Genomic DNA, 227967 nt, shown 5'->3' with positions numbered 1-227967 from the left:
GTCATGATGTTCGAGCGCGACGATACCGGCCATTTCCGCAACGTCGACCACTACCGGCCCAACGCACTGGTCACGCTGAACACCCATGACCTGTCGACCTATGCCGGTTGGCGCTCGTTCGGCGATCTCAGGATGAAGCGCTCGCTCGGTATCGATCCCGGCGAGAACGATCAGGCGCGCTGGGATGCGCTCGGCAGGCTCGACGAGATTTTGCGCCAGAACGGCATCAATGCGAACGACCTCTATTCGGTGCTCGCCTTCCTGTCGCGCACGCCGTCGCGGCTGCTCGCGGTGTCGCTGGAGGATCTGCTCGGCGTGATCGACCAGCCCAACATTCCCGGCACGATCGACGAGCATCCGAACTGGCGCCAGCGGCTCCCTGTTACGCTCGACAAGATCGCGTCCAAGATCGATCTCGCGGCTTTGAAGGCCGCGACGCGGGAACGTTCATTGAATGGCGGAAGCTGAAATCTAGGCTCGACGACTTTGTCTCAGAAGATCGAGGACTATGCGCTGATTGGCGATTGCGAGACGGCCGCGCTTGTCGGGCGCAACGGCTCGATCGACTGGCTGTGCTGGCCGGCCTTCGATTCCGACGCCTGCTTTGTCGCGATCCTCGGCACCCACAGGAACGGCCGCTGGCTGATTGCACCCAGCGAGGATGTCACGGCTACGTCGCGCCGTTATCTTGGCGATTCACTCATCCTCGAAACCCGCTTCGAAACGGACAGTGGCACGGTCGCGCTGATCGACTTCATGCCGCCGCGCGGCAAGGCGTCTGATATCGTGCGGCTGGTCCGCGGCATCAAGGGTGCGGTGAAGATGCGGATGGAGCTCGTGATCCGCTTCGGCTTCGGGGCCGACATTCCGTGGGTGCGACGGATCGACCATTCCCTGATGGCAATTGCCGGCCAGGACATGACTGTGCTGCGCACGCCTGTTGAGACCCGCGGGGAGAATCTGACCACGGTTTCCGACTTCAAGGTGACGGCCGGCGAGACCGTACCGTTCGTGCTGACCTACGGCCCCTCGCATCTGCCGCCGGCCGAGTCGATCGATCCAGAGATCGCGCTCGAGGAGACCGAAAGGTTCTGGCAGGACTGGTGCAGCCACTGCACCCGCGATGGCAACTATCACGATCTCATCATGCGCTCGCTGATCACGCTGAAGGCGCTGACCTTCGCCCCGACCGGCGGCATCGTCGCGGCACCGACCACGTCATTGCCGGAGAAGCTCGGGGGCAGCAGGAACTGGGACTACCGCTTCTGCTGGCTGCGCGATGCCACCTTCACGCTGCTGGCGCTGATGAACTCGGGCTACACCGAGGAGGCCTTGGCGTGGCACAATTGGCTCCTGCGCGCCGCCGCCGGCTCGCCGTCGAACATGCAGATCATGTACGGCATCTGGGGCCAGCGCCGGCTGTTGGAATGGGAGGCGGGCTGGCTCGACGGCTATGAGGGCGCCAAGCCGGTGCGCATCGGCAATGCCGCGCATGCGCAGCTTCAGCTCGACGTCTATGGCGAGTTGATTGACGCTTTCCACCAGTCGCGCATGGCCAAGCTCAAGCTCGACGAGGAGACCTGGGCGCTGGAATGCGCGGTGCTCAATCATCTCGCCGAGGTCTGGGACCGGCCCGATCACGGCATCTGGGAGCGCCGCGGGCAGCCCAAGCACTACGTCTTCTCCAAGGTCATGACCTGGGTCGCCTTCGATCGCGGCATCAAGAGTGCCGAGACCTTCGGCTTCAAGGCGCCGCTGTTGCACTGGCAGGCCTTGCGCGAGGCCATTCATCGTGACGTCTGCAACCACGGCTTCGATGCGGGCGAAAACACGTTCGTCGAGTCCTACGGCTCGAAGCTGCTCGATGCCAGCGTGCTGCTGTTGCCTGCCGTCGGGTTCCTGTCGCCATTGGATCCACGGATCCGCGGCACCATCGCCGCTGTCGAGAAATGGCTGATGCGCGACGGCTTCGTGCTGCGGCATGACCCGCGCGAGCTGCCGGCGGGGCAGCCGCCGCTCGAAGGCGCGTTCCTGGCTTGCACGCTGTGGCTGGCCGATGCTCATGTGCTGTCGGGCGATCTCGACAAAGCACAAGTGTTGTTCGATCGCGTGGTGGGCATTGCGAACGATGTCGGGCTGCTGGCGGAGGAATATGATTCCGTGGCACGGCGCCAGACCGGCAACTTCCCGCAGGCGCTGACCCACATCGCGCTGATCAACACTGCGCATAATCTGTCGGCGGCCAGGCAGGAGAGCGAGAAGCCGGCCGTGCAGCGCTCGCAGTAGTAGTGACGCAGCGGGCGCCTGCCGAGAGTAGGTTAATTGCTTCCGCTACGGAGGTGCGCTCCCTCTCCCGCTTGCGGGGGGTGTCTCCGCTGGGCGAAAACAGTTAAGAGGAGAGAACCCTCACCCGCCGCTACGCGGCGACCTCTCCCGCAAGCGGAGAGGTTGAAACCAGCTGGCGGCAAACTCAGCCCACCCCATTCCGCTTCAAGATCATCTCTATCGCCTCCGCAAAACCGTCCTGCTCGTTGGTCGCGGTGACGTGAGTGGCGTGGTCCTTGACGTTGTCAGCGGCATTACCCATGGCAATCGAGACGCCGCTGACGCGGAACATCGCGAGGTCGTTTTGCATATCGCCGATGGTGGCGACCGCGTCGGTGGAAATGCCGAGGCGATTGGCCATCGCCTGCACGAAGGTGCCCTTGTTGAAGCCGGGCGGGGTGATGTCGAGATAGTAGGTTTGCGAACGTACTGCTGTGGCCTCGTTGCCGAGCGCCTCCTGCATCGCCTTCTCGCACCGCTCGAGGCCGGCGGCATCGGCACTGGCGCCGACGATCTTGCAGGCGCTCGCAAGGTACGGCGAAAAATCCGTCACGATGGTCGGATCGGCGCGGATCGTGCGCTGCTCATGCGCGACGTAGCTGCCCTCGGGATTGTCGATCAGCCATTTGTCGGTGGTGAAGAGCCAGACGTCGGCGCCGTATTCGCGGAGGATCCGCAGCGATCTCTCGGCCGCGCCCGCCGGGATAAGGTGCTGCTCGACCGGTCTCATCTCGGGATCGACGATCGAGGAGCCGTTGAACGGCCCGACCGGAAGCCAGAGCGCCAGCGGCTCGATCAGGAAGCGCATGCCGATCGCGGGGCGGCTGGAGGTGATGGTGAAGCCGATGCCTGCCTGGTGCAGCCGCTGCACGACAGACCTCGCGCGCTCCGTCAGCGTCTTGTCCTTGGTCAGCAGCGTGCCGTCGACGTCGGAGACGACCAGTGAGATCTTCGTCATGGCAGGACCTTAATTCAGGTTTTCTTATTCAGATATCTTGGCCTTAGCGCTTCGCCCCGCCCAACCTCAATTGCCGCACCACGCCGTCCACGATCGCCTCGACGGATTCGTCGATCGAGACGGTGATGACGTGCTCGCCCGCCTCCGGCGGCTCCAGCGTGTTGAACTGGCTGGTCAACAGCTCGGGCGGCATAAAATGACCCTTGCGGTGGGCGAGCCGCTCGGCAATCAGCTCCTTCGTGCCTTTCAGGAAGACGAAGCGGACGTCGTCGCGTCCGCGCAGCAGCACGTCACGATAGGCGTGTTTGAGCGCCGAGCAGGCGATGATGACGTGCTCGCCGCGTCCGCAGACCCGCGCGATCTCGTCGGCGATGGCATTGAGCCAAGGCCAGCGGTCTTCGTCGGTGAGCGGATGGCCCGCCTTCATTTTCTCGACATTGCTGGCGGGATGAAAGCTGTCGCCGTCCTTGAAGCGCCAGCCGAGGCGCTCGCCGAGCGCCGCCGCAATCGTGCTCTTGCCCGAGCCAGACACGCCCATCACGATCAATGCACAAGGTGCTTCAACGCCCGCCACGAATTCCCTCCGGAAGCGCGGCCTGGTCCACCAGCCAAACGGTCTCACCATTCGAACGCGCGCGCAACGCCGGCAGAGTCTCGCCATTGAGGAGGCGCGTCAAGATCGGCCGCTTGTCGTGCCCGGCGATCCCGAACAGCATTTCGCGGCAGGATGCCAGAACGGGCAGGGTGAGCGAGACCCGCGGGACGAACGGCGCGACACTGGCCTTGGGCACCCCGACGACCCAGCGTTCGGTCTCCTCAACTTCGGAATAGCCGGGAAACAGCGAAGCGGTGTGGCCGTCCGGGCCTACGCCCATCAGGACCATGTCGAACAGCGGCCGTGCCGCATCGAGCCGGTCAGCGCCATAGAAGGCTTGCAGCTCGCGAGCATAGGCCTCGGCGGCGCGATCAGGATTTTCGGCCGTGGTTGGGATCGGATGGATATGGCCTGAGGGCGCACTGCGATCGAGGAAGGTCGCGCGGGCGGCCGCCATGTTGTTGAGGGGATCGCTTTCCGACACGAAACGCTCGTCGCCGATGAACCAGTGCACGCGCTCCCACGGAATTCTTTCGCGCCAGGCATCGCTGCCGAGCAATTGATAGAGCTTCCTCGGGCTGGAGCCGCCGGTGAGGCAGATTGCGATGCGCGAGGGATTGGCGGCGATCCGCGCCATAACCCGTTCGGCCGCGGTAAGCGCCAACGCCTCGGCGTCGGCCGCGACGATCAGCTTCGGCTGCTCGGCTGCTTCCATCACGAGTACTTCCGCCAGCTTCGTCCGTCGCGCCGGAGCAGCTCGTCCGCGCAGGCCGGGCCGTCGCTGCCGGCTTTGTAGGTCTCGATGCCGTTGGTGCCCGCGCTTTGCCAGGCGTCCAGGAACGGCTGCACCGCATCCCACCCGGCCTCGATGCCGTCGGCGCGCTGGAACAGGATGTTATCGCCGATCATGCAATCGTAGATCAGTGTCTCGTAGCCGGTCGAGGGATCGGCGTGGAAATAATCGCCATAGCGGAACTTCATCTCGACGCCGTCGACGGTGACGCTCGGTCCCGGGATCTTGGCGTTGAACTGGAGCTCGATGGTCTCGGTCGGTGCAATGCCAATGGTGAGAAAGTTTTGCGACAGGCGGTCGACCGTCGTGCCTGAGAACATCGACAGCGGCGCCTGCTTGAACTTGATCGCGACCTCCGTGCGCTTGTGGCTCAGCGCCTTGCCGGTGCGCAAATAGAAGGGGACGCCGGCCCAGCGCCAATTGTCGATCATCAGTTTGAGCGCGACATAGGTCTCGGTGGTGCTGCCGGGCTTGACGTCCGCCGTCTTGCGATAGTCCGGAATCTCCTCGTCGCCGATGCGGCCGGCGAGATATTGCGCGCGCACCGAGCTCCTCAACGCTTCCTGCTGGCTCGGCCGCTGGATCGCGGTGAGAACCTCGGCCTTCTCCGAGCGGACGGAATGGGCGTCGAAACGACTCGGCGGCTCCATCGCCACCAGCGACATCAACTGGAACAGATGGTTCGGTACCATGTCGCGGAGCGCACCGGTGGCATCGTAGAAGCCGCCGCGATGGCCGACGCCGAGCTTCTCCTCTACCGTGATCTGAACGTGGTCGATATGGTTGCGATTCCAGATCGGCTCGAACATGCCGTTGGCAAAGCGCAGCACCAGAATGTTCTGCACCGTCTCCTTGCCGAGGTAATGATCGATCCGGTAGATCTGGTGCTCATCCATGATCTTCAAAAGTTCGGCGTTCAGCGCGCGCGCCGAGGCGAGGTCGGTGCCGAACGGCTTCTCGATCACGAGGCGCCTCCAGGTGCCGTTCTGCTTCATCAGGCCGGTGCGGCCGAGCTCGCGCGCGGTCGGCGCGAAAGCCGCTGGCGGGGTGGCGAGATAGAACAGCCGGTTGCCGCCGGTGCCTTCTGAGCATTCCAGCGTGTCGAGATGCTCGCCCAAGCGGTCGAACGACGGCGGATCCTTCGCATCCGCCTCGACGAAGGTCACGCATTGCAGCAGCTGTTTTGCGACGACGTCGTCAACCGGGCGCGTTGCAAACTCGCGCAGGCCCTTCATCAGGCTGTCGCGCAGCTCGTCATCCGATTGTGCCTTGCGGCCCACGCCGACGACGCAGAATTTCTCCGGCAAAAGGTCTTCGGCGGCGAGATTGTAGAGCGATGGCATCACCAGCCGATGGGTCAAATCTCCGGTCACGCCAAAGATGACGAAGGCGCAATTTTCCGGCTTGCGCTTTGGCTGCGGGTCTTTTGTCACGAATTGTTGGCCTTCGCTTGAGTACGTTTCACTGCAGCTTCGAACTATTTGGACTTCGGCACGCCGGGCTGCTTCGGCTCCTTGTGGCCGCCGAACCCGGCGCGCATTGCGGAGAGAATTTTCTCGGCGAAGGTGTGTTCCTTGCGGGAGCGGAAACGTGTGTAGAGGGCCGCGGTCAACACTTCGGCAGGCACCGCCTCGTCGATCGCCGCATTCACGGTCCAGCGTCCTTCGCCGGAATCCTCGACGAAGCCGGAATATTCCGCCAATGCCGGGCTGTCGGCGAGCGCCGTCGAGGTGAGGTCGAGCAGCCAGGATGGGATCACGCTGCCGCGCCGCCACACCTCGGCAATGTCGGCGAGATCGAAATCGTAACGGTGGTCCGCCGGCAGCGCCTCGATATTGGCATTCTTGAGGATATCAAAACCTTCGGCATAGGCCTGCATCAGACCGTATTCGATGCCGTTATGGATCATCTTGACGAAATGGCCGGCACCGACAGGGCCGGCATGGATGTAGCCCTGCTCGATGCGGGGATCGCGGCCCTCGCGCCCCGGCGTGCGCGCAATGTCGCCGGCGCCGGGCGCGAGCGCGGCGAAGATCGGATCGAGCCGGTCCACCACCTGCTTCTCGCCGCCGATCATCATGCAATAGCCGCGGTCGAGCCCCCACACTCCCCCGGACGTGCCGACGTCGACATAGTGGATGCCGCGCTCCTTCAGCACCTTGCCGCGGCGGACGTCGTCCTGCCAGAAGGTGTTGCCGCCGTCGATGATGACGTCGCCCGCCTGCATCACGCCCGCGATCGTCTCGATCGTGGTCTCGGTGATACGCCCCGCAGGCAGCATCACCCAGGCGGTGCGCGGCCGCTCGAGTTTCGAGATGAATTCCTCGAGCGTCGCGGAGCCGATCGCGCCATCTGCGGCAAGGCCGGCGACGGCCTTGGCGTCCTTGTCGTAGACCACGGTCGAATGACCGTGACGCATCAGGCGGCGAACGATGTTGCCGCCCATCCGGCCGAGGCCGATCATGCCGAGTTGCATGTGAGAGCTTCCTTTAGTCCAATGCGTCGTTAAGCGCCGTGTTGAGCGCCGCGAGACCTTTCTTGAGCCCGCCCTTCAGGTGGACGCGCAGCGCGCGCCGGCCCCGCTCGGTGAGCACGTCGAAATCGCCGCGCGCCTGCGCCGCTTTGATCACCCCAAAGCTCGCCTTCTGGCCCGGCACCGGCAGATCCTTGGCGTCGTCGGCGGTGATCTGGAGGAACACGCCGCTATCTGGCCCGCCCTTGTAGGCCTGCCCGGTGGAGTGCAGAAAGCGCGGTCCGAATTCGGCGCAGGTCGCGACATGCCGCTTCTCGCGCACTTCGAGCCGCATGGCCTGAAGTGCGTCGATGGTGGTCTTGTCGCGCGCGATGTAGCCGAGCAGGGCGACATAGTCGCCGTGGCCCGAGCGCGACAGATGCGCCTTCAGCCATGAGGTAAGGTCGCCATTGGCGCCGGCGGCGCGCAGCGCCGTGGCGTTGGCTTCATCGGTGTAGAGGTCAGCTTCATCGGTGCTGACCACCGGCTGCTCGGCCGGCAGCGCGCCGGTCTTCTCGAACTCTGAAGTGAGCTCGCGGGTCTTGATCTTGGCCGCTTCCACGTCCGGCTGGTCGAACGGGTTGATACCGAGAATGCTGCCGGCCACGGCCGTCGCCATCTCGAAGCGGAAGAACTCCTGGCCGAGATGGTCGATCGACTTCATGACGATCCGCACCACGGGATGCCCGGCGGCTTCGATCGCGGCAAGCTTGGAATCATGGGCCGCGTCCGCCTCGCCTTCGATGCGGATGTCGATGAAGAAGCGGTCGTCGCCGTAAATCGCGGGTTCGCCCAGCGGCTCGCCCTCGATCGGGATCAGGCCCTTGCCCTCCTTGCCGGTCGATTCCGCGATCAGCTGCTCGGCCCAGGCGCCGAAATCGGCGATCTTCTTCGATGCCAGGATCGTCACCTTGTCGCGGCCTTCAAGGCCGGCGAGGCCCATGGCGAGGCCGAGCTGCACGCCCGGGTTCTCGGATGGCGGCACGTCCGGTCCGCAGGAGCGGGCCATCGCCAGCGCATGCTTGATGAAGGTCTTGACGTCTATGCCTGCGGTTGCCGCCGGCACCAGGCCGAACGGCGAGAGCACCGAATAGCGGCCGCCGATCGTGGGTTCGCCGTGGAAGATGCGGGCGTATTTCAGCTTCTTCGCGGCTTTCTCCAGCGACGAGCCCGGATCGGTCACCGCGATGAAGCGGTGGCCGGTCTTCACCTTCGGCCCAACCGCCTTGGCAACCCGCTCATGGAAATAGTCCTTCATCGCGTTCGGCTCGGTGGTGCCGCCGGACTTGCTGGAGACGATGAAGACGGTGTTGGCGATGTCAATCCTGGCCTCCACTGCCCGCACTTCGGCCGGGTCGGTGGAATCCAGCACATGCAGTTTTGGGAAGCCGGGCTTTTTCCCGAAGGTTTCGGCCAGCACCTCCGGCCCGAGGCTCGAACCGCCCATGCCGAGCACGACGGCGTCGGAGAATTTCTGCCCCTTCACGCGGCCCGCATAGTCCTCGTAGTCGGCGATGTCGGCCCTTGCCGCGCTGTCGAGCCAGCCCAGCCATTTGTCCTCGTCGGTGCCGGTCCAGACCGACTTGTCGCGCGCCCACAGCCTGCGGATCTTGGCAGATGCGCGCCATTCCTCGGTGCTCTTGGCCAGGCTCTTGCCGAGCCCGTCGCCGAGCGAGAGCAGCTGGCCGTCGAGCGCCGGGCCGAGCACCACGGCCCGCTTGTGCGCGACGGTGCCATAGAGCTTGTCGGCGGCATCGGCAAACTGCTTGACCCCGTCCTTGACCAGCTCCTCGGTGATCGCATCGAGCGAAATGCCGGAGCGCTCCAGCTCCTCGAGCACGCGGCGGGCGTCGTCGACATTCTCTTCCAGGCTGTCGCGCGGCTTGCCGTGATCGCGGAACGCGTCCAGCGTCGCCGGCGGCACCGTGTTGATGGTGTCGGGGCCGATCAGTTCCTCGACATAGAGGACATCGCTGTAATCCTTGTTCTTGGTGCCGGTGGACGCCCACAGCATGCGCTGCGGCTTGGCGCCCTTGGTGGCGAGCTTGTCCCAGCGTGGCCCCGAGAACAGGCGCTTGAAATCCTGATAGGCGATCTTGGCATTGGCGATCGCGACCTTGCCCTTGAGCGCGGCGAGCCGTTCCTTTTCGGAGGGATCGTTGGCGCGGGCGATCTTCTCGTCGAGCTGCTTGTCGACCACCGAGTCGATCCGGCTGACGAAGAAGCTCGCGACGCTCGCAACATGCGACGGGTCGCCGCCGCCGGCGACGTATGTCTCCAGACCGGCGAGATAGGCCTCGGCGACCTTCAGGTAGACGTCCCTGGAGAACAGCAGCGTGATGTTGATGCTGATGCCGTCGCCGATGAGCTGTTCGATCGCCGGCAGGCCCTCCGGCGTCGCCGGTACCTTCACCATCAAATTCTTGCGGTTGACGTCCTTCCAGAGCCGCCGCGCCTCGGTGACCGTGCCGGCGGTGTCCATCGCCAGATAGGGCGAGACCTCCAGGCTGACATAGCCGTCGCCTCCCTTGAGGCGGTCGTAGACCGGGCGCAGCACGTCGGCGGCGTTCTGGATGTCCTCGACCGCAACGGCTTCGAACAGGTCGGCCACGGCGCGGTCGCCACGCTTCAGCGCCTTGCCGATCGGCGCATCGTATTCGTCCGAGCTGCCGATTGCCTTCTCGAAGATCGAGGGATTGGAGGTGACCCCTTTGACGCCGTCGGTATCGATCAGTCGCTTCAGGTCGCCCTTGGCGATGAAGCCGCGGGCCAGGAAGTCGAGCCAGACGGCTTGTCCGTGCTTTTCCAGTTCTTTGACGGGATTCATGATGTTTATCTATCTCCAAGCCTGCGGGCGAGGGGTTTCCGCGCCGGTCCTGACGCGCTATGCTCTAGCTTACATGCCCCCGCGAGGGAACCAATCAAGGGGACGGGAGTCATACCCTCAGGTGTAACTGGGCCGCGATCATGGCGATCCAGGCGGCAGCAGCCGGCAGCGACATGGAGTGCCACCGGCGGCCTCCGATCCGTCTGTCGCGCGGCGGCGAAATGGCTGTGCTGAGAAGCATGCAGCACATCCTGACGTTCTCATGCTCGTCGTTGCCAAGCTCCGCAATCCGTTGCGCCGGCCACGAGCATCGAGGCTGCTGCGATCCTGAAGTGACGTAACCCGTGACGCACTGCGGCTGTTGATCGCGGCGCGCAGAAATCTGCGCGTGGCAATCGCATCGTCTTCGATCGGAGAGCCGTTCGACCGATTTGGATACGTCGCTGCACGCTTGTCCCGATTGCTGCCGCCGGTCCACGCACCGCATTGCAGCAGGAAGATGAACGCGGCGCTCAAGGCTTCGCCGTACAAGCGTCATAAGATCGCCGCTGGCAGACCGCTATGCTGCAGCGCCGGATGAGCTTTCTCCCCGGTAATGCCCGGATGTTGCGAGCAAGTGACATTTTCTGGAAATGAGCCAATATGGATGTAGATTCGCTCAAATTACAGGCATGTGCCTGTTCGTAACTCAACGAGTGCCTACGTTGTGCGTTGCGTCGAGCCGGCACCCGGGTGTCCAATGATCGTGATGTGCTCACGCTGATTCGAAACGGCCTGAGGAACGGTCCGGTAACTGCATTCGTTTCAGCTTGTAGCGGAACTCACGCGGAGAGGGATCATGTACAACGATTCTCTATTCAACGCTTTCGCTCGGTCGTTCGAGGCGAGAAGCCAGCACGACTTATCGATGGCGGAATATCTGGAATCGTGTCGAAGCGATCCCATGAAATACGCGAACGCGGCCGAACGCCTGCTAGCTGCCATCGGCGAACCCCAGACGATTGACACGGCCAAGGACCCACGCCTTGGCCGTATTTTTTTGAACCGCACGATCCGCACCTATCCGGCCTTCGCCGGCTTCTACGGAATGGAAGAAACCATCGAGCGCATCGTCGGTTTCTTCCGCCACGCCGCGCAAGGTTTGGAGGAGCGCAAGCAGATCCTTTATTTGCTCGGCCCGGTCGGCGGCGGCAAATCCTCGCTCGCCGAGCGGTTGAAGTCGCTGATGGAAGTGCACCCCATCTACGTGCTGAAGGCCGGCGATGAACTTTCGCCCGTGTTCGAGAGCCCACTCAGCCTGTTCGATCCCGATCAGCTCGGGCCGATGCTGGAAGAGAAGTACGGAATTCCGCGCCGGCGCCTCACCGGACTGATGAGCCCGTGGTGCTACAAGCGGCTGGAAGCCTTCGGCGGCGATATCTCGCAATTCCGCGTCGCCAAGATCCAGCCGTCGCGGCTTCGGCAGATCGCGATCGCCAAGACCGAGCCCGGTGACGAGAACAACCAGGATATCTCCTCGCTGGTCGGCAAGGTCGACATCCGCAAGCTCGAGACCTATGCGCAGAACGATCCGGACGCCTACAGCTATTCCGGCGGCCTCAATCGCGCCAACCAGGGCGTGCTCGAGTTCGTCGAGATGTTCAAGGCGCCGATCAAGATGCTGCATCCGCTGCTGACCGCGACGCAGGAAGGCAACTATATCGGCACCGAGAACATCGGCGCGATCCCCTTCACCGGCATCATCCTCGCACATTCCAACGAAGCCGAGTGGGCGAGCTTCAAGGCCAACAAGAACAACGAGGCCTTCATCGACCGGATCTGCGTCATCAAGGTGCCGTACTGCCTCAGGGTCACCGAAGAGCAGAAGATCTACGAGAAGCTGATCCAGGGTTCCGAGCTCGCATCGGCTCCTTGCGCGCCGTCGACACTGGAGACGCTGGCGCGGTTCTCGGTGATGTCGCGCTTGCGCAAGCACGAGAACTCCACGCTGTTCGGCAAGATGCGGGTGTATGACGGTGAGAGCCTGAAAGAGTCCGATCCGAAGGCGCGCAGCGTCCAGGAATATCGCGACGCCGCCGGTGTCGACGAGGGCATGGACGGTGTCTCCACCCGCTTCGCCTTCAAGGTCCTGGCTGCGACCTTCAATCACGACCCGCAGGAGGTCGCCGCCGACGCCGTGCACCTGATGTACGCGCTGGAGCAGGCGATCCGCCGCGAGCAGCTTCCGGAGGAAACCGAGAAACGTTATCTCGAGTTCATCAAGGCGGAGCTCGCGCCGCGCTATGCCGAGTTCATCGGCAACGAGATCCAGAAGGCCTATCTCGAATCCTACTCCGATTACGGCCAGAACCTGTTCGACCGCTACGTCGATTACGCCGACGCCTGGATCGAGGATCAGGACTTCAAGGATCCCGACACCGGCCAGCTGCTCGATCGCGAGCTTTTGAACCAGGAACTGACCAAAATCGAGAAGCCGGCGGGCATTGCCAACCCGAAGGACTTCCGCAACGAGGTCGTCAAATTCTCGTTACGCTCGCGGGCCCAGAACGGCGGCAAGAACCCGACCTGGACCTCCTACGAGAAGATTCGCGATGTGATCGAAAAGCGGATATTCTCCCAGGTCGAGGATCTGCTTCCGGTCATCTCCTTCGGGTCCAAGAAGGACGGCGAGACGGAGAAGAAGCACGGCGAGTTCGTCGCACGCATGGTGGAGCGCGGCTACACCGAGCGTCAGGTTCGCCGGCTCGTCGAATGGTACATGCGCGTGAAGCAGGCCGGTTGAGGCGGATGGGAAAGTGGCCATTCACATTATTGACAGGCGCCTGAATCCAGGCGGCAAGAGTCTTGAGAACCGGCAGCGGTTCTTGCGTCGGGCCAAATCCCTGGTGCAGGGCGCCGTCAAGAAGACCTCGCAGGAACGCGACATCAAGGACGTCCTGGAGGGTGGTGAGGTCACGATCCCGCTCGACGGAATGCACGAGCCGCGCTTCCGCCGGGAGGGCGGCACGCGCGACATGGTGCTGCCCGGAAACAAGAAGTTCGTCGAGGGCGACTATCTCCAGCGCTCGGGCCAGGGCAGCGCCAAGGATTCCGGTCCGGGCGAGGGCGACAGCGAGGATGCCTTCCGGTTCGTGCTGAGCCGCGACGAGTTCGTCGACCTTTTCCTCGACGACCTCGAACTGCCCGATCTTGCCAAGCGCAAGATCGCGCAGACCGAGAGCGAGGGCATCCAGCGCGCCGGCTACACCACCTCGGGCTCGCCGGCCAACATCTCAGTGAGCCGGACGGTTCAGCTCGCACTCGCCCGCCGCATCGCGCTCCGGCGTCCCCGCAAGAGCGAGATCGAGGAGCTGGAGGCCGAGATCGCCGCCTGCACCGACGAGGAGGTTCGCGTCGAGTTGCTCGACAAGCTCGCAAAACTCAAGGCGAAATCCAAGCGCATCCCTTTCATCGACCCGCTCGACATCCGTTACCGCCGCTTCGAGACGGTGCCGCGGCCGGTGGCGCAGGCGGTGATGTTCTGCCTGATGGACGTCTCGGGCTCGATGTCCGAGCACATGAAGGATCTCGCCAAGCGCTTCTACATGCTGCTCTACGTATTTCTGAAGCGCCGCTACAAGCATGTCGAGATCGTCTTCATCCGGCACACTGACCGCGCCGAGGAGGTCGACGAGCAGACCTTTTTCTACGGCCCGGCCTCGGGCGGCACGCTGGTCTCCAGCGCGCTCCAGGCGATGCACGAGATCGTGCGCGAGCGCTTCAATCCGGCGGACTGGAACATCTATGCCGCGCAAGCCTCCGACGGCGACAATTCCTATTCCGACGGCGAGCTCACGGGCCTGCTGCTGACCGATAAGATCCTGCCGGTCTGTCAGTTTTTTGCCTATCTCGAGGTCGGCGAGTCCGGCGGTAGTGCCTTCGATCTCTCCGACTCCTCGCTCTGGACCCTTTACGAGCGCCTGCGCAGCAGCGGCGCACCGCTCTCGATGCGCAAGGTCTCGGAGCGCAGCGAGATCTTTCCGGTGTTCCACGACCTGTTCCAACGCCGCGAAACCAGCCAGGAGAAGGCCGCTCCATGACGGAACGCTTGTTCGAAGGCGCGGATTGGGATTTCCACACCTTGCAGCGTATCACCGATGCCTGCGAGGAGGTGGCGTTGCAGGATCTCGGGCTCGACGTCTATCCGAACCAGATCGAGGTCATCACCGCCGAGCAGATGCTGGACGCGTACTCGTCGGTCGGCATGCCCCTGTTCTACAAGCACTGGTCGTTCGGCAAGCATTTTGCGTTCCATGAGGCCTCCTATCGCAAGGGCCTGATGGGACTCGCCTACGAGATCGTGATCAACTCCTCGCCCTGCATCTCCTACCTGATGGAGGAGAACACGGCGACGATGCAGACGCTGGTGATCGCGCACGCGGCCTTCGGCCACAACCACTTCTTCAAGAACAATTATCTGTTCAAGCAGTGGACCGACGCCGACGGCATCCTGGATTATCTCGACTTCGCCAAGAATTATGTCGCGAGCTGCGAGGAGCGCTACGGCCGCATCGAGGTCGAGCGCACGCTCGACGCTGCGCACGCGCTGATGTCGCACGGTATCGACCGCTATCCCGGCAAGAAGAAGCTCGATTTGCGCGCTGAAGAGAAGCGGGCAGGGCGCCGCCGTCAGCATGAGGAGGAGGTCTTCAACGATCTCTGGCGCACGGTCCCGAAGGGGGTTGCCAAGAGCCGGTCCGCACTCAGCGTCGAACGCCGCCGCAAGCTGCTCGGCTTGCCGCAGGAGAATTTGCTGTACTTCCTGGAGAAGAGCGCACCGCGGCTGGCCCCGTGGCAGCGCGAATTGCTGCGCATCGTCCGCCACATCGCGCAGTATTTCTATCCACAGAGCCAGACCAAGGTCATGAACGAGGGGACGGCGACCTACGTCCACTACCGCATCATGACCAAGCTGCACGAGCAGGGCCGCATCACCGACGGCAACTTCCTCGAGTTCCTGGGGTCGCACACCAACGTGGTGTTCCAGCCAGAATTCGACGATCCGCGCTTCTCCGGCTTCAATCCCTATGCGCTCGGCTTCGCCATGATGCAGGACATCGAGCGCATCGTCACCAGGCCGGAAGATGAGGACCGCGAATGGTTCCCCGATATCGCCGGCAAGAACGACGTGATGGGCGTGCTGCGCGACGTCTGGGCCAATTACCGCGACGAGAGCTTCGTCGGCCAGTTCCTGAGCCCGAAGCTGATGCGGCACTTCCGCATGTTCCACCTGCATGACGATCCCGAGGAGCGCGCGGGGATCCGGGTCGACGCCATCCACGATGAGCGCGGCTTCCGCCGCGTCCGCCGCGAGCTGGCACGGCAGCACGATGTCGGCTACATCGACGCCAATATCGAGGTCGTCGACGTCGATCTCTCCGGCGACCGCCGGCTGATCCTGCATCACCACGTCATCAAAGGCTCGCAGCTCAACGAGACCGACGCCAAGCGCGTGCTCCAGCACCTGGCCGATCTCTGGACGTATGACGTCGCACTGATCGAGGTCGACGCGAACGACAAGGTCCTGCGCGAATATGTCGTGAGCCCGCGCCCGATCACCGCGGCGGCCTGAGGCGGTTTGGTACGCGCGACGCCTGATTGGCTGAGACTCAGCTAGACGCCGGCGAAGGTGCGCTTGCTCCCCGCTTGCGGGGGAGGATTGGGGAGAGGGTGTCTCCGCAGTGGGACTCCCCCAGACGAGAGAGCCCTCACCCGGCGCTACGCGCCAACCTCTCCCGCAAGCGGAAGAGGTTGAAGCGAGCCCGCGGCTGCTCAAGTGACCAACATGGCCGTTGTATTCTAAGCCGGCCGCTTCACCGGTCTCTTCTTCACCTTGCTCGCATTCAGCTCTACCGCCGCGCGGATCAGTGCCTTCAACGCTTTCTCGTTGAGCTTCTCGCCCTCGCGAATATCGATCGCGCGCCGCACGTTTCCGTCGAGGCTGGAATTGAACAGGCCCGCCGGATCCTCCAGCGCCGCGCCCCTGGCGAACGTCATCTTGACCACAGCCTTGTAGGTCTCGCCGGTGCAGATGATGCCGTCGTGCTCCCACACGGGAACGCCGCGCCACTTCCACTCCTCGACGACATCAGGATCGGCCTCCTTGATCAGCTCGCGAATTCGCCCCAGCATCTCGCCGCGCCAGTCGCCAAGCTCCTTGATCCTGCCATCGATCAGCTTGGAGGGTGAAGCTTCAGTCGAGTCTGTCGTGCTGTGCTTCTTCGCGCTGCCAACGTTTTTCATCATCTCGCCTCGTTCACGCGTTGCTGCGGCTGACATAGGGCAGCGCGAACAAATATAGCCCGGTCGCAAGCAACGGAATGAGCGGGACGAGCGCCAGGAAGCCGATCCAGAGCGCCTGGACCTGCATGGCCATGGCGACGATGTTCGCGATGACGGCGAGCGTGAAAGCCATCGACAGCCAGCGATGAATCTGTCGAATCCAGATATGCGTGCTCATTGGGACCTCCTTTTGAAATGGATCGGATGGACGCCGACGGAGCTAGCCTGCCCGCGCCAGCAGCTCGTCCAGCTTGGCAAAGAACTGCTTCCAGCCGGCATGCGCGCCGCCATAAGCCTGCTTCTGCGTCGGGCTGAAGCCCGCCTGCTCGACACGCAAATGAGTGCCTGCGCCCGTCGGTGTCAGCGTGAAGGTCACGACGCTTTTCAGGTCGAACGCCGCATCCTGATGCGAGAAATTCCAGGTATAGGCGAGCGTCTTTTCCGGCTCGATAGTGAGCACCTCGCAATCCAGCACGCCGCCCCATTCGCCGCGAAGATTGAAGCGGTGGCCGACGACGGGCTTGAAGTCGTTCTTCATCAGCCATTCCTCGATCAGATGCGGCTGCGTCAGCGCGCGCCAGATTCGCTCCGCCGGGGCGGCAAATTCGCGCTCGATCACCACGGAGCGCGTTTCGCTTGAGGCTTCGTTCATTGGTCCATCCTCTTCAGGAGATCGTCGAGGGCGTCGAGCCGCCTCTGCCAGAAGCCGGCCATCTGGCTGGTCCAGTCGATCAGCGGATTGAGCGCGCCGGGCTGCGCGCTGTAATGGGTCTGGCGTCCCTCGTGGCGGTCGCGCACCAGCCCGGCCTGTTTCAAGACGCCGAGATGTTTCGAGACCGCCGGCTGTGACACGCCGGATCGCGCGGTCAGTGCTCCGACCGTCTGCTCGCCCTCGCGGCACAGCCGCTCGAAGATCGCCCGCCGCGTCGGATCGGCGAGCGTCCTGAATAGGAGGTCGTGAGCGGCGGACATGGAGGATCCATAACTCATAAGTTATGATGAACTCATAACCATAGAGTTATGGATGCGTCAAGTGCGATGCGAATGAGTGAGAAGTCGGCACCGGGGGCTCCCTCTAACCTCTCCCGCTTGCTTGCAGGAGAGGTCGACGCGAAGCGTCGGGTGAGGTCCTCAACCTGCTGCCCGCGCTGGCTTCGGTGGCGGCTTGTGCAGGCGAGGGCTCAAGCGCCGCGCCCAGCGCCGAGACGGCGCTCCACAAGAGGTTGCGGCGGTTCACGGCGATCTCGCTCGACTGACCGAATTCGCCGGAGACATATCAGTCGTGACGCAATGCGGCGAGTTCCTTGCGGTCGGTCACGAGAGAGGCGCACTCGCTCGTGTCGGTACGGTCGAGGCGGAAAATCCTGTCGTCCGCGCCGGCCACCAGCGATTGTTCGGCCTCGTGGTCCGGCTTGTTGTTCTGCTAGACCCGCACCCGTTCGAGCCGCACGATTGCCGACTTGTCGTCCTTCGATAGCGCAACACCGATGCCGCCGCCCTCGCAGTCGACGCACCTCGTTGCCGCTCTTGGTGAACACGGCGTGGCTACACGAACCGCTGGAATCGAAATCGCCGGGGCGGTGACGGTACCTGAAGCCGAGGCGGAAGGAGTTGTGGAGCTCCTGGTCCTCCTCGATCTCTGCGGAGATCAGCAGCTTCATCGCGGCGACCTTCTGCTTCGGGTGCCGCGCCAGGTGCTCGGTATCGTAGCGCCGCACGAAGCAGGCATAGGCCTTGTTGCCGGGCGCGCCGGCATACATGCGCGCATTGAAGGTTTCGGCTTCGGCCTTGCTGGCCTCACGGATATTCGTCGGCCTTGTCGGCACGGGCGACGCTGCTCAGCGCAGCCAAAGTCAGGGCAGCAACGATCGAGAGCTTCATGATGCCCTCGAGCGCGTGACAACTCGACCGCACCCGGACAGAACTGCTGTCTGTTAGACGCAGGCGAGGCGCACCGCGTTCAAGCTGAGCAAGTCGCTCGTGCGACCATCGGCGGCGCGGCCTCGGCCCTGTGCTTTCGCGCCGGGCCTTAGTCATCGGCGGGATCAAGAAGGTTCAAGCGGTGTTGCGCTTCGATCCTTCGGAACTCGATGCTGGCGATTGCTGCGACATTGTCTCGGTTCGTCAATGTGGTAGCCTTCACAGAACGACGGCCTTGGCTGTCGTAAGCTGGGGCTGCCTTGTAAGTTTGTGGAGTCCCCCCGCAATGGGCGAAATTCGCAACTTCAGATCCGGAAATCAGGATGGGCCGCCCCCGCACGGCCCCATGCCTCGTCGTCTCGCGGCGATCATCGTCGGCGACATCGCCTCCTACAGCCGCATGATGCAGGCTGACGAGGAGGGAACGCATGCCCGGGTCAAGCGGATCGAGCGGGATATCATCCAGCCCAGCATCGTCGAGCACCACGGAAGTCTGGTGAAGACGACGGGCGATGGTTTCATCGCCATTTTCGACAGTCCTGTTGAGGCCGTTCGATGCAGCATTGTCATTCAACAAAATCTCCTCGGCCGCAACGCCTCGCTTCCGAAGCATTCGCGGCTCGAATACCGAATTGGCGTCAATCTCGGCGACGTGATCGTAGAGCCGGACGATGTCTACGGCGATGGCGTCAACATTGCCACACGCATTGAGGGCATTGCCGAGCCCGGTCAGGTCTATATTTCGGGCGCGATCTACGAGCAGATCAAGCACAAGGTGGTGTGCGGCTATGAGTCGCTTGGGGACCGCAAGGTCAAGAACATCACCGATCCGGTGCGCGTCTATCGCGTGCTGCCGGACGCAGATGCTGTCGGCAGGACGCGAGGCCGGCGCGAGAATGTCCTGATCTTCCTCCTGAGCATTACCGTCATGGTGATCGCCACAGGCGTGCTCTGGTATTTCTTGGCGCAGCCCGGCAGGATCGACGAGCACGCCGCCACGCCAACCGCTTCTCCGGCCGCATCACCGATCCCCCAGCCGCTGCCGCGCGAGGCGGCGACCCAGACGCCGCAACCATCTCCGTCATTGGCTGCGTCGCCGTCACCGGCACCCAGCCCATCGGCGGCGCCGCCCCGCGAACCCGGGATGATCGCCATTCGCGGCGGCAGCTTCGCGATGGGAAGCAATGACGATCCGACCGAACGGCCTGTCCACCAGGTCACGGTCAAGCCGTTCTCGATCGGCAAATATCCGGTGACGGTGCAGGAGTGGAACGAATGCGCCGCCGCCAAGGCGTGCGGATTCACGGCCACCGGCAAGGACGATGCCCCGGTCAGCAATGTGAGCTGGACCGATGCGCAGCAATATGTCACGTGGCTTGCGCAGGCGACGAAGAAGCCCTACCGGCTTCCGAGCGAAGCCGAATGGGAATATGCGGCGCGCGGCGGAACGCAGACGAAATATTGGTGGGGCGACAAGCTTCAGCCGGGCATGGCCGGGTGCAAGGATTGCGGTGATCTTGCGACCGAGCAGCCGGCCAAGGTCGGCAGCTTCAAGCCGAATCCATTCGGGCTCTATGACATGGGCGGCGGCATCGATCAGTGGGTCGAGGACTGCTGGCACAGGACCTATCAGGGCGCGCCGAGCGACGGCTCGGCGTGGAGCAGCGGAGATTGCAGCTCTCATGTCCTGAGGTCGGGCTCTTGGAAGAACGACTCAAGATATGTGCGGCCGTCAAACCGCGATGGTTACGACACCAATGTCCGTTACCCCACGCATGGATTCCGTGTCGCACTCAGTCCGTAAGTGCAGGAGTCAATTTGATGAAGATCATTTCTTGTGTCGCACTGGCGGCGGCCATCGCATTGCTCCCGGGCGCAGCCTGTGCGCAGGGCAAGACCGCGCCGAAGGATGCAAAGCTGTACTTCATCACGCCGCGCGACGGACAAAAGATTCGCGGTGCATTCTGGGTCCGGTTCGGCTTGCGCAACATGGGCGTGACGCATGCCGGCGACGACTACCAGAACGCCGGTCATCACCATCTGCTGGTCGACGTCAACGATCCCATCGATCCCAAGGAGCCGATCCCGCAGGATAAGTCGCACTTGCATTTCGGTGCAGGGCAGACCGAAACCATGCTCGACCTTCCACCGGGGACTCACACGCTCCAATTGGTGCTCGGCGACGCCAAGCACTATCCGTTCGAGCCCCCCGTCGCGTCGGAGAAGATCACGATACGCATCCGGCCGACGGTCTCGGCGCGGAGCAAATGATCACCGCAGGCTGGCATTGATCTTGTCCAGCACTGCCGAGCCTGGGCAGAGCGTATCCGCCTCCAGCGAGTTGAGCGGCGTCTCGACGGTGTTGAGGTGCTCGTGCAGATCGTCCGCGTCGGGGTCGACATAGAGCAGGCCGGTGACGATCTGGCCCTTGGCGGCGTGCTTCTGCAGGAATGTCATCGCGCCGAGACGGTCGTGCGGGTCGTAATCGGCATCGATCTTGCGCAGGGCGATCTTGTTGCCGTCATGCTGCTCGACCAGCTGCACCGTGCCCGGCGCATAGTCCACCGCGATCGGATCGCGGCCGACCAGCACGTCGAGCCGGTTCACCGCGTCGTTGTGCTCCCGGACATAGTCGAAGCTCTTGGTCGAGCCGGCGTGATTGTTGAAGGCGATGCAGGGGCTGATGACGTCGATGAAGGACGCGCCCTTGTGCCGGATTGCGGCCGCGATCAGCGGCACGAGCTGGCTCTTGTCGCCGGAGAACGAGCGCGCGACGAAGGTGGCTCCGAGTTGCAGCGCGATCGCGACGAGGTCGATGGCGTTGTCGGTGTTGGTGACGCCCTTCTTGGATTTCGAGCCACGGTCTGCCGTCGCCGAGAACTGGCCCTTGGTCAGGCCATAGACGCCGTTGTTCTCGACGATATAGGTCATGTTGACGCCGCGCCGGATCGAATGCGCGAACTGGCCGAAGCCGATCGAGGCGGAATCGCCGTCGCCGGAGACGCCGAGATAGATCAAATCGCGGTTGGCGAGGTTGGCGCCGGTCAGCACGCTGGGCATGCGGCCGTGCACGGAGTTGAAGCCGTGTGAGTTGCCGAGGAAATAGTCCGGCGTCTTCGATGAGCAGCCGATGCCGGAGATTTTTGCGACCCGGTGCGGCTCGATCGAGAGCTCATAGCAGGCCTCGATGATCGAGGCGGTGATCGAATCGTGGCCGCAGCCGGCGCACAGTGTCGAAATCTTGCCTTCGTAATCGCGGCGGGTGTAGCCGAGCTCGTTCTGCTTCAGTCCGGGATGATGGAATTTCGGCTTAGCAATGTAGGTCATGACACGGCCTTGCGGAGCGGGGTCACCTTGAGGTGATCCTGATGGTCGCCAATGGCTTTTGCGATGAAGCGGGCGGTGATCGGGGTGCCGTCGTAATGCACGATCGGCACGAGCCGGACCGGGTCGATGCCGTTCTCGTTGACGATGAGCTGGCGCAGCTGGCTGTCGCGGTTCTGCTCGACCACGTAGACGAAGTCGTGCTCGGCGAGGAAGCTGGCGACGCTGGAGTGGAACGGGAAGGCGCGGATGCGCAGGCGGTCGAGCTGATGCCCGCGCGCTTCCAACAGCCCGATGGCTTCGTCCATCGCCGGCGAGGTCGAGCCGAAATAGATCACGCCGTATTTGGTCGGCCGTTCCGCATTGGCCTGCAGCGGCCGCGGGACCAGGTCTTGGGCGGTCTCGAACTTGCGGACCAGGCGCTGCATGTTGTCGGCATAAACCGTGCCTTCCTCGGAATAGCGCGCGTAACGGTCACGCGAGGTGCCGCGGGTGAAGTAGGAGCCCTTGGTAGGATGTGTGCCGGGATAGGTGCGGTAGGGGATGCCGTCGCCGTCGACGTCGAGATAGCGGCCGAAATCGCGGCCTTCCTCCAGCATTTCCGCGGTCATCACCTTGCCGCGGTCGTATTGCCTTGAATCGTCCCACTTCAGCGGACGGCAGAGGCGGTGGTTCATGCCGATGTCGAGATCGAGCATCAGGAAGATCGTGGTCTGGAGCCGCTCGGCGAGGTCGAACGCGGCAGCCGCGAACTCGAACGCTTCCGCCGGATCTTCCGGGAATAGCAGCACATGCTTGGTGTCGCCATGCGAAGCATAGGCACAGGCGATGATGTCGCATTGCTGGGTCCGGGTCGGCATGCCCGTGGAAGGGCCGGCGCGCTGGATGTTCATGATCACGGCCGGAATCTCGGCGAAATATGAGAGGCCGATGAACTCGGTCATCAAGGAGATGCCGGGGCCGGAGGTCGCGGTGAAGGCGCGCGCGCCGTTCCAGGAGGCGCCAATGACGATACCGATCGAAGCCAGTTCGTCTTCGCCCTGCACGATCGCGTATTTCGCCTTGCCGGTCTCAGGATCATGCCGGTACTTCTTGCAATGGGCGGTGAAGGCCTCCGCCACCGACGACGACGGCGTGATCGGATACCAGGCGCACACCGTGGCGCCACCATAGACGGCGCCGAGCGCGGCGGCGCTGTTGCCTTCTATGAAGATGCGGTCGCCGACCTTGTCCGATTTCTTCACGCGCAGCCCGATCGGGCATTTCAGGTTCTGGAGTGCCCAGTCGCGGCCGAGATGCAGCGCGTGGACGTTGGAGGACAAGAGCTTCTCCTTGCCCTTGTACTGCTCGCCGATCAGCTGCTCGATCAGCTTCGGATCCATGTCGAGCAGCGCGCTGAGTGCGCCGAGATAGATGATGTTCTTGAACAGCTGGCGCTGGCGCGGATCGGTGTAGGTCGAGTTGGTGATCGCGGTGAGCGGCACGCCGATCACGGTGATGTCGTCGCGGAATTTGCTCGACGGCATCGGCTTGGTGGAATCGTAGAACAGATAGCCGCCGGGCTCGATGCCCGCGACGTCCTTGTCCCAGGTCTGCGGGTTCATCGCCACCATCATGTCGACGCCGCCGCGGGCGCCGAGATGGCCGTCTTCCGTCACCCGCACCTCGTACCAGGTCGGCAAGCCCTGGATGTTGGAGGGGAAGATGTTGCGTGGGGAGACCGGAACGCCGTGGCGCAGGATCGCGCGCGCGAACATCTCGTTGGCGCTGGCCGAGCCCGAGCCGTTGACGTTGGCAAAGCGGACGACGAAGTCGTTTACGCTGCTGATCGGCTTTTTGTCGGGCATGCTGAACCTGCGTGGGTCATCTCGATGAAATATTTCTGCATGTCCCAGGCGCCGGTGGGACAACGCTCCGCGCACAGCCCGCAATGCAGGCAGACATCCTCGTCCTTCACCATCACGCGCCCGGTCTTGAGATCCGAGGAGACGTAGAGGTCCTGGTCGGGATGCGGCGCGGGGGCCTTCAGGCGCTGGCGCAGGTCGCTTTCCTCGCCGTTGTCAGTGAAGGTGATGCAATCCATCGGGCAGATGTCGGCGCAGGCATCGCACTCGATGCAGAGCGATGTCGAGAACACGGTCTGCACGTCACAGTTCAGGCAGCGATGCGCCTCGCCGAGCGCGAGTTTGACGTCGTAGCCGAGCTCGACCTCGGCGCGGATGTCCTTCAACGCGACGACCTTGTCGCGATGCGGCACCTTGAAGCGCTTGTCGATGGAGATGTCGTTGTCATAGCTCCATTCGTGGATGCCCATCTTCTGCGAGGAGACGTGCACCTCCGGCAGCGGGCGATCTTCGATAGCCTCGCCCGAGAGCATCTTGTGGATCGACAGCGCGGCATCATGGCCGTGCGCGACCGCCCAGATGATGTTCTTCGGGCCGAACGCCGCATCGCCGCCGAAGAAGACTTTTGGATTGGTCGAGACGAAGGTCTTCGGATCGACCTTGGGCATGTGCCATTTGTCGAACTCGATGCCGCAATCCTGCTCGATCCACGGAAAGGCGTTCTCCTGGCCGACCGCGACCAGGACGTCGTCGCATTCGAAGGTCTGGTCGGGCTCACCTGATGGAACGAGGTTGCGGCGGCCTTTGGCGTCGTATTCGGCCTTCACTTTCTGAAAGGTGATGCCAGTGAGCTTGCCATTGTCGTGGATGAAGGCGACGGGAACGAGGAAGTTGAGGATTGGGATGTCCTCGTGGAGCGCGTCCTCCTTTTCCCAGGGCGAGGCCTTCATTTCCTCGAAGCCGGAGCGCACGACGACCTTGACGTCTTCGCCGCCGAGGCGGCGCGCTGTGCGACAGCAATCCATCGCGGTGTTGCCGCCGCCGAGCACGATCACGCGCTTGCCGACCTTGTCGGTATGACCGAACGACACCGAGGCCAGCCACTCGATGCCGATATGGATGTTGGCGGCTGCCTCTTTCCGGCCGGGAATGTCGAGCTCGCGGCCGCGCGGCGCGCCGGAGCCGACGAAGATCGCGTCATAATTCTCCCCAAGCAGCGCCTGCATGCTATCGATGCGATGGCCGCCTCTAAACTCGATGCCGAGAGCCAGGATGTAGCCGGTCTCCTCGTCGATCACGGAATTGGGCAGGCGGAATTTCGGGATCTGCGTGCGCATCATGCCGCCCGCTTCCGGATCGGCATCGAACACGGTGCAGTGATAGCCGAGCGGGGCAAGATCGCGCGCCACGGTCAGCGAGGCGGGACCGCCGCCGACCAGCGCAACGCGCTTGCCGTTCTTCGGCGCGGGTCGCGGCAGGCGCTGCTTGATATCGTCCTTGAAGTCGGCGGCGACGCGCTTGAGGCGGCAGATCGCGACCGGAGTTTCCTCGACGCGTCCGCGGCGGCACGCCGGCTCGCATGGACGGTCGCAGGTGCGTCCCAGAATTCCGGGAAACACGTTCGATTTCCAATTGATCATGTAGGCGTCGCTGTAGCGGCCTTGTGCGATCAGTCGGATGTATTCGGGAACCGGGGTGTGCGCAGGACAGGCCCATTGGCAATCGACCACTTTGTGAAAGTAGTCGGGGGCCGCGATATCGGTCGGTTTCATTCCTACCCTGTCCGCGCAGGCTCAAAGACCCCGCGGCCTTTTCTTGAGCTTGGCGGACGCTTATTGCGTCTCGATCTGGTTTCTGAATGGCATCATTGGGTTAGCTTATTAGAACGGCTCCGAAGTACAACGGCAAATTTACGCGATCACCGCCTTTCATAGGAGCCACGCGCGCACAGCATCAACGCGGCGCGCGAGGTGCGTGCGGTGCAACATGTTGCGATGCGTGTGCGCGCTAGCTGCGCGTAAGGTCACTCTTCGCGAGGTCCCACATCAGGCAATAGGTGCCGACGGAGATCGGAAGCGGAAAGGGCGCCGCGGCGGGACCGGTGAAGCGCTCGGCGATCACGGCCGAGACCGCGCCGACATGGGTGCCGTCGATCAGCACGAACCAGTCGCGCGCGCCTTCATGGCGTACCGCTGGAATTTCCGCCGTTGCACCCGACAATTCGGGCTCGCTCTCCAGGAGGTGCATGGAGACGATGCCGTCGCACGTGTCCGGCGCCAGCTTGTCTTGCAGTGCATCACGCCATGGCGCTGCGTTGTCGGGCCTTGGCCGCAGCCGCACCACGCCGAGCGCGGCGCCGCGTCCGGTGCCGTTGCTGATGGTGATGCGCGCGACGACGCGGAGCATGTCCTTGAAACGCGCCATGCTCTGCCGCGACCAGTCGGTCGGGCTCGCAAGCCGCGCGCGGTAAGCCGGGCTGTCGAGCACGTCGAGCGTGGCGGTCGAATACAGGCAGAGATATTTGGGATTGGCGGCATGCGCGACATAGCGCCGCGCCTCCAGGAAGCCGTCGATCGCGACGCGCTCTTCCAGATGCTCGCGATCGTACCAGCGGTTGAAATCGGCCTCGTCGGCCGCCTCGATGTTCATCGAGGTCAGCAGCATGCCTTTCCCGGCGAGCGGCATTTTTCTTATCCTGTTATCGCGCGGTCTTCGAGGCGAGGTCTGCGATCGACTTCATGACCGCGTCTCTCACGCCGGCATCATAGAGCGAATGGCCGGCTTCTTCCACGATGCGAAGCTCGGAACCCGGCCAAACTTTCGCGAGCGCCTGCGACGTCTCGGGCGGGCACAACAGATCGTAGCGGCCCTGGACGATGATGCCAAGGATGCCTTTGAGCCGCCCCGCATTGCGCAACAGCTGGCTCTCGGTCATGAAGCTGTCGCTGACGAAATAATGCGCCTCCATGAATGGGGTCGCGGGCAGCGTGCGCCACACGTTCAGCGATGCGAGATCGAGCCGCGTCTTTGCGGGCTTGTGCTCGGACAAGGTGCGCTCGGTGTCGTGCCAAGCCCGCGCGGCCGGACCGTGCACGGCGGGATCAGCATCAAGGATGCGGCGCCAATAGGCCTCCACCGGCCGCGCGCGCTCTTCGAGCGGCAGCACGCCAAGAAAATCCTCGTAGAGCGCAGGATGGAACTGCGACAGGCGCGACGTGAACGCCGCTTCGACCTCTGCCCGCGTGCCGAGGAACGTCGCGCGCAGCGCGATGCCAGAGACGCGCTCGGGATGCGCCTCTGCATACGCCAGCGCCAGCGTCGCGCCCCAGGAGCCGCCGACCACGATCCAGCGGTCGAAGCCGAACTTCTCTCGGATTTTCTCGATGTCGGCGATGAGGTGCGCCGTCGTGTTGTGCTCGCGCGATCCCTTCGGCCGGCTGCGGCCGCAGCCGCGCTGGTCGTGCAATACCGCGCAGAAGCGGTCGGGATCGAACAGGCGGCGATGATCGGGCTGGCAGCCGCTGCCGGGTCCGCCATGCAGATAGACCGCGGGAATGCCGTCCGCGCGACCGACGCTCTCGACATAGAGCTCGTGACCCTCGCCGACATCGAGCATGTCGGACGTCAGCGGCGCAAAGGGATCGGCGCGTCTGGCGGATGCGGCCGCGTCGGCGTCAGGTCCCATTCTCGGATTCCAGAGTGCCGCCGGCGAAGTTGCGATAGAGGAAGCGGTTGGTCTCGCCCTCGGCCTCGCGCTCGGCCTGCTTGAAGATGGTTTCGTGCAGCGGCGACAGCGCGCAGGCCGGGTCGGTGTTGGCGGCGTCGCCAGTCAGCGCGAAGGCCTGGCAGCGGCAGCCGCCGAAATCGATCTCGCGGAATTCGCAACTCTTGCACGGCTCCTTCATCCAGCCGGTGCCGCGATAGCGGTTGAAGGCGTCGGAGTTCTGCCAGATCCAGGCGATCGAGTGATTGGAACGCACGGATTCGAACTCGAGCCCGGTGATGCTCTCGGCGGCGTGGCACGGCAGCACCTTGCCGGCGGGCGAGATGTTGAAGAACTGCCGGCCCCAGCCGCCCATGCACTTCTTCGGCCGCAGCGCGTAATAGTCGGGAACGACGTAGTCGATCGTAAGCCGGCCCTTGAGCCGCTCGCGCGCCTCCTCGACGATTTCAGTGCACTCGTCGAGCTGCGCCACCGTCGGCATCAAGGCGGCGCGATTCTTCAGCGCCCAGCCGTAATATTGCACGTTGGCGACCTCGAGCCGGTCGGCATCGAGATCGACCGCCATCTGAATGATGTCGGGGAGCTGATGCAGGTTCTGCCGGTGCATGACCGCGTTCACGGTGAGCGGCAAATCGAGCTCACGCGTCCACTTCGCCACTTCCAGCTTCTTGCGGTGGCCATTCCTGTAGCCGGCGACTCGATCCGCGAGGCCTTCCTCCACGCCCTGAAAACTGATCTGTACATGGCAGAGCCCGGCATCCGCGAGATCGCTCAGCCGCTCGCGCGTCAACAGCACGGCCGAGGTGATCAGGTTGGTGTAGAGCCCGACATCGCTCGCGTGCTTGACCAGTTCGACCAGGTCCTTCCGCGCCGTCGGCTCGCCGCCAGAGAAGTGGACCTGGAGCACGCCGATCTCGGCGAGCTCGCTCAACACCTTCTTCCACTCATCCGTGGTCAGCTCCTTGCCCGCGCGGTCGAGCTCGACCGGATTGGAACAATAGGGGCATTGCAGCGGACAGCGATGGGTGATCTCGAGCAGCACCGCGAGCGGAATGCCAAACGTCTCCGCCGTCGAGCGCTGCTTCTCCAGCACCGCGAGGCTGTCGCTGGCGTCTGGCGGGATGGTAGGAATGCCGAGCACATCGCTCATGGCGTCTTCTCCCGGGCCTCAGTGAGAAAGCCCTTCTCGGCGAGATCCTGGAGCATGACGATGACGTCGGCGAGGATCGCCTCGCGCGGCGCGGCGTATTTCGCCGCCAGCCGATCGGCGATCTCGCCGACATTGCGCTGGCCGTCGCAAAGCTGCAAGACCTCGACTGCGATCTCGTCCGGCGCCAGCACCCGTTCCGGTGCTAGGATCACCCAGACCTTTCGGGTCTCGTCATATTTGAGCTTGGCGTGCCGCGGCAGCACGGGGCGGCTTGCCTCGCTGACGCTGATGTTCCGCGGCCCGGCCATTACAGTTCCTCTTCAGCTCGCTTTGGGCACGAAGGCGCCCGGTGGAATGTGGCCCTCGACATAGGCATGATAGAGTGCATCGAGCTGCACCCACAGCACATTGGTTTTGAAGATCAGCGCATTGCAGACCTGCGCGCGCTGCTCCGGCGTCTTGGCGTGCGCCTTGACGTAGTCGAGCGCAAAGCCGGCGTCGCGCGGCGCCTGCGCCAGGCGCCGCTCGAAGTAGCTCATGATATCGGGATTGACGAAGTCGTAGTGCTCCAGCATTCCGGAGATGCGCTCTTCGTGCAGGTTGGGCGCGAACAGCTCGGTGAGCGAGGAGGCGATCGCCTCCAGCGGGCTCTTCTCGCGGCAATAATGGACATAGGCCTCGACCGCAAAGCGCGTCGCCGGCAAGATGCCTTCCGTCGATTCCACGTAAGTCGTGTCGAGCCCGAGGCCTTCGGTCAGCTTCAGCCAGCGCTCGATGCCGCCCTCGCTACCGAGATCGCCGTCATGGTCCTCGATGCGGTGGCGCCATTCCAGCCGTGTGGCGCGGTCGCGGAAGCGCGAGATCACCACCGCGTCCTTGATCGGGATCGTGCTCTGGTAATAGTAGCGGTTGAGCGCCCAGGCCTGCACCTGGCCCTTGTTCAGCTTGCCGCCGTGCAAGAGCTTATGGAACGGATGCAGGCTGTGATAGCGCGTCGCCCCGATATGGCGCAACGTCGCCTCGAGCTCCTCGGCCGAGTTGAGCTTGATGTCCTTGCCGATCGAGAGCGCGGTCATTCCTGTCAGTGACGCGGCATTCACAGCACGATCTCCGTTCCGTCAGCGGGTATTTGCCAGCCCGCTTGTTCAGTGGCTTTCCGCTCGGGTGAAGCGGGCAGCAGTGCCGGGTTCGAGTTATTGATATGCAGAAATATCTTCCTGTCGATAGCGAGATCGGCAAGCCGCGCGATCGCGCCGTCGTCGCCGGACATCGCGACATGGCCCATGCTCTTGCCGGTCTTGTGGCCGAGCCCGGCCCTGATCATCTCGTCGTCGCGCCATACCGTGCCGTCGAAGAACACCAGCGCTGCGCCGTCGATCTCGCCCTTGAGCGCGTCGGTCACCTCGGCGCAGGCGGCGATGAAATAGAAGCACTTGCCGGTTGTCTTGTCCGTGACCTTGAGGCCCAGCGTGTCGCCGTCGCCGGTCGCCCCGCCGGGATGCGCCTTGCCTTCCAGATACCAGGCCGATTTGCCTGATACCGCAAACGGCAGCACCTCGATCCCCGAGCGCGCGCCGTCAGGCAGCCGCGGCTCGAACGGCTCGCCGATTCCGATCGATTGGCGCCGCACGTTCTTCTCGTTCAGCACGTTGAAGATGCTGTTGGCTTTCAGGATCGCCAACACCTTCTCATGCGCATAGACCGTGAAAGGCGAGCCCTCGCGCATCGACAGCAGGCCTGCGACCGCGTCCACTTCGCCGTTGGTGAGGATCACGCCCGCAATCGGCGTATGGCGCAGCGCGCCCGCCCTCGGGTGCAGCTGCGGCGTGGCGTTCAATTGCTGGCGGAGGTCGGGGGAGGCGTTGATCAGGAACCAGTGCTCGCCGTCGCCGCTGAAGGCGACCGACGCCTGGGTTCGCTGAAGCTCATGGCCGCTGGCACGGGCTGCTCGGCAGCCCTCGCAGCCGCAATTCCATTGCGGCACTCCGCCGCCGGCTGCGGCGCCCAGGACGACGACGCGAAGCATGATCCGTCTCCTGGAGGGAACGCTGCGAGGTGGATCTCGGGTCGACACCGAACGCCGACACACATCGTGTCTTCCGGCAACCTATTGTGACCGAAAGATCCACCTGCGCTGAACGCAATCGCCTACCGCTTACTTGCGGGTGGCGCTCACATACATGTTGATTTCCATGCCACAGGGCACTTCGACGATTTTCGGGGCTTTCCAGGCCATTTTGGCTCTCCATTTTCGCGAAATCGGACGTATCCGCCCGCTGGTAAAGTAATGCGGGCGCAAAAGTTCGCCAGTGAAATTTTCCCGAGAAGCCCATGTTGCATCGCGAAAAATGTCGGGGAACGTCACTTCTGATGACCCTGCCTTGCGCATGGCGCATTCGGTCGCGAACCCTGTCCTGATAAAGCGGTTGTGAGTGCAGTGCAGCTTTCAATCCGGTACCGGCGACCCAAACTGGAACTCGGTAATGCCCAGATATTTCTTCAACACCCGTATCGGCGACGAGTTGATCGTGGATCCCGACGGCGAGGATCTGCGCAATCCCGATCGCGCCTGGGAGGTCGCGCGCCAGATGATCCTGGAGGTGGTGAAGTCGGAGGGCGCCCAGCCGGCCCTGCTCGAGGCCGTCATCGAGGTGACCGACGACGACGGGGAAATCGTGCTGGAGTTTCCCTTCACCGAGGCGCTGCTGGACATACCCGACCAGTCCGCGACGCGGCATTAGACGCTCGCGAGCAGCCCGGTCGGCCAATCCAATCCGCACTAGCACCCGGCCTTCATCCCTGCGAAATCCGCATGGCTTTGCCGCCTTCCCGGCGCTAAAAGACCCCGGTCATACGGAGCATGTCATGCAAGATCTCTGGCGCCTGTCGGCCGCCGACCTCGCCACTCTCGTCAAGTCCAAAAAGGTGTCCGCCAGGGAGGCAGCTCAAGCTGGTCTCGCCCGCCTGGACGCCGTCAATCCCGCGCTCAATGCGGTGATCGACCACCGCCCGGACGACGTGATCAAGCAGGCTGACGCCGTCGATGCCGCCATTGCGCGGGGCGAGGACCCCGGTGTTCTCGCCGGTGTGCCCGTCACCATCAAGGCCAATGTCGACCAGGAGGGCTTTGCCACCACCAACGGCTTAAAGCTCCAGCGCGACGTGATCGCGCGCGAGGACAATCCGGTGGTCGCCAATTTCCGGAAATCGGGCGCCATCCTGCTCGGCCGCACCAATTGCCCCGCCTTCTCCTATCGCTGGTTCACCACCAATCTGATCCATGGCGACACCAAGAACCCCCGCGATGCCTCGCTGACTCCAGGCGGATCCTCCGGCGGCGCCGGCTCGGCGGTTGCAGCCGGCATCGGCCACATCGCCCACGGCACCGACATTGCCGGCTCGATCCGCTATCCCGCCTATGCCTGCGGCGTGCACGGCCTGCGGCCGACGCTCGGCCGCATTCCCGCTTTCAATCCGGCGCTGCCGGAGCGCCCGATCGGGCCGCAGATCATGGCCGTGTCCGGCCCCCTGGCGCGCACCGTCAACGACTTGCGAATTTCACTCGCCGCGATGTCGGCCCGCGACGTCCGTGATCCCTGGTTCGTGCCGGTGCCGCTGGAAGGCCCGGCCAGGCCGAAGCGCGCCGCGCTCTGCCTCAATCCGGGCGGCCTTGCTACCGCGCCGGAGGTGAAGGCCGCGGTGAGCGATGCCGGCAAGCGACTGGAGCGCGCGGGCTGGACCGTCGACATCATCGAGGACACGCCGCCGATGCGCGAAGCGGTCGAGTGGCAGATCAAGCTCTGGCTCGGCGATGGCTATGAGGCGCAGCTTGAGATGGCCGAGCGCGAGGGCGATCCCGGCGCGCTGGCGTGCCTGCGCGGCAACCGCAGCAGGGTAACACCAATGGACCAGGCGAATTACGCGAAGGCGCTGACCCGAAGAGCCACGTTGACCCGCGAATGGATGCTGTTCTTCGAACAATATGCGGTGCTGCTGACGCCGGTCTCTGGCGAGCTGCCGTTCCCCGATCATCTCGACCGCAAGGGCGATGAATCCTTCAAGCGCGTCTGGGAAGCGCAGCTGCCACAGATCGCGATTCCCTTCATGGGCCTGCCAGGCCTCGTGGTCTCCACCGGTCTCGTCGGCAAGGCGCCGGTCGGCGTACACATCGTCTCCGGCCGCTATCGCGAGGATCTGTGCCTGCTCGCGGGCGAGGCGATCGAGGCCGGCGGCGTGCCGCCGTCGCCGATCGATCCCGTGGGCTAGCGATGACTGCCATCTATGACTTCAAGGCCAACTCGCTTGCCGGCGAGGAGGTGCCGATGCGCCGCTTCGAGGGGCAGGTGCTCTTGATCGTCAACACCGCGAGCAAATGCGGCTTCACGCCGCAATATCGCGGTCTGGAGGATCTCTATCGCGATCTGTCGCCGCGCGGCTTTTCGGTGCTCGGCTTTCCCTGTAACCAGTTCGGCGCGCAGGAGCCGGGACAGGCGAGCGAGATCCAGGAATTCTGTTCGACCCACTACGATGTCACCTTCCCGCTATTCGAGAAGATCGACGTCAACGGCGCCAATGCGCACCCTCTGTATGAGTACCTGAAACGGCAGCAATCCGGACTTCTCGGCGCCTCCATCAAATGGAATTTCACCAAATTCCTGGTGGATCGTGCCGGCAAGGTGGTCGCGCGCTACGCGCCGACCGCGCGGCCCGAAGGATTGCGGAATCAAATCGAAACACTGTTGTGAGCGAGACAATCATGAGCGACGAATTTCCAGACCGCCTGTCGGTCGATCCGAACAGCCCCTATTACAACGCGGACATCCTGGCGCGCGATGTCGGCATCCGCTTCAAGGGCATCGAGAAAACCAATGTCGAGGAATACTGCATCAGTGAAGGCTGGGTCCGCGTCGCCGCCGGCAACGCCAAGGATCGCTATGGCAACCCGCTGACCATCAAGGTGCACGGGCCGGTCGAGCCGTACTTCCGGGATAAGAAGTAAGCACGCCGTTCGCCCCACACTCTGTCGTCATGCCCGGGCTTGACCCGGGCATCCACATTTTCGAACTTGCTCCGTGGCAAAGACGTGGATGGCCGGGTCAAGCCCGACCATGACGAGCGGAGAGATCCAGCCAGGAAGACCCCCATGTCCGTCCGCATCGTCGACGTCCGCGAGATCACAAAACCGATCTCCTCGCCGATCCGCAACGCCTATATCGACTTTACCAAGATGACGACGAGCTTGGTTGCCGTCGTCACCGACGTCGTGCGCGAGGGAAAACGCGTCGTCGGCTACGGCTTCAACTCCAACGGCCGCTACGGGCAGGGCGGCCTGATCCGCGAGCGCTTTGCCTCGCGCATTCTCGAAGCCGATCCGAAGTCGCTGCTCGATGCCGCGGGCGACAATCTCGACCCCGATAAGGTCTGGGCCGCGATGATGACCAACGAGAAGCCGGGCGGCCATGGCGAGCGCTCGGTCGCGGTCGGCACCATCGACATGGCGGTGTGGGACGCGGTGGCGAAGATCGCCGACAAGCCGCTGTTTCGCCTGCTTGCCGAGCGTCACGGCGTGACCGCCAATCCGCGCGTCTTCGTCTATGCCGCCGGCGGCTATTATTATCCCGGCAAGGATCTGTCGATGCTCCGTGGCGAGATGCGCGGCTATCTCGATCGCGGCTACAACGTCGTGAAGATGAAGATCGGCGGCGCGGCGATCGAGGAGGACCGCAGCCGCATCGAGGCGGTGCTGAAGGAGATCGGCAGGGACGCGCAGCTCGCCGTCGACGCCAACGGCCGCTTCAACCTCGAGACCGGCATCGCCTACGCAAAAATGCTGCGCGATTATCCCTTGTTCTGGTACGAGGAGGTCGGCGATCCCCTCGACTACGCGCTGCAAGCCGCGCTCGCCGAGTTCTACCCGGGCCCGATGGCGACCGGCGAAAACCTGTTCAGCCATCAGGACGCCCGCAACCTGATCCGTTACGGCGGCATGCGCCCCGACCGCGATTGGCTGCAATTCGACTGCGCGCTGTCCTATGGCCTGTGCGAATACCAGCGCACGTTGGAGGTGCTGAAGACCTACGGCTGGTCCCCCAGCCGCTGCATCCCGCATGGCGGCCACCAGATGTCGCTCAACATCGCGGCCGGCTTGGGCCTCGGCGGCAACGAAAGCTACCCCGACCTGTTCCAGCCTTACGGCGGTTTCCCGGCCGGCGTCCGCGTCGAGAACGGCCACATCACCATGCCCGACCTCCCCGGCATCGGCTTCGAAGGCAAGTCGGACCTCTACAAGGAGATGAAGGCGCTGGCGGAGTAGTGTTGGGTTGAGGCGCGACGGCCGCGCTACAATCTCCGTCGTTGCGAGCGCAGCGAAGCAATCCAGAATCCTTCGGCGGAAGCAGTCTGAATTGCTTCGTCGGTTCGCTCCTTGCAATGACGAGGTGGTGACAGCGTGCGCTTTGTCGCGCCACTCGCAGCCTGTGCTCGCAATCGCCTCTTGGTTGTGATAGCCTTCTCTCGCAAAAGAGGGTGGTCATGAAGCAGCCCTGCGTCTACATGTTCGCCAGTCGGCGCAACGGGACGATCTACACGGGCGTCACCTCGAATCCGCCGCGTCGTGCGTTCGAGCATCGCGAGGGTCTGGTGAAGGGGTTCTCGTCTAAGTACGGTTGCAAGCTCCTCGTCTGGTACGAGCTGCACGCGACCATGACCGACGCGATAGCACGCGAGAAGCAGATCAAGGGCGGTAGCCGGGCCAAGAAGCTCGCGCTGATCGAGAGCGCTAATCCAGACTGGATGGATTTGTACGAGACGCTGATCTGACTGCAGGGGGGCGGCTGGGCGAGACAGTCGCCACGCACCCTGTCATTGCGAGCGCCAGCGAAGCAATCCAGAATCGTTCCGCGGCAGCGGTCTGGATTGCTTCGTCGCAAGGGCTCCTCGCAATGACAGTGGAGAGAGCGAAAGCCACGCGGACGCCTTGGTCCTCCGCGAACGGCAGGTCGGGATAGGCGAGTTGCTGCAACGCACTCCGTCATTGCGAGCGAAGCGAAGCAATCCAGAGTCTCTCTGCGGAGGAAGTCTGGATTGCTTCGTCGCAAGGGCTCCTCGCAATGACGGTGGAGAGAGCGAGAGCCACGCGGACGCCTTGGTCCTCCGCGAATGGCAGGTCGGGATAGGCGAGTTGCTGCAACGCACTCCGTCATTGCGAGCGAAACGAAGCAATCCAGAGTCTCTCTGCGGAGGCAGTCTGGATTGCCTCGTCGCAAGAGCTCCTCGCAATGACGGTGTGGCGCGAGCAAGCGCCCCCCTACGACAACCGCATATCCAGCAGCCTTCGTCCTTCGCCCTTCAGCAGCTTCTTCACCGCGCTCGACGCCACGACCTCGCCGTCGTTGGCGTAGGCTTCGTGGTTCTTCTCGATGTCGTCGAGGCGGTAGAGATAGTTGACCATGACGCCGGCGGACTCGCGCACGCCCTTGGGCGAGAGGTCCCCTAACCAGTTGATGCGCTCGAGCCTGGCGCCATTGCCGAGATGGAAGCGGGCGACGGAATCGATCAGCTTGCCCTTCGGCGTGCGCGCCTTCAGGAAATAGTGCGCCGCGAGCGGTTCCAGAACGCTGCGGAGCAGCGTGGTCGTCTCAGGGTTCTCGAACCATTTGGGATCGTCGAGACGCTTCAACATCTCACGGTCCTCGTCCGATAGCGGCAGCTCCTTGTCCTGCTTCACCCATGGCATGAAGCCCGGCACCGGCGACAGCGTCACGAAAGTGTCGAGCTTCGGCAGCTCGCGGCGCAGCTCCTCCACCACCTGCTTGATCAGGAAGCTGCCGAAGGAAATGCCGCCCAGGCCGCGCTGGGTGTTGGAGATCGAATAGAACACCGCGGTGCGCGCGCGCTCGATCGGCAGGTGCTGGCGATCGACCGCAAGCAATGGCGCGATTGCCCCCGGAATGGTCTCGGTCAGCGCCACCTCGACGAAGATCAGGGGTTCGTCGACCATCGCGGGGTGAAAGAAGGCGTAGCAGCGGCGGTCGACCGGATCGATGCGGCGGCGCAGATCGTCCCAATCGGAGATCTCATGCACGGCTTCGTAACGGATGATCTTTTCGAGGATGTTGGCCGGGGTCGACCAGTCGATCCTGCGCAGCACGAGAAACCCCCTGTTGAACCACGAAGAGAGAAGATGCGAGACGTCGCGGTCGAGCGCGGCGAGATCGGTGTGCCCGTTCATCATGCCGAGCAGGTCGGCCCGCATGCTGACGAGATCGCCGGTGCCGCCCGGCGCGCGGTTGAGGCGGCGGATCAGCTCCTGCCGCCGCGGCTCGGAAGCGAAATGCAGCGAGCTCGCGTCCTCATCGGTGGGCTGGGCACGCCATTTCTCGATCGCCCTGGACAGCCGTTCCCGATCCGGGCCGAAATCGCGCACCAGCGCCTCGAAGAAGGCACGGCGTCCGGCCGCATCCAATTCCCGGTAGAGGTCGAGCACCTCGCGCGCCATCGCGGTGCCCGAGGCTTCGCCGCGGCCCGAGAGCAGCGCGTCGCAAAGCGCGATCAGCCCGGCGGCATCGCGTCTGGTGTTCAAGCCGTCGCTGCGGCGAAGCAGCGTGCGGCCGCGCTCGGAGATGGTGGCGAGCAGGTCGGAGAAGAAGGCGTTGGCCATCTGGGCTTTCGTGTCAGGTTTGTGCGATGCGGGAGCTTACATCGGATTTAGGCCGAAGCCGATCACAATCAAGCAGGGGAATGCGGCATCTTTCGTCGGGCACTGCGTTGGGAGAATGGCGGCATGCCCGGTGGGAGCGGGCATCCGGTGACATTTGGAGAAGAACGAAGCTCCCTCAAACACCGTCATTGCGAGCGCAGCGAAGCAATCCAGAGTCCCTCCGCCGAGAAAGTCTGGATTGCTTCGTCGCAAGGGCTCCTCGCAATGACGGGTTCGGAGGGTACGGCCGCCTTACCCCTTCCCCGCAAATTCCGTCGGTGTGCGCCCCGTCACCTGCCGGAACGCGGCCGAGAACGCCGGCACGCTGGCATAACCGAGCGATGTGGCGAGCTGCTTCACCGATACGGTGGCATCGGTCGACAGAAGCTGGATCGCCGCGGCGATGCGGGCACGCTGGCACCAGCTCTTGAAGCTGAGCTGCGTTTCCGTCGAGAACAGCCGCGACAGCGTGCGCGCGGAGGTTCCGACCTCGCGCGCCAGCGTGTCGATGTCGTGCAGGCCGGTGGGATCGTCGAGCACGATCATCGCGGCGCGGCGGCATCGCACTTCGCGCGGCAACGGCACGAAGGTCGCGGAATCCTCGGCCTGGTGCAATTCCAGCATCACGAGGCGAACCAGCAGTTCGGTTCGCGCCTCGGTGTTGCGGGCGTCGAACAGCGCCAGGATCGCCTGGTGCAGCAGCGGCGACACCCGCACCACGAACTCCTTGGTCAGTCCCTCGTAACGCTGCTCGCGCTTGAGCCAGGGCAGGTCGAAATACAGCGTGCGCATCTCGATGTCGGCGAGCAGGTCGATGGCATGCTCGAGCCCGGCCGGGACCCAGACCGCGCGGTCCGGCGGCACCAGCCAGCGCCCGCCGGGCGTCGTCACCTGCATGGTGCCCTTGGCGGCATAGACCAGCTGCGCCTCGCGGTGCAGATGCGGATCGAGCCGCAAGCCTTTGGGATAGTCGCGCGCGACCAGGTGCACGCCCGCGGTCGAGCGGCGGTTGCCCCGGACCTCCCGGAGGATTGGCGTTTCGACGACACTCATTGGCGGCATCCCATCATTCGCCCGACATATAACTGATTTCGGTGCAGGAGAGGATTCGTATGAACAACCCCAGCCGGGTCATCAGTTTCGTCAATGCCGGCCATTTCATCGACCATTATGCGATGCTGATCTTTGCCGCCGCCGTGATCATCATGGGGCCGGCGCTCGGCATGGCCTATTCGGAACTTCTGCCCTATGCGACGCCGGGCTTCGTCGCCTTCGGTGCAGGCTCGCTGCTCACCGGCTGGCTTGGCGACCGCTGGAGCCGCCGCCACATGATGCTGATCTTCTTCGTCGGCATCGGCGCGTCCATGATCGCGGTCGGCTTCGCGACGAGCCCGGCGCAGCTCGGCGCGGCACTGCTCGCGATCGGCATTTTTGCCTCGATCTATCATCCTGTCGGCACCGCGATGATCGTGTCCTATGCCGATAAGCTCGGCCGCGAGATGGGGCTCAACGGCGTCTGGGGCAATCTCGGCGTTGCCTCCTCAGCGCTGGTCACCGGCGTGATCGGCCAATATCTCGGCTGGCGCTTCGCCTTCATCGTTCCCGGCGTCGTCACCATCCTGATCGGCATCGCCTTTGCGCTGACGGTCGTGCATGAGGACCGCAAGGGTGCCAAGCAGGCGGCGGCGCAGGCGCGCGTCGCCAAGCAGGACATGTGGCGCGTGATCCTGGCGCTGCTGATCGTGGTGATCGCGATCTCGACGACCTTCAACGCCGTTACGGTGGCGCTGCCAAAGCTGTTTGCCGAGCGGCTCTCGGACCTGACCAAGAGCCCGGCGCTGCTCGGTGTCATCGCGGCCGGCGTCTACGTGTTCGGCGCGATGACGCAGTATACGATCGGGCGGCTGCTCGACCGCTATTCGCTGAAGACGGTGGCGCTGCCGCTGTCCTTCATGCTGGCGCCATTCCTGTATCTGGCCGCCAGCATGTCCAATCTGCCGCTGATCGTGGTCTCGATCGGCATCGTCATGGGCGCGTTCGGGCAGGTCACGGTGAACGATGCCATGGTCGGCAAATACACGACGGAGGAGTGGCGCTCGCGCGCCTATGCGGTGCGCTATTTCGTCGGCTTCACCGCGGCCGGCGCCTCGGTCGGCTTGGTCGCCTGGCTCTACGAGCAGGGCGGCTTCGTCACCATGCTGCACGCCTTCGCCGCCCTCTGCCTGCTGGCGATCGCCGCCGCGCTAATCCTGCCGCGCGAGATCCGGACATCGCAGGCGGCGTGAGGTAGCCGACTCGCGCCGCGTGGCTCCGTCCCGTAGCCCGGATCGAGCGAAGCGCAATCCGAGGCGTTTCACCGCGCGGCTAGAACCCGGATTTCGCTGCGCTTCATCCCGGCTACGCGCTGCGTCCGCGGCACGAACGGGCCTAAGGCGGGGACTCTCTCCACATCGTCATTTTGCGAGCGAAGCGAAGCAATCCAGAATCTTGCCGCAGAGGGACTCTGGATTGCTTCGTCGCAAGAGCTCCTCGCAATGACGGAAGATGAGGAGGCACCCGGCCCATGCCAGCTACGATGCCATTCTGCCAGTGTTTTGCCCGACGTAGCAAGCCGTTTCGGTAAAATCGAGATTTCGTGAGGTTTCTCAACTCCATCTCTACTGTGCATGGGGTTGTTTTCGCACTTTTCGTTTTTTGACTCCGCCGCGCGCGCGGAACCCGCTCCGCCTCCTGCGGGTTCTACCCCTCTCGCCCCGGCGCTGCGCCGGACAGATGAAGGGGGAATGACACCTGCATGCAGTGGAGCCTGCTCCGACCGGTCGGCCTTGTCCCCGCGGCGCTTGTCCTCACCACCATTGCGGCGAGTGCCGAGGGCGGCAAATCGGCCGGCCCGTCCGAATTCCTCCTGGTGGCGCAGATCGTGTTGCTGATCGCGGTCGGCCGCGGTCTCGGCGAGCTCATGCAGCGCATCGGCCAGCCCTCGGTGATCGGCGAACTGCTCGCCGGCATCATCCTGGGGCCGTCGCTGTTCGGCTGGATCTGGCCCGAGGCCCAGCACGCGATCTTTCCCAAGACGCCCGAACAGAAGGCGATGATCGACGGCATCGCCCAGTTCGGCATTCTGCTGCTGCTGCTGCTGACCGGCATGGAGACCGACCTCAAGCTGGTCCGGAAGGTCGGCAGGGCGGCGATCGCGATCTCGATTGCCGGCATCCTCGTGCCCTTCGCCTGCGGCTTTGCGCTCGGCGAATTCCTCCCCGATGCGCTGCTGCCCGATCCGCAAGCGCGCCTCGTGGCCTCGCTGTTCATGGGCACGGCGCTGTCGATCTCGTCTGTGAAGATCGTCGCCGTGGTCGTGCGCGAGATGAATTTCATGCGCCGCAATGTCGGGCAGATCATCGTCGCGACCGCCGTCATCGACGACACCATCGGCTGGATCATTATCGCCGTCATCTTCAGCCTGGCCTCGCACGGCACGCTTGACTTCGGCTCCGTGGCGAAAGCCGTGCTGGGGACGCTCGCCTTCCTGGCCGTCAGCTTCACCATCGGCCGCCGCCTGGTGTTCCAACTGATCCGTTGGGCCAACGACAATCTCGTCAGCGCAGCCGCGGTCATCACGGTGATCCTGCTGTTGATGAGCGTCATGGCAATGATCACGCATCTGATCGGGGTGCACACCGTGTTGGGTGCCTTCGTCGCCGGCATCCTGGTCGGGGAGTCCCCGATCCTGACCCGGCAGATCGACGAGCGCCTGCGCGGCCTGATCTCGAGCTTCTTCATGCCGGTGTTCTTCGGCCTCGCCGGGCTCAGCGCCGATCTCTCGGTGCTTCGCGACCCCAATCTGCTGATGCTCACCGGCCTGCTGGTCGTGATCGCCAGCGTCGGCAAGTTCGGCGGCGCGTTCGTCGGCGGCACCGTGGGCGGGTTGAATGCGAGGGAATCGCTGGCGCTCGCCAGCGGCATGAACGCGCGCGGCTCGACCGAGGTCATCATCGCGACCATCGGCCTCTCCATCGGCGTGCTCAGCCAGAACCTGTTCACGATGATCGTGACCATGGCGATCTTGACCACGATGGCGATGCCGCCGATGCTGCGCGCGGCGCTGGCAAAGCTGCCGATGAACCAAGAGGAGAGGGAGCGGCTGGAGCGGGAAGAATTCGAGAGACGCGGCTTCATCGCCAATCTCGAACGTCCTTTGCTCGCTGTCGACGACAGCGTCAACGCCACCTTCGCCGCCCACGTCGCGGGCCTGATCGCCGGCATGCGCGGCCTGCCGATCACCGTTCTGCACATCGGCGAGCGCGCCAAGGAAAAGGACAAGGGCGAGGACGAGAGCCACGAAGCCGTGGTGAAGAAGGCCGCCGAAACCGTCTCCGCCAGTGGTGACGGGAATGCCGGCAGCGTCGATGTCGTTACCCGGGCCAGGCGCGCAGAGCTGGCCGAAACCATTGCCGACGAAGCACGCAAGGGCTTTGATCTCCTCGTCGTCGGCATCGACAAGGTCGCTGCCGCCAAGGATCGCTTCAATCGGAAGATCGAGGACATCGCCGCCGAGTTCGAGGGGCCGCTCGCGATCGTGGCGGCCAAGGGCAAGCACCTGAAGCAGCCGATACCCGACGCCCTCAACATCCTCGTTCCGGTTTCCGGCAGCGGCATCTCCAAGCGCGGCGCCGAGGTCGCGGTGGCGCTGGCGCAGGCCGGCTCAGGCTCGCTCCGCGTGATCTATGTGGCGACGACGCGCGACAAGGGCGCGCAGCGGGGCACCTCCCGCGGATTGAGCCAGGAGACCGGCATCCTCAAGGACACCAGCGATCTCGCCGCCCGCTACGAGGTCGACATCACCACGACGCTGCGCGTGAACCGGGCGCCGGAGGCGGCGATCCTGCGCGAGATCGACACCACCGACGTCGACCTCGTGGTCATGGGCGTCGACCGGATCGAGGCCAATCATCTCTCCTTCGGCGGCGTCGCCGCCGCCGTGCTGAGGCAGTCGAAGGCCTCGGTGCTGCTGGTGTCGAGCGGCGAGGCGCAGCGGCCGCCGGCGGAGAAGGCTTAGTGGGGTGGACTGGAGCCGCGCCGACGGTGCGCTCCCTCTCCCGCTTGCGGGAGAGGGTCGGGGAGAGGGTGTCTCCTCATCGGGACACTCCCCAAGAGGAGAGAGCGCTCACCCGCCGCGCTCCGCGCGTCGACCTCTCCCGCAAGCGGGAGAGGTCGCAGCGAGCCCGGAGCCTCGCCGGTGCACCCAACGGCGCTTAAGGCTTCACCTCCGCCGCCGCTTTCACCTTCACCACCTTCTTCGACGCCCGCCAGTTCTCGAAGCGCTGCACCACCACGAAGAAGGCCGGCACGAACAACACCGCGAGGCAGGTCGAGGCCAGCATGCCCGAGAACACGGTGATGCCGATGGACTTGCGCGCGCTGGCGCCGGCACCGGTGGCCAGCACTAGCGGCACCACCCCAAGGATGAAGGCGAACGACGTCATCAGGATCGGACGGAAGCGGGCGCGCGCGGCCTCGATCGCGGAGTCCAGGATCGGCTTGCCGTCGCGGCCGTGCAGCTCGAGCCCGACCTCGACGATCAGGATCGCGTTCTTGGCCGAGAGCGCGATCAGCAGGATCAGCCCGATTTGGCAATAGAGGTTGTTGTCGATCTTGAGCCCGCTGAGGATCAGCATCGGCCCGAGCAGCGACAGCGGCACGGCGAGGATCACGGAGATCGGCGCGTACCAGCTCTCATACTGCCCGGCGAGCACGAGATAGACCAGCAGCATGGCGAGGCCGAACACCCAGTAGATCTGGTTAGAGACCGCCTTCTCCTGGTAGGACATCGCGGTCCATTCATAGCCGGTGCCCGGCGGCAGCGTCTTATCCGCGATCTCCTCCATCAGCTTCAGCGACTGCCCGGAGGAATAGCCCTGCGCCGGCAGGCCGATCACGGTCGAGGACGGATAGAGATTGTAGAGGCTGATCAGCGACGGACCGGTGGCCGCCGTGATCTTGGCGACGGTGCCGATCGGGATCATGTCGCCGTTCGAGTTGCGGACCTGCATGTTGGCGATGTCGCGCTCGGTGACACGGAAGGCCGGATCGGCCTGGGTGTAGACCTGGAACACGCGGCCGAACTTGTTGAACTGGTTGACGTAGGACGACCCCAGATAGGTCGATAGCGCCGAGAACACCTGATCGGTGGTCACATGCAGCGTCTGGGTCTTGACGCGGTCGATCTCGACGTTGAATTGCGGCACCGAGGAGCGGAAAGAGGACTGCACGCGCTGCAGCGCGCTCTGACTCTGGCCGTTACTGACCATCGCTCCGGTGATCGCTTGCAGCTTGGCGAAATCGCTATTGCCGTCGCGCAGCTCGACCTGCATCGAGAAGCCGGCGGCATTGCCGATGCCCTGGATCGGCGGCGGCGGCAAGACGATGGTGCGCGCCTCCATGATAGTCGCGAGCTTGTCGTTGAGCCCGTACACCAGCGAGCGCAAATCCTCTCCGGGTCCTTTGCGCGCCTCCCAATCCTTCAGGATGATGTAGGCGACGCCGGTATTGGCGAGGCTGGCGCTGTTGTCGAGCGCGGAGATGCCGGCGATGGTGATGACCTGCTGGACGCCGGGCGTGTCCTTGATCAGCTCGCTGGCTCTGTCGAGCACGGCTTGGGTCCGCTCCAGGGCGGCGCCGTCGGGCAGCTGCACGGCCGCGATCAGATAGCCCTGGTCCTCGATCGGCAGGAAGCCGGTCGGCACCCGCGACAGGCCATAGCCGCCGATCCCGATCAGGACCAGCGCTACCGCGACCGAGACAGTGGCGTGTCTGACCAGGAAGCCGATCAAGCGGGTGTAGCCGCGTTCGAGCCTGTTATAGACGGCATTGAAGCCGCGGTAGAAGAAATTGCGCTGTTCCGGCGGCACCGCCGGCCGCAGCCAGAGCGCACACTGCGTCGGCTTCAGCGTCGCCGCGTTGATGGCGGATAGAAGAGCGGTCGCGGCGATCACCAGCGCGAATTGCGAATAGATGCGCCCGGTCAGCCCCGCGAGGAACGAGGCCGGCAGAAACACCGAGATCAGCACCAGGGTGATGCCGACGATCGGCGCGAACAGTTGATCCATCGCCTTGATCGCGGCGTCGTGGCCGTTCATGCCCTGCTCGATGTTGTGGGCGGCGCCTTCGACCACGACGATGGCGTCGTCGACGACGATGCCGATCGCGAGCACGATCGCAAACAGCGTCGACATGTTGATGGTGAAGCCGAGCGCCGCCATCGCAGCGAATGCGCCGATGATGGTCACCGGCACGGTGGTCGCCGGAACCAGCATCGCGCGCCAATCCTGCAAGAAAACCAGGATCACGACCAGCACGAGCAAGCCGGCCTCGATCAGCGTCATATAGACCTCGTGCACCGAGGCCTCCACGAACTTGGTGGTGTCGAACGGCGTGTCGTACTTGATGCCTTCCGGGAAGCGCTTGGCGAGTTCCGCCATCTTCTTCTCGACCGCCTGCTCGACCTGGAGCGCGTTGGCGCCGGGCGACTGGAATACGCCGATGCCGACTGCCGGCTGCTTGTTGAGCGAGAAGATCTGGCTATAGGTCTGCGCGCCCAATTCGACCCAGCCGACGTCGCGCACGCGCGTGACGTCGCCGCTGCTGCCCGTCTTGACGATGATATTCTCGAACTGGCTGGTGTCGTCGAGCCGGCCATTGACGTTGAGTGTGTATTGGAACGCTTGGCCCGGCGGCGTCGGCGGCGCGCCGACCTGGCCGGCGGAGACCTGCTGGCTCTGCTGCTGGATCGCCTGGATGACGTCCTGCGGCACGAGGCCACGGACCTGCAGCTTGTTCGGATCGAGCCAGACTCGCATCGAATATTGGCCTGCGCCAAACACCGTGACGTTGCCGACGCCGGGCAGGCGCGAGAGCTCGTCGCGAATGTTGATGGTGGCGTAGTTGCTCAAATACAGGCTGTCGTACTTCGCGTCGGGCGAGGTCAGGGTCACGAACAGCAGGATCGAGGTCGACCGCTTCTGCACGGTGACGCCCTGGTTCTGCACCGCCTGCGGCAGTTGCGACAGCGCGCTGGAGACGCGGTTCTGCACCAGCACCTGCGCGAAATTGAGGTCAGTGCCGATCTTGAATGTGACAGTCAGCGTATAAGTGCCGTCGGAGCCGCTGTAGGACTGCATGTAGAGCATGTCCTCGACGCCGTTGACCTGCTGCTCGATCGGCAGCGCCACGGTGTCGATCACGGTCTTGGCGCTGGCGCCGGGATAGCGGGTGGTGACCTGCACCGTCGGCGGCACCACGTCGGGATATTGCGCAATCGCGAGGTTGAACAGCGCGACGCCGCCGATCAGGATCATCAGAAGCGCGATTACGTTCGAGAGGACCGGCCGCTCGATGAAGAACTTTGAGATCATGGCTGGCGACCCCTCACTTGCAGAACTTACTTGGCAGATATTACTTGGCAGACGCCTGCGGCTGCTCGATCTTCGTTGTTTGCGGGTCGATCTTCTGACCCGGAATCACCCGCAGCAACCCTGCGATGACCACGCGGTCCTCCGGCTTCAGGCCGCTCTCGATCACGCGTAGGCCATTGTCGACGGGACCGATCTGCACCTTGCGATGCTCGACGACGTTGTCGCTGTTGACCACCAGCAGATAGCGGCCACCCTGGTCGCTCCCGAGCGCGGTGTCGGGAACGAGCAGCGCGGTCTTCTCCTGATCGAAGGGCACGCGAACGCGGACGAAATAGCCGGGCAATAGCACCCGCTTGTCATTGGGGACGAGGCCGCGCACCGCCAGCGTGCCCGTCGATTGGTTGAGGGTCGGCGAGACGTAGTCGAGATGGCCTTCATGCGGATAGCCGGTCTCGGTCTGGAGGCCGAGCTGGATCGGAAATTGCTTGAGGTCGGCCGGCGTCAGTCCCCGGCGAGCCGCCTCGGCGCGGATGCGCAGTACGTCCTGCTCGTTGACGGTGAAGTTCACGTAGATCGGGTCCATCGCGACGATGGTGGCGAGCTGGGTCGGGGAGGACACGCCGACGAGCTCGCCGATCGAGACCATGTGGGCGCTGACGACGCCGTCGAACGGCGCGGTCACCTTGGTGTAGCCGTAATTGACCTCGGCAATTCGGGTGTTGGCCTGCGCCTGCTGGAGACTGGCCTGCGCGTTGTCGCGGTTGGACGTTGAGGTGTCGAGTGTCGCCTGTGACACCGCCTGGCGCTGCACCAGCTCGGCTTGCCGCTTGTAGTCGGCTTCCGCCTGCCGGAGCGAGGCCTGCGCGCCGGCTTCGGCCGCCTGCGCCTGCTCGAGCTTGAGCTTGTAGGTCTCCGGCTCGATGGTGAAGAGCTGGGTGCCCTGCTTGACGAAGGTGCCGTCTTGATAGTCGATCGATTGCAGAAAACCTTGCACGCGCGCGACGAGATCGACGCTCTTGATCGGGGCGGTGTTGCCGGTCGCCTCGATATAGCGCGTTACGGCGCGCTGCACGGGCGTTGCCACGTCCACCTTGGGCGGCGGTGGGGCCACGAACGTGTTCTTGTCCTCGCAGCCGGCGAGCAGCACAACGGCGCTTGCCGTTGCCAAGGCCCGCGCGACATGTCTCCACCCTTCGTTACGTCGTGCGGGAGATGCGGGATTCGCGCGCGTCATTCGGTGGCCCCCCGATTGCTGTCTGTCGGTGCGGCAGGCTACCAACAAATGCCCCGCCGTGGAACACCATAGCCATGGCAGTCAAAGGCCTTGCGCTGCAAACGGTGGCATGCCCTTTGACAGGTTTGTCATGAGGCCGCGACGAACGGCACGCTGCGCAAGCCCTATGACAACAACGGCCTGAAGGATGCGCCGATCCGGACGGAATATGATGGTTCTCCACGTTGTAGTGCGCCGAACCCTCAGCGCACCCTGATCTCGGCATATTTCCCCATGGCCCGCTCGAACTTGCGGTTGAACAGCCACATCGCAGCGAGAATCTCCCGGAAGCTGGCCGAGCTTCGCGATCGATCGGCCTGTCCGAACGCGAAGATGCTGTTGTTGCGCAGGTGCTTCATGACCGTTGGACTGGACACCCGGTAATTCAGGAGATCCCCCGACTTGAGCGCGGATCTGGTCGGGGTGGGCACGATCTGGATCAGCTCGAACAGCTTCATCTGGTCGATCGGGTCGGGCAGCGTCTTCACGATCCCGGGGATATCCCGGAACAGATCGGCATGCGCGTTCATCACGCCGTTGCGCACATTGGTCCAGTGATTGAAGCGCTGATCGGTGCCGCGGGTGCGCGCCTCCTCCTTGTCGTGGCGCGCGCTCAGTTCGGGATCGATCGCCCCCTTGAGGGCTTCCCATTTCCTGCGGCCGTTGCGGTCCTCGGAGGGGCCGGTCTGGAAGCTGCCCATATAGGTGTTCGAGCGCGCATTGCGGACATTCTGCTTGCCGTTGGTCTCGGCGAAGAACAGGCCGAGGCTGATGCGCCCCGCGACTTCCGCGTGTTCAGGTGCAAGCCCCTTGGCGCGCGCGATCGCGAAGGCGAGATCGGCGACGTCCTTGAACGGCGTCGGCGAGTTTTGCGCTCCGGCGGGCGGTGCCTCCATGATGTCGAATAGCCTCGAATATTCGTCGATCAGCGGCTCGATATCTGCATCGAAATAGGCCGGGGGAATTTCGAACTTGTTGGGCTTTCCGATTCTGGACGGAATGGCGTCGGTGAGATCCTTGTAGGTGCTGATGACGGCGATGCGCGCCAGGTACAGCGGCTGGCCCGGCAGGCTCGGCAGCGGCTGCTTCGCCTCGATCTGGCGCCGCCGCTCGGCCAGGATCGATTTGAAGTCGGCCAGCGCCCGCTGGTAGGCGGCGAGCGCCTCGGATTGCCGGGACGTGAGCGTGCCCTGCTGTCCGCTGGCGGGTGCCGTGACAAGGAAGGCGAGCGCCGCAAGCGCTCCGGCGGCAAGACGTCTGAACTCCATGGCCGGTTCCTGTCGATTCGTTGGCCAGGAAGATCGTAAGCATCGGACGCGCGGGCTGGCGAGCAAATCTCGCTCAGCCCCGATCCGTCCTCTTACGCCACGCGATAATCCGGCGCCGTGGCCAGGAACTTGGCATAGGCATCGGCGTCCGGCGGCAGGAAACGCCCTTTGAGCCCGCCGCACTTCTGGTTCTTCGCGCCGATGTCGGCCATCAGCTCGTCGAAATGACGGTAGTGATAGGGTGCGACGCAGAGGCCGCCATAGACGCCCGCGGCCGGCCGTTCGACACGCTTGAAGTGCAGCATCATCTCGATGTTGGCATGCATGGCTTGCGCCGTCGGCTGGTTGGCGAGCTGGCCGTCGGCATAGCGCACCAGCCAGTTGGCGGCGAGATCGGCGCAGAGTACCGTGCAGAACGACGAGTTGAAGCCAACGAAGCCGAGCTCGGGCAGGTCGGGGTTGGCGATCAGGCGATAGAGCCGGTACTGCCCGTCGGCATCGACCAGTTTCTGCTGATAGGCCGCGGGCAGGAACGGCACGCCGAGCTTGTAGCCGATCGCGAGCACGGTGATATCGGCTGGAACGCGCTCGCCACCGCTCATTACGATGCTGTCGCCGTCAAAATGATCGAACGTGCCGAACACCTCCTTGATGCGGCCGTCGGCGACCATCGGATAGAAGCCTGGCGTTGCGATCGGCACCGAGCAGTTGACGCCGTCCTCGATCCGCTCCTTCGGCACCATGTTGCACCGACTGAGCTTGAGCTGCGCCTTCAACAGGCTCTCCAGCCCGCGCCAGTTCGCCCACACCAGCGGCGCGGCGAGTCGGTGGGCGAGCCGGGCCATCGTGCTGATGCCCCAGCCGGGAAACATCTCCTCCTGCACGCGGATGTAGAGGATGCGCTTGAAGTTGACGAGACCGCCGATGAAATAGGGAATGCGCCAGACCGGCTCGCGCATCACGATCGTCACCTCGCGCGCGCCTGCGTTTACCGCGTTCACGGCGATGTCGGTCGCCGACTTCGAGCCGCCGAGCACGACGACGCGGCGCCCCTTTGCCAGGGCGGCATCGTTGTATTTCGACGAATGCAGGATCTGGCCGCCCTGGGCCAGAAAGCCGTCCTCGCCGGGGCAATGCAGCTCGCGCGGCTCGTTGAACTGGCCGGTGCAGACAGCGACGAAATCGAAGTCCTCGTTCGTTGTCATGCCATTCTTGCCGCTGAGCGCGAGTGTCCAGCCGGGCTTGCCGTCGGCACGGCGCGCCATGCCGGCGACCGCCGTGTTGAGGCGCAGCATGCGGTCGAGGCCAAAGCTCCTCGCGTAATCGACGAGATAGGCGTGGACCTGTGGCCCGGTCGGCCATTCCGGATAGGCGTCCGGCATGGCGCGGTCGGTGTAGCGGTAGAGCTCCTTCGGGCTCTGCGTCTGCACTTCGGGATAGGAGCGCGCCGGCTCCCAGACGCCGCCGAGATCGCCGCTGCGTTCGATGATGGTGACGCGGTGACCGCGGATGGAGAACGCCTTTGCGGCGGCCAGGCCGGAGACACCGGCGCCGATCACGCAGACATGCTTGGGGCTGACCATGGGATTGCTCGCAACCAATGTGTTTCGCGCGCAAGCGGCAACGATCGGCCGCAAGGCGCGGCCGTCGGAGCTGCAAGCTGATGAACGTGGATGGGACGCGGACGCCTAGTCGTTGGCCTCGGGCGGCAGGAAGTCCACCTCGTGCAGCGCCGAGATACGCACCACTTCGGCAGGGTCGGTCAGATTGTGCAACCGGTTGAAGAGCGCCTCCAGCTTCTGCATCGGCGAGACCCAGAACAACGCGCGGCAGGGCTTGTCGGACTTGTTGAAATAGCCGTGCGGGATGCCGCGCGGCATGCGCACGAGATCGCCGGCGTGGGCCTTGACCCATTGGCCGTCGAGCTTGAGGTCGAGCGTGCCTTCCTGCACCAGGATGAACTCGTCCTGAGTCGGATGGATGTGCACCGGCACGAACTGGCCGGGATCGCTGTTGGTCTCGAATGCGAAGGTGGAGTCGGTGACGGCTTTGGGGAAATAGACTTGACCAAGGATGTTCCAGCTCTTGCCGCCATAGCCCGTGCCGTTTGCGGTAATGCCCTTTTCGAGTGCAGTCATGCGCGCCTCCTCATGGATTCCGGCGGGGATGGAGCTTCGGCCGCTCGTGGCCGCCTGTCTATCCGCCAAACGAATCTGCACGCGGCTATTGCCGTGCAGCACGACGATTTTGCGGATGCGGCCCTTTTCGCCTCTGGGGAACTATTATAGGCTTAAAGCAATTCCGTGACGCGAAGCGTGGTCGACGATGTCCGCAGCCGTGCTGGAAATGAGCGCGAGACCATCCGCAGCCGAACGGCTTTCGGATTTCGCCCGCGTTACCACAGATGACGTCGATGAAGCGGCCGAGCAGATTGGGCGCATCTTCTGTCCGCACGATCTCAAGCCGATGTGTGCACGCGCCGCCGGCTTCTCCGCCCGGCACAATTGCGCGGCGTTCGACGGCTTTTCCATCAACTATGTCGCCTATGGCGGATCGGTCAGCATCGATCCGGGCTGTCTCGAGCGCTTCTTCCTGGTGCAGGTCCCGCTCACGGGCAGCGCCAGCATTCGGGCCGGCATCTGTGAGCTCGACGCGGCGCCTGACCGGACCGCGTCACTGCTGTCGCCGACGATCCCGACGCGGATGATTTGGGCCGACTGCGCCCAAGCGATCCTGTTGCTCGACCGCCGTTTGGTCGAGCAGCGCGCCGCGGCACTGTCGGGCAGGGCAGCCAGCACGATGGAGTTCGATCCTGTGATCGACCTCGACGCGCCGTCCGGGCGGGCGTTGCGAGCCAGCCTTGCCGAGCTGATCACGCTCGCCGAACGTTTCGGTCCCGCCGGCAGGCTGTCAGCGGTCGCGATGGCCGATTGGCGCGAGGTTCTGCTCGATCACCTCCTCAATGGCCAGCGGCATGGCCTGTCGGATGCGATCAGGACGTTTTCGGGCCAGGCCGAGCGTCTGCCGCGTGCGCTGCGCGTTGCGCGGGACCATCTCGCGGATAATGCCGGCGAACCGCTCGACCTCGCGCAGCTCGCCTGCGCGTCCGGCATCGGCATCCGCGCGCTCCAGCTCGGCTTCCGCCGTCACTTCGGCCTGTCGATCTCGCAGATGCTGCTCGACATGCGCCTCGCCAGCCTTCACGTCCGGCTCGCGCATGCCGCGCCCGATGCCTCCATCACCGAGATCGCCTTCGACCTCGGCTTCACCCATCTCGGCCGCATGGCCGGCGCCTACCGCGAAAAATTCGGCGAGTCGCCGTCGGCCACGCTGCGGCGCCGGATCAGCTAGAGCGCGACGAAGCCAGGCGCGGCGGTCCGTGTCACCAGCAATGGAAGCCGCGTGTCATCCCGCCGGCGGATCGGTCTGGCGCAGCGTCGTGACCCAGATCGCGCGCGCCACCTGCTGGGTCGGGTTGTCGAACATGTGCGGCACGATGCTCGGAAAGCGAAAGCTGTCGCCGGCCTCCAGCAGATGGGCCTGGTTGTCCAGCCACAGCCGCAGGCTCCCCGAGAGGATATAGCCGGCCTTCTCGCCGTTGTGTTGCAGGAAGTCGGTGCCGGAGGAGGCGCCGGGATTGAGCGTGAGCTCGTAGAGTTCGAGCTGGCCCTTGCCGTCAGGCGTGAGCGCTTCCTTGACGACGCCGCTGGCGGTGAGCCGCAGCAGCCGCCGGTTATTCTTGCGCACGATGTAGCGCTGTACGTCGGCCGGATCGCTGCTCTCGAAGAAATACGAAATGGGAACGTCGAGTGCGATGCTGAGCAGACGCAGCGTGCGGATCGACGGCATGGCCCGCGCACGTTCGAGCTGGCTGATCATGCCGGTGGAGAGGCCGGTCTTGTTGGCGACGTCCTGGATCGAAAGCCCGGCGCGCTGACGTAGCAGCCGCACGGACTCGCCGAGGCGCTGGTCGACCGCATCGTCGACCTGGATCGTCGGGACGTCCTTCGGACCGTTCGTATCGCCGCGACCATCCATGTCGCTCTCCCATGCATCATCTCAGCCCCGGACCGCATCGGATCGAGCTTTAGTCGGAGTGAAAAGGTCGCGCATACTAGCAATGCGATTGACAGCTGTATTTAGTCATGATGAAATTTTGGCTGAAAAATTTAGAAGCACTAAAGCCCACTCCTGTCCCTCCGCCGGGGTCTAGGGGCGCGGGAGACGGTGCCGCGTGCGCGGCAATGGAGAGTGGCCATGGCAGACGGCACCGCCAAGTTCGGCGTTGGAGCAGTGCATCTCGGCATTCCGAATCGCCGCCAGCTCTTCCAGCTTGGGGCCGGCGCCGCGGCAGGATGGACTCTTGCGGGCAACGCTTTTGCGCAAGTTGAGCGCCCGACCAATCCGCCGGACAAACCGCGCGGGCAGGTGATCGCAGCGCTGTCGCAGGAGCCGACCGTCTTTCATCCGCTGATGCCTGGCATCGAGGTCGATCAGGGCATCTGGTGGCAGGTGTTCTCGCTGCTCTGGTTCATCGATCCCGCCGGCAATTTCGTTCCTGACCTCGCACGCGAAGTTCCGACCATCGAGAATGGCGGCCTGTCGCCCGACGGCCTGACTTGGAAAATCAAGCTGCGCAGCGACGTGAAGTGGCATGACGGCACGCCGTTCACGGCCGACGACGTCAAGTTCTCGCTCGAACTGATCAACAGTCCCGATTTTCGCGCCCGCAGCCGCGTCGGCCATAGCCTGGTCAAGGACATCAAGGTCGTCGCGCCCGACGAGATCCACTGGCGAATGGAAGCGCCTTACTCGCCCTACATGTCAATCCTGGGATCGCTGACCTTCATCGTGCCCAAGCACATCCTGGAGAAGGTGTCCGATCCGAACGCCTCGGCGTTCCACAATGCGCCTGTCGGCACCGGGCCGTTCCGCTGGGGCGAGCGCGTGCCCGGCGACCACATCCTGCTCAATGCCCACACCGGCTATCACGGCAAGGGGCCGTACGTCGAACGCGTGGTCTTCAAATACATCCCCGATCTCACCGTTCTCTATACCCAGTTCCGCACCGGCCAAGTCGACTACACCGGCCTGCAAGGCATCTTGCCGAACTTCGTGCAGGAGGCGAAGACGCTGAAGGGCCGCAGGATCGTGGTCTCCTCGACGTCCTCCGTGGAGCATATCGCACCGAATCTGGAGTTCGGTCCCTTTGCCGATCGCGCCGTGCGCGAGGCGCTCTATCTCGCCATCAACAAGCAGGCGATCATCGATGCGCTCTATTATGGCCTGCCGACGCAGACCGAGAGCTTCGTGCCGCAGCAAGCCTGGTCATTCCAACAGGGGCTGCCGCAACACAAATACGATCCCGCCAAGTCCAACGCGCTGCTCGATGCGGCGGGATGGGTTCGCGGCACCAGTGGCGTGCGCGAGAAGGGCGGCGTCAAGCTCGAGTTCACCAATTCGACGACATCCGGCAACGCGGTGCGCGAGCAGACCCAGCAGCTCCTGATCCAGGACTGGCGTGCGATCGGCGCCGCGATGCGCGTCAACAACATGCCGGCCGCGGTGATCTGGGGCGATTTCTGGCAGCAGTCGAAATTCAATTCGGTGCTGGTGTCCGTAAACTTCATGCTCGGCAGCGACCCCGACGTGACGCCGCGCTTCGGCTCCGGCGCCATTCCCGCCAAGGGCGGGCGAGGCTACAACACCTATCAATACAAGAGCCCGGAGGCCGATCGACTCCTCGCCGACGGCGCCAAGCAGTTTGAGATCGCACAGCGCAAGACGACCTATGGCGACCTGCAAAAGCTGATCCGCGACGATCTCGCCATCCTGCCGCTGTTCCAAGGCTTTATCGCAGAAGGCGTGAAGGAGGGGCTGCAAGGCTTCCGTCCCAACGTCAACACCTCGATCAATTGCTGGAACATCCGCGAATGGTACTGGGCCTGATGGATCAGGTGCGCAGGGCAGCCTGACGTGGCCCGTTACGTCGTCAACCGCCTGGCACAGTCGATCATGCTGCTGGTGATCGTCTCGGCGATCGGCTTTGCCATTCTGCACCTGGCGCCCGGCGGCCCGCTCTCGCAATTCGCGGCCTCTGCGCAGATGACGCAGGAGGATCTCGACCGCGTCAGCAAGCAGCTCGGTCTCGATCGCCCGCTGCCGATCCAATATCTCGACTGGTTCAGCCGCATGCTGTGGGGCGATTGGGGCCGCTCCTACCGCGACGGCGAGGCGGTGCTGTCCGTGATCTCCTCGCATCTCGGCGCCACCCTCGAGCTGATGGCGACGGCGACGATCATCGCGGTGCTGCTCGGCTGCTGGATCGGCGTGCTGGGTGCGCTGCGCCGCTACTCGCTGTTCGATACCCTCGCCACCGTCGGCGCCATGATCGCGCTGTCGATCCCGACCTTCTGGTTCGGCCTCGTTACCATCTACGTGTTCTCGGTGAGGCTCGGCTGGCTGCCGGCCGGCAATCAGCACACCGTCGGCGACGGCTCCTTTCTCGACCTGCTGCATCATCTCATCGCGCCGGCACTGGTGCTGGCGCTGGTCGAGACCGCGATGTGGGGCCGCTTCATGCGTTCCTCCATGCTCGAGGTCATCAACCAGGATTACATCCGCACTGCCCGCGCCAAGGGCATGCCGGAATGGCGCATCCTCACCGTGCACGCGCTCCGGAACGCGCTGTTGCCGATGATCACGGTCGCCGGCCTCCAGTTTCCGACGCTGCTCGGTGGCGCGCTGGTGGCCGAGACCGTGTTCACCTGGCCCGGCATGGGGCGCCTCTTCCTCGATTCCATCGGCTATCGCGACTATCCCGTGGTGATGGGCGTCTTGATGTTCTCGGCGACGATGGTGCTGATCGGCTCGTTGCTTGCCGACATCCTCTATGCCGTTGTCGATCCGCGCATTCGGGTGGGCTAGGCGATGACGACGGCCACCCTCTCCACCGTTCAGCTCGCCCCCGGTCAAGCCGCGTGGCGGCGGTTCCGCCGCCATCGGCTGGCGCTCGCCGGCGCCGTCATCATTCTGGTGCTCGTCCTCGGCTCCGCGTTCGGTCCTTATCTGCTGCCTTTCGACGACACCTATATTGACATCATGAAGCGGTTCGCGCCGCCGCTGTCGGGCGCGCACATCCTCGGCACCGACGAGCTCGGCCGCGACGTGCTTGCGCGCTTGATGATGGGCGGCCGCGTCTCGCTCTCGATCGGGATCGTGGCGATGGTGATCGCGATGGCGGTCGGCATCGTCGTCGGCGCCTTCGCCGGGTTCTATGGCGGCGTGGTCGGCGCGGTCTTGATGCGGCTGGTCGACGCCGTGCTGTGCTTCCCGACCATCTTCCTGCTGCTGGCGCTGGCGGCGCTCACCGAACCCGGCCTCGTCACCACCACCGTGCTGATCGCGGCGACGGCGTGGATGAGCGTCGCCCGCGTCGTCGAGGCCCAGGTGCGCTCGCTGCGGGAACGGGAGTTCGCCGTTGCAGCGCTCGCCTTCGGCTCGTCAAACCTGCGCATCATGTTCCGCGAGCTCGTGCCCAACGCAATTGCCCCGATCGTGGTCGCGGCCACGCTGAACGTCGCCAAGGCGATCCTGCTCGAATCCTATGTCAGCTATCTCGGCTACGGCATCCAGCCGCCGGCTGCGAGCTGGGGCAACATGCTCAACAACGCGCAGATCTATCTCACCAGCGCACCGTGGCTCGCGATCGTACCGGGCGTCGCCATCACGCTGGCGGTGACGAGCTTCAATTTCCTTGGCGACGGCCTGCGCGATGCGCTCGATCCGCGAATGAACATCCCATAACGAGCCTAGGTCCGTTTGAACTGAATACCAGGAGTGCCCCATGTCCCCGCCGCTCAATCGTATCAACAGCGATGAACGCCTGCCGGCGCAGGCAGACGTTGTCGTCATCGGCGGCGGCGTGATCGGCGTATCTGCGGCGTATCACCTGGCGAAGAAGGGCCTTTCCGTCGCACTGGTCGAGAAGGGCCATGTCGGCGGCGAGCAGTCGAGCCGCAATTGGGGCTGGTGCCGCCAGCAGGGCCGCGCGCGCGAGGAGATTCCGCTCGCACGTGAGGCGCTGCGGCTTTGGGAGGACATGCAGAACGATGCCGGCGTCGATGCCGGTTTCCGCCGCACCGGCGTGCTGTTCCTGACCAAGAGCAAGGATGAGCTCGCCGGCTGGGAGCGCTGGGCGGCGATCGCGCGCGAGCAGCAGGTCCACTCCACCATCCTGACGCCGGCGGAGGTCGCTGAACGCATGCCCGGCAATGCCGACAAATGGGTAGGCGGCCTGCACACGCCGAGCGACGGCCGCGCCGAGCCGTCGATGGCCGTGCCCGCGCTGGCCACTGCCGCGCGAAAGCACGGCGTCACCATCCATCAAGGCTGCGCCGCGCGCGGACTGGAGACTCAGGGAGGACGGGTCAGCGCCGTCGTCACCGAGAAGGGCACCATTCGCACGCAATCGGTGCTGCTGTCGGGCGGGGCATGGTCGTCGCTGTTCTGCCGCCGTCACGGCATCGAGCTGCCGATCGGTCTCGTCAACGCCACGGCTTGCCGGACCACCCCAGGACCTGAGATCACCTCCGGCGCGCTCGGCACCGACCTCTACTGCATCCGTCGCCGTCTCGACGGCGGCTTTACGCTGGCGCTGCGCAACCGCGGCACGGTCGAGCTGTCGCCCGACTTATTCCGGTACGCCCGCGCCTTTTGGCCGACGTATCAGCATCGTAAGAACGGACTGAAATTGTCGTTCGGCAAGTCGTTCTTCGATCAGCTCGTGCGCGGCAGCAGCTGGAGCTTTGACAAGCCGTCGCCGTTCGAGACTGAGCGCGTGCGCGATCCGGCCCCCGACATGTCGCTGGTCAGTGCGGCGCTGGCGTCGCTGATCCGATCGAACCCGGAATTGAAGGACATCGAGATCGCGGAGGCCTGGGGCGGCACCATCGACTGCACGCCCGACACAATCCCGGTGATCTCGCCGGTCGATGCCTTGCCCGGCTTCTTCCTCGCCACCGGCTTCTCCGGTCACGGCTTCGGCATTGGTCCCGCGGCCGGCAAGCTCGCCGCCGACATCGTGACCGGCTCGACGCCGCTGGTCGACCCGGTGGCTTACAGCCACAAGCGCATGATCGACGGCCGGCGGCTCGCGCCGGTCAGCCCGTTCTGAGGCGGCATGACGGTTCTCTACAAGGCCAACATGGTTCGCGGCGCCGAGTGGGCGCGCTTCTTTGCCGAGCGCGCGCCCGATCTGCCGTTCCGGCTCTGGCCCGACATCGGCAATCCCGCCGATATTCGTTATCTGGTGGCGTGGGTGCCGCCGGAGGATATCGCCACGACGTTCCCCCATCTCGAGCTGGTCTTCTCGGTTGGCGCGGGTGTCGATCAGTTCGACGCCACGAAGCTTCCGCCGCACCTTCCGCTCATCCGGATGCTGGAGCCCGGCATTGCCGAGACCATGGTGGAATATGTCACAATGGCGGTGCTCGGCCTGCATCGCGATCTCCTGCACTTCATCGCCCAGCAGAGGGAGCAGGTCTGGCGCGAGATCCGGATCACGCCGGCGAAGCGGCGGGGTGTCGGCGTGATGGGGCTCGGCCAGCTCGGCCACGCCGTGCTCGAACGGCTCAGGGCATTCGGCTTTCCGCTGTTCGGCTGGAACCGCTCGCCGCGCGAGATCCCGGGCGTGACCTGCTACGTCGGTGTTGACACCTTGCCAAGATTCCTGTCGCAGACCGACATCCTCATTTGCCTGCTGCCATTGACCGAAGAGACCCGGGGCATCCTCAATGCCGATCTGTTCGCGCGCCTGCCGCGCGGCGCAGGGCTCGTCAGTGTCGGGCGTGGTCCGCAGCTCGTCGAAGCCGATTTCCTCGCGGCGCTCGATACCGGCTTGCTATCGGGCGCCGTTCTCGATGTCACAGAGCCCGAGCCGCTGCCCGCTGGCCATCCGTTCTGGAGCCACCCGCGCATCCTGCTGACGCCGCACAATGCCAGCATGACCATGCCGGATACGGCGGTCGATTTCGTGCTCGACGTCATCGCATGTCACCGCCGCGGCGAGGAATTGCCGGGCCTCGTCGATCGCACGCGTGGCTATTAGGGCAACTGCATGAGCAAGGGCGCAAGCGGAATCGATCGTAGCGTTGCCGAGGCGCAGGCGCCGGTGCTGTCGGTCGCCGGCCTCACCACCTCCTTCATGCGCGAACGACGATGGATCCCGGTCGTCCGCAATGTCTCATTCGACGTCGCGCCGCGCGAAACCGTCGCGATCGTCGGGGAGTCCGGTTCGGGCAAGAGCGTCACCGCGCTCTCCATCATGCGGCTCATTCCGAAGGAGAGTGGCCGCATCGAGGGATGCGTGACGCTCGCTGGCCGCGATCTCCTCGCGCTGCCCGAAACGGGCATGAAGGGCATCCGCGGCAATGACATTGCCATGATCTTCCAGGAGCCGATGACGAGCCTCAATCCGGTGCTCACCATCGGCTTCCAGATCGCCGAGGCGCTGATTCAGCATCGCGGCCTGTCGCGCGCGGCGGCGGAGGCCGAGACCATCCGCCTGCTCGATCGCGTCCGCATTCCCGCGGCGACATCGCGCTTCCACGAGCATCCGCATCGCTTCTCCGGCGGCATGCGCCAGCGCGTGATGATCGCGATGGCGCTGGCCTGCAAGCCGAAGCTCCTGATCGCGGACGAGCCGACCACTGCGCTCGACGTTACCATCCAGGCCCAGATCCTGGAGCTCTTGAAGGAGCTCCAGCAGGAGGAGGGAATGTCGATCCTCTTCATCACCCACGACATGGGCGTGGTCGCCGAGATCGCTGATCGGACCGTAGTGATGTATGGCGGGCAGGCGGTCGAAACCGACGCGACGTCGCGCATCTTCGCCGCACCGTCGCATCCCTATACAAGCGCACTGCTCGCCGCCGTGCCGCGCCTCGGCTCGATGGATGGGCGCGCGCGGCCGATGCGTTTTCCCATCGTCGACAAGCTCACGGGCACCTCGGACGAGCCGGTGGAAACGCCCGACACGGTCTCGACCGCCGAGCGTCCGCTGCTCGAAGTTGCAAACCTCACCACGCGCTTTCCGATCCGCTCGGGCCTGTTCGGCAAGATCTCCGGGCGCGTCCACGCGGTCGAGAACGTCTCCTTCACCTTGCGCGCCGGCGAGACGCTTGCGCTGGTCGGCGAATCCGGTTGCGGCAAGTCGACCACGGGCCGCTCGATTCTCAGGTTGCTCGAACCGGACAGCGGCACCGTCCTGATCGACGGCCAGGACGTGCTCGCCATGAACGGCCGAGCTTTGCGCGATTTCCGCAAGCAGATGCAGATCGTCTTTCAGGATCCATTCGCGAGCCTCAATCCGCGCATGTCGGTGGGGACGGCGATCGCGGCTCCGTTGCTCGCCAACGGGCTCGCGTCGACGTCGCAGGCGCGCGACAAGGTCGCAGACCTTCTCGTCCGCGTCGGCCTGACTGCCGATATGGCCGCGCGCTTTCCGCACGAATTCTCCGGTGGCCAGCGCCAGCGCATCTGCATTGCGCGTGCGCTTGCGCTCGGGCCGAAGCTGATCGTCGCGGACGAGGCGGTCTCCGCGCTTGACGTCTCGGTCAAGGCCCAAGTCGTGAACCTGATGCTCGATCTCCAGGCCAACATGGGCCTTGCCTATCTTTTCATCTCCCACGACATCGCCGTGGTCGAGCGCATGAGCCACCGCCTCGCGGTGATGTATCTCGGCGAGATCGTCGAGATCGGCCCGCGCGCGGCATTGTTCGGCAATCCGCAACATCCCTACACCAAGAAGCTGATGGCTGCCGTGCCGGTGCCCGATCCATCGCGCCGCGGTACGCGCCGCGACGTCTCCAACGACGAGATCAGAAGCCCGATGCGCGCGCCGGATTACCAGCCGCCTCGCCGGCGATATCGCGAAGTGTCGCCCGGCCATTTCGTTCAGGTCTGGGGCGAGGAATGGTCCGTCTGAGCCTTCACGAATTCACGTGCACGAAATCCCGCAGCAGCGGATAGATCTCGTTGTTCCAGCGCTTGCCCGAGAACACGCCGTAATGGCCGACGCCGGCCTGCATGTGATGGACGCGGCGATAGGCGCGTACGCCGGTGCAGAGGTCCTGCGCGGCGAGCGTCTGGCCGATCGAGCAGATGTCGTCCTTCTCGCCCTCGACCGTCATCAGCCCCATGCGGCTGATGGCCTTGGTGTTCACCGGGCGTCCCCGATGCATCAGTCGGCCCTGCGGCAAGAGGTGCTCTTGGAACACGTCGCGCACGGTCTCGATGTAGAATTCCGCAGGAAGGTCCATCACGGCGAAGTATTCATCATAGAAGGTCTTGATGCTGGCGGCCTTCTGCTTCTCGCCCTTGGCGATGTGGTTGGCGAGGTCCAGATGTTGCTTGATATGGCGCTCCAGATTCATCGCGACGAAGGCGGTGAGCTGTACGAATCCCGGATAGACTTTGCGCAAGGCGCCGCGGCACTGCACCGGCACGTAATTGATCAGGTTGCGCTCGAACCACTCGATCGGCTTGCTCTTGGCGAATTCGTTGACCCTAGTCGGCTGGATGCGGGTGTCGATCGGTCCGGCCATCAGCGTCAGCGTCGCCGGCCGCGAGGGGTGGTTGTCCTCGCACATGATCGCGGCGGCTGCGAGCGCCGAGACCGATGGCTGGCAGATCGCCACCATGTGGGGGCGCGGGCCGAGCTGGCCGAGGAATTCGATGAGATGCTCGGTATAGTCGTCGAGCCCGAAGCGGCCCTTGCTGCGCGGAATGTTGCGCGGATTGTGCCAGTCTGTGATGTAGACGTCGTGGTCCTGGAGCAGCGTCTGCACGGTGCCGCGCAGCAATGTCGCGAAGTGGCCCGACATCGGCGCCACCAGCAGCATGCGCGGCTGCTCGCTCACGCCGTCCTTGCGAAAGTGCAGCAGCGAGCCGAACGGCGTCGCGCAGGCGATCTCCTCGGTGACGGGAATTTCCCGATTGCCAACCATCACGCTGTCGATGCCGTAGGCCGGCCGATCATAGGTGAGGGTGGAGCGCGAGATCAGCTCGAGCGCCGCCGAGAGCCGGCCGACCAGCTGATCCGACACGCCCTGCGGCACCAGGTTGAGGAATTTGAGCGCGGACGAGGCCCCCGCCCGCCATGGCGCGGTCAGGTCCATATGGTTCTGGAAGGCCTGATAATACATCGACATCATACTGAAACGCCCACCTGACCCCTGCCATTATGCAATATCGAAGCCAAGCGGGAGCTGAACCGCCCGCAAAACTGGCACATCGCTTGCTCTCATTTTGAAGGAAGCACAGCTCATGGGCACGCCCGCCGGCCGGGCGGGTGTCGAGATCAGGCGTAGGGAAGGCCAATGGCGAAGGCGACACTGACCATCAGCAGCAAGAACTACTCGTCCTGGTCGCTGCGTGGCTGGCTGCTGGCGAAATTTTCCGGGCTCGATTTCGAGGAAATCGTCACCGCGCCGGACGATCCGTCCGCGCGCGCTGAAATCCTGCTGCTGTCGTCGTCGATCCTGGTGCCGTGCCTGCGGCACGAGGGCGCCGTGGTCTGGGATACGCTGGCGATCGCCGAATACCTCAACGAGGTGATGCCGGACGCCGGGCTGTTGCCGGCCGACCGCATCCAGCGCGCGCATTGCCGCTCGATCTCAGGCGAAATCCATTCCGGGTTCGCCACGCTGCGTGCCTCGCTGCCGGTCAATTTGAAAGGACACTTTCCCGGCTTCAAGATCTGGTCGCGCGCACAGGCCGACGTCGACCGCGTCTGCTTCATCTGGCGCGACTGCCTGGAGACATCGGGCGGCCCCTTCCTGTTCGGCGAGCGGCGCACCATGGCCGATGCGATGTACGCCCCTGTGGTGACGCGCTTCATGACGTATGACGTCAAGCTCGCGGCGCCGCTGAAGGCCTATGCCGACACCATCATGGCCATGCCGGAGATGCAGGAATGGATCGCGGCGGCGCGGGAAGAGCCGGCCGAGATCGAGGAGCTCGAGGTCGAATATTAGGCAGGTCTCGCGCTGTCTTGCCTGTTTCGGCGGCTGGGGACCGTCGCCCGGCAGGCACGCGGCTTGCCCCCACCATGTCCCTGACGCGGTTAACTTCTGCCGCCAATACCCGGCCCAAACCCAATCCTGCCCTGCGCAGATCTTGTGCGCGCGAACCAGGCGGCTCGCGACATCTAGCCGTGAACAGGTGCGTACGGGCCCCTACGGCCGATTCGGACGTGATTCGTTCGGGCCGCGTTCCGAAGGTTAAGGCGAAGCGCGGCCCCGTCGCATTTTGAAACACGAATCGCCGTCAGGCCGCCCCGCGCTGCTTCATGCGGGGCAGGCGCCAGCCGATGACGGTTGCTTCAACCGCGATGCCGGCCTCGTGATTCTGCCAGCGTCCCTCCACATAGCGGCAGGCGAACGGCAGCTGATACGTTCCGCTGTGGTCCTCGCACAGCACCTCGAGTGGCAGGCCAGCTGGTGGTTCTCCGGCGCCGTCGAATTCCGCCAGACGTCTATCGCGCGTTGCCATTCCAAAAATCTCCCCTAAACAAAGCCGCGGAAAGAACGCCCACTTCTTTCCGCGTGCCGATCATCGTTCCCCGTCCGAGGGAACGGGCGCAAGCTCAACGCGAGAATGCGGTACGAGTGTGGTAGCCTCCCGCGACTGCGCGCAAACGGCGCACATTGCCGTGATCGAATTGACGAGGAACCTTCATGCTGCTCCGAAGCGCCGGCGTTTGTTTCGCAATGTTGCTGCTCGCCACGCTGGCGCCGCTGCCGCTGCACGCGCAGGACGTGCCCGGCATCGAGATCTGCACGGTCGAGAAGACCATGGAACGGCGCACGAGCTGCCTCCAGAGCAATGTCGATTTCCTCCAGAAGACCATCACCAAGCTCAGCCTCGATCATCAGCAGAGGCTGGATGCGGCCAATCGCCAGATCGACGCGTTGAAGACGAGCCTCGCCGGCTTGCAGAAGACGCTCGCCGATCTCCAGGCTGCGCAAGCCAAGACCGCCGACGATCTGAAGAAGAAGCAGGATGCGCCGGCGGCGAAGGACGCGGCGAAATAGGGGCGGCGATCAGGCGACGCGATAACGCTCCATCACGCCGCGATCTGGCTCGTAGCCAAGTCCAGGGCCGCTCGGCACTGCGACATGGCCCGTCGCATCGACATCGGCGCGGCCGCCCCAGAGGCAGGCCTCGCGTTTCAGATAGAACATCTCGACGAGCCCATCCTCGCGCGTCGCCAGCAGATGCAGCGTCGCGAGCAGCCCCGGACCGAAATAGGGCGAGTGCGGGACGATCTTGACGCCGAGCTGATCGGCCAGCGCCGCCACCTTCACAAATTCCGTGATGCCGCCGACCTTGATCACCGAGGGCTGGGCGTGGCTCACCGCGCCCGCATTCATCATCTGGCGGAATTGATATTCCGTGCAGGCATTCTCGCCGGCGGCGATATTCAGCCCGCCCTTGCTGCGAACGTCGGCGAGCGCAGCAAAATCCTCCGGCGGCCATACCGGCTCCTCCAGGAACATGGGTCTTGCGTCTGCACATGTCTTCGCGAACGCAATCGCCTGCTCGCTCGTCAGCGGGCAGTTCATGTCGACCATCAGCGGAATGGTGGGCCCGATCGCCTCGCGTGCGGCGAACACGGCAGGTAGCGTGGTCTCGTGCAGCTTGATGGCGCCATAGCCGAGCGCCAGCGCCTTCCTGCATTCGTTAGCGATGGCCTCGGGCGAGCCGATCCGCAAGAGGCTGGCATAGGCCGGGATGGCCGTGCGCCTGGTCTCGCCGAACAGGCGGTGGACCGGCACGCCCTCCATCTTGGCGGCAAGGTCCCACAGCGCGATATCGAGCCCGGAGATCGCGAACATGGTGATGCCGTAGCGGCCGAACAGATGCAGATTGCGCTGGATCTGCTCCATGACCCCAGGGATGCCGGCCGCATCAGGCACCTTCAGCCCGCGCGCTTGGGGTGCAATCATCTCCTCGACGGCGCTGCGCGTGGTACGAGGGCAGACATAGGCGAAGGCATCGCCCCAGCCGGTCAGCCCGGCATCGGTCGTGACCTCGACCAGCACCATGTCGAGGGCTGTGATTGCGGAAGCGCCCTGGCGGAAGCTCGCGACACCGGCGTCATAGGGGATGCGGATATGGTGCGCCCGCACATCGGTAACTTCCATGACGCGGTTCCTCCGTGCTTTCTGGTGAGCGGTTTCAGGCAGTGTAGCCACGAACGCGAGGGCGTTGCCAGTGGCCATTCCCGAACTATCCTCATGCGAGGACAGCAACGCCGATCAAGCGAAGCGGGCGTGACCGGCGCACCATCGCCGCGTTTCGAACGAGGGCCTGAATCGCCATGAACCCAGCCCAGCGCGCGCTCTGGTATGTCGAGAGCCATCTGGCCGAGCCGATGACGCTCGACGAGATCGCGCAGATATCCGGCGTGTCGCGGTTCCACGTCGTGCGTGCGTTTGCGGCAGCCACCGGGCTTCCGGTGATGCGTTACGTGCGCGCGCGACGGCTGACGGAAGCTGCGCGCAGTCTTGCCAACGGTGCGCCGGACATCCTGTCACTGGCGCTGGAGGCGGATTACGGCTCGCACGAAGCATTCACCCGCGCGTTCCGCGACCAGTTCGGCACCACGCCCGAAGCGGTGAGGGCCGCGACATGCGTCAGCCACCTCACGCTTCAGGAGCCGATCCTCATGGACTCCACCATGCTCGACCATCTTGCCCCGCCGCGTTTCGAGACTGCAAAGGCCTTCCTCGTCGCCGGTCCCGCCGAGCGCATCTCCTGCGACAATGGCGCCATCATTCCCGGTCTATGGCACCGCTTTCACCAGGAAGTCGCCGACATTCCCGCGCGCGTCGGTAACGTCGCCTACGGCGTTTGCTGCAATGGCGATGATGCCGGCAATTTCGACTACATCGCCGGCGTCGAGGTCGCCGATTTCTCGGACCTGCCGCGTCGCTTCAGCCGCATCCGCATCCCCGAGCAGCGCTACGCGGTCTTCACCCACACCGATCACGTCGCCTCGATCCGGCGTACGGTCAACACGATCTGGAATCAATGGCTGCCGGCCTCCGGTCTTAAAGCCGCGGACGCACCGAGCTTCGAGCGCTATGACGAAAAGTTCGATCCAGCAACCGGCAATGGCGGCTTCGAGATCTGGGTCCCGGTCAGGGAATAGGGGGCTTCCGCAACGCTGGCATACCATCCGGCTTGCTTGGCAAGCGCCGGTGACTTTGTCATAACCGCCGGCAAATCTTGCGTGTGGGGCCCGTGCCGGACATCCCGTGCAAGTCATAACAAGCAGCCGGGAGGGTCCCAACATGTCCAACGTCCGCGTTCTCGCCACCGACCTCGAATTTCCAGAAGGGCCGGTCGTGATGCCGGATGGTTCGGTCGTCCTGGTGGAGATCCGCGGCCAGCGCCTGACCCGCGTTCATGCCGATGGCCGCAAGGAGATCGTCGCGAAGGTGCCGGGCGGCCCGAATGGTGCTGCGCTGGGTCCCGACGGCAAGATCTACATCTGCAACAATGGCGGCTTCTCCTGGATCCCAACCCGCAACATGATCATGCCGGGCCCGCAGCCCGACGACTATCTCGGCGGCTCGATCCAGCGCGTCGATCTGCAATCCGGCAAGGTCGAGACCGTCGTGACCAAATGCGGCGAGCACGATCTGCGCGGGCCCAATGATCTGGTGTTCGACAAGCAGGGCGGCCTGTGGTTCTCCGACCTCGGCAAGCGCCGCGCGCGCGAAATGGATGTCGGCGGCATGTATTACCTCAAGCCCGGCATGAAGGAGATCGTGGAAGTCGTGCACGGCGTGTTGCCGGCGAACGGCATCGGGCTGTCGCCGGACGAGAACACCGTCTACATCGCGGAGACCCCGACGGGCCGGCTCTGGGCCTATGAGCTCTCGGCGCCGGGCACGCTCAAGCCGCGCGAGGTGATCTATCGCGGCGAACGGGGCAAGCCGATCTGCGGCCTCGGCGGCTACCAGATGTTCGACTCGCTCGCGGTGGAAGCCAATGGCAATATCTGCGTCGCCACCCTCGTCTCCGGCTGCATCTCGGTGATCGCGCCCGACGGCACCCTGGTCGAGCAGGTGCCGACCGGCGACCGCGTCACCACCAACATCGCCTTCGGCGGCCCCGAGCTGAAGACCGCCTACATCACCCTATCGGGCAAGGGCGAACTGATCGGCATGGACTGGCCGCGCGGCGGTTTGCCGCTCAATTTCCTAAACAAATGAACGGTGCTAGTTACCGTCATCGAGAGCGAGGCAAAGCACCTGCCTGACCCTCACCCTGAGGAGCGCGCCCTTAGCGCGCGTCTCGAAGGGCGAGGCCACCAGCCGCGCCTTCATCCTTCGAGACGCGCGTTCCGCGCTCCTCAGGATGAGGGGTTGGCAGTCCGGATTGCTTCGCTTCGCTGGCAATGACGTAAGGAGAGACTTCCATGCCCTGGCCCGACCCCATCACCCTGCGTGGACAGCACGCCCGTCTCGAGCCGCTGTCGCACCAGCATCTCGAGGGGCTGGCCGAGGCCGTCAAGGACGGCGAGCTGTCGAAGCTCTGGTACACCGCGATCCCGCTGCCGGAGAACATGGGCAAGGAGATCGACCGCCGCTTGGGGCTACAGGCCGCGGGCTCGATGCTGCCGTTCACGGTGTTCGACGCCGCCGGCAGGATCGTCGGGATGACGACCTACATGAACATCGACGCCGCCAACCGGCGCGTCGAGATCGGCTCGACCTGGTATGGCAAGAGCGCGCAGCGCGGCCCGCTCAACACGCAATGCAAGCTCCTGCTGCTGCGGCACGCCTTCGAAACCCTGAACTGCATCGCCGTCGAGTTCCGCACGCATTTCTTCAACCACCAGAGCCGCCGCGCCATCGAGCGCCTGGGGGCCAAGCAGGACGGCATCCTGCGCAGCCATCAGGTCGCGCCGAACGGCAGCTTGCGCGACACCGTGGTCTACAGCATCACCGCGGCCGAATGGCCGACCGTACAGGCGCATCTCGAATTTCAACTCAACGACAAGCCGCGCCAGTTATGATGTACACTGGATTTGCGGTGCGCTCGATCAACTCTCCCCTCCGGGGAGAGGTGATCGCGAGCGCCGCTGCACGTCACTCAACTTCACGACACCCTAGGCGGCTGAGGCACCATGGACAGATTTGATTATGTAATCGTCGGCGCGGGTTCCGCCGGTTGCGTGCTCACCAGCCGGTTGAGCGAGGATCCCAACACAAGCGTCTGCGTGCTGGAGGCAGGTCCGTCCGACTGGCATCCCTACATCCATTTGCCGGCGGGCTTCATCAAGACCTTCCACATGAAGAGCATCAACTGGGCCTACCAGCAGGAGCCGGGGCCTTGGACCGGCGGGCGCAGCATCTACGCGCCGCGCGGCAAGACGCTCGGCGGCTCGTCCTCGATCAACGGCCACATCTACAATCGCGGCCAGCGCATGGATTTCGACACCTGGGCGCAGATGGGCAATCGCGGCTGGGGCTATGCCGACGTGCTGCCTTATTTCCGGCGGCTGGAGAAGCGGATCGGCGAGGGCGAGGACACCTATCGCGGCCGCGACGGCAACCTCATCGTCACGACCATGAACTGGCGCGATCCGCTCTGCGAGGCCTTCATGGAAGGCGCGGTCTCGCTCGGTATCCCCCGCAACCCCGATTACAACGGCAAGACTCAGGAAGGCGTCTCCTACTGCCAGCGCACCATCAACAACGGCCTGCGCGTCTCCGGCGCCACCGCATTCCTCAAGCCCGCGATGAAGCGCCCCAACGTGCATGTGCACACCCATGCGCACGCGACCGAGATCATCTTCGAGGGCAAGCGCGCCGTCGGCGTGCGCTACATGAAGGGCGGCCGTGGCGGCACGCCTGTCGAGGTGCGCGCCAACAAGGAAGTGATCCTCTCGGGCGGCGCCTATAATTCGCCGCAGCTGCTGCAGCTCTCCGGCATCGGCTCGCCCGATCTGTTGCAGGCCCACGGCATCAAAGTGCGCCACGCGCTCCCCGTCGGCGAGGGCCTCCAGGACCATTACGCCCCGCGCACGGTCGCGCGCGTCAAGGACATCAAGACCATCAACGAGCTTCGCCGCGGTTGGCGGCTCTGGGTCGAAGCAGCGAAATGGGCGACGGCACGCCGCGGCCTGCTCTCGCTGTCGCCGACCATGGTCTATTGCTTCTGGCATTCCGGAGAGACCGCAGAGAGCTCCGATCTCCAGCTTACCTTCACGCCGGCCTCCTACAAAGAAGGCGTGCAGGGCCAGCTCGAGGACGAGCCCGGCATGACGGTCGCCTCCTGGCAGCAGCGCCCGGAAAGCCGCGGCTATGTGCGCATCCGCTCCAGCGATCCGTTCGCGCCGCCGATCATCCAGACCAATTATCTTGACGCCGAGCTCGACCGCCGCGTCATCGTCGCCGGCATGAAGCTCGCACGCAGACTTCTCAAGTCCGCACCGCTGTCGCCTTATTACGCCTACGAAGATTTCCCCGGCCCCAACGTCAACACCGATGAGGAATTTTTGCACGCCGCCACCCAGCGCGGCACCACCACCTTCCACCCCGGCTGCACTTGCCGCATGGGTCCGGCGGATTCCACCTGGGCGGTCGTCGATGACCAGCTCCGCGTCCACGGCCTCGAAGGCCTGCGCGTCATCGATGCCTCGGTCATGCCGCGCATGATCTCGGCGAACCTCAACGCCTCCACCATGATGATCGCCGACCGCGCCTCGGACCTGATCCGCGGCAAGCAGCCGATGGAAGCCGCGCGGATACCGGAGGCGGCGGTGGCGTAGGAAGGTCCCGAGCCCCGACGCAGCGCTCTCTAGGCGATGCGAAGCATCGTGCGGGAGCGGTGCGCTGCAGAGCCCGGGGGCCCATCTCACCACCGATCTCAACGCGGCTCCTGGGTCCTGTCTCTGCGCAGCAGCGTTGCACGCTGCAGCGCGTCCGGGACACGTGTGCGTTGCAACTCGATACGTCGGGCAAAACACCCGGGCGCTGTCAATCCCTTCCCGCGAAAATATTCCACTTTACCGAAATTCGGAATTGCGGCATAGATCGAGACAGCCCGGCCCGATGATGAGGGGCGTCTCGCCTGTCGTTCGAAACGCGGGCCGGGTTGCGGTGGACGCGGCAGCGTCGGCACGCGAGATCAAGGGCAGGGCGGATTGCTCTCCGTGAGCCCGAGGCCGCGTGCGGACGAGCGGCGCTGTCAGGTTCGTCTCGCCAGCATTCTTCCGGCAACGTCGACAACGCCGGAGGATAATGCGGCGAAAAACGGGTCGTGCGTACGGCAAAACCGTGTGGTCCTGGCCGTCGTTGCTACGGTCAAGCCCTGGCGAATGCGGCATGCGCGTCAACCGGCCGGTGTCGGCGACTTTCGCTGGGGTGAGGGAGGCCAGAAGGAATTCGGCTCCCGGGAGAGCACGGCATAAGCCGTCCAACCACTGCGCAGGGAAGGCCGTGTGTTGGGCTTCACCTGTATGCCGCTGTGCAGTTTTTCTGCGCGTGCCTTCGCACGGCGGACCGTGGGTGCCAGGTCAGCACCCGGCCTTCCCTGCGCCCTCGGCCGTTTTGAGGGTGGAGCGACGAAGCAAAGCTCGGGCGAAATGCGCCGCGAGGATGCGGACGTGTGTCTGCAACGCAAATGCGAATTGGAGAACGACGCCGATGCCCCTTGCTCCGTCATTGCGAGCGCAGCGAAGCAATCCAGACTGCCTCAACGGAAAGATTCTGGATTGCTTCGCTGCGCTCGCAATGACGATGGGGAGGCAGTGGTGCGTCATGCCGTACTCTCGTGCCCCGGACGAAGCTAGCGCTTCTTCAGCGATGCGCTGCAGAGCCGGTGCCCATGTCTCCGAGCAATCCGGATCGCCTTCTGGGTCCCGGCTCTGCGCAGCAACGATTGCGCGTTGCGGCGCGTCCGGGACACGAGACCTCTACACTTCCCGCCGGCTCAGGAACGCCAGCCGCTCGAACAGGTGCACGTCCTGCTCGTTCTTGAGCAGCGCGCCGTGCAGCGGCGGGATCAGTTTGCGCGGGTCGCGCTCGCGCAGCTGCTCGGCGCTCATGTCCTCGTTGAGCAAGAGCTTGAGCCAGTCGAGCAGTTCGGACGTCGATGGCTTCTTCTTCAAGCCGGGCACCTCGCGCACCTCGAAGAAGATGCGCAGCGCCTCTTCGACCAGGCGTTTCTTGATGCCGGGGAAGTGGACGTCGACGATGCGGCCCATCGTGTCGGCGTCGGGGATTTGATGTAGTGGAAGAAGCAGCGGCGCAGGAAGGCGTCGGGCAGCTCCTTCTCGTTGTTGGAGGTGATCATCATGATCGGGCGCTGCTTGGCCTTGATGGTCTCGCCGGTCTCGTAGACATGGAATTCCATGCGGTCGAGCTCGAGCAGCAGGTCGTTGGGGAATTCGATATCGGCCTTGTCGATCTCGTCGATCAGCAGCACCGGGCGCTGCTCGCTCGTGAAGGCCTCCCACAGCTTGCCGCGCTTGATGTAGTTCCTGATGTCGGACACCCTGGTATCGCCGAGCTGGCTGTCGCGCAGGCGCGACACCGCGTCGTATTCGTAGAGGCCCTGCTGCGCCTTGGTGGTGGACTTGATGTGCCAGGTCAGCAGCGGCGCGTTCAGCGCCTTCGCCACTTCCTCCGCCAGCACCGTCTTGCCCGTGCCGGGCTCGCCCTTGATGAGCAGCGGGCGCTCCAGCACGATCGAGGCATTGACGGCGACCTTGAGGTCGTCGGTCGCAACATAGTCCTTGGTGCCGGTAAATTTCATTGCGTGTCCTTAGGTAGCTGTCAGCGAGGGGCGTCGGCCCCGGCCGCGACAAACGAACGGCCGCACATAGCGGCCGTTCCTGGTTCGGTCAGGCTTTCAGACCCGTTTTATCAGCGAAAGGATGACGAGCACAATCACCGCCCCGATCGTCGCGTCCACGATAGCGCCGACCGTGCCGGTGGCGAGCGCAATATGCAGCTGCGGCAGCACCCAGCTCGCGACCAGCGCGCCGATGATGCCCACGACCATGTTGCCGATCAACCCAAATCCCGCCCCGTGGACAATCTTGCCCGCCAGCCAGCCTGCGATCGCGCCGATGATGAGCGCGGCGACAATTCCCATTGCAAACGTCCCCCTATGGCCGCCAATTCTAGAGCAAAAAGCCACCCGGTCCAGCGCCCCGCGGCGTTCTTCGCCCTCTTGACGTTCGGCACCCGACGGGCAATCTGTCACCCATGTTCCTGCAATTCTTCACCTCTCTGCGCGACGCGCAGGTCCCTGTGACGCTGCGCGAATACCTCACGTTGATCGAGGCGCTCGACGCTGACCTCGCGGACTACACGGTCGAGAACTTCTACTATCTGTCGCGCGCCTCGCTGGTGAAGGACGAGCGCAATCTCGACAAGTTCGACCGCGTCTTCGGCACCGTGTTCAAGGGGCTGGAAAACCTGCTCGACGCCATGGAGAAGGCGGAGATCCCCGAGGAGTGGCTGAAGAAGCTCGCCGAGAAGTATCTCACCGAGGAAGAGAAGAAGCAGATCGAGGCCATGGGCTGGGACAAGCTCATGGAGACGCTGAAGAAGCGCCTCGAGGAGCAGAAGGGACGGCACCAGGGCGGCAGCAAGTGGATCGGCACCGCAGGCACTTCGCCGTTCGGCGCCCACGGCTACAATCCCGAAGGCGTGCGCATCGGCCAGGAGAAGAACCGCAACAACCGTGCCGTGAAGGTGTGGGACAGGCGCGAGTTCAAGGATCTCGACGGCAATGTCGAGCTCGGCATTCGCAATATCAAGGTGGCGCTGCGCCGCCTGCGCAAATTCGCGCGTACCGGCGCGCCGGACGAGCTCGATCTCGACACCACGATCCGCGAGACCGCCAATCACGGCTATCTCGACGTCCACATGCGGCCCGAGCGGCGCAATGCGGTGAAGCTTTTAGTGTTCTTCGACATCGGCGGCTCGATGGATGCGCATATCGAGCAGGTCGAGGAGCTGTTCTCGGCGGCGAAGAGCGAGTTCAAGCACATGGAATATTTCTATTTCCACAACTGCCTCTACGAAGGCGTGTGGAAGCAGAACAAGCGCCGCTTCACCGACCGCACCCCGACCTGGGACGTGCTGCACAAATATCCTCACGACTACAAGGTCGTGTTCGTCGGCGACGCCTCGATGTCGCCTTACGAGATCATGGTGCCGGGCGGCTCGGTCGAGCACGTCAACGAGGAGCCCGGCTCGGTCTGGCTCGACCGCATCATCCGCACCTATCCGCATGCGGTGTGGCTCAACCCGGTGCAGCAGAAGCATTGGGACTATTCAGAATCGACCACCATCATCAAACGCATCTTTGCCAATCGCATGTATCCGATCACGATCGAGGGGCTGGAAGGTGCGATGAAGGAATTGACGCACTGATGCGATCCACCGTCATTCCGGACGGCCGCAGCGCGGCCGATCCGGAATCTCGAGATGGCGTGTGACGATCGAGATTCCGGGTTCGATGCTGCGCATCGCCCCGGAATGACGGAAGAGAAGAAGGGAACAAACATGCCCCAGACCATCACCCGCGGCATCAAGGCGCTGATCGACGAGGCCAATGCCGAGATCGAAACGCTCTCCGCCAAGGACGCCATCGAGATCTCCAAGAACGGCGATGTCGTCATCGTCGACATCCGCGATCCCCGCGAGATCGAGCGCGACGGCCGCATTCCCGGCGCGTTCGCCTGCACCCGCGGCATGCTCGAGTTCTGGATCGATCCGCAGAGCCCGTACGCAAAACCGATCTTCCAGGAGGACAAGAAGTTCGTCTTCCATTGCGCCGGCGGCTTGCGCTCCGCGCTCGCCGCCAAGACGGCGCAGGACATGGGCCTCAAGCCCGTCGCCCACATCGCCGGCGGCTACGCCGCCTGGCGCGATGCCGGTGGGCCGACCGAGCAATGGGTGCCGAAGAAGAAGGGATGAGGGCCTCGTCATTCCCCGCGCAGGCGGGGATTCCAGTACGCTGCGGCCTATCGGTTGAATCACACCCGTCTCGGAGTACTGGATCGCCCGGCCCCGGCTCCGCCAAGGCTACGCCGAGGCCCATAGGAGTGCTCGACCCGCCGAAGCCTTGGCGAAGGCGGCAAGCCGGGCGATGACAGCGGAGACGCTGCATCGTCCTCGCTCGCGCGACGCGCGCCCGAATGACCACAAGGAAGGACCTCGCATGACCGCCACCGACCCCCTCGTCTCCACCGAATGGCTCGCCGCCCACATCGACGATACCAACGTCAAGGTCCTCGACGCCAGCTTCAAGCTGCCCGGCGTGCTGCCGCTGCCGAAGGACGACTATCTCGCCGCGCATCTGCCGGGCGCTGTGTTCTTCGACGTCGATGCGGTGTCGGATCATTCGAACCCGTTGCCGCACATGTTTCCGAGCGCCGAGCAGTTCGGCCGCGACGTCGGCAATCTCGGCATCTCCAATGCCGATACGGTGGTGATCTACGATGCCGGCGGCTGGGTCGCGGCGCCGCGCGCGTGGTGGATGTTCCTGTCTTACGGCCACAGCAATGTGCGCATCCTCAATGGCGGCCTGAAGAAGTGGCGCGCTGAGGGCCGTCCGGTCGAGAGCAGCGAGGTGAAGCCGAAGCCGGCGACATTCAAGGCGAGCTATGATGCAAAGCGCGTGCGCAGCATGCAGCAGCTGATCGCCAATGTCGAAAGCCGGGCCGAGCAGGTGATCGACGCGCGCGCCGCCGACCGCTTCGAGGGCCGCGCGCCGGAGCCGCGGCCGGGCATCCGCTCCGGCCACATTCCCGGCGCCCGCAACGTGCCCTATAATCTGTTGTTCGATGCGGAAACAGGCACCATGAAGCCGCTTGACGAGCTCCGCGCCGCCTTCACCGCCGCCGGCGTCAAGTTGGATGCGCCGATCGTGACGAGCTGCGGCTCCGGCGTCTCGGCAGGCGTGCTGACGCTCGCGCTCTATCGCTTGGGAATCACCGACACCGCGCTCTATGACGGCTCGTGGTCGGAATGGGGCCAGGCCGGCGGCCCGCCGATCGCGACCGGGCCGGCGTGACCTTACTGGCGGGTGCGTGTGACCGTTGTTGCGAGCGTCTGCCGCTGTCCGAACGGATCGAGCTGTTGCTGCAACTGCTGAGGCGGCGGGCGCCGCACCACGCGGTGCCGCTTCGTGACCTTCGCCTTGCGCTTGGTCGCCTTGCTGTCGGAGGCGCTGCTCCCCGTCTTGTTGCCCTCGGCCTTGGGCTTCGCCGGGGCATCCTTCATCGCCGTCGTCGCCGGGGCGTCTACCGCGGCCCTCTTGGTCGCGGCGACAGCGAGCGCCGAGGAGGTCAGGGCAACACTGGAATCAAAGGCAACACTGGAATCAGCCGGCGGCTCGCTGACTGTTACGGCAGCGGCCGGCTGCGTCTCGGGGACCGATGCCGTGGTGTCGGCAGGGGTGAGCGTGTCGGTGGGAGCCGGCGCTGCGGCGTCCGGCGTGGTCTCGGCCGTGAGGGGTTCGGCGGTCGGAGCCTGGGCCTGGGGCGCGGCTTCAGTGACCTCCGGCTGAACGTCGGTCTCGCTCGTTGCTGCGACCAGCGGCTCGGGCTCACTCACCGGCAGCCCGATCGTCGGCACCTGGTCGCGCACCGAGGGTGCGGGATCGGCGGTGATCTCCGGCTCCGCCTGTAAGACCGCGAGCACGGGCTGAGCCGGCTCTGGCGCCTGCGCAAACACCTTCTCCTGCGGGCCGTTTCGCCAGGAGGGGCTGCTGACATACTGCTCATGGCTCGCCCGCAGCAGCGCGGCGGCCCCTAGGCCGAACACCAGGATGGAGGTTGACAGCAGGATCGCGGCAAACAGGAAGCGAAAGCCGGGAAGCATCGAGGGGTTGCGAATTTCCGCCCCGGCGACCAAATGGCCAGGGCCCAAGAGCCATCTGAACGCGGTGACGGTACTGAGTGCCGCGTTCGCCACGCCGGGATCGGAGCTCAAAAGGTGACGAATCAGGCTGATTCGACCATATCGCAACGCTCGGCATCGCTTCGTTAAATTCGAGGCCGAACACCGCGGCAATTGACGGCGCGATGCGATTTCCGCCCCCGTGATGCAACGGGGCAACGGTAGTCTTGCGGATCACAAATCGGCAAATCCGGCGCAAATGAGCCTGATACGTCTTGAATGTGCCGCTATCTTCCGTCATCTGGCCGTTAACGGTCCGATCGGGCTTGGGGACTATACAAGAGCGATGATGATCAAACACTTTCTGACGATATGCGCTGCCGCGACAGTCGCTGCGGCGGGAACCTCGCTCGCTCAAGCTCAGAGCTATCCGGTCCAGCAGGCGCCGGGCTATGGCCCTCCGGCTGAATATCGTCCGGGCGATCGCACGCCGAACTTCGACGCCCTGGACGAAGACGACGACGCGATGCCGCAGGCCTCGCTGCCGCCGCCCGGACCGGCGGACGATCCGCGCTACGGCCGTCCGGCCGGCGCGCCGCCGGTTTATTCGGCCGCCCCGCAGGGCCCGGTGATGTCGCCGGATGATCCGCGTTACGGCCGCCCGGCCGGCGCTCCGCCGGTCTACTCGGCAGCGCCGCCCCAAGGCCCCGTGATGTCGCCCGACGATCCCCGTTACGGCCGGCCCGCCGGTCCGCCGCCGGTGATCTATGCCAATCGTCCGGGCCAGGCACCGGCCAATGACGGCCTGCGTCCGCCGGAGGCCGTTGGTGGTCCCGCCGCGACCGGTACGGTCCAGGCCGGCCAGCCGCCCGTCGGCGCCGATGGCCGGCCGATGACGATCGCGTCGCTACCGCCCGAGGAGCAGCCGGATGCTGCTCCCGCGCAGCTGCCTCAGAACCTGCGCCGCCAGGAAGTCGCGTTCCAGACCAAGGAGCCGGCCGGCACGCTCGTGGTCGATACGCCACACACCTACCTCTATTACGTGCTCGGCAACGGCCGCGCGATCCGCTACGGCGTCCGCGTCGGCCGCGACGGCTTCACCTGGACCGGCGTGCAGAAGATCACCCGCAAGGCCGAGTGGCCGGATTGGCATCCGCCGACCGAAATGATCGAGCGCCAGCCCTATCTGCCGCGCTTCATGGCCGGTGGCCCCGGCAATCCGCTCGGCGCCCGCGCGATGTATCTCGGCTCGACCGTCTACCGCATCCACGGCACCAACCAGCCCTCGACGATCGGCAAGTTCGTCTCCTCCGGCTGCATTGGCATGCTGAACGAGGACGTCTCCGACCTGTTCGACCGCGTCAAGGTCGGCACCCGCGTGGTGGTGCTGCCGGGCGGCCCGCCGCCGGGAACGGCGACCGCATCCGCTGCGCCGACGCCGGGTGCTGCCGGTCCGGCTCCGATGGCCGCCCAGGCCGGTCCCGTCCCGGGCACGCAGCCGACGGTGGTGCCGCCGTTGCCTGCGCCGGTCACCGTGCGCTAGGCCGATCGCTCAAACATCGATCGAGAAACGGCGCGTGCGCTTCGGCCACGCGCCGTAATCATTTGACGCATCCTTTCCGCCGCGTCCGCACGTTCGCTCGCTTGAATCCGGGCCGGGGTCAACTACGTCCCGGCTGGTTGCCACGAATGCGAGAAACACAAGATGCGAATCTTTGTTGCGGGCGCCACCGGTGCCGTCGGTCGCAAGCTCGTCCCCCTCCTTGTCGCCACCGGTCATTCGGTCATCGCCTCAACCCGGAGCGCCGCGAAGTCCGGCCTTCTCGAGGAGCTTGGTGCCGAATCCGTCGTTGCTGATGGTCTCGATGCGGGGAGCATGCGCGCGGCCGTAAAGGCGGCACGGCCGGACGTGGTCATCCATGAGATGACCGATCTCGCCGCAGCTACCGACCTGCGGCATTTCGATCGCGCGTTCGCGAGAACCAACGAGTTGCGCACTCGCGGAACGGACATTCTGCTCGCGGCCGCGCGCGAGGCCGGCGCCAAGCGCTTCATTGCCCAGAGCTTCTGCGGTTGGACCTTCAGCCCCGACGGGGGAGCGATCAAGACAGAAGCGGATCAGCTTGACCCCAATCCGCCGCAGGAACTTCGCCGCACCCTGGAAGCTATCCAGTACCTGGAGCGCGCGGTGCTGGCATCGACTGCGCCCGAAGGGATCGTGCTGCGCTATGGATTCTTCTATGGCCCGGACACCGGCACGCTGTCGCCGCAGATGAGAGAGCAGCTTCGTCGCCGGCGCGTGCCGGTGATCGGCGATGGCGGTGGCTACTGGTCATTCATTCACACCGAAGATGCCGCCTCTGCGACGGTCGCCGCCATCGAGCGCGGACGCGCGGGCGAGATCTACAACATCGTCGACGACCGTCCGGCCCTGGTCAGGGACTGGCTGCCGGCGCTCGCCGAATTGCTCGGTGCCAAGCCGCCGCTTCACGTGCCCGCATGGCTCGGGCGGCTGCTTGCGGGCGAGCATATGACGGCGATGATGACCGAGGTGCGCGGCGCCTCCAACGCCAAGGCCAAGCGCGAACTGGCTTGGCTGCCGGCACACCCGTCCTGGCGTGATGGCTTTGCCGACGCCGCAAGCTCTTCCGCCGGCCAGCGCTCGGCGGCCTGAGATCATGCTCAACAACGCTTGCAGCGAGCGATGATCATCCCGATTTCATGGCGTTTCAGGCCAGCTTGCGCGGCAGCTTGCCGCCCCTGGTGAAGGCGTCGATCGCCTCGACCATCTGGCCGTAATGGATGCGCAGGCCGTCCGCAGTGGCGTAGCCGAGATGCGGCGTCAACACGAGGTTGTCGAGCTTGCGGAAGGGATGATCGACCGGCAGCGGCTCGACCGAGAACACATCCAAGCCGGCGCCTGCGATCTTCCTCTGCTGCAAGGCCTCGAGCAGCGCCTGCTCGTCCACGATCGGCCCGCGCGCGGTGTTGACGAGGAAGGCGGTCGGCTTCATCCGCGCGAGATCGGCGCGGCCGACCAGCCCGCGCGAGCGCTCGCTCAGCACCACATGGATGGTGACGATGTCGGCTTTCGCGAACAGCTCATCCTTGCTGGCGTAGCCGACGCCGGCCTCCTTGCACTTCTCCGGCGTCAGGTTCGGGCTCCAGGCGATCACGTTCATGCCGAACGCCTTGGCGATCCCTGCCATCTTGCTGCCGAGCTTGCCGAGCCCGACGATGCCGAGCGTCAGTCCCTCGATCTCGATGCCGGCAAAGGTCTGCCAGGGCTCGCCGGCATGCATGCGCGCATTCTCGCGGCCGATGCCGCGGGTCAGTTCCAGGATCAGGCCCATGGCGAGCGGGGCGGTCGGATCGCGCGAATATTGCGTGCCGCCGATGGCGACGCCACGCACCTTCGCGGCCTCCATGTCGATGGCGGCGTTGCGCATGCCGGAGGTCAAGAGCAGCTTCAGCTTCGGCAGCTTGTCGAGCAGGCTCTTCGGAAATGCCGTGCGCTCGCGCATGGCGCAGATGATCTCGAAGTCGGCCAGCGCGCTCGCCGCGGCCTGCTCGGACGCAAATGGGTGGCTGAACACGGTGACATCGACGCGGTCGGAGAGCTTTGGCCAGTCGGCGACGTCGAGGGCGAGGTTGAAATAATCGTCGAGAATTGCACAGCGCAGCCGCGTCATCAGCATTTCATCCATGGCGAGAGGTGACGGCGCGAGCGAGGGGGCGCCCTCGTCGGAGCCGGGCCATGGTTGCGCGCAATCATGCCTGCGCGCAAGCAGCTGACGTCTTCAAAAAATCGTTGGGGGCAGGCTCAGAGGTCGCGGGGCTTCAGGCGGAACGGCGCATCCATGCCGTGCTTGGCGCGCCAGGCCGGGCCAGGGCCGCGCATATAGTGCAATTCGGGCCGGTACGGGTTGAAGGCGGTGGCGAAAAAGCGCTTCCAGAAGCTCTGGATCTCCGAAACGAATCCGGAGACCTGCCCGGCGTCTGCCGGACCAGGGAGAGAGTTGGTCTCGATCATGGCCATGACGCTGTCTCGCTGTGCTCGCCGTTCATTCTGAGCGGGTGGCGCTGTTTCCGCGCGACACCGAGCTTTGGCCTGATTTATTAAAAGATGGTTTCAATTGTCCGGATCGGTGGCCGGATGGTGTCCGTTCCGTATTCAACCGTGGTGAACGGACGGAAAACATTGCCCTTTGGGGGCGGGATCGCTACATCGGCGGCAGCAAATTTCCTCAAATCGAAGGTTTCACGGGACCGATGGCGCGCCAGTTCATCTATTTCATGCAGGGCCTGACCAAGAGCTACCCGACCCGGAAGGTGCTCGATAACGTTCATCTGAGCTTCTACCCGGACGCCAAGATCGGCGTGCTCGGCGTCAACGGCTCGGGCAAGTCGACCCTGCTCAAGATCATGGCCGGCCTCGACAAGGAATACACCGGTGAGGCCTGGGTCGCCGAAGGCGCCCGCGTCGGCTATCTCGAGCAGGAGCCGCAGCTCGATCCCAAGCTTTCTGTGCGCGAGAACGTCATGCAGGGCGTCGCCAAGCAGAAGGCGATTCTCGACCGCTACAACGAACTCGCGGTCAATTATTCGGACGAGACCGCGGACGAGATGACCAAGCTCCAGGACGAGATCGAGGTCCAGGGCCTCTGGGACCTCGACAGCAAGGTCGACCAGGCCATGGACGCGCTGCGCTGCCCGCCCGACGATGCCGATGTGACGAAACTCTCCGGCGGTGAGCGCCGCCGCGTCGCGCTATGCAAGCTGCTGCTCGACCAGCCCGAGCTGTTGCTGCTGGACGAACCGACCAACCATCTCGATGCCGAGTCCGTGTCGTGGCTCGAAGGGCATTTGCGCAATTATCCCGGCGCGATCCTGATCGTCACCCACGACCGCTATTTCCTCGACAACGTGACGGGTTGGATCCTCGAGCTCGACCGCGGCCGCGGCATTCCCTATGAGGGCAATTACTCGTCGTGGCTGGTGCAGAAGCAGAAGCGCCTCGAGCAGGAAGGCCGCGAGGACGCCGCGCATCAGAAGACGCTCGCCCGCGAGCAGGAATGGGTCGCCTCCTCGCCGAAGGCGCGCCAGGCCAAGTCCAAGGCGCGCTACCAGCGCTATGAGGAGTTGCTCAAGAAGGCGAGCGAGAAGCAGACCCAGACCGCACAGATCATCATCCCGGTCGCCGAGCGGCTCGGCGCCAACGTGGTCGATTTCGAGGGGCTCAGCAAAGGCTTCGGCGATCGTCTCCTGATCGACGACCTCACGTTCAAGCTGCCGCCAGGTGGTATCGTCGGCGTCATCGGTCCCAACGGCGCCGGCAAAACCACTTTGTTCAGGATGATCACGGGCCAGGAGAAGCCGGACTCCGGCACGATCACGGTCGGCGAGACCGTGCATCTTGGCTATGTCGATCAGTCGCGCGATGCGCTCGACGGCAAGAAGACCGTGTGGGAGGAGATCTCCGGCGGCAACGAATTGATCCTGCTCGGCAAGAAGGAAGTGAACTCGCGCGGCTATTGCTCGGCGTTCAACTTCAAGGGTGCCGACCAGCAGAAGAAGGTCGGCGCACTCTCCGGCGGAGAGCGCAACCGCGTGCACCTCGCCAAGATGCTCAAGTCCGGCGCCAACGTGCTGCTGCTCGACGAACCGACCAACGACCTCGACGTCGATACGCTACGCGCGCTCGAAGAGGCGCTGGAGGATTTCGCCGGCTGCGCTGTCATCATCAGCCACGATCGCTGGTTCCTCGACCGCATCGCGACGCACATCCTCGCGTTCGAGGGCGACAGCCATGTCGAATGGTTCGAGGGCAACTTCCAGGATTACGAGAAGGACAAGATGCGCCGACTCGGCCAGGACAGCATCATTCCGCACCGCGTGAAGTACAAGAAGCTGACGCGGTGATTCCGGCATGATGTGGCGGGCGCTCATCGCTGCGGTGATCACTGTCACTTGTGGCCTGTCGCCCGCCCGCGCCGCCGACGCAGCTTTCACACAGTTCATCACCTCGCTGTGGCCCGAGGCGCAGGCCGCCGGCGTCTCGCGCGCGACCTTCGAGGAACAGACGCGCGGGCTCGAGCCCGACTACAAGCTGCCCGATCTGATCCTGCCGGGTCGGCCCGCCACCGGTGCGCCGTCGCAGGCCGAGTTCGTGCAGGTGCCCGCCGACTACGTCAAGGAAGCCTCAATCGCACGGCTTGCAGGCGAGGGGCAGCGGCTGCTGCAAAAATATCGCACCGCGCTGACCGAGATCGAAAAGAAATCCGGTGTACCTGCGACCGTCATGCTCGCGATCTGGGGCCGTGAGACCGATTACGGCCGCTACACGCTGCCTTACGATCTCGTCCGCGTGCTGGCGACACAGGCCTATGTCGGACGCCGCAAGGATCAGTACCGCAACGAGTTCATCCTCTCGCTGAAGATCCTCGGCGAGGGCGTGGTGACGCGCAAGGACATGCGCTCGTCCTGGGCCGGTGCGACCGGCCTCACTCAGTTCCTGCCGTCCGAATATTACAAGCACGGCGTCGATTTCGACGGCGACGGCCGCATCGATATCTGGCATTCGGTGCCGGATGCGCTGGCGTCCGCCGCGCAGCAACTCGTCAACAAGGGCTGGCAAAGTGGCGTGCGCTGGGCCTACGAGGTGCAGGCGCCGGCCAAGCTCGATTGCACCACCGGCGTGCCCGAGGTGACGAAGCGGATCGGCCAGTGGCTGCGCGAAGGCTTCGTGCCGGTGCGCGGGCAGAAACTCAGCGCGGCCGAGCAGGCGCAGCCGGCCTCGTTGCTCCAGCCCGAAGGGATCTACGGCCCGTCGTTCCTGACCACGAAAAACTACTTCGTCATCAAGGAGTACAATTTCTCCGATCTCTACGTGCTGTTCGTCGGCCATCTCAGTGACCGCATGACCAGCCCGCTGCCTTTCGCAACGCCCTGGTCAGCTTCGAAGCAGTTGCGCACCAAGGACGTCGAGACCATGCAGCGCGGTCTCACGCGCATCGGGCTCTACAAGGACAAGATCGACGGCAAGGCGGGCATGCAGACCCGCGCCGCGCTCGGTGCCTACCAGAAGTCGGCGGGCCTCAAGGTCGATTGCTGGCCGAACGAAGAGGTGCTGCGCTCGATCCAGGCTGCGCGATAGCGCAGCAAAAGAAAAAGCCCGGCCGAGATGCTCGGCCGGGCTTCGTTCGCGGCGCGTCTGAGCGCCACGCGATCGGATCAGTAGCAGACGCGGACCGGGCGGACGACCCAGCCGTAGCCGTCCCAATACCGCTCACGCCGCCAGTAGCAGGGCGCGGGCGGCGGGGGCTCAGCCACGTAAACGGGGCCGCCATAGGCGGGACGGCTCGACGCGATGGCGCCGCCGACGATCGCGCCGCCGATCAGGCCGGCCGCGATGCCGGCGCCGACGCCATCATGCGCCTTCGCGGACGGTGTCGCGGTCACCAGCGAACCGGCGACTGTCGCAACCGTGAGGGCAGCAACTAAAGTCTTCTTCATGCTCAGGGCTCTCCTGGGAGATGGGCTCACCTTGTTAGAGGCGCCCGGGTTTCAAAGGTTCACGCACACTCTGATGGAATTGACCGTTGGGCTAGGAAGCGCGCAAATGGTCAATCCACGGTAAACGCACACGGAGCTGTGACGAGAAAAAGCGGTCTTTTTCAGGCTCCAAGATGAACGGCGCCTCCGTAATGAACCGGTTCACGGCGACTCAGCCGCAGACCCTGACGCGGCGGGCGCGCCAAGCGTAGCCGTCCCAGAAGCGCTGCTTCTGCCAGACACACCCGCCGCCGTAATAGTCGTCGGCGACATAGCCCGGGCCCGGAGCGTAGTAGCGGGGCGGATAGTAGCCGGGCTCGTAATAGCCGGGGCCAGGTCCGTAATAATACGGAGATGCCAGCGCGCCACCGACAATGGCGCCGCCGATGATCCCGGCCGCCACGCCCGCAGCGACGCCGCGTTGCGCATGGGCGGGTGCTCCGGCCGTCAGGACCAGAGTGACGATGGCAGCGGCTGCCACGAGCGACTTCTTCATTGGCTTGACCTTTCGCACAATCATGCGGAACTCTTTGGGGGCAGAGTTCCATACTTCGCTTGAATGATCAATGAACGGCGCCCTTGCCGGGTACGACCAATTGGTATGGACCGCAGCTCCGAGGCGATGATGAGCAACGCGTTGGCAAATGCATTGATTGCGGCCGGGATCGTCTTCGCGATCGGCTACGGCTGGATCACATATCTCCAGAACCGCGGACGCCGGTCCCGCGCAGCAGCCGCTAGCGATGGAGGCAGTAGCAGCGGCGATAGCTACTCGGGGACGAGCGACGGCTTCTCGCTGGGAAGCTGGTTTTCCAGTGACAGTTCGGGGAGCTCGACTGACGGCGGCAGCTGTTCCAGCAGCGATGGCGGCGGCAGCGGCGGGGATTGCGGGGGCGGCAGCGATGGCGGGGGAGGCGGTGGCGGCGACTAGGTCCGCTGCAATCTTGATCCAGCGCAACGCCCTATTTTAGAGCCGTTCTAGGCCGTTGCGAGCCAGTTTGGAATAGCTTCAAATTCCGATTTTTCCTTTTGCATCCGGCCGCCCCCTTAAATATCGATGTTGACGCATCACCGAAGGGCCTGCCGCTTCCATGATCGTTTGTTCTTGTAACGTGCTGAGCGATGACGACATCCGCGCCGCCGTCGCCGAGTCCGACGACGCCGTGCGCCATGCCAAGCAGGTTTATGGGTGCCTCGGCTGTAACGCCGAATGCGGCCGCTGTGCCCGGACCATCAAAACCATCATCGACGAAGCGCTTGGTCCTTGTGCCCAATCCTGCTGTGCCGGCTGTCCGCACAGCCACACTGTGGCCGCCAACGACGAGACGGTCGAACCCGCTCAGTTCGCGCTCGCAGCCTGCTGAAACCTTCCATATGGTCTGCTGAGCTTTTCCCCCCGGCTGCGTGCCCACTAGCCGGTTGCCCTCGCCCGCAAACTCATTTAGAAACATTCTAAATTCGGTTTAGGGCCGATTTGGACTGCAAGAGCTGGAGTGAACCATGCAGGGCGACGCAAAGGTCATCGAATATCTCAATAAGGCACTGCGTCACGAACTGACTGCGATCAACCAGTATTGGCTGCATTACCGTTTCCTCGACAATTGGGGCCTGCTGGACATGGCCAAGGTCTGGCGCAAGGAGTCGATCGAGGAGATGGAGCATGCCGACAAGCTCACCGCGCGCATTCTGTTCTTCGACGGCTTTCCGAACATGCAGGTGCTCGATCCCTTGCGCATCGGCCAGAACGTCAAGGAGATCATCGAATGCGACCTCGCCGCCGAGATGAGCGCCCGGGCGCTCTACCAGGAAGCGGCGACCTACTGCCATGGCGTCAAGGACTACGTCACGCGTGACCTGTTCGAGAAGCTGATGAGCGACGAGGAGCACCACATCGATTTCCTCGAAACCCAGCTCGACCTGATCGGCCGTATTGGCATCGAACTCTACACGCAGAAGCACGTCGGCGGGCTCGAAGGCGAGGGGCATTAATCTGGCGCGTTAGCGCTGCATTCCCCACTGTCGTCCCGGCCTTCGCCGGGACGACACCGGTCGCGCCAGCTACAGCTGCGTCTTGTAGAGCTCCTCCACGATCTCCTGACTCTGCGGCTCACCGAGGCTGGTCTGCTCGTGGATGATTTCGACGATGCTCGGCATCACCGAGCGCTGCACCTTCTCCGGTGACCATAGCTTCGAGCGCATCAGCGCCTTGCCGCAGTGGAAATAGACCTCGCTGACGGCGACGTTCAGCACCGCGCGCGGCGGCTTGCCGAATTCCATCATCGAGGCAACCAGATTCGGATCAGCCGATAACGTGCCGCGTCCGCCGACGCGCAGCGTCTCGTCGATCCCTGGTACGAAGAACAACAGGTGCACGAAGCCCGAGCCTTCGACGACGTTGCGAAAACTGTCGATCCGGTTGTTGCCGGAGCGATCGGGCATCAACAGCTGGTTGGGACCGGCAACGTGGACGAAGCCGATGCTGCCGCCGCGGGGCGAAGCGTCGACGCTGCCGTCCGCTCCCGATGTCGCGAGCACGCAGAACGGCGACATCTCGATGAATTTCTTCGCATGCGCATCGATCGCGGGCCGCGCTTTCGCAATGACGCGCGGCGATGGCTTGGCATAGATGGTTGCGAGGTCTTCGGCGCAAAGATCGGTCAACGGCATGCCTCCGCTTCTGGTTTGCCTCAAGCTGCCCGATCAGGCGCCTCCAGCCAACGAAATCCATCGCGCTAAACCGCACCCGCCGACGAAAGGCGCGATTGTCCCGCGCGTCGATTCGTATCGTCGGCGCGATTAACCGAGCTGTCAGCGCAATGCATTGCTCAAATCATATGCGGCGTCGAGGCCCTGCCTATGATGCCTGGCGAGATGACGGCGCGTGTGCCGCTCCTACATCGTCCGCTGCGGCGCCGTCTGCAGAAATTGCCGGATCTGCTCGCTGTAGAATTTCGCATTGCCAGTGGTGCCGTGGCCGCGCGTCTCAGTGCTCGCTGGGATCAGGAAGAGCCGACCGTTCTTGACCCGCTTCATCGCAGCGTCCGTAATGCCAGTCTCGGGCGGGTTGCGCTCGTCGTCGGCGGAATTGATCAGAAGCAGCGGGGCTTCGATTTGCTCCAGCTTCTCCCCGGGATTGTAGTCATGCGAGGATTCCCACTGATAAACGAAGTCGTTGGCATCCGCAGTGATCGGCGTCGCGAGCCGATCGTCGACGATCTTGTCGGCCTTCGCTGCTGTCGGCGCCTGCTGCTGATAGGCCAGCGTGCCGCCGATGCTGGCGATGCCATAGGCCGTGATGGCGTATTTCATCATGCGCGGCTGGCTGGTGTAATTGCCGCCATTGTAATCGGGATCGTTGCGGATGGTGTCGAGCATGATCCGCCGCAGCATCCAGTTGCGGGAGGCCATCTCGGTCGGCTGCGAGGCCATCGGGATCAGCGCGTCCATCGCGCTCGGGTATTTTTCTCCCCATAGCCAGGTGTGCATGCCGCCCATCGAATTGCCGATGACGAGCCGCAGATGCTTGACGCCGAGGCCCTCCGTCACCAGGCGATGTTGCGCCTCGACCATGTCGTCGTAATTGTACTTCGGAAAGCTCGTCTTCATGCCGTCGGACGGCTTTGATGATTTGCCATGGCCGATACTGTCGGGAATGATGATGTAGTATTTGGAGGCATCGAGCGGTTGCCCTGGGCCGAACAGCTCGCCGGCAAAGGCGGGCGCCAGCATGCTCGCGCCCGAGCCGCCTGTTCCGTGCAGCACCAGCACGGGCTGGCCGCTCGGCTCGCCGACGGTGGTGTAGTGCAGCTTCAGCTCCGGCATGGTCTCGCCGGTGTGGAACTTGAAATCCCTGGCGATCCAGTCGCCTTGGTTGGGCGCCGGATAGTCGGCTGCCCATGCTGACGTTGAGATGGAAAGCAGAACGGCCGACAAGGCCGCGCAAGAAGCTTTCATGTTTCTCTCCCCATGCGGCACGTATTGGGCGGCCGCGTTGCCGCGGAACTTAACAGAAGTGCGGGGAAGGATGTAGGATTTCGCCGTTGCCAACCGTCCTTGGGGATATATCCGGAGAGACTGCATGTGCCGCAACATCAAGACGCTGTTCAACTTCGAACCACCGGCGACGGAGGACGAGATCCACGCCAGCGCGCTCCAGTTCGTGCGAAAGCTGTCCGGCTTCAACAAGCCATCGCAGGCCAATGAGGAGGTGTTCGAACGCGCGGTGGCGGAAGTCTCGGAGGCGGCGCGGCGGCTGTTGGCCTCGCTGCACACCCATGCGCCGGCGCGCGACCGCGAGGTCGAGGCGGAAAAGGCAAAGGAGCGCTCGCGGCTGCGGTTCGGATAGGTTTTCCCGATAGCCCATTCCGTGATCTGGCTCACGGAAGCAAGAATCCTACTGCGCGATGATGACCGCCGGGATTTCGACAGCCCGGAGCAGGATCATGAGCCGCCCCCTTCTTCCTCTGAAAGCAGGTGCCATCGTCCTCACAGTGCTGTGGACTGCCTGGATGATGTGGTGGGGCGGCTCCTTCTCGAGCATGAACATGATCATCCTCGCCCTGTGCGGCGCCGCAGTGGGCTATCTCTGGTATCGCGCCATGCGCTGGCAGTTCGAGCGCATGGGCATGCTGCCGCGACGCGAAAACAAAGAATAGGCTGTCTGCTAACCCTTGTTGCCGTGCTTCTTCTTTTTCTTCTTTTTCCTATCGACCTCGTCTTCGCCGTCGTCGCTTCCGTCATCGGCGATCGGCTCGTCAGGCTCCTGCACGGCGGCCTCCAGCGCCTCGCGCTCGGCGGCTTCATGCTCGCGCTGGCGGCGGCGTTCGTCCCAGGCGTCGAAGAGTTGCTCGAGCCACGGCAGCACCTGTTCGACCGACGGCAATTGGCCGGGCGGTCCGGCCTCGCCACGCGGGCCTTGCGGCCCCGCCGGCCCCTGCGGTCCGACAGGCCCCTGCGCGCCGGCCGGTCCGCGCGGACCGGCTTCGCCTTGCTTGCCTTGCGGACCAGGCTTGCCTGGCGGTCCGGCCTTTCCGATCGGCCCCGGCTTGCCTTGCGGACCCGGCTTGCCGCGCGCGCCGTCGGGGCCGCGCCGGCCCGGATGACCCTGTGGTCCCGGCCGTCCCGGCTCACCCTGCCGCCCGCGCGGTCCCTGAGGTCCCTGCCGTCGTCCCTGATCGTCTGCCACGCCGCTGCTCCCTGTCACGGAAGCAAGCTACTTAGCGGCGTTTGACGACAGCAGCAATTCCGCCCGCGTCTCGCACGGGATCGGCCAACATCAATCGGCACCGCGCACTAATCCTGATAGGCGGGCACGTCGATTCCGGAGGCGGCATAGAGCCGGATCTTGTTGCGCAGCGTGCGCACCGACAGGCCGAGCACGCGCGAGGCACGCGTGCGGTTGCCGTCGCAGCGCGCCAGGGTCTGGAGCACGAGCTCGCGCTCGACTTCGTCGACGGTCGCGCCGATCAGCAACGGAACGATCTGGTTGGGTGCAAGGAATTGCGCGTCCGGCTGGGACGCGGCGACATGAACAGTGGTCATCAACATACTCCCCGATCAACGCCCGCTTCCATCATTGGAAGCGGATCGAGAACAAACGACCCCCAAGCTGTAGATGTACGGTGGTCGGGTTTGGTTAACGAAAGGTTAACCGTGGACGATCGCACCAATTGACCTCAGCAATGCCGCGAAGCCGCCGCGATTGGCGCGGGATGGGAGCTGATGCGGGTCGATCTCGCGTCACACACCGTGTCATCGTCCGCGAAAGCGGACGATCCCGTACCCCGCGGCACCTCGTGAGACATCAGACTCTCTGGAATACTGGATCGCCCACCTGCGCGGGCGGTGACAGCGCGTATATGGATGCAGCTTGGTCCCTCGTTCACACCGTCCGATATCCGCCGTCCACCATCACGATCGTTCCCGTGACAAAGGCCGACAGATCCGAGGCCAAGAAGATTGCCGGTCCCACGATGTCCTCGGGCTTGCCGGTGCGCGCCAGCGGGGTGTGATCGACGAAGGCCTGCACCAGCGCCGGATTGGTCGCGCGCACATTGGCGTTGATGTTGGTCTCGATGAAGCCGGGCCCGATCGCGTTGACGCGCACGCCTTCCTTGCCGAGCTCGACCGCGAGCGCCTTGGTGAAGCCGAGCACGCCGTGTTTCGAGGTGGTATAGGCCGCCGAGCTCGGCGTGCGCAGATGCACGAAGGACTGGATCGAACCGATATTGACGATGCGGCCCTTGCTCGCGCGCAAGGGCGCGAGGAACGCCTGCGTCATGTTGAAGACGCCGTTGAGATTGAGTGAGATAATGTCGTTCCAATCCTTCGCCACCGTCTCCGTCTCGGCGGTGAAGGCGTTGCGGCGGGTGATGCCGGCATTGTTGACGAGGATCGAGACCTGCCCGACCTTGTCGGCGATTTGCTGTGCCAGCGCGAAGCAATCCTCGCGCCTGGTCACGTCCAGCGCAAAGCTCTCGGCCTTGCCCCCAGCTTTGCGGATCTCCTGGGCGGCCTCCGCCACCGTGTCGGCATTGACGTCGAGCAGCACCACTTGCGCGCCTTCCCGCGCGTAGCCGGCCGCAATCGCCCGGCCGATGCCGGAACCGGCGCCGGTGACCACGGCGATGTGGTTTGCGAGCAATGCCATGACAGTTTCCTCCCGATTTCTTTGCGAAGTTTCACGAAAAGCTAACTCGAAATTAAGGGGTCGGAAACGGCGGCCTTGGCATACTGATCTTGATTGCTAAACGTTGCGCGCATGATGGAACGGCTTGAATCCTGGAAACTGGCGCTCGAGCGCCTGCGGTCGGCGCAGTCTGCCGATTGGGCCGAGGCGGGCCGCTTGGTGACCGAGATCGCGCGGATGAGCAGCGACGTCACGCTGCGCCGGGCGGCGGAGCAGGCGCTGCCGGTGCTGCGCCAGGCCGCGGACAACGACGATCACAGCGTCACGCTGGCGGCCCAGCGCCGCGTCGGTGTGGTCCTCGATGTCATTCATGATCTGACCGCGCCGCGCTTCGGTCGCCGCAATGCCATGCCGAAGAAGCTGTCGAGCGAGGATCGCGCCCGCAAGGTTCTCGGCCTGCCGCTCGCCGTGCAGCTCACTTGCGACGATATCAACCGGGCCTATCGCCGCGCTGCCAAGGGCATGCATCCCGACCATGGCGGCAGCGCGCAAGCCTTCATCGACCTCGCCGCCGCGCGCGACATCCTGATTCATCCGGGTGCACACAAGGACGCGTGAGAGCGGGTCAGCTCACGTTCACGCAAAAAAAACGGCCGGGCAAGAACGCTGGCGTCCTTGCACGGCTCTTCGTCCGCCGATCGAATCGTTACCAGGTGCAATGGCCGTTCCTGAGCGCCTGATCTTTCACCATCAACGCATCGCCGAACGTCGGGACGGTCGCGCTGACGCGGGCATAGTCGGAAGGCCAGGGCATGGTCGGGATGCTCTCGTCCCAGATCTGGCAGAAGCCGGTGTCCTGCCAGCGGATCAGGTGATAGCCGGCCTCGGCAGGGCTCGCAGCGACGAACGCAGTGACGGCAAGACCGACGGCAGCGCAGAGCACGGAAATACGATGCATGATCAGCTCCTCAAATGAAAGATGGGATGCGCCTCCCGACAATGACGGGGAGGGGCGGTGCGGGACGTTTTTGGCATACGCCCCGGACAAGATGTGAGTAGGTCCGCCGGCCGATCGGGTTCAAAGCGGACACGCGGGAAAATGCGTGAATTTGGCCCGGAAAACGTGAGCCTCTTCCGAAAAGAAAAGAGCGAATCGCTCCTGCGATCCGCCCTTCAAGCCCGGTCCGTTGCGTCAGCTTCAGAGCGTGCAGCGGCGCTCCGAGCGCAGCTTGATCTGGAGGTCGGAGGCGGCCTGGAAGGTCGGGAGCGGCTTGCTGACGACCTTGTAGGTCGACACGCCGAACTGGAACGGCTTGTATTGCAGGTCCTCGTTCCAGACCTGGCAGATGCCGGTGTTGTCCCACCGGATCACGTAATAGCCGGCCTTCGCCGAAGCGGGCACGGCGAACACGGAAGAAGCGATGCCGGCAACGGCACAGAGCGCGAGTGCGCGACGCATGAAGTATCTCCTTGTGGGGGAAGTGTGTGACGCGAAAATTCGTGCGGTAAAAGCAGGTTCTTGGCAAGCCGGGGAGCGGCCGTTCACGGACATGTCAGACAGCGCCGGGCATTTGGTTTGGCCGCGTGCCCGGCAAGTCACACGCACTTCGTGCGGCTCACTTCGACAGCGATGCCACCGCTTCGATCTCGATCAGCATCTTCGGATCGGGCAGCGCCTGCACCACGCAAGTTGTGCGCGCGGGGTAGGGCGGCGGGCCGAAGGCGCCGGCATAGAGCGCGTTCATGGCGGCAACGTCCGCGGCGCGGGTCAAGAGCACGTTGACCTTGGCGAGGTCGCGGATGGTCGCGCCGGCCTCGTCGAGCACGCGTCTGATGTTGACGACGACGTTGGCGAACTGCGCCTCGAACCCATCGGGCAGCGTGCCATTGGCATCGAAGCCGGGAATGCCGGAGACGAACAGGAGGTCGCCGACGCGCGTGGCAAAGGACAGCGGCGGCGCCTTGACGTGCGGCGGGGGCGCGAAATGCTGAATCGGCATGGATCACCTCGGTCGGTTTTCTCGTGTTTCACGAGCGTAGCGGCAGGCCGGGGCCGCTCAAAACAAAATATGCGAAAACAACCCCATGCACAGTAGAAAAGCCGAGACGTGTCAATGTATTCGGGAAGTCCGAAATAATCGTTGACCCGTCGGGCAAAACACTGGCAGAATGGCATCATGGCGACAATGCCCTGTAGCTTCAAACTCCACCGTCATGCCCCGGCTTGCCGCCTTCGCTAAAGCTTCGGCGGCCGCCGCGGCCTCTCGGCTCAACCATGACCGCTTCTGGAATACTGGATCGCCCGCCTGCGCGGGCGATGACAGTTGGATGCTGCATCTTGCACGTCACGTCTGCTCCCATCATGTTGCCGCCGCGATCGATCGGATAGATTCGCTGCGTCTGATTCGATCCCCCTGAAAAATAGCCCCCCGGAGACACCCATGAAGTTCGCATCCACCTTCCGCGCCGCGCTGGTCGCCATCATCGCCCTGGCCGGCCTCGCGACTGCGGCACGGGCCGACAGCGGCTTCGTGACGCTGACGATCTACAAGGCGGGCTGGATCATCGGCGGCTCGGGCGGCAGCGGCGCGCTCAGCTTCCGCGGCCGCACCTATGGGCTCTCCACCGGCGGCCTCGATTACGGCCTCGTGTTCGGCGGCTCGAAAACCGTACTGCGCGGCCGGGTCTCCAACATCAACCGTCCCTCGGATGTGGCTGGCGTCTACGGCGCCGCCGGTGCCGGCCTTGCCGTCGGCCGCGGCGCCCGTGCCATCGTGCTGACAAACCAGAAGGGCGCGGTGCTGGAATTGACCGGCCAGCAGGTCGGGTTGATGGCGAATGCAGATCTCAGCGGGCTTGCGATCACGATGCGGTAGGCGAGGTGCCGTAGGGTGGAAGGCGCGCAAGCGCCGAGCCCACCATTGGTGTCAGCACAATACAAAACAGTTGGTGGCACGCTTTCGCTTTGCCCACCCTACGGTCGCGACGCAGCGTTGAACACCGCAAGCTGCGCATCGAACGCCCGCCTGAAAGCCGGCCGCGCTTCGCCGCGGCCGACATAGGCGGCAACGGCAGGATATTCGTCGAGTAAGCCCGATGTGTTCAGCCTGCGCAGCACCGTCACCATCATGAGATCGCCGGCGCTGAACGTGCCGTCGAGCCAGTCGGCACTGCCGAGGTGGCGGGACAATTCGCCGAGCCTGACACGGACCCGGTCCTGGAGCATGGGCAGGCGCTCCGCGTACCAGCTCTTGTCGCGCTCGAACAGCATCGCCATGGCGAGCTCGACGATCGGCGGCTCCACCGTGCTGAGTGCGGCAAACATCCACGCGATCGCACGGCTCCGCGCATTCGCATCCTTCGGCAGCAAGCCATCGTGGCGCTCGGCGATATGGAGTACGATCGCGCCGGACTCGAACAGCGCGAGATCGCCGTCCTCATAGGTCGGGATCTGCCCGAACGGATGCAGCGCAAGGTGCGCCGGTGCCTTCATCGCCTCGAATGAAACAAGACGCACATCGTAGGGCTGGCCGACCTCCTCCAGCGCCCAGCGCACCCGCATGTCGCGCGCCTGCCCCCGGCCGCGGTCGGGGGAGTTTTCGAAGGCGGTGATGGTGGGCGGCATGCGTAGGCTCCGGGGTGGTCTGTTTCCAGAGGACGAACGACCGACGCAGTTTCCGACAGGCTAGCGCAAGGCGAGTGGCGGCGTGCCCCGGACGCGGTGCAGCGCGCCGCTTTTTGCGGCGTGATGCGCTGCAGAGCCGGGGCCCATGGCGGATCCGTACCGGAGCCTCTGGGTCCCGGGTCTGCGCTCCGCTTGCCCGGGACACGAGAGCGGAGGCGTTCCGCGAGGAAACTATTCAGTGCGCGCGATCGATCCACGCCGCCAGCTCGCGCCACGGCTCGATCGTCCAATGCCCGGACGCCGCACCGGACGGCGAGGGAAGCACGAAGACCTCCGGCAGGCTGGCATCGCGCGGTTGTCGCCCCAGCGCAATCGCAGCCGACGGCCGGCCATAAAACAAGCTCGCCGCCTTCTTGCTCGTGAACGCAATCGTCCGCGGCCGATACTTTTCGATCTTGGCCCTGAAGCCCGGCACGTCGATCGTCTCCGCCGCGATCTGGTGATCCATCCCGGCGCCCGACTTGGAGAGATCGGTGAAGCCGATCCCGAGCGCGAGCAGCGATGCGAACTCGCTCGGCTGATAGCGCCGCGGCGTGATCGCGGCCTCATGGATGGCGCGCCAGAAGCGGTTGCCGGGATGGGCGTAGTAGTGCCCGAGTTCAGCCGAGCGCGTCGAGGCGGCGGTGCCGACGAAGACGAGGCGGAGATTGGGACGGAGCTGGTCGGGGAGGCGGTGGAGGGTAGGGGTGGGCAAATCGACCAACCTTAGCGTTGCACAGAGCGTCAGCGACATCCGGGCCGCTGTCAATCCCGGACGTCACCCTGGCTACGCTGCGCTCTAAAAAGAAGCCGAGCTTTCGCCCGGCTTCTCGCTCCTGATGGATGCTCGAGCAAGCCCGCGCATAACGAGCGGAGAATTACAACACCCGATTACTCTCCTTCACCTTCTCCGCATCCAGATACACGCTCGATCCCATCTCCTTGAACTTCTCGCTCATCTTCGCCATGCCGTCTTCGACCGTGCCGGCCATCGACATCCCCACGCTGTTCGGATCGTTCAGCGTCGCTGCATAATCCCGCACGTCCTGCGTGATCTTCATCGAGCAGAATTTTGGGCCGCACATCGAGCAGAAATGGGCGACCTTGTGGGCTTCCTTGGGCAGGGTCTCGTCGTGGAAGCTCTTTGCGGTGTCCGGATCGAGGCCGAGGTTGAACTGGTCGGTCCAGCGGAATTCGAACCTCGCACGGGAGAGGGCGTCGTCGCGCAGTTGCGCGGCGGGGTGGCCCTTGGCGAGGTCGGCCGCGTGGGCGGCGATCTTGTAGGTGATGACGCCGGTCTTGACGTCGTTGCGATCGGGCAGGCCGAGATGCTCCTTCGGCGTGACGTAGCACAGCATGGCGCAGCCGAACCAGCCGATCATGGCAGCGCCGATGCCTGAAGTGATGTGGTCGTAGCCCGGCGCGATGTCGGTGGTCAGCGGTCCAAGCGTGTAGAATGGCGCCTCGCCGCACTCCTTGAGCTGCTTGTCCATGTTGATCTTGATCTTGTGCATCGGCACGTGGCCGGGGCCTTCGATCATGACCTGGCAGCCCTTGTCCCACGCGATTTTCGTCAGTTCGCCGAGCGTCTCCAACTCGGCAAACTGCGCCCGGTCATTGGCATCCGCGATCGAGCCGGGCCGCAGGCCGTCGCCGAGCGAGAACGAGACGTCATATTTGCGCATGAGGTCGCAGATTTCGTCGAAATGCGTGTAGAGGAAGCTCTCCTTGTGGTGCGCCAGGCACCACTTCGCCATGATCGAGCCGCCGCGGCTGACGATGCCGGTGACGCGGCTGGCGGTGAGATGGATGTATTGCAGGCGCACGCCGGCGTGGATGGTGAAATAGTCGACGCCCTGCTCGCACTGCTCGATCAAGGTGTCCTTGTAGAGCTCCCAGGTCAGCTTGACCGGATCGCCATTGCACTTCTCCAGCGCCTGGTAGATCGGCACGGTGCCGATCGGCACCGGCGAGTTGCGCAAGATCCATTCGCGCGTGGTGTGGATGTTGCGTCCGGTCGAGAGGTCCATCACGGTGTCGGCGCCCCAGCGGATCGCCCACACCATCTTCTCGACCTCTTCCTCGACCGAAGAGGTCACCGCCGAGTTGCCGATATTGGCGTTGATCTTGGTCAGGAAGTTGCGGCCGATTATCATCGGCTCGAGCTCGGAATGGTTGATGTTGCAGGGGATGATGGCGCGGCCGCGCGCGATCTCGTCGCGCACGAACTCCGGCGTGATGAAGGCGGGCACCGATGCGCCAAAGCTCTCGCCGTCGGCGAGCGCGGCGTCCGCGCGCTCGAGCTGTTGTTTGCGCCCGAGATTTTCGCGGGCGGCGACGTAGATCATCTCCTTGGTGATGATGCCGGCGCGGGCGAATTCGAGCTGCGTGATCTTGTGGCCGGGAAGGCCGCGCAGCGGCTTGTGATAGGCCGAGAAGGCGCGCGCGGCCTTGTCGGTGGAGACGCTGCCATTGTCCTCCGGCTTGATCTGGCGCCCGTCATATTCTTCGACGCCGCCGCGCTCCAGCACCCATTGCTTGCGGTTGCGCGCAAGGCCGGCGTTGACGTCGATGGTCACGCTCGGGTCGGTGTAGGGACCCGAGGTGTCGTAGACCGGCAGGTTCGGCTCGCCGGCGCCTTCGGAGAGGATGATCTCGCGCAGGGGCACGCGCAGGTCGGGCGCGGCGTCGGGCGTCGCGAAGATTTTTCGCGAGGAGGGAAGGGGACCGGTGGTGACGGCGGGGACGGTCTTGTCGGGGTTGGAACGGATGTTCATGGGGATTCTCCGGTTAATTCTGTTCTGCGTGCGTTGGCGCGACTGCGGTGAATTCTTGCTCCGTCATTGCGAGGAGCCCTTGCGACGAAGCAATCCAGACCGCCTTCGCGGAAAGTTCCTGGATTGCTTCGCTTCGCTCGCAATGACGGGTGGTGAGAGCGGAGCGATCATCACGCAGCCTCCTTCGACAGGTCGAGCCATTGCCGCACGCGCGCATCCGGGTCGGGATTTTGCGTGACGTCGGAAACCACGGCGATGGAATCCGCGCCTGCGGCAAAAATCTCCGCGGCGTGCTCGAACTTGATGCCGCCGATCGCGACCAGCGGAATATCGCCGATGCGCTTTTTCCATTCGGTGATTTTTGGAATGCCCTGCGGCTCGAAGCGCATCGATTTCAGCGTGGTGAAGAAGATCGGGCCGAGCGCGACGTAGTCGGGTTTGGCTTTGAGCGCGGTCGCAAGCTCGTCGTCGTCATGGGTGGAGATGCCGAGCGACAGCCCGGCCTCGCGGATGGCCTTGAGATCGGCATCCGCCAGATCCTCCTGGCCGAGATGCAGATATTTTGCGCCGGCGACGACCGCGGCGCGCCAATAGTCGTTCACGACCAGCTTGGCCTGCGTGTCCTTGGTGATCGCCAGCGCATCGGTGACGATCTGCAGCGCGTCGGCATCGTTCAGCTCTTTCGCGCGCAGCTGGATGGTGCCGACGCCGAGTTTCGTCAGGCGCTCGACCCATGTGAGGCTGTCGACGACGGGATAGAAAGGATCAGGATACGGCATGCCAGAACGGGGTCCCAACGACAGGGGTGGAGGGGGAGGCGAAGTCGCGGGCGTCCATCAGCCCGGCTTCGTAAGCGGTGCGGCCGGCCTCGACGCCGAGACGGAAGGCGTTGGCCATCGCAACCGGGTCGGCGGCCTTTGCGATCGCGGTGTTGAGCAGCACGGCATCGTAGCCGAGCTCCAGTGCGTGGGCCGCGTGGGAGGGCGCCCCTAAGCCGGCGTCAACCACCAGCGTGGTGTCGGGCAGCCGCTCGCGCAGCAGTTTCAGCGCGTCGCGGTTGGTGATGCCGCGGGCCGAGCCGATGGGGGCTGCCCATGGCATTACCACCTTGCAGCCGGCATCGACCAGGCGGTTGGCGACCGAGAGATCCTCGGTGCAATAGGGGAACACCTCAAAGCCGTCCTTGATCAGGATGCTGGCGGCCTCGACCAGGCCGACGACGTCGGGCTGCAGCGTGTCGTTATCGGCGATCACTTCGAGCTTGATCCAGGACGTGCCGAACAATTCGCGGGCGAGTTTTGCCGTCGTCACCGCCTCGCGCACGCTGCGGCAACCGGCGGTGTTCGGCAGCACGGTGACGTCAAGCTCGCGGATCAGCTTCCAGAACGCGTCTCCGGTCTTGCCGCCGGCGGATTCGCGGCGCAGCGACACGGTGACAATGCTCGCGCCGGAGGCGCGGATCGCGGCCTGCATGATCGCGGGCGAGGGATAGAGCGCGCTGCCGATCAGCAGGCGCGAGGCGAAGGTCTTGCCGTAGAAGGTCACCATGATGAATTCCCCGTCATTCCGGACGGGCCGCGGGACGCGGTCCGATCCGGAATCTCGAAGTTGCGGCGCGAGATTCCGGGTTCACGCTTCGCGTGCCCCGGAATGACGAGCCAAAAAGAGCCGTCGTCGTGAAGAGAGCTCGCCTGCATCACATCACCCTCCCTGCCGCGGCGTGATGATCTCGATCTCGTCGCCGGCTTTCAGCTGCGTCTCCGCCCAGCGGCTTTTCGGCACGACGTCGTAATTGAGCGCGATGGCGAAATGGGTGCCCTCGTAGTCGAGCTCGGTGAGCAGCGCGTCGACGCTGGCCGAGCTCACTTCGCGCTGCTCACCGTTGACGATCACCCGCACTGCATCACCTCATTGTCGATCTGGCCGCGCTGGACATAGGCAAGTGTCAGCTCGGCGAGCGCCGGCGCGAGCAGGAAGCCGTGGCGGTAGAGGCCATTGACGGCGATCTTCTCGCCCCGAATGCCGATGCGCGGCAAATTGTCGGGAAAAGCGGGGCGCAGGCCCGAGCCGAACTCGACGATGCGGGCTTCGCCGAAGGCAGGATGCACCGCATAGGCCGCGCCGAGCAGCTCGAGCGCCGAGCGCACGCTGACGCCGGTGTCCTCAGCCTCGATCGAGGTCGCGCCCAGCATGAACAGATTGTCCTCGCGCGGGATGACATAGAGCGGCCAGCGCGGATGGATCAATCGCACCGGACGCGCAAGGTGCACCTCGTCCGTCTCGATCAGGATCATCTCGCCCTTGACGCCGCGCAGCTCGGGCTGCTCGTCGCGCGCGGAAAGGCCGCGGCAGTCGATCACGATGCCATCGAGCTCGGCGGCGCTGACGCGGCTTTCGAACTTGATGGTGCCGCCGGCGGCGCGGATGCGCTCGTGCAATTTCGGCAGCACGCGGCGCGGCTCGACGTGGCCCTCGCTCGGGAAGAACAGGGCTTCGCGGAAGCGGCCCTCCAGCGACGGCTCCAGCGCGGCAAGACCGGCCGCATCGAGCCGCTCGTGACCCTCCGTCATGCGGGCAAAGCGCTCGAAATCGTTGCGCTCGCGGGGATGGGCGACGACGAGCGAGCCGTTGAACGGCGTTTCCGGCAATTCGCGGCGCCAGATCTCGAGCGAGCGCAGGCCGAGGCGGCTGACGATGGGCTCGGCCACCTCCGCCTCGCAATAGGGCGCGAGCATGCCGCCGGCCCAATGGCTGGTGGCATCGGTCATGGCGGCGTCACCACGCTCGTGTAACGTCACGACATGGCCGGCCTGCGCGAACAGCAAGGCCTGCCAGGCGCCTGCGATGCCTGCGCCGATGATGGATACCGGTGAATCCGGTCGCTTGGTGGTCTGCAACATCCCTGTCCCTTCGCCGGCATGACCCGGATCAGGTTCAAAGGGTCACCGCGGTCCTGGGCGGTATTGCCCATTTAGCGGTATCTCAGCTCCTCCTCGGAGCACCCCTCGGAACGGCTCTAATGTATGCCAGTGACGGGCGGTGTCAACGCGTTAAGCCACACGGCCGTCATTCCGGGGCGATGCAAAGCATCGAACTATGGTGCGCAATTGCGCACCTGAGAATCTCGAGATTCCGGGTTCGGTCCTGCGGACCGCCCCGGAATGACGATCTCTAGTGAGGAACTTGCGCCCGGGCGTTGCGGACGCGCTGGACGAGCTTCCTGGGCGGCGTGGCGCCGAGCATCGGCTGCGGGTTGCCGTTCGGCTCGAGCCAAGTCTCGCCCAAATTGGTCTCGCCAAAATTGGTCTCGCCCATATTGGTCGTGCCCATAGTGGCGACCTGCACGGCCTCCTGCCGCTGCCGCTTTGCCGCATAGTAATAGCCGCCCGCGAAATAACGCACGGCTCGGGCATGGTCGCCGTTGGCAGCGCGATAGGCGCCGGCGAGATATTTGACCGCATAGGTGAGGTTGGTGTTGGGATCGCGCAGGCCTGCGGCATCGCCGGTGTAGCCGACGCCGCGGGCGGTCGCGAGCTTGATCTGCATCAGCCCGATGGTGCCGCCGCGGCCGACCAGGCCGGGCTGATAGCGGCTCTCGCGCATGATCACGCGGTGGACCAGCGCCTCCGGCACGCCGTTGGCGCGGGCATGGGCTGCGACCATCTCGGCGTATTCAGCTTGGCCGGCGAATGCGCCCTGCGGCAAAATCAGTGCGGTTGCGAGCAGCGCGGCAACGCGTAAAATTTTCATCGAAATATTCCTTGGCAGAACGGACCTGCACCCATGCGGGTTAGGCCGTGGGAACACGGCGATGATGTGGCGAAACGCCGCCTTCGGCGATTTTCGTTGGGCCGTCGCTTTTACGACTCAAACTCACGTTAAGCTTGGAGCTGGCAGAGCGCCTTACGCGACAGCTGGTCTGTCCATTCGTGTCTCCGCCCAAAAATCGCTTTCAAAACAGCATTCGGGAGGACGTCCATGACCCCGCGAGACATCGACGACATTCCCACGCAGAACCCCTGTGCACAGTGCGGCACGCCGATTCCGTTCCCGGACTGGATCGAGCCGGGCGAAGGCCGCGTTTCCTATCTCTGGAATTGCCACGCCTGCGGCTACCGCTTCGAGGCGGTGGCGATCTTCGATGAGCACGCCATCAAGCACCCGCCGCTCGCGGCTTGAGCTACGCCGCCAGCAGCGGCTCCTGCCACACCGGCAATTGCATCCGCACGATCAAGCCATGCGGCTCGCGGTCATGCAGTGACAACTCGCGGCCATGGGCGAGCGCGATTGACGGGCCAAGCCCGAAGCCGTTGGCGCGTCCATGGTGGAGGCGTCGTCGCCGCGCACGAACGGCTCCAGCATCTTGCCCGCCGGAGGATGCTTCTGCGGATTCGTCGTCCACGACGGATTCGACCAGCAGCACGTCGACCGGCGCGCATGATCGTCGGAACGGTGCGCCGCAATATGTTCCTGGGTGACGCAGGAACATGCCCTGGGCGCTTTTCGGCTCGCGCATCGCGCGACGAAATTGCCGCCCGCACGGAACTGGGCGTGATCAGCGCTGTTTTCTCCGCACAAGGTTTCTGTCGAAGGAGAGGACAACATGATGAAGTCGATCGTTGCCGGGCTTGCCGGCACAGCACTGCTCGCGACCGCTGCGTTCGCGCAAACGCCGCCCGCCACCACCGACAAGGCGCCGACCGCGGCCGCCGCCACGACGACGAGCGCGTCCGACCAGTGGCGCGTGTCGAAAATGTCGGGCGTCAAGGTCTATAACGAGGCTAACGAGAACATCGGCTCGATCAACGACCTCTTGATGGACAAGAGCGGTAACATCAAGATTGCCGTGATCGGCGTCGGCGGCTTCCTCGGCATGGGCGAGCATCTGGTCGCGGTGCCCTATGAGAAGCTGAAGTTCGTCAACGAGGCCGTCGCCTACTCCGGCACAGGAGCCACCAACCCGCCCGGCCGGCCGGCTGCGACCACGACGACTGGCGCAGCCACCGGCACCGACAAGACCGCGACGACCACGACCTCGTCGGCGTCGAAATGGTATCCGGACCACGCCGTGTTCAACGCCAGCAAGGACGAGCTGAAGAACATGCCGGAGTTCAAGTACACGGAGTAATGAACTTCTAAACGCCTCAACGAAGCGCGCCCGGTTTTCCCGGGCGCGCTGTCGTGTCTTTTCGTCATTGCGGCGAACTTGCGTATGACGACGCAGTTCAATGCCCCTTCACCAGAGGGCAGCCGCCCTTGTCGAGCGGACGGAAAGCCTCGTCGCCGGGCACGGTGGCGATCAGCTTGTAGAGGTCCCACTCGCCCTTGGATTCCTCGGGCTTCTTGACCTCGAACAGATACATGTCGTGGACCATGCGGCCGTCGATGCGGATCTTGCCACCTTTGGCGAAGAAGTCGTTGATCGGTGTCTTGCGCATCTCCTCCATCACCTTCGGCGCCTCGTCGGACTTGATGGCGTCGATCGCCTTCAAATAGTGCATGGCTGCCGAGTAGAGGCCGGCCTGGATCATCGTCGGCATGTGGCCGACCTTCTCGTTGAAGCGCTTGGAAAAGGCGCGCGTCTCCTCGTTCATGTCCCAGTAGAAGGCGTCGGTGACGATCAGGCCTTGGGTCGCCTTGATGCCGAGCGAATGCGTGTCGGTGATCTCCTGCAACAGCGCGATCATTTTCTGGCCGCCCTGGGTCAGGCCGAACTCGGAAGCCTGCTTCAAGGCGTTGGTGGTGTCGCCGCCGGCATTCGCCAGCGCGACCACCTTGGCCTTGGAGGCCTGGGCCTGGAGCAGGAAGGAGGAGAAGTCCGACGAGTTGAGCGGATGGCGGACCTCGCCGAGCACCTTGCCGCCGCTCTCCTTCACCACGTTGGCGGCGTCGCGCTGGAGCGCCATGCCGAAGGCGTAGTCGGCGGTGACGAAGAACCAGCTGTCCTCGCCGCGCTTGACCATCGCCTTGCCGGCGACGTTCGACAGCGCATAGGTGTCGTAGGTCCAGTGCACCGTGTTGGGCGAGCAGGCGGTGCCGGTGATGTCGGACGAGCCGCCGCCGGAATTGATGTGGATCTTGTTCTTCTCGCGTGTCAGCGCCGAGACCGGCAGCGCCACCGAGGACGTCGGCACGTCGAAGATCGCGTCGACCTTGTCGTTGTCGTACCAGTTGCGGGCGATGTTGACGCCGACGTCGGGCTTGTTCTGGTGATCGGCGGCGACGACCTGAACCGGCTTGCCCGCAACCTTGCCGCCGTAATCAGCGACCGCCATCTCGACCGCGGCGAGCGAGCCCTTGCCGGTCGCGTCCGCATAGAGGCTCGACATGTCCGTGAGCACGCCGATCTTGACGATGTCATCGGAAATCTGGGCCTGTGCGGTGCTGCATGTTGCGGCAAGCGTGAAGCCCGCTGCGACCGCGGCGATGAGTTTTTGCACGTTCTTTCTCCCTGCGTGTTGTTGTTTGGGTGTTGTTGCGCGCCTGTTCTAGCCGCAATCGGCACCGCCGGCTAAGCCAGGAGCGCCGTAGCGGAATGCAAAAAGGCGGGGGCTGAGCGGGGAATAGGGAATTCTTCGAGATCGCTTGGCGACGCCGGTCAGGCGCTGCTGCTCTTGAGCCGTTCGTTGCGCCGACGCAAGCCTTCCAGGGTAGCGAGGAGGATGACCGATACCGCCGTCAGCACCACCGCCGCTGCCGTGATCGTGGGACTGATGTTCTCGCGGATGCCGGCGAACATCTCGCGCGGCAGGGTGCGCTGCTCGGGACCTGCCATGAACAGCACGATCACCACCTCATCAAAGCTGGTCGCGAAGGCGAACAGCGCACCCGACGCCAGGCCGGGCAGGATCAGCGGCAGGATCACGCGGCGAAACGCTTGAAGCGGCGAGGCGCCGAGTGAGGCGGCGGCGCGCGCCAGGTTGGTGTCGAAGCTTTGCAGCGTCGCGCCGACCGTGATCACCACAAACGGCGTCGCCAGCGCCGTATGGGCCAGGATCAAGCCGAGATAGCTGCCGGTCAGTCCGATCGGCGCGAAGAAGAAATACAGGCCGACCGCGGTGATGACGCCGGGTACCACGACCGGCGACAGCACGAAGGCCAGCACGAGCGGCTTGAACCGGCTCCTCCACTGCGCCAGTCCCAGGGCGGCCAATGTGCCGAGCACCATGGATAGCACGGTCGAAGCGACGCCTATGATCATGCTGTTCTTGAGCGAATTCATCCAGCGCGGCGAATTGATGAAATCGTCGTACCAGCGCAAGGAGAGGCCGGGCAGCGGATAGGTCAAGTAGGAGCCTGAGCTGAAGGACAGCGGCATGATCGCCAGGATTGGCGCGATCAGGAAGATGAACACCAGCGTGGAGACAATGATTGTCGCGGTCCACGCGATGCGCTGGCTGGTCGTGCGGAGGAGGGAATTGTCGCTCAATTCTTCATTCCTCCCGTAACCTGCTGGCCATGCACCAGCTTTCCGTAGACGAGAGCGAGCAGAAGAGTGACCAGCAGCAGCACCGCGCCCAACGCCGAGGCAAGGCCCCAATTGGCCGTCTCGGTCGTGTAGAGCGCGATGAAGTAGCTGATCATCTGATCGGCGGCGCCGCCGACGAGGGCCGGCGTGATGTAATAGCCGAGCGCCAGGATGAAGACGAGCAGGCTTCCCGCGCCGATGCCGGGCAGGGTCTGCGGCAGGTAGATGCGCAGGAAAGCGGTCAGCGGTGGCGCACCAAGCGAAGCGGCGGCACGCATGTAAGCAGGCGAGATCGCCTTCATGCTGCTGTACAGCGGCAGGATCATGAACGGCAGGAGAACGTGGGTCATCGCCACGCAGACACCGAAGCGGTTGTAGATCAGGCGCAACGGCTCGTCGATGATGCCAATCCAGTGCAGGCTGTCGTTCACGACGCCCTTGCTCTGCAACAGCACGATCCAGGCGCAGGTGCGGACCAGAAGCGAAGTCCAGAACGGTAGCAGGACGAAGATCATCAGCAGGTTCGACCGGCCGGGCGGCAGCGTCGCCAGCAGGTAGGCGACCGGGAAGCCGAGGATCAGGCAGAGTGCCGTGACGCTGATGCTGATGAGGAAGGTGCGGGCGAAAACATCGCGGTAAATGGCCTGATCCGGCGGGGCCGCGACGATCGCGCCGTCCGCGTTTCGCGTCAGGTCGAGCGCCGCCAGAAGGTAGAAGCCGGTCACCGGACCGCTGGCGTCCTTGATCGTCGTCCAGGTGGCGCGTTCGCGCCAGGCCGGATTGATCTTGCCCAGCGTCTCCTTGGCCGTGCCGGGCTCCGGCACCGCCTTCAGATTGCGTGCCGTGCTGGTCAGGATCGTGCGGAAGCCATTCAATGCGTAGTTCAGCCGCTTGGCCGCAATGGCGATGGTGCCGGAGGCGCGCGCCGCCAGGATGTCGCTGGCCAGCGCCGCATAAGCCATTTCGTCTGGCAGGTCCCTGCCATCCCAACTGGCCAGAGCAGCTACCGTGTGGGGGAAGACCTGGCGCACCTCGCTGTCCTCGACCGAGCGCCACAACATGCCGACGATGGGCCCGGCGAACGTGAAGAGCAGGAAGACGAGAAGCGGTGCCACCAGCGCCAATGCCTTGACCTGCCGTGTCCGCTCAGCACGCCTCAGCCGGCGCTTGAGCGGCACCTCGGTCGACGCATTGGCGCCGGTCAGGAGCGCATCCGTCACGGCAAGAGCCCCTTTGAACGGATATCCCTCGCTAATTTGGGTAGGTCAATCGCATGTGGCCTTTTGGAGCGGCCGGTGCAAGCGCCTTGTCCTTCGAGACGACCGCTTCGCGGTCTCCTCAGGATGAGGCTTATTGACATAGGTGCCTGTAAGGTCGCTGCCACAGACTCAGACCTCATCCTGAGGGCCCGCCGTGGGCGGGCGTCTCGAAGGATGCGCCACGGGCGAGTTGTCCGCCACGCACCCTCTACCTGCTGCGTAAGTCGGTTGCCGCCGCGCGCTACTTCGCCGCCCATTTGTTGAAGCGCTCGGTCAGGCGGTCGATGTTCTCGAGCCAGAAGGCAACGTTGATCTCGACCGCGTTCTTGATGTTGTCAGACGCCGTCGGCAGGTCCTTCAGAACGGCGGGCTGTAGCCGCGCGGCTGCGTCCTTGTTCGAGGTGCCGTAAGCAATGTTCTCCGACAATTTTGATTGGTTCTCCGCCTTGCCGACGAAGTCCAGGAACTTGTAGGCGGCGTCCTTGTTCGGGCTCCCCTTCAGGATGACCCAGCTGTCGAGAGTGAAGAGCGCTCCGTCCCACACCATGCCAAAGTTCTTCTTCTCGTTCTTGTTCGCGGTGTCGATGCGGCCATTGTAGACCGAGGTCATCGCCACCTCGCCGGACGCGAGCAATTGCGGCGGCTGGGCGCCGGCTTTCCACCAGACGAGGTCGCCCTTGATCGTGTCCAACTTCTTGAAGGCGCGATCGATGCCCTCGTCGGTCGCCAGCACCTTGTAGACGTCCTTCGGTGCGACGCCGTCGGCCATGAGAGCGATCTCCAGCGTGGTCTTCGGGCCCTGGCGCAAGGCGCGTTTGCCGGGAATCTTCTTGGTATCGAAGAAGTCGGCCCAGCCTTTCGGCACCTCCTTCAGCTTGTCCTTGTCGTAGCCGAGAACGAAATCATAAAGGATCGCGCCGACGCCGCAGGGATTGACCGCCGGTGGGATATAGGCGGACTCGCCGCCGATCCTGGAATAATCCAACTTCTCGAACAGGCCTTCCTCGCAGCCGACCGCGAGTTCGTCGCTTTCGACCTGGACCACATCCCATGTGGCGGCGCCCCCCTGCACCTTGGCGCGCAGCACCCCGATGCCGCCGTCCCAGGACTCGTCGTTCATCGCAATCCCGGCCGCCTTCTTGAAAGGCTCGAAATAGACTTTCTTCTGGGCATCCTGATATGCGCCACCCCACGACACGACGGTGAGGTCACGCGCCTGCGACATTGTCGTCAGCGCGGCGCTGGCGGTGAGCGCCGCGGCGAAACCCAAGGCAATCTTGCCAATCTTGCGGTTCAGCATGGTCCTTGTTCCTTCTTCATGTGAGTTGCATTGAGATGCCCGACCGCTTGTTTTGGATGAAGGCTGCAGGGTGGATCAGACGGGATCGAGGGCCAGGCAGTCCTCCGGCCGAAAGGTGATCGACACACTTTCGCCTTGTCTCAGACTGTGATGCGCCACGGGCTGAAGCTTGACCATGAACTCCGAATTGCCGGCGACATCGAGCACAGCCAGCGCGTGATCGCCGAGATAGATGGTGCTCTGCACCTTGGCCGGCAGGCGGTTCGGTCCGTCACTGGAGGTGCCATCCGGGACAATGGAGATCCGCTCCGGCCGCACCGACAGGGAAGTCGATGCGCCTGCGCGTGATACATTGACCGCCCGCGCGGTCACGGCGCCGCCACCGGCCAACGCGACGCGGCAATATTCATTTTCGATCGTTTCGACAGTGCCAGCCAGCACATTGTTCTCGCCGATGAAGTGGGCGACGAAGCTGTTCACCGGATTCTCGTAAAGCGAGTCGGGCGTATCGATCTGCTGCACAATGCCGTCGTTGAATACGGCGATACGATCCGACATCGTGAGCGCTTCACTCTGATCGTGGGTCACGTAGACGATCGTGATGCCCATTGTCTCGTGAAGTTGCTTGATCTCCAGCTGCATCTGTTCCCGCAGGCGCTTGTCCAGCGCGCCCAAGGGCTCGTCCATCAGCACGAGTTGCGGATTGAAGACCAGCGCACGGGCCAGTGCGACGCGTTGCTGCTGACCGCCGGACAACTGCCCGGGCCGTCGGTGCGCCAGGCTTTCCATCTTGATCATGCGCAACGCCGCGCCGACGCGCTCCTGCGCTTCCGCCTTGTTGATTTTGCGAACGGATAGCGGGAAGGCGATATTCTCCGCAATCGTCAGATGCGGAAACAAGGCATAGTTCTGGAATACCATGCCGATGTCGCGCTTATGCGGCGGCACGTTCTTGATCGGCCGGTCAGCGAGGTAGATCTCGCCATGGGTCGGAACCTCGAAGCCAGCGAGCATCATCAGCGTGGTCGTCTTGCCCGAGCCCGACGGGCCGAGCAGGGTAATGAACTCGCCCTTCTTGATCTCGAGGTCGAGGTTCTTCACCACGAGGTGCTCGCCATCGTAGGTCTTCTGAATGCCTGAAAAGCGTACCAGTGCCGGCGCAGGCGTGACCATGCCGGCTTCCATGTCGTCCTCGCGTTATCAGCTACGATGCTGTCAGCGCCTCGTTCGAGCTTGCGAGGAACAGCTTAGCATCCTCCGATGAGAATGCCAGCGGTGCAAGCGACGAGCGAAGGCGGGCTACATCCCCGACAGCTTGGTCACAACCACCTTCAGCGAGCCGCCGGCTTCGGCGACGACGCGCAGGGTCTTGGAATCGAAGGCGATGTCGGCAAGCGTCAGGCTGTCGATCTTGGCTTCGACCTTGAGGCCATCCTCGCTCTTCTGGTAGTCGGCGATCGCGGCTGCGATCTTCTCGCGGGCGTTGGCGGCGATCGGCTTCAGGTCGAGCGTCGCCTTCTGCAGCAGGGCCTGTTGCATCTGCGGCACCACGGCACGCGCCGCGGCTCCTAACAGACCGAACGCCGCCTCGGATTCCACCGCGAGCTGGATGTCGGCGAGCCGCAGCGTTTGCTGCGCCTGGTCGAGCATCGGCCGGCCCCAGATGTGCACGGTCGCCTCGGCGCCGAGGCCGAACCAGCTCTTCTTCTCCTTGGCGCGCACCAGCAGCGAGATCAGCAGGCGGTCGCCCGAGGGGGTCACGTTGACGGTCTTGACAGTGACGTCGACCGGGCCGGAGCCGTCCTCGGGATAGGTATGGCCGACCATCTGCGCCGCGATCAGCTTGTTGATCTCGGTGAAGGGCACGTCGATCGGCACGCCGATGTTCACGCCCGTGCCGGTCGGCGGCACGATCGAGATCTTGTCGGGAAACGGACACTCCGGCTTGGTCGGCGTCGAGGTCACGCGTGTCTCGGCCTCGAGGCCGAGCAGCAGCGTCACGGCCTGTGCATCGACGCGCGGCTGCGCCGCGATTGCGCGCACCGGCTTCATCTCGAGCCAGAGCGGCGGCAGTGCGGCCGATGAGCCCGAGCCTTGCAGCGAGATCGAGCGGCACGCCTTGGCCCATTGCACCCTGGCATTCTCCCGCAGCGAGGGATCGTTGCGGATGCGCTCGGAGACGGCGTTGATCTGCTCGCCGACATTCTTGTCGATCAATGGCTTCACCTGCGCCGGCACGTTGACCTTGGCGCCCGCGACGGCAACGTTGGTGTCGCCGAGGTTAACCTGGGCGCCGAGATTGGGCTCGAGATACCAGTTGGCCGCGAGCTTCGGGCGCGAGGTGACGACCACGTTGCCCTTGATCTCGGCGCTGGCGTTCAGGTTCTTGATGTTGACCGCGCCGATCCGTTTCGCGGCGTCGCCGCCGAGCACACTGCCGAGCGCGTCGCCAAGCGCGCCGGTGGCCTTCGAGGACAGCGATCCCGTCACGTTCAGCCTGCCGGTGAGCGGCGTCGACAGCGTCAGCACGTCCTTGTCGCCTGTTGCCGCCATCGGTCCGCGCGCCGCCGTCCATCCGATGTCGGCGTTCTCCAGGATCTGCGAGATCGGGTTGTCGGCCTTTCCTGCGAAATTGCGCGGCGAAGCCTTCTCGGCCTGCTCGCGGATCACCGACAGCGCGATCGCGACCGGCGCGATCACGATGGAACTCTTCGAGGCCGGCGGCAACGGCGGCAGTTGCGCGACCGTCGGCGCCGAATTGGTCACGCGCGGCGACAGCAAGTCCATTGCCTTCAGGCTGATGAAGAACGACGCCGCGAGCACTGCGACGGCGATCAGGATCGTCTTCAGATTCAACGTCAGTCGCATCAATCCCCCAAGCCGCCCCGACGGGGGTTTTACAGGGCTGGCGCGGAGGGCGCTAGAGCGCACAGGTGGGGTGGAATTGGGGCGAACAGGTTAACGGCTGCGAACGCCCCGTTGCCGCGCGTTCAAATCGTTATCGCGAGGCTAGCTGCGTCGGGGACGGCGGATCGCCCTCACATTGCCGCGACCGCCACCGCCGCAGAAGAAGCGATCGCCGCCGTCCGACTCCAAACCTGAGACCATCGTCCCGGCGGGCAGGTCGAGCTGCTCGAGAACCTTGCCCGTATCGGGGTCGATCCGCCGCACGTCACTTTCTTCGTTCTCCCAGGTGCCATGCCAGAGCTCGCCATCGACCCAGGTCACGCCGGTCACGAAGCGCTTGCTCTCGATGGTGCGGAGGACCTTTCCCGTTTCGGGATCGACCTGATGAATCTTGCGCTCGCGATATTGCCCGACCCAGAGCGAACCTTCGGCCCAGGCCAATCCGGAATCGCCACCGCCGCCGGGCGCCGGAATGGTGCTGAGCACCCTGCCGGTGGCGGCGTCGATCTTCTGGATGCGATCTTCGGCGATCTGGAACAGGTGCCGGCCGTCGAACGCCGTTCCCGCATGCGCGGCGACATCGATGGAGCGTGCAATCTTGCCGTCGGCCGGATCGACCGCGTTCAGCTTGTCGCCGGACGCGAACCAGACATGTTTGCCGTCATAGGTGACGCCATGCACGGCTTCGACGCCCGCGAAAGGCCCATACTCCTTGATGATCTCGGCGGCTGTACGCTTCATGTGCTCGATCCCTGTGATGTGACCTCACCCTACGTCTTCAGGAGCGGCGTGGGGAGTAACAAGCCTGTCGGGAAACCCGGGACGGGCGGGGTCATCCAACGCTTCGCCCGGCCATGTCCGAAGGACTGCACCTTGTGTGATCGTGCCAGATCGTCGAGGGCCCGCTGCACGGTGCGGGCGCTCGTTCCGAGCGCCAGCGCGAGCGCCGAGCTCGACCAGGGCTCGCCGTCGGACAGGAAGGCGAGCACTGCGGCGTGCTTCTCCTCGACCGGACGCGCCAGCACAAGAACCTGTCGCGTTTTGCGCGGTGTCAGCGCAAAGCCGTGTTTGGTCGCGCTCACATCGGCAAGAGGCTTGAGCTTGGCGCGGAGCCGACCGATCTCGACCCGTAGCCGGGCGCGATGCGATTCATCGACGTGCCTAGCGCGAAACGCGGCGGTCATCAGAGCCTCTCGGGACACGTCCGCGGGCCACGCCTGCGCCAGGGGGCGGGCGAGCGCGAACAGCACCGGCCGCGTTCCCAGCGACACGACGATGCCTCCTTTGCGAACGGTGTGATGGAACGTGTCCACGACGAGCGCTTGAGACGCCGCCAGCGCTTCGACCTGTCCGAGCAACAACGGATGCTCCTTGCCGCGTGCGATCAGGCGCGCCGCGGGCGTGTCGAGCACGAGGTTCGTGCCTTCGACTTCGGCCGTCAGCGCTGGAATCCCAGCCGACCGTGCCGCGTCGGCGGCGCGGTCGAGCGCCGCGCGCGCAACTTTGGTTTTGAGCCGCCGGATTGCGATGCCGGCGACCACGAGTTCACGGATGACCTGAGACGCAGGCGGAAGAGCGCCTGCGCCGAGCTCCGCCAGCGTGCGCTCGGCCTCGTCGAGGCGCCCGAGCAGAAGAAGGCGGCGGGCCTCGATGTGACCGGCATGGGCGGCATTGGCGAGATCGCCGTGCCTTGCGAGTGTCGCGCGCGCCGCTGCGAGCGTCTTCGCCGGCCAGCTCAGGTCGCGCGAGACCAGCGCGATCTCGGCCTCGGCCACGACGCACCTTGCGCGCGCCACCGCCTCTCTCGGACCGAAGGCGCGTGCGGCGCTCCGCAGCAGCGTCTTGGCCTTGGCGAAATCGCCGAGCTGCGCCATCGCGATGCCGCGCAGCGCCAGCGACGGTGCGTCGTTGCGCAGCGCAACGCGGTTCAGCGCACCGAGCGGATCGCCCGCCTCGAGCGCGCGCGCCGCGGCCGTGATCAGCGACTCCATTCTAATCCCGCCACACTTGTTACTCCCACTCCGCAACCGCGAGATGCCAGAAACAGTTTACGACCGACGATGTGCGGTGAAGGGCCAGGGGTTCCGCGTCTGTCATAACGCGATGCGGAATGATCGCCCAGGCAAGAGGTTTGGAGAGCCATGATGACATCAGTTGAGAACGCAGGGACGAACGCACATTCCGCCATGCAAACACCGCCTGTGGTGTCGCCGCAGGACTGGGAGGCAGCCCGTCAGCAACTGCTCGTAAAGGAAAAAGCGCATACCCGTGCCCGCGATGCCCTGGCCGCCGAGCGGCGGCGCATGCCCTGGATGGCGGTGGACAAAACCTATGCGTTCGAGGGCCCCGGCGGCAAGCTCAGTCTAATTGACCTATTCCAGGGCCGGCGGCAATTGATCGTCTACCGTGCCTTCTTCGAGCCGGGGGTGTTCGGCTGGCCCGACCATGCGTGCCGGGGCTGCTCCATGGTTGCCGACCAGGTCGCCCATGTCGCGCACCTCAATGCCCGCGACACCACCCTTGTCTTCGCCTCGCGCGCGCCGCAGGCCGATATCGCGCGGCTGAAGCAGCGGATGGGCTGGATCATGCCCTGGGTCACCATCACTGACAGCTTCGATGCTGATTTCGGCGTTGACGAATGGCACGGGACCAACGTGTTCTACCGTGACGGCGACCGCGTCTTCCGCACCTATTTCGTCAAGAGCCGGGGCGATGAGCAGATGGGCGGTACCTGGAACTATCTCGACATCACGCCGCTCGGCCGCCAGGAGGTCTGGGAGGATTCGCCGAAAGGCTATCCGCAGACCCCGACCTACAAATGGTGGAATTGGCACGACAGCTACACGGAAGGTGCAGCACCCGACGAGAAGTGGGTCGAGATCTCGACCGCCGGCGAGAAGGCTTTTCGCGAGGAGGCTGCGGGAGAACGGAAATGACCGCTGCCGCAAGCGCGGCCGCCAGCGTCAACCGCGACAGCGTCGCGGCCGCGCGTCACCTCGCCCGATGGCTGGGGCTGGCGGCCACGCCGACCTTCGCGATCATGGCCTTGCTGACCGCCGCGCTCGGCGGCGGTGCGGCGGACATGCTCTGCTCCGCGGGACAAGGATCCGTGCTCGTTGGCATGCTTCCGATGTATCTGTTGATGAGCGCGTTTCATTCCGCGGCGTGGCTGAGATTGATTGCGGAGCGAAGGCGCGGCGGCGAGCGGTAACGCACCGCCCGGTGTGAACGCCTCGTCCTTCGAGACGCGCGCAAGCGCGCTCCTCAGGATGAGGCTAATCGGCATCGGGCCCGTTGAAACTGCTGCCACACCTGCGCCCTCATCCTGAGGATGAGGCTAATCGGCATCAGAGTCGGGGCTAGAGCGCTGCCGCGAACTCCGCTCCTCATCCTGAGGGCCCGCCGCAGGCGGGCGTCTCGAAGGATGATGTGATCCGCGCTTCGCCAACTCATGCAGCTCGGCGAGGTCGCCGCGCATGAAGGCTTCTTTCTTGGCGCGGCTCCATTTCTTGAGCTTGCGTTCGCATTCGATCGCCTCGGTGATGCGATCGAACCATTGTCAGAAGACCAGCGTCACGGGCCGACGCGCCTTTGTATAGCCTTCGAACGTGCCGGCGTTGTGCTGCGCGACCCTGATGTCGAGCGCGGTGCGCGTTGTGCCGATGTAGTAACTGCCATCGGCGCATCTGAGAATGTAGAGGTACGCCTTCGGTCATCGTGAACGCCTCGTCCTTCGAGACGCGCGCAAGGGCGCGCTCCTCAGGATGAGGCTAACGGGCATCTGCAGTTTGGTGCAAGGGTTCCGTATGGATTGGCGGCCGCGTAGTCCGACCTCATCCTGAGGAGCCCGCCGCAGGCGGCGTCTCGAAGGATAGCCACGATCACCGACACCAAGCAAAAATGACGCGCTTAGCCTAGGTCGTTACTGCGAAGCTGCCTGCAGATACGCAACCACCTTGGCCGCCTCCTCCGCCGAGATGCCGCCATAGGGCTGCATCTTGTGGCCGGACACGACCTCGTCCGGCTTGACCATGAAGCGGGTGAGCTTGTCTTGGTCCCAGATGAAGCCGGCTTCCTTCATCGACGACGAGTAATTGTAGTTCGGCAGCGCGCCGGCCTTGCGTCCGACGATCTTGTTAAGATTGGGACCGAGGCGATTGTCGCCCTCTTTCATGGAGTGGCAGGTGCGGCAGGAATTGTTGAAGGCCTGCTGGGCTGCGTCGTCGCTCGCCGGCTGCTGCGCGAGCGAGAGGGGCAGTGACAAGAACAACGTCAATGCCCCGGTGCCGATCGCGCGCAGCCATGCCCTTGACGAACGTTGCCGGCGTGCTTGCATCTGCGCCTCCATCAGGGATCGCGCTGCAGCAAGCGCGCTTCGGGATGTCGAGAGCAAACGAACACGGCGCCCGGTGGGTTCCGGGGCCGTTTGCGTCACAATGTCCTGTCGCTCAGCGCGTCGCAGCTCCAAGCTCGGCTCGCCGCTCCGTCATCGGCAGCACGATGACCTTGGTGCCGACATTGACGCGGGTGTAGAGGTCGGTGACGTCGTCATTGGTCATGCGGATGCAGCCGGACGAGACGTGCTTGCCAATGGTCTCGGGCGCGTTGGTGCCGTGAATGCGGTAGATGGTGCTGCCGAGATACATGGCGCGGGCCCCCAACGGATTGCCGGGGCCGCCGGCCATGTGGCGCGGCAGATAGGGCTGGCGGGCGATCATTTCCGGCGGCGGAGTCCAGGCCGGCCATTCGGCCTTCCGGCTCACCGATTGGATGCCGGACCAGGTGAAGCCGTCGCGGCCGACGCCGATGCCGTAGCGCAGCGCCTGGCCGTTGCCGAGCACGTAGTAGAGATAGGTGTTGGGCGTGTCGATGATGATCGTGCCTGGCGCCTCCCGCGTTGCGTAGGAAACGGTCTGGCGGCGGAAGCGGGCCGGCATCTCGACCGCGTCCTGATCCTCGGACGGCGCGGCCTGATAAGGCATCGTCTGGTAGGGCTGGTACGGCTGGAGCGGCTGCGGCGCCGTCATCGGCGGCAGCGGCTGGAAGAAGGGGAAGAGCTGCACCGGCGCAGCGTCGGCTGTACCTGCGAACGCGATTGCAGAGATCGCGACTGCACTGATCGCAACGGCGCGCGAATAGTTCTTGAACGTGTCCAGATTGATCATTGATCGCCCCTGTTTGCTCGGTGTTGTTGATCACCGCGGCACCGTTTCGGTGCTCCGTTGGGGTGATCACTAACGGCAAAACATTTCGGGACATTTGCGTGGAAAACCGAAAACGGCTTCGTGGCGGCAAGAATTGTTTCATGACAGTTTCGTGGCCGCGCGGGCCCGTTAACGAACAAAACAGAGCGCCGACACTTCTGTGACGTCATACGCCTGAAATATCCTTCGTTGATGGTCGGAAACCGAGAATCATCAAACTCTCGGGATTGTCCCATGCGGGTATTAATCGCGACCGACGCCTGGCATCCGCAGGTCAACGGCGTGGTGCGGACGCTGACCTCGCTGGCGAGCGCGGCCAAGGCCCTCGATGTCGAGATCGACTTCCTGACCCCGGACGGTTTTCCGTCATGGCCGCTGCCGACCTATCCGGGCCTGCGCATCGCGTTGCCGAGTTTCAGGGAAATCGCACGGCGGATCGAGAAGGCCGCTCCCGAGGCGCTGCACATCGCGACCGAAGGCCCGATCGGCTGGGCCGCGCGGGCCTATTGCCGGCGCAACCGGCTCGCCTTCACCACATCCTATACAACGCGCTTTCCCGAATATGTTTCGGTGCGGACCGGCATCCCCGCGAACATCGGTTATGCCGTGCTGCGCCACTTTCACGATGCCGCCGCGATGACCATGGTGGCGACGCCCTCGCTGCGGCAGGAGCTGTCTGAACGTGGCTTCAAGCGGCTCGGCTTCTGGACGCGCGGCGTCAACACCGAGCTGTTCCATCCCGACAGCCCAGCAGCTCTCGACCTGCCACGGCCGATCTTCATGACGATGGGCCGGGTCGCGGTGGAGAAGAATCTCGAAGCGTTCCTCGCGCTCGACCTGCCCGGCACCAAGGTCGTCGTCGGCGACGGCCCGCAGAAGCCTGCGCTGGAAAAGAAATATCCCGGCGCCGTCTTCCTCGGCGAGAAGAAGGCGGCGGATCTCACCGCGCACCTCGCCGCCGCCGACGTCTTCGTGTTTCCCAGCCTGACCGACACCTTCGGCGTGGTGCAGCTCGAGGCGCTCGCCTGCGGCACGCCGGTTGCGGCGTTCCCGGTGACGGGCCCCAAGGACGTCATCGCCGATCATCCGATCGGCGCGATCGACCATGATCTGCGCACCGCGTGCCTGCGCGCGCTCACGATGTCGCGCCAGACCTGCCGCAACTTCGCGCTGGAGCGTTCCTGGGAAAACAGCGCGCGCCAGTTCGTCGGCAATCTCACCTCACTTCAGCCCAGCCGCACCTTGCGCGCCTCGCCTCGCATGGCGCGGCGGCCGGTGCGCGGTTGATCGTCCATTTGAACCACAGCGAGAACCTCATCGATGGCTAAGATCATGAACCTTGACGGCACGCAGCAGCTCGACCTCACCCGCGGCACGGTCGAGCAGGCCTATGACCGCTGGGCGCCGGTCTACGACCTCGTGTTCGGCGGCGTCTTCGCCAAGGGCCGGCAGGCGGCGATCGCGGCCACCAACAAGATCGGCGGGCGGGTGCTCGAGGTCGGCGTCGGCACCGGCATCTCGCTGCCGCTCTACGCGCCGAACTTGCGCATCTTCGGCACCGACATCTCGGAGGCGATGCTCGATAAGGCGCGCCGCCGCGTGAGCGAGCAGAAGCTGAAGAACGTCGAGGGCCTCGCGGTGATGGACGCCGAGAAGCTCGAATTCCCCGACAACTCCTTCGACGTCGTCATGGCGCAATACGTCGTCACCGCCGTGCCCAATCCGGAGAAGGCGCTCGACGAATTCGTCCGCGTGCTGCGCCCGGGCGGCGAGCTGATCATCCTCACCCGCGTCAGCGCCGATACCGGCATGCGCCGCTTCATCGAGCAGAAGCTGCAGCCAGTGGTGCGTCCGCTCGGCTTCCGCACCGCCGAGTTCGCCTGGTCGCGCTATGCGAAGTGGCTGGCCGGCGCACGCGGCATCGAGCTCGCCGAGCGCCGTCTGATTCCGCCGCTCGGCCACTTCTCGCTGGTGCGCTTCCGGAAGGTCGACGTCGCCAAGGCGGCGTAGCATTGCTGTTGCCCCTCATGGTGAGGAGGCGCAAGCGCCGTCTCGGACCATGAAGTCCCGCCTGCTGCAGACGGGCCTCGCCCCTTCGAGACGCTTGCTAGGCAAGCGCCTCAGGGTGAGGGGAGAGAGTGACCGTGCGTCATCGCGCCGCTGCACATCGTCACATGACAAGATGATGATGTCACACGGCCTACATCGAATCCGTTTAAATCCCGTACCCGAAAGCATCTTGGGGAAGAGCATGATCAAGAATTATCTCGAGCAGCTGCGCATCCAGCGCTGGGACGACCATCGCTACTATCACCACAGCCGCATCAATCAGAGCCTGCACTTCGTCAGCGCGCTGAGCTTTCTCTTTGCCTATGTCTGGCTGTTCATCGACCCCGTAGTGTCCGCGCTGGTCGGCTGGCTGGTCTCGATGACCTCGCGCCAGGCCGGTCACTTCTTCTTCGAGCCGCACGGTTACGACCACATCAACCAGGCGACGCACGAGCACAAGGAAGAGATCAAGGTCGGCTACAACCTTCAGCGCAAGGTGGTGCTGATGGCGATCTGGGCGCTCTCGCCGCTGGTGCTGTTCGTCGATCCCACGCTGTTCGGCCTGTTCACGCCCTGGGCGAGCGCGGCCGACTTCATGCGGCAGGTCGCGAAGATCTGGCTCGTGGTCGGTGGCGGCGGTCTGTTGTTCCGTACCGTGCACCTGTTCTTCATCCGCGACGTCGAGACCGGTCTCGTCTGGATGACCAAGATCCTGACCGATCCGTTCCATGATTTGATGCTCTATCGCAAGGCTCCGCTCGCGCTGATGCGTGGCGAGCTGATGGACCCCGGCCTGCACCTCAACCCCGAGCACACGCTGGGCCTCATCGGCGAGCCGACGCTCGAAGAGCAGCACGCCTGAGCGCGCTGCGCATATCCAATACTCTGATGTCTGATGCTTGCGTCATGCCCGGGCTCGTCCCGGGCATCCACGTCTTGGGGGCGTCTTCGCCTCTTCCCGCGTGCGGGGGACGGTCCGCAGGACCGAACCGGGAATCCCAGGATTCGGGGTTCGATGCTGCGCATGGAATGACGGTGGTTATGTGGAAAGAATCGGCCTCAACGCCCGAACCGCGTGGCCAGCATCTCTTTCAGGATCTGCCGCTTGATGCTCTTGTTGGTGAGCGCGCCGTCGTGCCACCAGAAACCGTCGGCCTTCATCTTTTCGGCCGCGCGGACGAAGCGCTCGGCGACCTCGGTGAAATCGGCGTCGGTGTAGTTGAGGCTGAAGATCAGCCGTCCGGTGCCGACCCAGCTCAGCGCCAGGCCCTCGGCGCGCAGATAATATTGCAGCATCCAGTTGTAGCGGGACGGGGTGGTGTATTTCACTGTCCAGATCGAGGAGAAGTTGGCGAACCGCACCGGCAGGTCGGCATCGGTCATCATGTGGTTGAGCTTCTGGACGCGGCCGTTCCAGGTCGCCTCCAGCCCGTCATAGACGGCGCGGAAATTGGGGCTGGCGAGGCGGCTCAAGAACTCGTCCATCGCCATCATGACGTAGGGATGCGAGTTGAAGGTGCCGCGGGCGAAGCAGATGTCGGCGGGACGGTCGTCGCGGAAGCGGCGCATCAATTCGCGTCTGCCGCAGACGACGCCGACCGGCAGGCCGCCGGCGAGGCTCTTGCCGTAAGTCACCATGTCGGCGCGCACGCCGAAATATTCCTGGGCTCCCCCGGCGGCGAGACGGAAGCCGACGAACACCTCGTCGAAGATCAGCACGATGCCGCGTTGGTCGCAGACCTCGCGCAGCTTCTTGAGCCACTCGGTGTACGCCGCGCGGTCGAAATTGCCGCCACGGGAGGAATCGACCAGCGAGGAATCGCCGGGGGCATTGGCGTTCGGATGCAGGCCCTGCAGCGGGTTGACCAGCACGCAGGCGATGTCCTTGCGGGTCCGCAGCACGTGCAGGGTCTTCTCCGACATCTCGGCGAGGGTGTAGGTCTCGTGCGCGGGAATCGGATTGCCGACGCCGGGCTGCACGTCGCCCCACCAGCCGTGATAGGCGCCGGCGAAGCGGACGAGATGCGTGCGCTTGGTGTGGTAGCGCGCGAGCCGCACCGCCTGCATCACGGCTTCGGTGCCGGACATGTGGAACGAGACCTCGTCGAGGCCCGAGATTCGGCAGAGCCGCTGCACGTTGTCGAGGATGACGGGATGGTAGGGGCCGAGCACGGGGCCGAGCGCGTGCGCGCGCTTCTCGGCGCCCTCGATGCAGTCCTTGTAGAAGTCGTTGCCGAAGATGTTGACGCCGTAGGAGCCGGTGAGGTCGTAGAAGCTGTTGCCGTCGACATCCGTGACGGTGACGCCGCGCGAGGATTCCATGAAGGTCGAGGTGCCCAGATGCTCGCGGACCAGTCGCGAGAATTGGAACGGCACGCGGTAGCTCTCGGTGAAGTTCAGATCGGAGATCCTCTCCGCGGCCTCCTTCGTCATCGCGCGTCCCCTGGGATAGCGCTCGGCGTAGAGGCCGGCGAGGCGGAAGAAGCCCTCCTTGCGCTGAGCCGCGATGTTCGCCGGCGCGCCATCGCAGGAGAAGTAGTCGTCGTTTCCGAACTCGTAGAACGGGATCAGCCGCGCCACGCGGCGCGACATCTTGGAATGCCCGGAGAGCGAGCGGTGCTTGGCGCGGGAGAGCTCGATGCGCGCCTTGAGCTTCGGGAAGGCGGCGGCAGCGGACGCTGCGGCGGCCACGGACATCGAGAGAATCGGGAGTGTCGTTTCCATGACAACAAGCGCTAACCCCGCGAGCTGACAGATTCATGACAGTCAAAGCCCTCATCGCCTCTTTCACCCAGCAGGAAGACCTCAACTTCTTGTTGACCAACCGCATCCCGCGCGCGGCCCTGACCCGCTTCATGGGCTGGTTCTCCAAGATCGAGAACCCGTTTGTGCGGGACTTCTCGATCGCGCTGTGGAAGCTGTTCTCCGACCTCGACCTGTCGGAGGCGCGCAAGGCCCATTTCAAGAGTCTGCATGACTGCTTCACCCGGGAGCTCAAGCCGGGTCTGCGGCCGTTCGATCCGGACCCGGCGGTGGTCGCGAGCCCCTCCGACGGCATTGTTGGCGCCCATGGCCGGATCGTCGACACCGAACTGTTTCAGGTCAAAGGCGCGCCCTATTCGCTGCTCGATCTCGTCGGCGATTCCGCTCTGGTCGACCAGCACCGCAATGGAAGCTTCGTCACGCTGCGGCTGACCTCGAGCATGTATCACCGTTTCCACGCGCCTTATGATGCGCATATCGAGCGCGTCACGCTGATCCATGGCGACGTCTGGAACGTTAACCCCATCGCGCTGAAGCGCGTCGAGCGGCTGTTCTGCAAGAACGAGCGCGCGGTCATTCGCACGCATTTGCCGACCGGCGAGGCGGTGACGCTGGTGCCGGTCGCCGCCATCCTGGTCGCGAGCATCCGCCTGCACTTTCTCGACATGGTGCTGAACGGGCAGACCCGTGGCCCCGTCAATTTTCCCTGCGACGTCAACGTGATTAAAGGCGAGGAGCTCGGCTGGTTCGAGCACGGCTCGACCATCATCATCCTGGCGCCCGGCGATTTCACGTTCTGCGACGGCATCACGGAGGGCACGCGCATCCGCGCCGGTCAAGCGCTGCTGAAGAGAGAGTAGCCTTCAATCCGCCGCGCCCGCCGCCTATATCGTCCGCGGGGACAACTGGATGTGAGTGATGGCGCGGGTGCCGGTGATGGCGGCGGGTGGTATCGTGCTGCGGCGAGGTTCGACGCCGCTGATCGCCGTGGTGCGCCAGCGCAAGCGCAACGAATGGGTCTTGCCCAAGGGTAAGCTCGACGACGGCGAGACGCCGAAGGAGGCCGCGCATCGCGAGGTGCTAGAAGAGACCGGGCACGAGATCGCGGTGCACGAATTTCTGGGCACGCTGGGCTATCAATCGGGCGGGCGCACCAAGGTCGTGCATTTCTGGCGTATGGAGGCCGATGGCGGGCCGGTCCGCAAACCGATGAACGACATCAAGGCGGTGGACTGGCTGACGTTGGACGACGCAATCGCGCGGCTGTCGCGCGAATATGAGCGCGCGTTCCTGGCACAGATCGGTCCGATTGCGCTCGCCGCTGCCGGTGTTGCGCCTTCGCCCGAGCCGACGGCGCCGGCCGATCATATCGATGCGGCCTTGCAGACACTGACACCAGCCGAAGCCGCCTCGGTCGACGAATTGCGGCACGGCCTGTTGCAGAAGGTGAGGGCGTGGCTGCGCGGCGAGGCGTGAGCGCGCCGCACGCTGGTCGAGACGGCATCCGCAAGTTAGTGCGGTCGCGAGTAACGCCAGCTCCTTGCGACAGCGGGAATCCGCCTTGAAGCTGGATGCTGCCCGGCTGTACGCCGCAAGCAGCTAAGCTGGCATTGCGCAATCGAGGATGACACCTTCGGTGTCAGCTCACGCGCTTCCAGGTCTGGCCGCCGCAGAACATGCCGCCGAAGGCGCAGCCCTGCACGCGCATTGCATTCGGACCTTTCATCGCGATGGTCGAGTCGTAATTGCGGCCAGAGTTGGGATCGTGGATGCGGCCGCTCCACTTCGAGCCGTCGGGCTTCATGTTGATCAGGATGCGCTCGTTGGTCTTCACGGCATAACCGCAGAGATTGGCGCCGCACTGCTCGACACGGACATTGCCTTTGTTCTCCTCGGTCGCCCACACGCCGATCGGCGAGTTTGGTGCCGGCACGGCCGCCGCGGCAACCGGAGCCGAGGCCGGCGCGGGAGCAGCAGCAACGGGAGCGGGTGCGGCGACGGGAGCAGGCGCCGCAACAGGTGCAGGCTGCGTGGTGTCGAGGCCGGCGGACGGGGTGCCGGGAGCCGTCGGGTCCGTTGCGGCGGGCGCAGCTGCCTGGACCGGCGCCTGTGGCACTGGCTGCTGCTGCACCGGAGCCGGCGCGGGCTGCGCATTCGTGGTCGCCGGAGCCGGCGTGGTGTCGACGTCATCATCCTTGGAGCCGCCCAGGCCCTTGAGGTTGATGTTGTTCAGCTTGATCGGCTTGTCCGACAGGCCCGGCGCCACGATGGTCACGCAATTGAGCGAGGTACAATTGCGCGGCGTCTCGATGCGGATGTGCTGGCCTTCGATCTGGAACGAGATCGAATTGCCGGCATGCGCGGCGGCGGTCGAAGCAAGGAAGAGCGCCGTGGCGGCGATGGTGAGCTTGTTCATGATAACCTCCGTGTCCCCGTATGGACTGATGTCGCTGGTGGACTGAGCGTAGTTCGACCCTACGCCCCGGCTGTCCCTTCTTCCGTGATGGACATCACTACATCTGGCCGTCGCCTGCGTGAGCCGGCGCACATTCGGCTATCTTGGCCTAATGTCGGTAACGATCCATGAGATGGAGCGCGGCCCTATATGATGCCGAGCACGATGGCGCCGACGAAGGCCATGGCGAGGTACGCGGTGATAATGCTTAGTCTGCCGGCGAACGTCATGAGATCGCTCCCGCTGTCGCGCCGCGTTGCGCGAGCTTTATGGTTAACAGAGAGTCTCCTTCCGAAAAAGTCAGTCGTCCTGTCGCTCAGTCTGGCAGCATTTCGGCGCACGCGGGCCGGCATGGTTAAAGAAGGCTGAAACGACACGTTGAAGAGTCTTTAAGTAAATTCACCGAACGTGCGTTCATGACGCGCGGAGTTCGTTTGTATCTCGTCGGCTCCTTCGTCCTTGTTTCGCTTGCGGGTTGCGGACGCGGCTTCTTCCAGGCCGAACGCGAACCGTGGCGGGCCGAGGCGGAAGCGGCGTGCCTGAAATCGGGAGCGGTCAAGGAGAGTGCGGACATCGTCCGCATCGATCCGATCTCCGGCCCTGGCCAATGTGGCGCCGAATTTCCGCTGAAGGTCGCCGCCATCGGCGAAGCCTCCAGCAGCTATGGCTTTGCCGACGAGGAGCTGCGTCCGCCGGTGAGCATCGGCAACCAGCCGCGCTGGCCGGTCACGCAGCCGCGATCGAACTATCCGCAGAGCCAGAATTATCCGGCACCCTCCCACCCGCCGCGATCGAACTATCCGGAGAGCGCACTGCAGCAGCCTTCCGGCTATGGCACTTCAACCGGACCGATGTCGCTGAACGCGCCCGGCGTGGTGCCGCAGGAAGACGAGATCGATCTGCCGCCCGAGGGCACCGATGCCGCGGGGGCCGCGCGCTACATGAACGCGCCGAGCTATCCGGCGCGGCCGGCCGGTGCGGCACCCTACGGGCAACCGCCCGCGCAGCAGCCGCTGCCGCGTCTTGGCCCGGCGCAGGGCAATCCCGTTACCGCCGTTGGTCCCGTTGCGATCAAGCCGACCGCGACGCTGGCCTGTCCGATCGTGTCCGAGCTCGACCGCTGGCTCGCCGACACCGTGCAGCCCTCGGCCATGCGCTGGTTCGGCGTCCGCGTCGCCGAGATCAAGCAGATCTCCGCCTATTCCTGCCGTGGCATGAACGGCAACTCGCGCGCCCACATTTCCGAGCACGCCTTCGGCAATGCGCTCGATATTTCCGCCTTCGTGCTCGCCGACGGCCGCCGCGTCACTGTGAAGGACGGCTGGCGCGGCATGCCGGAAGAGCAGGGATTTTTGCGCGACGTGCAGTCCGGTGCCTGCGCGCATTTCACGACGGTGCTCGCGCCCGGCTCCAACGTCTATCATTACGATCACATCCACGTCGATCTGATGCGCCGCGCCAGCCGTCGCCTGATCTGCCAGCCCGCCGCCGTCTCCGGCGATGAGGTCGCCGCGCGTGCGCAGTCACGCAGCCCCTATGCGAATGCACGCGATCCTTCCGTGACTGGTTCGCTCGGCCGCAAGAGCGCCGCGCACAAGCGCGAAGAAGACGAGTACGCCGACGATTGAGGCTTGCGCAAAACCCGTGGCTACGATGGGGTCGTAGCCCGCCAGCAAGTCATTTCGAGACCGGCTTCGACGGCGGGAGGCCCATGCACCGCTGCACCTCGCCAGGGACGTTGTAGGTTCGCATGATGTGGCGGCTGTCGCGAAGACCGGACGCCTCGCGTTGCACTACGAACATCCACAGCGCATGGCCGGCTTCATGCACCAGCCTACGTCTGGCCGGTTGCAGTGAGGCCGGTACCCCCGAGGCCGCGTGGGCGGCGTCGAACTCGCGCAAACGCGTGAGGCTCTGTTCCAGCGCGCGGCCCATTCGTCCAAGCGCCGAGGCCTGCTCCTGGACGATCTCATAATGGAGAATATCGACAGGGGGGCGAAGATCACGAGGCATGGACGCAAATATAACCGCCCGCGACGCGCCTGCGCAACGCGTAGCCCGCTTGCGGTTACTTCGCCCGATACGTCGCGAGGAACATCCGCGTCGCGCTATCGACGACTTCGGTCATGCGCTCTTGCGACGGTGCGGGAGCAGCCTGGAAGACGAACGGCAGGAACAGCGAGGCCTTGCACAGTTCCATGAATTGCGAGGCGGCAAGATCGCAATCGTCGATATCGAGATCGCCGGAAGCGACATGGGCTTTGAGATAATCGGACAACCGGTGGATGGTCTTGTCCAGCACCCGCGCATAGTAACGGCGGCCGACGTCGGGCATGCGCTCGGCGATTGCCATCACGGTGCGGATTGCCGATCCGCCGCCGGGCCGGCAGAGTAAATGGATATAGGCCTGGCCGAAATCCTTTAGCGTGGTCTCGGCATCGCGCGCGGGATCGAAATTGAACACGACCTGGCCGTGCTGGAGCGCCTCCTCTTCGAGAATGGCTTCGAACAGCGCGGATTTGTCGGCGAAATAGACGTAGAGCGTGCCCTTGGAAACCTGTGCCGCGCGCGCGATCTCGCCCATGCTGGCGCCGTCGAAACCGAGAGCCATGAACACTTTGCGAGCACCGTCCAGGATTTGACGTCGCTTGGAGCTGTCCTCCTCCGGGACGATGTGAAGACGTTCGCTGGCAGCTACAACCATTGGTTTAGGGTCTCGGAAGGTTTTTGGATCCGCGTCTGGGGCTATGAAACCCGAATAAAGGATTCGGGCTATTAAGATGACACCGGGAATATTATGTAGATTGACCGAACCGTTCGGTCAAGGTATTTAGGACGAGCGAAAAAGGGGCGTGCCGTGGCGGCCATCCCTGCTCGCGCTTTTGGGGAGGCCTTTATGGCCGTATCGAGAGACCAGGCTGCGCGCGTCCTTCGCCAGGAAGCGGTGGAGACGACGCCGGAGCAGGTGAGCGGTGACGCTGCGCCCGAGAAATCCGCCGTCCTGGCTGAGAAATTGCGCTCTCATGTGGTCGAGGAAAACGAGCACCGCAGCGTCGAGGTGGCCGAGAAGCCCGCGACCGACAGGGCTGCCCCTGCCCATAGCGCTGCTGCCGCCGCGCCCAAATCCGGCAAACGCAAATTCGTCCTGATGGGGGTTGGCTTGCTGCTGGCGCTCGCGGTCGCGAGCTATGCCGGTTACTACACGCTGGTCGGCCGCTTCTACATCTCCACCGACGATGCCTATGTCCGTGCCAACAACACCATGCTCGGTGCGCGCGTCGCCGGTCACATCTCCGCGGTCCTGGCCGGCGACAACTCGCCGGTGCGCGCGGGCGACGTCGTCTTCCGCATCGACGACGGCGACTACAAGATCGCAGTCGATGCCGCCGCGACCAAGATCGCGACCCAGCAGGCCACGATTGACCGCATCAGCCGTCAGGTCGCAGCACTCGATAGCCAGGTCGCGCAAGCAAAGGCGCAGCTCGTCTCGGCTGAAGCGGGCCTCAAGCGTGCCGATCTCGACTATGAGCGCCAGCAGGCGCTGAGCAGCAAGGGCTTTGCCTCGCGCGCCACCTTCGAGAGCTCGGAAGCCGGACGCGACCAGGGCGCGGCCGCGGTCAAGGCCGCGCAGGCCGCCTACGACGTCGCGGTCAGCAATGTCGACGTCGCCAAGGCGCAGCAGGCCGAGGCGCAGGCGCAGCTCGCCGAGCTCAAGACCACGCTCGCCAAGGCTGAGCGCGATCTCGGATTCACCGCGGTGCGCGCGCCGGTCAACGGCACGTTCTCGAATCGCCTGGTCAATACGGGCGACTTCGTCGCGGTCGGCCAGCGCCTCGGCAACATCGTGCCGCTCGACGACGTTTATATCGACGCCAATTTCAAGGAAACGCAACTCAAGCGCATTCGCCCCGGCCAGCCGGTGACGATCAAGGTCGATGCCTATGGCATGCGCAAGTTCTCCGGCGTCGTCGATAGCATCGCGGCGGGCGCGGGCTCGGTGTTCACGCTGCTGCCGCCTGACAATGCCACCGGCAACTTCACCAAGATCGTGCAGCGCGTGCCGGTGCGCATCCGCGTGCCGAAATCGGTGGCGAAGCAGAACCTGCTCCGCGCCGGTATGTCGGTCTACGCGACCGTCGACACCAACAAGGGTGCCGCCGACGCCGACAGCGAGGTCGATCTCGACGATCCCATCGCGGTTCACCCGCAGTAGTGCCGGTAGGCGAATCATGTTCAAGACGAGCGCCGCTTCGTCCTTCACCTCTCCCGAAGGGAGAGGTCGGATCGCATCGCAAGATGCGATCCGGGTGAGGGCTTACGCTCTCTCGTGGGAGCTGCGGCCCCTCACCCGATTTGCTGCGCAAATCGACCTCTCCCCGATGGGGAGAGGTGGACCGCGCACTCTCGCGCGAGCCGGGTAAGAGAATGGCCGACACCACCACTGCTTCACCTGCCATGATGGCGGCCCCGGCTTCCGAGCGGATCGCGCCGAAGCGGCTGTTTGCCTTCATCATCATGGTGTTCGGGATGTTCATGTCGATCCTGGACATCCAGATCGTCTCGGCCTCCTTGAGTGAGATTCAGGCCGGATTGTCGGCGAGCTCCAGCGAAGTCTCCTGGGTCCAGACCGCCTATCTGATAGCCGAGGTCATCGCCATTCCGCTCTCGGGATTCCTGTCGCGCGCCTTTGGCACGCGGCTGTTGTTCGCGATCTCGGCGGCCGGCTTCACCGCCTCGAGCCTGCTCTGCGGCTTTGCCAGCACCATCGAGGAGATGATCCTTTGGCGCGCGCTCCAGGGATTCCTCGGCGCCGGCATGATCCCGACGGTATTCGCCTCGGCCTATACCGTGTTTCCGCGCTCGAAATTCCACATCGTCGGCCCCATCATCGGGCTTGTTGCGACCCTCGCACCCACGATCGGGCCGACGGTCGGCGGCTACATCACCGACGCGATGTCCTGGCACTGGCTGTTCTACATCAACGTTCTGCCTGGCATCGGCATCACCGTCGGCGTGCTGGCGCTGGTCGATTTCGACGAGCCGCATCTCGAACTGCTCGACCGCTTCGACTGGTGGGGCCTGTTGTTCATGGCCGGCTTTCTCGGCACGCTCGAATATGTGCTGGAGGAGGGGCCGCAATATGAATGGATGCAGGACACCTCGGTCGCGATCTGCGCCTGGATCTGTGCAATCTCGGGAATCGCCTTCTTCTGGCGCGTCTTCACCGCGGCCGAGCCGATCGTGAACTTGCGCACCTTCTCGGACCGCAATTTCGCCGTCGGCTGCACGCTGCAGTTCTGCATCGGGATCGGGCTCTATGGCCTGACCTATATCTATCCGCGCTATCTCGCCGAAGTGCGCGGCTACAGCGCGTTGATGATCGGCGACACCATGTTCGTCTCCGGCATCACCATGTTCCTGGTCGCGCCGCTGGTCGGCCGGCTCATGGCGAAGGTCGACATGCGCTACATGATCGCGTTCGGTCTTGTCGTGTTCGCGCTCGGCTCCTACCAGATGACCTGGATGACGCGAGACTATGATTTCTATGAACTACTGGTGCCGCAGATCCTGCGCGGCATCGGCATGATGTTCGCGATGGTGCCGACCAACAACGTCGCCCTCGGTACGCTGGCACCCGAGAAGGTGAAGAACGCGAGCGGCGTGTTCAACCTGATGCGCAATCTCGGCGGCGCGCTCGGCCTCGCCGTCATCAACACCGTACTCAACGATCGCACCGACCTCCACATCACCCGCCTCCAGGAGCGCGTGACGTGGGGCAATGCGACCGCGACCGAAACGCTGACCATGTTCATGCAGAAGTTTCAGGGGCTTGGCGATGCCACGCTGATGGCCATGAAGCAGCTCTCCCAGCTGGTTCATCGCCAGGCCGTGGTGATGAGCTTTGGCGACGCCTTCTTCGTGCTGACGCTGTTCTATCTCGCGCTCAGCCTCCTGGTCGCGCTGCTGAAGAAGCCGCCTTCGCCGTTTGGTGCCGGCGGCGACGCGCATTGACGCAACTCCGCGTGTTCGGTGTCATCGCCGGCTTGCCGTCTTCGCTGAAGCTTCGCCGGCCCAACACCGAATGCCCGGCGAAGCCGTTGGCGGAGCCGGGACCGGACGATCCAGTATTCCAGAGGCAGGCGGTTGCAGAGCTCGCTCTCGCACCACATTCGCCGCGGCGTACTGGATGCCCCGTCAAGCCGGGGCATGACGGCGAAGATTGGGGTGGCAGCGCGCAACCAGCGATGCGGACGGCGTCGCGTACCAAATTGCAACACTCGTGCGTGATCTCGCGCGAGCCCCGTTGCAAAGCGCTTGCGACACATCTATAAAGCGCACCTCATTCAATCGAGCCGGGAGGGATTTGCATGACTTCGACGCATTCGCAGATCGCACGCCCGCGCTCGATGTTCTGGCTCGGTATGTGCTTGGCCTCGTAGAGGCCCTTTCCGCCAGCTTCGATTGGGCCAAGGTTTCGACCAAGCGCCCCGATCGCTCCGCTTCCCAAGTCAAAGTCAGTTTTGAGTGACGCCGTCTCGGCCCTCGTGGCCGGTCTGTGTCCATCGATGGAGCCGGCCCGCGCGTGCGGCCGGATGATGTCATGACCGCTCTGTCTAAAAAGCCCGCCGCAATTCGCGTGGTGCTGCCCTTCGTGTTCCGCCACTGGCTGAAGCAGCCGGGGCGCGGCCTCGTTGTGGCCGGCGGCGTCTTGGGCGCGACTCTCGCCGACCTGTTCATGCCGGTGTTCTCAGGGCATCTGGTCGATGCGCTGACGCGCGGCCCGTCCGACCCGGACGCGCGCCACGCGGCGCTCACGGCGTTCGGCGCCATCGTGGCGCTGGGCGCGGCCTCGATGGTGTTGCGGCTCGTCGGCCTCCAGGCGATCGTGCCGTTCACGCTGACGACCATGTCCGACGTCGCGCAGGACGCGTTCACGCGCGTGCAGCGCTTCTCGACCGACTGGCACGCGAACTCCTTTGCCGGCTCCACGGTGCGCAAGATCACCCGCGGCATGTGGGCGCTCGACCTGCTCAACGACACCATTCTGCTCGCGCTTCTGCCTTCGCTGGTCGTGCTGATCGGGTCGATGGTCCTGCTCGGCGTGCACTGGGCCTCGCTCGGCCTGGTGATCGCGCTCGGGGCGGTCGTCTACGTCACCATCACGGTGGTGTTCTCGACCCGCTACATCGCGCCGGCAGCCCGCGTCTCCAATGCCTGGGACACCAAGGTCGGAGGCACGCGGGCGGACGCGCTGACCTGCAACGCCGTGGTGAAGTCGTTCGGTGCCGAAGCGCGCGAGGATGCGCGGCTCGCGCGCGTCATCAACCGTTGGCGCGTGCGCGTGCGGCGGACCTGGTTTCGCTACAATTACACGGCGATGTCGCAGCTTTCCTTGCTGCTGTGCCTGCGCGCCTCCGTGATCGGCGGCTCGGTGCTGCTGTGGATGTCAGGTCATGCCTCGCCCGGCGACGTCACGTATGTGCTGACGAGCTATTACGTCATCCACGCTTATTTGCGCGACGTCGGCATGCACATAAACAATCTCCAGCGCTCGGTCAACGACATGGACGAGCTGGTGGCGATCCACGACGAGCCGATCGGCATTGCGGATGCTTCCGATGCGCGTCCGATCGCGATCGAGGGCGGCGAGATCGTGTTCGACGACGTCACGTTCCATTATGGCGGCCACCGCGCGCCGCTCTATGACGGGCTGTCGGTGACGATCCGCGCCGGCGAGCGTGTCGGCCTCGTCGGCCGCTCCGGCTCCGGCAAGACGACCTTCGTCAAGCTGGTGCAGCGGCTTTACGACGTCACCAGTGGCTGCGTGCTGATCGACGGGCAGGACATCGCGCGCGCCACGCAGCAATCGCTGCGCAGCCAGATCGCGATCGTGCAGCAGGAGCCGATCCTGTTCCACCGCTCGCTCGCCGAAAACATCGCCTATGGCCGGCCGGGCGCCAGCCTGGAGGCGATCGAGCAGGCGGCGCGGCTTGCGAACGCGCACGACTTCATTCTGCGCCTGCCCAAGGGCTACGGCACGCTGGTCGGCGAGCGCGGCGTGAAGTTGTCGGGCGGCGAGCGGCAGCGCGTGGCGCTGGCGCGCGCCTTCCTGGCGGATGCGCCGGTGCTGATCCTGGACGAGGCGACCTCGAGCCTCGATTCGGAGTCGGAGGCGCTGATCCAAGAGGCGATGGAGCGGCTGATGAAAGGCCGCACCTCGATCGTGATTGCGCACCGGCTGTCCACCGTGAAGAGCCTCGATCGCATCCTGGTGTTCGATCGCGGCGAGATTGTCGAGCAGGGCACGCATGCCGTGCTCGCGGGCAAGCGAGGGGGCATCTATCGCGGCCTGTTCGAACGGCAGGTGGTGGAGCTCGGACGTATCGCAGCAGCGGAATGAGGCGCGCGGCGGCGGGGCGAAGTCCCGACGCCACGCCGCCGGAGGTGAATGACATGAAAGACCTGACGAACGGCCCCATCGTGAGACACATCCTGGCCATGGCACCGCCGATCATGGTGGGCATGATCACGATTATGGTCTGCCAGCTGGTCGATCTCTACTTCGTCTCGGGATTGGGCGATGCTGCCGTCGCGGGTGTCGCCACGGCCGGCAATGCCGGATTTCTCGTCAACGCGTTGATGCAGGTGCTCGGCGTCGGCACGGTGGCGCTGATCGCGCACGCCGTGGGACGCAAGGATCGGCAGGATGCCAATCTGATCTTCAACCAGGCGATCGCGCTGTCGGTGCTGTTCGGCCTGCTGACCCTGGCCGCGGGCGCAGCTTTGTCGCGTCTCTACATGCGTTCGATCGCCGCGGATCAGCCCACGATCGAGGCGGGGACCATCTATCTATTGTGGTTCATGCCCGCGCTCGCGCTGCAGTTTGCCACTCAGGTGATGGCGTCTGCGCTGCGCGCGACCGGCATTGTCCGTCCCGCCATGCTGGTGCAGGCGCTCGCGGTGGTCATCAACATCGCGCTGGCGCCGGTGCTGATCGCAGGCTGGGGCACGGGCTATCCGCTCGGCGTTGCCGGCGCCGGGCTGGCGAGCTCGATCGCGGTAGCGATCGGCGTTCTGATGCTGCTCGCGTACTTCCGCCAGGTCGAGCGCTACGTCGCGTTCAACGCGGCGCAGTGGCGCCCGCAGCCGCGCCATTTGAAGCGCATTCTCAATGTCGGTCTGCCGGCCGGCGGCGAGTTCGCGATGATGTTCATCTTCATGGCCGTGGTCTATTACGTGCTGCGCGATTTCGGTGCGGCGGCGCAGGCGGGATTCGGCATCGGGCAGCGGGTGCTCGGCCTGATCCAGATGCCGGCGCTTGCGGTCGCACTCGCGGCCGGGCCGATCGCCGGCCAGAACGTCGGCGCCGCAAACGGCGCGCGCGTGCGGGAGACCTTCGTCAAGGCGGCGCTAATCACCACAGCCGTGATGATCGGCTTCATGATCCTTGCGCAAGCGAAGCCGGAGTTGCTGCTCGCCGGATTCTCCAACGACCGGGAGACGATGGAGATCGCCTTCCTGTTCCTGCGGATCATCTCGCTCAACATGGTGGCGCAGGGCCTGATCTTCACCTGCTCGAGCATGTTCCAGGGCCTCGGCAATACCAAGCCGGTGCTCTTGAGCTCGGCGACGCGCGTGTTCACCTATTCCTTGCCGGCAATCTGGCTGTCAACGCGGCCCGGCTTCCGCATGGAGCACGTGTGGTACTTGTCGATCGCAGCGACGACGCTCCAGGCTGCGCTGAGCTTGTGGTTGTTACGCCGCGAGTTCGAAAGGCGCCTGGCGCCGCTCCGGCAGGTCGGGGCTCCTGGGCAGGTCGAAGCTGACTCTCTTGCACCTCCCGCGCGTGCGCCTGCGTAGCGGCAGTCACCTCCCCAGCGGCGCCGGATAATTTGCGGCGCCGTGGGGCTAATATGCACCAACACTGTTCGAGACGAGGCCGAGGCCGGACAGGAACAGAAGGCCGAGCACGACATCGCCAAAATGCTTGTCGCTCAACGCGTGATAGACGCGTGCGCCGGCCCATGCGCCGATCAGCGTGCCCGGAAAGGCGACCAGCGCGAGCCAGACCACCTTGAAAGCGACGAGGCCCGACGCGGTCTGCAACGCCAGCGCGGTCGCGAGCACCGTGAAATTGAAGAGCTGGAAGATGCCGCGCCGCTCGTGCTTGTTCCAGCCGCGGATGTTGGCCCACAGGATCGGCAGCGGCCCCGACAATCCGGCGAGGCCGCCAAGAATGCCGCCGGCAAAGCCGATCGCGCCGTCTGCGATCCTGCCGCCGAATTTGATCGCGAGCGACCTCTTGTTCAGATACAGCGCGCTCGAGAAGATCAGAAGCAGCACACCGACGCTCAGCTTGAAAACTTTTGGGTCGGCCGAGGCGACCATCATCGTTCCCAGCGGCACGCCGACCAGCCCGCCGATCAGGAACGGCCAGACCAGCGAGAGGTCAAAACTCTTCCACATCGACGGCAGCGTCGAGGTCTGGGCGATTACCGAGCAGATCAGCACCAACGGCACCGCAAGCGATGGCGGCAGGACGTAGAGCCAGATGCCGAGCGCCATCAGCGCCGTGCCGAAGCCGGCCAGTCCCGAGACGAAGCCGCCGGCCAGCGCGCCGAACAACAGCAGGACGTAGGTGAGCGTTTCCAACGGATCATCCTTGTTGCAATGGCGATCCCGAACTGTTGATCACCAGCGCCCGCATAGCACGCTTGCTGCCGTGCCGGTCAATCCGTGCTGCACGCAAGCGTGATCTACGGGGTTCGGGCTTTCGCGAAAGACACGCCTACATGACGGTCGTACTTCAGTACTTCAATCCTGCGGCCCGTCCGACGCCATCGTGCGCTCCGTTCGGTCAGTCCCGCACAAGATGATGGAGAATGACGGTGACCCGCATGAACATTGCCGTTGCGGCCGCGCTGATGTCGGCGGCGGCCTTGATGCCGACAATAGCGCAGGCGCAGCTTTCCGAACCTGCGGCCTATCAGGCCGCCCATCCCGACCGCGACGTGCTGAATGGCGGACAGCTCACGCCGGCAGCGCGCGCCGCGCTCGGCCAGCAGGGCATCCCGCGCGACGCCTATGCATCGCAGGCCTATCCGTCACCCGCTGTGCCTGCGCTTCGCGCGCGCCATCGCCGTCAGCATCGATAGGTTTTCGCTAGACGATCTGCCTGGTGTCGGCCGGCTTGTGCAGCGCGCTGACCAGGATGCGCAGCGCCTCGGTCAATTCCGCCCTGTTGCGCGCTGCGCCCAGCGAGACTCGCGCCGCATGCGGCGGCATCCCATCGACGGTGAAGGCTTCGCCGGCGACCAGTGCGAGTCCATTCCGCAAGAGATGCCCCGCGACATCGGACCGGCCCTCCGGCAGCCTCAGCCAGAGATGATGGGCGGCGGGCCTGGCCAGGAACTGAAATCCTTTCAGCGCGCGCTGCGCGAGCTGCTGGCGGCCAACCGCTTCGTTGCGGATGGCGGCGATGATGCGATCGGCAATGCCGGTCTCGATCCAATGCGTCACCAGCGCCACCATCAGCGGTGCCGGCATCTGCACGGTGGCCTGCAAATGGCTGCGCATCGTCTGCTGTGCATCGTTGTCGGGCGTCAGCAGATAGGCGACGCGAAGCGCCGGCGCGATGCATTTTGACAGCGTGGTGGCGAGATAGGTCCGTTCGGGAATGAGGTTCGCGATCGGCGATGCCGAACGGTCGAGCAGCCCGTAGGCGTCGTCCTCGATCAGTGTCGTACCGGCATCGCAGATGATCTTTGCGATCGCGCTGCGCCGCTCGGGGGATAGCGTCGCCGTGGTCGGATTGTGCAGCGTCGGAATGAGATAGACGGCTTTCGGCCTGTGGGTGCGGCAAGCGTCTGCCAGCGCGTCGGGCAGGATCCCGCCGTCATCCATGGCGACGCCGACGAGCTTGATACCAAGCCGCGCCGCGGCGGCCTTGATGCCGGGAAAGGTGAGCGCTTCGGTCAGAACGATGTCGCCGGGCCGTGCGAGATGGCTGAGCAGGTTGAACAGGATCGTCTGCGCGCCGGGAAAGATCACGAGCTTGTCGGCATGCGCATGCGCAACGCGGGCGCGCATCCAGCGTGCCGCAACCTCGCGCTCATGTGCGCTGCCGCCGGGCGGCTGGTAGTTGAGATGCGCCGTCAGGCCCGATTGCGCGCGGATGGCTCCCATTCCGGCGATGATGCGCTCGTCGAGCTGTGCCTCCAGCGGCTGTGGCGGCACGTTCATCGAGAGGTCGATCGCGACTGGGTGGGGCAGGTCGACCGCGCGGCGCGCGCTGGTCTCCGACACGAACGAGCCCTGTCCGACCCGGGCCTCCATGATGCCGCGGCGCCGCGCCTCGGTGTAGGCGCGCGTCACCGTGGTGAGGTCGATGCCGAGCGCTTTTGCGAGCGCGCGCTGTGTCGGCAATTGCTGGCCGCGCACCAGTCGGCCCGCGGCGATGTCGGCCTCCATGGCCTCGACGATACGCTGGTAGCGCGGGCCGGAAAGCTCGGAGATTGTCGGGGTCCAATCCATGCAATTTGGCTCCATATCCTTTGAATGTATGGATGCAATACATTATTGTATGGATCGTGGAAAAGGAAGAGGTGTGGTCATGGCGACGGTCTCTCTGGCGAAGGCGATGTGGCGCGGTTTCACCGGCAAATGTCCGAATTGCGGGGAAGGGCACATGTTCGGCCGCTTCCTGAAAGTGGCTGACGCTTGCGATCATTGCGGCGAGGAGCTGTTGCACCAGCGCGCAGACGACTTTCCGGCCTATCTCGTGATGGTCGTGGTCGGTCATCTCGTGGTGCCGGCGATCCTTGCGGTTGAGACCGCCTATGCGCCGCCGGAGTGGCTGCAACTCGCGGTGTGGCTGCCGGTGACGCTGTTCGCGTCGCTCGCATTACTGCAACCGACCAAGGGGGCCATCGTCGGGCTGCAATGGCAACTCGGCATGCACGGTTTCGAGGCGAAGAAGCTGCGGCGCGAAGGCAATGCGCTTGCACCGGTGTTGGTGAGGGCGGACACGCGCGGGGCCTAAAGCGGCCGCAGCGTTTTACATCGCGCGTTCGGCCGTTACACTCCGTCGGACAAACAAGAACGATGGAAACGCCGATGTCCGCACGCTCGAAGACTTTTCTGCTCTGTCATGGCGCATGGTCCGGTGGCTGGGCCTGGAAGAACATGCACCCGCTGATGGCGCAGGCCGGCCACCGGCTGGTCGCGCCGACCTACACGGGTCTCGGCGAGCGCGCGCATCTGGCAAGTCGTTCGATCGATCTCGACACGCATATCCAGGACATCCTTAACGTCATCGCTTTCGAGGACCTCAGCGACATCGTTCTGCTCGGCCACAGCTATGGCGGCATGGTCGCCACCGGCGTCGCCGACCGCGCACGCGAGCGCGTGACACAATTGATCTATCTCGATGCCTTCGTGCCCCGTGACGGCCAGTCGCTGTTCGACCTCAACGAAGGCGGGCGCGAGCCGATGCGAAGGGCGGCCGCCGGCGGTGACGGCTACCGCATCCCGCCAAACCCACCGCCGCCTGACACGCCGCAGGCCGATCTCGACTGGCTCAATGCGCGCCGCGTCCCAATGCCGATCAAGTGCTTCGAGGCGCGGCTGAAGCTCGCGCACGGCGATGCGACAGTGCCGCGCAGCTACATTTATTGCACGCGCATTCCGCCCGGCGATGTATTCGGGCAGTTTGCGAGGCGTACCAAGAGCGAGGATGGCTGGCGCTATGTCGAGCTCGACGCCAGCCACGCGCCGAATGTGACTGCACCGGAGGCGCTGATGGCGGTGTTGCAAGAGATCGTCGGTTAGTGTCTTCGTCATTCCGGGGCTCGCGAAGCGAGAGCCCGGAATCCATCGATCGCCTGAATTTGCTGCCCGATGGATTCCGGGCTCGATGCTGCGCATCGCCCCGGAATGACACCTCTAAAATGGTGAGGGGCTCGGCGCATTCACGCCGAACCCCTCGTTGCAAGATATCAGCCGGCCTGTAAGCCGGGTTCTGTAAGGCACCGCCCGCTTGCGCGAACGGTACGTGACGGCCATTCCTCTGGGGTCATGTTTGCACATGGCCTCGAGCAACCTACCCGGACGGCGGGCCTGACATTGCCCCGCGGCGTTATCGCTTGCGCGAACGGCCCGCTGTGCCGTCCCTATTCGGTTTTGCTCCCGGTGGGGTTTGCCATGCCGGCTCCGTTGCCGGATCCGCGGTGCGCTCTTACCGCACCTTTTCACCCTTACCTCGCCGAAGCCCCGAAGGGGCGAAGGCGGGCGGTTCGTTCTCTGTGGCACTTTCCCTGGGGTTACCCCCGCCGGACGTTATCCGGCACCGCATGTCAAGGGAGCCCGGACTTTCCTCCCCGGCGGCCTTTCGGCCCCTGCCGGAGCGGCCGTCCGGCCGACTGACGGCTTACGCATGGAGCATTTGTGACGGTTCCGTCAAGCCGATATCGCCGCGCGTGCGGGCTTCAAATAATTTATCCTGAAGATGTCGTTTGGTGCGTGCCCCGTTCGACTGGATGTCGGCAACACAGCCGAACCACAGGAGTAAAGCAATGCAGTATCTGCTGATGATCTACCAGAACGAGGTCGAGTACGCCAAGAACGATGCGGCGACCAGCCAGAAGATGCTGGCGGAATATCAGGCCTTCACGCAATCCATCATCCAGAGCGGCAACTTCAAGGCCGGCGACCGCTTGCAGCCGACGACGACGGCGACGACCGTGCGCGTGCGCGATGGCAAAACGCTGACGACTGACGGCCCGTTCGCGGAGACGCGCGAGCAGCTCGGCGGTTACTATCTGGTCGAAGCCAAGGATTTGAATGCCGCGATCGAGATTGCGGCGCGGATTCCCTCCGCGCGCATCGGATCGATCGAGGTGCGGCCGATCTGGGTCTATGACAAGTGAATGATCGCACCCTCGTCGTTCCGGGATGCGCCGCAAGGCGCAGGCCCGGAATCCATGACCACGATCCGGATTATGGATTCCGGGCTCGTCGCTGGCGCAACGCCCCGCAATGACGTTGGAGGTGGTGATCGCATGACCCCTTCCGAGATCGAAGCCATCTTTCGTGACGAGGCGGGGCGGGCGCTGGCCACGCTGATCCGCCTCGTCGGCGATTTCGATCTCGCTGAGGATGCGCTCCAGGATGCCTTTGCCGTCGCGCTGGAACGCTGGCCGGCATGCGAGATCCCCGACAATCCGCGCGCCTGGCTGGTCAATGTCGCGCGCAACAAGGCGATCGACCGCATTCGCCGTCAGGCCGTCTTTCGCGGCAAGCAGCAAGCGCTGGTGCATGAGCTCGAGCTGAATGCGCAAGCGCCTGACGAGCCGCCGGCCATGCTCGACGACGACATGCTCAGGTTGATCTTCACCTGCTGCCATCCCGCGTTCGCAGCCGAAGTCCAGGTTGCGCTGACGCTACGCACCGTCTGCGGGCTCTCCACCGCGCAGGTCGCGCGCGCCTTTCTCGTCAGCGAGGAGGCAATGGCGCAGCGGCTCGTTCGCGCCAAGCAGAAGATCCGCCTTGCCGGTATTCCTTACGAAGTGCCCGAGCGCGACGCGCTGGCGCTGCGGCTCGACGGCGTGCTCGCCGTGATCTATCTCGTCTTCACCGAAGGCTACGTCGCGACGTCGGGTGCGGACCTGATGCGGCCCAATTTCGCCGCCGAGGCCATCCGGCTTGGCCGCCTGCTGGACCGGTTGATGCCCGATCGCGCCGGCACGAAGGGCGTGCTGGCCTTGATGCTGCTGCACGACGCGCGCCGCGCCGGGCGCGAGACAGCGGCCGGCGATATTGTGCTGCTCGAAGAGCAGGATCGCGGGCTGTGGGACCGCGCGCAGATCGAGGTAGGCCTGCGGTTGGTGGATGACGCCCTGCGCGTGCCGGGCCGGCCGCATCCCTATGCCGTGCAAGCCGCGATCGCGGCGTTGCATGCTCGCGCGACCAGCTTTGCGCAGACCGATTGGCCGCAGATTGCGGGGCTCTATGAGGTCCTGCTGCGCGTCAACCCGTCACCGGTGATCGAGCTGAACCATGCCGCGGCGGTGTCGATGGTCGATGGTCCTTCACGTGCGCTCGCTCTCGTCGATGCGATCACCGCCCGCGGCGGGCTCGCTGGCTACGAGCTGTTGCCCGCCGTACGCGCGGATCTGTTGCGGCGGCTTGGCCGCAAGGACGAGGCGCGCGAAGCTTATCGCGCGGCGACGGAGGCGACGCAGCTGGAGCCGCTGCGGCGGCTGTACGCGCGAAGGATCAAGGAGATGGGTAACTAGCACCGTCGTTCCGGGGCGATGCGAAGCATCGAACCCGGAATCTCGAGATTTTGGGTCCGCACGTCGTGCGCCCCGGAATGACGGCTATGCCATCACTTCGACGCGACCGCCGTCCCTTCCGCGGGCAAGCTCGCCAGCAGCGCCTGCAATGTCGACAGCGTCGAATGATCGGCGATACCATCCAGCCGCGCCGGGCGGAAGTGGCGCTGGAAGGCGGTGACGACTTCCATTGTCGCGGCGTCGTATTTGCCGGTCAGCGGCACGCCATAGCCGTACCGGGCGAGCGCCTGCTGCATGCTCAGCACGGCGTCGCTGATGGTGCCAAGCATCAGGCTCTCGCCGCGCACGACCGGGGCGGGCGTCACCCAATGGCCAACGCCGGAATTGGCCAGCGAATGCCACGGAAATTTTTCGCCGGGATCCTTCTTGCGCGCGGGTGCGACGTCGGAATGGCCAAGCACCCGGTGCGGCGGCACCTTGCGGCGGAGCATGATGCCGCGGCATAGCGCGATCACGGCGGCGATCTGGCGCAGCGGATACTCCGGATAGCCCCAGTCATGGCCGCGATTGATGATCTCGATGCCGATCGAGCAGGAGTTGATGTCATCCTCGCCGGCCCAGGACGAGACGCCGGCGTGCCAGGCGCGCCTGGCCTCGGGCACGCATTGCACGATGCGGCCGTCCTCCAGCACGACGTAGTGCGCCGACACGTCGGTCCCCGCCGTGCACAGCCGCGCCAGCGCGCCCTCGACATCGGGCATGCCGGTGTAGTGCAGCACGATCATGTCGGGCTGCCGTCCCTTGGCGCGCTCGCCATGGTTCGGCGAGGGGATGATGTCGGAGACGATCGAGGAATCGGGATCGAACGTTCGCATGCCCGCCGCGGCTTTGGGAACCGGGAGAACGCGTTGACGCTTCGAATCAGCTCCAGACGGCGTGGACGAACCGGACGGCATGAACAGCTCGAGTTGGACGAGAGTGTGGGCCAAGCCCTTCTCTTTACTATTCCTTTACCCTTCGGCCGCGCGCAATCGCGCGGCGCGGTTAACGGATGCATTTTGGCGCATGTGTGTGGATGAAGCATCACCACGGCGTCACCTTTTCGACTTGTCGCGAGCCGATCAACGCTTTCTTAACGCTAAGGGCCGTTACTCAGAGATGAAGAGCCGACCCGCGTCCGGAGGCGGCCAAAGCGTATTTTGGCTCGAAATCCCATGGCTGCCCGACAAATTCCACTGGGAACACTGGGTTTGCGGCCCGGGACAGCCGGGCTTGGGAACCGTGCTAGACGAGGGCTTTGTCGTGGAACCGCCGCGACGCAGAATCATTCGAGGCGTCATGGGCTGCTTCGTCCCCAATCTGGCATCGACGCCGGGCTGGGTGTTCGGCAGGCGTGGCGCATGAGCTCGGCTCCGCACATTCCCGTTCTCGGCCGCGAGGCCGTTGACCATCTCGCCCCGCGCGCGGGCGGCATCTATGTCGACGCCACCTTCGGCGCCGGCGGCTACAGCCGTGCCATTCTCGACGTGCCGGGAACCCGGCTCATTGCCATTGACCGTGACCGCACTGCGATCGCTGGCGGTGCCGAACTCGTCGAACGCTCCGCGGGCCGGCTCACGCTGGTCGAAGATCGCTTCTCGAACCTCGCCGAAGTCTGCGCGGGGCAGGGCGTCGAGGCGATCGACGGAGTCGTGATGGATGTCGGCGTGTCCTCGATGCAGCTCGATCAGGCCGGCCGCGGCTTCTCCTTCCGTCTCGACGGACCGCTCGACATGCGGATGGGGCAGACGGGGCCGACCGCGGCAGACGTCGTCGCCCGCGCTTCCGAAGGCGATCTAGCCGACATCATCTATCTCTTCGGCGAAGAGCGGCATTCGCGGCGCATCGCCCGCGCCATCGTGGCAGACCGGCAGGAGACGCCGTTCACGACCACGCGCGCACTCGCTGATCTCGTCGGCAGGGTCGTGCGCTCGAAGCCCGGGGACATTCACCCGGCGACGCGGACGTTCCAGGCGCTGCGCATCTTCGTCAACGAAGAGCTGGAGGAACTTCAGACGGCGCTCGCTGCGGCCGAGCGCGTGCTCGAGCCCGGCGGCCGCCTCGTCGTGGTCTCGTTCCATTCGCTGGAAGACCGCATCGTCAAGAATTTTCTCGCCTCACGTTCCAAGAGCGGCGGCGGTTCGCGGCATCTGCCAGAGGTGGCGCAAGCCGCGCCGAGCTTCCAGCTGCTGACGCGGCGGCCGATCGTCGCCGGTGAGGACGAAGTTGCGCTCAATCCACGTGCGCGCTCCGCAAAGCTGCGCGCCGCCGAGCGTACCTCGGCGCCCGCGCATCATGATGGCGAGCCATCGTCCTGGCCAAGACTCTCCGACGTCATGAGGGGCGGCTAGCGCATGCGCTTCATCCACCTCCTCGTCATCGGCGCGCTGATCTTCGCGGCAGCCCATGTCTACCGGATCAAGATGGACTCCACCGCGCGCACCGAGAAGGTGCTGCGCCTGCATGCGGAGATCCGGGAGCAGCGCGATGCGATCGCCTCGCTGCGCGCTGAATGGGCCAAGCTCGATGCGCCCCTGCGCCTGCAAGGACTGTCCGACCGGCATCTATCGCTGAAGCCGGTCAACGGCACGCAATATGACTCGCTGAAGAACCTGCCGGAGCGCCCGCCGCGGATGTTCAGGCCGGGCGAGCCCGACCCGATCGGAGCGATGCTCAATACTATCGAAGCCGCGAGCGATCCCGACACTGTGACGGGCTCCGTGCCTCAGCCGGAGGACAATCAATGAGCGCTCCGATCCCGGCAAAACCCACAGAAAAGCCCACCGAGCCCTGGCGGCAGCGGCTGATCCGCAGCCTGCTCTACGGGCGCAACGTCGATCGCGCCGCGAAGGCGCGCGCGCGCGTTGGCCTGGCGATGCTCGCCTTCGCCTCGGTCTACGCCCTGATCGGCGGCCGCCTCGTGATGTTCGCGATCGGGGCCGACGCTCACGGTGCCCGCCGCGCCGCGGCGCAGGAGGTGGTCGCAACCGCGCGGCCCGACATCGTCGACCGTAACGGCGCGATCCTGGCAACCGACGTCAAGGCGGCGAGCCTGTTCGGCGAGCCGCGCCGCATCATCGACAAGGACGAGGCGATCGAGCTTCTGACCGCCACCATCCCCGATCTTGACGAGGCCGAGGTGCGCGAGCGCCTGAAGACGCGCAAGGGCTTCGTTTGGCTCAAACGCGAGGTCACGCCGAAGCAGCAGCAGGACATCCACAAGCTCGGCATTCCCGGCATCGGCTTCCTGCGCGAGAACAAGCGCGTCTACCCGACCGGCAACGAGGTCGCCCACCTGATCGGTCTCGTCAATATCGATAACCAGGGCATCGCTGGTCTCGAGAAGTGGCTCGACAACCAGGGGCTCGCCGATCTCCACCGCGCCGGCTTTGCCACCGACCGGCTGCAAAAGCCGATCGAGCTCTCGGTCGATCTGCGCGTCGAGCATGCGCTCCGCGACGAACTGTTGAAGGCCAAGGACAAGTTTCACGCCAAGGCCGCCTCCGGTATCGTCTCCAACGTCAAGACCGGCGAGATCGTGGCGATGGTGTCCCTGCCGGACTTCGATCCCAACAATCCGAAGGAAGCGCACGACCCCGACCGCATCAATCGCCTGACCACCGGCGTCTACGAGATGGGCTCGACCTTCAAGGCGTTCACGCTGGCGATGGCGCTCGATTCCGGCAAGATCAATCTGAACTCGTCGTGGGATGCGCGCGGGAACCTGCACTACGGCAAGTTCACCATCCACGACAGCCACCCGCTCGGGCGCTTCATCAACACCAAGGAAGTGTTCACCTATTCGTCCAACATCGGCGCGGCACGGATCGCGCTTAACCAGGGCGTCGAGGCGCATAAGGCGTTTCTCGCCAAGATGGGCCAGTTGACGCGGCTGCGTACCGAGCTGCCGGAGAGCGCGGCGCCGCTGATCCCGCGCCGCTGGAGTGAGCTGAACACGGTCACGGCTGCGTTCGGCCAGGGCCTCTCGGTGGCGCCGCTCCAGGCGGTGATGGGCATCAATGCATTGGTGAACGGCGGTTACCTCATTCCGCCGACCTTCATGAAGCGCAGCGAAGCCGAAGCGGCGGCGCTGGCCAAGCGCGTGATCAAGCAGGACACCAGCGACAAGATGCGGTATCTGATGCGGCTCAATGCCGAGATCGGTACCGCCAAGACCGCCGACATCAAGGGCTATTACGTCGGCGGCAAGACCGGCACGTCCGAGAAGGTCATCAACGGCCGCTACGCCAAGAAGCGTGTGCTCAACTCGTTCACCGCCATCCTGCCCTGCGACGATCCGAAATATCACGTCCTGATCATGCTCGACGAGCCGCAGGCCATTCCTGAAACGAAGGGTTTCATCACCTCGGGCTGGAACGCGGTGCCGACCGGCGGCAAGGTGATCGAGCGGATCGCGCCGCTTCTGGGCGTCGAGCCCCGGTTCGATCTGCCGCCTGCGGACCGCCTTATTCTTGCAGCATCCAGAACAACCCAGTAATCAACCGGGTAGGCCATTGCCGCTGCTGAGTCGGGCTTTTCCGAAGATTCGGCTTTCCGGCACGGCGTGTCGGCTGGAAGACCATGAAGCTGCGCGAACTGCTAGGCAATGATGTCGTAATTGAGCCCGCTGCCGCGGCGCTCGATGTGACCGGCCTTGCCCTCGACAGCCGGCAGGTCAGGCCGGGCGATCTCTTCTTCGCCCTTGCGGGCAGCAAGACGGACGGTGCGCGCTTCGTCGATGCTGCGGTCGCGGCCGGCGCGGCGGCCGTCGTCGGCGATCATGCGCCTGATGGCCGCAAGGTGCCGTTCGTGACGGTCGCCAACCCCCGTCGTGCGCTGGCGCTGGCGGCGGCAAAATTCTTCCCTGCGCAGCCTTCGACGATTGCCGCGGTCACCGGTACCAGCGGCAAGACCTCGGTTGCGGCGTTCACGCGCCAGATCTGGGAGCGGCTGGGGCATGCCTCCGCCAGCATCGGCACCATCGGTCTCGTCTCGCCCAAGCACACCGTCTACGGCTCGCTGACGACGCCGGATCCGATCGCGCTGCACCGGCAGATCGACGACATCGCGCGCGACGGCGTCACGCATCTCGCCTTCGAGGCGTCCTCGCACGGGCTCGACCAGTACCGCCTCGACGGCGTGCGCGTCTCGGCCGCCGGCTTCACCAATCTCTCGCGCGACCACATGGATTACCATCCGACCGTCGCGCATTACCTTGCGGCCAAGCTCAGGCTGTTCCGCGAGCTGGTCGCCCCTGACGGCGCGGCTGTGATCTCGGCCGATCATGATTGCTCGGCGGACGTCCTCGACGCAGCGAAGGCGCGCGGCCTGCGCGTGATGGCGGTCGGCCGCAATGGGGACGGGGCAAGCGAGGGCATTCGTCTCGCCGGCGCCGAGGTCGAGGGCTTTTCGCAAGCGCTCGCGATCGAGCATCGCGGCAAGTGTTACGCGGTCCGTCTCCCGCTGGTCGGCGAGTTCCAGATCGAGAACGCGCTGGTGTCGGCCGGCCTTGCCATCGGCACAGGCAGCGATGCAGCCGATGTGTTCGCGAGCCTCGAACATCTCGAAGGCGCCAAGGGACGTCTCGAACGGGTCGGCGAGCGCAACGGCGCACCGATCTTCGTCGACTATGCGCACAAGCCCGATGCGCTGGCGAAAGCTTTGCAGGCGCTCCGTCCCTACGCCAGGCGCAAGCTGGTCGTCGTGTTCGGCGCCGGTGGCGATCGCGATGCCGGCAAGCGGCCGATCATGGGCGAAATCGCGGCCGAGAACGCCGACGGCATCATCATCACCGATGACAATCCGCGCAGCGAGAAGCCGGAAGCGATCCGCGCGGCGATCCTCGCCACCGCGAAGGGCGCCCGCGAAATCGGCGACCGCACTGCTGCGATCCGCGCGGCGATCGAGGACTTGCAGGAGGGCGACGCGCTGCTCATCGCCGGCAAGGGCCACGAGACCGGACAGATCGTCGGTGGCGAGGTGCTGCCCTTCAGTGATCACGAGGCGGTCGCCGCCGCATTAGCATCGAGGGTTGCATGAGCGCGCCGATATGGACGGTTGCCGAGGTGGCGCGTGCGCTGGGCGTCGGCGGATCGTTCCCGGATACGCCGATCGATTTCGTCACCCAGGACAGCCGCCTGGTGAAGCCGGGCAGCCTGTTCGTCGCGCTGAGCGGAACACCGAGCGGCGGCTTCGTCTCCGCCTTCGCCAGCGCGCGTGACGGCTGGGAGTTCGCGGACAAGGCGGAAGCTTCCGGAGCGGTCGCGATGATCGTGCCGCACGAGATCGCGGGCATCCGCATTCCCCAGATCGTCGTGAAGGACACATTGATCGACGGCCTCTGGGGCCTCGCGCGCGCCGCACGCACGCGCTTTCGTGGTGCGGTGATCGGGCTGACCGGCAGCGCCGGCAAGACCAGCACCAAGGAGTTTCTGGCCGCTTATCCCAACGCCTATGCCAGCCCCTCGAGCTTCAACAATTTCTGGGGCGTGCCGCTGACGCTGTGCAATGCGAGGCTAGATGCCAGCGTGTGGGTCGTCGAGATGGGCATGAACCAGCCCGGCGAGATCGCGCGGCTCAGCGAGTTGACCCGGCCGACGGTCGCGCTCGTCGTCAATGTCCAGCCGGTGCATCTGGAAAAGCTCGGCTCGCTCGAAGCCATCACGCGCGAAAAGGTGTCGATTGTACGTGGCCTGCCCGAGGACGGCGTGCTGGTGTTGCCCGCCGGGATCAAGGCGCCGGAATGGAAGGGCAAGGTGGTGCGCTTTGGTGAGCATGCCGAGGTGCATGAAGTCGCGCACGCCCCGCACGGCGAGAGCTGGCAGGTCGTGGCCAGGCTCGGCAAGAAGGAGATCGCCTTCAGCCTGACGCCGGGCGCGCCGCACCGCGTGCAGAATGCGTTGGCCGCGCTCGCCGCGATCCGCGCAGCGAACCTCGATGCGGCGACGCTCGCGATCAAGCTCGATCGGGTCGGCATCATGACCGGCCGCGGCGTCGAGCAGGCGGTCGGCGGTATCACCGTGATCGACGACAGTTTCAACGGCAATCCGGCCAGCATCGCAGCTGCGCTGCAAAGCTTGCAGGCGCGCAACGTGACCGGCGGCCGTCGCATTGCGGTGCTCGGCGACATGCTGGAGCTGGGCGCTGACGCGCCAACCTACCACACCGGCCTTGCCAAGCATCTCGAAGGTATCGATGGCGTCTATTGTGTCGGCCCCTTGATGCGCCACCTCTTCGACGTGCTGCCATCAGGCAAGGGCCTCGGCTGGCACGACGATCCCGCCACGCTGAAGCCGGACGAGGTTGCGAGCCTGCTGAAGGCAGGCGACGTCGTGGTTGTCAAGGGCAGCAAGAAGATGTTCTGGGTCAACAAGTTTGTGCCGGGCCTGGTGGCCGCCTTGCAGGCAAAGGCGTAAACTGCTTGGAAGGCGCTGCTCCCGAATCCCGCCCTTTGCGGCGCAAAACCGTCCGTTTTCCCTGAGGTCGCGACCGATCCGATGATGAAAACCAGCGAATGCGCGTGAGCACGTTGAGGCCAACAACAAAGCCAAGGCCGCGTGTGCAAAGGCGTCATAGGACCGTCTGAATGTTTTACTGGCTGATCGAGCTCTCCAACACATTTCCGGGATTCGGTGCGTTTCGCACCTTCCTGAACGTCTTCCGCTATATCACCTTCCGCACCGGCGGCGCCATCGTCACCGGCGCGCTGTTCGTGTTCCTGTTCGGTCCCTGGATCATCGATCATTTGCGCATCCGTCAGGGCAAGGGCCAGCCGATCCGCACCGACGGTCCGCAATCGCACCTCGCCAAGAAGGGCACGCCCACCATGGGCGGGCTGATGATCCTGTCCGGCCTGACCGTCGGTACCGTGCTGTGGGCCAATCCGCTCAACCCCTATGTCTGGATCGTGCTGGCGGTGACGCTCGGTTTCGGCTTCGTCGGTTTCTATGACGATTACCTCAAGGTGACCAAGCAGACCACGACCGGGTTCGGCAGCAAGCTTCGCCTATTGATCGAGGCGGTGATCGCGCTGGTTGCCTGCTACGCGCTGGTGCGGCTGAATCGCGATCCGGCGTCGACCGCGCTGACGATTCCGTTCCTGAAAGACACCGTGCTGCATTTCGGCTGGTTCTTCGTCGTGTTCGGCGCCTTCGTCATTGTCGGTGCCGGCAACGCCGTGAACCTCACCGACGGCCTCGACGGGCTTGCCATCGTGCCGGTGATGATCGCGACGGCGAGCTTTGCGATGATCGCCTATCTCGCCGGCAACGCCGTGTTCGCCGACTATCTCCAGATCAAATATGTCGCCGGTACCGGCGAGCTCGCGGTGCTCTGCGGCGCATTGCTGGGCGCCGGTCTCGGCTTCCTCTGGTTCAACGCACCGCCAGCCTCGATCTTCATGGGCGACACCGGCTCGCTCGCGCTCGGCGGCATGCTCGGCGCCATCGCGGTGGCGGTGAAGCACGAGATCGTGCTCGCGGTGATCGGTGGCCTGTTCGTGCTGGAGGCGGTCTCCGTCATCGTGCAGGTGGTGTCGTTCAAGCTCACGGGAAAACGCATCTTCAGGATGGCGCCGATCCATCACCATTTCGAGCAGCTCGGCTGGACCGAGCCGCAGATCGTGATCCGCTTCTGGATCATCTCGGTGATGCTGGCGCTCGCCGGCCTGTCGACGCTGAAGCTGCGGTGATGGATCGATGATTCCGGTCACGTCCTTTGCCGGCAAGACTGTCGCTGTGTTCGGCCTCGGCGGTTCGGGGCTCGCCTCCTGCCATGCGTTGAAAGCCGGTGGCGCCGAGGTGATCGCCGCCGACGACAATGCCGAGAACATCGCCAAGGCGGCGCAAGCCGGCTTCGTCACCGCGGATTTGCGCAACATCTCGTGGGCGAGTTTTGCCGCATTGGTGCTCGCGCCCGGCGTGCCGCTGACCCATCCGGTGCCGCATTGGAGCGTCTTGAAGGCGCGCGAGGCCGGCATTGAGGTGATCGGCGACATCGAGCTGTTCTGCCGCGAGCGGCGCCGCCACGCGCCGGATGCCCCGTTCGTCGCCATCACCGGCACCAATGGCAAGTCGACCACGACGGCGCTGATCGCGCACCTGACGAAAGTGGCCGGCTACGACACCCAGATGGGCGGCAATATCGGCACCGCGATCCTGTCGCTGCAGCCGCCGCGCATGGGCCGCGTCCACGTCATCGAGATGTCCTCCTACCAGATCGACCTCGCGCCCTCGCTCGATCCTTCCGTCGGCATCCTGCTCAATGTCAGCGAGGACCACATCGACCGCCACGGCACGATTGCGCATTACGCCGCGGTGAAGGAGCGTCTCGTCGCCGGTGTGCAGGCGGGCGGCACCGCGATCGTCGGCGTCGACGATGGGTTTTGCCGCGACATCGCCGACCGGCTCGACCGCGCCGGCAAGAACGTAGTGCGTATCTCCGTCAAGAACCCGCTGGCGAGCGGCATCCATGTCGAGCACGGGAACATCGTGCGCACCTCGGGTGGCGCCCGCAGCGAAGTCGCTGCGCTCGGCGGTATCGGGTCGCTGCGTGGCCAGCACAATGCGCAGAACGCGGCCTGCGCCGCGGCCGCTGCGCTCGCGATGGGCATCAATCTTGATGTGCTCCAGAACGGCCTGCGCAGCTTTCCCGGCCTTGCGCACCGCATGGAGCAGGTCGGTCGCCGCGGTAACGTGCTGTTCGTCAACGACTCCAAAGGAACGAACGCCGACGCCACCGCGCACGCGTTGTCGTCCTTCGCCGACATCTTCTGGATCGCCGGCGGCAAGCCGAAGGCGGGTGGCATCACCAGCCTGACCTCCTTCTTCCCGCGTATCCGCAAGGCCTATCTGATCGGCGAGGCCGCGCAGGAATTCTCCGGCACGCTCGGCCGCGAGGTTGCGCACGAGATCAGCCAGACGCTGGACGTCGCGGTCGAGCATGCCGCGCGCGATGCGGAAGCCTCAGGGCTCACCGACGCAGTCGTGCTGCTGTCGCCCGCCTGCGCTTCCTTCGACCAGTACCGCAATTTCGAGATCCGCGGCACCAAGTTCCGCGAACTGGTGCAGGCGCTGCCGGGCGTGAAGCCGGTGGTGTGAGGATGTCGCGGCGACGCTGGACTGGAATTATCGTCGCTGCTCTTGCTGTCCCGGTCGCCGCGGGTTTCTTCTTTGCTGTCCTCATTGACAACGTCATGAGCGGATTCGGCGCGTGCCGCGTCGTTCGCTTCCCCCAGCGGCAGTAAGCTGGTTGTCGTGGTCTGGAAGGAGTGCGGAGCCACGGTACCCGACAGCACGCAGGCCAGCATCGTGGCTCGCGGTCGGACGTTCTCGCCTGAGAGTACGCCGACGTTTCTTAGTGTGCGCGGGCACCTTGATCCCGTCGTCGCCTGGAGTAATGAGCGGGCTGTCAGGATCGGTTTCATTCCCGGTCCAAACCAGGTCTACAAGCGCGATCAGCGCGCGGGGGACATCACGATCAATTACGAGTAGCGCTATCGTGTCCCGGACGCGGTGCGGCACGAAGTGACGCTCCGCAGAGCCGGGACCCACAAGCCGCTGGGCCCCGGCTCAGCAGCGCACCACGCCGCGAAGAGGCGGCGCGCTGCGCTGCGTCCGGGGCACGAGACTGTTCACAACTTCATCCACTTCCATTAACCCCCCGGTAACCAACCTCGGCGACCAATGGACTATCTCTGTCCGAAAGCGGCCGCCCATGCTCTCCCGTGAAGAACGCACCCCCTTTTCCGAGTGGTGGTGGACCGTCGACAAGCCGCTGATGGGCGCCATCCTGGCGCTGATGCTGACCGGGGTGATCCTGTCGCTGGCGGCGAGTCCGCCGGTTGCGACCCGCATCGGCCTCGATCCCTTCCATTTCTTCGGCCGTCATGTGTTGTTCCTGGCGCCGTCCTGCCTGGTGCTGGTCGGCGTCTCCTTCCTCTCGCCGCGGGCGATCCGCCGCTCGGCCCTGATCATCTTCGCAGCGAGCATCATCCTGATCGTGCTCACGCTCGCTATCGGCCCGGAGGTGAAGGGCTCGCGGCGCTGGATCACGCTGCTCGGCGTCAACATCCAGGCCTCCGAGATCGCAAAGCCGTCGTTCGTCGTCATCGCCGCCTGGCTGTTCGCGGAATCGACCAGGCGGCCGGAGATGCCGGCGACCTCGATGGCGCTGGTGCTGCTCTTGATGCTGGTCGCGCTGCTGGTGATGGAGCCGGATTTCGGCCAGACCATGCTGATCCTGATGGTGTGGGGCTCGCTGTTCTTCATCGCCGGCATGCGCATGGTCTGGGTGTTCGGGCTTGCAGGCCTGGGCGCGGCCGGCCTGTTCAGCGCCTACCTTTTTGTTCCCCATGTAGCGGGTCGCATCAGGCGCTTCATGAACCCGGCCTCTGGCGACACCTTCCAGGTCGATACTGCCATGGAAGCCTTCTACAATGGTGGCTGGTTCGGGCTCGGACCGGGCGAGGGCATAGCAAAACGCAGCCTGCCGGACAGCCATACCGATTTCGTGTTCGCGGTCGCCGCCGAAGAGTTCGGCATCATTCTGTGCCTGGCCATGCTGGCGCTGTTCGCTTTCGTCGTCATCCGCACGCTGTCGCGCGCCTATGCCAATGAGGACATGTTCTCGCGCTTTGCGGCCTCTGGCCTTGCCATCCTGTTCGGCGTGCAGGCGGCGATCAACATGTCCGTCAATCTCCAGCTCATCCCTGCCAAGGGCATGACGCTGCCGTTCATCTCCTATGGCGGCTCCTCGATCGTGTCGCTGGCGTATGGCGTCGGCATGATGCTGGCGCTGACGCGGCTGCGTCCGCGCACCGAGGTTGAGGCAAGCGGCCACGCCGAGGCCATGCGCAGCTACGCGTGATCCTCAGCCCGAGGAGCCGCGCTTCGCGCAGCGTCTCGAAGGGCGCGGCCACCGGTCGGGCCTTCATCCTTCGAGATGCGCGTTCCGCGCTCCTCAGGATGAGGAACTGGTAGTCCGGCCGACTGCGCTCGCAATGACAGCGGAGGACTTGTAAAAGGGCAGTTATGGACACGTCCCCCCTGATTCTTCTCGCCGCGGGCGGCACCGGCGGCCATCTGTTCCCGGCCGAGGCGCTCGGCGTCGAATTGATCCGGCGCGGCTTTCGCGTCCGCCTCGTCACTGACGAGCGCGCACTGCGCTATAGCGGCCTCTTCAGCAAGGACATGATCGACGTGGTGAGCAGCGAGACTGCGCGCGGTCGCAATCCGTTCCAGCTTGCCTATGCCGGCCTCACGCTCGCCGCCGGCACGCTTTCCGCCTACACTCTGATCAAGCGATTGAAGCCCGTTGCCGTCGTCGGCTTTGGTGGCTATCCGACGTTGCCGCCGTTGGTTGCGGCAAAATTCGCCGGCGTGCCCGGCATCATCCACGACGCCAACGCTGTGCTCGGCCGCGCCAACCGGTTCCTGTCGAGCCGCGTCCGCGCCATCGCGACGTCCTTGCCCGGCGTGCTCGACCGCGATCCGGCGCTATCGGGCAAGACCACGACGGTCGGCACGCCGATGCGGCCCGCGATCCTCGCGGCTGCAGCGGTGAAATATGTCGCGCCTGAAGTGAGCGGCCCGCTGCGCCTGCTCGTCGTCGGCGGCAGCCAGGGCGCGCGCATCATGGCCGACATCGTGCCGGGCGCGATCGAGCGGCTCGAGCCTGCGCTGTGGAGCCGCCTCGTCCTCACCCAGCAGGTGCGCGAGGAGGACATGAATCGCGTTCGCGCGGTTTACGACAAGCTCAAGATCAAGGCCGAGCTCGCACCCTTCTTCACGGATCTGCCGGCACGGCTCGCCTCCAACCATCTGGTGGTGTCGCGTTCCGGCGCGGGTACGGTCGCCGAGCTTGCCGCGATCGGGCGGCCCTCGATCCTGGTGCCGCTCCCCGGCTCGATCGACCAGGACCAGTTCGCCAATGCCGGCGTGCTGGCGAAGGTCGATGGCGCCATCCGCATCCCGCAGACCGAGTTCAGCTCGGATCGCCTTGCCGCCGAAATCTCCGCCTTCGCCGCCGAGCCGGGGCGTCTTGCTGCCATGGCCGAAGCGGCCCGCAGCGCGGGCCGGCTCGATGCGGCTGAGCGGCTCGCCGATCTGGTGGTCAAAGTCGCGGGAATCTGACGCGAAAAAGCCCTTGTCATCGCCTTCCAAAGCGGGGCATCCAGTAGGAAAGGCGCGCGGCTGATTTGGCCGTGACCTTCGCCAGATGCCGCCTTCGCGGGCGGCGAGGTCAGGGAACAGAGCATGAGACTGCCGCGCGAGATCGGACCCATCCACTTCGTCGGGATTGGCGGGATCGGCATGAGCGGCATCGCCGAGGTGCTGATCAATCTCGGCTATGCCGTGCAGGGTTCCGACGCCGCCGACAATTACAATCTCGACCGTCTGCGCAAGAAGGGCGCGAAAGTCTCGGTCGGCCACAAGGCCGAGAACGTCGACGGCGCCGAGGTCGTTGTGGTCTCCACCGCGATCAAGCGCGACAATCCGGAGCTGATGGCTGCGCGCGAGCGGCGCATTCCCGTGGTGCGTCGCGCCGAGATGCTGGCCGAGCTGATGCGGCTGAAGAGCTGCGTCGCGATTGCCGGCACCCACGGCAAGACCACGACGACCACGATGGTCGCAGCGCTGCTCGATGCCGGCGGGCTCGATCCGACCGTGATCAACGGCGGCATCATCAATGCTTACGGATCCAACGCACGTCTTGGCGCCGGCGACTGGATGGTGGTGGAAGCCGACGAGAGCGACGGCACGTTCCTGAAGCTGCCGACCGATGTCGCCATCGTCACCAATGTCGACCCCGAGCATCTTGATCACTTCAAGACCTTCGATGCCGTGCAGGATGCGTTCCGTCATTTCGTCGAGAACCTGCCGTTTTATGGCTTTGCCGTGATGTGCATCGATCATCCCGTGGTGCAGAGCCTCGTCGGCAGGATCGAGGATCGTCGCATCATCACTTACGGCGAGAATCCGCAAGCCGACGTGCGGCTGGTCGGCCTCACGGCGGGCGGCGGCGGCTCGAAATTCAAGGTCGTGATCCGCGACCGCAAGAGCGGGGCTGTGCACGAGATCGCCGACCTCGCGCTGCCGATGCCGGGCCGGCACAACGCCTCGAATGCGGCGGCGGCAATTGCGGTCGCGCACACGCTCGGTGTTCCCGATGACAAGATCCGCAGTGCCATCGCAGCCTTTGGCGGCGTTAAGCGGCGCTTCACCAAGACCGGCGAGTGGAACGGCGTCACCGTCATCGACGATTACGGCCATCACCCGGTCGAGATTGCCGCCGTGCTGAAAGCGGCGCGCGATTCCTACACCGGCAAGGTAATCGCCGTGGTGCAGCCGCATCGCTACACCCGCCTGCAATCGTTGTTCGAGGAATTCTGCACCTGCTTCAACGATGCGGATGCGGTGATCGTCGCCGACGTCTATGCCGCCGGCGAGGCGCCGATCGAAGGCATCGATCGCGACCATTTCGTCGAAGGCCTGCGCGCCCACGGCCACCGCGAGGCGATTCCGCTGCCGGCGGCGTCGGAACTCGCCGGCATCGTCAAGGGATTGGCGAAATCAGGCGATCTCGTCGTGTGCCTTGGCGCCGGCAACATCACACAGTGGGCATATTCCTTGCCGGATGAGTTGAAGGCGCTGGGGTAGGGCGGTGGAATTTCCCGACATCACGCCCTCACTCAGAGCCGCGATGCCGCAACTGCGCGGTCGGCTGCTCGCCAATCAGTCGCTGGCCGAACTCACCTGGTTTCGCGTCGGCGGTCCCGCGCAGGTGCTGTTCACGCCGGCGGATGAAGACGACCTCGCTTACTTTCTTGCGCATCTCGCTACCGACATTCCGGTCTATGTCGTCGGCGTCGGCTCCAACCTTATTGTGCGCGATGGCGGTATTGCGGGCGTGGTGATTCGTCTTGCACCGCGCGCCTTCGGCGAGACGAGCGCGAGCGGCGATGTCGTCACCGCGGGTGCGGCGACACTCGACAAGCGCGTGGCGGAAGTCGCGGCCGCCGCCAATATCGGCGGCCTCGAATTCTATTTCGGCATTCCCGGCACCATCGGCGGCGCGCTGCGCATGAATGCGGGAGCCAATGGCGGAGAGACCAAGGACGTGCTGATCGAGGCGCGAGGCGTCGGCCGCGACGGCACGAAGCATGTCTTCTCCAATGCCGAGATGAAATTCGCCTACCGCAACAGCGGGGTCGATCCGTCCATCATCTTCACCTCCGCGCGATTTGGCGGCGAGATCAGGGATACCGATGCGATCCGCGCGCGCATGGCGGAGGTGCAGAGCCATCGCGAGACCGCGCAGCCGATCCGCGAGAAGACCGGCGGCTCGACCTTCCAGAATCCGCCCGGCCATTCCGCCTGGAAGCTGATCGACGCGGCCGGCTGCCGGGGCTTGCGCGTCGGCGGAGCGCAGGTCTCGGAGATGCACTGCAATTTCCTAATCAACACCGGCGAGGCCACCGCGCACGATATCGAGACTCTGGGCGAGACCGTGCGCGAACGCGTGAAGGCGAATTCCGGAATTGAGCTACACTGGGAAATCAAGCGGATCGGGGTTTCCGTATAATTGTCGTTCCGGGGCGGTGCGCGGCGCCGAACCCGGAACCTCGAGATTCCGGGTTCGCGCTTTGCGCGCCCCGGAATGACAAAAAGACAGAGGCGACGAGACACCATGCGCATCACCATCCTCTTCGGCGGCTCCAACCGCGAACGTCTGGTTTCGGTCGCCTCGGCCCAGGCGCTGCACCAGGCGCTGCCCGAGGCCGATCTGTGGTGGTGGGATGTCGAGGACAAGGTGCATGTCGTGCAGTCGAAGCAGTTGCTCGACCATGCCCGTCCGTTCGAGGACGAGTTCAAGCCCGGTACGCGCGGCATTCCGCTGGCGCAGGCGCTCGACCAGGCCAAGGCGGAAGGCCGGGTGCTGGTGCTCGGCCTGCATGGCGGGCGTGCCGAGAACGGCGAATTGCAGCTGATGTGCGAGGCGCGCGGCGTGGCCTTCACCGGATCGGGCTCGGCCTCCTCGCATCTCGCTTTCGACAAGATCGCGGCCAAGCGGTTTGCTGCGCTCGGCGGCGTGACGCCGCCGGCCAACGTTGCGCTCGACAACATCGACGAGGCTTTCGCCGAATACGGCCGGCTGATCGCAAAGCCGGCGCGCGACGGATCGAGCTACGGCCTGATCTTCGTCAACGCCAAGCAGGATCTCGTCGCGGTCCGCAACGCGGCGAAGCACGAAGAGTACGTCATCGAGCCCTACGTCGCCGGCGTCGAGGCGACCTGCGGCGTGCTGGAGCGCACCGATGGCTCGATCATCGCGCTGCCGCCGATCGAGATCATTCCGGGCGAGGGCAATTTCGACTACGCCGCGAAATATCTTTCGAAGTCGACCCAGGAGATCTGCCCGGGCCGTTTTGCACCCGAGATCACCGCTGCGCTGAGGGAGCAGGCGATGCTGGCGCATCGGGCGATGTCCTGTGATGGCTATTCCCGCTCGGACTTCATCGTCTCGGACAAGGGCCTCGTCTATCTCGAAACCAACACGCTCCCCGGGTTGACCAACTCTTCACTCTACCCCAAGGCGTTGAAGGCCGAGGGCATCGCGTTCGTCGACTTCCTGCGCGGCCTGATCGAGCTCGCCGAGCGGCGGGCCCGGAAATAATTAGGACTGGTTAACGGCCGAACCGCCGAAACGACCCGATTTGGGGCCGAAAGCCGGCAAAATGCCGGACATCGCGGCATAAATGCCTCACATCGCGAGGCAAAAAGCATCCCGCGTTAACGAATTTTACCTTTTGTTTACCAGGACGTCCGAAGGTTAACGCTGGCGGCGCATATGGCGCTTTGGTTGCCGGCGCGTGAGCTGTTGCGGGTGATGTCACCTCCAGCGAACGCTTTGAAGGGGAGAGGTTTTCTTCTGAAGACCAGCCTCCCGGTCCGGCAGGCCCGAGACGTCATGTTCGCCAGGATCCGCGCGATGTCGCGGGCAAACTGTTGAGCTCGTGCAATGGATGGTGCAGGAAGCCTCACCCGGTCGCTTCTGAGATCGCTGAGGCCCCAAGCTGACCTGAAAGCGGCCGCTATCGGAGCGGTCGTGCTTCTGCGCGAGTGGGTGCAGGACAAGCACGCCGAGGCGCGCGCCGCCGCCAAGGACAAGATCAAGACCAAGGCCAGGGTGAAGGCCGTCGTCGAGCGCGAGCCGCCGCCGCGTGTGGTCGCGCTCGTCGAGCGCTATCTGCCGCGCCGGGTCGGGATCAGCATGACCGTGCTGCTCCTGATCGGAAGCTGCGGCTTCGGCATCGTCAAGGGCGGCCATCTCCAGGATTTCATCACCGCGGTGAACGATGCCCGCAACGCGCTAGCCAATTCCGCCGGCTTCCGCATCACCTCCGTCGTGATCAACGGCCGCAAGCAGCTGACCCAGGACGAGATCCTCGCGATTGGCGGCGTCAGTGGTCGCTCCTCGCTGCTGTTCCTCGACGCCGAGGCGGTGCGCGACAAGCTCAAGGCCAATCCCTGGATTGCGGACGCGACCGTACTGAAGCTCTATCCGGGCCAGCTCATGATCGAGCTCACCGAACGTAAGCCGTTCGCGCTGTGGCAGGAGGCCGGCCGGCTCTCCGTAATCGCCGATGACGGCGCCGTGCTCGAACCCTATGTCTCGCGCCGCTTCCTGTCGCTGCCGCTCGTGGTCGGCAAGGGCGCCGAGGCGCAGGCTCGCGATTTCCTCGCCCTGCTGGCGCGTTATCCGCAGGTCAATTCGGTGACGAAAGCCGCGATCTATGTCGGCGAGCGGCGCTGGAATCTGAGGCTCAAGGACGGTCTCGACATCCGCCTGCCCGAGCAGGACGTCGGCAACGCGCTCGCGATGCTGTCCAAGCTCGACAAGGAGGACAGGCTGTTCTCCCGCGACATCGTCGCTGTCGACATGCGCCTGCCTGATCGTCTGGTGGTGCAGCTGTCCGACGACGCCGCCAAGGCGCGCGAGGAGCAGTTCAAGGACAAGAAGAAAAAGAAGGCCGGGGATTCCGCATGACCGGTCTCGATCGCACCCAGACGCCGAAGACACGCCCGATGCCGCACAAACGCGGCGGCATCGTCGCCTGCCTCGATATCGGCACCAGCAAGATCGCCTGCATGATCGCGCGGCTGAAGCCGTCGCCGCCGAGCGAGGCGTTGCGCGGCCGCACCCATGCCGTGGAATTGATCGGCTACAGCCAGATCCAGTCGCGCGGCATGAAGGCCGGCGCGGTGATCGACCTGACCGAATGCGAGCAGGCGGTGCGACAGGCCGTCGGGCTCGCGGAGACGATGGCCAAGGTGCGGGTCGAGTCCGTGCTGCTGTCGGTCTCCGGCGGCCGGCTCTCCGGCCAGCTGGTCGAGGCTGCCGCCGACATCCGAGGCGGCGCTGTGACCCCGGCCGATGTCAGCCGCGTCACCTCGACCGGCATGCGCCATGCCACGGGCGAAGGCCGCACCGTGCTGCACGCGCTCCCGGTCGGCTACACCCTCGACGGCGTCAAGGGCATCCGCGATCCCCGTGGCATGGTCGCGCACCAGTTCGGCGTCGACATGAATGTCGTCACCTGCGACGCCACCGTGGCGCGGAACCTGATGCTGGCAGTGGAGCGCTGCCACATCAATGTCGAAGCCATGGCGGCAAGCCCCTATGTCGCCGGCCTGTCGGTGCTGACCGATGACGAGGCCGATCTCGGCGCTGCCGTGGTCGAGATGGGCGCAGGCACCACCACGATCGCCGTCTATTCCGGCGGCCGTTTCGTGCATGCGGCCGGTTTTGCGGTCGGCGGGCAACACATCACGATGGATCTTGCGCGCGGACTCTCCGCGACCATTGCCGATGCCGAGCGAATCAAGACGTTATACGGGACCGTTATCACCGGCGGATCGGACTCGCGTGAGCTGATGTCTGTGCCGACAGCCGGTGACGAGCAGGATCTGCCGCAGATCGTCTCCCGCGCCACGATCGCCAACATCGTCAAGCACCGTGCCGAGGAAGTCTTCGAAATGGTTCGGGACAAGCTGAAGGATTCGCCTTTCGCCTCAGAGCCCAACGGCCGCGTCGTGCTCTCGGGCGGCGCCTCGCAGCTGACCGGCCTCGTCGAGCTCGGCACCCAAATTCTCGGCCGGCCCGTGCGGGTCGGACGTCCGCTCGGCTTCGGTCGGCTGCCCAACGAGGCGAAGAACGCCGCGTTCGCGGTGCCGGCCGGACTTCTCGTCTACCCGCAATATGTTCACCTCGAACATGTCGAACCGCGGCATACGCGGCAGCAGGTCAAGACAGGGACCGGCGGATACTTCGGAAAGGTCGGACGATGGCTACGCGAGGGCTTCTGATGACTGCTTTCCGCAATTGTCGATTTTCACCAACTCCCGCGGCCGCCGGCCGGGGCGAACCCACGCGCGCGTGATCGAGAGGCAGCAACCATGACCATCAGCATCAATGTTCCTGATATTCACGAACTGAAGCCCCGGATCACCGTGTTCGGCGTCGGCGGCGCCGGCGGCAATGCCGTCAATAACATGATCACGGCGGGCCTCCAGGGCGTCGACTTCGTGGTCGCCAACACCGACGCGCAGGCGCTGACGATGTCGAAAGCGCAGCGCATCGTGCAGATGGGCACGGCGGTCACCCAAGGCCTCGGCGCCGGCTCGCAGCCGAACGTCGGCGCCGCGGCGGCGGAAGAGGTGATCGACGAACTGCGCGACCATCTCTCGGGCGCCAACATGGTGTTCGTCACTGCCGGCATGGGCGGCGGCACCGGCACCGGCGCTGCACCCGTGATCGCCAAGACCGCGCGCGACATGGGCATTCTCACCGTCGGCGTCGTGACCAAGCCGTTCCACTTCGAGGGCGGCCGCCGCATGCGCACCGCCGAGGCGGGCATTAACGAGCTGCACAAGGTCGTGGACACGCTCCTGATCATCCCGAACCAGAACCTGTTCCGGGTCGCCAACGAGAAGACCACCTTCGCCGACGCCTTCGCGATGGCCGATCAGGTGCTCTATTCCGGCGTTGCCTGCATCACCGACCTGATGGTCAAGGAAGGCCTGATCAATCTCGATTTCGCCGACGTCCGCGCCGTCATGCGCGAGATGGGCAAGGCGATGATGGGCACCGGCGAGGCGTCGGGCGACAAGCGCGCGCTGACCGCCGCAGAAGCTGCCATCGCCAATCCGCTGATCGACGATAGCTCGATGAAGGGCGCCAAGGGCCTCCTCATCTCCATCACCGGCGGCAAGGACCTCACTCTGTTCGAGGTCGACGAGGCCGCGACCCGCATCCGCGAGGAGGTCGACCAGGACGCCAACATCATCGTCGGCGCGACCTTCGACGAAGCGCTCGATGGTCTGATCCGCGTCTCGGTCGTTGCCACCGGCATCGAGCAGGCCGCGATCGCCCGCAACAGCCAGGCGACCTCCGCTCCTGTCGCGAACCCGGCTCCGCAGGCACAGCAGGCCGCCGCTGCTCCGGCCGTCGCTGCCGAGAGCCGTCTTGCCGATTTGACCGCGCGGCTCCGTGCCGACAATCAGCGTCTTGCCGAACGCGCCCAGAAGCTCGACGCGCAGGCCCCGGCGGCCGCGCCGGCTCCGGCCGGTGCCGCGCCCCGTCAGAACGTCGAGCGCGCTGCGCTCGCCGCCATCGCCGCCGCCGTCGCGGACGTCCCGCAGGCGCCCGCGCCGGTGCAGACCTACGGCGATGTCACCGTGCGCCCGATCGCGCAGAAGCCGACCCTGTTCCCGGAGCCGGAGCAGGCCCCGATCGCGATGCAGGAGCCGATGACGCCCGAAAACTTCATCCCGCCACAGGCCGAGCGCCCGCCGGTTCGCGCGCCGCGGATGCCGCGCCTTGAGGAACTGCCGATGCCGGCCCAAGCCGAGATTCGCCAGGCCCGCGGCGAGGTCGAGGAAGAGACCCCCCAGAAGAGCCGTCTGTCGCTGCTCCAGCGTCTCGCCAATGTCGGCCTCGGCCGTCGCGACGAGGAGAGCGAAGCGCCGATCGCCGCCCGCACCGCTGGTCCCGCGATGCCACCGCTGCCCGAGCGCCGACCGCAGAAGACCGTCGCGCAGCAGATCGCGACGAGCGAGCCGGTATCGGAGTATGCCCGCCGTCCGGCGCCGCAGGGCTTGGACATGCACGGTCGTCCCGCGCCTGTTGCGCCGGCGCCACAGGGAGACGACCATCTTGATATCCCGGCCTTCCTGCGGCGGCAGGCGACCTGAGGATTGTTACACCGAGCCAGACGAAAAAAGGTCCCGGCAACCCGTTTGCCGGGACCTTTTCTTTTGTCCCGTCCATGCCCGGATTGCGCGACTAAGTAGCTGATTTTAAATCATTAATTCCGCAGTTGATGGTTCAGTGAAACTGCCTATGACGGCCCCCAGACCTCAGTGCAATTTGGTTAAGCCTTGGCGCGAATACGGCGGGTTTGGGGTAACAATCGGTAAAAAAGCGTGAGTTGGCGCTGTTTGGGGCAGTGACTATGGTTTGCCCGTGACTTGGGGATACGGATTCGCGGGACGTCGGCACTGGCCGGCCGGGCGGGTCTCGTATAAGTCGCGGTGGTCGTAGTGGGGCGGGTTCCTGATGAAATTTAGCCGGCAAACAACGCTTCGTGCGCAAGCCTCGGTGGCAGGCGTGGGCGTTCATTCCGGTCTTCCCGTCACTCTCACGCTTGGGCCTGCGCCTGTCGACGCGGGCTTTGTTTTTGTCCGCACCGGGCTTGAGGGAAGTGACCGCGAAGTTCAAGCGACCGCCGAGCAGGTGATCGCGACCGACTTCGCCACCGTCCTCGGCGATCGCGACGGCCCGCTGGTCTCCACCGCCGAGCATGTGCTTGCTGCACTGCGCGGGATGGGTGTCGACAATGCCACGATCGAGATCGACGGGCCCGAAGTGCCGATCATGGACGGCAGTGCCGCCGCCTTCATTGCCGCGATCGACCAGGCCAGCATCGTCACCCAATCGGCCCAGCGCCGCTTCATTCAGGTTTTGAAGCCGATCTCGGTGAAGATCGGCGACTCCTTCGGCGAGATCAGGCCCTACGCCAATGGGTTCCGCACCGAGGTCGAGATCGACTTCACCAACCCCGTCATCGGCCAGCAGAGCTACGCCTTCGACCTCAGCCCCGAACGTTTCCGCCGCGAAGTCGGCCGGGCCCGGACTTTCGGGCTGATGGGCGATGTCGCGCGGCTCTGGAGCGCGGGTTATGCCCTCGGCGCCTCCTTCGACAATACCGTCGTGTTCGACGACGAGCGGCTGCTCAATACCGAGGGCCTGCGCTATGCCGACGAATGTGCCCGCCACAAGGTGCTGGATGTGATCGGCGACCTCGCGCTGGCCGGGCTGCCGCTGCTTGGCGCCTACCGCTCGGTGCGTGGCGGCCACAAGCTCAACCATGCCGTCCTGACCGCGCTGCTGGCCGACCGTACCGCCTGGCGGGTGGTCGAAGGCGAAACGGCCCGCCGCACCACGCGTCCGCAGGGCGAAGTTGGTCGCGGTATCGTCGGCGGCCGGATCGCCGCAGCCTACGGGCCGGACGTGTCCTGACAGACCTGTTGTCGCAGCCACGGCTTGCGACCGACCCCGGGAAATTCCTGGTAACCATGATCGACTAGCATTGCGGCACGTTCGCCTTAATCCGGGCGAAATGCCTGCCTATCCGGTTGGTAACGATCGTTTTTCGGATAGATCGGCGTGGTCGTATGGCAGGCACCACGGTCACATTTCGCGCCCATGACGGGGGTCATGGGCTGGCGGGCACCGCATCACAGGGCGTCAAGGCAAAACTCATGTCGGCACAGCGTATGACGCGCGGATATCTCCCGGTCTCGTCTCGAGCCCGCGGCCTGCTTCACGCCGTCACCTTCATCCTGCTCGCGCTGCCGCTGGCCGGCTGCGGCACCGGCGCACTCTGGGACAAGTTCACCGCCAAGGACGACACCTTCGTCGAGGAGCCCGCCGACAAGATCTACAATGAGGGCCTGTACCTCATGAACGAGAAGAAGGACATGAAGGCGGCGACCAAGAAGTTCGAAGAGGTCGACCGCCAGCATCCTTATTCCGAATGGGCCCGCAAATCGCTGCTGATGTCGGCCTACGCGTCCTACCAGGGCGGCGACTATGACGGCTGCATCGGCGCCGCCACCCGCTATGTCACGCTGCATCCCGGCAGCCCGGACGCGGCCTATGCACAATACCTGATCGCCGCCTCGCATTACGACCAGATCCCGGACATCAGCCGCGACCAAGCCCGCACCGAGAAGGCCATTGCCGCGCTGGAAGAGGTAGTGCGCAAATATCCGAACTCGGAATACGCCACCTCGGCCAAGGCCAAGATCGAGGGCGCGCGCGACCAGCTCGCCGGCAAGGAAATGAATGTCGGCCGCTATTACGCGCAGAAGCGCGACTACACGGCTGCGATCAACCGCTACAAGACCGTCGTCACGCAGTACCAGACCACCCGCCACGTCGAGGAGGCGTTGTTCCGGCTCACCGAGGCCTATATGGCGATCGGCATCGTCGGCGAGGCGCAGACCGCGGCGGCCGTGCTCGGGCACAATTTTCCTGATAGCCGCTGGTACAAGGACGCCTATAATCTTGTAAAATCCGGCGGTCTCGAACCGAGCGAGAATCAGGGGTCTTGGATCAGCCGGACCTTCAAGAAGATGGGTCTCGGCTAGGAAATTTGGTTCCATGCTGGCGCGTCTGTCGATCCGTGACATCGTCCTGATCGAACGGCTCGATATCGAATTCGCCACCGGCCTTGCGGTTTTGACCGGCGAGACCGGTGCGGGCAAATCCATCCTGCTCGATGCCTTTGCGCTGGCGCTCGGCGGCCGCGGCGACGCCGGCCTCGTGCGCCACGGTGCGGAGCAGGGGCAGGTCACCGCCGTGTTCGATGTCCCCAAAAATCACCCCGCGACGAAGATCCTGGCCGAGAACGGCTTGGACGATACCGGTGAGATGATTCTCCGCCGCGTGCAGCTCGCCGATGGCCGCACCCGTGCCTTCATCAACGACCAGTCGATCAGCGTGCAGACACTGAAGGCGGTGGGCGCCGCCCTGGTCGAGATCCACGGCCAGCACGATGAGCGTGCGCTGGTCGATGCCGCCACCCATCGTCGCCTGCTCGACGCTTTCGCCGGCCTCGAAAAGGACGTCGCCGCGGTCGAGATGCTATGGGACGCGCGCCGCACCGCCAACACCGGGCTTGAGGAGCACCGCGCCGGCATGGAGCGCGCCGCCCGCGAGGCAGATTATCTGCGCCATGCCTCCGACGAGCTGAAGCAGCTCGCGCCCAAGGACGGCGAAGAGACATCGCTGGCTTCGCGCCGCACCACCATGATGCAGGGCGAGAAGATTGCCTCCGATTTGCGCGAGGCGCAGGAGGCGGTTGGCGGCAATCATTCGCCGGTCGCGGCGCTGTCCGCCGCGGTGCGACGGCTGGAGCGCCGCGGCGTCAACTCGCCGGCGCTGGTCGAGCCCGCGGTGAAAGCGATCGACGCCGCGATCAACGCGCTGGAGGAAGCCGACCAGCACCTTCAGGCGGCCTTGGCGGCAACCGATTTCGATCCCGCCGAGCTCGAGCGCATCGAGGAGCGGCTCTTCGCTTTGCGTGCGGCGTCACGCAAATATTCGACGCCGGTCGACGGGCTCGCCGCGCTTGCCGCCAAATATGCCGCCGACGTCGCGCTGATCGATGCCGGTGCCTCGCAGCTGAAGAAGCTGGAGCAGGCCGCGATCGAGGCGGATGCGCGCTATGCGGCCGCCGCCAAGAAATTGTCGCTGGCGCGGCAGAAATCGGCGGAGAAGCTCAACAAGGCGGTCAATGCCGAGCTCGCGCCGCTCAGGCTCGAACGCGCAAAATTCATGACTCAGGTCGAGACCGACGAGGCCGCGCCGGGACCGCAGGGTTTCGACCGCGTCGAGTTCTGGGTGCAGACCAATCCGGGTACCAAGCCGGGTCCGCTGATGAAGGTCGCCTCCGGCGGCGAACTCTCGCGCTTCCTGCTGGCGCTTAAGGTCGTGCTGTCAGATCGCGGCTCGGCGCCGACCCTGGTGTTCGACGAAATCGACACCGGCGTTGGCGGGGCGGTCGCCGACGCCATCGGCGGCCGTCTGGCGCGGCTTGCCGGCAAGGTCCAGGTGATGGCCGTGACCCACGCCCCACAGGTCGCCGCCCGCGCCGACCAGCACCTCTTGATATCCAAGGACGCCCTTGACAAGGGCAAGCGCGTCGCCACCCGCGTCAACGCACTGGCCGCCGATCACCGCCGCGAGGAGATCGCGCGGATGCTGGCGGGTGCGGAAATCACGGCCGAAGCCAGGGCGGCCGCGGAACGGCTGCTCAAGGCGGCGACGGCTTAGTTATCCGTCATTCCGGGGCGGCTCGAAGAGCCGAACCGGAATCTCGAGATTCCGGGTCTGGTCCTGCGGACCATCCCGGAATGACGCGTCATTTGCAGATCGACTCGTAGAGATCATTCCAGTTTGGATTCTCCTTCTTGATCAGCTGAGTTTTCCAGACCCGCTTCCACTTCTTGAGTTCTTTCTCGCGTGAGATTGCAGCTATTGGATCATCATAAGTCTCAAACCGACCAGCCGTGTGATGTTGTACTTGGTCGTGAAGCCCGGCACCGCCTTGATTCGATGCTCATAGACGCGACGCACAAGGTCATTGGTGATGCCGACGTAGATTGCCCCATCCCGTCGGCTTGCTAGAATATAGACGTAATAAGCCACGAGCCCCTCCCACTGTCATTCCGGGGCGCACGACGTGCGAACCCGGAATCTCGAGGTTCCGGGTCTGGTCCTCCGGACCATCCCGGAACGACGAGACGCAACCTTAAGTATAATGGTCAGAGCAAAATCCAAAGCAACACCGCTTCGTGACGTCGCCGAGCTCACCAAGGCGCAGGCCAAGGTCGAGCACATGCGGCTCGCGCTTGAGCTCGGCGAGCACGACAGGCGCTACTATCAAGAGGACGCGCCCACCGTCAGCGACGCCGAATATGACGCGCTGCGCCAGCGCCTCAATGCCATCGAAAAGCGCTTTCCGGAGTTCGTCAGCGCGGAATCGCCGTCACAGAAGATCGGCGCGGCGCCGTCGGGCCGCTTCAGGAAGGTGCGGCATGCCGTCCCGATGTTGTCGCTCGACAACGCCTTTGCCGAAGAGGACGTGCGCGACTTCGTCGGCCGCATCGTGCGCTTCCTGAAGCTCGACGACGATCAGGTCAATTTCTCCGCCGAGCCGAAGATTGACGGTCTCTCGATGTCACTACGTTATGAGGGCGGCGAGCTCGTCACCGCCGCAACCCGCGGCGACGGTGCGGTGGGCGAGGACGTCACCGCCAACATCCGCACGCTCGAAGACGTGCCGCAGAAGCTGAAGGGCCGCAACGTCCCCGACATCTGTGAGGTGCGCGGCGAGGTCTATATGACCAAAATGGCGTTCCTGGCGCTCAACGAGCGGCAGAAGGCGGAGGGCGGCACCGTCTTCGCCAATCCGCGCAACTCGGCCGCAGGCTCCTTGCGGCAGAAGGACCCCACCATCACCGCCTCGCGTCCGCTCGGTTTCTTCGCCTATGCGTGGGGCCAGATGAGCGCGATGCCCGAGGGCACGCAGAGCGGCATGATCGCCTGGTTCGAGCGTTGCGGCTTCAAGACCAATCCGCTGACCAAGCTGTGTCACTCCGTCGAGGAGCTGCTGGCGTTCCATCACGCAATCGAGGAGCAGCGCGCAAAACTCGACTACGACATCGACGGCGTCGTCTATAAGGTCGACCGTATCGATTGGCAGGAACGGCTCGGCTTCGTCTCGCGCACGCCGCGCTGGGGCATCGCGCACAAATTCCCGGCCGAACGTGCCATGACCGTGCTGCGCGACATCGAGATCCAGGTCGGCCGCACCGGCTCGTTTACGCCGGTCGGCAAGCTCGAACCGGTCGGTGTCGGGGGCGTGATCGTGCAGAACGTCTCGCTGCACAATGAGGATTACATCAAGGGCATCGGCAACAAGGGCGAGGTGCTGCGCGAGGGCCGCGACATCCGCATCGGCGATACGGTCGTGATTCAACGCGCCGGCGACGTCATCCCGCAGGTGGTCGATGTCGTCCTCGACAAGCGGCCGAAGACCGCCAAGGAATTTCACTTCCCGAAGAAGTGCCCGTGTCCGCTGCACACCGACGTCGTGCGTGAGGAGACGGCGACCGGCGAGGAGGGCTCGCGCGCCCGCTGCACCGGCGAGTTCGCCTGCCCCTATCAGAAGATCGAGCATCTCAAGCTATTCGTCTCCCGCCGCGCCTTCGACATTGACGGTCTCGGCGAGAAGCAGCTCCAGTATTTCTTCGACGAGGGATGGGTGAAGGAGCCTGCCGACATATTCACGCTGGAGAAGCGCAACTCAAAGCTCAAGCTTGAAGAGATCGAGGGTTACGGCGCGACGTCGGTGCGAAATCTGTTCGACGCCATCGAGAGCCGCCGGAAAATCGCGCTGGAGCGCTTCGTCTATGCGCTCGGCATGCGCCATGTCGGTGAGACCACGGCGCTGGCCCTCGCACGCGGCTACGGCTCCTGGGACGCCTTTCACGACGCCTGCCTCAAGGTCGCCAAGGGCGACGAGGAGGCGATGGCGGACATGGACGCGTTCGACCAGATCGGCGACACCGTGATCAAGAGCATCGCCGACTATTTCGGCGAGAGCCACAATCGCGGCATCGTCGAGCGGCTGACCAAGGAAGTCGAGATCGTCGACGCCGAGAAGCCGAAGAGCAATTCGGCCGTCGCCGGCAAGACCGTGGTGTTCACCGGCTCGCTGGAAAAGATGACGCGTGACGAGGCCAAGGCAACCGCGGAGCGGCTGGGTGCAAAGGTGTCGGGATCGGTGTCGAAGAAGACCGATCTCGTGGTCGCCGGTCCCGGCGCAGGCTCGAAGCTCGCGGAAGCCAACAAGCACGGCGTCAAGGTGCTGACCGAGGACGAGTGGCTGAAGCTGATCGGCGAATGAGGTTTTCTTCGTCATTGCGAGCGCAGCGAAGCAATCCAGAGTCTTTCCGCGGCGACGGTCTGGATTGCTTCGCGGAGCCAGTCATCGGGCCGCGCTTCGCGCGGAACCGTCGGCTCGCGATGACCGCGAGGCGGCAAGCCGTCCCTCACATCATCCCGCTCTCTTCCTCTTCCGCTTGCCCGATCAGGGTCTCGCTCACCACCATCTCCCGGTGGGGCACGACGAATATCATCATGCAGGCGCAGAGCAGCGAGATCGCGAGGACCGCGGAGGTCAGCGGCAGCGTGGTGGCGGAGTGGCCGCCGAGATAGGCGCCGAATTGCGACATCAGTGCGCCGATACCCTGTTGAAGGAAGCCCATCGCGCCCGAGGCGGTTCCGGCGGCTTCGGGACGGATGCTGATGGCGCCGGCGGCCGAATTCGCCATCACGAAGGCATTGCCGACCATCACGATCATCTGGGTGCCGAACAGCCAGCCGGGCGCTTCGTTCCAGCCGGCGAAGCTCCATAATAGGTTCAGCAGGCTGCCGCAGAGCTGGAGGGCAAGCCCGAACCAGATCAGCTTCTCCAGCGAGTGCCGCGGCGCAAAGCGCACGCAAAGCAGATTGCCGACAAGATACGCGAAACCCGTCGTCGCAAACCATGCGCCGTATTCCGCGCTGCTGCGGCCCATCTGCGTCACCACGATATAGGGGCCGCCGCCGGCGAAGGTGAAGATGATCTGCGAGGCCAGCACCTGGCACATCACGTAACCCACGAAGGCGCGGTTGCGGATCAGGATGCCGACGTCGCGGCGAAAGCCGCTGCCGGCGGCACGGGTGCGGCGCGTCTCGGGCAGTGCGACGGCGATGCCGACGGCGACGATGATCGCGGCGATCGTGATGGCGTAGAAGATCGCGCGCCAGCCGAACGCGGTCTCGATCAAGCCGCCGGTGAGCGGGGAGACCATCTGTCCGATCATCAGAGCAGCGACCACGAGACTGATCATCGAGGCGACGCGGTCGCGCTCATAGATGTCGCGGATGATGGCGCGGCTCACCACCATGCCGGCGGCTCCGCCCAATGCCTGGAAGAAGCGCGCGGCGATCAACTGCGGCAGATTTTGCGCGAAGATGCAGGCAACGCTCGCCGCGATCATCAGCGCCAGCCCTCCAAGCAGCACCGGGCGCCGGCCGAACCTGTCCGACAGCGGCCCCATGATGAGCTGCGACAGCGCGATGCCGACCATGTAGAGCGACACTGTCATCTGCGCGATCGAGATGTCGCTGCCGAAATTGCTCGCCAGCACCGGCAGTGCCGGAACCAGCATGTAGAGCGAGATCGGCGCGATCCCGGTCATGACCACCAAGAGCAGCAGCACCAAGCGCGACGTCGCGAGGGTCGCCGCTCCCGGCGGCTTGCTGATCATGCCGTGCATGCGTATCCGTCTCTTCAAAATGCGAGTCGGACTGTAGCTTGCTCGCGCAAGGCGGATATCGGTGTTTCGGAATGCGGCTATACGGATTCCGGGAGGGTTATGGTGAGGGTGATCGCGATCGATTGGGCGCGTTGCCCGTGCGCCACTCTAGTTGTCATTCCCCGCGAAGGCGGGGAATCCAGCATTCCAGAGGCAGTCGTGCTATGCGGAGACGCCGCGGCGTACTGGATGCCCCGCCTTCGCGGGGCATGACAGCTCGGTGGGGCGAGGAGAGTTGCGTAGCGCGTGCGGCGCCATGCGCATTACGCCCTCAGCTCCGCCGTCGCCTGATCGAGCCAGGTCTTCGTCGCTTCGTCCAGCCCCGGCCGCACCTCGGTCCGGACGCGGCCGTGGTAGGCATTGAGCCAATCGAGCTCGTCTTTGGCCAGCATCGCCACATCGATCAGTCGGCGGTCGATCGGCGCCAGTGTCAGCGTCTCGAATGCATTCATCGGCTTCTCGGCACTCTTGATGTCGGCGGCGACCACCAGTTCGAGGTTCTCGATGCGGATGCCGAAACCGTCGGTCTTATAGTAGCCCGGCTCGTTGGACAGGATCATGCCGCGCTTCAGCGGCGTGGTGCCGAGCTTCGAGATCCGCGCTGGCCCCTCGTGCACCGAGAGATAGCTGCCGACGCCGTGGCCGGTGCCATGCTCGAAATCGACGCCGGCGGCCCAGAGATATTGCCGCGCGAGCGTATCGAGCTGCGCGCCCGTGGTGCCGTCGGGAAAGACCGCGCGCGCAATCGCGATATGGCCGCGCAGGACGCGGGTGAAGCGGTCGCGCATCTCCGCCGTCGGTTCGCCCACGGCCATCGTGCGGGTGACGTCGGTGGTGCCGTCTTCATACTGCGCGCCGGAATCGATCAGCAGCAGGTCGCCGGGGGCGATCCGGCGGTTGCTCTTGCGGGTGACGCGGTAGTGCACGATGGCGCCGTTCGGGCCAGTGCCCGAGATGGTCGGGAACGAGACGTCCTTCAGCGCACCGGTGTCGCGGCGGAATGTCTCCAGCGCCTCGACCGCGTCGATCTCGGTGAGCTTGCCGCTCGGTGCCTCGCGATCGATCCACGCGAGGAAGCGCGCCAGCGCCACGGCGTCGCGCACATGTGCCGTCTTCGTGCCCTTGATCTCGGTTGCGTTCTTCACCGCCTTGAGCAGCGCGATCGGGTCGCTGCCGCGCACCGGCTTGCCGCCGGCGCCTGCAATCAGCCGGCTGAGCGCGTCGGCTGCGGTGGCATTGTCGAGCGCGATTGCGACGCCGCTCTTGGCGAGCGCCATCAGCGTCGGCGCCATCGCATCGGGCTCACGGACGTCGGCGGACTGTTCGAGATGGTCGCGCGTGCTGTTGGAGAGCTTGCGCTGGTCGATGAAGATCGTTGGCCGTCCGTCCTTCGGCACCAGCGCGTAGGACAGCGGCAGCGGCGTATGCGCAACGTCGGCGCCACGGATGTTGAAGGTCCAGGCCACGGCATGGCTGTCCGACACCACCAGCGCGTCGACGCCGAGCTTGTCGATCTCGGCTCTGATCTGGGTCAGCTTGTCGGCTTCAGTGAGACCGGCATGTTGCATTCCGTGCACGGTCACCGGCGCGAGGGGAGGTTGCGGTCGGTCCTGCCAGATCGCGTCGACGGGATTGTTGTCGACCGCAACCAGCTCGGCGCCGGCCTTGCCGCAGGCAGCGGACAGGCGCTCGGCTGCTGAAGAAGTGTGCAGCCATGGATCAAATCCGAGGCGCTCGCCGGGCTTCAAGTGCGCCGACACCCAGCTCTCCGGCGGCGGATCGATCAGCGATTCCACCGCCCAAGCCCTGGCATCGACCTGCTTGGCGGCTTGGAGCGTATAGCGGCCATCGACGAAAATCGCGGCCTCCTGGGTCAGCACCACCGCCAATCCAGCCGATCCAGTGAAGCCGGTCAACCAGGCGAGCCGCTCTTCCGACGGCGGCACATATTCATTCTGCTGCTGGTCGGCGCGTGGGATCACGAACCCTGTCAGCTTGCGGCGGGCGAGTTCTTCGCGGAGCGCAGCGAGGCGCGCCGCCAATGCGACGCCGGCCTCGGGCTCCTCGAATGTTTGGAAGTGCGCTTCGAACATGGTGGATCACTTTAGGATGATGGGGATCAGTCCGCAATCTAGACGCATTTGCGTCGCATCTGGCATGGACTGTGCTTGAAATGGTTCCATTCGAATTGAGTGGAGTAAAGGGTGCGGCAGTTGCGCTTCGTCCGGATAACAGGGAAATTCGAGCAGGTGGTTCATCTCAACGGCGAGGGGACACACGATGCCATCATTCACGTTTGAGAAGATTTCGCCGCCGGTGCGCCGCGCGCCGGCTACGGCGACACCGAAGAAGCCGCGCGGCCTCATCAGCCAGATGATCGATCGATTCGCCGAACGCCGCGCGAGGCGGGCGTTGCAGGACGAGCGCGCGACGCGCCAGAACGAGAAGCCGGGGGAGTAGTGGGCGTTCGCGAATGAGGTTGGTGGACACGCTGCGCTTGGCCCAACCTAGGGCAGCTTCGACCAGTCACCCCATCTTCCGCAGCAACAGACTGCTCCATCCCTCGATGCGCAGGTGCCGCAGCGGCACGAGGCCGCGCGCGCGGTAGGCGGCGATCACGGCGGTGGCCTGATGCGTCAACAGGCCGGAGAGGATGACGTAGGCGCCGGCTGCGAGATGCCGCGCCATCGGACTCGCCAATTGCCGCAATGGATTGGCGAGGATGTTGGCCAACACCAGGTCAAACGGACCCCATTTGCCGAACTCCGCCGCGGCGAAGCCGGTGGCGCGGATCACCCGCACATGGTTGCCGACGTCATTCAGCGCCGCGTTCTGGGCCGCCACCCGCACCGAGGGCGGATCGATGTCGGAGGCAAGCACCGCGCGATGCAACGCCTTCGCGGCTGCAATCGCCAGCACGCCGGTGCCGGTACCGAGGTCGAGCAAGTTGCGCGGCCGGGAACTCTTCAGGACATGGTCAAGCAGCAGTAAACAGCCGCGGGTCGTGCCGTGGTGGCCGGTACCGAAGGCGAGCGCCGCCTCGATCTCGATGGCGAGCTTGTTCGCTGCCACGCGGTCGCGGTCATGGCTGCCGTGCACGACGAAACGGCCGGCCGGGACGGGGACGAGGTCTTCCAGGCTCGCTTTGACCCAGTCCTTGGCTTCGACGATATCGAAGGCTAGCGTCTGTGCGATCTCATTTCCTGCTGAAGTTGCAACCAGTTCGCGCAGCCATGCTTGGTCCGGCGCGGCGGCAAAATGCAGGGTGACGTCCCATCGGCCGTCCGGCCGCTCGAAAGCAGCGACCGCCGCATCCCCCTCGAAAAACACCTCGGTGAGCAGGTCGACGACACGCCTGGCGGCGGCCTCGCTGCCGATCGAGAAGCTGGCGCGATGGGTAGGGGCGGGCTGCATTCTAAGGTTCCGTCGGGTTCAATTTTTGCAGTTTTTAGTCCCAATTTTCAGCACAAGTTGCAGCTCTCAGATTAACCGGACCGTAGGTCGCATGCCGTAAATTTCCGGATGTTTGGCGGCGCCAACACAGCTTGAAATGGAACGGAGGCAAATCTTGAAGCGCATGGTTCAGAAGTTCTGGTCGGACGAGTCCGGTGCAACTGCGATCGAATACGGCTTGATCGCAGCCGGTATTGCCCTCGCGATCATCACCGTGGTGAACAGCCTGGGCACCAGCCTGAACGAGAAGTTCGGTTCGATTAGCACCTCTTTGAAGTAATTTCCGCCTCCCATTTCCCAGCGGGGGCTACTTTTCTTCATAGGCTGTTTTTGACCCAGCGCCCGCGAGGGGGATTACCCCCTGGCGGGCGAGGTCGTTTTGCGACATGTGGCTATCGAGCAGTCTCCACAGGTTATCCGCACCTTGTACGACGCCTATCCACGGACTTTTCCGGCAGTGGCCCCGCAGTTCTCCACCGCCTATCGACCAGCCTGTGGCGCTCCGCCGTGCGCAGGCATCTCGACAGGCGATCCACAGCTCGTCCACAGACCTATCCACGGCTTCCGAACAGCGACCGGTGATCCCTCAAGATCACCTGTGCGGCGTTGTGGCCGGGAGCGCCGGTGACACCGCCACCAGGATGGGCGCCGGAGCCGCAATGGTAGAGGCCTTTCAGCGGGCCGCGATAATCGGCATGGCCCAGCATCGGCCGCGCCGAGAACAGCTGGTTCAGCGTCAGCGCGCCGTGGAAGATGTCTCCACCCAAGAGGCCGAACTGCCGCTCAAGATCGAGCGGCGAGAGGATCTGGCGGCCGAGCACGCTCGCCGCAAAGCCCGGGGCATATTTGTCCACCGTCGCGATCATGAGATCGGCGACCTCGTCACGATGGTCGTCCCAGGACTTTCCATCGGGAAGCTCCGGCGCGACGTGCTGGCAGAATAGGCTCGCGACATGTTTGCCTTCGGGCGCCAGCGTGCCGTCCAGCGTCGAGGGGATCAGCATCTCGACGACAGGTTCACGGCTCCAGCCCTGCGCGCGCGCATCGTGATACGCGCGGTCCATGTAGCCGAGGCTCGGTGCCAGGATAATGCCCGAGGTGAGATGATCGCCCTGACCGGGGAGCGCCGTGAACGAGGGCAGGCGGTCCAGCGCCACGTTCATGCGGAAGGTGCCGGAGCCATTCTTCCAGTGCCGGATACGGGCGAGGAAGTCTTGGGGCAGGGCGTCGGCCGCAACCAGCCGCGTATAGAGCAGTTTTGGGTTGACGTTGGCTGCGACATATTTGGCGCGGATGGCGGTGCCGTTCTCCAGCACTACGCCGACCGCGCGGTCGCGCTCGACGATGATCTCGCGCACGCCCGCGTCGGTATCGATCGCGACGCCCCGATCGCGCGCAGTGCGCGCCATCGCCTGCGTGATCGCGCCCATGCCGCCGATGGCGTGGCCCCAGACGCCCTTCTTGCCGTTCACCTCGCCGAAGGCGTGATGCAGCATCACATAGGCCGAACCCGCCGCGTAGGGACTGGCATAATTGCCGACGATGGCATCGAAACCGAACAGCGCCTTGACAAGATCATGCTCGAAACGCTCGTCCAGCATCTCGCCGGCGGAGCGGGTGAAGAGGTCGAGCAGGCTGCGGCTCTGCTCCAGCGTCAGCCCACGCAGAATGTTGGCCGTCTTTAACGCATTCACGGCCTCGCGGATCGCGCTCGTGCCAAAGCCGTCAAGCAGGTTCGGCGGCGCGCGCAGCACGAACTGCCTGAGCACGTCGGCAATCTCTTCCAGCTCGCGCGTGAAACCGTCGAGCGCATCGGCGTCATGCGCGTTCAGCCGCGCCACGGAATCCTTCGTCCGCCCCTCGCCGGTGAGGAGATAGCTGCCGTCGGGTGCGGGTAGAAAATTCTGCGCGCGCCGTTCGACGATGCGCAAGCCTTGTTCCGCAAGATTCAAGTCGCGGATCACCTGCGGATTGAGCAGGCTCACGGTGTAGGCCGCGACCGAATTTCGGAAGCCGGGGTGAAATTCCTCTGTGACCGCCGCTCCGCCGATCACCTTGCGGCGCTCGACCACGCGCACGCGTAGACCTGCCGTCGCGAGATAAGCTGCGCAGGTGAGGCCGTTATGGCCAGCGCCGATGATGACGACGTCGGTTTCTGTCATGAAGTGTTCAAGTCCAATCCACCGTCATTCCGGGCGCGCGGAGCGCAACCCGGAATTTCGAGGTTCCAGGTTCGATGCTTCGCATCGCCCCGTACGACATCTGTATATCAAGCATTCCTCGCCGCAACATCAGGAGCGCCTTTATTGCCCGTTCAGGCGCCTTGTGCTCCATTGCGGCCGTCCGGCGCCCGCCGGGGGCATCGTCCGACGCGTTCTGTCGCGCGAACCGGTGCCCACTTCGCTGGAAAACGCTTTTGCCGGAGCTTCCATGGATTCGATCGTGCAACCCGCCGCCACGGAGCAGCCGTCCTCATCACGCAACCGGCTGTTGCTGACGGTCTACACCGCCGCGATCTTCGTCAGCGCGCTCTTGCTGTTCTCGGTGCAGCCGCTGTTCACCAAGATGGTGCTGCCGCGGCTCGGCGGCTCGCCGGCGGTGTGGTCGGTCGCGATGGTGTTCTTCCAGTCGCTGCTGCTGGCGGGTTACGCCTATGCGCATCTGTTGATGCAGGTCAAAAGCCGCATCGTTCCGGTCGCAGTGCATCTGGTGCTGCTGATCGCGGCCTTGGCGACCCTGCCGCTCGGCATCGCCTCCGCCTATGGCGAGCCGCCCGCTTCGGGCTATGCGGTCTGGCTGCTCGGCCTGTTCGTGGTCTCGATCGGCCTGCCGTTCTTCGCGCTCGCCGCCAACAATCCACTGTTGCAAGCCTGGTTCGTCCGCACCGGCCATCCCGCCGGGCACGATCCCTATTTCCTCTATGCCTCCTCCAACATCGGCAGCTTCCTCGCGCTTTTGTCCTATCCGTTCCTGCTGGAGCCGATGTTCACGCTGCACACGCAGAACCGGTTGTGGACCGCCGGCTATGGCCTCCTGATCCTGCTGATCGCCGCCTGCGGCGTGCTGCTGTTGCGCTCGCCGCAGCTGACGGTGGTCGATGCGCGAGCGGAGGAGGTCAATGCGCCGGCGCCCGGTCTGGTGACGCGGCTGCGCTGGATCTTCCTGGCCGCGGTGCCGTCGGGTCTGCTCATCGCGGTGACCGCGCACATCTCCACCGATGTCGCGGCGGCACCGCTTCTGTGGGTGCTGCCGTTATCCCTGTATCTGCTCACCTGGGTCGTCGTGTTCCAGTCGCGTCCGCTGCTGCCGCACAAATGGATGCTGATGCTCCAGCCGGTCGCGATCGCGGGCGTGGTTGTCCTGCTGGCTTTCGGCGGGGAGCAGAACCTGCTGCTCACGCTCGGCGGTCATCAATTGTGCTTCTTCCTCATCGCCATGGCCTGCCACGGCGAACTGGCGCGGACGCGGCCGGCAGCCAAATATCTCACCGGCTTCTATGTCGCGCTGTCGTTCGGCGGCATGGTCGGCGGCCTGTTCGCAGGGCTCGTCGCGCCGTTCACCTTCTCGTGGATCGCCGAATACCCGATCCTGATTGCGCTCGCCGCGCTATGCCGGCCGTCGGCGAACGAGCGGCTGGCGGGCATCGTCAAATGGTACTGGCCGGCGCTCGCCGCGCTCGCGGTGGCGCTCGTCGCGCCCTCCACTACGACGGGCGACCTCTCGACCTGGTTCGAGGACCATCGCGTCTGGATCGCCGGTGCCGTCGGCGGGCTGGCAGCTCTTCTGGCGCTGACGCTCAATGCCGGCCGCTGGAAGATTTTTGCGACCGTCGCCCTCGCGTTGGCGTTGATCCGGGTCTATCCCGCAGACGAGGGACGCGTCACGACGGTGCGCAGCTTCTTCGGCGTGCACAAGATCGTGGTGACGCCCGGCGGCTATTTCCACGTGCTGATGCACGGCACCACGATCCACGGCGCGGAGCGCTTCCGCAACAATGATGGCACGCCGGTCGTCGGCCGGCCCGAGCCGATCACCTACTATCACAAGGACGGCGGCATCGGTCAGGCGGTCAGCGCGATCCGCGAGCGCAAGGGCGCGCCACTGAAGGTTGCTGCGATCGGTGTCGGCTCCGGCACGCTTGCCTGTGCTGCTGAACCCGGCGAGAGTTGGAAATTCTTCGAGATCGACCAATCCATGGTCGACGCAGCGCGCGACCCCAGGAATTTCCGCTACATCTCGAGCTGCCTGCCGGATATGAAGCCGGTGATCGGCGATGCGCGGCTCACCTTCGCAAAGGAGCCCAACGGCGCCTACGACCTCATCATTGTCGATGCCTATTCGTCCGATGCGATCCCGATTCACCTTGCGACCAAGGAGGCGATGAAGATCTACAAGGACAAGCTCGCCCCGCATGGCGCCGTGGTGATGCACGTCTCCAACCGGCATCTCGATCTCGAGACCGTCGTGGTCGGCATTGCCGATGCCAACGATCTCACGAGCTGGGTCTTCAACGAGGATTCCGGGCGCGATTCCGATTACATCTTCTCGACCGACGTCGTCATCTCCGCGCGGGAGGAGGCGGACATCGGCAGGCTCGCTTCCTCGAAGTCATGGGAGCAGACCGAAGCTGACGACAGGATGCGGGTCTGGACCGACGACTATTCCAATATTCTGGGTGCGCTGTATCGGCGCTTGCGGGACGGGGAGTAGGGCAGGCGAAGGTATGGCGCGCAGATCCACAAGAGGTCGTCATGCCCGGGCTTGTGCCGGGCATCCACGTTCTTCGGACGACGACGGAACGCGTGGATGGCCGGGACAGGCCCGGCCATGAAGACGGATAAACCTTACGGCGCCACCGGCGTCCCCGCCGGCAACGCAATTCCCTTCTCGCCGGCGATCTGCCGCAACAGGTCCGGCCTGTCGGAGATGATGCCATCGACGCCGAGCTCGATCATCCGCGCCATGTCGTCGGGCTTGTTGACCGTCCACACTACGACGCGCAACCCAAGTCCGCGGGCCTCCGAGATGAGCGCCCCGGTCACATCGCCGAAATAAGGCGACCAGACCGCGCCACCGGCGGCCTTGATCGTCCGCGGCAGCGAGCCGCCGTGATCCGCAGGACTGAAGCCCGCCGTCCAGTTGGTGGCTTTGTCGAGCGCCACCGTCTGGCCTGACCCGCGCTGGAGCGTGAGGTACACGGTTGGTATTTTCGGTGCTTGCTGCTGCACGAGCAGCAACGTTCTCCAGTCGAACGACTGGATCATGACACGCTCGGAAAACTGTTCGGCCTCGATCAGGCTGAGCAGCCTGGTGACGAAAGCCTGCGGGTCGAGCGTTTCGTCCGGATGGTTCGGATCGATCTTGGTTTCGATGTTGAAGCGCACGCGCATGTTGCCGGACTTGCGCACCAGCGCGAACAGCTCGCTCAAGGTGGGAATGCGTGTCCCCGGTAAGGCGCGCTGATCGGGGAATTGCTTTGCGTACCCACTATCCGGCCGGATCCGGCCGACGTCGTAGGTCCTGACCTCGTCGAGCCGCAGTTTCACGAACGGCATGCCGGGCGGAGTGATGTAGGCCCCGTCGGGGCCGCGCGTGAGATCCGGATTGAGCCCGCGCTCATGCGAGACGACGACTTCGCCGTCGGCAGTCACGCCGACGTCGAGCTCGAGCGTGTCCACGCCCATCGACAGCGCGTTGGCGAAGGCCGGCAGGGTATTTTCCGGCAGCAGCGCCCGCCCGCCGCGATGCGCTTCGAGGTCGAATCCCATCGCCGGTCCCGCTAGCAAAGCCCAGAGCACAGGCAGAATGGTCGTGGCACGTGGCGGCATGATGCCTCGAATGGCAATCTGTTGGTCGTGCTGATCGCCGAGCGCGGTTGGCGGAAATGGTTGCGAGCGTCAGTTCTGATAATAATAGCCCCGCGGCTGATAAACGTGCCGGGGCTGTGGCTGATAGGAGTAGCCCTGCTGGCTATAGCCCTGGTCGTAATAGGGGCGCGGCTGCTGCTGCTGATAGACCTGCGCGTCATAGAGCGGGCGGCTGGCCGAGCGCGGCGCCGGATAGCGTGCGCCGGTGTCGCTGCCGTCGGCCGGATAGATGTAATTGTCGTCCTGCGGCATGTAGCGGCGGGCGGGCTGCGCCGGCGGCGTCAAGTTCACGGGATCGCCTGCGGCACTGTATTGTTCTTCGGCGGGCTGTGGAGCGCGGGCGACGGCGGTGGGATTGCGGCCGCGCGGATTGCGCGCCAGCGCCACCTGCGCCGAGCCGGTCAACGTCACCGTGGTGTTGAGCACGCCCTGTTGCTGCACCAAGGCATAGAGCGTCGAGGCATTCTGACGCGACAGCCGCACGCAGCCATGCGAAGCCGGCGAGCCGAGCCGGCCGACCGAATCGGTGCCGTGGATGGCGTGCCCCACCTTGGTGAAGAAGATCGCGTGCGGCATCGGCGCGTCGTCGAATTCCTTGGAGTAGTGATCCTCTTCCATGCGGAAGGCGCGGAACGCGCCGTTCGGCGTCTCGCGCGAGGGGATGCCGGTCGACACCGGCCAGTGATAGCGCGCGACGCCGTCGACGGCGACGGTCATCTGTTGGTTGTCCTTGTCGACGGTGATCTCGACCTTGGCGTGCGCGGCGCCCGCGCTCAAAAGCATCAGGGATGTGAAAGCAATCAAAAATGTACGCATCTGACTTCCGGCCTCCGGCCTGTTCACGCTAGGCGCCGCGGCTCTCCTCCCCGGCGTGCATTATGCCTGTCATTCGGCGTTGGTTCCAGTGGCCTGCCTGTCCATCGTTAACGTCATGCCTGATGTAAGCAAGGCCGTCTTGTGCCGCACGGCGCCCGGCAGCGCTGACATTTTCGCGAGCCGGACGTGGATTCACAACGCCGGCAAAGGGGCAATTGGTACCCCACCTCGTCATTCGGGGGCGCCACGCAGTGGCGAACCCGGAATCTATTCATCGACCAACTCTGCTGCACGATGGATTCCGGCTCGTGCTTCGCACGCCCGGAATGACGGCAGGCTCAATTCTTCAGCCGATACCCCGTGCGGAAAATCCACCAGATCACGATCAGGCAGGCCACCAGGAATGCCAGCGTCATGCCGACGCTGACGGACACGCTGACATCCGCGATCTCGTAGAAGCTCCAGCGGAAGCCCGAGATCAGATAGACGACTGGGTTGAGCAGCGCCACCGTGCGCCAGCCGGCCGGCAGCATGTCGATGGAATAGAAGCTGCCGCCGAGGAAGGTCAGCGGCGTCACCACCAGCATCGGGATCATCTGCAGCTTCTCGAAGCCGTCGGCCCAGATGCCGATGATGAAGCCGAACAGGCTGAACGTCACCGCCGTCAGCACCAGGAAGGCCAGCATCCAGACCGGATGGTGAATATGCAATGGAACGAACAGCCCGGCGGTGGCGAGGATGATCAGGCCGAGGATGATCGACTTGGTCGCGGCGGCGCCGACATAGCCGAGCACGATCTCGAAATAGGAGATCGGCGCCGACAGGATTTCGTAGATCGTTCCGGTAAATTTCGGGAAGTAAATGCCAAATGAGGCATTCGCGATGCTCTGCGTCAGCACCGAGAGCATGATCAGGCCCGGCACGATGAAGGTACCGTAGCTGACGCCCTCGACCTGACTGATGCGCGAGCCGATCGCGGCGCCGAACACCACGAAATAGAGCGAGGTCGAGACCACCGGCGAGACGATGCTTTGCAGCAGCGTGCGCCAGGTGCGCGCCATTTCGAACAGGTAGATGGCGCGGATGGCGCGGTGATTCATGACGTCCTCACGAGATCGACGAAGATGTCCTCGAGCGACGATTGCGTCGTGTCGAGATCGTTGAAACGGATGCCGGCGGTGCGGAGGTCGCTGAGCAGGCTGGTGATGCCGGTGCGATCACCCTTGGTGTCGTAGTCGTAGACCAGCGTGGCGCCGGAATCGCACAGGTCGAGCTTATAATGGCTGAGGCTCTGCGGCAGCGCGTCGAGCTTGCCCTGCAAATGCAGCGTCAGCCGCTTCTTGCCGAGCTTCTGCATCAAGGTCGTCTTGTCCTCGACCAGCACGATCTCGCCCTTGTTGATGACGCCGATGCGGTCGGCCATCTCCTCGGCTTCCTCGATGTAGTGCGTGGTGAGGATGATGGTGACGCCGGACTGCTGAAGGCCGCGCACGACCTCCCACATGCCCTTGCGCAGCTCGACGTCGACGCCGGCGGTGGGCTCGTCCAGGAACAGGATCTGCGGCTCGTGCGACAGTGCTTTTGCGATCATCACGCGGCGCTTCATGCCGCCGGAGAGCGTGATGATCTTGTTGTCCTTCTTGTCCCATAGCGAGAGGTCCTTGAGGACCTTCTCGATGTGATCAGGATTCTTCGGCTTGCCGAACAGGCCGCGGGAGAAGCTCACGGTCGCCCACACGCTCTCGAAGGCATCGGTGTGCAGCTCCTGTGGCACCAGGCCGATTAGAGAGCGCGCCTTGCGGTAGGAGGTCTGGATGTCCTCGCCGGCGACGAGGACGCGGCCCTCGCTCGGGTTGGCGATGCCGCAGATGATGGAGATCAGCGTGGTCTTGCCGGCGCCGTTGGGGCCGAGCAGCGCAAAGATCTCGCCACGCTTGATGTCGAGACTGACGTTCTTGAGCGCCTTGAAGCCGGACCCATAGGTTTTCGACAGATTGGCGACGGAAATGATAGAGGACATGATGGCCGCAAGGCTGAGGGGCAAAGGCTGGGGAGGGAGGCTGGAACCCGTCCCGGGAGGGCGGGTCAGCGGAGCCATGAGATAGGAACGCCGTTGCCGGGTCGCAATTGCTCAGAGAAAAATGGTCTCAAAACAGGCCCTTCAGTGGCAGGTTTCAGCCAAGTGTTGCGCGATGGTCACGGAGCGCGGCTAAGATTGTCGCTCACGCGGCTCTTTGTTGCGTCTGCGAGCGGGCCGTGGCTACGATTCCGACCAATCGCGAAGCGTATTGTCCCCAGGGAAAACATCGATGAGACCGAACGGCCGTCACACCGCCGGCGCCAGCCAGTTGCCCGCCCTCCGCATGTGGGCGATGGGCCTGCTTCTGCTGTCAGCTGTTGCCATAAGCCCGACCGGCGCCAAGGCCGCGCCGAGCCAGGCAGCGGCAGCGACCACGCATGTCTACCTGCTTCGTGGCGTGCTCAACATCTTCTCGCTCGGGCTCGACACGATTGGCGCCCGGCTCCAGGCGCAGGGCATCCCGGTGACCGTCGCCAACTTCGTCTCGTGGTCCTCGCTCGCCGATGAAGCGGCGACCGCCTACAAGGCCGGCCGCCTCAAGACCATCATCCTGGTCGGCCATTCCTCGGGCGCGACCGCGCTGCCGGACATGATCGCCAAGCTGAACCAGCTCGGCGTTCCCGTGAAGCTCGCGATAGGCCTCGACTCCGTGTTCAAGACCAAGCTCTCGACCGGCGCCGAGCGCTACATCAACATCTATATCGGCGATGGTCCCGGCGAGCCGGTGCGGGCCGCGGCTGGCCTGCGGGGCAAGCTTGACAATGTCGATGTTCGCGGCACCGGTGTTGGCCACATCTCGATCGACAAGAACGAGGCGATCCAGCGCCGCGTCATCGCGGAAATCAACGCCGCGATCATGCGCTCGCGCGCCCCGGCTGTGCCGGTCGCGGAGCCCGGTGTGCCGCGGTCAGCGCGCTCGGCGGCCGCAGCGGCTCCGGCCAGGAACTAGGCCGCCATCACCCGCACCGGCATGCTCGCAAGGCCGCGCAGCGAATTGTTGAGCCTGCGCCTCGGCTCTGCCGTGAGCTCGATGGTCTTCACGCGCCTTGCGAGCTCGCTGAAGATCAATTCGCCTTCCAGGCGCGCGATCATCTGGCCGACGCAGGCGTGGATGCCGGCGCCGAAGCCGACATGGCCCGTCGCAACCCGCTCGACGTCGAAGCGGTCGGCTCTGTCCCAGCGTGCGGGATCGCGGTTGGCGGAAGCCATGAACAGCAGCACCTTGCGATGCGCCGGGATCACGCCGCCGCCAATCTCGACATCGCGCGAGGTGGTGCGGAAGAACGTCTGCACCGGTGAATCGTAGCGCAGTCCTTCCTCGAAAGCATTGCGCGCCAACTCCGGTTTGTGATGCAGCTTGCGATATTCATCCGGATGGGTGGCTAGCGCAAGCAGGGTGTTGCCGATTCCGTTGACGGTGGTGTCGATCCCCGCGGTAAGGAACGGCCGCACCAAATGCGTTGCCTCGTGCTCGCTGATCTCGCCCTCGTCGGCCGCTTGGTAGATCATCATGCCGAGCCCGTCGGGCCGTAGCGCATCTCGCGCGCAGCATTCCATGATCCAGCTTTGGGCGGCGAGACCTTCCTTCCGCGATGCGGCCAGCATCTCGTTGTCAGGGCCAAAGCTGTCGAACACGAACGTGCTCCAGGCCAGCAGCTTGTCACGGCCATCCGGCCTGATGCCGATCGCATCCGGAAACACCTTCATGGGATAGGCTTCGGCGAGATCGGTTACGGCATCGAATGTGCCTTTGTCGATAAGCTCCGACACCTTCTTCTCTGCTTCACGCTGAAACGTCTCGCGCAGCTTTCTTGCGAGACCCGGAGACAGCGTACGGCCGAGAACCCGCCGGCCTTTGTCGTGGTCGGGAGGATCGATCTGGAGCGTCAGCGGCTTCGGGAGTGCCGGGTTCATGCCGTGGAGCCCGACGCCCTCGCCACTGATGAACGTCTTCCAGTCCTTCAGGGCTGGTTCGACCTCGGCATAGCCTGCCATGGCCCACACGCCGTAACGCTCCAGTGCGAACGCAGGCCCGAGCGCGCGCAACGCCTCATAGGCGGGATAGGGGTCGATCAGGAAATCGGGCGCAAACGGGTCGACCGGACTCGATGCAATGCCGCTCATGGTCAGCTCCCAACCGCTATTGCTTCGCCAGCGGGCACTGACCGTCGCTCTCGGAGCGGAACGCGTCCTCGCCTTGATCGTGGCGACGACCTTCAGCAGATCCCAAGTGGAGGTCGACTTGGAGACATCGCTGGATCTGCGGGCGCTGCAGCGGACACCCGGCTTCATGCTGCGCCTGGCGCAGCTGAAGTTCTTCGAAGGCTTCTACGAGGAGTTCGCCGCGTTGGGCCTGACGCCCGCGACCTATGCGATCTTCGTCGTCATTCGCGACAATCCCGGCGTTCCCCCCAGCAGCCTTGCCAGCCTGCTCCGCCTGCGTCTGCCGAACTTGATCAAGATCCTGAACGAGCTCGAGTCATCCGGCTTCATCAAGCGCAACCGCTCGAAGTCGGATCGCCGCGCCGTCGAGTTCATGCTGACGCCAAAGGGCGCAAAGCTCATTCAGGAGGGGGCAAGGCTGACGCAGCCCTACAATGAAAGGATGCTGGCGCCGCTCAGCGACGCGGAGCAGCGCACGCTGCTCGACCTATTGAACCGGATTCTGCCGCTTTAGCTCTCGCGACGCCGGCCTGAGGCCGATCGTCGCAAAGCCTGTCATCTCCCGCGGATACGCGGCAGCTCGATGGATTTGCGAGGGGCCGCAGCCGGTTCCGTGCCCCAAAATCCACCCAATCGGTGGTCACTAAGCCCGGCAGGGAAGGCCGTTGCCTTCCGTGGTGGGACTGGTGGACTGATGATTCGTTTGAGGCGACTAGTCGCGCTGGCCGCGGTTGCGCTGCTCGCCATGAGCAGCGGCGTGGCCGCGACCTCACCGGCCAAGTCCAAGGCCACCGCGGCCGTCCCCGCCGCGCCGCCGCCGCCCCCGTTCGAGCCATTGCCGCCGCCGAGGGTCTACCTGTTCCGTGGTGCCATGGGCCCGATCTTCTCGACCGGCATGGACCGGCTCGGCGAGAAACTGACCCAGGCCGGCTTCTCGGCCGATGTCTATGAATTCACCCTGTGCCGGCTGATCGGCAACCGTGTCATCGCCAGCTACAAGGAGAAGGCGGCACCGATCGTGCTGGTCGGCCATTCCATGGGCGGGCTGTGCTCGATCGTCATCTCCGAAATGGCGGCGAAGGAGAACGTCCCGATCAGCCTCGTCATCGCCATCGATCCCGCGCATGCGACCGGCGACGTCCCGCTCAATGTCGAGCGCTTCATCAACATCTTCCTGTCCGACAGCGTGCTGGGGGGCGGCGATGTCGTGGCGGTGCCCGGTTTTCGCGGTCATTACGCGAGCTATGATCTGAAGGAAAACGCGCGCGTCTCGCACATCAACATCGAGAAGTCCGACGACATCCATCGCCAGATCGTCGAGATGGTGACGCAGTTGCCGCGCATCCCACCGCAGGCCCAGGCTGATGCCGTGCCGCTGCGCTATCTCGTGCCCGGCGATGCACTGGTCGAGTTGTGGGATAGCGGAGTTCGGCTGCCGGTTCGTCGCGGCGACACCATGGAGAGCATCGCCGCTGCCAACCGCGTGCCGCTGTGGTCGCTCGCGCAGAGCAATTCATTGCCGGAGAACGCGCAGCTCGTCCCGGGCCAGACCATCATCGTTCCGCGCCACCTCACCCCTCCGGCGCCGGCCGCCGCGATGGCGACGCCGCCGGCGGCTCCCGCGGGGCGGAGGTAGAGCGCATCATCGCTGCGAAAGCAGCATTCATTGAGCGTCCGGCTGTTCCGCAAATTCGTCACGCCCGGGCTCGTCCCGGGCATCCACGTTCTTGGTGCCGCACGAAAAGGTCGTGGATGGCCGGGGACAAGCTCGGCCATCACGGAGAGTGGCGATCAGACGTTCGACCCGTGGATCGCGTCGATCACGGCATCCGTCACTTCCTTCGTCGTCGCCTTGCCGCCGACATCGGGTGTCAGCACGCCGGCTGCGCAGACGCGCTCGACGGCGGCCATCAGTCGGCTCGCCGCATCCTTCTCGCCGAGATGCTCGAGCATCTGCGCGCCGGTCCAGAACGTTGCGACCGGATTGGCGATGCCCTTGCCGGTGATGTCGAAGGCCGAGCCGTGGATCGGCTCGAACATCGAGGGGAAGCGGCGCTGCGGATCGATGTTGCCGGTCGGCGCCACGCCGAGGCTGCCCGCCAGTGCGCCGGCGAGATCCGAGAGGATGTCGGCATGGAGATTGGTCGCCGCGATCGTGTCGAGGCTCTTCGGATGCAGCGTCATGCGCACCGTCATGGCATCGACCAGCATCTTGTCCCAGCTGACGTCGGGAAAATCAGCGGCGACCTCGGCCGCGATCTCGTCCCACATCACCATGCCATGGCGCTGCGCGTTCGACTTGGTCACGACCGTGAGCAGCTTGCGCGGACGCGATCGCGCGAGCTCAAACGCATAGCGCATGATCCGGGTAACGCCGACGCGGGTGAAGACCGCGACTTCGGTGCCGACCTCTTCCGGCAGGTCCTTGTGGGCGCGGCCGCCCATGCCGGCATATTCGCCTTCCGAATTCTCGCGCACGATCACCCAGTCGAGATCGCCGACGCCGACATTGCGCAGCGGCGAGGCGACGCCCGGCAGGATTTTTGTCGGCCGCACGTTGGCGTATTGGTCAAAGCCCTGGCAGATCGGCAGGCGCAGCCCCCACAGCGTGATGTGGTCAGGCACGTCAGGCGCACCGACCGCGCCGAAATAGATCGCATCGAATTTTTTCAGCTCGGTGAGCCCATCGGCCGGCATCATCACGCCGTGCTTCTTGTAATAGTCCGAGCCCCAGTCGAACGTTTTGACGTTGAAGGCGAGGTCGCCGCTGCGTTTTGCCAGAGCCTCCAGCACGCGGATTCCGGCCGAGATGACCTCGGGACCGATCCCGTCGGCGGGAATGGCTGCGATCGAATGGGTGCGCATGAGAATACTCCGTATCAGTGGGATTGCGGCGGCGGATCACAGTCCACGCCATGCCGGGGATCGGTAAGGCGAACTCAATTCGCACTGGCTTATACAGAAAACGATACGCTATGACATCAATCCAGCCAGAAAGTGGGATGCGATGACCGAACATAAGGCTTCGAGCGATTTGCGGATTGCCATCGCGGGATTGGGCTCGATCGGCACCAAGATCGCATCTGCGTTGGATCAAGGCATCGAGGGACTGACATTGTCGGCGGTGGCGGTGCGCGATCCCGTCAAGCATCGGGCGTTTCTCAGCGGCCTGCGGCGGGCACCATCCGTGCTATCGATTGATCAGCTCGGCGATGCCGCCGACATCGTGGTGGAATGTGCACCGAGCCGGCATCTGCGCGAGATCGTCGAGCCCGCGGTCAGGCGCGGCAAGGCCGCGCTCGTGGTCAGCGTCGGCGGGCTGCTCGACAATTTCGATCTCGTCGATGTCGCCCGCGCCAATGGCGGCCGCATCATCGTGCCGACCGGCGCGCTGATCGGGCTCGACGCCGTCAACGCGGCCGCAATCGGCACCATTCATTCGGTGAAGATGGTGACGCGCAAGCCGATCGACGGCTTGAAGGGCGCGCCGTTCATCCTCGAGAACAGCATCGATATCGACAAGCTGCGCGAGCCGCTCAAGCTATTCGAAGGCACGCGCGCGAGGCCGCAAAGGGTTTCCCGGCCAATCTCAACGTCGCGGTCGCGCTGTCGCTTGCCGGCGTCGGGCCGGATCGCACCCAAGTGCAGATCTGGGCCGACCCGACCGTGACGCGCAACGTTCACCGCATCGAGGTTGAGGCAGATTCCGCACGCTTCTCGATGGGAATCGAGAACATCCCGTCCGAAAATCCCAAGACGGGGTTGATCACGGCGCTGTCGGTGATCGCGCTGCTGCGCAAGCAGCGCGCTACGCTCTGCGTTGGGACGTGATCCTCTAAGCGCCCGTCACGCGCCAGATCACGTTGCCGACGTCGTCGGCCATCAATAGCGACTTGTCGGGGCCGATCGCGACGCCGACCGGGCGGCCGTAGGATTCCTTCTCATCGGGCGCGAGGAAGCCCGAGAGGATGTCGCGCGCGGGGCCGGAGGGACGACCGTTCTCGAACGGGATGAACACCACCTTGTAGCCGGACAGCTTGCTGCGATTCCACGAGCCGTGCTGACCGATCACCATGCCGTCCGGGAAGCCGGGCAGGGTGCCCGCGGGCATCCAGCACAGGCCGAGCGAAGCGGTGTGGCCGCCGAGCGCATAGTCCGGTTGAAGCGCCTTGGCGACCATCGCCGGATCCTGCGGCACGCGGTCGTCCACCGTCTTGCCCCAGTAGCAATAGGGCCAGCCATAGAAACCGCCGTCGCGCACCGAGGTCAGATAGTCCGGCGGTGTCTCGTCGCCGAGCCCATCGCGCTCGTTGACGACAGTCCAGAGCACGCCCGTCGTGGGCTCCCAAGCCAGGCCAACCGGATTGCGCAGGCCGGCAGCAAAAATGCGATGCGCGCCGGCGGCGAGGTCGAGCTCATAGATCGCGGCGCGGCCTTGTTCGACCTCCATCCCCATCTCGGCGATGTTGCTGAGCGAGCCGACGCCGGCATAGAGCTTCTTGCCGTCGGGGCTCGCAAGCAGGCTACGGGTCCAGTGGCCGCCCGGCTTGAAATTGGTGAGCCTTTTGCCCGGCGCAGTGATGCGATCGGCGCCCGCGACATAGGGAAACGCCATCACGCCGTCGGTGTTGCCGACATAGAAGGTGTCGCCGACCAGCGCCATGCCGAACGGCTGGCGGAGGTTTTCCATGAAGGCGCCGCGAACCTCCGCAACGCCGTCACCGTCCCTGTCGCGCAGCAGCGTGATGCGGTTGGCGGAAACGCCGAGCGCGGCGGCGCGCCGCATCGTCGCTTGCATCGCGTAGTGAAACACGGTGCGCGGAGGGCTGGCGATCTGCGTCGCTTCCGCGATCAGCACATCGCCATTGGGCAGCACCTCGATCCAGCGCGGATGATCGAGGCCGGTCGCAAACGCATTGACCTGGAGCCCGGGCGCGACGGACGGCTTCTGGCCCGCGCTCCAGCCGCGCGCGGTCGGCATCTTGAGCGTCGGGATCGTGCCTTGCGGCTTGGCCTCGGGGATCGCTGGCTTCTCTCCCCAGGCGGGTGCGGGCTCGGTGCCCGATAGCTTCCGCCATTGCAGCGCGATGCCGCCGAGGAGCGCAACGAACTGCGCAAAGATGCCTGAAAACGTCATGAGAAGCCCCTGTTTGCGCGCGCATCCAACTGGCTGGCGGCTCGGACGTCAACCTGTGCGGTGCGTCGTCAGGGTCTATTCCATTGGAATGGCAGCCGATCGAATTTGCATGGGACGAGCGCCGACGGGCTGTGCGGGGAGATCAGCGGCCGATCTGCCGCTCGAGCCGCCGTACCGCGCGAAAATCATCGAGATGATGGATGTTCGGCGCAAGCGCGGCCTCCTTGGACAGGAGGTGATAGACCCGCGCCACCGTGCGCTGCTTTCGCTTCGGCCGCCCGGGCGGCAACGCCCGCGCCTTACGGACGGCGGCAATCGCGTGCTCGCGAAAATAATCGTAGGCATCAGACATGGCGATGCTCTGCGGCTAGTTGCAGGCGTCGTGGGTAACGGGCGCAGGGAGCGGTGGTTCCTCATAACAGGCAGGGTTGATGCGGTCCCACGCACTGCTTCCCCAGCGTCGTCCTGGCGAAAGCCAAGCTTTCGCCAGGATGACAACGGCGGATATGGCGGCTGGTTACGTCACCGCGGCGACAGGAACGGAATAATCATCGGCACGCGGCGGCAATAGGCGCCATAGGCGTCTTCGCCCAGTTCCTTCGACAGGAACACCTCTTCCATCCGGCCCTTCTGCCACATGCCGAGCGAGATCAGGATGGCGCCGAGGATTGCGGTGACGGTGCCGACCGCGATGCCGGTCGCCAGCATGCCCGCGATCAGGCCGGTGTAGATCGGGTGGCGCACGATGCCGTAGGGGCCGGTGTCGACGACGCGATGATCTTCCTTATGGGTGATGGTGTTGGACCAGAACTTGCCGAGATGCAGCCGCCCCCACCAGGTGAAGGAGATGCCGGCGAGCACGATCAGGGCCGTGATGTAGACGCCGGTGTTGCTGAACACCCAGAGCGGCTTCTCGTTCAGCACTTCGGCCGTCCAGGGCGTGAACAGGATGCCGCCGACCAGGATCGGGATCCGATAGCGGCCGGATTCCAGCGTCATCACCTGCTTCTGGGTGCGGCCCTGCCAGAACGAGGCGCCGACCCAGCTTACGAGCCAGGCGAGCCAGATCAGGGCGAGCAGTTGCGTCGGCCAGGTCGTGGTCCAACCACCCCAGGCGACAGAGAGAAGCTTGCTGAAATCGAAGGACATGAAGGTTCTTTGCGTTGGGCCGAGAGCTCAGCTCGCGCGCGAGGAGAGCGCGTGATGCTCGAGCGAGCCGGAGGCCGACTGACCGTTGCGGGCGAGAAGATGGGTGATGGTTTCGCGCAGCACAGGCTCGATCGGACGCGGCGAATAGCCGAGTTCGGTGCGCGCCTTGCCGATCGAGAGGTCGCTCGCGGCCAGCGCAATGCGCACGCCCTCGGCAGTGCCGTTGGGCGGCCGGCGCGTGATGCGATCGGCGATGTATTCGAGCATGATCGCGGAGAGCTCGGCGATCCTGCCGGGCACGATGATTGGAAACTGCCGTCGGCCGCTCATCGCCGACATCATCCGCAGGATGTTGCCGAGCGGGACGCAGTCGCCGCCCAGAATGTAGCGCTGGCCAACCCGGCCGCGTTCCATGCTCAGCACGAGGCCCATGGCGACGTCGCGGACGTCGACGAGGTTGACCAGGAAGTTGAGATGCGGCTGCACCTTCTTCTGGAGGAAGTACCACAGCATCGCCGTCGGCGGCGTCAGATTGTGGTCGGCGGCACCGATCGGCATGGTCGGCGTGCCGATCACGAGCGGAAAGCCACTTGCTGCGGCCTTTGCGGCGCAATGCTCGGCGAGCGACTTCGAGCGCGTATAGGCGCCGGGCATCGCTTCGGCAGGCTGCAGAGCCTCTTCGGCGGGAACACCGTTGAGGTCGGAATAGGGGAACAGGATCGATTCGGTCGAGCAGTGCAGGAAGCGCGACACGCTGCGCTTCATCGCGGCCGCGAGCACGATTTCTGTGCCGCGGCAATTGACCTCATGAAAGTCCTGCTTGTTGGCGACCCACATGCCGGGAAGGCCGGCGAGGTGATAGACCTGATCGACGCCGGTCAGCGCGGCATCGACCGCATCGCGGTCGAGCACCGAGCCATGGGCATATTCAACGTCCGCGTGCGCCGCGGCCGTCGGCCGGACATCGAGGACACGCACCTGCTGCCCGCGGGCGCGGAGCGCTTCTACGAGATGATGTCCGATGAAGCCGCTGCCACCGGTAACCAGTACGAGAGCCATGAAGACGGTTTGCTGTTTCGCTTCTGGAAGTTATCGGGTCGAAAGGGAATTGGCCGGAAGAGGCGCCAGAATCGCGGCAAGGTCGCGACGGAAGCCCAATGCAATGAATAATTTCGCCATGACAAACATCGGTCCAAGCAGGAAATGCGTGGGGTGATCGACCATCGACGGCTGCCGTTCCTCGAAAACCTTGTGACCGACAATCTGCGCTGCGACGCCAATGCCGATCAGCACGGCAAAAATCGACCACATCATGGCGACCGAGACCTGATTGCCGATTGCGGTTGCGACTGAAAGCAGCACGATCATCGAGACCAGGATGGCGAACCCGATCCCGGCGTCCAGCATCAGCCAGTAGACCAGCACGGGCAGCGCCATGATCACCGCCAAGCTGACCTCGATCCCGAAGACGGAGACATGCACGAGGGTCAGCGGCAGCACGGCGCCGGTGAACAGCAGCAGGATGCCGACCACGTGCATCGCGCAGTTCCAGGGATCGCGATGATATTCGACGTAGTCGGCCAGTTGGCGTTGAAAATAGCCAGCCATCTCGCTCTCGTTCAGCACAGGGTCGGGGAAGGACGAAAAAAGCCTATAGCACCTGACCGGGCGGTGCACAAACCGGCCCTATTGTCGCGCGAAACCGTGCTGTTGCGCTGTGAGACAGGTCACAAAATGGTCAAAACTTCAAAGGGTTCCGTCGGACGCTGGGATGCACGCGCTCAGCGCTTCTTGGCGGGCTTTTTCGCCGCAGGCGCAGGTGCCGCAGCAGGGTGCGCAGGCTCTTCCGGCAACTTGGCATAGGTCAGGATCTGCAACTGGCCGTTGACGGCGGACGTCGGCTTGGCCCGGTCGAGAAACTGCTCTTCGCCGAGGCCGATCGGATGCAGCCGTTTGGTCGAGATCTTGAACGTGTTCACCAGCACGTCGCGGATCGCATCTGCCCGGCGCTGGCTCAGGATCGCGTTGGCCTCGCGCGTCTTCGAATTGGACTCGACATGGCCGACGATCAGGAACGTGTAGGGGAGCAGCGAGGAATGCACCAATGCGTCCGCGATGCGGCCCACCGTCTGGTAAGACGCCGGCTGGATGATCGGCGTGTCGGCGTCGAACTGAATCTGTGCGTTGAAGGCGGGCAGCTTGGCAAGATCGGGCGCGATCAACGGCCGGTTCACCGGACCGGGATCATTCTTGATCCTGGCCTTGGCGCGCTCCATCACCTGCTGCTTCAGCGCGGGAAGATCGACCTCGGCGGCTTCCTCGAAATGGTTGAGCTTGCCGACGATGTCGTCGCGGGTCGGTGCCGCCGTCTGCGCGCCGGCCGCGCTCGCGAGCAGGACGAAACTCAGCGCGATGCCTAGTCCGGCGGTGGAGAGCCCCTTCGCGCGCATCAGCGATACCCCGCGTCGTCGATGGCCTTCAGACAATTGTTGCTGATGCCCTTGGGGGTCGAGACCAGGCAGGGGATCGACTTGCTGGTCTCCCTGGTCGAGCCGCCGCAGACCTTGACGATCTCGCGCTGGCAGGCGTTCGCCACCGTGACGCGCGCCGAAACGCGTTTCTGGATGGCGTCGAAGACGCCGAGATAGTCGCTCTGGCACTGCGGCGACAGCACGTCGCGGTTGCGCGACAGGCACTCCTTCAGGCGGGTCGAGTCCGGATTGACGCCGCGGCAATTGGCGACGATTTCCGCGCCGCAACTCGCCGCCAGCTTGCCGATCGCATCGCCAAAGCTCATGGTCTCCGCCGCTGCGAGCGGCGGCATTCCCAATGCAAGCACGATCAATGTGATGGAGCCCCGGACCATGGGCTTCATCTGATACGGGGAAGTTCGTGATGGTCAAGGGGCGAGCGGAAGAAACGCGGCGGCGTAACACCGCTGCAACAGGGACGGGCGCTCACGCCCGCTGCACAAAGCTGTCCACGACCTTCTTCTCGCCGGCCTTGTCGAAGGCGATCGTGAGCTTGTTGCCGTCGATCTTGGTGACGCGGCCGTAGCCGAATTTCTGGTGGAAGACGCGGTCTTCCAGCGAGAATTCGGACGTCGTGCCGGTGGATTTGGCGACCAGCTCGCCCTCGATGGTCAGGGGCCCGCGGCGGCGCGAGGAGAAGCTGCCGAAATCGGGCGAGGAGGAAGACGAGAACGAGGCGGTCTCTTCCTCGAAACCGCCGCGGCCACCGCCATTGCGACCTTGACCGCCGCGGTTGCGGTTGGCCTGCGCCCGCTGCCAGCCCGGCGTCGAATAGCTGGAGCCGAACGCCTCCATGTCGTCGAAGCGCGAGGCGCCATAGCCGCCGGTGCCGCCCCAGGCCGAGCCGCCCTTGGATTCTGTAATCTCGACATTGGCCGCCGGCAGTTCGTCGAGGAAGCGCGACGGGATCGTGGTCGACCAGGTGCCATGGATGCGCCGGTTGGTTGCAAAATAGATCATGGCACGGCGGCGGGCGCGGGTCAGGCCGACATGGCCGAGCCGGCGTTCTTCCTCGAGGCCGGCGCGGCCCTGTTCGTCCAGCGTGCGCTGGCTCGGGAACAGGCCTTCCTCCCAGCCCGGCAGGAAGACGTTGTCAAATTCGAGCCCTTTGGCCGAATGCAGCGTCATCAGCGACACGGCGTCGTCCTCGGCGCCGCCGTCGCGGTCCATCACCAGCGAGATATGCTCGAGGAATCCTTGCAGGTTCTCGAACTCCTCCATCGAGCGCACCAGCTCTTTCAGGTTCTCCAGCCGGCCCGCGGCATCGGCCGAACGGTCCTTCTGCCACATCTCGGTGTAGCCGCTCTCGTCGAGCACGATCTGGGCAAGATCCGTATGCGCGGTGACCTCGCGCTGGGTGCGCCAGCGGTCGAACTGCGTGATGAGATCACGAAGCGAGCCGCGCGCCTTCGGCTTCAGCTCGTCGGTCTCGACCACCGCGCGGGCCGCTTCGAACAGCGGGATGCGGCGCTTGCGGGCGTGATCGTGCAGCATCTGCACGGTGGCATCGCCAAGGCCGCGCTTGGGCGTATTGACGATGCGCTCGAAGGCGAGATCGTCGGCCGGCGAATTGATGACGCGCAAGTAAGCCAGCGCGTCGCGGATTTCGGCGCGCTCGTAGAAGCGCGGCCCGCCGATGACGCGATAGGGCAGGCCGAGCGTGACGAAGCGGTCTTCGAACTCGCGCATCTGGTATGAGGCGCGCACCAGGATTGCGATCTCGTTCAGCTTCTCGCCCTGGCGCTGGAGCTGCTCGATCTCCTCGCCGATGCCGCGCGCTTCCTCTTCGGAATCCCACGAGCCCGTCACCGTGACTTTTTCGCCGTCCTGATCCTCGGTGCGCAGCGTCTTGCCGAGTCGGCCTTCGTTATGCGCGATCAAATGCGAGGCGGCGGCGAGGATGTGGCCGGTCGAGCGGTAGTTGCGCTCGAGGCGGATCACCTTGGCGCCCGGAAAATCGTGCTCGAAGCGCAGGATGTTGTCGACCTCGGCGCCGCGCCAGCCATAGATCGACTGGTCGTCGTCGCCGACGCAGCAGATGTTTTTGGTGGGGCCTGCAGCCGCCACCGTCATTCCGGGATGCGCCGAAGGCGCAGACCCGGAATCTCGAGCTGAGGACTCATCTCCAGATTCCGGGTTCGCGTCTTCGACGCGCCCCGGAATGACGGCTTTGGTTGATGCCGGCGCCTGCGACAGCAGCCGCAGCCACAGATATTGCGCGACGTTGGTGTCTTGGTACTCGTCGACCAGGATGAATTTGAAGCGCTGCTGGTACTGCCGCAGGATGTCCGGATGCTCGCGGAAGATGCGGATGTTTTCCAAGAGCAGGTCGCCGAAATCGGCGGCGTTCAATATCTTCAGCCGCTCCTGGTAGCTCGCATAGAGCTTGCCGCCTTTGCCGTTGGCAAAGACAGCGGCCTCGCCCGAGGGCACCTGCGACGGCATCAGGCCACGGTTCTTCCAACCGTCGATCAGCCCGGCGAGCATGCGCGCCGGCCAGCGCTTGTCGTCGATGTTCTCGGCTTGCAGGAGCTGCTTGAGCAGCCGGACCTGGTCGTCGACGTCGAGCACGGTGAAGTTCGACTTGAGCTGCGCCAGCTCGGCATGGACGCGCAGGATGCGGCCGCCGATCGAGTGGAAGGTGCCGAGCCACGGCATGCCCTCGACCGCGTGGCCCAGCATTTGGCCGAGCCGGTGCTTCATCTCGCGCGCGGCCTTGTTGGTGAAGGTCACCGACAGGATCTCGGCGGGGCGGGCGCGGCCCTGGCTCAGGATGTGGGCGATGCGCGTGGTCAGGACGCGCGTCTTGCCGGTGCCGGCACCGGCCAGCACCAGAACCGGGCCGTCCAGGGTTTCGACCGCCTCGCGCTGCTCCGGATTGAGCCCGGACAGATATTTCGGACCCACGGAGGCCCGCGCACGCGCGGCAATGCCGCCGGCTGCGGGCTGGTGGTCGGGAACGTTGGTGATCTTGCTCGGCTCGGTCATGCGAATCATTGGCCCCACGATCGCACCGCGGGGTGGTGGAAGGGAGCCTTCTTAACAGGGATTAGTCCCTATATGGGGCGATGGACAGGGTTTTCCACGTGCGCGGCGGGCCGATTCGTTCCTGCGAAGGCAGCGAATTTCGCTCCTGCGTCGGCCGGAACCATCATTCTCGCGTCGAGATTGTCTGGGCAGGCGGCGCGGTCAGCGCCGGACGCAAGACGGACATCAAGACGAGGGTTTGACCATGCTTGGCTGGGTTGTGACGTTTCTGGTTATCGCACTGATCGCGGGTATCCTGGGCTTCGGCGGCATCGCCGGCGCCTCGATCGAGATCGCCAAGATCATCTTCTTCATCGCGGTCGTCCTGTTCCTGGTCTCGGCCGTGGTCGGCTTGGCGCGCGGCCGCAACAGGATATAGCGGCTACCGCTTCGAGGGCATCGCCACGCTGCGGCCGATGCCCACGGGGCGGGGCAGGGTGCTGTGCGCCTTTGTGACCGCGGCGATGCGCGCCTGGATATCGGGCGGAAATGGCGCAACGCGCCGCGCCTTCATGTCCATGTGCAGCGACATGTTCTCGGAAGTTGCCGACAGCCAGCCTTCGCTAGCATGACGCATCTCCTCAAAAGTGTGCAGCCGCTTGTCGTCGGCCTCCAGCAGCCAGACGAAGATCTGCACGGGATCGCCGAGGTGGATCTCGCGCAGATACCGTACATGGCATTCGGCGGTGAAAGTCGAGCCACCTCGCTCCTTCATGTAGGCTGGCCCGATCCCGAGCTCGAGCCAGAGCTGGTCGATCGCGCGGTCGAACATCACATTGTAATAGGCCATGTTGAGATGGCCGTTGTAGTCGATCCATTGCGGCTCGATCTGCATGATCGAGGCGCGGAACGGCTCGGCTTGTGGCGCTGAGGCGGCAGTCTCCGGCATATGTCCTTCCCTAGCCATGTGTCCGGTCCCTTGACTTGACCGATTTTATGTCCTTTGCCACGGTCCTTCTGTCGGGAGGAATTCCGTGGGCACGACCATCACCAATAATCCGCCGCGGCCGGAGCCGAAAGCCCTCACAAGCGCGCTGGAACAGCTTGCCGCACGCTTCGGCAACCGCCTCATCACCTCGCAGGCCGTTCGCGAACAGCACGGCCATACCACGACGTGGATTCCCAACCAGCCGCCTGACGGCGTGGTGATGGCGCAGGAGACCGCCGACATCCAGGACGTGGTGCGGATCTGCGCCAAAAATCGCGTCCCTGTCATTCCCTTTGGCACCGGCACCTCGCTCGAGGGCCAGGTCAACGCACCGGCCGGCGGCATCTCGATCGACCTGCGCGACATGAACAAGGTGCTCGCGGTGCATGCCGAGGACCTCGACTGCGTGATCCAGCCGGGCGTCACCCGCAAGGCGCTCAACGAGCATCTGCGCGACCAGGGCCTGTTCTTCCCGATCGACCCCGGCGCGGATGCTTCGCTCGGCGGCATGGCCTCGACGCGCGCTTCAGGCACCAATGCGGTGCGCTACGGCACCATGCGCGACAGCGTGCTGGCCTTGAAGGTGGTGCGCGGCGACGGCGAGATCATCACGACCGGCACGCGCGCCAAGAAATCATCCGCCGGCTACGACCTCACCCATCTGTTTGTCGGCGCCGAAGGCACGCTCGGCATCATCTCGGAATTGACCATTCGCCTGCGCGGTATCCCCGAGACGATCGCGGCGGGTGCGGTGTCATTCGAAACCGTGCACGGCGCCTGTCAGGCCGTGATCCTGGCGATCCAGACCGGCATTCCCGTGGCGCGCATCGAGTTGCTCAATGCCGCGCAGGTCAAGGCCTGCAATGCCTATTCGAAGCTGACGCTGCCGGAGACGCCGCTCTTGCTGATGGAATTCCACGGCAGCGAAATCGAGGTCGCCGAGCAGTCCAAGGCCTTCGGCGAGATTGCGAAGGAGTGCGGCGGCGGCGAGTTCTCCTGGACCACAAAGCCGGAGGACCGCACCAAACTGTGGCAGGCGCGGCACGATGCCTATTGGTCGGTGAAGGCGCTGCGGCCCGGCGACAGCATCGGCGTCGTCGCGACCGACGTCTGCGTGCCGATCTCGCGCCTCGCCGACTGCGTCAGCGAGACCGAGGAGGATCTCAAGCGGCTCAACCTGCTGTCGCCGATCGTCGGCCATGTCGGCGACGGCAACTTCCATTGCTCACTGGTCTGCGACGTCAACGATCCCGACGAGATGGCGCGCGGCGAGGAGTTCATGCATCGCCTGGTCGAGCGCGCGCAGGCGATGGACGGCACCTGCACCGGCGAGCACGGCATCGGCCAAGGCAAGCAGAAATATCTCAAGGCCGAGCTCGGTCCCGAAGCGCTAGATGCGATGCGGGCGCTGAAAAAGGCGCTCGATCCGCTCAATATTTTCAATCCCGGCAAGATCGTGCCGGAGGCCTAGGGCCCTGCGCAGCCAAGAACCGGGAACTTTTGGCAACGTTGCCGGTTCCATTCCCGCCAAGTTCCGATGCCTCAACGGCAGGGCTTTGCGCGGGAGGGCGTGATGATGCGACCGGTCATTGGAATTGCCGCGGTGGCGTTTGCCTGCATGCTGGCAGGCGCGGCGCTGGCGAAGGGCGGACATGGCGGTGGCCATGGTGGCGGGCACGGAGGCGGGCACGGCGGTGGTCATCATGGTGGCGGCCATTTCCGCGGCCACGGCGGCGGGCACGCGCACGGCGGCGGGCATCATCGCGGGATGCGGTTCGCAACAGGCGCCCGGCGCGGCAGCCCCAATTTCGGTCATATCCGCAACGCGGCGATACGGCCCGCGAACTTCCGCAATGCGCTCAACTCAAGCACATTTCGGAACGGCCGGCTGATCAGCAATCCAGTGGCGCGTGCGCAGATCGCGACCGCGGCCGCACTGGCCGGCTGGAGCGGCGCAAGCAGCGGATGGTGGCAACATGCGGGTGGCGGCTATGGCTGGGTCGGACCGCTGTTCTGGCCGTTCGCCTACAATGATCTCTACGACTACACAATCTGGGGCGACGGTCTCGGCTTCTGGGGCTACGGTTATCCGGACATCTATGCCGGCATTTTCGGCCCCTACGGTTATGATCGGTTGTCGGCCTATCTGCCGCAGCAGCCGCAGGGACGACGGCGGGCGCGCAGCGCGCCGCTCGATCAGCTCTGCGGCAGCGACCGGCGTGCCATCGTCGGTCTGCCGATCGACCAGATTGCGGCGGCGGTGCAGCCGAGCGATGCGCAAGGCGCCGATCTCGATGCGCTCGGCAATGCCTCGATGGACGCTGCAGCGCTGATCCGCACATCCTGTCCGACGCAGGCCGCAGCGACGGCGCCCGGCCGGCTCGCGGCGATGCAGCAGCGTGTCGAAGCCATGCAGAAGGCCGTCGATCTGGTCCAGCCTGCGCTCGACAAGTTCTATGGTTCGCTGACTGACGAGCAGAAGGCGCGCTTCAATGCGCTGGCTGGCGACCAGCGGCGCGCGACCGCATCGAACGATGCGAGTGGATCGTCGGTGCAGAATTGCAGCGCGTCCGCCGCGTTCGATTGGCCTGGCGCCACGATCGAGGAGAGGATTCGTCCGAACGATACCCAGCGCGCGGCCCTCCAGGTGCTCCAGGATACCAGCGCCAAGATCAGTGCATCGCTCAAGGCAGCCTGCGAGCCCAATGACGTGATGACACCGCCGGCACGCATGTCCGCAATCCGCCAGCGCCTCGGCGTGATGCTGGATGGGATCAAGTCGGTGCGCGCAGCGCTCGATGATTTCTACGCCACGCTCAATGACGAGCAGAAGGCGCAGTTCGAGGCCATCGGCCCGCGCCGCATGTCCTGAACGCGACGACGCCGTGCGCCGCATCGTCCGGTACTGTTGCAGTAGATCCGGCTTGCGCTATCGGCGCGAGCCGGATCTCTGTTTGTGCCGGGCCGGCTCAGTATCTGCGGTAATCGCCGCGATAATGATCTCCGCCGCGGCCGCCGCCCATTCCCATGCCGATCCCGATACCGATGCCGATGCCCTGCATCACGGCGCCGGGCGGCGGCCCCGGGGGCGGCGCACGCTCGTAGACGACCTCTTCGGGCGGCGGCCGGCGCTTCGGCGGCGTCTCGACCACCTTGCGCTTCGGCGGCGTGTCGTCGACGCGCTTCTTGATGATGGGCGCGACGCTCGGATTGACCGGCGTTGCAGGCGGCGACGGCGTCGAGCACGGGCAGGTCGGCGCCATTGCGACGGCGATCGGGGCCGGCGCCGCAGCGGCGGCAGCGGCCTGGCCATAATTGCGGTTCTGGACGCGAAGCAGCAGCCTGCGCGCGGTCGCAGCTAAGTCGCTGTTGTCCCAGTTCGCAAGATAAGCTTCGAACGAGGCGCGGGTATTGATCGAGACCGCGCGCTCCCAGGCCAGCATCTGCCGCCGCCGCTCCAGCACCGTGCGCAGGCGCGGCGTCTGAGCGTCCTGTGCGTACAGCTCGATATAGGCCTGATAGGCCGGCACCGTATCCTCACTGATCACGAGCTCATAGGCGACCTTGGCGGGCTTGCCCTGCAAATCCTTGCGCCAGTCCTCGACGCTGCGCGTGGCGCTGGCGAGCGCCATCGAATTTGCGCCCGGAAGGGAAGGCGGCTGGTCGCTGCTCTCGCCGAAGAACTTGAAATCAGTGGTCAACGACGAGCTTTCCCAGGGGATCTGCCGCCCTGCGGTCGATTGCGCCACGGCGACGCGGATGCGCTTGAACACCTCTTCGATCGGCAGATTGGGCTGCTTGGCGATGGTCAGTGCGGCGGTGGTATAGGGGCTGTCGATGCCGTTGCCGTCCTCGGCTTCGGCGCCGGGCGAGGTCGAATAGGAGATGAAGGAGCCGGGCGCGCCGGCCTTGGTGTCGACGATCGCAAGCCCATGACCGGCGCCGCTGAGCGCGGGGAACGGATTGTTGCGGCAGGCGTCGAGCATGAAGATGCGCGCCCGCGTCGGCAGCGCGCCGAGCGTGTTGAGCAGGTCGTTCAGCCGCACGCCCTGGAGCGGAATGTCGGCCTCGCGCTTGGGGTCGAGATCGACCGGCACCAGATAGTTCTCGCCGTCGATTTGCAGGCCATGGCCGGCATAGAACACCAGAGCCACGGTGTCGGCGCCGCTGGCGCTGACCTTGCCGGCGAAATCCGAGATCGCCGCACGCATCTCGCTCTGCGCCAGATTGGCCGCCGTGGTGACGGTGAAGCCGGCATTGCCGAGCAGCTCCGTCATGCCCTTGGCGTCGTTGGCGGCGTTGGGCAGTTCCGGCACGGTGCGATAGGCGGATTGGCCGATCACCAGCGCGAGCCGTGCCTCGGCGGCGGCGCCGGTCGGCATCATCAACTGTGCGAGCGCAAAAAAACCGGATGCTAGAAGCAAATTGGAAAAGACTGGACGGCGCATGGGCGTCACCTCCATCGGCGCGACGATGTCACCTTTTGTACGTTTGCGCCATCACGCCGTCTGTGCGCTGGATCACGCAGCGGGCCGCGGCAAAATGGGGCAGGGGACCTGCCGGGAGGGGAGCATCGTTCGAGCGCAATCCATGTGAATTGCGCATTGATCCATGCGCCAATTAGATCAATCCGTGGCACCCCGCGAAACCCTCGTCCTCACACATCGGCCGCAAGCCGATCCTCATCGATAATCCCGGATAACCTCGGCGTTTTCACGATCCGCCCATGCTGCCGCCAGTCATCGCGCGCCGCCCTGCCGCGACTGGCGCTAGCCTTGCCTGCTTCGTCGCTTTGGCCATACAGTCTGCGTAACAGGCTGCGGCAACGACCGCGGCGAACAAGAATAATCGGGGAGAAGCCGCACCATGACCATCGTGCCCGTGAACCGTCGCGCGTTCATCAAGTCATCGGCGGCGGTCACCGCCGGCCTCGTGCTCTCTCCCGCGATCGTCGGCCGCGCCGAAGCTGCCACGCTGAAACTGAAATGTTCGTCCTCGCTGCCGAACGATCCCAAATACGCCAACGGCCGCGTCTATTACGACAATCTGGTCAAGAGCCTGAAGGCGAACGGCCTCGGTGAGCAGATCGAGGTCGCCTTCTTTCCAGACAACCAGCTCGGCCAGGAGATCGACGTCATCAATTCGGTGAAGCTCGGCGTCATCGACCTCATGGTGTCGGGCTCGTCGATCTCGGCCAATCTCGTGCCGCTGGTCGGCACCTTCGACCTCGGCTTTCTCTTCTCGAGTTTTCCGCAGCAGACCAAGGCGTTCGACGCCGGCGCCGCCAAGCCGATCGAGGATGCGCTGCTCAAGGGTGGCAACATCCGCATCATCGCCTGGGCCTATAATTTCGGCTCGCGCAGCGTACTGGCGAGGAAGCCGGTCAAGACGCCCGAAGATCTCGCGGGGCTGAAGATCAGAACGCTGCCCAACCCGGTCATCACCGAATGCCTGCGCCTGATGGGTGCCGCGGCGACGCCGCTGGCATTCGGCGAAATCTACACGGCGTTGCAAGCCGGCGTGCTGGATGGGCTGGAGCATGATCCGCCGACCATCCTGGCCAGCAAGTTCTTCGAAACGGCGAAGTTCTATGCGCTGACGCAGCACAATTTCTCGCCGCTCGCGATCTATTTCAGCGACATGACCTACAACCGCATGGATCCGAAGCTGCGCGAGGGCTTCCTCGATGCCGCGAAGAAGGCCGCGGCCGACACGCGCACCCATGGGCTTGCGGTCGAGAAGGAGGCGCTGGCGGCGTTGACGGAGAAGGGCGTGACGGTGGCCGAATGCGACCGCGAAGCGTTCAGGAAACGCGTGGCGCCGCAGACCGATAACTTCATCAAGGCGCGGCCGGAATCCAAGGCCGTCATCGATATCATCCGCGCGACGCAAGCCTGAGATGGCCAAATCTGAGCTGGCGATGACAGCCGCCGTGCCTCTCTCGGGCGGACGCCACGGGAGCATCACCATGCTGCTTCGCCTCAGCGACGCGATCGCAGCCATTCTCTTGGCCGTCGATCTCGTGGTGGTCTGCGCCTCCGTGCTGCTGCGCTTCTTCTTCAACGCGCCGGTCGAATGGTCCGACGACGTCGCGCGCGGACTGATGGTCGGCTCGGCCTTCTTCGGCGCGGCGAGCGCGTTCGCGCGCGGCGAGAATGTCGGCGTGTCGTTCTTCCGGGATCTGCTGTCACAGCGATTGCAGGTGCTTGTCGATGCCGCCAGCGCGCTCCTGGTCGTGCTGATCTCCGGCTATGTCGCCTACAACGCCATCAAGCTGGGTGCGCTGACGGCGGGACAGACCACCGGATCCGGCCTGCCACTGGAGCTGACCTTCTATCCGATGGGTGTCGGCGCGCTGTTCATGACGGTGTTCGCGATCAACCATCTCTGCATGCGGCCGCTCCCTGAAATCGTCAGGGGCCTCGTTGCGATCCTGGTCGTCACCGGCCTTTATCTTGCCTGGGATTATCTCTCGCCGTCATCGGTGCCGTCGGCGGGCATCTTGATGCTGATCGGCTTCTTCGCCACCCTGTTCGGCGGATTGCCGATCGGGTTTGCGCTGGCACTCGCCGCGCTGATCTTCATCTGGGTCGAGGGCGCGCTGCCCGGCGTCATCTTCGCCCAGCAGATGGCGCGGGGCATCGACAATTTCGTGTTGCTCGCGATCCCCTTCTTCATCCTCGTCGGCTATCTCATGGAAGCCAACGGCATGTCGGTGCGCCTGATCGAGCTGTTGCAGCGCGCGGTGGGGCGGATGCGCGGCGGATTGAACGTCGTGATGGTGGCCTCGATGGTGCTGTTCTCCGGCATCTCCGGCTCGAAGATGGCGGACGTCGCCGCGGTCGGCTCCGTCTTGATCCCGGCGGCGCGCCGCTCGAAGCAGAATCCGGGCGGCGCGGTGGCGCTGCTTGCAGCGTCCGCGGTGATGGCTGAGACCATTCCGCCCTGCATCAATTTGATCATCCTCGGCTTCGTCGCGAACCTGTCGATCGGCGGCCTGTTCGTCGCAGGCCTCCTGCCGTCGGCGCTGATGGCGCTGGTGCTGATCGCGGTGTCCATCATCTTCGGCAAGCGGCCGGACAAGATAGAGGAGGTCGAGCCGCAGATGCCGGTGTCAGGCCTGTGGAGCGGCGCGATCGCCTCGTTCGGCCTGATCTTCATGATCTTCTTCGGCTTCAAGACCGGCTTTGCCACCGCGACCGAGATCTCGGCTTTCGCCGTCGCCTATGCGCTGGTCGTCGGCAGCGTGGTGTTCCGCGAGCTCGGCTTCAAGTCCGCCGCGCACAGCTTCGTGCAGGCGGCGACGCGCGCGGGTCTCGTGCTGTTCATCGTCGCCGCCGCGCAATCGCTGGCCTTCACGCTGACCTTGCAGCAGGTGCCGCATGCGGTCGGCGACTTCATGCTCGGCCTGTCCAAGACCTCAGGCGTCTGGTTGTTCATCCTCTTGGCGATTGCCGTGCTGATCGTGATGGGCTCGGTGCTGGAAGGCGCGGCCGCCCTCATCATCTTCGGACCGCTGCTGCTGCCGGTCGCCGTGCAGCTCGGAATTGATCCCCTGCATTTCGGGGTCGTGCTTGTCATCGCCATGGGGATCGGCCTGTTCGCGCCGCCGCTCGGGCTCGGGCTCTATGGCGCCTGCCTGATCGGTAACGTCCCGATCGAGCAGACGGTGAAGCCGATCATGGGCTACCTCGGCCTCTTGTTCCTCTGCCTGCTCGTCATCGCCTTCGTGCCGTGGCTCTCGACGGCGCTGCCGCGCGCGTTCGGCTATTGAAGGAGTCTCGTCGTGAAAGTCCTGCTCGCTCACACGCCGGAGATGCGCCGGAACTATTACGGCGATCGCAGCCTGGACGGCCTGCGCGCGACCGCCGAGGTGATGCTGCACGATGGCGACGAGCCGCTCGACGCTGCCGGGCTCGTGCGTGCGGCCAAGGACGTTGACATCATCGTTGCCGATCGCATGACGGAGGGGCGCGGCGAGATCTTTGCGCAGCTGCCGCGCCTGTGTGCATTCGTCCGCTGCGCCGTCGACATCCGCAACGTCAATGTCGACGCGGCATCGAGGGCGGGCGTGCTCGTGACCCGTGCCGGCCCGGGCTTCGTGCAGGCGGTGGCCGAGCTCGCGCTCGGCTTCATGGTCGATCTCTCCCGCGGCGTCTCGCGAACCACCGCCGACTACCAGGCCGGCCGCAAGGCGGAAGCACGGATGGGCCGCCAGCTCGCGGGCAGCCGGATCGGCATCATCGGCTATGGCAGCATCGGGCGCTATCTCGCCGAGGTGGCAAAAGTGCTGCGCATGGAGGTGCTGGTCGCCGATCCCTTCGCGACCGTCAGTGATGCTGCGATCCGGCAGGTCGGTCTTGATGAGCTGCTCGCCGCGTCGGACTACGTCGTCTGCCTCGCGGTGGCCAACGAGCAGACCGAGAACCTGATTGGGGAAGCGGCACTGGCGCGCATGCAGAAGCATGCCGTCTTCATCAATCTCTCGCGCGGCAATCTCGTCGACGAGGCGGCGCTGGCGCGGGCATTGATCGAGCATCGCATCGCCGGCGCGGCCATGGATGTCGGCCGCGCGCCCGATCAGATGCCGACGCCCGAGCTGGCGAAACTGCCGAACGTGATCGCCACGCCGCATGTCGGCGGCCTGACCCCGCAGGCAATCGAATATCAGTCCCTGGAAACGGTGCGTCAGGTCGAAGCGATCGTGAAGGGAGCGATCCCGCAAGGCGCCGTCAATGCCGACCACTGGACGCGGCGGCCTTAAAGACGATCCACCGCTTGAGCGTCCCTCCTTCGGCCGAGATGATCTTGGCGGTGCGCGCAGATTCGGGCCTGCCGCCGCAGCGGCTGGAGATCGAGATCATGGACGATCGCCGCAGGGCCGCTCTCATATGCGATTGCGCTGCCGCTCAAGAGGCATGCACGAAAAGCGCTTGACCCGGGCATCTCCGGATGGTCGGAAGGATCGTCCAGGGATGAAACACAAACATGCGGTTTCCGTTCTTCTACGGCTGGGTCGTAGTCGCCGTGACCTTCGTCACCATGGCCATTGGCGTCAACGCGCGCACCGCCTTTTCATTGTTCTTTCCTCCCATCATCTCCGAGTTCGGCTGGGAGCGTGGCGTCACCGCGGGGGCGTTCTCCTTCGGCTTCGTGGTGTCGGGCGTGGTCAGCCCGCTGATCGGCCGCCTCATGGACCGCGCCGGCCCGCGCGCCGTGATGGAGCTCGGCGTCGTGCTGATGGGCGGCGGCCTGCTGCTCGCGCCGCTCACCAGCGCGCCCTGGCATCTCTACGTCACCATCGGCGTCATGGTCGGCGCCGGCTCGGTCTGTCTCGGCTATTCCGGCCAGTCGCTGTTCCTGCCGAACTGGTTCATCCGCAAGCGCGGCTTCGCCATCGGTATCGCGTTCGCCGGCGTCGGCATCGGCTCGGTGACGCTGCTGCCATGGGTGCAGCACATGATCGAACAGACCGGCTGGCGCACCGCCTGCACCGCGATGGGGCTGCTGGTCCTGATCGTTCTGGCGCCCATCAATCTGCTGCTGCGCAAGCGCCCCGAGGACATCGGCCTTGAGCCGGACGGCGATGCCGCCCGGCTCGCGGGAGCGGCAAAGCCCGTCTCCAATGTCGTCGATCCGGTCTGGGCCGGCACCGAATGGACGCTGAAGCGTGCCGTCGCAACTGCACGATTTTGGTGGATCGCGTTCGGTTATTTCTGCGGCCTGTACATCTGGTACGCGGTGCAGGTGCACCAGACCAAATTCCTGCTCGACATCGGCTTCAGCCCTGGTGTCGCGGTGTGGGCGCTCGGCATCGTCAGCCTGCTCGGCATTCCCGGCCAGATCCTGCTCGGCCATGTCTCCGACCGGATCGGGCGGGAATGGGTGTGGGCGATCAGCTGCGCGGGTTTTGCCGTCTGCTTCGCGGCGCTGATAGCGCTGAAGTACCAGCCATCATTGTGGCTGGTCTATCTCATGGTGTTCACGCAAGGCGCGCTCGGCTACGGCCTCACCTCGATCATGGGCGCTGTGGTGTTCGAGATCTTCCAGGGCCGGCACCAGGGCAGCATCTTCGGCACGATCATGCTGGCCGCGCTGGCGGGCGGTGCCGCCGGTCCCTGGGTGACCGGCTTTCTCTACGATCGCGCCGGCGATTACACGCTCGCCTTCGGCATTGCCGTGATCGTGAGCGCATTGTCGGCGCTGTCGATCTGGCGGGCCGCGCCGCGCAAGGTGCGGGTGGTGGCCGGCCGGCTGCACGCGGTCCAGAGCGAAGCTGCACAGTAGGTTCCGCATGCACCGCGTTGCCGCCGTCGCCCTGGCGGCACGTTAAGCATGCCGCCTCTTAGTGGGACGTGGAAACGCGACGGTCCTGCGAAGCGACATCCTATTCCGACGCCAACCCGGTCCTCCGCCGCAGATCCGTGATCGCGCGCAAAAAGCTGTCGGCCGGCGTCGTCTCGGGGTCGATCAGCCGGTGCAGGCGGAAGCCGTCTTCCAGTGCGAGCACGACGGAGGCCATCCAGGGCGGGTTCAGACTGTCATTCCGCCCGTTGCTCTTCAACGTCGCCTCGACGATGTCGGCGACCAGCTTGCGCCGCGCGCGCAGGCGTTTTGCAAGTTCCGGGCGGCGCTTCTCGGCGCGCGCGACGAACAGGATCATCTCCATGTGCAGCAGCGGCGAGCGGCCGAGTGGATCCTGCTTGCTGCGGTCCATCGTCTTCAGCGCCGCGATGAAATCGTCGAGATTGTCGTGCTGCGCGAGGATGTCCATGTTGCGCCGGATCGACTGCTCGACATGGTCCTCGAGCATGGCGATGATCAGCTCGTCCTTGCTCTTGAAGTTGGAATAGAACGCGCCGCGGGTAAAACCCGCCGCGGCCGCGATCGCCTCGATGCTGGCGCCGCCAATGCCGTCTTGCTCGAACACGCGCGCGGCCGCCTCGAACAATCTGTCGCGCGTATCGTCCCTGGTCGGCCTGGTTCTCACTCTTGACATCCCGGCAGCTTAGGGCAGAATGCAATTCGATACAACAATGTATCGAGTTGATAATTCGAAAGGGATGGTTACGCCGGGCTGTGGGACAGCTTTGCGTATTCGTGTCATGCGGCAACCGATCTGAGGTCACCATGAACGAGCAAGTGCAAGGCGCGAATCAAGGCCCGAACAGCGATCAGCTGTTCAACCCGCTGTCGCCGGACTTCATCCGCGATCCCTATCCGCATTATGATCGGCTGCGCACGATCGATCCGATCCATGTGACGCCGTTCGGCCAATTCGTCACCAGCCGACACGCCGATGTCAGCCTGGTGCTGCGCGACAAGCGCTTCGGCAAGGATTTCGTCGAGCGCACCAAGCGCCGCTATAGCGAAAAGATCATGGACGAGCCGGTGTTCCGCAGCATGAGCCACTGGATGCTGCAAGCCGATCCGCCCGACCACACCCGCCTGCGCGGCCTGGTCGTGAAGGCCTTCACCGCCCGCCGCGTCGAGGACATGCGCCCGCGCATCCAGGAGATTGTCGACCAGACCATCGATGCGGTGATCGACGGCGGCCACATGGACCTGATCGAGGATTTCGCCTTCCGCCTGCCTGTCACCATCATCTGCGACATGCTCGGTATCCCCGAGGAGCACCGCGAGGTCTTCTACAAGAGCTCGCGCGACGGCGGGCGGCTGCTCGACCCGGTGCCGCTGTCGCCGGAAGAGATCAAGCAGGGCAACGCCGGCAACCTGATGGCCCAGATGTACTTCCAGCAGCTGTTCGAGCTGCGCCGCCGCAGTCCCGGCGACGATCTCATCACCCAGCTCGTGCAGGCCGAGGAGGACGGCAACAAGCTCACCAACGAGGAATTGACCGCCAACATCATCCTCTTGTTCGGCGCCGGTCACGAGACCACCGTCAATCTGATCGGCAACGGCCTGCTGGCGCTCCACCGCAATCCGGACCAGCTCGCGCTTTTGAAGGCGCGGCCCGAGCTGATGGTGGGCGCGATCGAGGAATTCCTGCGCTACGATTCCTCGGTGCAGATGACCGGGCGCGTCGCGCTGGAGGACATCGACGATCTCGGCGGGGTGAAGATCCCCAAGGGCGAGACCGTGCTCTGCCTGCTCGGCTCGGCCAACCGCGATCCGGCGGTCTATCCCGACCGGCCCGACCGGTTGGACGTCACCCGCCAGAACGTGAAGCCGCTGTCATTCGGCGGCGGCATCCATTTCTGCCTGGGGGCCCAATTGGCGCGCATCGAGGCCGAGATCGCCATCGCGACGCTGCTCCGGCGGCTGCCCGATTTGCGCATCGACGATGTCGAAACCCCGGAATGGCGGCCGACCTTCGTGCTGCGCGGCCTGAAGCGGTTGCCGGCAAGCTGGTAAAGGCGTCAGCCCTGGTTCTGCGAGCGCAGGTCCTCATCCCGAGGAGCCCGCGAAGCGGGCGTCTCGAAGGATGGCCGCCGGCGGAAGCGGGACCTCTATGGTTCGGGACGGCGCTTTGCGCCTCCTCGCCATGAGGGCCTCTCGCCGGCGTTAACCTCCGCGCGCAACGGTCGCTGTGACTTCGCCATACTTCCCCCTATATAAGGGGCTGTTCCGGCCCGCCTGAAGCCTTCCGAGGGCAAAGTCTGGTCCGGGCGCCGTTTTGGCCGAGGGGAGACCCGTGCAGACGACGCTGCTCGGATTGGCGATTGCCTTCATCATTGCGCTGCTGGCCGCGCTGATCGGGCCTCACTTCGTCGACTGGAACCAGTTTCGGCCCCAGTTCGAGGCGGAGGCGAGCCGAATCATCGGCGTGCCGGTGCGGGTGGCGGGCGAGCTCGACGCGCGGCTGTTGCCGGCGCCGACGCTGCGGCTGCGCGCGGTCACCTTCGGCGGCAACAACGATCTCGGCCGCCTGCGCGCCGACAAGCTCGACGTCGAGTTCAGTCTTGGCTCCCTCATGCGCGGCGAATGGCGCGCCACCGAGCTTTCGGTCGGCGGCATGGCGGTCGACCTCGGCCTGGACGCGCGCGGGCGGGTCGATTTGCCGTCTACTGCGAGCGGTGCCTTCAATCTCGCGTCGCTCGCTATCGAGCGGCTCAATCTCACCGGCCGCATCGCCCTGCACGATGCCGCCAGCCGCTCGACGCTGGAGCTGAGCGACATCGCCTTTTCCGGTGACGTGCGCTCGCTCGCCGGCTCCCTGCGCGGCGACGGCCGTTTCTCCGCCAACGGCGTGCGCTATCCGTTTCGCATCTCCTCCGGCCCAAGCGCCGACGGCAACGCCACCCGCCTCCACCTCAACATCGATCCGGGCGAGCGCGCCATCCTCGCCGATCTCGAAGGCGTGCTCGCCTTCGACAACCGCCTGCCGAAATTCGACGGCGCACTGACGCTCGCCGTGCCCGCGACGAAGAAGGCGGGCGAGGTAGGGCCGACGCCCTGGAAGCTCACGACGAAGCTGAAGGCCGATCCGGCCGGCGCAAAGTTCGACCAGATCGACGTCAGCTTCGGTACTGAGGACGCCGCACTGAAGCTCGGCGGCGTCGGCGACCTCAAGTTCGGCGCCTCGCCGCTGCTGCGCGCGGTGCTCTCGGCGCGGCAGGTCGATGCCGACAAGCTGGCGGCCAAGGATGCTGCCAAGGACGATGCCGATCCGCAGCGTGTCCTGCCGGCGCTGCGCGCAGGGCTGGCCGCGATCCCGCAGGCGCCGATCCCGGCGCAGATCGAATTCAACTCCGACCAGATCATGCTCGGCGGCCGTCCGCTCCAGAACATCACGGCCGAGCTTCAGACCGACGGACGATCCTGGACCTTCCAGCGGCTCGAGCTGCGCGCTCCCGGCATGACGCAGCTCTCGCTCAATGGCGCGACTCCCGGCGCCGACAGCTTCAGCGGCCGCCTCAGCGTCGAATCGTCCGATCCCGATACGCTGCTGGCTTGGCTGCAGGGCCGCAGCGAGATCAACCGGCGCAGCACGCGGCCGCTGCGCCTTGCCGGTGACGTGACGATTGCCGCCAACCATCTCGCCATCGACAGGCTGAAGGCCGAGATCGAGGGCGGTGCGGTGGAGGGCCGCATCGCCTTCGTCCAGACCGGCGCCAGCAAGGGCTCCCGGATTGATGCCGAGCTCAAGGCCGATCGTCTCGACCTCGATGCCGCGGCAAGTTTTGTGCGCGCGCTTGCCGGGCCGCAGGGCGAATGGCCGGAGGAGGCAAAGCTCTCGCTCGATATCGGCCGCGCCATCTCCGCAGGACAGGAGCTGCGGCCGTTTGCGGCAAAGCTCGGCTACGGCCCGGCGGCGCTATCGCTGGAGCACTTGCGGTTCGGACAGGCTGGCGGCGTGACCACCGAAGCGAGCGGCAGCTTCGATCGCACCCAGGTCACCGGCAGGCTCGCGCTGAAATCCTCCGGCAATTCGCTGCACGAGCTCACGGCGCTGATCGAGCCGTTTGCGCCCGCGGTGCGGGCGCGCTTCGATGCCATGCCGGCATTGGCCGGCGCGACGCGCCTGAAGCTCGACCTCAGCCTCGACAAGAATGCCGAGCATGCCGATCGCAGCAACGTCCGCGCCGTGTTCGATCTCGACGCGCCGCAGCTCAAGGCGACCGCGACGCTGGCCGCGCAGACGCCGGTGGCCGCCGTCAGCGGCTTCGACATCGAGCGCCTGCGCAACAGCGACTTCACACTCGATACGAAACTAACGGCGCCGCAGGCCGGCGCGCTGCTGGCGCTGCTCGGCCTCGATCGCGTGGTGGCCGCAGGCGAGGGCGCTTCGCAGTTCGAAGGCAAGGTGACCGGCGCCTGGAGCCGGCCGCTGCAAGTGAACGCAAAGCTCTCGGGCGCGCTGGATGCGGATGCGCAAGGCAATTTTGACTGGCCGGCATCAAAGGGCAGCGCGAGCCTGCGCGTGCGCAACGCCAATCTGGCGCCGCTGTTCGGGACCAGCGCGACCGACAAGCCAGCGCAGAAAGTCAGCCTGTCCTCGCGCGTCAGCCTGTCCGGCAATCGCCTGACCTTCGATGATCTCGACAGCACCGCAGCCGGCTCGCACCTGCGCGGCCATCTGACGGTGACGCTCGATCAGGACAAGAGTGTCGATGGCGAGGTGGGCCTCGATACGCTCGATCTTGCGCCGGCGCTCGCGATGGCAATCGGCGCCGCCGGACATGAGTCCGGCGAACCGTTGAGTGCGGGGCTCATCGGTGGCTGGCGCGGCCGCATCGCCTTCCAGGCATTGCGCGGCACATTGCCCGGTGGCATCGAGCTGCGCCCCTTCGCCGGCACGATCCGCGGCGACGGCCAGTCGCTCGCGCTCGATGCGCTCAAGGGCGGCATCGGCGGCGGCGAGATGTCGGCAAGTCTCGACGCGCGCAATAGCGCAAATGGCTTGGCCCTGAACGCGCGTATCGAACTCGGCAATGTCGATGCGGCGGCGCTGCGCTACCGCAATCTCGCGCTGCCCAAGGGACGCGCCTCGGTGCAGATGGCGCTGACCAGCCAGGGCCGCAGCGTCGCGGCCCTCACCGGCGCGCTCGCCGGCAACGGCACGGTGACGCTCGACTCCGCCGAGATTGCCGGCCTCAATCCGCGCGCCTTCGAGATCGCAATCCGCGCCAGCGACGGCGGCCAGGTCAGTGACGACAACCGGCTGCGCCAGCTGGTCGAGCCCGCGCTGTCGGCAGGCCCGATCGCGGTCGCTTCGGCGCAGATCCCGTTCACGATCCGCGATGGGCGCCTGCGCGTCGGCGCGACGCCGCTGGAAGCGAAGAACGCCCGCGCCATCGTCTCCGGCGGCTACGACATTCCCGCCGACCAGGCCGACATCCGCGCCAGCCTGACGCCGATCATGACCGGCCTCTCCGGCGCCCCGCCGGAGATCCAGCTGTTCGCGGCAGGCCCTCCGGACAAGCTCAATCGCACCGTCGATCTCGCGCCGCTGTCTTCCTGGCTCGCGGTGCGCACCATCGACCGCGAGACGCGCCGGCTCGATGCGATCGAGCGCGGCGAGCCGCCGCCCGCCACGGCCGCTCTGCCGACCCTGGTCTCTCCCGATGGCGCGCCGGAGCAGGCGCCTGCGAATGTGCCCCTGCCTGGCCAGGATCCGCGGCGCGCACCGGTAAAGGCGAAGGTTGCCCCGACGCCGAAAGCTCCGCACGCGGCCCCCGCTGTGCCGAGCCCACCGCTGGCAAGCCAGCAACTTGCCCCTTTGCCGCCGCCGATCGACGTGAAGCCCGCTCCGGGCCCGCCGCCCGCCAAGCCCAAGCCGAAGCCGCCGCTGGTGCTGACGCCACAGAATCCGTGAGGCGGTGCTAGCCGCAGGTCCGGTCTTCACCTTCCCTTCCGAAGAGGTGAAGCGAGACCTTCCGCGCCGGTAAACCCATTCCCACGCATTTGAATGAATTTTGGTCGGCAAAACTGATTTGCCGGTTTTACTGAATTCTCGCGTTTGATCTCTAGCGTCGGTTCCTGAGGAATCCGGTGTCCTGCCACGAGCGGCGGGACAGCTCGCCAAGCTGCTCGTCAAGAACTGCTCGGCAAGAACTGCTCGCCAAGAACTGGGGGTTATCGAGATGAACGGGGCGAAAACGCTTCTACAGGATCTGGACGACGCGATCGCACGCGGCACCGACGAAAGCCGTGCGAAGGCATTGTGGCATGCGACCGACATCCTGATCACCGGCCGCTACAGCGACGACGAGATCAGCATGTTCGGCGAGGTCATCGGGCGGCTTGCCGACGAGATCGAAGTCGCGGCGCGGGTGCAGCTCTCGGAGGTGATGTCGGCGTGCGACCATGCTCCCTTCAATGTCATCGAGAAGCTCGCGCTCGACGACGAGATCGACGTCGCAGGTCCCGTGCTGCGCGAGTCCAATCGTATCGACGAGAAGATGCTGGTCGAGAGCGCCATGACCAAGAGCCAGTCGCATCTGCTGGCGATCGCCCAGCGCAAGTCGATCGGCGAGGCCGTGACCGACGTGCTGGTCAAGCGCGGCAACCAGGAGGTGGTGACGTCCGTTGCGAAGAACGAGGGCGCACGCTTCTCCGGCTCAGGCCTGCTGCACATGGTGCGCCGCGCCGAGGGAGATTCGATCCTTGCCGAACAGCTTGGCCTGCGCAAGGACGTGCCGCGCCACATCTTCCAGCAGCTGATCTCCAAGGCCTCGGAAGACGTCCGCCGCCGGCTCGAGACTGAACGACCCGAAATGATGACGCAGATCCAGAGCTCGGTGACCGAGGTCACCGGCGATCTTCAGTCCAAGTTCGGTCCGTCCTCGCGCAGCTATTTCGTCGCCAAGCGCGTGGTAACGACGCAATACCGCCAGGGCAATCTCAACCAGGACTCGATCTCGAACTATGCGCGCCAGCACCGCTTCGACGAAGTGCAGATCGGCTTGTCGCTGCTGTCGGCGCTGCCGGTCGACGTGATCGAGCGTGCGCTGATGGACCGCAATCGGGAGATGATCCTGGTGCTGTGCAAGGCACTCGACTTCTCCTGGGACACGACCATGTCGCTGCTGTTCCTCGGCGCCAAGGATCATCTGATCACGGCGCGCGAACTCCACGACAATGAGCACGAGTACGGCCGGCTCAAGATCGAGACCTCGCGCAGCATCCTGAAGTTCTACCAGTCGCGCAAGAACAGCGCGGGTGCCGACGCGGGCCGTCAGCCCGAGCTCCAGGTACACTGAGGAGTATCAGCAATGTTGCCTCAATTCGGCACCGCAGTTCGCAAGAAGATCAACAAGACACCGGCCGCCGATCTCGGCGGTGCGCCGGACAAGGCGTCGGTTGAGGCCGCCTGGCTCGTGCTGGAAGCCGCCAACGACCTCGGTGACCACGCCGCGATCGAAGCCTGCCGCCGCGTCATCGACGCCGAGCTGAACGGCACGCTGGCCGGCAGCTCGGACATCGATCTGGTGCTGGGGTATTTCCGGTGAGCGCACAAACGGCTGGGACCGAGGAACGGACGCGTTGGCAGTCGGTTTGCGTGCATGCCACGCTATTACTTCGACACCCGGGACAATGAGACCTTCATCGCCGACGAGATCGGCGTCGATATCGCCTCCTTGGAGGAGGTGAGAACTATGGTCTCGGCTGCGATGGCCGATTTCGCCAAGGACGTGCTGCCCGGTTCGGCGTTTCGGGCGCTGGCAATCGAAGTTCGCGATGATTTCGGCCCGGTTTTGCTGGTTTCGTTGCGCTTCGAGATCGAGCGGGTATCAGCCCAGAAACTAACTTAGGCCCTCGGTTGGAACCTTCCCCTTAACCTGTGATTGTCCCCGATCACCGGCCGCGACTCTTGGGCGCTGGTGGCTGAGAGTTTTGTGCTCCCGCCTTATAGGCCGGAGCGGCGAGTTCCTCTCCGGCTCAAACGTCCTCAAGCGCGGAGAGGTGCGCGATGCCCGGAACGTTAACGGCTGCGCTCGTTCAAAAGCTCAGTAAGGCCAATCGGCTCGACCAGGACGATGTCCTGGCACTTGAACAACTTTCTATCCATAGCAAGCGCGTCGCGGCCCAGCACCGTTTCGTGCGTGACGGTGACCGCCCCTCGGAATCCTGCCTGATCGTTGATGGGTTTGCATTCCGCTCCAAGCTTACGCCGGATGGACAGAGGCAAATTCTCTCGCTCCATATGCCGGGAGAAATCCCGGACCTCCAGAGCCTGCACTTGCACGTCATGGATCATGACCTGACGACGCTCACAGAATGTACCCTCGGTTTCATCAAGCACGACACCTTGCGTGAGCTAAATCAAAGGCGACCTAACGTAGCGGCTGCGCTCTGGCGCGAAACGCTGATCGACTCCGCAATTTTCAGGGAATGGATCGTCAATGTCGGACGCAGGCCGGCGCGTGTTCGAATGGCGCACTTGTTGGTAGAGCTTTACGAGCGGCTTGAACTGATCGGGCGCACGACAAAGGGGTCCTTTGAGCTCCCAATTACTCAAATCGAACTGGCGGACTGCCTTGGATTATCGGTCGTTCACGTCAACCGGATCCTGCAGCAGCTTCGTCACGATGGTCTCGTCGCAACCGAGCGCAGAACCTTCCACTTGCTCGACAAGGCCAAGGTGGAGGAGGTAGGGCAGTTCGAAAAGATCTACCTGCATCAGCGCCCATCGGTCTGATTTCGCTTTCGCGTGCCTCCGCCCAGCTCAGCGGCAATTCGAGCGCCTTGAGTCCGTGTCGAGCCGAAGCTTTGACTTGACCGCGTGAAGGGCGGCGGCCAGTTCGTCGATATGATAGGGCTTTGCCAGGATCTGAACGTCCTCGGCTTCGGCTTCATGGACGGCCGCTTCGGCGTATCCACTGGTCAGCAAGACGGGTACGTCACTGCGTCTTTTCTTGATCTCTCGCGCGAGCTCGACCCCGTTCATACCGCCCGGCATCATGATGTCGGAAAAGATCAGATCGATGGAGCGCCCGTCGGCCAAGGCGCCAAGCGCCGCCGCCGCGCTGGAGGCGTGCGTGACGTCATAGCCGAGTTGGCCGAGCATCTCGCTGACCAATGCAGCCACCTCGTCATCGTCTTCGACCAGCAGGATCCGACCGTGGTTCTTCTTCTTCGGCCGCACCCTGGTGAGGTCGATGAGGTGTCGCTCCCTGGAAGGAACGTCCAACGATCTCGGCAGGTACAGCTCGATGCTGGTGCCGCGGCCGACCTCCGATTGGATGCGCACCGTGCCCCGCGACTGCGTCGCAAATCCATGAACCTGCGCCAGCCCAAGGCCCGAGCCCTTTCCGACGTCCTTGGTCGTGAAGAACGGCTCGAAGACGCGGGACAAGACGCCCGGAGCCATCCCAATACCGGTGTCGATAACTGAGAGACGCACATAATCGCCGGAGATCTCTTGGTCCTTCAGGTCGGGTAGATTTTCCCCGCGCACGACGATCGTGCCGCCGTTGGGCATGGCGTCGCGTGCGTTGACGGCCAGATTGAGAATGACCAGCTCGAGCTCACCGGGATCGACCTCTACCGGCCACAGCGAATCCGGAAAATCGAACTCGACATGAACATCGCCCCTCAGGCTGCGATCGAGCAGTTCGCGCATGCCGCCAATCTGAGCGGCGACGTCGACGGGCTCCGGCCGAAGCGTCTGCCGGCGGGAAAACGCCAGAAGCTGCTTCGTCAGGCTGGCGCCGCGCTGCGCCGCCTGGATCATCCCGTCCATCAGACGCCGGCGCCGGTTTGGATCTGTCTGGCGGTCGAGCATGTCGAGCCCGCCGGAAATCACCATCAGCAGATTGTTGAAGTCGTGAGCCACGCCGCCGGTGAGCTGGCCGATGGCTTCGATTTTCTGGGCCTGGCGTAACGTTTCCTCCACGCGAGCGCGCTCGTTCATTTCGAGGCGAAGCTGCTCGTTGGCCTCCTTCAGCTCTCGCGTCCGCTCGATCACCAGCTTCTCGAGCTCCTGCGCCGTCTGCTCGCGCGCCTCAAGCAGAGCCCGGATCTCGTATTGACGCCGCCGTGCCCGCATCGCGGATTGCACCGCGCTGGTCAGCGTAATCGGCTGCACCGGCCGCTCGAGCAGCGAAACGTTACGCAAAAGCTCGACGATGCTGCGGCGCCAGGCGACGACCGCCGGCTGCTCTCGATGGCTGGTGAGAACGACAAATGGGAGGTCGGACCATGGCGGTTGGTTCGCGATCCATTGTGCCAGCGGCGCCGTGTCTTTCCCGAACAATCCCTCCTCCGCCAGAAACACGGTGCCCACGCCAGCGGCCATCTCGCTGACGAGTTGGAGCAGGCTTCGGCAGTTGACCGCGTCCAGATCCGCGCCGCGGAAAAGCTCGGCCGATGCCGGTCCGTCCCGGCCGATGGGCGCATATACGAGAACACGGTTGTCCCGGCGGGCGCTCATTCCGCCAGTCCTTCCGGGAGTTCCGAGCCGGTATAACGCGGATTGCCGGAAAAGATGCCGCTGAATTCATTGAGGGGTGGGCCCAGTTTGATCCCGGTGCTGCCGAGCCGAAACTCGCGGATACTATGCTCGTGATTGCCGCTGCGCTTCTTGACGACAGACAAGGCGCGCCGCACTCGTCCGCCGAACTCGAAATAGCGCAGCATCAAGACCGAATCGCTCAAATAGCTGATGTCGAGCGGCGTATCCATCGGGCCGACCAGTCCATGCTGAGCGAGGATAAGGATGGTCAACACGCCCTGCTGTGCCAGGTAGCTCAGGAGTTCATGCATCTGCAGGATGAGAAACCGCTCATCCGGCATCGCATTCAAGTAACCGTTCAGACTGTCGATGATCACCACGCGCGCATTGTCGACCTCGACGCTCCGGCGCAGGCTCGCCGTGAACTCGCCGGGCGACAATTCGGCGGGATCTATCTGCTGAAACCGAATTCGCCCCGAGTCAATGTGCTCCTGGAGAGGCAGGCCGAGCGTGCGGGCTCGCGCCTCCACGGTGCCCCGGCCTTCATCGAAGGCGAAGAACACGGCGTGCTCGCCACGTTCCGCCGCCGCTATCGCATAGGTCAGCGCTAGCGACGATTTGCCGACCCCGGCAGCGCCAATGAGAAGTGCGTTGGTGCCGCGCTCGAGGCCGCCTCCCAGCAATTGGTCGAGCTCGGCGCTGCCGCTGGGCGTGAACTCGCCGGAAAAGGGCTTGTGATGTTCGGCCGCGACCAGCCTGGGGAATATCCGCAAGCCGCCCTCCGAGATCGTGAAATCGTGGTAGCCGCCGCGAAACTTTATGCCGCGCATCTTGATCACGCGAAGCCGTCGCCGCTCGGCCCCGTACTCGATTGCCAGCTGTTCGAGCATAACGACGCCGTGTGCGATGGAATGAAGCTGCAGGTCGTCCTGGGACGATGAGAGATCGTCGAGGAGGACCACCGTGCAATTTCGATTGGTGAAATAATGCTTCAGAGCCAAAACCTGGCGTCTGTATCGCAGCGGGTTTTGAGCCAGCAGGCGCAGTTCGGACAGGCTGTCGAGCACCACGCGAGTGGGATCAACGCGTTCGACCTCCTTGAAAATCAAATTGGTGGTTTCGCTCAGCTCCATCTCTGCGGGATGGAACACCGTGAGCTCGCGTTCGGGATCGAGCGTTGTCTCCGGCGGGACCAGTTCAAAGATGTCCACGCCTTGCAAAGACCAGCCGTGCCGATGCGCGACAAGCTCCAGCTCCCGCCTCGTTTCAGATAGCGAGATATAAAGCACGCGTTCGCCATCGCGCACGCCCCTGAGAAGGAATTGGAGGGCGATGGTGGTCTTGCCGGTGCCGGGCCGTCCCTCATAAAGATACATCCGGTTGGCGTCCAAGCCGCCGCCCAGGATGTCATCCAAGCCGTCGCTGCCCGTCGAAACTCTCGGCAGATCTTTGAGATGACTGTCCGACACAGGCCTCGACGTACCGGTCATTGAACCCCCGTTGCACTTGTTTACTAGAGCGCAGCTGCTTGCCCCAAGGGCCCCGAGGCGAGCAGCCGCATTTGCACTGTAAGATCGGTAAGGAACTCTCGCGCCGCCGCCGGGTTCCACCGGGCCTGACGGCCCGCGCTCTTAGCGGAAGGTGATCGGGGGGCCCGCCGCGTGTCGGCCTGAGGCCGCCGTTCCCCTATGAGCTTATCTGGCCCTTTGAGGTTATTTGGATCCGATAAATTGGCTTACCGGCTTCATCGGTCACTTCCAGGCTCCATGCTTGGCCGGGCCGAAACCTGCCGTCGATGTCCTTGAAGAGCTGCCCGGCAAAGCTCGTGGCTTCGCGCCAGGCGGCTTCGTCATCTGGCAGGTCCTCGCCGTGCTGATCGGAGCTCGGTTCGACGTCGTGGACGTGGAAGAAGTACCTGGGCATGGCGGGAGAATGCTGAGGTAGCCCGATACGTTCCGCAGCTGCGCGAGCCGACTAGTCTACCGGCAGATGGCGAGACGTCCCGGATCAGTCTCTCACCGCCGTTTGCGGTAGATCGCGACGTCCTCGCCGTGACGGTTCGTGCGCCGCTCGAGCAGATAGTGCGACTTCTCCAGCACGCGGCGCGATGCGCCATTCGCGACATAGACGATGCCGATGAGGGATGGCAGCGCGAGCTGCGACAGCCCAATGTCCGTCAGCGCGCTCGCGATCTCGCTCGCAAGTCCCTGGCCCCAGAGATCGCGCTTGAACGCGTAGGCAATCTCGATCTCGGCGACGTCGTCGACGAGGATGTGCCGGATTCCCGCCCGCCCGGCGAACGCCCCGTCTTTCGATCGCAGCGTCCACAGCCCGAAGCCATGCTCGTCCCAATGCGCCATGTTGGTGGCGAGATAATTCGTCGTCGTCTCGGCCGAGCGTACGCCGCCGATATAGCGCGAGACATCGGGATCGAGATGGAGTGCGACGAGGTCGGCGAGGTGGTTTTCGTGCAACCTCTCGGCGGTCAGTCTGTCGGTGCTGAAGTGATCCATGAAGCCGATGGCGATTTCGGACTGGCCGCGATCTTGATGGCGTTGAAGGTGACGATGCCATCATGCCGGTGTTTTGCCCGACGGGTCAACTGATTTTCCGAATTTCGGCCGGTTATCCCGTCTATGGTCGGATGACTTTCGCACACGCGTAAGCCATTGATTTCATGACCCCTGTCTACTGTGCATGGGGTTGTTTTCGCAGCTTTTGTCTTGGGAGGGGCTTTAGCCCGCCCCTAGCGCGACCGCGACATTGTAGGTGACGAGGCTCGCCGCATAGGCCAGCAGCAGCATGTAGGTGAAGGTCACGGCCATCCAGGCCCAGCTTCCGGTCTCGCGCCGGATCACCGCCAGCGTGGAGGCGCATTGCGGGGCGAAGATGTACCAGGCCAGCATCGACAGGGCGGTCGCGAGCGACCATTTCGTCGCCAGCACCTGACCGATCTGCTCGGCCGCCTCCTTGCCGCCCTCGATCGCATAGACGGTGCCGAGGGCTGCGACCGCGACCTCGCGCGCCGCCATGCCGGGGATCAGGGCGACCGCGATCTGCCAGTTGAAGCCGACCGGCGCGAGCAGCGGCTCGAGCGCCTTGCCGATGATCGCAGCCAGGCTGAAATCGATCGCCGGCTCCGTGGCGCCCGCAGGCGGCTGCGGGAACGAAGCCAGGAACCAGATCAGCACCATCATCGAGAAGATCGTGGTGCCGGCGCGCTGCAAAAACATCTTCGCTCGGGTGTAGATGCCGATCGCGATCGATTTTAGCTGCGGCACTTTGTAGTCCGGCAGCTCCAGCATGAACGGCGCCGGGGCATAGTCGCGCAGCATGAAGAACTTGATCACGAACGAGACCAGCAGCGCGCTGGCGATGCCGGTGGCATAGAGGCCGAACATCACGAGGCCTTGCAAGTTGATGAAGCCCCAGACGTCCCTGGCCGGAATGAAGGCGGAGATGATCAGCGTGTAGACCGGAATGCGCGCCGAGCAGGTCATCAGCGGCGCGATCAGGATCGTGGTCAGCCGGTCGCGCTTGTTGTCGATGACGCGCGTTGCCATGATGCCTGGAATGGCGCAGGCAAAGCTCGACAACAGCGGAATGAAGGCGCGGCCGTGCAAGCCGGCGCCGCCCATGATGCGGTCCATCAGGAACGCGGCGCGCGCCATGTAGCCGAAATCTTCCAGGAGCAGGATGAATAAGAATATGATGATGATCTGCGGCAGGAACACGATGACGCTGCCGACGCCCGAGATCACACCGTTCTGAAGGAAGCTCTGGAGCAGGCCGGCGGGGAGGGTGTTGTGGACCAGCTCGCCCAGCGCATCGAAGCCGGAGTTGAGCAGCTCCATCAGCGGCTGCGCCCAGGCGAACACCGCCTGGAACATCACGAACAGGATCAGCGCGAGCACGATGAGGCCGCCGACGGGATGCAGCACGATCGCGTCGATCCGGGCGGTCAAGGTGTCGGGACTAGCAGGCAGGCTGACGCAATCGGCGATGATGCGGTCGGCCTCGCGCTGGGTTGCGCGCAGCTCGGAGACGCTGAGCGCGCGCCAGCTGTTCTCGCGCAGCTCGGCGGCGAGCTTGGACGAGATCTCGTCGGTCAGCTGCAACAGATCGGCCGTGCCGCCCTTGCGCACCGCGATCGAGGTGACCACGGGCACGTCGAGCTCCTTGGCGAGCCGTTCCACGTCGACATTGATGCCGCGGCGCGTGGCGATGTCGAACATGTTGAGCACGAGGATCATCGGCCGTCCCGTGCGCTTGAGCTCGAGCAGCAGGCGGATGGTCAGGCGCAGATTGGTCGCGTCGGCCACGCACAGCACCAGATCGGGCATCGTCTCGCCGGAGGCCTTGCCGAGCACGAAGTCGCGGGTGATCTCCTCGTCCGGGCTGCGGCCGCGCAGCGAGTAGGTGCCGGGCAGGTCGACCACGGAGACCTGGCGACCGAGCGGCGTGACGAAAAAGCCTTCCTTGCGCTCGACCGTGACGCCCGGATAGTTCGCCACCTTCTGCCGGCTGCCGGTCAGGGCATTGAACAGCGAGGTCTTGCCGCTGTTTGGTGTGCCGACCAAGGCGAGATGCAGCAGGGGTAATTCCATGGGAGCAAATATCCGGCCGCTATCTAAGCGACGATGATGGCCATGGCTTCGCGACGACGGACCGCGATGGTGATATTGTCGACCCGCACGGCGATCGGGTCGCGTCCGACCAGCCCCTCATGCAGGACCTCGACCCGGGCGCCCTCGACGAAGCCGAGTTCGATCAGCCGGCTCTCGAGCTCGATGTCCGACAGCGCCGAGCCCGCCTCGCGGGCAGACAGATGCTGGATGACGCCGGTATAGCCGCGCTGCGCCAGGCCCAGCGGCATCTGCGAACGCGTATCGTTGGTGTCGGTCATGCCCTGTATTTTCAACCCAGGGCATTGAGGTCAAGCGCGCTTGCTCGCCGAAGCTGCACCTTAGAGTGATTTTAAAGTGCAGAGCAGGTCGCCCGGGAAAGTCCCCGCAGCTACTGGGCCGAGACCTTTTCCGGCTGGACGGTCATGGCGCGGCTCTTGAAGTAGTCCAGGACGAACAGGCGGATCGCCGACGACAGATTACCCTGCTGGCGGTTACTGTCGATCTCGCCGACCAACTCGGACAGCGTCATGTTGCGCAGGCCCGAGATCTCCTTCATGCCGTTCCAGAACGCCTCTTCCAGGCTGACGCTGGTCTTGTGGCCGGCGACGACGATCGACCGTTTCACGACGGGCGACTTCATGGCTGCTCCTCGCGATCGATCTGGTGCTGATCCAGATGCTCCTTCGCCCGGTCCGCCCGCTTCTCCTCCGCCGACCGCTCCGCTTTCGTGCGGCCGAACTTCGCCCGGTTGGCGTCCGCCTGCTTCGCCGAGGCTTCCCGCTCGGCGCGCTTCCTGAAACGATTCAGGTTGATGACGTTCCCCATGCCGCGTCTCCATCACCCGATCCTCTTCAGGCAGGTTGAAACGTTCAGAAACCGGGCGCTGCATTGCGCCCCCAAAGACTTGATTGCCATTCGCTCGTCCTCGTCAATCGGCCACTCGGCCATCAAACGATGAATTTCGCCCCCGTCGAGGGCAGAAGGGCTGCGCAGCACGCCGCCCCGCAGCGCCATTGACGGTAATCAAATCCCGTCCCCAAAGCCGCATATTTCTGCGGGTCTGGCGTCCGTATCACTACGGATGGCTAGCGGAATTCGGAATTTATCCCGGGCTGGTCATCTTCTCAGGGCGGACCAGGCGGTCGAATTCATCGGCCGAAACGAAGCCGAGCCGCAGCGCCTCTTCCTTCAGCGTGGTGCCGTTGGCATGCGCGGTCTTGGCCACCTTGGCCGCATTGTCGTAGCCGATTTTCGGCGCGAGCGCCGTCACCAGCATCAGCGAGCGCTGCATCAGCTCCTTGATGCGCGTCTCGTCGGCGCGGATGCCGCTGACGCAATGTTCGGTGAAGGAGCGCGCGGCGTCCGCCAGTAAGCGGATCGAGTGCAGCATGTTGTAGGCCAACACCGGCTTGTAGACGTTGAGCTCGAAATGGCCCTGGCTGCCGGCGACCGTGATCGCGGTGTGATTGCCGAACACCTGGCAGCACACCATGGTCATCGCCTCGCACTGCGTCGGATTGACCTTGCCCGGCATGATCGAGGAGCCCGGCTCGTTCTCCGGCAGGATCAGCTCACCCAGGCCCGAGCGCGGGCCGGATCCGAGCAGGCGGATGTCGTTGGCGATCTTGAACAGGCCCGTCGCCACCGAATTGATGGCGCCGTGCGCCAGCACATAGGCATCGTTCGAGGCCAGCGCCTCGAATTTGTTGGCGGCGCTGGTGAAGGGCAGCTTCGTGATCCCGGCAACGTGCTTTGCGAACAGCTTTGCAAAGCGCGGCTTGGAGTTGAGGCCGGTGCCGACGGCGGTGCCGCCCTGCGCCAGCGGATAGAGCTCCTTCACCGCGATCTTGAGCCGGGCGATGCCGCTCTCGACCTGCGCGGCATAGCCCGAAAACTCCTGGCCGAGCGTCAGCGGCGTCGCATCCTGGGTGTGGGTTCGGCCGATCTTCACGATCTTGGAAAACTCCTCCTCCTTCTTGCGCAGCGCGCGGAGCAGCTCATCGAGCGCAGGGACGAGATCGGCATTGATGCGGCTTGCGGCGGCAATGTGCATCGCGGTGGGAAAAGAGTCGTTCGACGACTGACTCATGTTGACGTGGTCGTTGGGATGCACCGGCTTCTTGGCACCGAGCTCGCCGCCGAGCAGCTCGTTGGCACGGTTTGCGATGACCTCGTTGAGGTTCATATTGGTCTGCGTGCCGGAGCCGGTCTGCCACACCACCAGCGGGAAATGATCGTCGAGCTTGCCCTCGATCACCTCGCGCGCGGCGCGGATGATGGCGTTGGCGCGGCGCTGGTCGAGCAGGCCAAGTTCGCGATTGGACTGTGCCGCGGCGAGCTTGACGATGCCGAGCGCATGCACCAGCGAGATCGGCATGCGATCCGTGCCGATGCGAAAATTCTGGCGCGAGCGTTCGGTCTGCGCCCCCCAATAGCGGTCGGCGGCGACCTCGATGGGGCCAAAACTATCGGTCTCGGTGCGGGTGGCGGGGCGGTCGGTCTTCGAGCGAGCAGTTTCTGAGCGGGCAGTCTCTGAGTGGGCAGTCTTGGCCATGAGCACATCCATTTCGCCGTGCGGAATGCCGCGCGGCCCCTTGATATGCCTTCTATATAGGGAGTCGGATATATAGGGAGTCCGGCCGCGCGAGACGGGGCGAGCCCAATCTAGATCATTTCTTGCGGAAACGATCGAGCCGTACGACTTCGGCGCCGCCCTGGTTCGGGGCCGCCGGCGCGTCCGTGCTTTCCTTCGGCTCAGCGGCGGGCGCGGGTACCGCGACGGCCGACGGTGCGGGTGCTGCCGGCAAACTCTCGGGCACCACCTCGGCGAGGTCGGAGGTGTCGAACTGGAGGCCGAATTTCACGGACGGATCGAGGAAGCTCTTGATGGCGCTGAACGGCACCACCAGCCGCTCCGGAATGCCGCCGAACGACAGGCCAACCTCGAAACGGTCCTCGAGCACGGTCAGGTCCCAGAACTGGTGCTGGAGGATGATCGTCATCTCTTCCGGATATTGCGCGAGCAACCGCGGCGACAGCTTCACGCCCTCGGCCTTCGACACGAAGGTGATGAAGAAATGGTGCTCGCCCGGCAGGCCATGGGTCGCCGCATCGGTCAGCACCTTGCGCAGCACGCCGCGCAGCGCGTCGCGGGCCAGCACATCGTATCGGATATGATCGGTCGCCATGGTGGTCCTGTTGCATCCCCGAAGCCGGGCCCTGCCGGCCCGACTCGCCAAGCCGCAATAGTACCGCGCCTGACGGGTCAGCAGGAGTCCCCGCCGGGGAAGAAATCAAAGAGTAAAGTGGAGGCTTCTGTTGCCAGGTGCCTCCGAACCCCGCCTAGCGGAGCTTAACCCGCTAGGACTTTAGAGTGGTCTTTCAAACTGCGTTACGCAGCCTGAGCAACCGGAGCAAAGTTGTCGTTGGCAACTATTGCAGTAGCCCGATAACGGCGGAACAATACCGGGAAAAAGTACGCCCTTTACGCCCTCGTCGATCCTATTTCGCCCCCGCCAAAGCCCACTTCTTGGGCCAGCCCGTCGGTGGGCTTTGGTGGAGGCGCCGGGTACCGCCCCCGGGTCCGAATGGTTTATTGCGACGACCGTTTATTTCCATAGCCGGCGAACCGGCATCCCCAATATAGGGGGCAAACGTTTCGAAAAACAGGGGTTTCAAGCGGCGATCCAGCGGTTTCCATCCGCGGGTTCCGGATGGTCGTCGGTTTGCAATCTTTTCATCGCCATTGAAGTATCCCGCTGCCGCTCCAACAGCGCGACGGTTGCGGTGCTCACCTCCGTTCGCGCATCAATCCACTCTGGCTCCTGCTCGCCGGAGCCTGTTGGGTTTTGCTGGCATTGTGTGATGAAAATCGCTAGGCAGTGATCCGGGCGGGGGATCCAGTTCCAGCCGATTTAGAACAACAGTGCTCGTGACTTACGGGTCGCGGAGGAGACAGCCATGGCCGACACGATGGGCCACTCAGCGACCGCCACCCGAAACACAAAGGTGGCGCTCGGTTTTTGCCTGCTGGCGCTTGCGCCGCAGATTTTCGAATTGATCTGGTCGATCGGGACGATCTTCGGCTGGGGCGCCGGGCGCGGCCCGGCGACGGTCGTCACCAACCACGCGACCGCGCTACTTGCCGGCGCGCCCAGCGCCATCCTCGGATCGTTCGGTGGCGGTGCCAAGAAGGCCTCGTCCGAGGTGCTGCTGGCGCTCATCTATTCCTATCCGCTGTTCGTGGTGGCGATTCTCACGCTGTTCATGACGATCCGATCGGCGCAGGACTATGTCGGCGGCGTTGTCCTGATGGCGCTGGCCCTGTTCGCGTTGTGGGCATCGAGTGATTTGCAGGGCATGCGGGGCTTCTCCTTCGGCGCAGGGACCGCGCCGCGCATGTTCGGCGGCCTGCTGGTCGCCTTGTCCGCCGGTATCGCCCTGACCGGGCTCCTGACGGAGGGAGCCCCGCTCGCCCATTACGCCTGGCGCGGGCCGCTGTTCGTGGTGGCGGCGATCGTCTTTTTCGCACTGGCGATCCGGCCTCTCGGCCTCGTGGTCACAGCCTTCGTAAGCTTCATGATTGCGGCGACGGGCTCGCACGAGACGCGCTGGCTCGAAGCTGCGATCGTCGGCGCCTGCCTGACGTTCGGTTGCGCAATCCTGTTTCCGTACGTGCTCGGGCTGCCGATGCCGATGTTTCCGCGTTTCCTGATCCAGTGAGGGCGTGATGGATATCTTTGCCAACCTCGCTCACGGCTTCGCCGTCGCGCTCTCTCCGATCAACCTTCTGATGTGCCTGATCGGCGCTCTGGTCGGGACGCTGGTGGGCGTGCTCCCGGGCATCGGCACCATCGCGACCGTCGCGATGCTGCTACCGATCACCTTCGGACTGCCGCCGGTCGGCGCGCTGATCATGCTCGCCGGCATTTATTACGGCGCCCAGTACGGCGGCTCGACCACGTCAATCCTGGTCAACATACCCGGTGAGGCGACATCGGTCGTTACCGCCATCGATGGCCATCAGATGGCCAAGCAGGGCCGCGCTGGCCCCGCGTTGGCGATCGCCGCGATCGGCTCGTTCTTCGCCGGCTGCGTCGCGACCGTCTTGATTGCCGTCCTCGGCGCGCCGCTTACGAAGCTCGCGCTGGCGTTCGGCCCGGCCGAATATTTCTCGCTAATGGTGCTTGGCCTGATCTTCGCGGTGGTCCTGGCCAAGGGCTCGGTGCTGAAGGCGATCGCGATGATCGTGTTCGGCCTGTTGCTCTCGATGGTCGGCTCGGACATCGAGACCGGCGCCTCGCGCATGGCCTTCAACATCCCGGAGCTCGCCGACGGTCTCGGCTTTGCGACGGTGGCGATGGGCGTATTCGGCTTTGCCGAGATCATCCGCAATCTCGACGCCGGCGCCGAGATGAGCCGCGATCTCGTGCAGCAGAAGATCACCGGCCTGATGCCGACCAGAAAGGATCTGATCGACTCGACGCCTGCCATCCTTCGCGGCACCGTGCTCGGCTCGATCCTCGGTATCCTGCCCGGCGGTGGTGCGACGATCGCGTCGTTTGGCGCCTATACGCTCGAGAAGAAGCTTGCCAAGAATCCGTCGCGCTTTGGCCGCGGTGCGATCGAGGGCGTGGCGGGGCCGGAGAGCGCCAACAATGCCGCCGCGCAGACCTCGTTCATCCCGCTGCTGACGCTCGGCATCCCGCCCAACGCGGTGATGGCACTGATGGTGGGCGCGATGACCATCCACGGCATCGTGCCGGGCCCGCAGGTGATGCAGAAGCAGCCGGATCTCGTCTGGGGCATGATCGCCTCGATGTGGATCGGCAATCTGATGCTGATCATCATCAACCTCCCGCTGGTCGGCATCTGGGTGCGGCTGCTGCGCGTGCCGTACCGGCTGATGTTCCCCTCGATCGTGATCTTCTGTGCGATCGGCATCTATTCGGTGAACAACGCACCGGTCGACGTCATCCTCGCAGGCGTGTTCGGCCTCGTCGGTTACTGGCTGATCAAGCACGATTTCGAGCCCGCGCCGTTGCTGCTCGGCATGGTGCTGGGGCCGCTGATGGAAGAGAACCTGCGCCGTGCGCTGCTGATCTCGCGCGGCGACTGGAGCGTGTTCCTGACGCGTCCGTTGTCGGCGGTGCTGCTGGCGGTCGCGGCGGGCCTCCTCGTTCTTACGGTGCTACCGGTGTTGCGCGCCAAGCGCGACGAGGTTTTCACCGAGTCTGAGAACTGAGAGGTTGCGCCCTGCGTCGGCGCGCCGCATTCGGAAGTCGAATCGACTTGTATGACGGCTTCGTGGAATGAAAATGCCGGCCCTTGTGGCCGGCATTTTTGTTTGTCTCCCGGGAGATCGAGATGACTGTCATTCGCGCGCTTGCGGGCGCATGTGCCGCGGCGTTCGCATCATTGTGCGTCCTTGCCGCACCCGCTGAGGCACAGACCTATCCGACGCGCAGCATCACCATGATCGTGCCGTTCGCGGCCGGCGGACCGACCGACGTCGTCGCGCGCATCGTCACCGCGCACATGGCGCAGACGCTGGGGCAGAGCATCATCATCGAGAATGTAGTGGGCGCCGGCGGCACCACCGCCACAACGCGCGCCGCGCGTGCGGCCAACGACGGCTATACGCTCATCACCGGGCATATGGGCACGCATGCCGCCTCCGTGCCGCTTTATCCAAAGCTTGCCTATCATCCCGAAAAGGACTTCGAGCCGGTCGCGCTGCTCGCGGGCACGCCGATCCTGATTCTGGCGCGCAAGGATTTTCCGCCGAAGGACCTCAAGGAGTTCGTCGCCTACGTGAAGGCCAACGCCGAGAAGGTGAATGCCGCGCATGCCGGCGTCGGCTCGGTCTCGCACGTCTCGTGCGAGCTTCTGCACTCCATCCTCGACATCAAGCCGGTCGGTGTGCCCTTCAATGGCACGGGCCCCGCGATGAACGCGCTGGTGGCCGGCCAGGTCGACTACATGTGTGACCAGATCGTCAACGCCGTGCCGCAGATCAATGCCGGCACCATCAAGGCCTATGCGATCGCGACGGCGGAGCGCAATCCGTCGCTGCCGAACGTGCCGACGACGGCGGAAGCCGGCCTACCCGCATTCCAGGCCCAGGCCTGGAATGCGATGTTCGCACCGAAGGGAACCTCGCCGGCAATCGTTGCGAGCCTGAACGCCGCGGCCATCAAGGCGCTCGACGACGAGACCGTCCGGAAGCGCCTGCTCGAGCTCGGCAGCGTCATTCCCGGCCCCAAGGACCGTACGCCGGAGGCGCTGGCGACCCTCGTCAAGAACGAGATCGCGAAATGGAGCCCGGTGCTCAAGCCGGCAACTTAGCCAGCGGGATCAGGCTGATAGGTGAGGGGCGGGACGCTGGGTTCCGCCGCTTGTCGTTTGCGCCGGGAACGCTCACTTTTCCGGGTATAATCGGCGCGAACAGCGAATCGCCGCTGTCGCAGCGCGGAGGCGGCCGCTAAGTTTCCAGCCTCCCCAAAGGCGCACGACACATGCACCAGTATCAGGACCTGCTCGAGCGGATTCTTTCAGACGGCGCCGAGAAGACCGACCGGACCGGTACCGGTACGCTGTCGGTGTTCGGCCACCAGATGCGCTTCAATCTGTCCGCCGGTTTCCCGATGCTGACCACCAAGCGGCTGCCGCTGAAGGCGATTGTGCATGAGCTGCTCTGGTTCCTGAAGGGCGATACCAACATCAAATATCTGCGCGACAACGGCGTCACCATCTGGGACGAATGGGCCGATGCCAATGGCGATCTCGGCCCGGTTTACGGGCATCAGTGGCGCTCCTGGCCCGCGCCTGATGGCCGCAGCATCGACCAGATCGCGAACGTGGTCGACATGATCAAGCGCAATCCGGACTCGCGCCGCCTGATCGTCTCGGCCTGGAATCCGGCCGAGGTCGACAAGATGGCGCTGCCGCCGTGCCACTGCCTGTTCCAGTTCTACGTCGCCAACGGCAAATTGTCTTGCCAGCTCTATCAGCGCTCTGCCGACGTGTTCCTCGGCGTGCCCTTCAACATTGCCTCCTATTCGCTGCTGACGATGATGGTCGCGCAGGTCACCGGCCTCAAGCCCGGCGACTTCGTGCATTCGTTCGGCGATACCCATCTCTATTCCAACCATCTGGAGCAAGCGAAGCTCCAGCTCACCCGCGCGCCCCGCGCGCTGCCGGTGATGCGGATCAACCCCGACGTGAAGGACATCTTCTCGTTCCGCTTCGAGGATTTCGAGCTCGTCGGCTACGATCCGCATCCGCACATCAAGGCGGAAGTCGCGGTTTAGCGCCTATGTCGCTCAACATCCGCCGCGTGCGCCCGGGCGAAGCCGGGCTCGTTCTTGCTTTCATCCGCGAACTCGCCGAATACGAAAAGCTCTCGCACGAGGTCGAGGCAACAGAGGCGATGATTGCGGACGCGCTGTTCGGCGAGCGGCCGCAGCTCCATTGCGCGATCGCCGAATGGAACGGCGAGGCGGCCGGTTTTGCGGTGTGGTTTGCGAATTTCTCCACTTTCAGCGGCCGCCACGGCATCTATCTCGAAGACCTCTATGTGCGGCC

General features: G+C 64.6%; 206 protein-coding genes, 2 other RNA genes, 6 pseudogenes and 1 riboswitch (2 of these 215 only partly in view). Of the genes and pseudogenes, 105 read left to right on the top strand and 109 right to left on the bottom strand.

The annotated features are described in order from the left end of the window. On the top strand, positions 1-468 hold the end of the coding sequence (gene malQ, locus IVA91_RS18290) for a 4-alpha-glucanotransferase (protein ID WP_247278341.1). It extends 1494 nt beyond the left edge of the window; 468 of the gene's 1962 nt are visible here — the last part of the coding sequence; its start codon lies beyond the left edge, outside the window; the stop codon is at positions 466-468. Positions 469-486: 18 nt separating this feature from the next. Next, the gene (locus tag IVA91_RS18285; protein WP_247278342.1) at positions 487-2286 is read left to right on the top strand and encodes a glycoside hydrolase family 15 protein; all 1800 of its coding nucleotides are present in this window, start codon (positions 487-489) and stop codon (positions 2284-2286) included. A gap of 184 nt (positions 2287-2470) precedes the next feature. On the opposite strand, the gene IVA91_RS18280 is transcribed toward IVA91_RS18285, so the two are convergent. Genes IVA91_RS18280 through IVA91_RS18255 form a run of 6 tightly spaced genes read right to left on the bottom strand, consistent with a single transcriptional unit; the run spans position 2471 to position 10010 of the window. After that, the gene (locus tag IVA91_RS18280; RefSeq protein WP_247449809.1) at positions 2471-3283 is read right to left on the bottom strand and encodes an HAD family hydrolase; all 813 of its coding nucleotides are present in this window, start codon (positions 3281-3283) and stop codon (positions 2471-2473) included. Between the two features lie 43 nt (positions 3284-3326). Then, positions 3327-3857, bottom strand: a complete 531-nt coding sequence (locus IVA91_RS18275) for a gluconokinase (RefSeq protein WP_247278344.1) — start codon at positions 3855-3857, stop codon at positions 3327-3329. Then, entirely contained in the window at positions 3844-4593 is a 750-nt protein-coding gene (gene pgl, locus IVA91_RS18270) for a 6-phosphogluconolactonase (RefSeq protein WP_247278600.1), read from the bottom strand. The genes IVA91_RS18275 and pgl overlap by 14 nt, the downstream gene beginning before the upstream one ends. Continuing rightward, the gene (gene zwf, locus IVA91_RS18265) at positions 4593-6104 is read right to left on the bottom strand and encodes a glucose-6-phosphate dehydrogenase (RefSeq protein ID WP_247278345.1); all 1512 of its coding nucleotides are present in this window, start codon (positions 6102-6104) and stop codon (positions 4593-4595) included. The genes pgl and zwf overlap by 1 nt, the downstream gene beginning before the upstream one ends. Before the next feature lie 44 nt (positions 6105-6148). Then, complete coding sequence (gene gnd / locus IVA91_RS18260; protein WP_247278346.1) at positions 6149-7147, bottom strand: phosphogluconate dehydrogenase (NAD(+)-dependent, decarboxylating); 999 nt, start codon at positions 7145-7147, stop codon at positions 6149-6151. Between the two features lie 13 nt (positions 7148-7160). Continuing rightward, positions 7161-10010 (bottom strand): bifunctional transaldolase/phosoglucose isomerase, encoded by a 2850-nt coding sequence (locus IVA91_RS18255; protein WP_247278347.1) that lies wholly within the window; start codon positions 10008-10010, stop codon positions 7161-7163. Positions 10011-10848: 838 nt separating this feature from the next. On the opposite strand from IVA91_RS18255, the gene IVA91_RS18250 reads away from it, so the two are divergent. The 3 genes from IVA91_RS18250 to IVA91_RS18240 are packed head-to-tail and all read left to right on the top strand — an operon-like array spanning position 10849 to position 15621. Continuing rightward, entirely contained in the window at positions 10849-12792 is a 1944-nt protein-coding gene (locus IVA91_RS18250) for a PrkA family serine protein kinase (RefSeq protein WP_247278348.1), read from the top strand. Positions 12793-12811: 19 nt separating this feature from the next. After that, the gene (locus tag IVA91_RS18245) at positions 12812-14089 is read left to right on the top strand and encodes a YeaH/YhbH family protein (protein WP_247278601.1); all 1278 of its coding nucleotides are present in this window, start codon (positions 12812-12814) and stop codon (positions 14087-14089) included. Next, the gene (locus tag IVA91_RS18240; RefSeq protein ID WP_247278349.1) at positions 14086-15621 is read left to right on the top strand and encodes a SpoVR family protein; all 1536 of its coding nucleotides are present in this window, start codon (positions 14086-14088) and stop codon (positions 15619-15621) included. Before IVA91_RS18245 ends, IVA91_RS18240 begins: the two co-directional genes overlap by 4 nt. A 227-nt stretch (positions 15622-15848) precedes the next feature. On the opposite strand, the gene IVA91_RS18235 is transcribed toward IVA91_RS18240, so the two are convergent. From IVA91_RS18235 to IVA91_RS18215, 5 genes and pseudogenes are all read right to left on the bottom strand, one after another. Beyond that, the gene (locus tag IVA91_RS18235) at positions 15849-16292 is read right to left on the bottom strand and encodes a DUF1801 domain-containing protein (RefSeq protein WP_247278602.1); all 444 of its coding nucleotides are present in this window, start codon (positions 16290-16292) and stop codon (positions 15849-15851) included. 13 nt (positions 16293-16305) lie between these two features. Continuing rightward, positions 16306-16509, bottom strand: coding sequence for a hypothetical protein (locus tag IVA91_RS18230; RefSeq protein ID WP_247278350.1), 204 nt, complete (start codon positions 16507-16509; stop codon positions 16306-16308). A gap of 42 nt (positions 16510-16551) precedes the next feature. Beyond that, positions 16552-16983, bottom strand: a complete 432-nt coding sequence (locus IVA91_RS18225) for an SRPBCC domain-containing protein (protein WP_247278351.1) — start codon at positions 16981-16983, stop codon at positions 16552-16554. Then, positions 16980-17303: a metalloregulator ArsR/SmtB family transcription factor gene (locus IVA91_RS18220; protein ID WP_247449812.1), complete on the bottom strand. Its 324-nt coding sequence runs from the start codon at positions 17301-17303 to the stop codon at positions 16980-16982. Before IVA91_RS18220 ends, IVA91_RS18225 begins: the two co-directional genes overlap by 4 nt. Positions 17304-17607: 304 nt before the next feature. Next, a pseudogene (locus IVA91_RS18215) lies at positions 17608-18212 on the bottom strand (hypothetical protein). A 325-nt stretch (positions 18213-18537) separates the two neighbouring features. Here IVA91_RS18215 and IVA91_RS18210 point away from each other — a divergent pair. After that, positions 18538-20055, top strand: a complete 1518-nt coding sequence (locus tag IVA91_RS18210) for an SUMF1/EgtB/PvdO family nonheme iron enzyme (RefSeq protein ID WP_247278353.1) — start codon at positions 18538-18540, stop codon at positions 20053-20055. A gap of 17 nt (positions 20056-20072) precedes the next feature. Beyond that, complete coding sequence (locus tag IVA91_RS18205; RefSeq protein ID WP_247278354.1) at positions 20073-20522, top strand: DUF4399 domain-containing protein; 450 nt, start codon at positions 20073-20075, stop codon at positions 20520-20522. Here the strand turns inward: IVA91_RS18205 and IVA91_RS18200 are convergent, their stop codons facing one another. From IVA91_RS18200 to pqqA, 10 genes are all read right to left on the bottom strand, one after another. Then, positions 20523-21578: a 2-oxoacid:ferredoxin oxidoreductase subunit beta gene (locus tag IVA91_RS18200; protein WP_247278355.1), complete on the bottom strand. Its 1056-nt coding sequence runs from the start codon at positions 21576-21578 to the stop codon at positions 20523-20525. Further along, on the bottom strand, positions 21575-23422 hold the full coding sequence (locus tag IVA91_RS18195) for a 2-oxoacid:acceptor oxidoreductase subunit alpha (RefSeq protein ID WP_247278356.1): 1848 nt from the start codon (positions 23420-23422) through the stop codon (positions 21575-21577). Before IVA91_RS18195 ends, IVA91_RS18200 begins: the two co-directional genes overlap by 4 nt. After that, on the bottom strand, positions 23392-25191 hold the full coding sequence (locus tag IVA91_RS18190) for an FAD-dependent oxidoreductase (protein ID WP_247278357.1): 1800 nt from the start codon (positions 25189-25191) through the stop codon (positions 23392-23394). Before IVA91_RS18190 ends, IVA91_RS18195 begins: the two co-directional genes overlap by 31 nt. 235 nt (positions 25192-25426) lie before the next feature. Beyond that, positions 25427-26104 (bottom strand): DUF4286 family protein, encoded by a 678-nt coding sequence (locus tag IVA91_RS18185; protein ID WP_247278358.1) that lies wholly within the window; start codon positions 26102-26104, stop codon positions 25427-25429. A gap of 13 nt (positions 26105-26117) precedes the next feature. Further along, positions 26118-27104, bottom strand: a complete 987-nt coding sequence (gene pip, locus IVA91_RS18180) for a prolyl aminopeptidase (RefSeq protein ID WP_247278359.1) — start codon at positions 27102-27104, stop codon at positions 26118-26120. Then, complete coding sequence (gene pqqE, locus IVA91_RS18175; protein ID WP_247278360.1) at positions 27094-28293, bottom strand: pyrroloquinoline quinone biosynthesis protein PqqE; 1200 nt, start codon at positions 28291-28293, stop codon at positions 27094-27096. Before pqqE ends, pip begins: the two co-directional genes overlap by 11 nt. Next, on the bottom strand, positions 28290-28601 hold the full coding sequence (gene pqqD, locus IVA91_RS18170; protein WP_247278361.1) for a pyrroloquinoline quinone biosynthesis peptide chaperone PqqD: 312 nt from the start codon (positions 28599-28601) through the stop codon (positions 28290-28292). Before pqqD ends, pqqE begins: the two co-directional genes overlap by 4 nt. Positions 28602-28613: 12 nt before the next feature. After that, positions 28614-29393, bottom strand: a complete 780-nt coding sequence (pqqC, locus tag IVA91_RS18165) for a pyrroloquinoline-quinone synthase PqqC (protein ID WP_247278362.1) — start codon at positions 29391-29393, stop codon at positions 28614-28616. Then, on the bottom strand, positions 29390-30319 hold the full coding sequence (gene pqqB, locus IVA91_RS18160; protein ID WP_247278363.1) for a pyrroloquinoline quinone biosynthesis protein PqqB: 930 nt from the start codon (positions 30317-30319) through the stop codon (positions 29390-29392). The genes pqqC and pqqB overlap by 4 nt, the downstream gene beginning before the upstream one ends. 129 nt (positions 30320-30448) lie before the next feature. Further along, positions 30449-30529, bottom strand: a complete 81-nt coding sequence (gene pqqA / locus IVA91_RS18155; RefSeq protein WP_007595659.1) for a pyrroloquinoline quinone precursor peptide PqqA — start codon at positions 30527-30529, stop codon at positions 30449-30451. Positions 30530-30776: 247 nt separating this feature from the next. Between pqqA and IVA91_RS18150 the strand changes: the two genes are divergently transcribed. The 6 genes from IVA91_RS18150 to IVA91_RS18125 all read left to right on the top strand — a co-directional run bounded on the left by IVA91_RS18150 (position 30777) and on the right by IVA91_RS18125 (position 35112). Further along, on the top strand, positions 30777-31034 hold the full coding sequence (locus tag IVA91_RS18150) for a hypothetical protein (protein ID WP_028177529.1): 258 nt from the start codon (positions 30777-30779) through the stop codon (positions 31032-31034). 124 nt (positions 31035-31158) lie between these two features. Continuing rightward, the gene (locus IVA91_RS18145) at positions 31159-32559 is read left to right on the top strand and encodes an amidase family protein (protein WP_247278364.1); all 1401 of its coding nucleotides are present in this window, start codon (positions 31159-31161) and stop codon (positions 32557-32559) included. Between the two features lie 2 nt (positions 32560-32561). Beyond that, the gene (locus tag IVA91_RS18140; protein WP_247278365.1) at positions 32562-33038 is read left to right on the top strand and encodes a glutathione peroxidase; all 477 of its coding nucleotides are present in this window, start codon (positions 32562-32564) and stop codon (positions 33036-33038) included. 11 nt (positions 33039-33049) lie between these two features. After that, positions 33050-33292, top strand: a complete 243-nt coding sequence (locus tag IVA91_RS18135) for a DUF3297 family protein (RefSeq protein ID WP_212431912.1) — start codon at positions 33050-33052, stop codon at positions 33290-33292. A 144-nt stretch (positions 33293-33436) separates the two neighbouring features. After that, a complete protein-coding gene (tarD, locus tag IVA91_RS18130) occupies positions 33437-34606 on the top strand; it encodes a mandelate racemase/muconate lactonizing enzyme family protein (RefSeq protein WP_247278366.1) in 1170 nt (389 codons plus the stop codon). 218 nt (positions 34607-34824) lie between these two features. Then, positions 34825-35112: a GIY-YIG nuclease family protein gene (locus IVA91_RS18125; protein WP_247278367.1), complete on the top strand. Its 288-nt coding sequence runs from the start codon at positions 34825-34827 to the stop codon at positions 35110-35112. Positions 35113-35599: 487 nt separating this feature from the next. On the opposite strand, the gene IVA91_RS18120 is transcribed toward IVA91_RS18125, so the two are convergent. Together IVA91_RS18120 and IVA91_RS18115 are read right to left on the bottom strand one after the other, a co-directional pair. Then, a complete protein-coding gene (locus tag IVA91_RS18120) occupies positions 35600-36952 on the bottom strand; it encodes a malonyl-CoA decarboxylase (protein ID WP_247278368.1) in 1353 nt (450 codons plus the stop codon). 291 nt (positions 36953-37243) lie between these two features. Further along, positions 37244-38044: a helix-turn-helix transcriptional regulator gene (locus tag IVA91_RS18115; RefSeq protein ID WP_247278369.1), complete on the bottom strand. Its 801-nt coding sequence runs from the start codon at positions 38042-38044 to the stop codon at positions 37244-37246. A 59-nt stretch (positions 38045-38103) separates the two neighbouring features. On the opposite strand from IVA91_RS18115, the gene IVA91_RS18110 reads away from it, so the two are divergent. Further along, entirely contained in the window at positions 38104-39276 is a 1173-nt protein-coding gene (locus IVA91_RS18110) for an MFS transporter (protein ID WP_247278370.1), read from the top strand. 509 nt (positions 39277-39785) lie between these two features. After that, positions 39786-42047: a cation:proton antiporter gene (locus IVA91_RS18105; RefSeq protein ID WP_247278371.1), complete on the top strand. Its 2262-nt coding sequence runs from the start codon at positions 39786-39788 to the stop codon at positions 42045-42047. 196 nt (positions 42048-42243) lie between these two features. Here the strand turns inward: IVA91_RS18105 and IVA91_RS18100 are convergent, their stop codons facing one another. Then, positions 42244-45402 carry a multidrug efflux RND transporter permease subunit gene (locus tag IVA91_RS18100; RefSeq protein ID WP_247278372.1) on the bottom strand — a complete coding sequence of 1053 codons (3159 nt, stop codon included), beginning with the start codon at positions 45400-45402 and terminating at the stop codon, positions 42244-42246. Between the two features lie 40 nt (positions 45403-45442). Then, on the bottom strand, positions 45443-46636 hold the full coding sequence (locus IVA91_RS18095) for an efflux RND transporter periplasmic adaptor subunit (RefSeq protein WP_247278373.1): 1194 nt from the start codon (positions 46634-46636) through the stop codon (positions 45443-45445). A gap of 129 nt (positions 46637-46765) precedes the next feature. On the opposite strand from IVA91_RS18095, the pseudogene IVA91_RS37155 reads away from it, so the two are divergent. After that, positions 46766-46843 (top strand): annotated as a pseudogene (locus IVA91_RS37155) (amino acid ABC transporter substrate-binding protein); the annotation flags it as partial. Positions 46844-46878: 35 nt separating this feature from the next. On the opposite strand, the gene IVA91_RS18090 reads toward IVA91_RS37155, so the two are convergent. The 3 genes from IVA91_RS18090 to IVA91_RS18080 form a co-directional block, all read right to left on the bottom strand. Then, positions 46879-47943, bottom strand: a complete 1065-nt coding sequence (locus tag IVA91_RS18090) for a hypothetical protein (protein WP_247278374.1) — start codon at positions 47941-47943, stop codon at positions 46879-46881. A gap of 92 nt (positions 47944-48035) precedes the next feature. Further along, on the bottom strand, positions 48036-49526 hold the full coding sequence (locus IVA91_RS18085; RefSeq protein WP_247278375.1) for an NAD(P)/FAD-dependent oxidoreductase: 1491 nt from the start codon (positions 49524-49526) through the stop codon (positions 48036-48038). Positions 49527-49631: 105 nt separating this feature from the next. Beyond that, positions 49632-50081, bottom strand: coding sequence for a cupin domain-containing protein (locus tag IVA91_RS18080; RefSeq protein ID WP_247278376.1), 450 nt, complete (start codon positions 50079-50081; stop codon positions 49632-49634). A gap of 187 nt (positions 50082-50268) precedes the next feature. Between IVA91_RS18080 and IVA91_RS18075 the strand changes: the two genes are divergently transcribed. Then, positions 50269-51294, top strand: a complete 1026-nt coding sequence (locus tag IVA91_RS18075) for an AraC family transcriptional regulator (protein ID WP_247278377.1) — start codon at positions 50269-50271, stop codon at positions 51292-51294. 54 nt (positions 51295-51348) lie between these two features. Here IVA91_RS18075 and IVA91_RS18070 read toward each other — a convergent pair whose 3' ends face one another. Then, complete coding sequence (locus tag IVA91_RS18070; RefSeq protein ID WP_247420462.1) at positions 51349-51981, bottom strand: cupin domain-containing protein; 633 nt, start codon at positions 51979-51981, stop codon at positions 51349-51351. Positions 51982-52200: 219 nt separating this feature from the next. Here IVA91_RS18070 and IVA91_RS18065 point away from each other — a divergent pair, with 219 nt between their 5' ends. Genes IVA91_RS18065 through IVA91_RS18040 form a run of 6 tightly spaced genes read left to right on the top strand, consistent with a single transcriptional unit; the run spans position 52201 to position 59929 of the window. After that, complete coding sequence (locus IVA91_RS18065) at positions 52201-53892, top strand: peptide ABC transporter substrate-binding protein (RefSeq protein ID WP_247278379.1); 1692 nt, start codon at positions 52201-52203, stop codon at positions 53890-53892. A 27-nt stretch (positions 53893-53919) separates the two neighbouring features. Further along, on the top strand, positions 53920-54870 hold the full coding sequence (locus IVA91_RS18060; RefSeq protein WP_247459041.1) for an ABC transporter permease: 951 nt from the start codon (positions 53920-53922) through the stop codon (positions 54868-54870). A 3-nt stretch (positions 54871-54873) separates the two neighbouring features. After that, positions 54874-55749: an ABC transporter permease gene (locus tag IVA91_RS18055; protein WP_247278381.1), complete on the top strand. Its 876-nt coding sequence runs from the start codon at positions 54874-54876 to the stop codon at positions 55747-55749. A 40-nt stretch (positions 55750-55789) separates the two neighbouring features. After that, positions 55790-57118 carry an FAD-binding oxidoreductase gene (locus tag IVA91_RS18050; protein ID WP_247278382.1) on the top strand — a complete coding sequence of 443 codons (1329 nt, stop codon included), beginning with the start codon at positions 55790-55792 and terminating at the stop codon, positions 57116-57118. A 6-nt stretch (positions 57119-57124) separates the two neighbouring features. After that, on the top strand, positions 57125-58051 hold the full coding sequence (locus IVA91_RS18045; protein WP_247278383.1) for a glyoxylate/hydroxypyruvate reductase A: 927 nt from the start codon (positions 57125-57127) through the stop codon (positions 58049-58051). A gap of 9 nt (positions 58052-58060) precedes the next feature. Then, the gene (locus IVA91_RS18040) at positions 58061-59929 is read left to right on the top strand and encodes an ABC transporter ATP-binding protein (RefSeq protein WP_247278384.1); all 1869 of its coding nucleotides are present in this window, start codon (positions 58061-58063) and stop codon (positions 59927-59929) included. A 4-nt stretch (positions 59930-59933) separates the two neighbouring features. On the opposite strand, the gene phaZ is transcribed toward IVA91_RS18040, so the two are convergent. Then, entirely contained in the window at positions 59934-61157 is a 1224-nt protein-coding gene (gene phaZ / locus IVA91_RS18035; RefSeq protein WP_247278385.1) for a polyhydroxyalkanoate depolymerase, read from the bottom strand. Positions 61158-61322: 165 nt separating this feature from the next. On the opposite strand from phaZ, the gene IVA91_RS18030 reads away from it, so the two are divergent. Further along, positions 61323-61979 carry a glutathione S-transferase family protein gene (locus IVA91_RS18030; protein ID WP_247278386.1) on the top strand — a complete coding sequence of 219 codons (657 nt, stop codon included), beginning with the start codon at positions 61323-61325 and terminating at the stop codon, positions 61977-61979. Positions 61980-62271: 292 nt separating this feature from the next. Here the strand turns inward: IVA91_RS18030 and IVA91_RS18025 are convergent, their stop codons facing one another. Continuing rightward, complete coding sequence (locus IVA91_RS18025) at positions 62272-62496, bottom strand: hypothetical protein (RefSeq protein ID WP_247278387.1); 225 nt, start codon at positions 62494-62496, stop codon at positions 62272-62274. A 185-nt stretch (positions 62497-62681) separates the two neighbouring features. Here IVA91_RS18025 and IVA91_RS18020 point away from each other — a divergent pair, with 185 nt between their 5' ends. Then, positions 62682-63038 (top strand): hypothetical protein, encoded by a 357-nt coding sequence (locus tag IVA91_RS18020; RefSeq protein WP_247420449.1) that lies wholly within the window; start codon positions 62682-62684, stop codon positions 63036-63038. 9 nt (positions 63039-63047) lie between these two features. Here IVA91_RS18020 and IVA91_RS18015 read toward each other — a convergent pair whose 3' ends face one another. Next, positions 63048-64151, bottom strand: a complete 1104-nt coding sequence (locus tag IVA91_RS18015) for a mandelate racemase/muconate lactonizing enzyme family protein (protein ID WP_247278388.1) — start codon at positions 64149-64151, stop codon at positions 63048-63050. A 176-nt stretch (positions 64152-64327) separates the two neighbouring features. On the opposite strand from IVA91_RS18015, the gene IVA91_RS18010 reads away from it, so the two are divergent. The 4 genes from IVA91_RS18010 to IVA91_RS17995 all read left to right on the top strand — a co-directional run bounded on the left by IVA91_RS18010 (position 64328) and on the right by IVA91_RS17995 (position 68794). After that, positions 64328-65161 carry an AraC family transcriptional regulator gene (locus IVA91_RS18010; RefSeq protein ID WP_247278389.1) on the top strand — a complete coding sequence of 278 codons (834 nt, stop codon included), beginning with the start codon at positions 64328-64330 and terminating at the stop codon, positions 65159-65161. Between the two features lie 142 nt (positions 65162-65303). Then, complete coding sequence (locus tag IVA91_RS18005; RefSeq protein WP_247278390.1) at positions 65304-66230, top strand: SMP-30/gluconolactonase/LRE family protein; 927 nt, start codon at positions 65304-65306, stop codon at positions 66228-66230. A gap of 206 nt (positions 66231-66436) precedes the next feature. Next, positions 66437-67036, top strand: coding sequence for a GNAT family protein (locus IVA91_RS18000; RefSeq protein ID WP_247278391.1), 600 nt, complete (start codon positions 66437-66439; stop codon positions 67034-67036). 111 nt (positions 67037-67147) lie between these two features. After that, positions 67148-68794, top strand: a complete 1647-nt coding sequence (locus tag IVA91_RS17995; protein WP_247278392.1) for a GMC family oxidoreductase N-terminal domain-containing protein — start codon at positions 67148-67150, stop codon at positions 68792-68794. Positions 68795-69940: 1146 nt separating this feature from the next. On the opposite strand, the pseudogene IVA91_RS17990 reads toward IVA91_RS17995, so the two are convergent. Next, a pseudogene (locus IVA91_RS17990) lies at positions 69941-70782 on the bottom strand (MoxR family ATPase). Positions 70783-70878: 96 nt separating this feature from the next. Further along, positions 70879-71124 carry a GlsB/YeaQ/YmgE family stress response membrane protein gene (locus tag IVA91_RS17985; RefSeq protein WP_247278394.1) on the bottom strand — a complete coding sequence of 82 codons (246 nt, stop codon included), beginning with the start codon at positions 71122-71124 and terminating at the stop codon, positions 70879-70881. A gap of 113 nt (positions 71125-71237) precedes the next feature. Between IVA91_RS17985 and IVA91_RS17980 the strand changes: the two genes are divergently transcribed. From IVA91_RS17980 to sseA, 3 genes are all read left to right on the top strand, one after another. Beyond that, positions 71238-72413, top strand: a complete 1176-nt coding sequence (locus IVA91_RS17980; protein ID WP_247278395.1) for a VWA domain-containing protein — start codon at positions 71238-71240, stop codon at positions 72411-72413. Between the two features lie 132 nt (positions 72414-72545). Then, a complete protein-coding gene (locus tag IVA91_RS17975; protein ID WP_247278396.1) occupies positions 72546-72959 on the top strand; it encodes a rhodanese-like domain-containing protein in 414 nt (137 codons plus the stop codon). 244 nt (positions 72960-73203) lie between these two features. Beyond that, positions 73204-74058 (top strand): 3-mercaptopyruvate sulfurtransferase, encoded by an 855-nt coding sequence (sseA, locus tag IVA91_RS17970; protein ID WP_247278397.1) that lies wholly within the window; start codon positions 73204-73206, stop codon positions 74056-74058. 2 nt (positions 74059-74060) lie between these two features. Here the strand turns inward: sseA and IVA91_RS17965 are convergent, their stop codons facing one another. Beyond that, on the bottom strand, positions 74061-74867 hold the full coding sequence (locus IVA91_RS17965) for a hypothetical protein (protein ID WP_247278398.1): 807 nt from the start codon (positions 74865-74867) through the stop codon (positions 74061-74063). A 367-nt stretch (positions 74868-75234) separates the two neighbouring features. Between IVA91_RS17965 and IVA91_RS17960 the strand changes: the two genes are divergently transcribed. Then, positions 75235-76428, top strand: coding sequence for a L,D-transpeptidase (locus tag IVA91_RS17960; protein WP_247278603.1), 1194 nt, complete (start codon positions 75235-75237; stop codon positions 76426-76428). Positions 76429-76590: 162 nt separating this feature from the next. After that, entirely contained in the window at positions 76591-77559 is a 969-nt protein-coding gene (locus tag IVA91_RS17955; RefSeq protein ID WP_247278399.1) for an NAD-dependent epimerase/dehydratase family protein, read from the top strand. Between the two features lie 55 nt (positions 77560-77614). Here the strand turns inward: IVA91_RS17955 and IVA91_RS17950 are convergent, their stop codons facing one another. Beyond that, positions 77615-78577 carry a D-2-hydroxyacid dehydrogenase family protein gene (locus IVA91_RS17950; protein WP_247278400.1) on the bottom strand — a complete coding sequence of 321 codons (963 nt, stop codon included), beginning with the start codon at positions 78575-78577 and terminating at the stop codon, positions 77615-77617. Positions 78578-78708: 131 nt separating this feature from the next. After that, positions 78709-78924, bottom strand: coding sequence for a hypothetical protein (locus IVA91_RS17945; RefSeq protein ID WP_247278401.1), 216 nt, complete (start codon positions 78922-78924; stop codon positions 78709-78711). Between the two features lie 233 nt (positions 78925-79157). On the opposite strand from IVA91_RS17945, the gene ettA reads away from it, so the two are divergent. Continuing rightward, positions 79158-80807, top strand: coding sequence for an energy-dependent translational throttle protein EttA (gene ettA, locus IVA91_RS17940; RefSeq protein WP_247278402.1), 1650 nt, complete (start codon positions 79158-79160; stop codon positions 80805-80807). 7 nt (positions 80808-80814) lie between these two features. Next, on the top strand, positions 80815-82041 hold the full coding sequence (locus IVA91_RS17935; protein WP_247459040.1) for a lytic murein transglycosylase: 1227 nt from the start codon (positions 80815-80817) through the stop codon (positions 82039-82041). Between the two features lie 77 nt (positions 82042-82118). On the opposite strand, the gene IVA91_RS17930 is transcribed toward IVA91_RS17935, so the two are convergent. Together IVA91_RS17930 and IVA91_RS17925 are read right to left on the bottom strand one after the other, a co-directional pair. Next, on the bottom strand, positions 82119-82400 hold the full coding sequence (locus tag IVA91_RS17930) for a hypothetical protein (protein WP_247278404.1): 282 nt from the start codon (positions 82398-82400) through the stop codon (positions 82119-82121). Positions 82401-82611: 211 nt separating this feature from the next. Continuing rightward, positions 82612-82935 (bottom strand): hypothetical protein, encoded by a 324-nt coding sequence (locus tag IVA91_RS17925; protein ID WP_247278604.1) that lies wholly within the window; start codon positions 82933-82935, stop codon positions 82612-82614. A gap of 595 nt (positions 82936-83530) precedes the next feature. On the opposite strand from IVA91_RS17925, the gene IVA91_RS17920 reads away from it, so the two are divergent. Beyond that, the gene (locus IVA91_RS17920) at positions 83531-83803 is read left to right on the top strand and encodes a (2Fe-2S)-binding protein (protein ID WP_247278405.1); all 273 of its coding nucleotides are present in this window, start codon (positions 83531-83533) and stop codon (positions 83801-83803) included. Between the two features lie 136 nt (positions 83804-83939). Next, positions 83940-84428 (top strand): bacterioferritin, encoded by a 489-nt coding sequence (gene bfr, locus IVA91_RS17915; protein ID WP_247278406.1) that lies wholly within the window; start codon positions 83940-83942, stop codon positions 84426-84428. A gap of 69 nt (positions 84429-84497) precedes the next feature. Here the strand turns inward: bfr and IVA91_RS17910 are convergent, their stop codons facing one another. Continuing rightward, complete coding sequence (locus IVA91_RS17910; protein ID WP_247278605.1) at positions 84498-85100, bottom strand: MSMEG_1061 family FMN-dependent PPOX-type flavoprotein; 603 nt, start codon at positions 85098-85100, stop codon at positions 84498-84500. A gap of 231 nt (positions 85101-85331) precedes the next feature. Beyond that, a complete protein-coding gene (locus IVA91_RS17905; protein WP_247278407.1) occupies positions 85332-86393 on the bottom strand; it encodes an alpha/beta fold hydrolase in 1062 nt (353 codons plus the stop codon). A gap of 124 nt (positions 86394-86517) precedes the next feature. Between IVA91_RS17905 and IVA91_RS17900 the strand changes: the two genes are divergently transcribed. Beyond that, complete coding sequence (locus IVA91_RS17900) at positions 86518-86784, top strand: DUF2277 domain-containing protein (protein ID WP_247278408.1); 267 nt, start codon at positions 86518-86520, stop codon at positions 86782-86784. A 97-nt stretch (positions 86785-86881) separates the two neighbouring features. Then, entirely contained in the window at positions 86882-87094 is a 213-nt protein-coding gene (locus IVA91_RS17895) for a hypothetical protein (protein ID WP_247278409.1), read from the top strand. Positions 87095-87102: 8 nt separating this feature from the next. On the opposite strand, the gene IVA91_RS17890 is transcribed toward IVA91_RS17895, so the two are convergent. From IVA91_RS17890 to fabG, 3 genes are all read right to left on the bottom strand, one after another. Beyond that, positions 87103-87624 carry a collagen-like protein gene (locus tag IVA91_RS17890; protein WP_247278410.1) on the bottom strand — a complete coding sequence of 174 codons (522 nt, stop codon included), beginning with the start codon at positions 87622-87624 and terminating at the stop codon, positions 87103-87105. A 107-nt stretch (positions 87625-87731) separates the two neighbouring features. After that, a complete protein-coding gene (locus IVA91_RS17885) occupies positions 87732-87980 on the bottom strand; it encodes a helix-turn-helix domain-containing protein (RefSeq protein WP_247278411.1) in 249 nt (82 codons plus the stop codon). Positions 87981-88320: 340 nt separating this feature from the next. Then, complete coding sequence (gene fabG / locus IVA91_RS17880) at positions 88321-89088, bottom strand: 3-oxoacyl-ACP reductase FabG (RefSeq protein WP_247278412.1); 768 nt, start codon at positions 89086-89088, stop codon at positions 88321-88323. A 111-nt stretch (positions 89089-89199) separates the two neighbouring features. On the opposite strand from fabG, the gene IVA91_RS17875 reads away from it, so the two are divergent. Beyond that, positions 89200-89685, top strand: coding sequence for a J domain-containing protein (locus tag IVA91_RS17875; protein WP_247278413.1), 486 nt, complete (start codon positions 89200-89202; stop codon positions 89683-89685). A gap of 88 nt (positions 89686-89773) precedes the next feature. On the opposite strand, the gene IVA91_RS17870 is transcribed toward IVA91_RS17875, so the two are convergent. The 3 genes from IVA91_RS17870 to IVA91_RS17860 form a co-directional block, all read right to left on the bottom strand. Next, complete coding sequence (locus tag IVA91_RS17870) at positions 89774-90025, bottom strand: hypothetical protein (RefSeq protein WP_247278414.1); 252 nt, start codon at positions 90023-90025, stop codon at positions 89774-89776. Between the two features lie 240 nt (positions 90026-90265). After that, entirely contained in the window at positions 90266-90526 is a 261-nt protein-coding gene (locus IVA91_RS17865; RefSeq protein WP_247278415.1) for a hypothetical protein, read from the bottom strand. Positions 90527-90683: 157 nt separating this feature from the next. Further along, the gene (locus IVA91_RS17860; RefSeq protein ID WP_247278416.1) at positions 90684-91067 is read right to left on the bottom strand and encodes a RidA family protein; all 384 of its coding nucleotides are present in this window, start codon (positions 91065-91067) and stop codon (positions 90684-90686) included. A gap of 441 nt (positions 91068-91508) precedes the next feature. Between IVA91_RS17860 and IVA91_RS17855 the strand changes: the two genes are divergently transcribed. Next, a complete protein-coding gene (locus tag IVA91_RS17855; RefSeq protein ID WP_247278417.1) occupies positions 91509-91943 on the top strand; it encodes a hypothetical protein in 435 nt (144 codons plus the stop codon). 98 nt (positions 91944-92041) lie between these two features. Here the strand turns inward: IVA91_RS17855 and IVA91_RS17850 are convergent, their stop codons facing one another. From IVA91_RS17850 to IVA91_RS17815, 8 genes are all read right to left on the bottom strand, one after another. Further along, positions 92042-92692: a glutathione S-transferase family protein gene (locus IVA91_RS17850; RefSeq protein ID WP_247278418.1), complete on the bottom strand. Its 651-nt coding sequence runs from the start codon at positions 92690-92692 to the stop codon at positions 92042-92044. Between the two features lie 235 nt (positions 92693-92927). Continuing rightward, on the bottom strand, positions 92928-93485 hold the full coding sequence (locus tag IVA91_RS17845) for a mismatch-specific DNA-glycosylase (protein WP_247278419.1): 558 nt from the start codon (positions 93483-93485) through the stop codon (positions 92928-92930). Between the two features lie 124 nt (positions 93486-93609). Beyond that, positions 93610-95508 carry a phosphomethylpyrimidine synthase ThiC gene (gene thiC, locus IVA91_RS17840; protein WP_247278420.1) on the bottom strand — a complete coding sequence of 633 codons (1899 nt, stop codon included), beginning with the start codon at positions 95506-95508 and terminating at the stop codon, positions 93610-93612. A 170-nt stretch (positions 95509-95678) separates the two neighbouring features. Then, the gene (locus IVA91_RS17835; RefSeq protein ID WP_247278421.1) at positions 95679-96287 is read right to left on the bottom strand and encodes a thiamine phosphate synthase; all 609 of its coding nucleotides are present in this window, start codon (positions 96285-96287) and stop codon (positions 95679-95681) included. After that, positions 96274-97056 (bottom strand): thiazole synthase, encoded by a 783-nt coding sequence (locus IVA91_RS17830; protein WP_247278422.1) that lies wholly within the window; start codon positions 97054-97056, stop codon positions 96274-96276. Before IVA91_RS17830 ends, IVA91_RS17835 begins: the two co-directional genes overlap by 14 nt. A 153-nt stretch (positions 97057-97209) precedes the next feature. Then, complete coding sequence (thiS, locus tag IVA91_RS17825; RefSeq protein ID WP_247278423.1) at positions 97210-97407, bottom strand: sulfur carrier protein ThiS; 198 nt, start codon at positions 97405-97407, stop codon at positions 97210-97212. After that, positions 97398-98408 carry an FAD-dependent oxidoreductase gene (locus IVA91_RS17820; protein ID WP_247278424.1) on the bottom strand — a complete coding sequence of 337 codons (1011 nt, stop codon included), beginning with the start codon at positions 98406-98408 and terminating at the stop codon, positions 97398-97400. The genes thiS and IVA91_RS17820 overlap by 10 nt, the downstream gene beginning before the upstream one ends. Beyond that, positions 98396-98524: riboswitch (TPP riboswitch) on the bottom strand. (Overlaps the previous gene by 13 nt.) 155 nt (positions 98525-98679) lie before the next feature. Continuing rightward, positions 98680-99258 carry a lytic transglycosylase domain-containing protein gene (locus IVA91_RS17815; RefSeq protein ID WP_247278425.1) on the bottom strand — a complete coding sequence of 193 codons (579 nt, stop codon included), beginning with the start codon at positions 99256-99258 and terminating at the stop codon, positions 98680-98682. A 228-nt stretch (positions 99259-99486) separates the two neighbouring features. Between IVA91_RS17815 and IVA91_RS17810 the strand changes: the two genes are divergently transcribed. Then, positions 99487-99687: a hypothetical protein gene (locus tag IVA91_RS17810; protein WP_247278426.1), complete on the top strand. Its 201-nt coding sequence runs from the start codon at positions 99487-99489 to the stop codon at positions 99685-99687. A gap of 1 nt (position 99688) precedes the next feature. On the opposite strand, the pseudogene IVA91_RS17805 reads toward IVA91_RS17810, so the two are convergent. Continuing rightward, positions 99689-99873: pseudogene (locus tag IVA91_RS17805) on the bottom strand (two-component sensor histidine kinase); the annotation flags it as partial. 238 nt (positions 99874-100111) lie between these two features. Here IVA91_RS17805 and IVA91_RS17800 point away from each other — a divergent pair. Beyond that, entirely contained in the window at positions 100112-100636 is a 525-nt protein-coding gene (locus tag IVA91_RS17800; RefSeq protein ID WP_247278427.1) for a PRC-barrel domain-containing protein, read from the top strand. 97 nt (positions 100637-100733) lie between these two features. Here the strand turns inward: IVA91_RS17800 and IVA91_RS17795 are convergent, their stop codons facing one another. From IVA91_RS17795 to IVA91_RS17760, 8 genes are all read right to left on the bottom strand, one after another. Beyond that, on the bottom strand, positions 100734-101948 hold the full coding sequence (locus tag IVA91_RS17795; RefSeq protein ID WP_247278428.1) for an ABC transporter substrate-binding protein: 1215 nt from the start codon (positions 101946-101948) through the stop codon (positions 100734-100736). Between the two features lie 158 nt (positions 101949-102106). Then, the gene (locus IVA91_RS17790) at positions 102107-102937 is read right to left on the bottom strand and encodes an ABC transporter permease (protein WP_247278429.1); all 831 of its coding nucleotides are present in this window, start codon (positions 102935-102937) and stop codon (positions 102107-102109) included. After that, positions 102934-104196 (bottom strand): ABC transporter permease, encoded by a 1263-nt coding sequence (locus IVA91_RS17785; RefSeq protein ID WP_247278430.1) that lies wholly within the window; start codon positions 104194-104196, stop codon positions 102934-102936. The genes IVA91_RS17790 and IVA91_RS17785 overlap by 4 nt, the downstream gene beginning before the upstream one ends. 280 nt (positions 104197-104476) lie before the next feature. Then, entirely contained in the window at positions 104477-105535 is a 1059-nt protein-coding gene (locus IVA91_RS17780) for an ABC transporter substrate-binding protein (protein ID WP_247278431.1), read from the bottom strand. Positions 105536-105610: 75 nt separating this feature from the next. Next, on the bottom strand, positions 105611-106720 hold the full coding sequence (locus IVA91_RS17775) for an ABC transporter ATP-binding protein (protein WP_247278432.1): 1110 nt from the start codon (positions 106718-106720) through the stop codon (positions 105611-105613). A 114-nt stretch (positions 106721-106834) separates the two neighbouring features. Then, complete coding sequence (locus IVA91_RS17770; protein ID WP_247278433.1) at positions 106835-108403, bottom strand: DUF4403 family protein; 1569 nt, start codon at positions 108401-108403, stop codon at positions 106835-106837. Positions 108404-108544: 141 nt separating this feature from the next. Next, positions 108545-109183, bottom strand: coding sequence for a PQQ-binding-like beta-propeller repeat protein (locus tag IVA91_RS17765; protein WP_247449837.1), 639 nt, complete (start codon positions 109181-109183; stop codon positions 108545-108547). Between the two features lie 29 nt (positions 109184-109212). Beyond that, complete coding sequence (locus IVA91_RS17760; RefSeq protein WP_247278435.1) at positions 109213-110433, bottom strand: helix-turn-helix domain-containing protein; 1221 nt, start codon at positions 110431-110433, stop codon at positions 109213-109215. Between the two features lie 150 nt (positions 110434-110583). On the opposite strand from IVA91_RS17760, the gene IVA91_RS17755 reads away from it, so the two are divergent. After that, the gene (locus IVA91_RS17755; protein WP_247449839.1) at positions 110584-111378 is read left to right on the top strand and encodes a DUF899 domain-containing protein; all 795 of its coding nucleotides are present in this window, start codon (positions 110584-110586) and stop codon (positions 111376-111378) included. Continuing rightward, positions 111375-111653: a hypothetical protein gene (locus IVA91_RS17750; protein WP_247278437.1), complete on the top strand. Its 279-nt coding sequence runs from the start codon at positions 111375-111377 to the stop codon at positions 111651-111653. The genes IVA91_RS17755 and IVA91_RS17750 overlap by 4 nt, the downstream gene beginning before the upstream one ends. Positions 111654-112001: 348 nt before the next feature. Here IVA91_RS17750 and IVA91_RS37150 read toward each other — a convergent pair whose 3' ends face one another. The 3 genes from IVA91_RS37150 to IVA91_RS17735 all read right to left on the bottom strand — a co-directional run bounded on the left by IVA91_RS37150 (position 112002) and on the right by IVA91_RS17735 (position 113607). After that, complete coding sequence (locus tag IVA91_RS37150; protein WP_346015506.1) at positions 112002-112106, bottom strand: hypothetical protein; 105 nt, start codon at positions 112104-112106, stop codon at positions 112002-112004. A gap of 258 nt (positions 112107-112364) precedes the next feature. After that, on the bottom strand, positions 112365-112790 hold the full coding sequence (locus IVA91_RS17740) for a c-type cytochrome (protein WP_247278438.1): 426 nt from the start codon (positions 112788-112790) through the stop codon (positions 112365-112367). Between the two features lie 100 nt (positions 112791-112890). After that, positions 112891-113607: a L,D-transpeptidase gene (locus tag IVA91_RS17735; protein ID WP_247278439.1), complete on the bottom strand. Its 717-nt coding sequence runs from the start codon at positions 113605-113607 to the stop codon at positions 112891-112893. 273 nt (positions 113608-113880) lie between these two features. Here IVA91_RS17735 and IVA91_RS17730 point away from each other — a divergent pair, with 273 nt between their 5' ends. The 3 genes from IVA91_RS17730 to IVA91_RS17720 all read left to right on the top strand — a co-directional run bounded on the left by IVA91_RS17730 (position 113881) and on the right by IVA91_RS17720 (position 116557). Next, a complete protein-coding gene (locus tag IVA91_RS17730) occupies positions 113881-114933 on the top strand; it encodes a glycosyltransferase family 1 protein (protein ID WP_247278440.1) in 1053 nt (350 codons plus the stop codon). Positions 114934-114966: 33 nt separating this feature from the next. Next, positions 114967-115656 carry a methyltransferase domain-containing protein gene (locus IVA91_RS17725; RefSeq protein ID WP_247278441.1) on the top strand — a complete coding sequence of 230 codons (690 nt, stop codon included), beginning with the start codon at positions 114967-114969 and terminating at the stop codon, positions 115654-115656. 241 nt (positions 115657-115897) lie between these two features. Then, a complete protein-coding gene (locus tag IVA91_RS17720) occupies positions 115898-116557 on the top strand; it encodes a hypothetical protein (RefSeq protein WP_247278442.1) in 660 nt (219 codons plus the stop codon). A 197-nt stretch (positions 116558-116754) separates the two neighbouring features. Here IVA91_RS17720 and IVA91_RS17715 read toward each other — a convergent pair whose 3' ends face one another. Next, on the bottom strand, positions 116755-118419 hold the full coding sequence (locus tag IVA91_RS17715; protein WP_247278443.1) for an aminotransferase class III-fold pyridoxal phosphate-dependent enzyme: 1665 nt from the start codon (positions 118417-118419) through the stop codon (positions 116755-116757). A 35-nt stretch (positions 118420-118454) separates the two neighbouring features. Here IVA91_RS17715 and asd point away from each other — a divergent pair, with 35 nt between their 5' ends. Together asd and IVA91_RS17705 are read left to right on the top strand one after the other, a co-directional pair. Then, positions 118455-119318 carry an archaetidylserine decarboxylase gene (asd, locus tag IVA91_RS17710; RefSeq protein WP_247278444.1) on the top strand — a complete coding sequence of 288 codons (864 nt, stop codon included), beginning with the start codon at positions 118455-118457 and terminating at the stop codon, positions 119316-119318. Between the two features lie 58 nt (positions 119319-119376). Beyond that, positions 119377-119934, top strand: a complete 558-nt coding sequence (locus tag IVA91_RS17705; RefSeq protein ID WP_247278445.1) for an NUDIX hydrolase — start codon at positions 119377-119379, stop codon at positions 119932-119934. Positions 119935-120097: 163 nt separating this feature from the next. On the opposite strand, the gene IVA91_RS17700 is transcribed toward IVA91_RS17705, so the two are convergent. After that, complete coding sequence (locus IVA91_RS17700) at positions 120098-120874, bottom strand: DUF2147 domain-containing protein (RefSeq protein ID WP_247278446.1); 777 nt, start codon at positions 120872-120874, stop codon at positions 120098-120100. 455 nt (positions 120875-121329) lie between these two features. On the opposite strand from IVA91_RS17700, the gene IVA91_RS17695 reads away from it, so the two are divergent. Next, on the top strand, positions 121330-122541 hold the full coding sequence (locus IVA91_RS17695; RefSeq protein WP_247278447.1) for an extensin family protein: 1212 nt from the start codon (positions 121330-121332) through the stop codon (positions 122539-122541). Positions 122542-122590: 49 nt separating this feature from the next. On the opposite strand, the gene IVA91_RS17690 is transcribed toward IVA91_RS17695, so the two are convergent. After that, positions 122591-122926 carry a DUF6665 family protein gene (locus tag IVA91_RS17690; RefSeq protein ID WP_247278448.1) on the bottom strand — a complete coding sequence of 112 codons (336 nt, stop codon included), beginning with the start codon at positions 122924-122926 and terminating at the stop codon, positions 122591-122593. Between the two features lie 55 nt (positions 122927-122981). After that, the gene (locus tag IVA91_RS17685) at positions 122982-123617 is read right to left on the bottom strand and encodes a TetR/AcrR family transcriptional regulator (protein WP_247278449.1); all 636 of its coding nucleotides are present in this window, start codon (positions 123615-123617) and stop codon (positions 122982-122984) included. Between the two features lie 192 nt (positions 123618-123809). Between IVA91_RS17685 and IVA91_RS17680 the strand changes: the two genes are divergently transcribed. From IVA91_RS17680 to IVA91_RS17665, 4 genes are all read left to right on the top strand, one after another. Continuing rightward, a complete protein-coding gene (locus tag IVA91_RS17680; protein WP_247278450.1) occupies positions 123810-125126 on the top strand; it encodes an HlyD family secretion protein in 1317 nt (438 codons plus the stop codon). A 212-nt stretch (positions 125127-125338) separates the two neighbouring features. After that, positions 125339-126925 (top strand): DHA2 family efflux MFS transporter permease subunit, encoded by a 1587-nt coding sequence (locus IVA91_RS17675; protein WP_247420351.1) that lies wholly within the window; start codon positions 125339-125341, stop codon positions 126923-126925. A gap of 589 nt (positions 126926-127514) precedes the next feature. Further along, positions 127515-129314, top strand: coding sequence for an ABC transporter ATP-binding protein (locus IVA91_RS17670; RefSeq protein WP_247459039.1), 1800 nt, complete (start codon positions 127515-127517; stop codon positions 129312-129314). A 53-nt stretch (positions 129315-129367) separates the two neighbouring features. Further along, the gene (locus tag IVA91_RS17665; RefSeq protein WP_247459038.1) at positions 129368-130774 is read left to right on the top strand and encodes an MATE family efflux transporter; all 1407 of its coding nucleotides are present in this window, start codon (positions 129368-129370) and stop codon (positions 130772-130774) included. 48 nt (positions 130775-130822) lie between these two features. Here IVA91_RS17665 and IVA91_RS17660 read toward each other — a convergent pair whose 3' ends face one another. Further along, positions 130823-131566, bottom strand: coding sequence for a sulfite exporter TauE/SafE family protein (locus tag IVA91_RS17660; protein ID WP_247278452.1), 744 nt, complete (start codon positions 131564-131566; stop codon positions 130823-130825). Positions 131567-131796: 230 nt separating this feature from the next. On the opposite strand from IVA91_RS17660, the gene IVA91_RS17655 reads away from it, so the two are divergent. Then, positions 131797-132069 (top strand): hypothetical protein, encoded by a 273-nt coding sequence (locus IVA91_RS17655; protein WP_247278453.1) that lies wholly within the window; start codon positions 131797-131799, stop codon positions 132067-132069. A 7-nt stretch (positions 132070-132076) separates the two neighbouring features. Here the strand turns inward: IVA91_RS17655 and IVA91_RS17650 are convergent, their stop codons facing one another. After that, entirely contained in the window at positions 132077-133447 is a 1371-nt protein-coding gene (locus IVA91_RS17650; RefSeq protein WP_247278454.1) for a PLP-dependent aminotransferase family protein, read from the bottom strand. Positions 133448-133526: 79 nt separating this feature from the next. Between IVA91_RS17650 and IVA91_RS17645 the strand changes: the two genes are divergently transcribed. Together IVA91_RS17645 and IVA91_RS17640 are read left to right on the top strand one after the other, a co-directional pair. Next, the gene (locus IVA91_RS17645; protein WP_247278455.1) at positions 133527-133955 is read left to right on the top strand and encodes a DUF983 domain-containing protein; all 429 of its coding nucleotides are present in this window, start codon (positions 133527-133529) and stop codon (positions 133953-133955) included. A gap of 74 nt (positions 133956-134029) precedes the next feature. Next, entirely contained in the window at positions 134030-134743 is a 714-nt protein-coding gene (locus IVA91_RS17640; protein WP_247278456.1) for an alpha/beta hydrolase, read from the top strand. A 163-nt stretch (positions 134744-134906) separates the two neighbouring features. Here the strand turns inward: IVA91_RS17640 and rnpB are convergent. Then, an RNA gene (rnpB, locus tag IVA91_RS17635) (RNase P RNA component class A) lies at positions 134907-135337 on the bottom strand. Between the two features lie 149 nt (positions 135338-135486). Between rnpB and IVA91_RS17630 the strand changes: the two genes are divergently transcribed. Both IVA91_RS17630 and IVA91_RS17625 read left to right on the top strand, forming a co-directional pair. Further along, on the top strand, positions 135487-135840 hold the full coding sequence (locus IVA91_RS17630) for a YciI family protein (protein ID WP_247459037.1): 354 nt from the start codon (positions 135487-135489) through the stop codon (positions 135838-135840). A gap of 132 nt (positions 135841-135972) precedes the next feature. Then, positions 135973-137208 (top strand): RNA polymerase sigma factor, encoded by a 1236-nt coding sequence (locus tag IVA91_RS17625; protein WP_247278606.1) that lies wholly within the window; start codon positions 135973-135975, stop codon positions 137206-137208. Positions 137209-137300: 92 nt separating this feature from the next. On the opposite strand, the gene IVA91_RS17620 is transcribed toward IVA91_RS17625, so the two are convergent. Continuing rightward, positions 137301-138164 carry an N-acetylmuramoyl-L-alanine amidase gene (locus IVA91_RS17620; protein ID WP_247278607.1) on the bottom strand — a complete coding sequence of 288 codons (864 nt, stop codon included), beginning with the start codon at positions 138162-138164 and terminating at the stop codon, positions 137301-137303. A gap of 444 nt (positions 138165-138608) precedes the next feature. Between IVA91_RS17620 and rsmH the strand changes: the two genes are divergently transcribed. The 18 genes from rsmH (at position 138609) to recN (ending at position 162648) form a co-directional block, all read left to right on the top strand. After that, positions 138609-139598 carry a 16S rRNA (cytosine(1402)-N(4))-methyltransferase RsmH gene (gene rsmH / locus IVA91_RS17615; RefSeq protein ID WP_247278458.1) on the top strand — a complete coding sequence of 330 codons (990 nt, stop codon included), beginning with the start codon at positions 138609-138611 and terminating at the stop codon, positions 139596-139598. Between the two features lie 3 nt (positions 139599-139601). Beyond that, a complete protein-coding gene (locus tag IVA91_RS17610) occupies positions 139602-139994 on the top strand; it encodes a hypothetical protein (RefSeq protein WP_247278459.1) in 393 nt (130 codons plus the stop codon). After that, positions 139991-141745, top strand: coding sequence for a penicillin-binding protein 2 (locus IVA91_RS17605; RefSeq protein ID WP_247278460.1), 1755 nt, complete (start codon positions 139991-139993; stop codon positions 141743-141745). Before IVA91_RS17610 ends, IVA91_RS17605 begins: the two co-directional genes overlap by 4 nt. Before the next feature lie 83 nt (positions 141746-141828). Next, entirely contained in the window at positions 141829-143286 is a 1458-nt protein-coding gene (locus tag IVA91_RS17600) for a UDP-N-acetylmuramoyl-L-alanyl-D-glutamate--2,6-diaminopimelate ligase (protein WP_247278461.1), read from the top strand. Continuing rightward, the gene (murF, locus tag IVA91_RS17595; protein WP_247278462.1) at positions 143283-144662 is read left to right on the top strand and encodes a UDP-N-acetylmuramoyl-tripeptide--D-alanyl-D-alanine ligase; all 1380 of its coding nucleotides are present in this window, start codon (positions 143283-143285) and stop codon (positions 144660-144662) included. The genes IVA91_RS17600 and murF overlap by 4 nt, the downstream gene beginning before the upstream one ends. 170 nt (positions 144663-144832) lie before the next feature. Next, positions 144833-145936 carry a phospho-N-acetylmuramoyl-pentapeptide-transferase gene (gene mraY / locus IVA91_RS17590; RefSeq protein WP_247278463.1) on the top strand — a complete coding sequence of 368 codons (1104 nt, stop codon included), beginning with the start codon at positions 144833-144835 and terminating at the stop codon, positions 145934-145936. A gap of 7 nt (positions 145937-145943) precedes the next feature. Further along, positions 145944-147344: a UDP-N-acetylmuramoyl-L-alanine--D-glutamate ligase gene (gene murD, locus IVA91_RS17585; protein WP_247278464.1), complete on the top strand. Its 1401-nt coding sequence runs from the start codon at positions 145944-145946 to the stop codon at positions 147342-147344. A 616-nt stretch (positions 147345-147960) separates the two neighbouring features. Continuing rightward, positions 147961-149112 (top strand): putative lipid II flippase FtsW, encoded by a 1152-nt coding sequence (gene ftsW, locus IVA91_RS17580; RefSeq protein WP_247278465.1) that lies wholly within the window; start codon positions 147961-147963, stop codon positions 149110-149112. Positions 149113-149276: 164 nt separating this feature from the next. Next, positions 149277-150377 carry an undecaprenyldiphospho-muramoylpentapeptide beta-N-acetylglucosaminyltransferase gene (gene murG, locus IVA91_RS17575; RefSeq protein WP_247278466.1) on the top strand — a complete coding sequence of 367 codons (1101 nt, stop codon included), beginning with the start codon at positions 149277-149279 and terminating at the stop codon, positions 150375-150377. 123 nt (positions 150378-150500) lie between these two features. After that, the gene (murC, locus tag IVA91_RS17570; RefSeq protein ID WP_247278467.1) at positions 150501-151904 is read left to right on the top strand and encodes a UDP-N-acetylmuramate--L-alanine ligase; all 1404 of its coding nucleotides are present in this window, start codon (positions 150501-150503) and stop codon (positions 151902-151904) included. A gap of 4 nt (positions 151905-151908) precedes the next feature. Then, complete coding sequence (gene murB, locus IVA91_RS17565; RefSeq protein ID WP_247278468.1) at positions 151909-152829, top strand: UDP-N-acetylmuramate dehydrogenase; 921 nt, start codon at positions 151909-151911, stop codon at positions 152827-152829. Positions 152830-152934: 105 nt separating this feature from the next. Continuing rightward, on the top strand, positions 152935-153921 hold the full coding sequence (locus tag IVA91_RS17560) for a D-alanine--D-alanine ligase (RefSeq protein ID WP_247278469.1): 987 nt from the start codon (positions 152935-152937) through the stop codon (positions 153919-153921). A gap of 345 nt (positions 153922-154266) precedes the next feature. Beyond that, positions 154267-155295 carry a cell division protein FtsQ/DivIB gene (locus IVA91_RS17555; RefSeq protein ID WP_247278470.1) on the top strand — a complete coding sequence of 343 codons (1029 nt, stop codon included), beginning with the start codon at positions 154267-154269 and terminating at the stop codon, positions 155293-155295. Beyond that, entirely contained in the window at positions 155292-156614 is a 1323-nt protein-coding gene (ftsA, locus tag IVA91_RS17550) for a cell division protein FtsA (RefSeq protein ID WP_247278471.1), read from the top strand. The genes IVA91_RS17555 and ftsA overlap by 4 nt, the downstream gene beginning before the upstream one ends. Before the next feature lie 90 nt (positions 156615-156704). Next, positions 156705-158501: a cell division protein FtsZ gene (ftsZ, locus tag IVA91_RS17545; RefSeq protein WP_247278472.1), complete on the top strand. Its 1797-nt coding sequence runs from the start codon at positions 156705-156707 to the stop codon at positions 158499-158501. 364 nt (positions 158502-158865) lie between these two features. Continuing rightward, positions 158866-159828 (top strand): UDP-3-O-acyl-N-acetylglucosamine deacetylase, encoded by a 963-nt coding sequence (gene lpxC / locus IVA91_RS17540; protein ID WP_247420297.1) that lies wholly within the window; start codon positions 158866-158868, stop codon positions 159826-159828. Positions 159829-160070: 242 nt separating this feature from the next. Further along, a complete protein-coding gene (locus tag IVA91_RS17535; RefSeq protein WP_247278474.1) occupies positions 160071-160961 on the top strand; it encodes an outer membrane protein assembly factor BamD in 891 nt (296 codons plus the stop codon). Positions 160962-160974: 13 nt separating this feature from the next. Further along, positions 160975-162648 (top strand): DNA repair protein RecN, encoded by a 1674-nt coding sequence (gene recN / locus IVA91_RS17530; RefSeq protein WP_247278475.1) that lies wholly within the window; start codon positions 160975-160977, stop codon positions 162646-162648. 88 nt (positions 162649-162736) lie between these two features. Here the strand turns inward: recN and IVA91_RS17525 are convergent. Further along, positions 162737-163023: pseudogene (locus IVA91_RS17525) on the bottom strand (GIY-YIG nuclease family protein). Positions 163024-163135: 112 nt separating this feature from the next. Here IVA91_RS17525 and ligA point away from each other — a divergent pair. Continuing rightward, entirely contained in the window at positions 163136-165286 is a 2151-nt protein-coding gene (gene ligA, locus IVA91_RS17520; RefSeq protein WP_247278476.1) for an NAD-dependent DNA ligase LigA, read from the top strand. 145 nt (positions 165287-165431) lie between these two features. Here the strand turns inward: ligA and IVA91_RS17515 are convergent, their stop codons facing one another. Together IVA91_RS17515 and IVA91_RS17510 are read right to left on the bottom strand one after the other, a co-directional pair. Continuing rightward, positions 165432-166703: a multidrug effflux MFS transporter gene (locus tag IVA91_RS17515; protein ID WP_247278477.1), complete on the bottom strand. Its 1272-nt coding sequence runs from the start codon at positions 166701-166703 to the stop codon at positions 165432-165434. A 302-nt stretch (positions 166704-167005) separates the two neighbouring features. Continuing rightward, the gene (locus IVA91_RS17510; protein WP_247278478.1) at positions 167006-168835 is read right to left on the bottom strand and encodes an aminopeptidase P family protein; all 1830 of its coding nucleotides are present in this window, start codon (positions 168833-168835) and stop codon (positions 167006-167008) included. 187 nt (positions 168836-169022) lie between these two features. Here IVA91_RS17510 and IVA91_RS17505 point away from each other — a divergent pair, with 187 nt between their 5' ends. Beyond that, positions 169023-169202, top strand: a complete 180-nt coding sequence (locus IVA91_RS17505) for a hypothetical protein (RefSeq protein ID WP_247278479.1) — start codon at positions 169023-169025, stop codon at positions 169200-169202. A gap of 66 nt (positions 169203-169268) precedes the next feature. Here the strand turns inward: IVA91_RS17505 and IVA91_RS17500 are convergent, their stop codons facing one another. Next, entirely contained in the window at positions 169269-170156 is an 888-nt protein-coding gene (locus tag IVA91_RS17500) for a 50S ribosomal protein L11 methyltransferase (protein WP_247278480.1), read from the bottom strand. A gap of 154 nt (positions 170157-170310) precedes the next feature. Between IVA91_RS17500 and IVA91_RS17495 the strand changes: the two genes are divergently transcribed. Next, on the top strand, positions 170311-170475 hold the full coding sequence (locus IVA91_RS17495; protein WP_247278481.1) for a Flp family type IVb pilin: 165 nt from the start codon (positions 170311-170313) through the stop codon (positions 170473-170475). Positions 170476-170746: 271 nt separating this feature from the next. On the opposite strand, the gene IVA91_RS17490 is transcribed toward IVA91_RS17495, so the two are convergent. After that, the gene (locus tag IVA91_RS17490) at positions 170747-172357 is read right to left on the bottom strand and encodes an NAD(P)/FAD-dependent oxidoreductase (RefSeq protein WP_247278482.1); all 1611 of its coding nucleotides are present in this window, start codon (positions 172355-172357) and stop codon (positions 170747-170749) included. 268 nt (positions 172358-172625) lie between these two features. Between IVA91_RS17490 and IVA91_RS17485 the strand changes: the two genes are divergently transcribed. Then, on the top strand, positions 172626-174905 hold the full coding sequence (locus tag IVA91_RS17485) for a fused MFS/spermidine synthase (protein ID WP_247278483.1): 2280 nt from the start codon (positions 172626-172628) through the stop codon (positions 174903-174905). Positions 174906-175039: 134 nt separating this feature from the next. Here IVA91_RS17485 and IVA91_RS17480 read toward each other — a convergent pair whose 3' ends face one another. From IVA91_RS17480 to IVA91_RS17465, 4 genes are all read right to left on the bottom strand, one after another. Beyond that, the gene (locus IVA91_RS17480; RefSeq protein WP_247278484.1) at positions 175040-176023 is read right to left on the bottom strand and encodes a glycerophosphodiester phosphodiesterase; all 984 of its coding nucleotides are present in this window, start codon (positions 176021-176023) and stop codon (positions 175040-175042) included. Positions 176024-176092: 69 nt separating this feature from the next. After that, positions 176093-176878 (bottom strand): L,D-transpeptidase, encoded by a 786-nt coding sequence (locus IVA91_RS17475; protein ID WP_247278485.1) that lies wholly within the window; start codon positions 176876-176878, stop codon positions 176093-176095. A 338-nt stretch (positions 176879-177216) separates the two neighbouring features. Then, positions 177217-177978, bottom strand: coding sequence for an ABC transporter permease (locus IVA91_RS17470; protein ID WP_247278486.1), 762 nt, complete (start codon positions 177976-177978; stop codon positions 177217-177219). Next, positions 177975-178898, bottom strand: coding sequence for an ABC transporter ATP-binding protein (locus tag IVA91_RS17465; protein ID WP_247278487.1), 924 nt, complete (start codon positions 178896-178898; stop codon positions 177975-177977). Before IVA91_RS17465 ends, IVA91_RS17470 begins: the two co-directional genes overlap by 4 nt. Positions 178899-179187: 289 nt before the next feature. Here IVA91_RS17465 and IVA91_RS17460 point away from each other — a divergent pair, with 289 nt between their 5' ends. Further along, positions 179188-179907 carry a hypothetical protein gene (locus IVA91_RS17460; RefSeq protein ID WP_247278488.1) on the top strand — a complete coding sequence of 240 codons (720 nt, stop codon included), beginning with the start codon at positions 179188-179190 and terminating at the stop codon, positions 179905-179907. On the opposite strand, the gene IVA91_RS17455 is transcribed toward IVA91_RS17460, so the two are convergent. Beyond that, entirely contained in the window at positions 179904-181082 is a 1179-nt protein-coding gene (locus tag IVA91_RS17455; protein ID WP_247420294.1) for a cytochrome P450, read from the bottom strand. The two genes, IVA91_RS17460 and IVA91_RS17455, sit on opposite strands and share 4 nt — an antisense overlap. Before the next feature lie 118 nt (positions 181083-181200). Between IVA91_RS17455 and IVA91_RS17450 the strand changes: the two genes are divergently transcribed. Both IVA91_RS17450 and IVA91_RS17445 read left to right on the top strand, forming a co-directional pair. Continuing rightward, positions 181201-181635 carry a MarR family transcriptional regulator gene (locus IVA91_RS17450; protein ID WP_247278489.1) on the top strand — a complete coding sequence of 145 codons (435 nt, stop codon included), beginning with the start codon at positions 181201-181203 and terminating at the stop codon, positions 181633-181635. A gap of 180 nt (positions 181636-181815) precedes the next feature. Next, positions 181816-182757: a LysM peptidoglycan-binding domain-containing protein gene (locus IVA91_RS17445; RefSeq protein WP_247278490.1), complete on the top strand. Its 942-nt coding sequence runs from the start codon at positions 181816-181818 to the stop codon at positions 182755-182757. 155 nt (positions 182758-182912) lie between these two features. Here IVA91_RS17445 and IVA91_RS17440 read toward each other — a convergent pair whose 3' ends face one another. After that, positions 182913-183986: a tartrate dehydrogenase gene (locus tag IVA91_RS17440; protein ID WP_247278491.1), complete on the bottom strand. Its 1074-nt coding sequence runs from the start codon at positions 183984-183986 to the stop codon at positions 182913-182915. Between the two features lie 142 nt (positions 183987-184128). On the opposite strand from IVA91_RS17440, the pseudogene IVA91_RS17435 reads away from it, so the two are divergent. Further along, positions 184129-184952, top strand: a pseudogene (locus IVA91_RS17435) (aspartate dehydrogenase). A 4-nt stretch (positions 184953-184956) separates the two neighbouring features. Here the strand turns inward: IVA91_RS17435 and IVA91_RS17430 are convergent. The 8 genes from IVA91_RS17430 to IVA91_RS17395 form a co-directional block, all read right to left on the bottom strand. Further along, positions 184957-186258, bottom strand: a complete 1302-nt coding sequence (locus IVA91_RS17430; RefSeq protein ID WP_247278492.1) for a sorbosone dehydrogenase family protein — start codon at positions 186256-186258, stop codon at positions 184957-184959. Positions 186259-186400: 142 nt separating this feature from the next. Next, positions 186401-186610: a hypothetical protein gene (locus IVA91_RS17425; protein WP_247278493.1), complete on the bottom strand. Its 210-nt coding sequence runs from the start codon at positions 186608-186610 to the stop codon at positions 186401-186403. Between the two features lie 170 nt (positions 186611-186780). Then, a complete protein-coding gene (locus IVA91_RS17420) occupies positions 186781-187407 on the bottom strand; it encodes an isoprenylcysteine carboxylmethyltransferase family protein (RefSeq protein WP_247278494.1) in 627 nt (208 codons plus the stop codon). Between the two features lie 27 nt (positions 187408-187434). Further along, positions 187435-188466, bottom strand: coding sequence for an NAD-dependent epimerase/dehydratase family protein (locus tag IVA91_RS17415; RefSeq protein WP_247278495.1), 1032 nt, complete (start codon positions 188464-188466; stop codon positions 187435-187437). A 30-nt stretch (positions 188467-188496) separates the two neighbouring features. Then, on the bottom strand, positions 188497-189015 hold the full coding sequence (locus IVA91_RS17410) for an Mpo1-like protein (protein WP_247278496.1): 519 nt from the start codon (positions 189013-189015) through the stop codon (positions 188497-188499). 173 nt (positions 189016-189188) lie between these two features. Then, positions 189189-189857, bottom strand: coding sequence for an OmpA family protein (locus tag IVA91_RS17405; protein ID WP_247278497.1), 669 nt, complete (start codon positions 189855-189857; stop codon positions 189189-189191). Beyond that, positions 189857-190273 (bottom strand): hypothetical protein, encoded by a 417-nt coding sequence (locus tag IVA91_RS17400; RefSeq protein ID WP_247278498.1) that lies wholly within the window; start codon positions 190271-190273, stop codon positions 189857-189859. Before IVA91_RS17400 ends, IVA91_RS17405 begins: the two co-directional genes overlap by 1 nt. A gap of 91 nt (positions 190274-190364) precedes the next feature. After that, complete coding sequence (locus IVA91_RS17395; RefSeq protein ID WP_247278499.1) at positions 190365-192935, bottom strand: UvrD-helicase domain-containing protein; 2571 nt, start codon at positions 192933-192935, stop codon at positions 190365-190367. A 235-nt stretch (positions 192936-193170) separates the two neighbouring features. Here IVA91_RS17395 and IVA91_RS17390 point away from each other — a divergent pair, with 235 nt between their 5' ends. Beyond that, a complete protein-coding gene (locus tag IVA91_RS17390) occupies positions 193171-193344 on the top strand; it encodes a DUF1328 domain-containing protein (RefSeq protein ID WP_008556598.1) in 174 nt (57 codons plus the stop codon). A 3-nt stretch (positions 193345-193347) separates the two neighbouring features. Here IVA91_RS17390 and IVA91_RS17385 read toward each other — a convergent pair whose 3' ends face one another. Further along, entirely contained in the window at positions 193348-193854 is a 507-nt protein-coding gene (locus IVA91_RS17385) for a thioesterase family protein (RefSeq protein WP_247278500.1), read from the bottom strand. An 85-nt stretch (positions 193855-193939) separates the two neighbouring features. On the opposite strand from IVA91_RS17385, the gene IVA91_RS17380 reads away from it, so the two are divergent. Then, positions 193940-195364, top strand: a complete 1425-nt coding sequence (locus tag IVA91_RS17380; RefSeq protein WP_247278501.1) for an FAD-linked oxidase C-terminal domain-containing protein — start codon at positions 193940-193942, stop codon at positions 195362-195364. A gap of 102 nt (positions 195365-195466) precedes the next feature. Then, positions 195467-196765: a Spy/CpxP family protein refolding chaperone gene (locus IVA91_RS17375; RefSeq protein ID WP_247278502.1), complete on the top strand. Its 1299-nt coding sequence runs from the start codon at positions 195467-195469 to the stop codon at positions 196763-196765. A gap of 97 nt (positions 196766-196862) precedes the next feature. Here IVA91_RS17375 and IVA91_RS17370 read toward each other — a convergent pair whose 3' ends face one another. Further along, on the bottom strand, positions 196863-198341 hold the full coding sequence (locus IVA91_RS17370) for a caspase family protein (protein ID WP_247278503.1): 1479 nt from the start codon (positions 198339-198341) through the stop codon (positions 196863-196865). Positions 198342-198759: 418 nt separating this feature from the next. Here IVA91_RS17370 and IVA91_RS17365 point away from each other — a divergent pair, with 418 nt between their 5' ends. The 4 genes from IVA91_RS17365 to IVA91_RS17350 all read left to right on the top strand — a co-directional run bounded on the left by IVA91_RS17365 (position 198760) and on the right by IVA91_RS17350 (position 204180). Next, the gene (locus tag IVA91_RS17365) at positions 198760-199791 is read left to right on the top strand and encodes a TRAP transporter substrate-binding protein (protein WP_247278504.1); all 1032 of its coding nucleotides are present in this window, start codon (positions 198760-198762) and stop codon (positions 199789-199791) included. 22 nt (positions 199792-199813) lie between these two features. Beyond that, on the top strand, positions 199814-201667 hold the full coding sequence (locus tag IVA91_RS17360) for a TRAP transporter large permease subunit (protein ID WP_247459045.1): 1854 nt from the start codon (positions 199814-199816) through the stop codon (positions 201665-201667). A 12-nt stretch (positions 201668-201679) separates the two neighbouring features. Beyond that, entirely contained in the window at positions 201680-202657 is a 978-nt protein-coding gene (locus tag IVA91_RS17355) for an NAD(P)-dependent oxidoreductase (RefSeq protein WP_247278506.1), read from the top strand. 224 nt (positions 202658-202881) lie between these two features. Next, the gene (locus IVA91_RS17350) at positions 202882-204180 is read left to right on the top strand and encodes an MFS transporter (protein WP_247459036.1); all 1299 of its coding nucleotides are present in this window, start codon (positions 202882-202884) and stop codon (positions 204178-204180) included. Between the two features lie 100 nt (positions 204181-204280). On the opposite strand, the gene IVA91_RS17345 is transcribed toward IVA91_RS17350, so the two are convergent. Next, positions 204281-204892: a TetR/AcrR family transcriptional regulator gene (locus IVA91_RS17345; protein WP_247278508.1), complete on the bottom strand. Its 612-nt coding sequence runs from the start codon at positions 204890-204892 to the stop codon at positions 204281-204283. Positions 204893-205023: 131 nt separating this feature from the next. Here IVA91_RS17345 and IVA91_RS17340 point away from each other — a divergent pair, with 131 nt between their 5' ends. The 6 genes from IVA91_RS17340 (at position 205024) to IVA91_RS17315 (ending at position 212998) form a co-directional block, all read left to right on the top strand. After that, complete coding sequence (locus tag IVA91_RS17340; protein ID WP_247278509.1) at positions 205024-206268, top strand: cytochrome P450; 1245 nt, start codon at positions 205024-205026, stop codon at positions 206266-206268. 280 nt (positions 206269-206548) lie between these two features. After that, the gene (locus IVA91_RS17335) at positions 206549-210172 is read left to right on the top strand and encodes an AsmA-like C-terminal region-containing protein (protein ID WP_247278510.1); all 3624 of its coding nucleotides are present in this window, start codon (positions 206549-206551) and stop codon (positions 210170-210172) included. Between the two features lie 268 nt (positions 210173-210440). Beyond that, positions 210441-211559 (top strand): DUF2336 domain-containing protein, encoded by a 1119-nt coding sequence (locus IVA91_RS17330; protein ID WP_247420273.1) that lies wholly within the window; start codon positions 210441-210443, stop codon positions 211557-211559. Positions 211560-211571: 12 nt separating this feature from the next. Then, a complete protein-coding gene (locus IVA91_RS17325; protein ID WP_247278512.1) occupies positions 211572-211808 on the top strand; it encodes a hypothetical protein in 237 nt (78 codons plus the stop codon). A gap of 54 nt (positions 211809-211862) precedes the next feature. Continuing rightward, a complete protein-coding gene (locus IVA91_RS17320) occupies positions 211863-212111 on the top strand; it encodes a hypothetical protein (RefSeq protein ID WP_247278513.1) in 249 nt (82 codons plus the stop codon). Between the two features lie 158 nt (positions 212112-212269). Then, a complete protein-coding gene (locus tag IVA91_RS17315; RefSeq protein ID WP_247278514.1) occupies positions 212270-212998 on the top strand; it encodes a Crp/Fnr family transcriptional regulator in 729 nt (242 codons plus the stop codon). 27 nt (positions 212999-213025) lie between these two features. Here IVA91_RS17315 and IVA91_RS17310 read toward each other — a convergent pair whose 3' ends face one another. From IVA91_RS17310 to ssrA, 12 genes are all read right to left on the bottom strand, one after another. Continuing rightward, positions 213026-214732, bottom strand: coding sequence for a response regulator (locus tag IVA91_RS17310; RefSeq protein ID WP_247278515.1), 1707 nt, complete (start codon positions 214730-214732; stop codon positions 213026-213028). Continuing rightward, a complete protein-coding gene (locus tag IVA91_RS17305; RefSeq protein ID WP_247278516.1) occupies positions 214729-216243 on the bottom strand; it encodes an ATPase domain-containing protein in 1515 nt (504 codons plus the stop codon). The genes IVA91_RS17310 and IVA91_RS17305 overlap by 4 nt, the downstream gene beginning before the upstream one ends. A gap of 196 nt (positions 216244-216439) precedes the next feature. After that, positions 216440-216676 carry a hypothetical protein gene (locus IVA91_RS17300; RefSeq protein WP_247278517.1) on the bottom strand — a complete coding sequence of 79 codons (237 nt, stop codon included), beginning with the start codon at positions 216674-216676 and terminating at the stop codon, positions 216440-216442. Between the two features lie 92 nt (positions 216677-216768). After that, positions 216769-217266, bottom strand: coding sequence for a GNAT family N-acetyltransferase (locus tag IVA91_RS17295; protein ID WP_247278518.1), 498 nt, complete (start codon positions 217264-217266; stop codon positions 216769-216771). Positions 217267-217488: 222 nt separating this feature from the next. Further along, a complete protein-coding gene (locus IVA91_RS17290; RefSeq protein ID WP_247278519.1) occupies positions 217489-219360 on the bottom strand; it encodes a ferrous iron transporter B in 1872 nt (623 codons plus the stop codon). A gap of 23 nt (positions 219361-219383) precedes the next feature. Further along, positions 219384-219659, bottom strand: a complete 276-nt coding sequence (locus IVA91_RS17285) for a FeoA family protein (protein WP_247278520.1) — start codon at positions 219657-219659, stop codon at positions 219384-219386. Between the two features lie 110 nt (positions 219660-219769). Continuing rightward, positions 219770-220021: a ribbon-helix-helix domain-containing protein gene (locus tag IVA91_RS17280; RefSeq protein ID WP_247278521.1), complete on the bottom strand. Its 252-nt coding sequence runs from the start codon at positions 220019-220021 to the stop codon at positions 219770-219772. After that, on the bottom strand, positions 220018-220206 hold the full coding sequence (locus tag IVA91_RS17275) for a DUF4169 family protein (RefSeq protein WP_247278522.1): 189 nt from the start codon (positions 220204-220206) through the stop codon (positions 220018-220020). Before IVA91_RS17275 ends, IVA91_RS17280 begins: the two co-directional genes overlap by 4 nt. Positions 220207-220218: 12 nt before the next feature. Next, positions 220219-220395 carry a hypothetical protein gene (locus IVA91_RS17270; RefSeq protein ID WP_247278523.1) on the bottom strand — a complete coding sequence of 59 codons (177 nt, stop codon included), beginning with the start codon at positions 220393-220395 and terminating at the stop codon, positions 220219-220221. An 88-nt stretch (positions 220396-220483) separates the two neighbouring features. Further along, positions 220484-221947: a class II fumarate hydratase gene (fumC, locus tag IVA91_RS17265; RefSeq protein ID WP_247278524.1), complete on the bottom strand. Its 1464-nt coding sequence runs from the start codon at positions 221945-221947 to the stop codon at positions 220484-220486. A gap of 103 nt (positions 221948-222050) precedes the next feature. After that, on the bottom strand, positions 222051-222569 hold the full coding sequence (locus tag IVA91_RS17260) for a ClpXP protease specificity-enhancing factor SspB (protein WP_247278525.1): 519 nt from the start codon (positions 222567-222569) through the stop codon (positions 222051-222053). 116 nt (positions 222570-222685) lie between these two features. Continuing rightward, positions 222686-223053: a transfer-messenger RNA gene (gene ssrA / locus IVA91_RS17255) on the bottom strand. A 288-nt stretch (positions 223054-223341) separates the two neighbouring features. Here ssrA and IVA91_RS17250 point away from each other — a divergent pair. From IVA91_RS17250 to IVA91_RS17230, 5 genes are all read left to right on the top strand, one after another. Next, positions 223342-224103 carry a tripartite tricarboxylate transporter TctB family protein gene (locus tag IVA91_RS17250; RefSeq protein WP_247278526.1) on the top strand — a complete coding sequence of 254 codons (762 nt, stop codon included), beginning with the start codon at positions 223342-223344 and terminating at the stop codon, positions 224101-224103. 4 nt (positions 224104-224107) lie between these two features. Further along, positions 224108-225625 (top strand): tripartite tricarboxylate transporter permease, encoded by a 1518-nt coding sequence (locus IVA91_RS17245; RefSeq protein ID WP_247278527.1) that lies wholly within the window; start codon positions 224108-224110, stop codon positions 225623-225625. A gap of 122 nt (positions 225626-225747) precedes the next feature. Continuing rightward, entirely contained in the window at positions 225748-226728 is a 981-nt protein-coding gene (locus tag IVA91_RS17240) for a tripartite tricarboxylate transporter substrate binding protein BugD (protein ID WP_247278528.1), read from the top strand. A gap of 170 nt (positions 226729-226898) precedes the next feature. After that, positions 226899-227693, top strand: a complete 795-nt coding sequence (locus IVA91_RS17235; RefSeq protein ID WP_247278529.1) for a thymidylate synthase — start codon at positions 226899-226901, stop codon at positions 227691-227693. Between the two features lie 5 nt (positions 227694-227698). Continuing rightward, positions 227699-227967 carry the 5' portion of a GNAT family N-acetyltransferase gene (locus tag IVA91_RS17230; protein ID WP_247278530.1) on the top strand. It continues 217 nt past the right edge of the window, so 269 of the gene's 486 nt are visible here — the first part of the coding sequence; its start codon is at positions 227699-227701; its stop codon lies beyond the right edge, outside the window.

This window comes from Bradyrhizobium sp. 153, from assembly GCF_023073835.1.
GTDB lineage: Bacteria > Pseudomonadota > Alphaproteobacteria > Rhizobiales > Xanthobacteraceae > Bradyrhizobium.
This window is presented reverse-complemented; position numbering and strand designations above follow the sequence as displayed.

Bases quoted from the DNA above. Each gene is read 5' to 3' on its own strand.
- IVA91_RS18280 (WP_247449809.1), bottom strand. From the start codon at position 3,283: ATGACGAAGATCTCACTGGTCGTCTCCGACGTCGACGGCACGCTGCTG.
- pgl (WP_247278600.1), bottom strand. From the start codon at position 4,593: ATGGAAGCAGCCGAGCAGCCGAAGCTGATCGTCGCGGCCGACGCCGAG.
- gnd (WP_247278346.1), bottom strand. From the start codon at position 7,147: ATGCAACTCGGCATGATCGGCCTCGGCCGGATGGGCGGCAACATCGTT.
- IVA91_RS18255 (WP_247278347.1), bottom strand. From the start codon at position 10,010: ATGAATCCCGTCAAAGAACTGGAAAAGCACGGACAAGCCGTCTGGCTC.
- IVA91_RS18250 (WP_247278348.1), top strand. From the start codon at position 10,849: ATGTACAACGATTCTCTATTCAACGCTTTCGCTCGGTCGTTCGAGGCG.
- IVA91_RS18240 (WP_247278349.1), top strand. From the start codon at position 14,086: ATGACGGAACGCTTGTTCGAAGGCGCGGATTGGGATTTCCACACCTTG.
- IVA91_RS18235 (WP_247278602.1), bottom strand. From the start codon at position 16,292: ATGAAAAACGTTGGCAGCGCGAAGAAGCACAGCACGACAGACTCGACT.
- IVA91_RS18230 (WP_247278350.1), bottom strand. From the start codon at position 16,509: ATGAGCACGCATATCTGGATTCGACAGATTCATCGCTGGCTGTCGATG.
- IVA91_RS18225 (WP_247278351.1), bottom strand. From the start codon at position 16,983: ATGAACGAAGCCTCAAGCGAAACGCGCTCCGTGGTGATCGAGCGCGAA.
- IVA91_RS18220 (WP_247449812.1), bottom strand. From the start codon at position 17,303: ATGTCCGCCGCTCACGACCTCCTATTCAGGACGCTCGCCGATCCGACG.
- IVA91_RS18210 (WP_247278353.1), top strand. From the start codon at position 18,538: ATGGGCGAAATTCGCAACTTCAGATCCGGAAATCAGGATGGGCCGCCC.
- IVA91_RS18205 (WP_247278354.1), top strand. From the start codon at position 20,073: ATGAAGATCATTTCTTGTGTCGCACTGGCGGCGGCCATCGCATTGCTC.
- IVA91_RS18200 (WP_247278355.1), bottom strand. From the start codon at position 21,578: ATGACCTACATTGCTAAGCCGAAATTCCATCATCCCGGACTGAAGCAG.
- IVA91_RS18195 (WP_247278356.1), bottom strand. From the start codon at position 23,422: ATGCCCGACAAAAAGCCGATCAGCAGCGTAAACGACTTCGTCGTCCGC.
- IVA91_RS18190 (WP_247278357.1), bottom strand. From the start codon at position 25,191: ATGAAACCGACCGATATCGCGGCCCCCGACTACTTTCACAAAGTGGTC.
- IVA91_RS18185 (WP_247278358.1), bottom strand. From the start codon at position 26,104: ATGCCGCTCGCCGGGAAAGGCATGCTGCTGACCTCGATGAACATCGAG.
- pip (WP_247278359.1), bottom strand. From the start codon at position 27,104: ATGGGACCTGACGCCGACGCGGCCGCATCCGCCAGACGCGCCGATCCC.
- pqqE (WP_247278360.1), bottom strand. From the start codon at position 28,293: ATGAGCGATGTGCTCGGCATTCCTACCATCCCGCCAGACGCCAGCGAC.
- pqqD (WP_247278361.1), bottom strand. From the start codon at position 28,601: ATGGCCGGGCCGCGGAACATCAGCGTCAGCGAGGCAAGCCGCCCCGTG.
- pqqB (WP_247278363.1), bottom strand. From the start codon at position 30,319: ATGCTTCGCGTCGTCGTCCTGGGCGCCGCAGCCGGCGGCGGAGTGCCG.
- pqqA (WP_007595659.1), bottom strand. From the start codon at position 30,529: ATGGCCTGGAAAGCCCCGAAAATCGTCGAAGTGCCCTGTGGCATGGAA.
- IVA91_RS18150 (WP_028177529.1), top strand. From the start codon at position 30,777: ATGCCCAGATATTTCTTCAACACCCGTATCGGCGACGAGTTGATCGTG.
- IVA91_RS18145 (WP_247278364.1), top strand. From the start codon at position 31,159: ATGCAAGATCTCTGGCGCCTGTCGGCCGCCGACCTCGCCACTCTCGTC.
- IVA91_RS18140 (WP_247278365.1), top strand. From the start codon at position 32,562: ATGACTGCCATCTATGACTTCAAGGCCAACTCGCTTGCCGGCGAGGAG.
- IVA91_RS18135 (WP_212431912.1), top strand. From the start codon at position 33,050: ATGAGCGACGAATTTCCAGACCGCCTGTCGGTCGATCCGAACAGCCCC.
- tarD (WP_247278366.1), top strand. From the start codon at position 33,437: ATGTCCGTCCGCATCGTCGACGTCCGCGAGATCACAAAACCGATCTCC.
- IVA91_RS18125 (WP_247278367.1), top strand. From the start codon at position 34,825: ATGAAGCAGCCCTGCGTCTACATGTTCGCCAGTCGGCGCAACGGGACG.
- IVA91_RS18120 (WP_247278368.1), bottom strand. From the start codon at position 36,952: ATGGCCAACGCCTTCTTCTCCGACCTGCTCGCCACCATCTCCGAGCGC.
- IVA91_RS18115 (WP_247278369.1), bottom strand. From the start codon at position 38,044: ATGAGTGTCGTCGAAACGCCAATCCTCCGGGAGGTCCGGGGCAACCGC.
- IVA91_RS18110 (WP_247278370.1), top strand. From the start codon at position 38,104: ATGAACAACCCCAGCCGGGTCATCAGTTTCGTCAATGCCGGCCATTTC.
- IVA91_RS18105 (WP_247278371.1), top strand. From the start codon at position 39,786: ATGCAGTGGAGCCTGCTCCGACCGGTCGGCCTTGTCCCCGCGGCGCTT.
- IVA91_RS18100 (WP_247278372.1), bottom strand. From the start codon at position 45,402: ATGATCTCAAAGTTCTTCATCGAGCGGCCGGTCCTCTCGAACGTAATC.
- IVA91_RS18095 (WP_247278373.1), bottom strand. From the start codon at position 46,636: ATGACGCGCGCGAATCCCGCATCTCCCGCACGACGTAACGAAGGGTGG.
- IVA91_RS18090 (WP_247278374.1), bottom strand. From the start codon at position 47,943: ATGGAGTTCAGACGTCTTGCCGCCGGAGCGCTTGCGGCGCTCGCCTTC.
- IVA91_RS18085 (WP_247278375.1), bottom strand. From the start codon at position 49,526: ATGGTCAGCCCCAAGCATGTCTGCGTGATCGGCGCCGGTGTCTCCGGC.
- IVA91_RS18080 (WP_247278376.1), bottom strand. From the start codon at position 50,081: ATGACTGCACTCGAAAAGGGCATTACCGCAAACGGCACGGGCTATGGC.
- IVA91_RS18075 (WP_247278377.1), top strand. From the start codon at position 50,269: ATGTCCGCAGCCGTGCTGGAAATGAGCGCGAGACCATCCGCAGCCGAA.
- IVA91_RS18070 (WP_247420462.1), bottom strand. From the start codon at position 51,981: ATGGATGGTCGCGGCGATACGAACGGTCCGAAGGACGTCCCGACGATC.
- IVA91_RS18065 (WP_247278379.1), top strand. From the start codon at position 52,201: ATGGCAGACGGCACCGCCAAGTTCGGCGTTGGAGCAGTGCATCTCGGC.
- IVA91_RS18055 (WP_247278381.1), top strand. From the start codon at position 54,874: ATGACGACGGCCACCCTCTCCACCGTTCAGCTCGCCCCCGGTCAAGCC.
- IVA91_RS18050 (WP_247278382.1), top strand. From the start codon at position 55,790: ATGTCCCCGCCGCTCAATCGTATCAACAGCGATGAACGCCTGCCGGCG.
- IVA91_RS18045 (WP_247278383.1), top strand. From the start codon at position 57,125: ATGACGGTTCTCTACAAGGCCAACATGGTTCGCGGCGCCGAGTGGGCG.
- IVA91_RS18040 (WP_247278384.1), top strand. From the start codon at position 58,061: ATGAGCAAGGGCGCAAGCGGAATCGATCGTAGCGTTGCCGAGGCGCAG.
- phaZ (WP_247278385.1), bottom strand. From the start codon at position 61,157: ATGATGTCGATGTATTATCAGGCCTTCCAGAACCATATGGACCTGACC.
- IVA91_RS18030 (WP_247278386.1), top strand. From the start codon at position 61,323: ATGGCGAAGGCGACACTGACCATCAGCAGCAAGAACTACTCGTCCTGG.
- IVA91_RS18025 (WP_247278387.1), bottom strand. From the start codon at position 62,496: ATGGCAACGCGCGATAGACGTCTGGCGGAATTCGACGGCGCCGGAGAA.
- IVA91_RS18020 (WP_247420449.1), top strand. From the start codon at position 62,682: ATGCTGCTCCGAAGCGCCGGCGTTTGTTTCGCAATGTTGCTGCTCGCC.
- IVA91_RS18015 (WP_247278388.1), bottom strand. From the start codon at position 64,151: ATGGAAGTTACCGATGTGCGGGCGCACCATATCCGCATCCCCTATGAC.
- IVA91_RS18010 (WP_247278389.1), top strand. From the start codon at position 64,328: ATGAACCCAGCCCAGCGCGCGCTCTGGTATGTCGAGAGCCATCTGGCC.
- IVA91_RS18005 (WP_247278390.1), top strand. From the start codon at position 65,304: ATGTCCAACGTCCGCGTTCTCGCCACCGACCTCGAATTTCCAGAAGGG.
- IVA91_RS18000 (WP_247278391.1), top strand. From the start codon at position 66,437: ATGCCCTGGCCCGACCCCATCACCCTGCGTGGACAGCACGCCCGTCTC.
- IVA91_RS17995 (WP_247278392.1), top strand. From the start codon at position 67,148: ATGGACAGATTTGATTATGTAATCGTCGGCGCGGGTTCCGCCGGTTGC.
- IVA91_RS17985 (WP_247278394.1), bottom strand. From the start codon at position 71,124: ATGGGAATTGTCGCCGCGCTCATCATCGGCGCGATCGCAGGCTGGCTG.
- IVA91_RS17980 (WP_247278395.1), top strand. From the start codon at position 71,238: ATGTTCCTGCAATTCTTCACCTCTCTGCGCGACGCGCAGGTCCCTGTG.
- IVA91_RS17975 (WP_247278396.1), top strand. From the start codon at position 72,546: ATGCCCCAGACCATCACCCGCGGCATCAAGGCGCTGATCGACGAGGCC.
- sseA (WP_247278397.1), top strand. From the start codon at position 73,204: ATGACCGCCACCGACCCCCTCGTCTCCACCGAATGGCTCGCCGCCCAC.
- IVA91_RS17965 (WP_247278398.1), bottom strand. From the start codon at position 74,867: ATGCTTCCCGGCTTTCGCTTCCTGTTTGCCGCGATCCTGCTGTCAACC.
- IVA91_RS17960 (WP_247278603.1), top strand. From the start codon at position 75,235: ATGATCAAACACTTTCTGACGATATGCGCTGCCGCGACAGTCGCTGCG.
- IVA91_RS17955 (WP_247278399.1), top strand. From the start codon at position 76,591: ATGCGAATCTTTGTTGCGGGCGCCACCGGTGCCGTCGGTCGCAAGCTC.
- IVA91_RS17950 (WP_247278400.1), bottom strand. From the start codon at position 78,577: ATGACGCGGCTGCGCTGTGCAATTCTCGACGATTATTTCAACCTCGCC.
- IVA91_RS17945 (WP_247278401.1), bottom strand. From the start codon at position 78,924: ATGGCCATGATCGAGACCAACTCTCTCCCTGGTCCGGCAGACGCCGGG.
- ettA (WP_247278402.1), top strand. From the start codon at position 79,158: ATGGCGCGCCAGTTCATCTATTTCATGCAGGGCCTGACCAAGAGCTAC.
- IVA91_RS17935 (WP_247459040.1), top strand. From the start codon at position 80,815: ATGATGTGGCGGGCGCTCATCGCTGCGGTGATCACTGTCACTTGTGGC.
- IVA91_RS17930 (WP_247278404.1), bottom strand. From the start codon at position 82,400: ATGAAGAAGACTTTAGTTGCTGCCCTCACGGTTGCGACAGTCGCCGGT.
- IVA91_RS17925 (WP_247278604.1), bottom strand. From the start codon at position 82,935: ATGAAGAAGTCGCTCGTGGCAGCCGCTGCCATCGTCACTCTGGTCCTG.
- IVA91_RS17920 (WP_247278405.1), top strand. From the start codon at position 83,531: ATGATCGTTTGTTCTTGTAACGTGCTGAGCGATGACGACATCCGCGCC.
- bfr (WP_247278406.1), top strand. From the start codon at position 83,940: ATGCAGGGCGACGCAAAGGTCATCGAATATCTCAATAAGGCACTGCGT.
- IVA91_RS17905 (WP_247278407.1), bottom strand. From the start codon at position 86,393: ATGAAAGCTTCTTGCGCGGCCTTGTCGGCCGTTCTGCTTTCCATCTCA.
- IVA91_RS17900 (WP_247278408.1), top strand. From the start codon at position 86,518: ATGTGCCGCAACATCAAGACGCTGTTCAACTTCGAACCACCGGCGACG.
- IVA91_RS17895 (WP_247278409.1), top strand. From the start codon at position 86,882: ATGAGCCGCCCCCTTCTTCCTCTGAAAGCAGGTGCCATCGTCCTCACA.
- IVA91_RS17885 (WP_247278411.1), bottom strand. From the start codon at position 87,980: ATGACCACTGTTCATGTCGCCGCGTCCCAGCCGGACGCGCAATTCCTT.
- fabG (WP_247278412.1), bottom strand. From the start codon at position 89,088: ATGGCATTGCTCGCAAACCACATCGCCGTGGTCACCGGCGCCGGTTCC.
- IVA91_RS17875 (WP_247278413.1), top strand. From the start codon at position 89,200: ATGATGGAACGGCTTGAATCCTGGAAACTGGCGCTCGAGCGCCTGCGG.
- IVA91_RS17870 (WP_247278414.1), bottom strand. From the start codon at position 90,025: ATGCATCGTATTTCCGTGCTCTGCGCTGCCGTCGGTCTTGCCGTCACT.
- IVA91_RS17865 (WP_247278415.1), bottom strand. From the start codon at position 90,526: ATGCGTCGCGCACTCGCGCTCTGTGCCGTTGCCGGCATCGCTTCTTCC.
- IVA91_RS17860 (WP_247278416.1), bottom strand. From the start codon at position 91,067: ATGCCGATTCAGCATTTCGCGCCCCCGCCGCACGTCAAGGCGCCGCCG.
- IVA91_RS17855 (WP_247278417.1), top strand. From the start codon at position 91,509: ATGAAGTTCGCATCCACCTTCCGCGCCGCGCTGGTCGCCATCATCGCC.
- IVA91_RS17850 (WP_247278418.1), bottom strand. From the start codon at position 92,692: ATGCCGCCCACCATCACCGCCTTCGAAAACTCCCCCGACCGCGGCCGG.
- IVA91_RS17845 (WP_247278419.1), bottom strand. From the start codon at position 93,485: ATGTCGCTGACGCTCTGTGCAACGCTAAGGTTGGTCGATTTGCCCACC.
- thiC (WP_247278420.1), bottom strand. From the start codon at position 95,508: ATGAACATCCGTTCCAACCCCGACAAGACCGTCCCCGCCGTCACCACC.
- IVA91_RS17835 (WP_247278421.1), bottom strand. From the start codon at position 96,287: ATGCCGTATCCTGATCCTTTCTATCCCGTCGTCGACAGCCTCACATGG.
- IVA91_RS17830 (WP_247278422.1), bottom strand. From the start codon at position 97,056: ATGGTGACCTTCTACGGCAAGACCTTCGCCTCGCGCCTGCTGATCGGC.
- IVA91_RS17820 (WP_247278424.1), bottom strand. From the start codon at position 98,408: ATGTTGCAGACCACCAAGCGACCGGATTCACCGGTATCCATCATCGGC.
- IVA91_RS17815 (WP_247278425.1), bottom strand. From the start codon at position 99,258: ATGAAAATTTTACGCGTTGCCGCGCTGCTCGCAACCGCACTGATTTTG.
- IVA91_RS17810 (WP_247278426.1), top strand. From the start codon at position 99,487: ATGACCCCGCGAGACATCGACGACATTCCCACGCAGAACCCCTGTGCA.
- IVA91_RS17800 (WP_247278427.1), top strand. From the start codon at position 100,112: ATGATGAAGTCGATCGTTGCCGGGCTTGCCGGCACAGCACTGCTCGCG.
- IVA91_RS17780 (WP_247278431.1), bottom strand. From the start codon at position 105,535: ATGCTGAACCGCAAGATTGGCAAGATTGCCTTGGGTTTCGCCGCGGCG.
- IVA91_RS17775 (WP_247278432.1), bottom strand. From the start codon at position 106,720: ATGGAAGCCGGCATGGTCACGCCTGCGCCGGCACTGGTACGCTTTTCA.
- IVA91_RS17770 (WP_247278433.1), bottom strand. From the start codon at position 108,403: ATGCGACTGACGTTGAATCTGAAGACGATCCTGATCGCCGTCGCAGTG.
- IVA91_RS17765 (WP_247449837.1), bottom strand. From the start codon at position 109,183: ATGAAGCGTACAGCCGCCGAGATCATCAAGGAGTATGGGCCTTTCGCG.
- IVA91_RS17760 (WP_247278435.1), bottom strand. From the start codon at position 110,433: ATGGAGTCGCTGATCACGGCCGCGGCGCGCGCGCTCGAGGCGGGCGAT.
- IVA91_RS17755 (WP_247449839.1), top strand. From the start codon at position 110,584: ATGATGACATCAGTTGAGAACGCAGGGACGAACGCACATTCCGCCATG.
- IVA91_RS17750 (WP_247278437.1), top strand. From the start codon at position 111,375: ATGACCGCTGCCGCAAGCGCGGCCGCCAGCGTCAACCGCGACAGCGTC.
- IVA91_RS17740 (WP_247278438.1), bottom strand. From the start codon at position 112,790: ATGGAGGCGCAGATGCAAGCACGCCGGCAACGTTCGTCAAGGGCATGG.
- IVA91_RS17735 (WP_247278439.1), bottom strand. From the start codon at position 113,607: ATGATCAATCTGGACACGTTCAAGAACTATTCGCGCGCCGTTGCGATC.
- IVA91_RS17730 (WP_247278440.1), top strand. From the start codon at position 113,881: ATGCGGGTATTAATCGCGACCGACGCCTGGCATCCGCAGGTCAACGGC.
- IVA91_RS17725 (WP_247278441.1), top strand. From the start codon at position 114,967: ATGGCTAAGATCATGAACCTTGACGGCACGCAGCAGCTCGACCTCACC.
- IVA91_RS17720 (WP_247278442.1), top strand. From the start codon at position 115,898: ATGATCAAGAATTATCTCGAGCAGCTGCGCATCCAGCGCTGGGACGAC.
- IVA91_RS17715 (WP_247278443.1), bottom strand. From the start codon at position 118,419: ATGGAAACGACACTCCCGATTCTCTCGATGTCCGTGGCCGCCGCAGCG.
- asd (WP_247278444.1), top strand. From the start codon at position 118,455: ATGACAGTCAAAGCCCTCATCGCCTCTTTCACCCAGCAGGAAGACCTC.
- IVA91_RS17705 (WP_247278445.1), top strand. From the start codon at position 119,377: ATGGCGCGGGTGCCGGTGATGGCGGCGGGTGGTATCGTGCTGCGGCGA.
- IVA91_RS17700 (WP_247278446.1), bottom strand. From the start codon at position 120,874: ATGAACAAGCTCACCATCGCCGCCACGGCGCTCTTCCTTGCTTCGACC.
- IVA91_RS17695 (WP_247278447.1), top strand. From the start codon at position 121,330: ATGACGCGCGGAGTTCGTTTGTATCTCGTCGGCTCCTTCGTCCTTGTT.
- IVA91_RS17690 (WP_247278448.1), bottom strand. From the start codon at position 122,926: ATGCCTCGTGATCTTCGCCCCCCTGTCGATATTCTCCATTATGAGATC.
- IVA91_RS17685 (WP_247278449.1), bottom strand. From the start codon at position 123,617: ATGGTTGTAGCTGCCAGCGAACGTCTTCACATCGTCCCGGAGGAGGAC.
- IVA91_RS17680 (WP_247278450.1), top strand. From the start codon at position 123,810: ATGGCCGTATCGAGAGACCAGGCTGCGCGCGTCCTTCGCCAGGAAGCG.
- IVA91_RS17675 (WP_247420351.1), top strand. From the start codon at position 125,339: ATGGCCGACACCACCACTGCTTCACCTGCCATGATGGCGGCCCCGGCT.
- IVA91_RS17670 (WP_247459039.1), top strand. From the start codon at position 127,515: ATGACCGCTCTGTCTAAAAAGCCCGCCGCAATTCGCGTGGTGCTGCCC.
- IVA91_RS17665 (WP_247459038.1), top strand. From the start codon at position 129,368: ATGAAAGACCTGACGAACGGCCCCATCGTGAGACACATCCTGGCCATG.
- IVA91_RS17655 (WP_247278453.1), top strand. From the start codon at position 131,797: ATGACGGTGACCCGCATGAACATTGCCGTTGCGGCCGCGCTGATGTCG.
- IVA91_RS17650 (WP_247278454.1), bottom strand. From the start codon at position 133,447: ATGGATTGGACCCCGACAATCTCCGAGCTTTCCGGCCCGCGCTACCAG.
- IVA91_RS17645 (WP_247278455.1), top strand. From the start codon at position 133,527: ATGGCGACGGTCTCTCTGGCGAAGGCGATGTGGCGCGGTTTCACCGGC.
- IVA91_RS17640 (WP_247278456.1), top strand. From the start codon at position 134,030: ATGTCCGCACGCTCGAAGACTTTTCTGCTCTGTCATGGCGCATGGTCC.
- IVA91_RS17630 (WP_247459037.1), top strand. From the start codon at position 135,487: ATGCAGTATCTGCTGATGATCTACCAGAACGAGGTCGAGTACGCCAAG.
- IVA91_RS17625 (WP_247278606.1), top strand. From the start codon at position 135,973: ATGACCCCTTCCGAGATCGAAGCCATCTTTCGTGACGAGGCGGGGCGG.
- IVA91_RS17620 (WP_247278607.1), bottom strand. From the start codon at position 138,164: ATGCCGTCCGGTTCGTCCACGCCGTCTGGAGCTGATTCGAAGCGTCAA.
- rsmH (WP_247278458.1), top strand. From the start codon at position 138,609: ATGAGCTCGGCTCCGCACATTCCCGTTCTCGGCCGCGAGGCCGTTGAC.
- IVA91_RS17610 (WP_247278459.1), top strand. From the start codon at position 139,602: ATGCGCTTCATCCACCTCCTCGTCATCGGCGCGCTGATCTTCGCGGCA.
- IVA91_RS17605 (WP_247278460.1), top strand. From the start codon at position 139,991: ATGAGCGCTCCGATCCCGGCAAAACCCACAGAAAAGCCCACCGAGCCC.
- IVA91_RS17600 (WP_247278461.1), top strand. From the start codon at position 141,829: ATGAAGCTGCGCGAACTGCTAGGCAATGATGTCGTAATTGAGCCCGCT.
- murF (WP_247278462.1), top strand. From the start codon at position 143,283: ATGAGCGCGCCGATATGGACGGTTGCCGAGGTGGCGCGTGCGCTGGGC.
- mraY (WP_247278463.1), top strand. From the start codon at position 144,833: ATGTTTTACTGGCTGATCGAGCTCTCCAACACATTTCCGGGATTCGGT.
- murD (WP_247278464.1), top strand. From the start codon at position 145,944: ATGATTCCGGTCACGTCCTTTGCCGGCAAGACTGTCGCTGTGTTCGGC.
- ftsW (WP_247278465.1), top strand. From the start codon at position 147,961: ATGCTCTCCCGTGAAGAACGCACCCCCTTTTCCGAGTGGTGGTGGACC.
- murG (WP_247278466.1), top strand. From the start codon at position 149,277: ATGGACACGTCCCCCCTGATTCTTCTCGCCGCGGGCGGCACCGGCGGC.
- murC (WP_247278467.1), top strand. From the start codon at position 150,501: ATGAGACTGCCGCGCGAGATCGGACCCATCCACTTCGTCGGGATTGGC.
- IVA91_RS17560 (WP_247278469.1), top strand. From the start codon at position 152,935: ATGCGCATCACCATCCTCTTCGGCGGCTCCAACCGCGAACGTCTGGTT.
- IVA91_RS17555 (WP_247278470.1), top strand. From the start codon at position 154,267: ATGGATGGTGCAGGAAGCCTCACCCGGTCGCTTCTGAGATCGCTGAGG.
- ftsA (WP_247278471.1), top strand. From the start codon at position 155,292: ATGACCGGTCTCGATCGCACCCAGACGCCGAAGACACGCCCGATGCCG.
- ftsZ (WP_247278472.1), top strand. From the start codon at position 156,705: ATGACCATCAGCATCAATGTTCCTGATATTCACGAACTGAAGCCCCGG.
- lpxC (WP_247420297.1), top strand. From the start codon at position 158,866: ATGAAATTTAGCCGGCAAACAACGCTTCGTGCGCAAGCCTCGGTGGCA.
- IVA91_RS17535 (WP_247278474.1), top strand. From the start codon at position 160,071: ATGTCGGCACAGCGTATGACGCGCGGATATCTCCCGGTCTCGTCTCGA.
- recN (WP_247278475.1), top strand. From the start codon at position 160,975: ATGCTGGCGCGTCTGTCGATCCGTGACATCGTCCTGATCGAACGGCTC.
- ligA (WP_247278476.1), top strand. From the start codon at position 163,136: ATGGTCAGAGCAAAATCCAAAGCAACACCGCTTCGTGACGTCGCCGAG.
- IVA91_RS17515 (WP_247278477.1), bottom strand. From the start codon at position 166,703: ATGCACGGCATGATCAGCAAGCCGCCGGGAGCGGCGACCCTCGCGACG.
- IVA91_RS17510 (WP_247278478.1), bottom strand. From the start codon at position 168,835: ATGTTCGAAGCGCACTTCCAAACATTCGAGGAGCCCGAGGCCGGCGTC.
- IVA91_RS17505 (WP_247278479.1), top strand. From the start codon at position 169,023: ATGCCATCATTCACGTTTGAGAAGATTTCGCCGCCGGTGCGCCGCGCG.
- IVA91_RS17500 (WP_247278480.1), bottom strand. From the start codon at position 170,156: ATGCAGCCCGCCCCTACCCATCGCGCCAGCTTCTCGATCGGCAGCGAG.
- IVA91_RS17490 (WP_247278482.1), bottom strand. From the start codon at position 172,357: ATGACAGAAACCGACGTCGTCATCATCGGCGCTGGCCATAACGGCCTC.
- IVA91_RS17485 (WP_247278483.1), top strand. From the start codon at position 172,626: ATGGATTCGATCGTGCAACCCGCCGCCACGGAGCAGCCGTCCTCATCA.
- IVA91_RS17480 (WP_247278484.1), bottom strand. From the start codon at position 176,023: ATGCCGCCACGTGCCACGACCATTCTGCCTGTGCTCTGGGCTTTGCTA.
- IVA91_RS17475 (WP_247278485.1), bottom strand. From the start codon at position 176,878: ATGCGTACATTTTTGATTGCTTTCACATCCCTGATGCTTTTGAGCGCG.
- IVA91_RS17470 (WP_247278486.1), bottom strand. From the start codon at position 177,978: ATGAATCACCGCGCCATCCGCGCCATCTACCTGTTCGAAATGGCGCGC.
- IVA91_RS17465 (WP_247278487.1), bottom strand. From the start codon at position 178,898: ATGTCCTCTATCATTTCCGTCGCCAATCTGTCGAAAACCTATGGGTCC.
- IVA91_RS17460 (WP_247278488.1), top strand. From the start codon at position 179,188: ATGAGACCGAACGGCCGTCACACCGCCGGCGCCAGCCAGTTGCCCGCC.
- IVA91_RS17455 (WP_247420294.1), bottom strand. From the start codon at position 181,082: ATGAGCGGCATTGCATCGAGTCCGGTCGACCCGTTTGCGCCCGATTTC.
- IVA91_RS17445 (WP_247278490.1), top strand. From the start codon at position 181,816: ATGATTCGTTTGAGGCGACTAGTCGCGCTGGCCGCGGTTGCGCTGCTC.
- IVA91_RS17440 (WP_247278491.1), bottom strand. From the start codon at position 183,986: ATGCGCACCCATTCGATCGCAGCCATTCCCGCCGACGGGATCGGTCCC.
- IVA91_RS17430 (WP_247278492.1), bottom strand. From the start codon at position 186,258: ATGACGTTTTCAGGCATCTTTGCGCAGTTCGTTGCGCTCCTCGGCGGC.
- IVA91_RS17425 (WP_247278493.1), bottom strand. From the start codon at position 186,610: ATGTCTGATGCCTACGATTATTTTCGCGAGCACGCGATTGCCGCCGTC.
- IVA91_RS17420 (WP_247278494.1), bottom strand. From the start codon at position 187,407: ATGTCCTTCGATTTCAGCAAGCTTCTCTCTGTCGCCTGGGGTGGTTGG.
- IVA91_RS17415 (WP_247278495.1), bottom strand. From the start codon at position 188,466: ATGGCTCTCGTACTGGTTACCGGTGGCAGCGGCTTCATCGGACATCAT.
- IVA91_RS17410 (WP_247278496.1), bottom strand. From the start codon at position 189,015: ATGGCTGGCTATTTTCAACGCCAACTGGCCGACTACGTCGAATATCAT.
- IVA91_RS17405 (WP_247278497.1), bottom strand. From the start codon at position 189,857: ATGCGCGCGAAGGGGCTCTCCACCGCCGGACTAGGCATCGCGCTGAGT.
- IVA91_RS17400 (WP_247278498.1), bottom strand. From the start codon at position 190,273: ATGGTCCGGGGCTCCATCACATTGATCGTGCTTGCATTGGGAATGCCG.
- IVA91_RS17395 (WP_247278499.1), bottom strand. From the start codon at position 192,935: ATGATTCGCATGACCGAGCCGAGCAAGATCACCAACGTTCCCGACCAC.
- IVA91_RS17390 (WP_008556598.1), top strand. From the start codon at position 193,171: ATGCTTGGCTGGGTTGTGACGTTTCTGGTTATCGCACTGATCGCGGGT.
- IVA91_RS17385 (WP_247278500.1), bottom strand. From the start codon at position 193,854: ATGCCGGAGACTGCCGCCTCAGCGCCACAAGCCGAGCCGTTCCGCGCC.
- IVA91_RS17375 (WP_247278502.1), top strand. From the start codon at position 195,467: ATGATGCGACCGGTCATTGGAATTGCCGCGGTGGCGTTTGCCTGCATG.
- IVA91_RS17370 (WP_247278503.1), bottom strand. From the start codon at position 198,341: ATGCGCCGTCCAGTCTTTTCCAATTTGCTTCTAGCATCCGGTTTTTTT.
- IVA91_RS17365 (WP_247278504.1), top strand. From the start codon at position 198,760: ATGACCATCGTGCCCGTGAACCGTCGCGCGTTCATCAAGTCATCGGCG.
- IVA91_RS17360 (WP_247459045.1), top strand. From the start codon at position 199,814: ATGACAGCCGCCGTGCCTCTCTCGGGCGGACGCCACGGGAGCATCACC.
- IVA91_RS17350 (WP_247459036.1), top strand. From the start codon at position 202,882: ATGCGGTTTCCGTTCTTCTACGGCTGGGTCGTAGTCGCCGTGACCTTC.
- IVA91_RS17345 (WP_247278508.1), bottom strand. From the start codon at position 204,892: ATGTCAAGAGTGAGAACCAGGCCGACCAGGGACGATACGCGCGACAGA.
- IVA91_RS17340 (WP_247278509.1), top strand. From the start codon at position 205,024: ATGAACGAGCAAGTGCAAGGCGCGAATCAAGGCCCGAACAGCGATCAG.
- IVA91_RS17330 (WP_247420273.1), top strand. From the start codon at position 210,441: ATGAACGGGGCGAAAACGCTTCTACAGGATCTGGACGACGCGATCGCA.
- IVA91_RS17325 (WP_247278512.1), top strand. From the start codon at position 211,572: ATGTTGCCTCAATTCGGCACCGCAGTTCGCAAGAAGATCAACAAGACA.
- IVA91_RS17320 (WP_247278513.1), top strand. From the start codon at position 211,863: ATGCCACGCTATTACTTCGACACCCGGGACAATGAGACCTTCATCGCC.
- IVA91_RS17315 (WP_247278514.1), top strand. From the start codon at position 212,270: ATGCCCGGAACGTTAACGGCTGCGCTCGTTCAAAAGCTCAGTAAGGCC.
- IVA91_RS17310 (WP_247278515.1), bottom strand. From the start codon at position 214,732: ATGAGCGCCCGCCGGGACAACCGTGTTCTCGTATATGCGCCCATCGGC.
- IVA91_RS17305 (WP_247278516.1), bottom strand. From the start codon at position 216,243: ATGACCGGTACGTCGAGGCCTGTGTCGGACAGTCATCTCAAAGATCTG.
- IVA91_RS17300 (WP_247278517.1), bottom strand. From the start codon at position 216,676: ATGCCCAGGTACTTCTTCCACGTCCACGACGTCGAACCGAGCTCCGAT.
- IVA91_RS17295 (WP_247278518.1), bottom strand. From the start codon at position 217,266: ATGGATCACTTCAGCACCGACAGACTGACCGCCGAGAGGTTGCACGAA.
- IVA91_RS17290 (WP_247278519.1), bottom strand. From the start codon at position 219,360: ATGGAATTACCCCTGCTGCATCTCGCCTTGGTCGGCACACCAAACAGC.
- IVA91_RS17285 (WP_247278520.1), bottom strand. From the start codon at position 219,659: ATGACCGACACCAACGATACGCGTTCGCAGATGCCGCTGGGCCTGGCG.
- IVA91_RS17280 (WP_247278521.1), bottom strand. From the start codon at position 220,021: ATGAAGTCGCCCGTCGTGAAACGGTCGATCGTCGTCGCCGGCCACAAG.
- IVA91_RS17275 (WP_247278522.1), bottom strand. From the start codon at position 220,206: ATGGGGAACGTCATCAACCTGAATCGTTTCAGGAAGCGCGCCGAGCGG.
- IVA91_RS17270 (WP_247278523.1), bottom strand. From the start codon at position 220,395: ATGGCGCTGCGGGGCGGCGTGCTGCGCAGCCCTTCTGCCCTCGACGGG.
- fumC (WP_247278524.1), bottom strand. From the start codon at position 221,947: ATGGATGTGCTCATGGCCAAGACTGCCCACTCAGAGACTGCCCGCTCA.
- IVA91_RS17260 (WP_247278525.1), bottom strand. From the start codon at position 222,569: ATGGCGACCGATCATATCCGATACGATGTGCTGGCCCGCGACGCGCTG.
- IVA91_RS17250 (WP_247278526.1), top strand. From the start codon at position 223,342: ATGGCCGACACGATGGGCCACTCAGCGACCGCCACCCGAAACACAAAG.
- IVA91_RS17240 (WP_247278528.1), top strand. From the start codon at position 225,748: ATGACTGTCATTCGCGCGCTTGCGGGCGCATGTGCCGCGGCGTTCGCA.
- IVA91_RS17235 (WP_247278529.1), top strand. From the start codon at position 226,899: ATGCACCAGTATCAGGACCTGCTCGAGCGGATTCTTTCAGACGGCGCC.